General features: G+C 71.7%; 206 protein-coding genes, 6 tRNA genes and 3 riboswitches (2 of these 215 only partly in view). Of the genes, 125 read left to right on the top strand and 87 right to left on the bottom strand.

The window, feature by feature from the left end:
• Window positions 1-91 carry the end of a LysR substrate-binding domain-containing protein gene (locus tag EDF64_RS01295; protein WP_133518294.1) on the top strand. It extends 797 nt beyond the left edge of the window, so 91 of the gene's 888 nt are visible here — the last part of the coding sequence; its start codon lies beyond the left edge, outside the window; it ends in the stop codon at window positions 89-91.
• Window positions 92-97: 6 nt separating this feature from the next.
• On the opposite strand, the gene EDF64_RS01290 is transcribed toward EDF64_RS01295, so the two are convergent.
• The 4 genes from EDF64_RS01290 to EDF64_RS01275 are packed head-to-tail and all read right to left on the bottom strand — an operon-like array spanning window position 98 to window position 2,011.
• Window positions 98-352: a hypothetical protein gene (locus EDF64_RS01290; protein ID WP_133518293.1), complete on the bottom strand. Its 255-nt coding sequence runs from the start codon at window positions 350-352 to the stop codon at window positions 98-100.
• On the bottom strand, window positions 349-831 hold the full coding sequence (locus tag EDF64_RS01285) for an FBP domain-containing protein (RefSeq protein WP_133518292.1): 483 nt from the start codon (window positions 829-831) through the stop codon (window positions 349-351). The genes EDF64_RS01290 and EDF64_RS01285 overlap by 4 nt, the downstream gene beginning before the upstream one ends.
• Window positions 832-870: 39 nt before the next feature.
• Complete coding sequence (locus EDF64_RS01280) at window positions 871-1,611, bottom strand: M56 family metallopeptidase (protein ID WP_133518291.1); 741 nt, start codon at window positions 1,609-1,611, stop codon at window positions 871-873.
• A 13-nt stretch (window positions 1,612-1,624) separates the two neighbouring features.
• On the bottom strand, window positions 1,625-2,011 hold the full coding sequence (locus EDF64_RS01275; RefSeq protein ID WP_133518290.1) for a BlaI/MecI/CopY family transcriptional regulator: 387 nt from the start codon (window positions 2,009-2,011) through the stop codon (window positions 1,625-1,627).
• 95 nt (window positions 2,012-2,106) lie between these two features.
• Window positions 2,107-2,207: riboswitch (glycine riboswitch) on the top strand.
• A gap of 1 nt (window position 2,208) precedes the next feature.
• Window positions 2,209-2,305, top strand: a riboswitch (glycine riboswitch).
• Window positions 2,306-2,357: 52 nt separating this feature from the next.
• On the opposite strand from EDF64_RS01275, the gene gcvT reads away from it, so the two are divergent.
• The 3 genes from gcvT to gcvP are packed head-to-tail and all read left to right on the top strand — an operon-like array spanning window position 2,358 to window position 6,780.
• The gene (gene gcvT / locus EDF64_RS01270; RefSeq protein ID WP_133518289.1) at window positions 2,358-3,476 is read left to right on the top strand and encodes a glycine cleavage system aminomethyltransferase GcvT; all 1,119 of its coding nucleotides are present in this window, start codon (window positions 2,358-2,360) and stop codon (window positions 3,474-3,476) included.
• 5 nt (window positions 3,477-3,481) lie between these two features.
• On the top strand, window positions 3,482-3,859 hold the full coding sequence (gene gcvH / locus EDF64_RS01265) for a glycine cleavage system protein GcvH (protein ID WP_133518288.1): 378 nt from the start codon (window positions 3,482-3,484) through the stop codon (window positions 3,857-3,859).
• Complete coding sequence (gcvP, locus tag EDF64_RS01260) at window positions 3,856-6,780, top strand: aminomethyl-transferring glycine dehydrogenase (RefSeq protein WP_133518287.1); 2,925 nt, start codon at window positions 3,856-3,858, stop codon at window positions 6,778-6,780. The genes gcvH and gcvP overlap by 4 nt, the downstream gene beginning before the upstream one ends.
• A gap of 101 nt (window positions 6,781-6,881) precedes the next feature.
• On the opposite strand, the gene EDF64_RS01255 is transcribed toward gcvP, so the two are convergent.
• Entirely contained in the window at window positions 6,882-8,864 is a 1,983-nt protein-coding gene (locus EDF64_RS01255) for a S9 family peptidase (RefSeq protein ID WP_133518286.1), read from the bottom strand.
• Between the two features lie 329 nt (window positions 8,865-9,193).
• Between EDF64_RS01255 and EDF64_RS01250 the strand changes: the two genes are divergently transcribed.
• The 3 genes from EDF64_RS01250 to EDF64_RS01240 all read left to right on the top strand — a co-directional run bounded on the left by EDF64_RS01250 (window position 9,194) and on the right by EDF64_RS01240 (window position 13,825).
• Window positions 9,194-10,954, top strand: a complete 1,761-nt coding sequence (locus tag EDF64_RS01250) for an ABC transporter family substrate-binding protein (RefSeq protein WP_133518285.1) — start codon at window positions 9,194-9,196, stop codon at window positions 10,952-10,954.
• A 236-nt stretch (window positions 10,955-11,190) separates the two neighbouring features.
• Window positions 11,191-12,714 carry an ABC transporter permease gene (locus EDF64_RS01245; protein ID WP_133518284.1) on the top strand — a complete coding sequence of 508 codons (1,524 nt, stop codon included), beginning with the start codon at window positions 11,191-11,193 and terminating at the stop codon, window positions 12,712-12,714.
• Window positions 12,715-12,799: 85 nt separating this feature from the next.
• Entirely contained in the window at window positions 12,800-13,825 is a 1,026-nt protein-coding gene (locus EDF64_RS01240; RefSeq protein WP_133518283.1) for an ABC transporter permease, read from the top strand.
• A gap of 14 nt (window positions 13,826-13,839) precedes the next feature.
• Here EDF64_RS01240 and EDF64_RS01235 read toward each other — a convergent pair whose 3' ends face one another.
• Complete coding sequence (locus EDF64_RS01235; protein WP_133518282.1) at window positions 13,840-14,469, bottom strand: PH domain-containing protein; 630 nt, start codon at window positions 14,467-14,469, stop codon at window positions 13,840-13,842.
• Between the two features lie 116 nt (window positions 14,470-14,585).
• Between EDF64_RS01235 and EDF64_RS01230 the strand changes: the two genes are divergently transcribed.
• On the top strand, window positions 14,586-16,361 hold the full coding sequence (locus EDF64_RS01230) for an ABC transporter ATP-binding protein (protein ID WP_133518281.1): 1,776 nt from the start codon (window positions 14,586-14,588) through the stop codon (window positions 16,359-16,361).
• 812 nt (window positions 16,362-17,173) lie between these two features.
• Here EDF64_RS01230 and EDF64_RS01225 read toward each other — a convergent pair.
• The 3 genes from EDF64_RS01225 to EDF64_RS01215 form a co-directional block, all read right to left on the bottom strand.
• Complete coding sequence (locus tag EDF64_RS01225) at window positions 17,174-17,728, bottom strand: hypothetical protein (protein ID WP_133518280.1); 555 nt, start codon at window positions 17,726-17,728, stop codon at window positions 17,174-17,176.
• Window positions 17,729-17,996: 268 nt separating this feature from the next.
• A complete protein-coding gene (locus EDF64_RS01220) occupies window positions 17,997-18,476 on the bottom strand; it encodes a peroxiredoxin (RefSeq protein WP_133518279.1) in 480 nt (159 codons plus the stop codon).
• Window positions 18,477-18,684: 208 nt separating this feature from the next.
• Window positions 18,685-19,434, bottom strand: a complete 750-nt coding sequence (locus tag EDF64_RS01215; RefSeq protein ID WP_071292702.1) for a CPBP family intramembrane glutamic endopeptidase — start codon at window positions 19,432-19,434, stop codon at window positions 18,685-18,687.
• Window positions 19,435-19,553: 119 nt separating this feature from the next.
• Here EDF64_RS01215 and typA point away from each other — a divergent pair, with 119 nt between their 5' ends.
• The 8 genes from typA to EDF64_RS01175 all read left to right on the top strand — a co-directional run bounded on the left by typA (window position 19,554) and on the right by EDF64_RS01175 (window position 28,133).
• On the top strand, window positions 19,554-21,476 hold the full coding sequence (typA, locus tag EDF64_RS01210; protein ID WP_133518278.1) for a translational GTPase TypA: 1,923 nt from the start codon (window positions 19,554-19,556) through the stop codon (window positions 21,474-21,476).
• Window positions 21,477-21,562: 86 nt separating this feature from the next.
• Window positions 21,563-22,756 carry an amidohydrolase gene (locus tag EDF64_RS01205; protein ID WP_166645552.1) on the top strand — a complete coding sequence of 398 codons (1,194 nt, stop codon included), beginning with the start codon at window positions 21,563-21,565 and terminating at the stop codon, window positions 22,754-22,756.
• A gap of 121 nt (window positions 22,757-22,877) precedes the next feature.
• Complete coding sequence (locus tag EDF64_RS01200) at window positions 22,878-23,420, top strand: hypothetical protein (protein ID WP_133518276.1); 543 nt, start codon at window positions 22,878-22,880, stop codon at window positions 23,418-23,420.
• A gap of 18 nt (window positions 23,421-23,438) precedes the next feature.
• The gene (locus tag EDF64_RS01195) at window positions 23,439-24,659 is read left to right on the top strand and encodes a PIG-L family deacetylase (RefSeq protein ID WP_133518275.1); all 1,221 of its coding nucleotides are present in this window, start codon (window positions 23,439-23,441) and stop codon (window positions 24,657-24,659) included.
• Window positions 24,660-24,731: 72 nt separating this feature from the next.
• A complete protein-coding gene (gene fdxA / locus EDF64_RS01190; protein WP_133518274.1) occupies window positions 24,732-25,049 on the top strand; it encodes a ferredoxin in 318 nt (105 codons plus the stop codon).
• 14 nt (window positions 25,050-25,063) lie between these two features.
• On the top strand, window positions 25,064-26,182 hold the full coding sequence (gene dapC / locus EDF64_RS01185; protein WP_133518273.1) for a succinyldiaminopimelate transaminase: 1,119 nt from the start codon (window positions 25,064-25,066) through the stop codon (window positions 26,180-26,182).
• A 174-nt stretch (window positions 26,183-26,356) separates the two neighbouring features.
• A complete protein-coding gene (locus tag EDF64_RS01180) occupies window positions 26,357-27,655 on the top strand; it encodes a citrate synthase (RefSeq protein ID WP_133518549.1) in 1,299 nt (432 codons plus the stop codon).
• Window positions 27,656-27,737: 82 nt separating this feature from the next.
• Window positions 27,738-28,133 (top strand): hypothetical protein, encoded by a 396-nt coding sequence (locus EDF64_RS01175; RefSeq protein ID WP_133518272.1) that lies wholly within the window; start codon window positions 27,738-27,740, stop codon window positions 28,131-28,133.
• A 105-nt stretch (window positions 28,134-28,238) separates the two neighbouring features.
• On the opposite strand, the gene dapD is transcribed toward EDF64_RS01175, so the two are convergent.
• A complete protein-coding gene (gene dapD / locus EDF64_RS01170; RefSeq protein ID WP_133518271.1) occupies window positions 28,239-29,225 on the bottom strand; it encodes a 2,3,4,5-tetrahydropyridine-2,6-dicarboxylate N-succinyltransferase in 987 nt (328 codons plus the stop codon).
• Between the two features lie 158 nt (window positions 29,226-29,383).
• Here dapD and dapE point away from each other — a divergent pair, with 158 nt between their 5' ends.
• A complete protein-coding gene (dapE, locus tag EDF64_RS01165) occupies window positions 29,384-30,466 on the top strand; it encodes a succinyl-diaminopimelate desuccinylase (RefSeq protein WP_133518270.1) in 1,083 nt (360 codons plus the stop codon).
• Window positions 30,451-31,695 (top strand): hypothetical protein, encoded by a 1,245-nt coding sequence (locus tag EDF64_RS01160; protein WP_133518269.1) that lies wholly within the window; start codon window positions 30,451-30,453, stop codon window positions 31,693-31,695. Before dapE ends, EDF64_RS01160 begins: the two co-directional genes overlap by 16 nt.
• Here EDF64_RS01160 and EDF64_RS01155 read toward each other — a convergent pair.
• Window positions 31,674-32,834 (bottom strand): AI-2E family transporter, encoded by a 1,161-nt coding sequence (locus EDF64_RS01155; protein WP_166645551.1) that lies wholly within the window; start codon window positions 32,832-32,834, stop codon window positions 31,674-31,676. The genes EDF64_RS01160 and EDF64_RS01155 overlap by 22 nt on opposite strands.
• 127 nt (window positions 32,835-32,961) lie before the next feature.
• Here EDF64_RS01155 and EDF64_RS01150 point away from each other — a divergent pair, with 127 nt between their 5' ends.
• The 4 genes from EDF64_RS01150 to EDF64_RS01135 all read left to right on the top strand — a co-directional run bounded on the left by EDF64_RS01150 (window position 32,962) and on the right by EDF64_RS01135 (window position 35,116).
• Window positions 32,962-33,132, top strand: coding sequence for a DUF3117 domain-containing protein (locus EDF64_RS01150; protein WP_017887054.1), 171 nt, complete (start codon window positions 32,962-32,964; stop codon window positions 33,130-33,132).
• A gap of 180 nt (window positions 33,133-33,312) precedes the next feature.
• On the top strand, window positions 33,313-34,026 hold the full coding sequence (locus EDF64_RS01145) for an AAA family ATPase (protein WP_166645550.1): 714 nt from the start codon (window positions 33,313-33,315) through the stop codon (window positions 34,024-34,026).
• 41 nt (window positions 34,027-34,067) lie between these two features.
• Window positions 34,068-34,565, top strand: a complete 498-nt coding sequence (locus tag EDF64_RS01140) for a helix-turn-helix domain-containing protein (protein ID WP_133518266.1) — start codon at window positions 34,068-34,070, stop codon at window positions 34,563-34,565.
• A gap of 2 nt (window positions 34,566-34,567) precedes the next feature.
• Window positions 34,568-35,116, top strand: coding sequence for a PIN domain-containing protein (locus tag EDF64_RS01135; protein ID WP_133518265.1), 549 nt, complete (start codon window positions 34,568-34,570; stop codon window positions 35,114-35,116).
• Window position 35,117: 1 nt separating this feature from the next.
• On the opposite strand, the gene EDF64_RS01130 is transcribed toward EDF64_RS01135, so the two are convergent.
• Window positions 35,118-35,750, bottom strand: coding sequence for an O-methyltransferase (locus EDF64_RS01130; RefSeq protein ID WP_133518264.1), 633 nt, complete (start codon window positions 35,748-35,750; stop codon window positions 35,118-35,120).
• A 64-nt stretch (window positions 35,751-35,814) separates the two neighbouring features.
• On the opposite strand from EDF64_RS01130, the gene EDF64_RS01125 reads away from it, so the two are divergent.
• A complete protein-coding gene (locus tag EDF64_RS01125) occupies window positions 35,815-36,183 on the top strand; it encodes a Sec-independent protein translocase TatB (protein ID WP_133518263.1) in 369 nt (122 codons plus the stop codon).
• A 75-nt stretch (window positions 36,184-36,258) separates the two neighbouring features.
• Here EDF64_RS01125 and EDF64_RS01120 read toward each other — a convergent pair whose 3' ends face one another.
• The 4 genes from EDF64_RS01120 to EDF64_RS01105 are packed head-to-tail and all read right to left on the bottom strand — an operon-like array spanning window position 36,259 to window position 40,146.
• Complete coding sequence (locus tag EDF64_RS01120; protein WP_133518262.1) at window positions 36,259-37,107, bottom strand: class I SAM-dependent methyltransferase; 849 nt, start codon at window positions 37,105-37,107, stop codon at window positions 36,259-36,261.
• A 10-nt stretch (window positions 37,108-37,117) separates the two neighbouring features.
• On the bottom strand, window positions 37,118-38,284 hold the full coding sequence (locus EDF64_RS01115) for an Mrp/NBP35 family ATP-binding protein (protein WP_133518261.1): 1,167 nt from the start codon (window positions 38,282-38,284) through the stop codon (window positions 37,118-37,120).
• Window positions 38,277-38,774, bottom strand: a complete 498-nt coding sequence (locus EDF64_RS01110) for a DUF1003 domain-containing protein (RefSeq protein WP_133518548.1) — start codon at window positions 38,772-38,774, stop codon at window positions 38,277-38,279. The genes EDF64_RS01115 and EDF64_RS01110 overlap by 8 nt, the downstream gene beginning before the upstream one ends.
• A gap of 52 nt (window positions 38,775-38,826) precedes the next feature.
• Window positions 38,827-40,146 (bottom strand): magnesium transporter MgtE N-terminal domain-containing protein, encoded by a 1,320-nt coding sequence (locus EDF64_RS01105; protein WP_133518260.1) that lies wholly within the window; start codon window positions 40,144-40,146, stop codon window positions 38,827-38,829.
• A gap of 107 nt (window positions 40,147-40,253) precedes the next feature.
• On the opposite strand from EDF64_RS01105, the gene EDF64_RS01100 reads away from it, so the two are divergent.
• Window positions 40,254-41,165: a general stress protein gene (locus EDF64_RS01100; protein WP_133518259.1), complete on the top strand. Its 912-nt coding sequence runs from the start codon at window positions 40,254-40,256 to the stop codon at window positions 41,163-41,165.
• 145 nt (window positions 41,166-41,310) lie between these two features.
• Here EDF64_RS01100 and EDF64_RS01095 read toward each other — a convergent pair whose 3' ends face one another.
• Both EDF64_RS01095 and EDF64_RS01090 read right to left on the bottom strand, forming a co-directional pair.
• Complete coding sequence (locus EDF64_RS01095) at window positions 41,311-41,832, bottom strand: GNAT family N-acetyltransferase (RefSeq protein ID WP_347813173.1); 522 nt, start codon at window positions 41,830-41,832, stop codon at window positions 41,311-41,313.
• Window positions 41,833-41,841: 9 nt separating this feature from the next.
• Complete coding sequence (locus EDF64_RS01090; protein ID WP_133518258.1) at window positions 41,842-43,326, bottom strand: aminopeptidase P family protein; 1,485 nt, start codon at window positions 43,324-43,326, stop codon at window positions 41,842-41,844.
• 69 nt (window positions 43,327-43,395) lie between these two features.
• Between EDF64_RS01090 and EDF64_RS01085 the strand changes: the two genes are divergently transcribed.
• A complete protein-coding gene (locus EDF64_RS01085; protein ID WP_133518257.1) occupies window positions 43,396-44,268 on the top strand; it encodes a PHP domain-containing protein in 873 nt (290 codons plus the stop codon).
• A gap of 163 nt (window positions 44,269-44,431) precedes the next feature.
• Here EDF64_RS01085 and EDF64_RS01080 read toward each other — a convergent pair whose 3' ends face one another.
• On the bottom strand, window positions 44,432-45,916 hold the full coding sequence (locus EDF64_RS01080) for a DEAD/DEAH box helicase (protein ID WP_133518256.1): 1,485 nt from the start codon (window positions 45,914-45,916) through the stop codon (window positions 44,432-44,434).
• Window positions 45,917-46,007: 91 nt separating this feature from the next.
• Here EDF64_RS01080 and EDF64_RS01075 point away from each other — a divergent pair, with 91 nt between their 5' ends.
• The gene (locus EDF64_RS01075; protein WP_071292723.1) at window positions 46,008-46,724 is read left to right on the top strand and encodes a ferritin-like fold-containing protein; all 717 of its coding nucleotides are present in this window, start codon (window positions 46,008-46,010) and stop codon (window positions 46,722-46,724) included.
• 79 nt (window positions 46,725-46,803) lie between these two features.
• Here the strand turns inward: EDF64_RS01075 and EDF64_RS01070 are convergent, their stop codons facing one another.
• Both EDF64_RS01070 and EDF64_RS01065 read right to left on the bottom strand, forming a co-directional pair.
• Window positions 46,804-47,100, bottom strand: coding sequence for a hypothetical protein (locus EDF64_RS01070; protein WP_133518255.1), 297 nt, complete (start codon window positions 47,098-47,100; stop codon window positions 46,804-46,806).
• Between the two features lie 4 nt (window positions 47,101-47,104).
• The gene (locus EDF64_RS01065; RefSeq protein ID WP_133518254.1) at window positions 47,105-47,329 is read right to left on the bottom strand and encodes a DUF3107 domain-containing protein; all 225 of its coding nucleotides are present in this window, start codon (window positions 47,327-47,329) and stop codon (window positions 47,105-47,107) included.
• A gap of 144 nt (window positions 47,330-47,473) precedes the next feature.
• On the opposite strand from EDF64_RS01065, the gene EDF64_RS01060 reads away from it, so the two are divergent.
• Window positions 47,474-50,638, top strand: coding sequence for an ATP-dependent helicase (locus EDF64_RS01060; protein ID WP_166645549.1), 3,165 nt, complete (start codon window positions 47,474-47,476; stop codon window positions 50,636-50,638).
• Window positions 50,635-53,958, top strand: coding sequence for an ATP-dependent DNA helicase (locus EDF64_RS01055; protein WP_243736191.1), 3,324 nt, complete (start codon window positions 50,635-50,637; stop codon window positions 53,956-53,958). Before EDF64_RS01060 ends, EDF64_RS01055 begins: the two co-directional genes overlap by 4 nt.
• A gap of 178 nt (window positions 53,959-54,136) precedes the next feature.
• Here EDF64_RS01055 and EDF64_RS01050 read toward each other — a convergent pair whose 3' ends face one another.
• Window positions 54,137-55,135, bottom strand: coding sequence for a phosphotransferase (locus EDF64_RS01050; RefSeq protein WP_133518252.1), 999 nt, complete (start codon window positions 55,133-55,135; stop codon window positions 54,137-54,139).
• Between the two features lie 120 nt (window positions 55,136-55,255).
• On the opposite strand from EDF64_RS01050, the gene nudC reads away from it, so the two are divergent.
• A complete protein-coding gene (nudC, locus tag EDF64_RS01045; protein WP_133518251.1) occupies window positions 55,256-56,191 on the top strand; it encodes an NAD(+) diphosphatase in 936 nt (311 codons plus the stop codon).
• Window positions 56,188-57,990, top strand: a complete 1,803-nt coding sequence (locus EDF64_RS01040) for an ATP-dependent helicase (RefSeq protein WP_243736190.1) — start codon at window positions 56,188-56,190, stop codon at window positions 57,988-57,990. Before nudC ends, EDF64_RS01040 begins: the two co-directional genes overlap by 4 nt.
• Here the strand turns inward: EDF64_RS01040 and EDF64_RS01035 are convergent.
• A complete protein-coding gene (locus EDF64_RS01035) occupies window positions 57,881-58,738 on the bottom strand; it encodes a TOMM precursor leader peptide-binding protein (protein WP_133518250.1) in 858 nt (285 codons plus the stop codon). The genes EDF64_RS01040 and EDF64_RS01035 overlap by 110 nt on opposite strands.
• A gap of 100 nt (window positions 58,739-58,838) precedes the next feature.
• Window positions 58,839-60,257: a zinc-dependent metalloprotease gene (locus EDF64_RS01030; protein WP_133518249.1), complete on the bottom strand. Its 1,419-nt coding sequence runs from the start codon at window positions 60,255-60,257 to the stop codon at window positions 58,839-58,841.
• A 105-nt stretch (window positions 60,258-60,362) separates the two neighbouring features.
• Between EDF64_RS01030 and EDF64_RS01025 the strand changes: the two genes are divergently transcribed.
• The 4 genes from EDF64_RS01025 to EDF64_RS01010 all read left to right on the top strand — a co-directional run bounded on the left by EDF64_RS01025 (window position 60,363) and on the right by EDF64_RS01010 (window position 65,864).
• Complete coding sequence (locus EDF64_RS01025) at window positions 60,363-61,472, top strand: YlbL family protein (RefSeq protein ID WP_133518248.1); 1,110 nt, start codon at window positions 60,363-60,365, stop codon at window positions 61,470-61,472.
• Window positions 61,473-61,726: 254 nt separating this feature from the next.
• Complete coding sequence (locus EDF64_RS01020; RefSeq protein ID WP_208108795.1) at window positions 61,727-64,726, top strand: UPF0182 family membrane protein; 3,000 nt, start codon at window positions 61,727-61,729, stop codon at window positions 64,724-64,726.
• A gap of 64 nt (window positions 64,727-64,790) precedes the next feature.
• Window positions 64,791-64,867 (top strand) — tRNA-Met (locus tag EDF64_RS01015).
• Between the two features lie 151 nt (window positions 64,868-65,018).
• Window positions 65,019-65,864, top strand: a complete 846-nt coding sequence (locus tag EDF64_RS01010) for a carbon-nitrogen hydrolase family protein (protein ID WP_133518247.1) — start codon at window positions 65,019-65,021, stop codon at window positions 65,862-65,864.
• A 102-nt stretch (window positions 65,865-65,966) separates the two neighbouring features.
• On the opposite strand, the gene EDF64_RS01005 is transcribed toward EDF64_RS01010, so the two are convergent.
• On the bottom strand, window positions 65,967-67,169 hold the full coding sequence (locus EDF64_RS01005) for an aminotransferase class I/II-fold pyridoxal phosphate-dependent enzyme (RefSeq protein ID WP_133518246.1): 1,203 nt from the start codon (window positions 67,167-67,169) through the stop codon (window positions 65,967-65,969).
• Window positions 67,170-67,347: 178 nt separating this feature from the next.
• Here EDF64_RS01005 and EDF64_RS18580 point away from each other — a divergent pair, with 178 nt between their 5' ends.
• The 5 genes from EDF64_RS18580 (at window position 67,348) to EDF64_RS00980 (ending at window position 73,796) form a co-directional block, all read left to right on the top strand.
• On the top strand, window positions 67,348-69,498 hold the full coding sequence (locus EDF64_RS18580; protein WP_133518245.1) for a S1C family serine protease: 2,151 nt from the start codon (window positions 67,348-67,350) through the stop codon (window positions 69,496-69,498).
• Window positions 69,499-69,744: 246 nt separating this feature from the next.
• Window positions 69,745-70,788: a glycosyltransferase family 2 protein gene (locus EDF64_RS00995; protein WP_133518244.1), complete on the top strand. Its 1,044-nt coding sequence runs from the start codon at window positions 69,745-69,747 to the stop codon at window positions 70,786-70,788.
• Window positions 70,789-70,797: 9 nt separating this feature from the next.
• Complete coding sequence (locus tag EDF64_RS00990; protein WP_133518243.1) at window positions 70,798-71,616, top strand: CDP-alcohol phosphatidyltransferase family protein; 819 nt, start codon at window positions 70,798-70,800, stop codon at window positions 71,614-71,616.
• The gene (locus EDF64_RS00985) at window positions 71,613-72,521 is read left to right on the top strand and encodes a glycosyltransferase family 2 protein (protein ID WP_133518242.1); all 909 of its coding nucleotides are present in this window, start codon (window positions 71,613-71,615) and stop codon (window positions 72,519-72,521) included. The genes EDF64_RS00990 and EDF64_RS00985 overlap by 4 nt, the downstream gene beginning before the upstream one ends.
• Before the next feature lie 42 nt (window positions 72,522-72,563).
• On the top strand, window positions 72,564-73,796 hold the full coding sequence (locus EDF64_RS00980) for a CDP-glycerol glycerophosphotransferase family protein (RefSeq protein WP_133518241.1): 1,233 nt from the start codon (window positions 72,564-72,566) through the stop codon (window positions 73,794-73,796).
• A gap of 13 nt (window positions 73,797-73,809) precedes the next feature.
• On the opposite strand, the gene EDF64_RS00975 is transcribed toward EDF64_RS00980, so the two are convergent.
• From EDF64_RS00975 to EDF64_RS00960, 4 genes are all read right to left on the bottom strand, one after another.
• Window positions 73,810-74,112: a hypothetical protein gene (locus tag EDF64_RS00975; protein WP_133518240.1), complete on the bottom strand. Its 303-nt coding sequence runs from the start codon at window positions 74,110-74,112 to the stop codon at window positions 73,810-73,812.
• A 108-nt stretch (window positions 74,113-74,220) separates the two neighbouring features.
• The gene (locus EDF64_RS00970) at window positions 74,221-74,991 is read right to left on the bottom strand and encodes an ABC transporter ATP-binding protein (RefSeq protein ID WP_133518239.1); all 771 of its coding nucleotides are present in this window, start codon (window positions 74,989-74,991) and stop codon (window positions 74,221-74,223) included.
• A complete protein-coding gene (locus tag EDF64_RS00965) occupies window positions 74,991-75,815 on the bottom strand; it encodes an ABC transporter permease (protein WP_133518238.1) in 825 nt (274 codons plus the stop codon). Before EDF64_RS00965 ends, EDF64_RS00970 begins: the two co-directional genes overlap by 1 nt.
• Window positions 75,816-75,859: 44 nt before the next feature.
• Window positions 75,860-76,555: an NTP transferase domain-containing protein gene (locus EDF64_RS00960; protein WP_133518237.1), complete on the bottom strand. Its 696-nt coding sequence runs from the start codon at window positions 76,553-76,555 to the stop codon at window positions 75,860-75,862.
• A 297-nt stretch (window positions 76,556-76,852) separates the two neighbouring features.
• Here EDF64_RS00960 and EDF64_RS00955 point away from each other — a divergent pair, with 297 nt between their 5' ends.
• The 3 genes from EDF64_RS00955 (at window position 76,853) to EDF64_RS00945 (ending at window position 80,899) form a co-directional block, all read left to right on the top strand.
• Entirely contained in the window at window positions 76,853-78,211 is a 1,359-nt protein-coding gene (locus tag EDF64_RS00955; protein ID WP_347813172.1) for an ABC transporter ATP-binding protein, read from the top strand.
• The gene (locus tag EDF64_RS00950; protein WP_133518236.1) at window positions 78,187-79,758 is read left to right on the top strand and encodes an ABC transporter permease; all 1,572 of its coding nucleotides are present in this window, start codon (window positions 78,187-78,189) and stop codon (window positions 79,756-79,758) included. The genes EDF64_RS00955 and EDF64_RS00950 overlap by 25 nt, the downstream gene beginning before the upstream one ends.
• Window positions 79,759-80,635: 877 nt before the next feature.
• Window positions 80,636-80,899 (top strand): DUF3039 domain-containing protein, encoded by a 264-nt coding sequence (locus EDF64_RS00945; RefSeq protein ID WP_071290874.1) that lies wholly within the window; start codon window positions 80,636-80,638, stop codon window positions 80,897-80,899.
• Between the two features lie 10 nt (window positions 80,900-80,909).
• Here the strand turns inward: EDF64_RS00945 and EDF64_RS00940 are convergent, their stop codons facing one another.
• Window positions 80,910-82,244: a nicotinate phosphoribosyltransferase gene (locus EDF64_RS00940; RefSeq protein ID WP_133518235.1), complete on the bottom strand. Its 1,335-nt coding sequence runs from the start codon at window positions 82,242-82,244 to the stop codon at window positions 80,910-80,912.
• Window positions 82,245-82,354: 110 nt separating this feature from the next.
• On the opposite strand from EDF64_RS00940, the gene murI reads away from it, so the two are divergent.
• The 3 genes from murI to rdgB are packed head-to-tail and all read left to right on the top strand — an operon-like array spanning window position 82,355 to window position 84,524.
• Window positions 82,355-83,200, top strand: a complete 846-nt coding sequence (murI, locus tag EDF64_RS00935; protein WP_133518234.1) for a glutamate racemase — start codon at window positions 82,355-82,357, stop codon at window positions 83,198-83,200.
• A complete protein-coding gene (gene rph, locus EDF64_RS00930) occupies window positions 83,197-83,937 on the top strand; it encodes a ribonuclease PH (protein WP_133518233.1) in 741 nt (246 codons plus the stop codon). The genes murI and rph overlap by 4 nt, the downstream gene beginning before the upstream one ends.
• Window positions 83,934-84,524 (top strand): RdgB/HAM1 family non-canonical purine NTP pyrophosphatase, encoded by a 591-nt coding sequence (gene rdgB / locus EDF64_RS00925; RefSeq protein ID WP_133518232.1) that lies wholly within the window; start codon window positions 83,934-83,936, stop codon window positions 84,522-84,524. Before rph ends, rdgB begins: the two co-directional genes overlap by 4 nt.
• Before the next feature lie 170 nt (window positions 84,525-84,694).
• Here the strand turns inward: rdgB and EDF64_RS00920 are convergent, their stop codons facing one another.
• The 3 genes from EDF64_RS00920 to EDF64_RS00910 all read right to left on the bottom strand — a co-directional run bounded on the left by EDF64_RS00920 (window position 84,695) and on the right by EDF64_RS00910 (window position 86,969).
• Window positions 84,695-85,381 carry a DedA family protein gene (locus EDF64_RS00920; protein WP_133518231.1) on the bottom strand — a complete coding sequence of 229 codons (687 nt, stop codon included), beginning with the start codon at window positions 85,379-85,381 and terminating at the stop codon, window positions 84,695-84,697.
• A gap of 118 nt (window positions 85,382-85,499) precedes the next feature.
• Window positions 85,500-85,580, bottom strand: a tRNA-Leu gene (locus EDF64_RS00915).
• A gap of 87 nt (window positions 85,581-85,667) precedes the next feature.
• Window positions 85,668-86,969: an MFS transporter gene (locus tag EDF64_RS00910; RefSeq protein ID WP_133518230.1), complete on the bottom strand. Its 1,302-nt coding sequence runs from the start codon at window positions 86,967-86,969 to the stop codon at window positions 85,668-85,670.
• A 54-nt stretch (window positions 86,970-87,023) separates the two neighbouring features.
• Here EDF64_RS00910 and mnmA point away from each other — a divergent pair, with 54 nt between their 5' ends.
• The 11 genes from mnmA (at window position 87,024) to gap (ending at window position 102,167) form a co-directional block, all read left to right on the top strand.
• Window positions 87,024-88,130, top strand: coding sequence for a tRNA 2-thiouridine(34) synthase MnmA (gene mnmA / locus EDF64_RS00905; protein ID WP_133518229.1), 1,107 nt, complete (start codon window positions 87,024-87,026; stop codon window positions 88,128-88,130).
• Between the two features lie 79 nt (window positions 88,131-88,209).
• Window positions 88,210-90,555 (top strand): NAD-dependent DNA ligase LigA, encoded by a 2,346-nt coding sequence (ligA, locus tag EDF64_RS00900; protein ID WP_133518228.1) that lies wholly within the window; start codon window positions 88,210-88,212, stop codon window positions 90,553-90,555.
• 181 nt (window positions 90,556-90,736) lie between these two features.
• Window positions 90,737-92,098: an alpha/beta hydrolase gene (locus EDF64_RS00895; RefSeq protein WP_133518227.1), complete on the top strand. Its 1,362-nt coding sequence runs from the start codon at window positions 90,737-90,739 to the stop codon at window positions 92,096-92,098.
• A 104-nt stretch (window positions 92,099-92,202) separates the two neighbouring features.
• A complete protein-coding gene (locus EDF64_RS00890; RefSeq protein WP_133518226.1) occupies window positions 92,203-94,479 on the top strand; it encodes a transglycosylase domain-containing protein in 2,277 nt (758 codons plus the stop codon).
• Between the two features lie 133 nt (window positions 94,480-94,612).
• The gene (gatC, locus tag EDF64_RS00885) at window positions 94,613-94,912 is read left to right on the top strand and encodes an Asp-tRNA(Asn)/Glu-tRNA(Gln) amidotransferase subunit GatC (protein WP_111117102.1); all 300 of its coding nucleotides are present in this window, start codon (window positions 94,613-94,615) and stop codon (window positions 94,910-94,912) included.
• Window positions 94,913-94,923: 11 nt separating this feature from the next.
• Window positions 94,924-96,471, top strand: coding sequence for an Asp-tRNA(Asn)/Glu-tRNA(Gln) amidotransferase subunit GatA (gatA, locus tag EDF64_RS00880; protein WP_133518225.1), 1,548 nt, complete (start codon window positions 94,924-94,926; stop codon window positions 96,469-96,471).
• Window positions 96,471-97,976, top strand: coding sequence for an Asp-tRNA(Asn)/Glu-tRNA(Gln) amidotransferase subunit GatB (gene gatB, locus EDF64_RS00875; protein WP_133518224.1), 1,506 nt, complete (start codon window positions 96,471-96,473; stop codon window positions 97,974-97,976). The genes gatA and gatB overlap by 1 nt, the downstream gene beginning before the upstream one ends.
• A 119-nt stretch (window positions 97,977-98,095) precedes the next feature.
• Complete coding sequence (locus tag EDF64_RS00870; RefSeq protein WP_133518223.1) at window positions 98,096-99,259, top strand: type III polyketide synthase; 1,164 nt, start codon at window positions 98,096-98,098, stop codon at window positions 99,257-99,259.
• A complete protein-coding gene (locus EDF64_RS00865; protein WP_133518222.1) occupies window positions 99,256-100,005 on the top strand; it encodes a methyltransferase domain-containing protein in 750 nt (249 codons plus the stop codon). Before EDF64_RS00870 ends, EDF64_RS00865 begins: the two co-directional genes overlap by 4 nt.
• A gap of 95 nt (window positions 100,006-100,100) precedes the next feature.
• Complete coding sequence (locus tag EDF64_RS00860) at window positions 100,101-101,051, top strand: GlxA family transcriptional regulator (RefSeq protein ID WP_133518221.1); 951 nt, start codon at window positions 100,101-100,103, stop codon at window positions 101,049-101,051.
• A gap of 108 nt (window positions 101,052-101,159) precedes the next feature.
• Complete coding sequence (gap, locus tag EDF64_RS00855) at window positions 101,160-102,167, top strand: type I glyceraldehyde-3-phosphate dehydrogenase (RefSeq protein ID WP_133518220.1); 1,008 nt, start codon at window positions 101,160-101,162, stop codon at window positions 102,165-102,167.
• 184 nt (window positions 102,168-102,351) lie between these two features.
• On the opposite strand, the gene EDF64_RS00850 is transcribed toward gap, so the two are convergent.
• The 7 genes from EDF64_RS00850 to EDF64_RS00820 all read right to left on the bottom strand — a co-directional run bounded on the left by EDF64_RS00850 (window position 102,352) and on the right by EDF64_RS00820 (window position 110,538).
• Window positions 102,352-103,440: an N-acetylglucosamine kinase gene (locus EDF64_RS00850; protein WP_243736189.1), complete on the bottom strand. Its 1,089-nt coding sequence runs from the start codon at window positions 103,438-103,440 to the stop codon at window positions 102,352-102,354.
• A complete protein-coding gene (locus EDF64_RS00845) occupies window positions 103,428-104,732 on the bottom strand; it encodes a 6-phospho-beta-glucosidase (protein ID WP_133518219.1) in 1,305 nt (434 codons plus the stop codon). The genes EDF64_RS00850 and EDF64_RS00845 overlap by 13 nt, the downstream gene beginning before the upstream one ends.
• A gap of 7 nt (window positions 104,733-104,739) precedes the next feature.
• Window positions 104,740-105,630 (bottom strand): carbohydrate ABC transporter permease, encoded by an 891-nt coding sequence (locus EDF64_RS00840; RefSeq protein ID WP_133518218.1) that lies wholly within the window; start codon window positions 105,628-105,630, stop codon window positions 104,740-104,742.
• Window positions 105,630-106,517, bottom strand: a complete 888-nt coding sequence (locus tag EDF64_RS00835; protein WP_083402579.1) for a carbohydrate ABC transporter permease — start codon at window positions 106,515-106,517, stop codon at window positions 105,630-105,632. Before EDF64_RS00835 ends, EDF64_RS00840 begins: the two co-directional genes overlap by 1 nt.
• 161 nt (window positions 106,518-106,678) lie before the next feature.
• The gene (locus tag EDF64_RS00830) at window positions 106,679-108,019 is read right to left on the bottom strand and encodes an extracellular solute-binding protein (protein ID WP_133518217.1); all 1,341 of its coding nucleotides are present in this window, start codon (window positions 108,017-108,019) and stop codon (window positions 106,679-106,681) included.
• A 126-nt stretch (window positions 108,020-108,145) separates the two neighbouring features.
• Window positions 108,146-109,387, bottom strand: a complete 1,242-nt coding sequence (locus tag EDF64_RS00825; RefSeq protein WP_133518216.1) for an ROK family transcriptional regulator — start codon at window positions 109,385-109,387, stop codon at window positions 108,146-108,148.
• A gap of 101 nt (window positions 109,388-109,488) precedes the next feature.
• On the bottom strand, window positions 109,489-110,538 hold the full coding sequence (locus tag EDF64_RS00820; protein ID WP_133518215.1) for a zinc-binding dehydrogenase: 1,050 nt from the start codon (window positions 110,536-110,538) through the stop codon (window positions 109,489-109,491).
• A 79-nt stretch (window positions 110,539-110,617) separates the two neighbouring features.
• Between EDF64_RS00820 and EDF64_RS00815 the strand changes: the two genes are divergently transcribed.
• Window positions 110,618-111,562: a DUF3097 domain-containing protein gene (locus EDF64_RS00815; protein WP_133518214.1), complete on the top strand. Its 945-nt coding sequence runs from the start codon at window positions 110,618-110,620 to the stop codon at window positions 111,560-111,562.
• A gap of 71 nt (window positions 111,563-111,633) precedes the next feature.
• Window positions 111,634-112,287 (top strand): spermidine/putrescine ABC transporter substrate-binding protein, encoded by a 654-nt coding sequence (locus EDF64_RS00810; protein WP_133518213.1) that lies wholly within the window; start codon window positions 111,634-111,636, stop codon window positions 112,285-112,287.
• 140 nt (window positions 112,288-112,427) lie between these two features.
• Here EDF64_RS00810 and EDF64_RS00805 read toward each other — a convergent pair whose 3' ends face one another.
• A complete protein-coding gene (locus EDF64_RS00805) occupies window positions 112,428-113,441 on the bottom strand; it encodes a LacI family DNA-binding transcriptional regulator (RefSeq protein ID WP_133518212.1) in 1,014 nt (337 codons plus the stop codon).
• Window positions 113,438-113,860 carry a DUF3054 domain-containing protein gene (locus EDF64_RS00800; RefSeq protein ID WP_133518211.1) on the bottom strand — a complete coding sequence of 141 codons (423 nt, stop codon included), beginning with the start codon at window positions 113,858-113,860 and terminating at the stop codon, window positions 113,438-113,440. Before EDF64_RS00800 ends, EDF64_RS00805 begins: the two co-directional genes overlap by 4 nt.
• Window positions 113,861-113,980: 120 nt before the next feature.
• Between EDF64_RS00800 and EDF64_RS00795 the strand changes: the two genes are divergently transcribed.
• The 6 genes from EDF64_RS00795 (at window position 113,981) to EDF64_RS00770 (ending at window position 121,051) form a co-directional block, all read left to right on the top strand.
• Entirely contained in the window at window positions 113,981-114,931 is a 951-nt protein-coding gene (locus EDF64_RS00795; RefSeq protein WP_133518210.1) for a hypothetical protein, read from the top strand.
• 331 nt (window positions 114,932-115,262) lie between these two features.
• Window positions 115,263-116,420 carry an extracellular solute-binding protein gene (locus EDF64_RS00790; RefSeq protein WP_133518209.1) on the top strand — a complete coding sequence of 386 codons (1,158 nt, stop codon included), beginning with the start codon at window positions 115,263-115,265 and terminating at the stop codon, window positions 116,418-116,420.
• Entirely contained in the window at window positions 116,417-117,451 is a 1,035-nt protein-coding gene (locus EDF64_RS00785) for an ABC transporter permease (protein ID WP_133518208.1), read from the top strand. The genes EDF64_RS00790 and EDF64_RS00785 overlap by 4 nt, the downstream gene beginning before the upstream one ends.
• Window positions 117,448-118,260, top strand: coding sequence for an ABC transporter permease (locus EDF64_RS00780; RefSeq protein ID WP_133518207.1), 813 nt, complete (start codon window positions 117,448-117,450; stop codon window positions 118,258-118,260). Before EDF64_RS00785 ends, EDF64_RS00780 begins: the two co-directional genes overlap by 4 nt.
• 26 nt (window positions 118,261-118,286) lie before the next feature.
• Window positions 118,287-119,363 carry an ABC transporter ATP-binding protein gene (locus EDF64_RS00775; protein WP_243736188.1) on the top strand — a complete coding sequence of 359 codons (1,077 nt, stop codon included), beginning with the start codon at window positions 118,287-118,289 and terminating at the stop codon, window positions 119,361-119,363.
• Complete coding sequence (locus tag EDF64_RS00770) at window positions 119,360-121,051, top strand: inositol monophosphatase family protein (RefSeq protein WP_133518205.1); 1,692 nt, start codon at window positions 119,360-119,362, stop codon at window positions 121,049-121,051. The genes EDF64_RS00775 and EDF64_RS00770 overlap by 4 nt, the downstream gene beginning before the upstream one ends.
• 178 nt (window positions 121,052-121,229) lie before the next feature.
• Here EDF64_RS00770 and EDF64_RS00765 read toward each other — a convergent pair whose 3' ends face one another.
• Window positions 121,230-121,634, bottom strand: coding sequence for a VOC family protein (locus EDF64_RS00765; protein WP_133518204.1), 405 nt, complete (start codon window positions 121,632-121,634; stop codon window positions 121,230-121,232).
• Between the two features lie 10 nt (window positions 121,635-121,644).
• Window positions 121,645-122,025, bottom strand: coding sequence for a helix-turn-helix transcriptional regulator (locus EDF64_RS00760; protein WP_208108812.1), 381 nt, complete (start codon window positions 122,023-122,025; stop codon window positions 121,645-121,647).
• A 182-nt stretch (window positions 122,026-122,207) separates the two neighbouring features.
• Here EDF64_RS00760 and EDF64_RS00755 point away from each other — a divergent pair, with 182 nt between their 5' ends.
• From EDF64_RS00755 to EDF64_RS00745, 3 genes are read left to right on the top strand one after another with little or no spacing between them, the layout of a single operon-like run.
• Complete coding sequence (locus EDF64_RS00755; RefSeq protein ID WP_133518202.1) at window positions 122,208-123,023, top strand: hypothetical protein; 816 nt, start codon at window positions 122,208-122,210, stop codon at window positions 123,021-123,023.
• Window positions 123,024-123,079: 56 nt separating this feature from the next.
• Window positions 123,080-124,120, top strand: coding sequence for an ATP-binding cassette domain-containing protein (locus EDF64_RS00750; RefSeq protein ID WP_133518201.1), 1,041 nt, complete (start codon window positions 123,080-123,082; stop codon window positions 124,118-124,120).
• Window positions 124,117-124,965, top strand: coding sequence for an ABC transporter permease (locus tag EDF64_RS00745; RefSeq protein WP_071290900.1), 849 nt, complete (start codon window positions 124,117-124,119; stop codon window positions 124,963-124,965). Before EDF64_RS00750 ends, EDF64_RS00745 begins: the two co-directional genes overlap by 4 nt.
• A 19-nt stretch (window positions 124,966-124,984) precedes the next feature.
• Here EDF64_RS00745 and EDF64_RS00740 read toward each other — a convergent pair whose 3' ends face one another.
• Complete coding sequence (locus EDF64_RS00740) at window positions 124,985-125,617, bottom strand: LuxR C-terminal-related transcriptional regulator (protein ID WP_133518541.1); 633 nt, start codon at window positions 125,615-125,617, stop codon at window positions 124,985-124,987.
• Window positions 125,618-125,703: 86 nt separating this feature from the next.
• Complete coding sequence (locus tag EDF64_RS00735; protein ID WP_133518200.1) at window positions 125,704-126,999, bottom strand: ATP-binding protein; 1,296 nt, start codon at window positions 126,997-126,999, stop codon at window positions 125,704-125,706.
• 115 nt (window positions 127,000-127,114) lie between these two features.
• On the opposite strand from EDF64_RS00735, the gene EDF64_RS00730 reads away from it, so the two are divergent.
• The 6 genes from EDF64_RS00730 to EDF64_RS00705 all read left to right on the top strand — a co-directional run bounded on the left by EDF64_RS00730 (window position 127,115) and on the right by EDF64_RS00705 (window position 134,703).
• Window positions 127,115-128,551, top strand: coding sequence for a PspC domain-containing protein (locus tag EDF64_RS00730; RefSeq protein ID WP_166645547.1), 1,437 nt, complete (start codon window positions 127,115-127,117; stop codon window positions 128,549-128,551).
• Window positions 128,552-128,562: 11 nt separating this feature from the next.
• A complete protein-coding gene (locus EDF64_RS00725; protein WP_133518198.1) occupies window positions 128,563-129,246 on the top strand; it encodes a hypothetical protein in 684 nt (227 codons plus the stop codon).
• A 219-nt stretch (window positions 129,247-129,465) separates the two neighbouring features.
• Window positions 129,466-131,367: an amino acid transporter gene (locus EDF64_RS00720; protein ID WP_243736219.1), complete on the top strand. Its 1,902-nt coding sequence runs from the start codon at window positions 129,466-129,468 to the stop codon at window positions 131,365-131,367.
• Entirely contained in the window at window positions 131,364-132,332 is a 969-nt protein-coding gene (locus tag EDF64_RS00715) for a DMT family transporter (RefSeq protein WP_133518196.1), read from the top strand. Before EDF64_RS00720 ends, EDF64_RS00715 begins: the two co-directional genes overlap by 4 nt.
• A 248-nt stretch (window positions 132,333-132,580) precedes the next feature.
• Complete coding sequence (locus EDF64_RS00710) at window positions 132,581-133,612, top strand: hypothetical protein (protein ID WP_133518195.1); 1,032 nt, start codon at window positions 132,581-132,583, stop codon at window positions 133,610-133,612.
• Complete coding sequence (locus EDF64_RS00705; RefSeq protein ID WP_133518194.1) at window positions 133,609-134,703, top strand: NAD-dependent epimerase/dehydratase family protein; 1,095 nt, start codon at window positions 133,609-133,611, stop codon at window positions 134,701-134,703. Before EDF64_RS00710 ends, EDF64_RS00705 begins: the two co-directional genes overlap by 4 nt.
• Window positions 134,704-134,764: 61 nt before the next feature.
• Here the strand turns inward: EDF64_RS00705 and EDF64_RS00700 are convergent, their stop codons facing one another.
• The gene (locus EDF64_RS00700) at window positions 134,765-136,447 is read right to left on the bottom strand and encodes a long-chain-fatty-acid--CoA ligase (protein WP_133518193.1); all 1,683 of its coding nucleotides are present in this window, start codon (window positions 136,445-136,447) and stop codon (window positions 134,765-134,767) included.
• An 85-nt stretch (window positions 136,448-136,532) separates the two neighbouring features.
• Between EDF64_RS00700 and EDF64_RS00695 the strand changes: the two genes are divergently transcribed.
• Window positions 136,533-137,483 (top strand): oxygenase MpaB family protein, encoded by a 951-nt coding sequence (locus EDF64_RS00695; RefSeq protein WP_133518192.1) that lies wholly within the window; start codon window positions 136,533-136,535, stop codon window positions 137,481-137,483.
• Between the two features lie 117 nt (window positions 137,484-137,600).
• Here the strand turns inward: EDF64_RS00695 and EDF64_RS00690 are convergent, their stop codons facing one another.
• The 4 genes from EDF64_RS00690 to EDF64_RS00675 form a co-directional block, all read right to left on the bottom strand.
• On the bottom strand, window positions 137,601-138,527 hold the full coding sequence (locus tag EDF64_RS00690) for an aldo/keto reductase (protein ID WP_243736218.1): 927 nt from the start codon (window positions 138,525-138,527) through the stop codon (window positions 137,601-137,603).
• A gap of 134 nt (window positions 138,528-138,661) precedes the next feature.
• Window positions 138,662-139,228, bottom strand: a complete 567-nt coding sequence (locus EDF64_RS00685) for a TIGR03086 family metal-binding protein (protein WP_133518190.1) — start codon at window positions 139,226-139,228, stop codon at window positions 138,662-138,664.
• A gap of 702 nt (window positions 139,229-139,930) precedes the next feature.
• Window positions 139,931-140,491: a YceI family protein gene (locus EDF64_RS00680; RefSeq protein ID WP_133518189.1), complete on the bottom strand. Its 561-nt coding sequence runs from the start codon at window positions 140,489-140,491 to the stop codon at window positions 139,931-139,933.
• Window positions 140,492-140,616: 125 nt separating this feature from the next.
• Complete coding sequence (locus tag EDF64_RS00675) at window positions 140,617-141,459, bottom strand: hypothetical protein (RefSeq protein WP_133518188.1); 843 nt, start codon at window positions 141,457-141,459, stop codon at window positions 140,617-140,619.
• Window positions 141,460-142,026: 567 nt separating this feature from the next.
• On the opposite strand from EDF64_RS00675, the gene EDF64_RS00670 reads away from it, so the two are divergent.
• The 8 genes from EDF64_RS00670 (at window position 142,027) to EDF64_RS00635 (ending at window position 151,131) form a co-directional block, all read left to right on the top strand.
• Window positions 142,027-143,031 (top strand): aldo/keto reductase family protein, encoded by a 1,005-nt coding sequence (locus EDF64_RS00670; RefSeq protein ID WP_133518187.1) that lies wholly within the window; start codon window positions 142,027-142,029, stop codon window positions 143,029-143,031.
• A gap of 269 nt (window positions 143,032-143,300) precedes the next feature.
• Window positions 143,301-143,780 (top strand): GtrA family protein, encoded by a 480-nt coding sequence (locus EDF64_RS00665; protein WP_243736187.1) that lies wholly within the window; start codon window positions 143,301-143,303, stop codon window positions 143,778-143,780.
• The gene (locus EDF64_RS00660) at window positions 143,777-145,222 is read left to right on the top strand and encodes a glycosyltransferase (RefSeq protein WP_133518185.1); all 1,446 of its coding nucleotides are present in this window, start codon (window positions 143,777-143,779) and stop codon (window positions 145,220-145,222) included. Before EDF64_RS00665 ends, EDF64_RS00660 begins: the two co-directional genes overlap by 4 nt.
• On the top strand, window positions 145,219-147,204 hold the full coding sequence (locus EDF64_RS00655; RefSeq protein WP_133518184.1) for an ArnT family glycosyltransferase: 1,986 nt from the start codon (window positions 145,219-145,221) through the stop codon (window positions 147,202-147,204). The genes EDF64_RS00660 and EDF64_RS00655 overlap by 4 nt, the downstream gene beginning before the upstream one ends.
• A gap of 272 nt (window positions 147,205-147,476) precedes the next feature.
• Complete coding sequence (locus EDF64_RS00650; protein WP_133518183.1) at window positions 147,477-148,328, top strand: DUF4397 domain-containing protein; 852 nt, start codon at window positions 147,477-147,479, stop codon at window positions 148,326-148,328.
• Window positions 148,329-148,438: 110 nt separating this feature from the next.
• Window positions 148,439-149,596 carry a glycosyl hydrolase family 8 gene (locus EDF64_RS00645; RefSeq protein WP_133518182.1) on the top strand — a complete coding sequence of 386 codons (1,158 nt, stop codon included), beginning with the start codon at window positions 148,439-148,441 and terminating at the stop codon, window positions 149,594-149,596.
• 47 nt (window positions 149,597-149,643) lie between these two features.
• Window positions 149,644-150,291 carry a class F sortase gene (locus EDF64_RS00640; RefSeq protein ID WP_166645546.1) on the top strand — a complete coding sequence of 216 codons (648 nt, stop codon included), beginning with the start codon at window positions 149,644-149,646 and terminating at the stop codon, window positions 150,289-150,291.
• A gap of 45 nt (window positions 150,292-150,336) precedes the next feature.
• On the top strand, window positions 150,337-151,131 hold the full coding sequence (locus tag EDF64_RS00635) for a polyprenol monophosphomannose synthase (protein WP_208108793.1): 795 nt from the start codon (window positions 150,337-150,339) through the stop codon (window positions 151,129-151,131).
• A gap of 262 nt (window positions 151,132-151,393) precedes the next feature.
• Here EDF64_RS00635 and treZ read toward each other — a convergent pair whose 3' ends face one another.
• From treZ to glgX, 3 genes are read right to left on the bottom strand one after another with little or no spacing between them, the layout of a single operon-like run.
• A complete protein-coding gene (gene treZ / locus EDF64_RS00630) occupies window positions 151,394-153,148 on the bottom strand; it encodes a malto-oligosyltrehalose trehalohydrolase (protein WP_133518179.1) in 1,755 nt (584 codons plus the stop codon).
• Window positions 153,145-155,613: a malto-oligosyltrehalose synthase gene (treY, locus tag EDF64_RS00625; protein ID WP_133518178.1), complete on the bottom strand. Its 2,469-nt coding sequence runs from the start codon at window positions 155,611-155,613 to the stop codon at window positions 153,145-153,147. Before treY ends, treZ begins: the two co-directional genes overlap by 4 nt.
• On the bottom strand, window positions 155,610-157,847 hold the full coding sequence (gene glgX / locus EDF64_RS00620; protein WP_133518177.1) for a glycogen debranching protein GlgX: 2,238 nt from the start codon (window positions 157,845-157,847) through the stop codon (window positions 155,610-155,612). The genes treY and glgX overlap by 4 nt, the downstream gene beginning before the upstream one ends.
• Window positions 157,848-157,975: 128 nt before the next feature.
• Between glgX and EDF64_RS00615 the strand changes: the two genes are divergently transcribed.
• The 5 genes from EDF64_RS00615 to EDF64_RS00595 all read left to right on the top strand — a co-directional run bounded on the left by EDF64_RS00615 (window position 157,976) and on the right by EDF64_RS00595 (window position 162,119).
• The gene (locus EDF64_RS00615; RefSeq protein WP_133518176.1) at window positions 157,976-158,299 is read left to right on the top strand and encodes a hypothetical protein; all 324 of its coding nucleotides are present in this window, start codon (window positions 157,976-157,978) and stop codon (window positions 158,297-158,299) included.
• Between the two features lie 82 nt (window positions 158,300-158,381).
• Window positions 158,382-158,491: riboswitch (TPP riboswitch) on the top strand.
• Window positions 158,488-159,129, top strand: a complete 642-nt coding sequence (locus EDF64_RS00610; RefSeq protein WP_133518175.1) for an ECF transporter S component — start codon at window positions 158,488-158,490, stop codon at window positions 159,127-159,129. It overlaps the preceding riboswitch by 4 nt.
• Window positions 159,126-160,748: an ABC transporter ATP-binding protein gene (locus EDF64_RS00605; protein WP_133518174.1), complete on the top strand. Its 1,623-nt coding sequence runs from the start codon at window positions 159,126-159,128 to the stop codon at window positions 160,746-160,748. Before EDF64_RS00610 ends, EDF64_RS00605 begins: the two co-directional genes overlap by 4 nt.
• Complete coding sequence (locus EDF64_RS00600) at window positions 160,745-161,560, top strand: energy-coupling factor transporter transmembrane component T family protein (protein WP_243736186.1); 816 nt, start codon at window positions 160,745-160,747, stop codon at window positions 161,558-161,560. Before EDF64_RS00605 ends, EDF64_RS00600 begins: the two co-directional genes overlap by 4 nt.
• Window positions 161,553-162,119 (top strand): ATP-binding protein, encoded by a 567-nt coding sequence (locus EDF64_RS00595; RefSeq protein WP_133518173.1) that lies wholly within the window; start codon window positions 161,553-161,555, stop codon window positions 162,117-162,119. Before EDF64_RS00600 ends, EDF64_RS00595 begins: the two co-directional genes overlap by 8 nt.
• 133 nt (window positions 162,120-162,252) lie before the next feature.
• Here the strand turns inward: EDF64_RS00595 and EDF64_RS00590 are convergent, their stop codons facing one another.
• Complete coding sequence (locus EDF64_RS00590; protein WP_243736185.1) at window positions 162,253-163,662, bottom strand: MFS transporter; 1,410 nt, start codon at window positions 163,660-163,662, stop codon at window positions 162,253-162,255.
• 102 nt (window positions 163,663-163,764) lie between these two features.
• On the opposite strand from EDF64_RS00590, the gene EDF64_RS00585 reads away from it, so the two are divergent.
• A complete protein-coding gene (locus tag EDF64_RS00585) occupies window positions 163,765-165,192 on the top strand; it encodes an LLM class flavin-dependent oxidoreductase (protein WP_133518172.1) in 1,428 nt (475 codons plus the stop codon).
• The gene (locus tag EDF64_RS00580) at window positions 165,189-166,466 is read left to right on the top strand and encodes an acyl-CoA dehydrogenase family protein (RefSeq protein WP_133518171.1); all 1,278 of its coding nucleotides are present in this window, start codon (window positions 165,189-165,191) and stop codon (window positions 166,464-166,466) included. The genes EDF64_RS00585 and EDF64_RS00580 overlap by 4 nt, the downstream gene beginning before the upstream one ends.
• A gap of 224 nt (window positions 166,467-166,690) precedes the next feature.
• On the opposite strand, the gene EDF64_RS00575 is transcribed toward EDF64_RS00580, so the two are convergent.
• From EDF64_RS00575 to EDF64_RS00555, 5 genes are all read right to left on the bottom strand, one after another.
• Window positions 166,691-167,035 (bottom strand): metallopeptidase family protein, encoded by a 345-nt coding sequence (locus EDF64_RS00575; protein WP_243736217.1) that lies wholly within the window; start codon window positions 167,033-167,035, stop codon window positions 166,691-166,693.
• Between the two features lie 214 nt (window positions 167,036-167,249).
• Window positions 167,250-167,322 (bottom strand) — tRNA-His (locus EDF64_RS00570).
• A 75-nt stretch (window positions 167,323-167,397) separates the two neighbouring features.
• Window positions 167,398-168,036 (bottom strand): oligoribonuclease, encoded by a 639-nt coding sequence (gene orn / locus EDF64_RS00565; protein ID WP_133518169.1) that lies wholly within the window; start codon window positions 168,034-168,036, stop codon window positions 167,398-167,400.
• A gap of 834 nt (window positions 168,037-168,870) precedes the next feature.
• Window positions 168,871-170,112 carry an MFS transporter gene (locus EDF64_RS00560; RefSeq protein ID WP_133518168.1) on the bottom strand — a complete coding sequence of 414 codons (1,242 nt, stop codon included), beginning with the start codon at window positions 170,110-170,112 and terminating at the stop codon, window positions 168,871-168,873.
• Window positions 170,109-170,573: a MarR family winged helix-turn-helix transcriptional regulator gene (locus EDF64_RS00555; RefSeq protein ID WP_133518167.1), complete on the bottom strand. Its 465-nt coding sequence runs from the start codon at window positions 170,571-170,573 to the stop codon at window positions 170,109-170,111. Before EDF64_RS00555 ends, EDF64_RS00560 begins: the two co-directional genes overlap by 4 nt.
• Window positions 170,574-170,634: 61 nt before the next feature.
• On the opposite strand from EDF64_RS00555, the gene EDF64_RS00550 reads away from it, so the two are divergent.
• Together EDF64_RS00550 and EDF64_RS00545 are read left to right on the top strand one after the other, a co-directional pair.
• Window positions 170,635-170,925 (top strand): hypothetical protein, encoded by a 291-nt coding sequence (locus EDF64_RS00550; protein ID WP_071293695.1) that lies wholly within the window; start codon window positions 170,635-170,637, stop codon window positions 170,923-170,925.
• A 29-nt stretch (window positions 170,926-170,954) separates the two neighbouring features.
• Window positions 170,955-171,215, top strand: coding sequence for a thioredoxin family protein (locus EDF64_RS00545; RefSeq protein ID WP_133518166.1), 261 nt, complete (start codon window positions 170,955-170,957; stop codon window positions 171,213-171,215).
• Here EDF64_RS00545 and EDF64_RS00540 read toward each other — a convergent pair.
• The 3 genes from EDF64_RS00540 to EDF64_RS00530 are packed head-to-tail and all read right to left on the bottom strand — an operon-like array spanning window position 171,159 to window position 174,432.
• Entirely contained in the window at window positions 171,159-172,700 is a 1,542-nt protein-coding gene (locus EDF64_RS00540) for a DUF6716 putative glycosyltransferase (RefSeq protein WP_133518165.1), read from the bottom strand. The two genes, EDF64_RS00545 and EDF64_RS00540, sit on opposite strands and share 57 nt — an antisense overlap.
• A complete protein-coding gene (locus EDF64_RS00535; RefSeq protein WP_133518164.1) occupies window positions 172,697-173,569 on the bottom strand; it encodes an N-acetylneuraminate synthase family protein in 873 nt (290 codons plus the stop codon). The genes EDF64_RS00540 and EDF64_RS00535 overlap by 4 nt, the downstream gene beginning before the upstream one ends.
• Complete coding sequence (locus EDF64_RS00530) at window positions 173,566-174,432, bottom strand: cytidylyltransferase domain-containing protein (protein ID WP_133518163.1); 867 nt, start codon at window positions 174,430-174,432, stop codon at window positions 173,566-173,568. Before EDF64_RS00530 ends, EDF64_RS00535 begins: the two co-directional genes overlap by 4 nt.
• A 107-nt stretch (window positions 174,433-174,539) precedes the next feature.
• Here EDF64_RS00530 and EDF64_RS00525 point away from each other — a divergent pair, with 107 nt between their 5' ends.
• Both EDF64_RS00525 and EDF64_RS00520 read left to right on the top strand, forming a co-directional pair.
• Window positions 174,540-175,100 carry an AAA family ATPase gene (locus EDF64_RS00525; RefSeq protein ID WP_133518162.1) on the top strand — a complete coding sequence of 187 codons (561 nt, stop codon included), beginning with the start codon at window positions 174,540-174,542 and terminating at the stop codon, window positions 175,098-175,100.
• 14 nt (window positions 175,101-175,114) lie between these two features.
• Window positions 175,115-175,187, top strand: a tRNA-Arg gene (locus EDF64_RS00520).
• Window positions 175,188-175,257: 70 nt separating this feature from the next.
• Here EDF64_RS00520 and EDF64_RS00515 read toward each other — a convergent pair.
• Together EDF64_RS00515 and EDF64_RS00510 are read right to left on the bottom strand one after the other, a co-directional pair.
• Complete coding sequence (locus EDF64_RS00515; RefSeq protein ID WP_133518161.1) at window positions 175,258-176,679, bottom strand: hypothetical protein; 1,422 nt, start codon at window positions 176,677-176,679, stop codon at window positions 175,258-175,260.
• 122 nt (window positions 176,680-176,801) lie between these two features.
• Window positions 176,802-177,068: a hypothetical protein gene (locus tag EDF64_RS00510; RefSeq protein WP_133518160.1), complete on the bottom strand. Its 267-nt coding sequence runs from the start codon at window positions 177,066-177,068 to the stop codon at window positions 176,802-176,804.
• 166 nt (window positions 177,069-177,234) lie between these two features.
• Here EDF64_RS00510 and msrA point away from each other — a divergent pair, with 166 nt between their 5' ends.
• The 5 genes from msrA (at window position 177,235) to EDF64_RS00485 (ending at window position 181,319) form a co-directional block, all read left to right on the top strand.
• Window positions 177,235-177,762, top strand: coding sequence for a peptide-methionine (S)-S-oxide reductase MsrA (msrA, locus tag EDF64_RS00505; RefSeq protein ID WP_133518159.1), 528 nt, complete (start codon window positions 177,235-177,237; stop codon window positions 177,760-177,762).
• 37 nt (window positions 177,763-177,799) lie between these two features.
• The gene (locus tag EDF64_RS00500) at window positions 177,800-178,066 is read left to right on the top strand and encodes a methyltransferase (protein ID WP_243736184.1); all 267 of its coding nucleotides are present in this window, start codon (window positions 177,800-177,802) and stop codon (window positions 178,064-178,066) included.
• A gap of 187 nt (window positions 178,067-178,253) precedes the next feature.
• Window positions 178,254-179,033 carry a single-stranded DNA-binding protein gene (locus tag EDF64_RS00495; RefSeq protein WP_133518158.1) on the top strand — a complete coding sequence of 260 codons (780 nt, stop codon included), beginning with the start codon at window positions 178,254-178,256 and terminating at the stop codon, window positions 179,031-179,033.
• Between the two features lie 115 nt (window positions 179,034-179,148).
• Window positions 179,149-180,834, top strand: coding sequence for an energy-dependent translational throttle protein EttA (ettA, locus tag EDF64_RS00490; RefSeq protein WP_133518157.1), 1,686 nt, complete (start codon window positions 179,149-179,151; stop codon window positions 180,832-180,834).
• Between the two features lie 29 nt (window positions 180,835-180,863).
• Window positions 180,864-181,319, top strand: coding sequence for an acyl-CoA thioesterase (locus EDF64_RS00485; RefSeq protein WP_133518156.1), 456 nt, complete (start codon window positions 180,864-180,866; stop codon window positions 181,317-181,319).
• Window positions 181,320-181,340: 21 nt separating this feature from the next.
• Here EDF64_RS00485 and EDF64_RS00480 read toward each other — a convergent pair whose 3' ends face one another.
• Window positions 181,341-182,198 carry an acyl-CoA thioesterase gene (locus tag EDF64_RS00480; RefSeq protein WP_133518155.1) on the bottom strand — a complete coding sequence of 286 codons (858 nt, stop codon included), beginning with the start codon at window positions 182,196-182,198 and terminating at the stop codon, window positions 181,341-181,343.
• A 47-nt stretch (window positions 182,199-182,245) separates the two neighbouring features.
• On the opposite strand from EDF64_RS00480, the gene EDF64_RS00475 reads away from it, so the two are divergent.
• Both EDF64_RS00475 and EDF64_RS00470 read left to right on the top strand, forming a co-directional pair.
• Window positions 182,246-182,947 (top strand): hypothetical protein, encoded by a 702-nt coding sequence (locus EDF64_RS00475; protein WP_133518154.1) that lies wholly within the window; start codon window positions 182,246-182,248, stop codon window positions 182,945-182,947.
• Window positions 182,948-182,983: 36 nt separating this feature from the next.
• Entirely contained in the window at window positions 182,984-183,823 is an 840-nt protein-coding gene (locus EDF64_RS00470; RefSeq protein ID WP_133518153.1) for an NAD(P)H-binding protein, read from the top strand.
• Window positions 183,824-183,918: 95 nt separating this feature from the next.
• Here the strand turns inward: EDF64_RS00470 and EDF64_RS00465 are convergent, their stop codons facing one another.
• From EDF64_RS00465 to pepN, 3 genes are all read right to left on the bottom strand, one after another.
• Entirely contained in the window at window positions 183,919-184,398 is a 480-nt protein-coding gene (locus EDF64_RS00465; protein WP_133518152.1) for a globin, read from the bottom strand.
• A complete protein-coding gene (locus tag EDF64_RS00460; protein ID WP_133518151.1) occupies window positions 184,395-185,477 on the bottom strand; it encodes a mechanosensitive ion channel family protein in 1,083 nt (360 codons plus the stop codon). Before EDF64_RS00460 ends, EDF64_RS00465 begins: the two co-directional genes overlap by 4 nt.
• 77 nt (window positions 185,478-185,554) lie before the next feature.
• The gene (gene pepN, locus EDF64_RS00455) at window positions 185,555-188,134 is read right to left on the bottom strand and encodes an aminopeptidase N (RefSeq protein ID WP_133518150.1); all 2,580 of its coding nucleotides are present in this window, start codon (window positions 188,132-188,134) and stop codon (window positions 185,555-185,557) included.
• 120 nt (window positions 188,135-188,254) lie between these two features.
• Here pepN and EDF64_RS00450 point away from each other — a divergent pair, with 120 nt between their 5' ends.
• On the top strand, window positions 188,255-188,899 hold the full coding sequence (locus tag EDF64_RS00450; RefSeq protein ID WP_432207004.1) for a DsbA family protein: 645 nt from the start codon (window positions 188,255-188,257) through the stop codon (window positions 188,897-188,899).
• Between the two features lie 365 nt (window positions 188,900-189,264).
• Here EDF64_RS00450 and EDF64_RS00445 read toward each other — a convergent pair whose 3' ends face one another.
• Entirely contained in the window at window positions 189,265-189,783 is a 519-nt protein-coding gene (locus EDF64_RS00445) for a GNAT family N-acetyltransferase (protein WP_133518149.1), read from the bottom strand.
• On the opposite strand from EDF64_RS00445, the gene EDF64_RS00440 reads away from it, so the two are divergent.
• Genes EDF64_RS00440 through EDF64_RS00430 form a run of 3 tightly spaced genes read left to right on the top strand, consistent with a single transcriptional unit; the run spans window position 189,782 to window position 191,844 of the window.
• Entirely contained in the window at window positions 189,782-190,375 is a 594-nt protein-coding gene (locus EDF64_RS00440; RefSeq protein ID WP_133518148.1) for an XRE family transcriptional regulator, read from the top strand. The genes EDF64_RS00445 and EDF64_RS00440 overlap by 2 nt on opposite strands.
• Window positions 190,376-190,397: 22 nt before the next feature.
• On the top strand, window positions 190,398-190,886 hold the full coding sequence (locus EDF64_RS00435) for a ribose-5-phosphate isomerase (RefSeq protein ID WP_133518147.1): 489 nt from the start codon (window positions 190,398-190,400) through the stop codon (window positions 190,884-190,886).
• Window positions 190,887-190,914: 28 nt separating this feature from the next.
• The gene (locus EDF64_RS00430; RefSeq protein WP_133518146.1) at window positions 190,915-191,844 is read left to right on the top strand and encodes an Fpg/Nei family DNA glycosylase; all 930 of its coding nucleotides are present in this window, start codon (window positions 190,915-190,917) and stop codon (window positions 191,842-191,844) included.
• A 98-nt stretch (window positions 191,845-191,942) separates the two neighbouring features.
• Here the strand turns inward: EDF64_RS00430 and EDF64_RS00425 are convergent, their stop codons facing one another.
• Both EDF64_RS00425 and EDF64_RS00420 read right to left on the bottom strand, forming a co-directional pair.
• Entirely contained in the window at window positions 191,943-193,421 is a 1,479-nt protein-coding gene (locus EDF64_RS00425; RefSeq protein ID WP_133518145.1) for an amidohydrolase, read from the bottom strand.
• Window positions 193,418-194,059: an FMN-binding negative transcriptional regulator gene (locus EDF64_RS00420; protein ID WP_133518144.1), complete on the bottom strand. Its 642-nt coding sequence runs from the start codon at window positions 194,057-194,059 to the stop codon at window positions 193,418-193,420. The genes EDF64_RS00425 and EDF64_RS00420 overlap by 4 nt, the downstream gene beginning before the upstream one ends.
• 33 nt (window positions 194,060-194,092) lie before the next feature.
• Between EDF64_RS00420 and EDF64_RS00415 the strand changes: the two genes are divergently transcribed.
• The 4 genes from EDF64_RS00415 (at window position 194,093) to EDF64_RS00400 (ending at window position 198,813) form a co-directional block, all read left to right on the top strand.
• Window positions 194,093-195,496, top strand: a complete 1,404-nt coding sequence (locus EDF64_RS00415) for a serine hydrolase domain-containing protein (protein WP_133518537.1) — start codon at window positions 194,093-194,095, stop codon at window positions 195,494-195,496.
• Between the two features lie 121 nt (window positions 195,497-195,617).
• Window positions 195,618-197,171 (top strand): sensor histidine kinase, encoded by a 1,554-nt coding sequence (locus EDF64_RS00410; RefSeq protein ID WP_133518143.1) that lies wholly within the window; start codon window positions 195,618-195,620, stop codon window positions 197,169-197,171.
• A gap of 90 nt (window positions 197,172-197,261) precedes the next feature.
• Window positions 197,262-197,924, top strand: coding sequence for a response regulator transcription factor (locus EDF64_RS00405; protein WP_071293723.1), 663 nt, complete (start codon window positions 197,262-197,264; stop codon window positions 197,922-197,924).
• 10 nt (window positions 197,925-197,934) lie between these two features.
• Window positions 197,935-198,813, top strand: a complete 879-nt coding sequence (locus tag EDF64_RS00400) for an EamA family transporter (RefSeq protein WP_133518142.1) — start codon at window positions 197,935-197,937, stop codon at window positions 198,811-198,813.
• A 33-nt stretch (window positions 198,814-198,846) separates the two neighbouring features.
• Here EDF64_RS00400 and EDF64_RS18035 read toward each other — a convergent pair whose 3' ends face one another.
• The 3 genes from EDF64_RS18035 to EDF64_RS00390 all read right to left on the bottom strand — a co-directional run bounded on the left by EDF64_RS18035 (window position 198,847) and on the right by EDF64_RS00390 (window position 200,560).
• Window positions 198,847-198,999, bottom strand: a complete 153-nt coding sequence (locus tag EDF64_RS18035) for a hypothetical protein (protein WP_166645545.1) — start codon at window positions 198,997-198,999, stop codon at window positions 198,847-198,849.
• 102 nt (window positions 199,000-199,101) lie between these two features.
• Window positions 199,102-199,425 (bottom strand): hypothetical protein, encoded by a 324-nt coding sequence (locus EDF64_RS00395; protein ID WP_133518141.1) that lies wholly within the window; start codon window positions 199,423-199,425, stop codon window positions 199,102-199,104.
• Between the two features lie 103 nt (window positions 199,426-199,528).
• Window positions 199,529-200,560 carry a LacI family DNA-binding transcriptional regulator gene (locus EDF64_RS00390; RefSeq protein ID WP_133518140.1) on the bottom strand — a complete coding sequence of 344 codons (1,032 nt, stop codon included), beginning with the start codon at window positions 200,558-200,560 and terminating at the stop codon, window positions 199,529-199,531.
• A 149-nt stretch (window positions 200,561-200,709) separates the two neighbouring features.
• Here EDF64_RS00390 and EDF64_RS00385 point away from each other — a divergent pair, with 149 nt between their 5' ends.
• The 9 genes from EDF64_RS00385 to EDF64_RS00345 all read left to right on the top strand — a co-directional run bounded on the left by EDF64_RS00385 (window position 200,710) and on the right by EDF64_RS00345 (window position 210,595).
• Window positions 200,710-202,002: an ABC transporter substrate-binding protein gene (locus tag EDF64_RS00385; protein WP_133518139.1), complete on the top strand. Its 1,293-nt coding sequence runs from the start codon at window positions 200,710-200,712 to the stop codon at window positions 202,000-202,002.
• A 36-nt stretch (window positions 202,003-202,038) separates the two neighbouring features.
• The gene (locus tag EDF64_RS00380; protein ID WP_133518138.1) at window positions 202,039-202,917 is read left to right on the top strand and encodes a carbohydrate ABC transporter permease; all 879 of its coding nucleotides are present in this window, start codon (window positions 202,039-202,041) and stop codon (window positions 202,915-202,917) included.
• Entirely contained in the window at window positions 202,914-203,870 is a 957-nt protein-coding gene (locus EDF64_RS00375; RefSeq protein ID WP_208108792.1) for a carbohydrate ABC transporter permease, read from the top strand. The genes EDF64_RS00380 and EDF64_RS00375 overlap by 4 nt, the downstream gene beginning before the upstream one ends.
• Window positions 203,870-205,225 (top strand): glycoside hydrolase 5 family protein, encoded by a 1,356-nt coding sequence (locus tag EDF64_RS00370; protein ID WP_133518137.1) that lies wholly within the window; start codon window positions 203,870-203,872, stop codon window positions 205,223-205,225. The genes EDF64_RS00375 and EDF64_RS00370 overlap by 1 nt, the downstream gene beginning before the upstream one ends.
• A 24-nt stretch (window positions 205,226-205,249) precedes the next feature.
• Window positions 205,250-208,294 (top strand): alpha-mannosidase, encoded by a 3,045-nt coding sequence (locus EDF64_RS00365; RefSeq protein WP_133518136.1) that lies wholly within the window; start codon window positions 205,250-205,252, stop codon window positions 208,292-208,294.
• Between the two features lie 86 nt (window positions 208,295-208,380).
• On the top strand, window positions 208,381-209,382 hold the full coding sequence (locus tag EDF64_RS00360; protein WP_208108791.1) for an endo-beta-N-acetylglucosaminidase H: 1,002 nt from the start codon (window positions 208,381-208,383) through the stop codon (window positions 209,380-209,382).
• A gap of 141 nt (window positions 209,383-209,523) precedes the next feature.
• The gene (locus tag EDF64_RS00355) at window positions 209,524-209,844 is read left to right on the top strand and encodes a hypothetical protein (protein ID WP_133518135.1); all 321 of its coding nucleotides are present in this window, start codon (window positions 209,524-209,526) and stop codon (window positions 209,842-209,844) included.
• Window positions 209,845-209,881: 37 nt separating this feature from the next.
• On the top strand, window positions 209,882-210,172 hold the full coding sequence (locus EDF64_RS00350; protein ID WP_133518134.1) for a DUF1905 domain-containing protein: 291 nt from the start codon (window positions 209,882-209,884) through the stop codon (window positions 210,170-210,172).
• Between the two features lie 27 nt (window positions 210,173-210,199).
• Entirely contained in the window at window positions 210,200-210,595 is a 396-nt protein-coding gene (locus tag EDF64_RS00345; RefSeq protein ID WP_133518133.1) for a type II toxin-antitoxin system VapC family toxin, read from the top strand.
• 84 nt (window positions 210,596-210,679) lie between these two features.
• Here the strand turns inward: EDF64_RS00345 and EDF64_RS18575 are convergent, their stop codons facing one another.
• Together EDF64_RS18575 and EDF64_RS00340 are read right to left on the bottom strand one after the other, a co-directional pair.
• Window positions 210,680-210,814, bottom strand: a complete 135-nt coding sequence (locus EDF64_RS18575) for a hypothetical protein (RefSeq protein WP_279512722.1) — start codon at window positions 210,812-210,814, stop codon at window positions 210,680-210,682.
• Between the two features lie 583 nt (window positions 210,815-211,397).
• A tRNA-Gly gene (locus EDF64_RS00340) sits at window positions 211,398-211,468 on the bottom strand.
• 54 nt (window positions 211,469-211,522) lie between these two features.
• Here EDF64_RS00340 and EDF64_RS00335 point away from each other — a divergent pair.
• The 5 genes from EDF64_RS00335 (at window position 211,523) to EDF64_RS00315 (ending at window position 214,829) form a co-directional block, all read left to right on the top strand.
• On the top strand, window positions 211,523-211,858 hold the full coding sequence (locus EDF64_RS00335; RefSeq protein ID WP_133518132.1) for a hypothetical protein: 336 nt from the start codon (window positions 211,523-211,525) through the stop codon (window positions 211,856-211,858).
• A gap of 57 nt (window positions 211,859-211,915) precedes the next feature.
• Window positions 211,916-211,992: transfer RNA gene (locus EDF64_RS00330), tRNA-Pro, on the top strand.
• 52 nt (window positions 211,993-212,044) lie between these two features.
• Complete coding sequence (tig, locus tag EDF64_RS00325; protein WP_166645544.1) at window positions 212,045-213,352, top strand: trigger factor; 1,308 nt, start codon at window positions 212,045-212,047, stop codon at window positions 213,350-213,352.
• Between the two features lie 158 nt (window positions 213,353-213,510).
• Window positions 213,511-214,140 carry an ATP-dependent Clp protease proteolytic subunit gene (locus EDF64_RS00320; RefSeq protein ID WP_133518131.1) on the top strand — a complete coding sequence of 210 codons (630 nt, stop codon included), beginning with the start codon at window positions 213,511-213,513 and terminating at the stop codon, window positions 214,138-214,140.
• Window positions 214,141-214,169: 29 nt separating this feature from the next.
• Complete coding sequence (locus EDF64_RS00315) at window positions 214,170-214,829, top strand: ATP-dependent Clp protease proteolytic subunit (protein ID WP_133518130.1); 660 nt, start codon at window positions 214,170-214,172, stop codon at window positions 214,827-214,829.
• Between the two features lie 78 nt (window positions 214,830-214,907).
• Here EDF64_RS00315 and EDF64_RS00310 read toward each other — a convergent pair whose 3' ends face one another.
• Window positions 214,908-215,591 carry a copper resistance CopC family protein gene (locus tag EDF64_RS00310; protein ID WP_133518129.1) on the bottom strand — a complete coding sequence of 228 codons (684 nt, stop codon included), beginning with the start codon at window positions 215,589-215,591 and terminating at the stop codon, window positions 214,908-214,910.
• Window positions 215,588-216,319, bottom strand: coding sequence for a YcnI family copper-binding membrane protein (locus EDF64_RS00305; RefSeq protein ID WP_166645543.1), 732 nt, complete (start codon window positions 216,317-216,319; stop codon window positions 215,588-215,590). The genes EDF64_RS00310 and EDF64_RS00305 overlap by 4 nt, the downstream gene beginning before the upstream one ends.
• 220 nt (window positions 216,320-216,539) lie before the next feature.
• Here EDF64_RS00305 and clpX point away from each other — a divergent pair, with 220 nt between their 5' ends.
• Window positions 216,540-217,820 carry an ATP-dependent Clp protease ATP-binding subunit ClpX gene (gene clpX / locus EDF64_RS00300; RefSeq protein ID WP_071293740.1) on the top strand — a complete coding sequence of 427 codons (1,281 nt, stop codon included), beginning with the start codon at window positions 216,540-216,542 and terminating at the stop codon, window positions 217,818-217,820.
• A 338-nt stretch (window positions 217,821-218,158) separates the two neighbouring features.
• Here the strand turns inward: clpX and EDF64_RS00295 are convergent, their stop codons facing one another.
• Both EDF64_RS00295 and EDF64_RS00290 read right to left on the bottom strand, forming a co-directional pair.
• Window positions 218,159-220,186: a M3 family metallopeptidase gene (locus tag EDF64_RS00295; RefSeq protein WP_133518127.1), complete on the bottom strand. Its 2,028-nt coding sequence runs from the start codon at window positions 220,184-220,186 to the stop codon at window positions 218,159-218,161.
• A gap of 174 nt (window positions 220,187-220,360) precedes the next feature.
• Entirely contained in the window at window positions 220,361-220,957 is a 597-nt protein-coding gene (locus EDF64_RS00290; RefSeq protein WP_133518126.1) for a TetR/AcrR family transcriptional regulator, read from the bottom strand.
• 142 nt (window positions 220,958-221,099) lie between these two features.
• Between EDF64_RS00290 and EDF64_RS00285 the strand changes: the two genes are divergently transcribed.
• Window positions 221,100-221,939, top strand: a complete 840-nt coding sequence (locus tag EDF64_RS00285; protein WP_133518125.1) for an alpha/beta fold hydrolase — start codon at window positions 221,100-221,102, stop codon at window positions 221,937-221,939.
• 170 nt (window positions 221,940-222,109) lie between these two features.
• On the opposite strand, the gene EDF64_RS00280 is transcribed toward EDF64_RS00285, so the two are convergent.
• Window positions 222,110-222,361: a hypothetical protein gene (locus EDF64_RS00280; RefSeq protein WP_133518124.1), complete on the bottom strand. Its 252-nt coding sequence runs from the start codon at window positions 222,359-222,361 to the stop codon at window positions 222,110-222,112.
• Between the two features lie 41 nt (window positions 222,362-222,402).
• Window positions 222,403-224,994, bottom strand: coding sequence for a valine--tRNA ligase (gene valS, locus EDF64_RS00275; RefSeq protein ID WP_166645542.1), 2,592 nt, complete (start codon window positions 224,992-224,994; stop codon window positions 222,403-222,405).
• Window positions 224,995-225,285: 291 nt separating this feature from the next.
• Between valS and proP the strand changes: the two genes are divergently transcribed.
• Complete coding sequence (gene proP / locus EDF64_RS00270; RefSeq protein WP_243736183.1) at window positions 225,286-226,851, top strand: glycine betaine/L-proline transporter ProP; 1,566 nt, start codon at window positions 225,286-225,288, stop codon at window positions 226,849-226,851.
• Between the two features lie 135 nt (window positions 226,852-226,986).
• On the opposite strand, the gene EDF64_RS00265 is transcribed toward proP, so the two are convergent.
• The 4 genes in view from EDF64_RS00265 to EDF64_RS00250 are tightly spaced (at most 40 nt apart) and all read right to left on the bottom strand, a layout consistent with a single transcriptional unit that may run on beyond the window.
• On the bottom strand, window positions 226,987-228,609 hold the full coding sequence (locus EDF64_RS00265) for an ATP-binding cassette domain-containing protein (RefSeq protein WP_133518122.1): 1,623 nt from the start codon (window positions 228,607-228,609) through the stop codon (window positions 226,987-226,989).
• Window positions 228,606-229,487: an ABC transporter permease gene (locus EDF64_RS00260; RefSeq protein WP_133518121.1), complete on the bottom strand. Its 882-nt coding sequence runs from the start codon at window positions 229,485-229,487 to the stop codon at window positions 228,606-228,608. The genes EDF64_RS00265 and EDF64_RS00260 overlap by 4 nt, the downstream gene beginning before the upstream one ends.
• Complete coding sequence (locus EDF64_RS00255) at window positions 229,484-230,512, bottom strand: ABC transporter permease (RefSeq protein WP_243736182.1); 1,029 nt, start codon at window positions 230,510-230,512, stop codon at window positions 229,484-229,486. Before EDF64_RS00255 ends, EDF64_RS00260 begins: the two co-directional genes overlap by 4 nt.
• A 40-nt stretch (window positions 230,513-230,552) precedes the next feature.
• Window positions 230,553-230,686, bottom strand: the end of a protein-coding gene (locus EDF64_RS00250) for an ABC transporter substrate-binding protein (protein WP_133518120.1). It continues 1,528 nt past the right edge of the window; the window shows 134 of its 1,662 coding nt (coding positions 1,529-1,662); the start codon falls outside the window, past its right edge; the stop codon is at window positions 230,553-230,555.

Below are 230,686 nucleotides of genomic sequence, written 5' to 3'. Positions count from 1 at the left end.
GGCCGACGACCACCGGAGCGAACTCGTCTGGGCGGCCCGTGCCGACGACGACCGCGAGATCCTGCGGAACTTCGTCGCCGCCACCGAGTGACGCGGCTCAGCCGAGCGGCAGCACCGGCGCCCGCTGGTCGCCCAGCTCGTCGGTGCGCCACGGCCGTGCCCCGCGCAGCGTCAGCCCGAGCTGCACGAGCACGAAGCCCACGTGCGGTTCGACGTCCGGGTCCCACGGCCCCTCGACCCCGAGGCCGATGGCGCCGAGTTCGTCGTCGGCCTCGTCGCGCAGGGTGAGGCGCCACCGTCCGTCGCCGAGCTCCTCGACGACGGCCCATCGCGCACTGCTGAACCGGCTCACGCGGACTTCATGATGTCCGCGGTGAAGTTGTGGATGCGCCCGAGCAGCGCCTCGCCGCGCATCGCGATGGTGGCGGGCGGGTTGAGGTGCGGCGGCGCCGTGCGGATGAGCAGCGGGCAGCCGAGGTCCTCGCAGATGTAGGTGCCGATCGTGTTGCCGTTCCGCCCGGACTCGCCCGCGCGGGACGCCGAGAACAGGCGCACCTGCGTGGCCGGCTGCGGGGAGTGGCAGAACGAGCACATCGCGGCGATGCCGGGGCGGAGCGACCCGCCGGCGGACCGGACGACGATGCCGACGGGGCGGTCGTCGATCCACGACACGATGTAGCCACGGCGGGCGGCCTGCGGGTCACGCCAGCCGAGGAACTCGCGTTGGTCCCACAGGGTCTCGTGCAGGCCGGGGATCGGCAGCTGGGCGAGTTCGTCCGGGGTGGCGTTGACGAACGACGAGCGGATGTCTGATTCGGTCAGTGGCTTCACGGTCCGTTCACCCTATGCCTCGCCCCCGACACGGGGTGCTCAGGACGACAGCCTGGAGGCACGGATCGCCGCGAGCGCGCCCGTCTCGTCCGCCACCAGCACGGCTCGGCGCAGGGCGTCCCGCCCCACGCGGCGTGCCGCCGCGTCGTCGGCGGCGAACTCCACGAGGACGCGCGTCGAGCGCGCCATGGCGCGCGCACCGGGCACCCACGGGACCGCACGTTCGATCGACTCGGCGATCCCGACCGCGATCGCGTGGCGCTGGGTCAGGTGCGCTCGTTCGTGGGCGACCACCGCCTCCAGTTCGTCGGTCCGGAGACGGTCCGCCAGCCCGGTGCTCACGAGCACCCCGCCGGACCTGCCGGGGACGGCGCAGGCGAGTGCATGCTCGGCCTCGACGACGGCGACCGGTGTGCCGTCGATCTCGCGGTGCGGGGCCGCTCCGGAGCGCATCGCCTCGCGCACGGCCTCGTGCTCGGGGCCCGGGCGGACGCGCACGGCGATGACGAAGGCCAGGACGGCGAGCAGGGCGACGCCGATGTTCAGGCCGTGGGTGGGGGAGTCGCCGAGGCCGAACGGGTCGGCGATCGGCCGGTTCGCCAGGACGACGAGCGTGGTGCCGGCGACGAACCCGACGACCCCGAGCAGCACCGCGATCGACCACGACACCAGGGCGGTGCGGGGCCGGTCGATGGTCCAGGCGGAGCGGGTCAGGACCCGGGGCGCCAGGACCACGACGGCCAGGGCCAGCGCGATGAGGACGACTCCGGTGACGACCACGGCGACCGGTCCGTCAGGAGCGCGACCGGGCGTCGAGCGCGCGGCGGAGCACGTCGAGGTCGTCGGAGGCGAGGGATCCGGTGAACTGCAGCAGTGCGGCCTCGCGGTCGGTCGCGGCGGCGAGGGCGTTCGACATGAGGGACGCCGTCTGTTCTTCGCGGCTGTTCGTCGCCCGGAACGTCAGGGGCGCGTCGTCGTGCTCCTGCCGCTCCACCTGCCCCTTGCGGCCGAGTCGGTCGAGCACGGTGAGCACGGTCGTCAGCGCGGGGCGGGGGTCCGGGAAGGCGTCGAGCACCTGGCGGGCGCTGAGTCCCGCGTCCGAGGTCTCGGCGGCGGACCAGAGCGCGTCGAGCACCGCCTGCTCGAGCTGCCCACGGGGGCGCGATCGCTGTCCTGCCACCCGGGCATTCTACGAGACGTCGAACCGCGGCACGCGACACATGCCCGTAACGCGGGCTGGGTATGCTCGTGCGCGGACAACTGAACACCGGCCGACCATCCGTCGCGGGAGACGTCGTGCAGTGCCCCGGCACACGCACGGCACCGAAGGAGCAACCTCCCCGTCAATCTCTCAGGTCCAACACCGCCACGGGCAGGCCACTCTGAAAAGCAGACGCAGTGCGTCTCGCCCACGGTGAAAGCCGCCGGACCTCACGGGCCGCGGTGAAACTCTCAGGCACATGACAGAGGGGGAGTTCCACCCGACGACGGTCGTCGGGCCCTGCCGATGCCAGGAGAACTCCGCCATGAGTCCGTCCCCACTGCGCTCCTCTCCCCTCGAGCCCGCGCACGAAGCCGCCGGTGCCACGTTCACCGACTTCGCCGGCTACCGCATGCCCGTGCGCTACTCGTCCGACCTCGCCGAGCACCACGCGGTGCGTCAGGCGGCGGGGGTGTTCGACCTCTCGCACATGGCGGAGATCGGCGTCACCGGTGCCGGAGCCGTCCCGTTCCTCGACCACGCGCTCGCGGGGGCGTTCGGCGCGATGACCGTCGGACGGGCGAAGTACTCGCTGCTCCTGGCAGAGGACGGCGGGATCCTCGACGACCTGGTCGTGTACCGCACCGACGAGGACGTCTTCCTCGTCGTCGCGAACGCGTCCAACCGGCAGGTCGCGGTCGACGCCCTGACCGCTCGCGCCGACGGCTTCGACGTCGAGGTCTCGGACGACTCCGACAGCACGGCGCTCGTCGCGGTGCAGGGCCCCGCCGCCGCCGGCACGCTCGACGCCCTCGTCGTCGCGGACCGGCTGCAGCCGGAGACCCCGCTCGACGACCTCGGCTACTACCGGGTCCTGCACGCCCTGTTCGACGGCGCCGACGTCCTGGTCGCCCGCACCGGCTACACCGGCGAGGACGGCTTCGAGGTCTACAGCGACCCGTCGGTCGCCACGGAGATCTGGGACGCGATCCTCGAGGCCGGGGCCGACCGCGGCGTCGTACCGGCCGGACTCGCGGCGCGTGACACCCTGCGACTCGAGGCCGGCATGCCCCTGTACGGGCACGAGCTCGGCACCGACGTCCGTCCGGCGCAGGCCGGGCTCGGTCGCGTCGTCGCGAAGGACGGCGACTTCGTGGGGGCGGACGGTGTCGCCCCGACCGACGACGCCCGCGTGCTCGTGGGTCTCGTGACCGAGGGCCGTCGTGCTCCGCGTGCCGGCTACGACGTCGTGCACGAGGGCGTCGTCGTCGGCACCGTCACCTCCGGCGCCCTCTCGCCGACGCTCGGCCACCCCGTCGCGATGGCCTTCGTCGACCCGTCGCTCGCCACCGAGGGACAGCTCCTCCACATCGACGTCCGCGGCACGGCCATCCCCAGCACCGTCACCGCGTTCCCCTTCTACCGCCGCACCCCGAAAGGCTGACCTCCGTGACCGACCAGACCGCACTCCAGTACACCGCCGACCACGAGTGGCTCCTCGTCGAGGGCGACACCGTCACCGTCGGCATCACGGACCACGCTGCCGAGCAGCTCGGTGACGTCGTCTACGTCGAACTCCCCGCCGTCGGGACGGCCACGACCGCCGGCGAGCAGATCGGCGAGATCGAGTCGACCAAGAGCGTCGGCGAGCTCTTCGCCCCGATCGAGGGTGAGGTCGTCGCGATCAACGACGCCGTCGTCGACGCCCCCGACACCGTCAACCAGGACCCGTTCGGCACCGGTTGGCTCGTGAAGATCAAGGTCGACGGCACCTCCTTCCCCGAGGACCTGATGGACCACGACGCGTACCGGGCGTCCATCGCATGACCGGCGACCTCCAGAACCTCCAGACGACCTTCGCCGACCGCCACATCGGCACGACCCCGGCCGACCAGCAGACGATGCTCGACGCCGTCGGACAGCCCACGCTCGACGCGCTGGTCCGTGCAGCCATCCCGGAGTCGATCCACGCCGAGCCGGCGACCCACTCGTCGATCCCCGCAGCCGTCGGCGAGACCGAGGCGCTCGCCGAACTCCGCGCCAAGGCCGGCCGCAACACCGTCCGTCGCGCCATGATCGGGCTCGGCTACCACGGCACCCACACCCCGGCCGTGATCCAGCGGAACGTCCTCGAGAACCCGAGCTGGTACACGGCGTACACGCCCTACCAGCCGGAGATCTCGCAGGGGCGGCTCGAGGCACTGATCAACTTCCAGACGATGGTGTCCGACCTGACCGGCATGGCGACCGCCGGCGCGTCGATGCTCGACGAGGGCACGGCCGTGGTCGAGGGCATGCTCCTCGCCCGCCGCGCCTCGAAGACCAAGGGCGACGCGTTCCTCGTCGACGCCGACCTGCTGCCGCAGACCCGCGCCCTGCTCGACCACCGTGCCGACGCCGTCGGCATCGCCCTCCGCGAGTTCGACGCGGCGGACGGCCCGAGCGACGAGCAGCTCGACGGCGCGTTCGGCGTGGTCCTGCAGTACCCCGGGGCCTCCGGTCGCGTCGTCGACCCGTCCAGCACCATCGAACGCGTCCACGCCGGCGGCGGCATCGCCGTCGTCGCGGCCGACCTGCTCGCGATGACACTCCTCGCCAGCCCGGGTGACCTCGGTGCCGACGTCGCCGTCGGCACGAGCCAGCGCTTCGGCGTCCCGCTCGGCTTCGGCGGCCCGCACGCCGGGTACCTCGCCGTCCGCGCCGGCCTCGAGCGCCAGCTGCCCGGCCGGCTCGTCGGGGTGTCCTTCGACGCCGACGGGCAGATGGCCTACCGCCTCAGCCTGCAGACCCGCGAGCAGCACATCCGTCGCGAGAAGGCGACGAGCAACATCTGCACCGCGCAGGTCCTGCTCGCCGTGATGGCCTCGATGTACGCCGTCTACCACGGGCCCGAGGGGCTGCGCTTCATCGCCGGACGCGTCGCACGCACGACCGGTGCGCTCGCCGCGGTCGCGCGGGACGCCGGGCTCGAGCTCGTGCACGACACGTACTTCGACACGCTGACCCTCCGTGCGACCGGCCGCGCCGCGGCGATCGTCGCCGCCGCGCAGGAAGCCGACTACCTGCTGCGCCAGGTCGACGCCGACACGTTCCAGCTCTCGGTCGACGAGACGACCACGCCGGACGACGTCGCTGCCCTGGCGGGCGTGTTCGGGGCCGTTGACGTGACCGTCCCCGCAACCGAGACCGCCGTCCGCGACGCAGCCACGGGCCTCCCGTCCGCCCTGCAGCGCGAGAGCGACTACCTGACGCACCCCGTGTTCAGCGCACACCGCAGCGAGACCCGCATGATGCGGTACCTCAAGCACCTGGCGGACAAGGACTACGCGCTCGACCGCGGCATGATCCCGCTCGGCAGCTGCACGATGAAGCTCAACGCGGCGACCGAGATGGCGGCGGTCACCTGGCCGGAGTTCGCGAACGTGCACCCGTTCGCGCCGCGCGAGGACGTCATCGGCTACCTCGACATGATCGGCGACCTCGAGACCTGGCTGGCGGAGGTCACCGGGTACGACACCGTCTCCCTGCAGCCGAACGCCGGCAGCCAGGGCGAGCTGGCCGGGCTCCTCGCGATCCGCGGGTACCACCTCGCCAACGGCGACACCGAGCGCACCGTCTGCCTCATCCCGTCGAGTGCGCACGGCACGAACGCGGCGTCGGCGGTCCTCGCCGGCATGAAGGTCGTCGTCGTGGCGTGCGACGAGAACGGCAACGTCGACCTCGACGACCTCCGGGCGAAGACCGCGCAGCACGGCGACCAGCTCGCCGCGCTGATGATCACCTACCCGTCGACTCACGGCGTGTACGAGCACGACATCCGCGAGATCTGCGACGCCGTGCACGACGCCGGCGGACAGGTCTACGTCGACGGCGCGAACCTCAACGCGCTGCTCGGGCACGCCCGCTTCGGGGACTTCGGCGGGGACGTCTCGCACCTCAACCTGCACAAGACGTTCTGCATCCCGCACGGTGGCGGCGGACCCGGCGTCGGCCCGGTCGCGGCGAAGTCGCACCTCGCACCGTTCCTGCCCGGACACCCGTTCGCGCAGGACGCCGACCGGCGCCCGGGGTCCGTCACCGAGCCCGGAGCCACCCGCGACGCGCACGCCGGCGGCCCCGTCAGCGCGGCGCCGTACGGCAGCCCGAGCATCCTGCCGATCACCTGGACCTACGTCCGGATGATGGGACTCGAGGGGCTCACCCGTGCGACGGAGGCCGCCGTGCTCGGCGCGAACTACATCGCGGCACGGCTGCGGGACGCGTTCCCGGTGCTCTACACGGGCGAGTCCGGCCTGGTCGCCCACGAGTGCATCCTCGACCTCCGGCCCCTCCGCGACACCACGGGGATCACGGTCGACGACGTCGCGAAGCGCCTGGTCGACTACGGCTTCCACGCGCCGACGATGTCGTTCCCGGTCGCGGGCACGCTCATGGTCGAACCGACCGAGAGCGAGGACCTGGCCGAGCTCGACCGGTTCGTCGACGCGATGCTCGCGATCCGCGCCGAGGCCTCGGCCGTCGAGCGGGGGGAGTGGCCGGCGGACGACAACCCGCTCGTCCACGCGCCGCACACGGCGTCGTCGGTGATCTCCGGCGAGTGGACGCACGCGTACACGCGCGAGCAGGCCGTCTACCCGCTGCCGGGCATCAGCGCGCGGAAGTACTGGCCGCCGGTGCGCCGGATCGACCAGGCCTACGGGGACCGCAACCTGGTCTGCGCCTGCCCGCCGGTCGAGGCATTCGCGTAGCGACCCGCGTCCTCGACGCACCAGCAGACGGGACGCATCGGCAGACGGACGGGAGGCGCGGTGCCAGCTGGCACCGCGCCTCCCGTCCGTCGTCAGTCCGGTCAGGCGACCGGCGTGACGGGCAGGTGCTTCGCCCACCACGCGAGCACGTGCTCGAACCGCTGCACGCGGTGCCAGGGGCGACCCGAGCGGGACAGCTCGTGTCCCTCTCCGGGGAACACGAGGAACGACGCGTCGACGCCCGCGCGCTTGAGCGCGACGAACTGCCGGTGCCCCTGCTCGATCGGGCAGCGCCAGTCCTCTTCCGAGTGCGCCACCATGAACGGGATCGTGACCTGGCCGGCGTACGTCAGGGGGCTGCGGCGACGCTGCTCCTCCGGGTCCGGACCGACGTAGGCGTCGGCGAAGAACCAGCCGATGTCCGAGCTGCCGGCGAAGGAGTCCCAGGCGTTGACGGCCCGCTCGCTCCAGGCCGCGACGAACCGGTCGCCGTGGTGCGCGGCGACCCAGCTCGTCATGAACCCGCCGTACGAGCCGCCCATGATGCCGACGCGGGAGGCGTCGAGGTCGGGGCGTTCCAGGGCCGCATCGAGCAGGGCGAGGACGTCGTCCACGTCGACGGTCCCCATCGCGCCGATGACCGCACGGCCGTGCTCGAGCCCGTAGCCGCCGGAGCCGCGGGGGTTGCCGATGACGACGGCGTAGCCGGCGCTGGCGTAGACCTGCGCCTCGTCGAAGAACGCCCAGGTGTCCTGTCCGAACGGTCCGCCGTGCACCACGCGGAGGACGGGGTGGGGGCCGTCGCCCTCGGGCAGGACCACCCAGCCGTGCACCGGGGTGCCGTCGGCGGAGGTGCCGGTGAGCTCCTCGATGCGACGGACGCCGGGTGCTGCCGCGTGCTCGCGGAGCGGTGCGGCGAGGTCGGTGAGGACCGCGGTGTCGCCCCCTGTGGTCAGGTCGACCACGTGCAGTTCGCCGGGGGAGTCCGTCGTGGCCGCCGTCGCGACGAGCACGTCGCCGTCGACGTCGAAGCCGGAGACGACGAGGTGCCCACCGAGGACCGTCGGGAGCTCGTCGAGCTGCAGCGCGGTGGTCGTGCCCGCGGGGACGCGGCGGACGACCACGGTGCCGCGGTCGAGCACGGACACCAGGACGTCGTCGCCGTGCAGCACCGGGGCGCTGGCGACGTCGACGGTCTCGCGCGCGGTGCGCCGGACGGGGTCTCCGCCGTCCGTCACCGACCAGAGGCCCTCGGGCTCGCCGACCAGGCGGCCGTCGAGGTGGGACGCCCCGACGTAGTGGATCGTGCCGTCGGCCGCGACCGTGCTGGAGCTGACGGATCCCTCGCTCCGGACGGCGAGGGCGATCGTGCCGTCCGTGGCGTCGACCCGGTACAGGTCGTCGTCGTGGGTCTCCCGCTCGCCGAGGTCCCGCGGCGCGACGACGAGCAGGGCGTCGCCCTCCGGGTACCAGGCCGGCGCGGCCAAGGAGCACGGTGCGCTCGTGAGGGCGGTCTCGACCGGTGCCGCCGCGCGGTCCGTGACGTCGACGACGACGAGCTGCTGCGGCTTGTCGAGCAGGTAGCCGGTGCCGTCGACGTGGAAGTCGAGGCGCGTGATGAGTCGCGGCGCCTCGGCGTTCGATGCGGGTCGACGGTCGCCGCCGGGGACGGCGGTGCCGTACCGGCCCGGCTCGGGGAACCGCGCCGTCACGGCGACGCGTGTGGAGTCGGGTGACCAGACGGGCGAGCCCGCGCCGAGCGGGAGCGCGGTGACGACGCGGGCCTCGCCGCCGTCCACCGGCGCGACGGCGAGCTGCGGGTGCGGGGCGCCGTGTTCGTCGTCGACGGAGCGGAGGAAGGCGAGCGAGCGGCCGTCGGGGGAGAGGACCGGCGAGGAGTCCCGGTCGCCGGCGGTCCAGCGCACGACGCCGTCGGCGGTCACCCGCTCGACGGTGCTGCGGTAGGCATCGGCGTCGAGGTCGGGGCGGGACACCGCGACGAAGGCCGCACCGCCCTGCCGCGGATCGCCGCTGAGGGTCGGGGACGAAGGGACGTGGAGGTGGTGGATGTCGTTCGCGAGCACGTGTTCACGCTACGGCCAGTAACCGCCGGACGCGGGGCGGATCGCCCCGGTACGCGTCCCGAGGCGTTTCCCGAGCGTTCATCGGCTTGAGGGCCCGCCGCAAGACTGTTCAGAATCCGTTGCGGGGTCAAGCGCACGCGTTGCGCATGGCACCTTCGCGGCGCAAGTATCCACAGTCTCACGCAACGATCCGCCGCACACGTTTCCGATGTGTAACAACTTCGCCGGAGATTTTGAGCGCCTTCCGACCCGCACCTATGGTTCTGGGGAACGCGCCGTGGGTCCTGCCTCCTGCACGTTCGATCACATTCCATCAGGAGGATCACAGAGTGAACATCACCAAGAAGCGGGGACGCCAGCTGCTCGGCGCCGTCGCCCTGGCCGGGGCGGCCGCGATCGCCCTCGCTGGCTGCACCACCTCTCCGAGTGCCAACGAGTCCGGTTCGGCGTCGAACAAGACCGTCACGGTCGCGCAGGTCAACGAAGTCACGTCGTTCAACTTCAACACCCCCCAGGGCAACCTGGACATGAACGGCATGATCAACTACATGACCCAGCCGCAGTTCGTGACGCTGGGGTCGGACTACAAGATCACGCCGAACACCGACCTCGGCACGGTCAAGAAGCTCAGCGACGACCCGCTGACCGTCAAGTACACGCTGAACAAGGACGCGAAGTGGTCCGACGGCAAGGCGATCACCTCTGACGACCTCCTCCTGGGCTGGGCGCAGGCGTCCGGCTACTACGACTCGGCCACGCAGGACGCCGACGGCAAGGTCACGAGCGGGACGCAGTACTTCTCCCTCGCCTCAGCCTCGCCGTTCAAGACGGACTACCCGAGCGACATCACCAAGACGTCGATCACCCTGACGTACAAGGAACCTTACGTCGACTGGAACCTCGTCAACCCGATCCAGTTCCCGGCGCACGTCGTCGCGGACGAGGCGGGCACGACCACCGACGATCTGCTCAAGGCCCTCAAGGACACCCCCGCGGGTGACCCGGCCAAGCCCGCCGCGGCGAACGAGACCCTCAAGAAGGTCGCCGACTTCGTCAACACCGGCTACGACAAGACCAGCCTGCCGAGCGACAAGAAGCTCCTCGTCTCCGGCGGTCCGCTCATGGTCTCCGCGTGGACCCCGAAGCAGTCGATGACCCTCGTGCCGAACCCCGAGTACACGGGCGAGCACAAGGTCAAGTTCGGCAAGCTCGTCGTCCGCTTCATCGGTGACGCGAACGCCCAGGTCACGGCCCTCCAGAACGGCGAGGTCGACGCGATCCAGCCGCAGGCCTCGGCCGACACGGTGAAGGCGCTCGACGAGGCCTCCGGCGTGAAGGTCATCGAGGGTGCACAGGTCGCGTACGACCACCTCGACCTGAACTTCGGCGCGTCCGTGTTCAAGGACGAGAACGTCCGCAAGGCGTTCCTCCTCACCATCCCGCGTGAGCAGATCCTGAAGTCGATCGTCACCCCGATCAACAAGGACGCCAAGGTCCTCGACTCGCAGCTCTACCTGCCGGGCCAGGACGGCTACGAGGACGCGGTCAAGAACAACGACTCCGACGAGTACTCGAAGGTCGACATCGACCAGGCGAAGAAGCTCCTGAACGGCGCCACCCCGTCGATCAAGATCCTCTACAACACCGAGAACCCGAACCGCGTGGACACGTTCCAGGCGATCCAGGCCTCGGCTGCCAAGGCCGGCATCAAGGTCGTCGACGGCGGTTCGCCGGACTGGTCCTCGCTCCTCGCGGGCGGCGACTACGACGCGTCGATCTTCGGCTGGGTCAACCCGGGTGCCGGCAACGCCGCGATCCCGCAGCTCTTCCAGACCAACAACTCGGGCAACTACAACAAGTTCGCCAACGAGGAGGCCTCGAAGCTCGCTGTGGACACGCAGACGACGCTGGACGAGTCGAAGCTCAACGACATGAAGCAGCAGATCGACAAGATCGCCTTCGAGCAGGGCTACGGCCTCCCGCTGTTCCAGAGCCCGGGGCTCTTCGCCACCGGTTCGAACCTGAAGGGCGTCGACTACTTCGGCGGCCAGACGGGCATCTTCTGGAACGTCTGGGACTGGACCAAGTGATCCTGACCGGTCGCTGATCAGCACCACACACGAGGGGGCGCCGGACTCGACGAGTCCGGCGCCCTCCCGTGAGCCGGGACCCTGTCCGGCACCACTCTTCGCCGGAGACCCCGGCACCCACCGCTGTGCGATGTCGAAGACGACCGCAACGCGGGACCCAGTACTCTTGCTGCTCGGGCCGCCCGATCGGACGACCAGCAGTACGATCCACCACACCGGAGAGGCACCCATCGCCCATGGTGAGTTTCATCGCGAGACGGATCCTCGTCTCGGTCCTCATCCTCATCGCTGCGTCGTTCATCATGTACAACCTGGCGGCGATCGCGGGGAACCCCCTGCAGGACCTCCAGAGCAGCAACTCGCCGAACCGTGACCAGCTCATCGCTGCACGGACCGCGGCCCAGCACCTCGACGTCATCCCGCCGCTCCGCTGGGGCATCTGGATCACCGGCGTCGGCAAGTGCGTGATCGGCCAGTGCGACCTCGGCACCACGTTCAGCAACCAGCCCGTCGCGGAGCTCCTCCCGCAGGCCGTCGGCTCGACGATCCAGCTGGTGACGTTCTCGTTCATCCTGGCGATCATCTTCGGCATCGGCCTCGGCGTCGTCACCGCCCTCCGCGTCTACTCGGGCTTCGACTACTCGATCACGCTGGTCAGCTTCTTCCTGTACTCGCTGCCGTCCTTCCTGATGGCCGTGCTCCTGAAGTCGTTCATCGCGCTCGACTACAACAACTTCCTGGTCGACCCGAAGATCCCACCGGTGACACTCGTGCTCATCGCGGTCATCGTCGGCCTGGTCATCCAGCTCATCGTCGGTGGCGTCCTGAAGCGACGACTCATGGTGGGCGCGATCAGCGCCGTCGTGACCGCCGGCATGCTGCTGCTCATGCAGGCCACGGGCTGGTTCACGGACCCGTCGCTCGGCCCGGTGTTCGTCATCCTGTTCAGCGCCGGCATCGGCGTGGCCATGGTCGCCCTGCTCGCCGGTACGAAGAACCGCCGTGCGTGGCTCGTCGCGGGGATCAACGTCCTCGTCGCGATCATCTGCTACTTCGCGCTGCAGGGTCTGCTCAACGTGTCGTCCGGCGCGACGATCTTCATCCTCGCCGTCGTGACCGTCCTGGTCGGCCTGGCGTCCGGCTTCTTCGTCGGTGGCCACGACCGGGGGCTGATGATGCGCATCGGTGCGCTGACGGCGTTCCTCAGCGCCGGGGTCATCCTGCTCGACCGCTTCATGCGCTCGTGGATCGACTACACGCAGAACTACGTGTCGCGTCCGATCGCGACGGTGGGTTCGCAGACGCCGGGCCTCACCGGTGACTTCTGGATCACCGGCATCGACACCTACACGCACCTGCTGCTGCCGACGATCTCGCTCCTGCTCATCAGCTTCGCGAGCTACACGCGGTACTCCCGCTCGGGCATGCTCGAGGTCCTCGACCAGGACTACGTGCGCACCGCCCGCGCGAAGGGCCTGCCGGAGCGCACCGTCATCGTGCGCCACGCGCTCCGCAACATGCTCATCCCGATCGCGACGCTCGTGGCGACGGACGTCGGCGCACTCCTCGGTGGCGCGATCATCACCGAGCGGGTCTTCGCGATCTCCGGCATGGGCAGCCTGTTCAACAGCGGTCTGTCGATCACCGATGTGAACCCGGTGATGGGGTACTTCCTCGTCATCGCGATCACCGCGATCGCGTTCAACTTCCTCGCCGACCTGGCCTACTCGGCCCTCGACCCGCGGGTGCGTGTCCGATGACCGCGCCCCGGACCACGATGCAGGGTCGTCGCGCCACGAGCGCGGCCGGCCACTCCACGGCAGTGCACCCCCAGGAGGGAACCCGATGAGCACGATCCAGGGCGGCGCACCGCTCGAACCCAACATCGGCGACGGCCTCGAGACGGGGAACACCCCGGGCTCGCACGAGAAGCAGATCGGTGAGAGCCAGGGGCGGATCATCCTCCGCCGCTTCCTCGCGAACCGCCTCGCGGTCGTGGCGCTGGTGCTCTACGTCCTCGTGCTGCTCTTCGCCGTCTCGGCGGTCGGCCTCGGTCCGATCCCCGGCTGGTGGCACTACTCGTACAAGGCGCTCGAGGACCTGCAGAACGGTGGCGCTCCGACCTCGGACCACCCGTTCGGGCAGGACCGCATCGGCAAGGACTACTTCGCCCTGACGATGCGCGGCATCCAGAACTCCGTGCTCGTCATGATCGTCATCGGCCTGTTCGCGACGTTCATCGGCGTGGTCGTCGGTGCGGTCGCGGGCTACTTCCGCGGCGTCGTCGACGCGATCCTGATGCGCATCACCGACATCTTCATCGTCATCCCGGCGATCGTGATCGGTGCCGTGGTCGGCAAGACGGCCAACGGCCTCGGGGCGTGGGGCCTGGCGCTCCTGCTCGGTCTGGTGTCCTGGATGGTCATCGCCCGTCTCGTCCGCGCCGAGTTCCTGTCGCTCCGTGAGCGCGAGTTCGTCGAGGCGGCCCGGGTCGCGGGGGCGTCGGACATCCGGATCATCTTCCGGCACATCCTGCCGAACGCGATCGGCGTGATCATCGTCTCCGCGACGCTCCTCATCGCCTCCGCGATCCTGCTCGAGACGGCCCTGAGCTACCTCGGCTACGGCATCAAGGCGCCGGACTCGTCGCTCGGTCTGCTCATCAGCCAGAACCAGTCGGCGTTCCAGACACGTCCGTACCTGTTCTGGTGGCCGGCCTCGTTCATCGTGCTGCTCGCGCTGTGCGTGAACTTCATCGGTGACGGCCTGCGCGACGCGTTCGACCCGCGCTCGAAGCGGTTCAGCCTGCGCAAGACGCGTGAGGCCGACGCGCCGGAGAACACGTCCGGCTCGGAGATGATCAGCGCGTGACGTCCCCCCGTGTCCTAGCGCGCCGCGATGGCGAACCAGCCGCCAACGGCGGTCGCCGCGAGCAGCACGATCGACAGCCAGTGCAGGGTGACCGGCACGCGCACGCTGTCGGCGGTGCCGAGCTCGATGGCGTCGCGTTCGCGCAGGTCGTGCCAGCGCTGCCGGATCAGGTACGCGGCGTCTCCGGACGCGGTGGACAGCAGGTCGCCCGCGCGGCGGTTGCCGTCCTCGGCGTCGGGGACGACGCGTCCGTGCCGCTGGTTCTGCCGACGAGCCAGGGCGACACCGGCACGACCGGGCGCCGGGGCGGCCCAGACCGCCACGCGTCGGTTCGGCGTGACGAGCGTCAGGGCGAATCGCGTGTCGACGTGCACGAGCGCCGCCCAGGGCACCCGCACCGTGTGGAAGACGTTGACGACCTCGATGCCGTCGTCGTCGACCGCCAGACGCGGACGCCAGAGCGCCACCCAGCCGAGCAGGACGCCGAACGCCGTCGGCACGAGTGCGAGCGCGCGGTCCTGCCAGGTCGCGTCGTTCAGCACGGTCGTGACGACGAGCAGGGCGACGATCAGCCAGAGGGCGATCGCGAGTCCGCGGTTGAACTTGGACACGAACACATCGCGCGTCGTCGGGGTGGCAGGCATGCCTCCATCGTCGCAGGTCGGAGCCTCCGCTCCCGACGCCTGCACCCCCGGCGCCAGCGCTCCTCCATCACCACCCACGCGGTCGTCACGAACGACCGGGAAAGGACCGGACGTCGTTGAGCACGCCCGCCTCCGCGGCCACCACCCCGGCCGCCACCAGCACCCCCGTCGTCAAGGTCTCCGGGCTCGACGTCGACTTCGCGGTCGACGACGTCTGGACCCCCGCGGTCAAGCAGCTGTCCTACGTCATCGAGTCCGGTGAGGTCCTCGCCCTCGTGGGTGAGTCCGGCTCCGGCAAGTCCGTGAGCTCGATGTCGATCCTCGGCCTCCTGCCCCGGAACGCCCGCGTGAACGGCTCGATCGAGTTCCAGGGCACCGAGCTCCTCGGGCTCCGCTCGGCGCAGCTGCGCGAGTACCGCGGCAAGGAGATCGCGGTGATCTTCCAGGAGCCGATGACGGCCCTCAACCCGGTCTTCACCGTCGGGTCGCAGATCGTCGAGACGCTCCGCATCCACTACGGCATCTCGCCGAGCGAGGCGAAGGTCCGCGCGATCGAGCTCCTCACCATGGTGGAGATGCCCGACCCGCAGAAGGCGTTCGACTCCTACCCGCACCAGCTCTCCGGTGGGCAGCGGCAGCGCGCGATGATCGCCCAGTCGATCTCCTGCGACCCGAAGCTCCTCATCGCCGACGAGCCGACCACGGCCCTCGACGTCACGGTGCAAGCCGAGATCCTCGACCTCATCCGCGACCTCGCCGGCAAGCTCGGCAGCGCCGTCCTCCTCATCACGCACGACATGGGCGTCGTCGCCGACCTCGCCGACCGCATCGTCGTGATGAAGCAGGGCGTGGCCGTCGAGACCGGCACGGTGCGTGACGTCTTCGCGGCGCCGCAGCACGAGTACACCCAGACCCTCCTCGACGCCGTGCCCCGTCTCGGCCAGGCCGGCGACGTGGTCATCGACCTCACCGAGACCCTCGAGGCGGTCGTCGAGCAGGACACCCCGGTCCAGGTCCACGAGACCCTGCTGCACACGGACGTCGTCCAGACGCTCGGCCCGGCGGTCCTCGAGTTCAAGGACGTCGTCATCGAGTACCCGGGCCGCGGCCGCGTGAAGGCGTTCCGCGCCATCGACGGCGTCGACCTGACGGTGCACGAGGGCGAGGTCGTCGGCCTGGTCGGCGAGTCCGGTTCCGGCAAGTCCACGCTCGGCCGCGCGGCGATCGGGCTCCTGCCGATCACGTCGGGCCAGCTCGACGTGACCGGCGTCGACCTTTCGAAGCCGACGCGGTCGCTCGTGCGCCAGGTCCACCAGAACGCCGGCATCGTCTTCCAGGACCCGTCGTCGTCGCTCAACCCGCGCATGACGATCGGTCAGTCCATCGGTGAGCCGCTGCTGCTCGGCAAGGGCATGAAGGGCCGCGAGCTCGAGCGCGAGGTCGAGTCCCTGCTCGAGGCCGTGCGCCTCCCCACCGCGTACTCGACCCGCTTCCCGCACGAGCTCTCGGGCGGCCAGAAGCAGCGCATCGGCATCGCCCGCGCGCTGGCACTCCGGCCGAAGCTGCTCATCGCGGACGAGCCGACGTCGGCGCTCGACGTGTCGGTCCAGGCAACCGTGCTCGAGCTGCTGAAGGACCTGCAGCGCGAGTTCGACTTCGCCTGCCTGTTCGTCACGCACGACCTGGCGGTCATCGACGTGCTGGCCGACCGGATCGCGGTGCTCCACCACGGTCACCTCGCCGAGGTCGGCACGCGCGACCAGATCCTCCGCGACCCGCAGGACCCGTACACGCAGCGACTCATCGCCGCGGTGCCCCTGCCGGACCCTGACGTCCAGCGCGAGCGTCGCGAGCTGCGTCGCCAGATCCTCGCCGCCGGCTCGGACGAGTAGGACCCGAACCGCAACGACATCCCCGACGTCACACGACGTCGGGGATGTCGTCGTTCGCGCGCGCGTGCGTTCCTTCCCATCGCGCGTGCAGTAGGAAGTGGAATCGCGCGTACCTGGTCGAAAGAAATGACCCGGTACGCGCGAATCGACCTGGTACGCGCGAATCGACCTGGTACGCGCGGAACGGCCTGGTACGCGCGGAACGACCCACGCGCGTCGGCCTGGAGGCGCGGTGCCGGGCCGCCCCGCGCCTCGAGTCCGTCCCGGCGTGCGTTTCTTCCCATCGCGCGTGCAGTAGGAAGCGGAATCGCGCGTACCTGGTCGAAAGAAACGACCTGGTACGCGCGAAAAGGCCTGGTACGCCCGGAACGACCCATGCGCGTCGGCCTGGAGGCGCGGTGCCGGGCCGCCCCGCGCCTCCAGTCCGTCCCGGTGTGCGTTTCTTCCCATCGCTCGTGCAGTAGGAAGTGGAATCGCGCGTACCTGGTCGAAAGGAACGACCTGGTACGCGCGAAAAGGCCTGGTACGCCCAGAACGACCTGGTACGCCCGGAACGACCCATGCGCGTCGGCCTGGAGGCACGGTGCCGGGCCGCCCCGCGCCTCCAGTCCGTCCCGGTGTGCGTTCCTTCCCATCGCGGGCGTAGTAGGAAGCGGAATCGCGCGTACCGGGTCGAAAGAAACGACCTGGTACGCGCGAATCGACCTGGTACGCGCGGAAGGACCCGGTACGCGCGGAAGGGCCCGGGACGCGCGGAACGGCCCACGTGGCGGCCTGGAGGCGCGGGCCGCGCCCGCCCCGCCGGCCGCGGGCTACAGCTGCGCGGCCGCCATGGACGCGGCGACGCCGAGGACGATCATCGCGAGGATCGTCCACCCGTGCGCGCGGTGGGTGATCGGCGCAGCCGTCACCGTCGCCGGGGGCGGGCCGTTCTGCGCGGGCGGGGCGGGCACGAAGGCCCGGATGCGCTCGGCCGCGGCGTCGACGTCGAGGTGGGTCGCGCCTCCTGGCTGGCCCTCGACCACGGCGCTGAGCCGGGCCGACCTGCGGGTGGCGAGCCAGGTGCGGCGGACGCCCTCGCTCGAGACGATCTCGATGCCGTACTTCGTGCGGACCTCGGTGACGCGACGCCACGCGTAGGTGCTGGTGCGGCGGACGTCGACGATGCGGAGGTGCTCCGGCGTGAGCTCGAAGCGGGGGCGCCAGAGGACCGCCCAGGCGACCAGGGCGATGAAGACGCTGGGGACGGGCGCGAGCCAGCGGATCCCGTCACCGACGAGGGCGAGGGGGACGAGCACGACGGCGACGACCCACAGGACGACGGCGAGCGTGCGCATGCCGGGGGCGAGGATCGTGGTGGTCTGCACGCCCACGAGGCTACAAGCAAGAGGGTTACGAGATGCCTCCCCGGGAACGCCCGGAGAGCGGGTGTGACACACCGTCGCGTATCTCCGGACGACCCGATTCCCCGGGGAGGCAGATCCTGTGTGGACCTCTCGTTCCACCAATGGTCCTCGTCCCCCCGTTCGGGTGTCAATACCCCACGGCGAGAAATTCCGGGGAACGCCACGCCGGATCCGCGCTATCTGCATGCACGCGCATCGAGCGCACTCACACCACCAGGCGCCACCGCGCTCACGCCACCAGGAGCTCGATCTGCGCCCGGATCGTCTCGGCCTTCGGGAACCGGAGTCCGACCAGCCCGACGTGCCGCCAGCGGACCACCCCGTCCGGCCCGATCACGAACACCGAGCGACGGAGCCCGATGCCGGGCGCCTGCACGCCGTACGCGCGGATGACGTCCCCGGCGGTGTCACTCAGCAGCGGGAAGGTGAGCGAGGAGCCGCGGGCGAACGCCTCGTGCGAGTCGAGCGCCTGCGGGCTCACACCCCACACGACGGCACCGAGGTCGCCGAAGTCGTCGAGTTCCTCTTGGTAGCTGCAGAGCTGCGCCGTGCAGACCGCGGTGGCGTCGCCGGGGTAGAAGGCGAGGACGAGGGCCCGCCCGATCTCGGCGGACAGCGAGTACTCGTCGTCGACACGGTTCCCGTCGCGGACGATCATGCCGGGCAGGGTGAAGCGCGGCGCCGGGTCGCCCACCGCGGGGATGCTCATGTCGCCACGCTAGGGCCGGGGGATCGGCGGGGTGCTGCGCCGCGCTGTGGGTTCACTGTGGGATCGCCGAGCCGGGGTCGTGCTGGTCCACCGCATCGCCGACGCCCGAACGGGGGTGGAGCAGCGGCGCAGCGGACCAGCGGACCAGCGGCGCGGCGGACCAGTGGCGCGGCGCAGCAGCAGCACAGCGGAGCAGCGGAGCAGCGGGTCAGCGGAACAGCGCGGGGAAGGCGTGGGCCACCCACGGGTACCCGACGAACACCGCCGCGTCGAGCAGGCAGTGCGTGATGACGAGGGGGAGGAGCCGGCCCCACTTCGTGTAGATCCAGCCGAAGACGATGCCCATCACGGCGTTCCCGACGAACGCGCCGAAGCCCTGGTACAGGTGGTAGCTCCCGCGCAGGACCGCGGTGGAGAGGATCACCTGCCAGCGCCCCCACCCGAGGCCGCCGAGCCGTTCGTAGAGGTAGCCGACGACGATCACCTCCTCCTGCAGCCCGGAGCGGATCGCCGAGAGCAGCAGGACCGGGATCGTCCACCAGTACGAGTCGAGCGCCGCCGGGTTCACGTTCACGGTGAACCCGAGCGCGCGGCCGGTGAAGTAGAGCGCCAGCCCCGGGATCCCGATGCCGAGCGCGATCAGTGCCGCACCACCGAGGTCGGGGCCCACGCGGAACCGGTCGATGCCGAGCCGGCCGAGGTGCGGGCGGGTCGTGCGCCAGAGCAGGAAGCACACCAGCGCGACCGGCGCCAGGTCGACCGCGATGCCCACGAGCTGCCGTGCGAGGTCGACGTACTGCACGGTGGTCGTCGACGTGTTGAGTGCCGTGGACTGCTGTCCGAGCGGCGTCGTCTGGGACAGGTCGTCGATGATCTGGAGCACCGAGTAGAGGGCGCTGCCACCGAGCGACAGCATCAGGACGATCGTGATCTCGACCCACGTTCGCCGACGGCTCATCGTCTGTACTCCTGTCGGTTGCGAACTACCGGTAGACTGGCGTGTCGGGCGTTCTGCCCGCGGGCGTGGCGCCGATGCTGCCGGCCCGACTCTTCCCAAGAAATTGAAGGATGTCCTGTATGGCGCTCGCCACCCGGTCCGACCTGCGCAACGTCGCCATCGTGGCACACGTCGACCACGGCAAGACCACCCTCGTCGACGCGATGCTCACGCAGACCAACTCGTTCGACGCCCACTTCGAGGGCGAAGACCGCATGATGGACTCGAACGACCTCGAGCGCGAGAAGGGCATCACGATCCTCGCGAAGAACACGTCGGTGCTCTACAACGGGAAGCACGCGAACGAGTTCGGCTCGGACGGTCCCATCACGATCAACGTGATCGACACCCCGGGTCACGCCGACTTCGGTGGTGAGGTCGAGCGCGGCCTCTCCATGGTCGACGGTGTCGTCCTGCTCGTCGACGCGTCCGAGGGTCCCCTGCCCCAGACCCGCTTCGTGCTCCGCAAGGCGCTCGCCGCCAAGCTCCCGGTGATCCTCCTCGTCAACAAGACGGACCGCCCCGACTCCCGCATCGACGAGGTCGTCTCCGAGTCGCAGGACCTGCTCCTCGGCCTGGCGTCCGACCTGTCGGACGAGGTCGACGACCTCGACCTCGACGCGATCCTCGACGTCCCCGTGGTCTACGCCTCGGGCCGCGCCGGTGCCGCCAGCCGCAACAAGCCGGCCGACGGCTCGCTGCCCGACAACGACGACCTCGAGCCCCTGTTCGAGGCGATCCTCCAGCACGTGCCCGCGCCGAAGTACGACGACGAGCACCCGCTGCAGGCCCACGTCACGAACCTCGACGCGTCGCCGTTCCTCGGTCGCCTCGCGCTGCTCCGCATCTTCCACGGCACGATGAAGAAGGGCCAGACGGTCGCGTGGGTCAAGCACGACGGCACCGTCCAGAACGCCCGCATCACCGAGCTCCTCATCACGAAGGCGCTCGAGCGCTACCCGGCCGAGTCGGCGGGCCCCGGTGACATCGTCGCCGTCGCCGGCTTCGACACGATCACCATCGGTGAGACCCTGACCGACCCCGAGGACGTCCGTCCGCTGCCGACCATCACGGTCGACGACCCGGCGATCTCGATGACGATCGGCACGAACACCTCGCCGCTCGTCGGCAAGGTCAAGGGCCACAAGCTCACCGCCCGCATGGTCAAGGAGCGCCTCGACCGCGAGCTCATCGGCAACGTCTCGCTCAAGGTCCTCGACATCGGCCGCCCGGACGCGTGGGAGGTCCAGGGCCGTGGTGAGCTCGCGCTCGCCATCCTGGTCGAGCAGATGCGTCGCGAGGGCTTCGAGCTCACCGTCGGCAAGCCGCAGGTCGTCACGAAGCGTGACGAGAACGGCAAGCTGCAGGAGCCGTACGAGCACATGACGATCGACACGCCGGAGGAGTACCTCGGCGCGATCACGCAGCTCATGGCGGCGCGCAAGGGCCGCATGGAGAACATGACGAACCACGGCACCGGGTGGGTGCGCATGGAGTTCATCGTCCCGTCGCGTGGCCTGATCGGCTTCCGCACGTCGTTCCTCACCGAGACCCGCGGCACCGGCATCGCGAACGCGATCTCGCACGGCTACGACGAGTGGGCCGGCCCGATCCAGACCCGCATCAACGGCTCGATCGTGTCCGACCGCTCCGGTGTGGTCACGCCGTTCGCCATCACGAACCTGCAGGAGCGGATGACGTTCTTCGTCAACCCCACCGAAGAGGTCTACGAGGGCATGGTCATCGGCGAGAACTCGCGCGCCGACGACATGGACGTGAACATCACCAAGGAGAAGAAGCTCACGAACATGCGGTCGGCCAACGCCGACACGTTCGAGTCGATGACGCCGTCGCGTCAGCTCTCGCTGGAGGAATGCCTCGAGTTCGCGCGTGAGGACGAGTGCGTCGAGGTCACCCCCGACGCTGTGCGCATCCGCAAGGTCGAGCTCGATGCGCAGGCTCGCCAGCGCTCGTACGCCCGCCTGAAGCGTCAGGACGCGTAAGCGACAGCCTGGAGGCACGCCCTCCACCGCCGGCCCGGTCACCTCATCGAGGTGGCCGGGCCGGTGTCGGTTGTAGCGTGGTGCGCGTGACTCTCGACCTCCTCTCGCTGTACCAGGACCTCCACGCCCACCCCGAGCTCGGTTTCCAGGAGCACCGCACCGCCGGCATCGTCGCCGACCGGCTGGCGGAGATCGGTGGGATCGCCGTGACGACGGGCGTCGGCGGCACGGGTGTCGTCGGCGTGCTCGCGAACGGCGAGGGGCCCGTCGTGTGGCTCCGCGCCGACATGGACGGGCTGCCCGTGCAGGAGCGCACCGGCCTGCCCTACGCGAGCGAACACCGCGGCACCGACGAGGACGGCAACGACGTGCCGACCATGCACGCCTGCGGGCACGACATCCACGTGACGTGGCTGCTCGGCACGCTCGAGCGGCTCGCCGCCACCACCACCGACTGGCACGGCACCGTCGTCGCCGTGTTCCAGCCCGCCGAAGAGGTCATCTCGGGCGCGCGGGCCATGGTCGAGGACGGCCTCGTCGACCGCTTCCCGAAGCCCGACGTCGTGCTCGGACAGCACTCGGCACCGGCACCGGTCGGCATCGTCGCGGTCGGCAGCGGCCCGGTGATGGCGTCGAGCGACCGCCTCACCGTCACGTTCAACGGCCGCGGGGCGCACGGTTCCGCGCCGCAGGCGTCGCTCGACCCCGTCGTCACCGCCGCGTCGGCCGTCGTCCGGCTGCAGACCGTGGTCTCCCGCGAGGTCTCCCCGAGTGACGCCGGCGTCGTGACCGTCGGCAGCTTCCACGCCGGCACCCGGGCGAACATCATCCCCGACGAGGCCGTCATCGAGATCTCCACCCGTGCCCGCAACGAGGAGACCCGGGCGCGGATCATCGCGTCGATCGAGCGCATCGTCCGCGCCGAGAGCGAGGCCGGCGGGCTGCCCGCGCCGACCATCGAGCGCTCGCCCGGCGCCGAGGTCACCGTGAACGACGTCGACGAGGCGCAGGTCGTGCTCGACGCGATCCGTGCCGAGGTCCCCGGCGCCCGTGACCTGGAGATCGGTCTCGCGATGGCGTCGGAGGACGTCGGACAGCTCGCCACGGCCGCGGGAGCGCCGCTCGTGTACTGGTTCACCGGCATCACGGACCCGGAGCTCTTCCGTCGCGGCGAGGACATCCCGAGCAACCACTCGCCGTTCTACGCGCCGCAGGCGGAGACGGCGATCCCGGTCGGTGTCGACGCCCTGGTGGCAGCGACCCGCGCGTACGTCGCCTGACCCGTCGTGCCGGCCGCGAGGCGGGGGCGGGCCGATGGTGGTGAGCAGCGACCAGCCGTCCACGTGACGTTCCCAGGGGACTCACGCCGCGCCTCCCGGCTGGCCCTCTAGGGTGCAGCGCATGCGCACCACCACCCGCACCCTGATCGCCGCCGTCGCTGCCGGCATCACCCTCGCCGGCCTGGCCGGCTGCTCGACCGACGCGGTCGAGCAGGCCACCGACCTGGGGTCCTCGGTCGCGTCGAGCGTCGCCGAGGGCGTGCAGGGCATCGACGGCAAGGCGATCCAGGACGGCATGTCCTCGGTCGCGGGCGGTATCGACGGCGCGCTCGACACGGCGCTCGAGGGCACCAACGTCAAGTCCGACGGCAAGGTGCCGGACGGGTTCCCGTCGAAGGACGTGCCGCTGGTCGACGGGACGGTCCTCGGGGGCGGCGCCGGGCCGAACGGCTCCGGGTGGGTCGCCCAGGTGCGTGCGTCGTCGGTGGACGACTTCGCGACCGCCGACCAGCGACTGACCGACGCGGGGTTCACCGAGTCCGCCAAACGCGCCGACTCGTCGAGCGCCTTCGGGATGTTCCGGAGCGACGCCTACCGGGTCGTGCTGACCTTCTCGGACGGTCAGGACGGCGCCACCGCGACCTACATCGTGACGCCCCGCTAGCCCGTACGCTTGGACGCGATGTCGAAGGTCCCCGCAACCCGCCCCGAGCGCGTCCTGTTCGTGCACGCCCACCCCGACGACGAGACGCTCGCGTCGGGCGGGACGATCGCGACCCTGCTCGAGCTCGGCGCTGACGTCACGGTGCTGACGGCCACCCGCGGCGAACGCGGAGAGATGCTCACGGCGTCGCTGGCCCCTCTGTACGGCGACGGTCCGCGCGTCGCAGCGCACCGTGAGACCGAGATCGCCGGGGCGCTCGCTGCCCTCGGCGGCCCGCGCCACCTGTGGCTCGGCGGACGGGGTGCGCGCCCGACCGACCTGCCCGAGCGCCGGTACACCGACTCCGGCATGCAGTGGGGTCCCGACGGCCGTGCGGTCGCTGCCGACGACGCCCCCGCGGACTCGCTCACCGCGGCAGACCTCGGCGAGGTCGTCGACGACATCCGTGCCGCGATCCGGTCGACCGCGGCCGACGCCGTCGTGAGCTACGACGACGACGGCGGGTACGGCCACCCGGACCACGTCCGCGTGCACCACGCCGCGCGGTACGCCGCACGCGCCGAGGAGCTCCCGTTCTCGATGATCGTCGACCCGTCCACCACCGAACCGGACGTCACCGTCGACGTGCTGCCCGTCCGGGCGAAGGTCCGTGCCGCCGTCGAGCAGTACCGGTCGCAGGTGACCGTCGACCCGGTCGACCCCGCCGACCCCACGGCCCTGTCCTGGGTGATGCCGCACGGCGCCCGCCACCAGGCTCCCGCCGTCGAGGCGTTCCGGCACGCCGACGCACCAGCGGCACCGGCGCCGCAGACCTACGCCGAGATGTCCCGGCAGGGCAAGGTGACGGCGGTCGTCGTCGCCCTCGTGCTCGGGCTCGTCGCAGGTGGCCTCGGGACGGTCACGCACCAGCAGACCCTCGGCGCCTTCCCGATCGGGATGGTGCTCACCTCGCTCATCGTCGTCGGCCTGACCGTCGGCCTGCGGCTGCTGTACCGCTCGCGGGCCATGGTCGCGGCCGTCGGGATCGGCGTGATCGTCGCGACGCAGGTGCTCGTGTCGGTCGGCGGGCAGAGCTCACCGCTCGTGCTGGCGAACGCGGCCGGGTACGTGTGGACCTTCGGGCCGGCCGTCGTCGCGGCGCTCGTCCTCGCGTGGCCGGACCTGTCCGGGGTGCGGGCGGCGGCTGCGGCGGCGCGGGCGGAGGACGCCCGGTCGGGCTCGCCCGCCCGCCACGAGTGACCGTCCGGTCAGGCTCGCCCGCCCGCCACGAGTAGACTCGACAACGCTCAGTCCGAAGGGAGCACCCCAGCCGTGACGTACGTGATCGCCCAGCCCTGTGTCGACGTCAAGGACCGCGCCTGCATCGATGAATGCCCGGTCGACTGCATCTACGAAGGCGACCGCTCCCTGTACATCCACCCGGACGAGTGCGTCGACTGCGGTGCGTGCGAGCCCGTCTGCCCGGTGGAGGCGATCTACTACGAGGACGACCTCCCCGAGGAGTGGGCCGACTACTACAAGGCCAACGTCGAGTTCTTCGAAGAGGTCGGCTCGCCCGGCGGCGCCGCGAAGGTCGGTGTGATCCACAAGGACCACGCGGTCATCATGGCCGAACCGCCCCGCGGCTGACCCGGAGCACACACGTGGCGCTCGACCTCCCCGACTTCCCCTGGGACCAGCTGGTCCCGTTCAAGCAGCAGGCAGCGGCGCACGACGGCGGCATCGTCGACCTCAGCGTCGGCTCACCGGTCGACCCGACGCCCGCGGTCATCCGGACGGCCCTGTCCGAGGCGACCGACGCGCACGCCTACCCGCAGGTCGCCGGTACCCCCGCGCTGCGCGAGGCCATCGCGGCCTGGTACGGCCGGCGTCACGGCGTGCAGCTGACCGAGGCGAACACGCTGCCCACGATCGGCTCCAAGGAGTTCATCGCCGGCCTGGCGCTCTGGCTCGGCATCGGCGCCGGCGACACCGTCGTCTTCCCCGAGGCCGCGTACCCGACGTACGAACTCGGTGCCGCCCTCGTCGGGGCGGACGCCCTCGCCGCCGACGACCCCGCGGTGTGGCCCGACACGACCAAGCTCGTCTGGCTGAACTCGCCGGGCAACCCGGACGGCCGAGTCCTGACCGTCGACGAGCTCCGCGTCGCGGTCGCGCGTGCGCGGGAGCTCGGTGCCGTGATCGTGGGCGACGAGTGCTACGCCGAGCTCGGCTGGGAAGCCCCCTACGACTCCGAGCCGACCCCGACCATCCTCGACCCGCGCGTCGTCGGCGACTCGCTCGACGGTGTGCTCAGCGTCTACTCGCTGTCGAAGCAGTCGAACCTCGCCGGGTACCGTGCGGCGTTCGTGGCCGGCGATGCCGCGATCCTCGCCGACGTGCTCGCCGTCCGGAAGCACACCGGCATGATGCCGCCGCTGCCCGTCCAGCAGGCGATGATCGTCGCCCTCGCCGACGAGACCCACGTGCAGCAGCAGAAGGTGCGTTACCGCGCGCGCCGGAACATGCTCCGACGGGCACTCGAAGGCGCCGGGTTCCGGGTCGACCGCAGCGAGGCCGGCCTGTACCTCTGGGCGACCCGCGGCGAACCGGCGCTCGACACCGTGGCGTGGCTGGCGGAGCTCGGCATCCTCGTCGCACCGGGCACGTTCTACGGCACGGCGGGGGAGCAGCACGTCCGCGTGGCCCTCACCGCCACCGACGAGCGGATCGCCGCGGCGGCCCAGCGGCTGGCGAGCAGCCGCCGACTCGGCTCCGCCTAGCAGGGTCCCCGGCGCCGGACGGTCGCTTCCGCCCCGAGCGCAATCCGTGGTTCCCACCAAGTCCTGAGCATCCCGGTGTGCACACCCTCCACACGGCGCGATTAGGCTGTCCTCGTGACTGACACTGCCAACGACGCTCAGAAGACGGCCACACCGCCCACCACGCCCGTCCCCGTGAGTCCCGCTGCCGAGCAGACGACCGAGACCGCGACGCTGACGTACCCGGGCGGCACCGCGGAGTTCCCGATCCTGCCGAGCGTCGACGGCGCGTCGACCGTCGACATCTCGACGTTCAAGAAGCAGACCGGCATGAACACGCTCGACTACGGTTTCGTGAACACCGGCTCGACGAAGAGCGCCATCACCTACATCGACGGCGACCAGGGCATCCTGCGCTACCGCGGGTACCCGATCGACCAGGTCGCGTCGAACTGCACCTTCCTCGAGGTCGCCTGGCTCCTCATCTACGGCGAGCTGCCGTCGGAGTCCGAGCTCGCCGACTTCGACGCGCGCATCCGCCGGCACACCCTGCTGCACGAGGACCTCCGTCGCCTGTTCGACGCCCTGCCGCACTCGGCGCACCCCATGTCCGTCCTCTCCAGCGCCGTCAGCGCCCTGTCGACGTACTACGAGGACGACATGGACGTCGACGACCCCGAGAAGGTCGAGCTCCAGACCGTCCGACTGCTCGCGAAGCTGCCCGTCATCGCCGCCTACGCGCACAAGAAGTCGATCGGGCAGGCGTTCCTGTACCCGGACAACTCGCTGTCGTTCGTCGACAACTTCCTGCGGCTCAACTTCGGCACCATGGCCGAGACGTACCAGCCGAACCCGGTGCTCTCGAAGGCCCTCGACCGGCTGCTCATCCTGCACGAGGATCACGAGCAGAACGCGTCGACGGCCACGGTCCGCATGGTCGGGTCGACGAAGGCGAACATGTTCGCCTCGATCTCCGCCGGCATCAACGCCCTGTACGGTCCGCTGCACGGTGGTGCGAACGAGGCCGTCCTCGAGATGCTCCAGCAGATCAAGGACTCCGGCGAGCCGGTCCAGCGCTTCGTCGAGCGGGTGAAGAACAAGGAGCGCGGGGTGAAGCTCATGGGCTTCGGGCACCGCGTCTACAAGAACTACGACCCGCGCGCGAAGCTCGTGAAGGAGAGCGCGGACGAGGTCCTCGAGTCGCTCGGCGTGCAGGACGACCTGCTCGACATCGCGAAGGAGCTCGAGCAGATCGCGCTGTCCGACCAGTACTTCATCGACCGCAAGCTCTACCCGAACGTCGACTTCTACACGGGCATCATCTACAAGGCGATGGGTTTCCCGCCGCGGATGTTCACGGTCCTGTTCGCGATCGGTCGTCTGCCCGGGTGGATCGCCCAGTGGCGCGAGCTCAACAACGACCCGCTCAACAAGATCGGCCGCCCGCAGCAGCTGTACGTCGGCCACCCGGAGCGCGACCTCCCGCAGCACTGATGGTCCCGAGCGCTCGCTCAGGTGCGTCGGTATGTGAAATGTAAGGTGGTCCCGGGCGACCCTCGCCCCCAGAGAGGACCACATGCACATCCCCCACGCCATCGCCGCCGGAGCACTCGTCCTCGGACTGTCCGGCGCCGGCCTCGCGTCCGGCCCGGCAGCCGATGCGGCCCCGCGGAGCGCCCCCGAGGCCACCGCCACCGCGTCGACCTCCGCTGCCTCCGCGTTCCCGGCCACCGAGGTGCTCCGCGTCCAGCGGCTCGGCCCGGAGGCCATCCGGATCCAGGTGTCGTCCTCCCCGTTCGCCGTGGTGGACGTCACCCTGTCGGACGGCTCGACCAGGGGACTCTCGAAGGTCTCGAACCAGGTGTACGGCGGCATCCTGCCCGTCCGGACCGGCGAGGAGATCGTCGTGCGCGCCGCGAACCCGGCGAACGGCACCTCCGCCCCGGACCTCCGGTACGTCGTCACCGACTGACGCAACGGACTGGAGGCGCGGTGCCGGTCTCGTGGACCGGCACCGCGCCTCCAGACGGTCACGCCGCGCGCGGGGCGCTCCGCGGGGGAGCGTGCCCCGTGCGCGTCACGCGTGCAGTGCGGTGTTGAGCTGGATGCCCTGCCCCTGGCGCTGCAGGGCCTCGACGGCCCCGGTCACCGAGTTGCGGCGGAACAGGACGTTGGGGACGCCGGACAGCTCGGCGGCCTTCACCGTCTTCGCGGTGCCGTCCGGGTTCGGGGCGGCGCCGACGAGGACGACCTTCGTGCCCGCGGTCACGTACAGCCCTGCCTCGACCACGGAGTCGTCGCCGAGGGAGATCCCGAGCCCGGCGTTGGCGCCGAGGAGCGCACGCTCGCCGAGGGACACCCGGTGCGTGCCGCCGCCGGACAGCGTGCCCATGATGGACGCGCCGCCGCCGATGTCGGTGCCGTTGCCGACGACGACGCCCTGCGAGACGCGGCCCTCGATCATCGCGTCGCCGAGGGTGCCGGCGTTGAAGTTCACGAAGCCCTCGTGCATGACGGTCGTCCCCGGTGCGAGGTGTGCGCCGAGACGGACCCGGTTCGCGTCGCCGATGCGGACCCGGTCCGGCACGACGTAGTCGACGAGCCGCGGGAACTTGTCGATGGCGTGCACGGCGATGCCGGCGCGCTGCAGGGTCGGTCGGAGCCGGGTGAGGGCGTCGGGGTGGACCGGGCCGGCGTTCGTCCACGCGACGATCGGCAGGTGCGCGAAGACCCCGTCGAGGTTGACCTCGTTCGGGCGGACGCGCAGGTGGCTGAGGAGGTGGAGGCGGAGGTACGCGTCCGGGGTGCTCGCGGGGGCGGCGTCGATCGTGACCTCGGTCGTGACGGCTTCGATGCGGACCTCGCGGCGCGGGTCGTCGCCCACGTGCGCGCGGAGCTCGGCGGGGAAGGCCGCGTCGGACGGCAGGGCTCCGAGGTGCGTCTCCGGGTACCACGTGTCGAGCGTCGTGCCGTCGGCGGCGATCGTCGCGAGGCCGTGGCCCCACGCGTGGGTGGGGCGGTCGGCCCCGGACGTCGGGTCGGGCTGTGCGGTCGTGTCGGTCACCGGACCAGGGTACCGATGCGGTGGGGGCGAGCACCCGTCCGTCCGGACGGGTGCTGCGGAGGTGACCCGCGCCTCCAGGCCGCGGCTGCGGCGAGGACGGAACGCGCGCCGGTCCGCCGGGCCAGCGGGCGGCAAGGGGCGGCCGATAAGGTGACCGCATGCCGGAGCAGCTCGACCTCACCGCCTCGTCCATCGACATCACCCGCGCCATCTGCGACATCGAGTCGGTGTCCGGTGGCGAAGGGCCCCTCGCCGACGCGATCGAAGCGGCGCTGACGCCGCTCGCCCACCTCGAGGTGATCCGCGACGGCGACTCGATCGTGGCGCGGACGAACCTCGGGCGCGACCGCCGCGTCGTCATCGCCGGGCACATCGACACCGTCCCGCTCAACGGCAACCTGCCGACGGAGTTCCGGACGACCGAGGACGGCACCGAGATCCTCTGGGGCCGCGGCACCGTCGACATGAAGGGCGGCTGCGCCGTCCAGCTGAAGCTCGCCCACGACCTCGCCGAGCCGAGCGTCGACCTGACCTGGGTCTTCTACGACCACGAAGAGGTGAGCGACTCCCTCAACGGCCTCGGCCGGCTGGCCCGCACGCGGCCGGAGTTGCTCGCCGGTGACTTCGCGATCCTCGGCGAGCCGTCCGGGGCGCAGATCGAGGGCGGCTGCAACGGCAACCTCCGCGCCGAGATCCGCACGTTCGGCAAGCGGTCGCACAGCGCCCGCAGCTGGATCGGCGACAACGCGATCCACAAGACCGCGCCGATCCTGGCGACGCTGGCGGCGTACGAGCCCCGCACGGTCACGGTCGACGGACTCGAGTACCGCGAGGGCCTCAACGCCGTCGGCATCACGGGCGGCATCGCCGGCAACGTCATCCCCGACGAAGCGATGGTGCACGTGAACTACCGCTTCGCGCCCTCGCGGAGCGCCGACGAGGCCGTGGCGCACATCCGCGAGCTCTTCGACGGGTACGACGTGCAGATCGTCGACCTCGCCGCCGGCGCACGGCCCGGGCTCGACGCGCCCCTCGCGCAGGACTTCGTCGCGGCGGTCGGTGGCCCGGAGCCCCGCCCGAAGTACGGCTGGACCGACGTCGCACGCTTCTCGGCGCTCGGCATCCCCGCCGTGAACTACGGCCCCGGCGATCCCGTGTTCGCCCACCACGACGACGAGCAGGTCCCCGTCGACCAGATCACCTCGGTCGAGGACGGTCTGCGTCGGTGGCTGACGGCCTGACCACAGCCGGGTCGACCCGGCTGAGCCCCACCCGCGCCCGGTGGCACGCCCGCTACCGGGTGGTGCCGTGGTGGGTGCGCATCACGGTCGTCTACGTCCTCGCGCGGCTCGTCACGGGGGCGATGCTCTCCGCGTTCGCGAGCGTGCAGGCGGCGAACTCCTTCACCGTCCAGCACCCGTCGTACCTGTCGTTCGCGTCGATCTGGGACGGCGCCTGGTACCGGGTGATCGCCGCGAACGGGTACCCGTCGACGCTGCCGGTGGACGCCGCCGGGCACGTCACCGAGAACGCGTGGGCGTTCATGCCGGCGTACCCGTTCCTGGTGCGGGCGCTGATGGCGCTGACCGGGGCGTCGTTCGAGTTCATCGCGGTCGCGGTCTCGCTGCTGTTCGGCTGGGGCGCAGCGCTGGTGTTCCGCCGGCTGATGGGACGCTTCCTCGACCCGGCTCGCGCGACGTTCGCCACGGTGCTGTTCTGCGTTGCGCCGGTGTCCGCGATGTTCCAGGTCGCCTACGCGGAGTCGATGGGGCTCTTCCTGCTCCTCGTCGCGCTGCTGCTCATGGTCGACCGGCGCTGGTGGACGATGCTGCCCGTCGTGCTGCTGCTCGGCATGACCCGGCCGACCGGGCTGGCGTTCGCGCTCCTGGTGGTGCTGTTCCTCGGTGCGTGGTCCATCCGGCCCGCGTGGGTCCGTTCGTCGGAGCCGCTGACCGTGCGCCGGTTCGTGCCACCCGCCGTGGTGGCCGTCGTCTCGGGGCTGGTCGGGCTGGCCTGGCCGGCGATCGCCTGGGCGGTGACCGGCGTGCCGAAGGCCTACACGGACACCGAACTCGCGTGGCGATCGTCGTACATCGGGTGGAAGGAGCTCGTGCCCTTCGCGCCGTGGATCCAGGGCTTCGGCTGGTGGTTCCGGCAGCCGGCCGGGGGGATCCTGCTCGCCGTGGTCGTCGTCGGGTTCGCGGCCTTCGTGTTCCTGCCGGCCGCGCGACGGATCGGACTCGAGCTCCGGCTCTGGGGCGTCGCGTACCTGGTCTACCTGCTCGCGGTGTTCTTCCCGCAGTCGAGCACGTGGCGCATCCTGCTGCCGATCGCGCCGCTCCTCGGGATCGTCGCGCTGCCGCGGTCGCGGGTGTACCGGGTCGCCGTCGTGGTCGCGTTCGTCGCCGCGCAGTGGGCGTGGCTGTACTTCTGCTGGTGGGTCGACGGCTACGACTGGACCCCGCCGTGATCGGTGCGGCCTGATCCGACGGGCACGTCGTCGCCCGGGCGCCACGCCGCCGCTGCGGTCACCATCGCGTTCACCGTCGCGATGAACGGCACCGCGAAGAACGCCCCGACGACACCGGCGATCGTGGTACCCGCGGTGACGCCGAGGACCACGCCGAGCGGGTGCACCTTGACGGCCTGACCGGTCAGGAACGGGTGCAGCACGTGGCTCTCCAGCTGCTGCACGAGCACGACGACCCCGAGCATGATGAGCGCCGTCACCCACCCGTTGAACACCAGCGCGATGAGGACCGCCACGATCCCGGCGACGATCGCGCCGACGACCGGGATGAACGCGCCGAGGAACACGATCACGCCGATCGGGATGGCCAGCGGCACCTGCAGGACGAGCGCCCCGATCACGACGCCGAGCGCGTCGGTGACGGCGACGAGGAGCTGGATGCGGATGAAGCTCGTCAGGGTCTTCCACCCGGCGTGGCCGGCGACGTCGATCCGCGGACGGGCGCGGCGCGGGAACAGTCGGACCACCCACGCCCAGATCCGCGGCCCGTCGATGAGCACGAACAGCGTCGTGAACACGATGATGAACAGGCCCTCGAACGCGTGCACCGCGCCCGACCCTGCCTCTTGGAAGCCGGACAGGATCGACGAGGCGTGGGCCTGCAGGTAGTCGGTGCCGTCGGACACCCACCGGTTGACGTCACTCGCGGTGATGCCGAACGGCTCGCTGTCGAGGAGGGACTGCAGCGACCGGACGCTGTGGTGCAGCCGGTGCTCGAGCGAGGGCAGATCGTAGCGGATCTGCGCGGTCACGATCAGTGCGAGTCCGCCGATCGCCAGCACGATCGCGATGAAGCACGAGAGCACCGCGGTCCACTTCGGCCAGCGGTGGCGCTGCAGGAACGCCGACATCGGGGCGAGGAGGGCGCAGACGAGCAGGGCGACGAGGAACGGCACGACGATGTCCTGCAGCAGGACGACGAGCGCCACCACGACCGCGAGCAGGGCACCGACGACGAGCAGGCGCCACGAGAACGCGCCGGCGATCCGCATCCCCGCCGGGACCGCGTCGTCGGCGTGTGCGGACGCCGCGGATCCGTCTCGAAGGGTCCGATTGCGCGTGGAGCGGATGTTCGGCATACGCCAAGGTGACCATTCCGAACCGCGAGAACGTCCCGATTCGCCACCCCCAACCTGGGCGGTTTCGCAGTTCCCCCATCGATACGAGATAATGGGGGTGCATGTACTGCACGAAAGGGGACATCTGATGGCAGCCATGAAGCCGAGGACCGGTGACGGGCCGATGGAGGCTGTTAAGGAGGGTCGACTCATCATCGTGCGGGTTCCGCTCGAAGGTGGAGGCCGCCTGGTCGTCTCGGTCAACGATGCCGAGGCCAAGGAACTCCACGACGCACTCGCTGAGGTCGTCTCGGCCTAGTACGTCGAAGCACCAGAACGGAAGGCCCGGAACGTGTACGTTCCGGGCCTTCCGCTGTCCGGTGCGACCGCCGTGCACGGGCAACCGACCGCAGTCCGGCGCGACCGCCGTGCACGGGCACCCGGCTCCGGCCCGGTGTCGGCCGGGCACGGCATGATGGCGTCCGTGCCGAGGACCCACATGCCGATCCGTCGCGTCGAGGAGTACCTCGACCCGCACCCGATGCCCCGCGACGTCTGGCCGGCGACCCTGGCCCCCGTGCGGCAGCTCCTCGACGAGGGGCTCGACCTCGACCCGGTCACGGTGTTCGTCGGCGAGAACGGCGTCGGGAAGTCGACCATCGTCGAGGCGATCGCGCTGCAGTTCGGCATGGCGCCGGAGGGCGGCGGCACCGGCTCCCAGCACTCGACCCGTCCGTCCGAGTCCGCCCTCTGCGAGCACATCGCCATCCGGAGGGACTTCGGCGCTCCGCGCGGCGGGTTCTTCCTGCGCGCGGAGACCATGCACGGCTTCTTCACCTACCTCGAGGAACACCCGAACCGATCGCGTCCCGAGCCGGTCTTCCACGAGCGCAGCCACGGCGAGTCCTTCCTGGACTTCGTGATCGACCGTGCGCGGTGGCCCGGGTTGTGGATCCTCGACGAGCCGGAGTCCGCGCTGTCCTTCTCCGGGTGTCTGGCGCTCATCGGACTGCTGCAGTCGATCGTCGAGACCGGCGTCGGACAGGTGATCCTGTCGACGCACTCGCCGGTGCTCGCCGCCTTCCCCGGCGCGACGGTGCTCGAGGTGGGGGACTGGGGCCTCCGTCGGACCGACTGGGCCGACCTCGACCTCGTCCGGCACCAGCGGTCGTTCCTCGAGTCGCCGGAGCGGTACCTGCGGCACCTGTCCTGACGACCCAGCGCGTTTCGTTTCTTTCGAATAGCATGGCCCTCATGACGACCACGACCGATCGGCGGTCTTCGCGGACGTACTTCCCCGCGGACGACCGAGAGGACATCGCCGGCCTCGCGCAGCTCATCCGCGAGATCGAGCAGGCTGCGCGCGACGAGCACACGGCCGTGCACCTCGCGGAACTCCGCGCTCCTGACGGACGCGTGCGTGCGATCCCGATCGAGATCTTCGAGGTGCTCGAGCAGGTCGTGGACGCCCTCGCGCAGGGCAGCGGCGTCACCGTCGCCAGGAACGACACCCAGATGACGACGCAGCAGGCCGCAGACTTCCTCGGTGTCTCCCGACCGACCCTCGTCAAGTACCTCGAAGACGGCAGCATCGCGTTCGAGAAGCGCGGGCGGCACCGGCGAGTGCTCCTCCGTGACCTCGTCGACTTCCAGGAGCAGTTCCGTGTGCGCCGCCGCGCGGCACTCCGCCAGTCGGCGCGCGAGGGGCAGACGCTCGACCGCCAGCGCACCGACGCGTCGAGCACTGACTGATCGTGGCGTTCCCGGTCTTCTTCGACGCGTGCGCGATCTACGGGATCACGCTCTCCGACCTGCTCCTCCGCCTCGCCGACGAAGGCGCGTACCGGCCGCTCTGGTCCGACGAGGTGCTGGACGAGGTACGCCGGAACGCGGTCGACGCCGGCATCCTGGCGGACGGCATCGACCGACGGCTCGGCGTGATGCGGACGTACTTCCCGGACGCTCTCGTGACCGGACACGATGACCTGGTCGACGGGTTGACCTGCGACGAGAAGGACCGGCACGTGCTCGCCGCAGCCATCCGGGCCAAGGCCGACGCGCTCGTCACGTTCAACCTGCGCGACCTCCCGGCAGTGTCGCTCGAGCCCTTCGATGTGGAGGTCGTCCATCCGGACGTGTTCCTGCTCGATCAGCTCGACCTCTACCCCGGCATGGTCACGCGGGTGCTCCGGGAACTCAGCGAGGACTACGCCGACCCGCCACAGTCCGTCGAGGACATCCTCGGTACGCTTCGCCGCGGAGGAGTCCCGCGGTTCAGCGACGAGGTGCGCCGGTACCTGTGAGCTACGCGGAGACCTTCGTCATCTGCAGCAGCCCGTCACCAGCGGGCGACAGGGAGCTGATGACCGCACCCGAGGTCGACACCTCGGTGAGCAGCAGCCGGAAGTCCGTGGTCGCGCGGTCCCGCTTCACCGGGTCGGCGACCCGACCACGCCAGAGCGCGTGCGGCACGAGCACCGTCCCGCCGAGCCGCGCGAGCCGCAGCCCGTGCTCGACGTACTCGATGACGTGCTCCGGGTCGGCGTCGACGAGCACGACGTCGTACGACGCCTCGTTCATCCGGGGGAGGACCTGGTTCGCGCGGCCCGGGATGAGCCGGATGCGGGCGGGAGCGGTGCCGGCGGCGATGTAGGCGTCGCGGGCGTACTGCTGATGGTCGACCTCGACGTCGATCGTGGTGAGGGTCGCGTTCGGAGCCCCGCCGAGCAGGTACAGCCCGGACACGCCGAGCCCGGTGCCGATCTCGATGATGCTCGTCGCGCGGGACGCGGCGGCGATGACGCCGACCTGCGCGCCGATCGCCGGCGAGATCGCCTCGACCCCGAGCTCGAGGGAGTGCTCACGCGCTCGGGCGATCACCTCGGATTCCGAGACGAGGTCCTCGGCGAACTTCCAGTTCGACTCTTTCTCTGACACGCACACTCCGTTCGGGTGACAACTCTACGGGTGCTGCGCGGCCGGGACGGGTTACGCTCGTACCGTGTTCGACGGCTTCGAGAAGTTCCTGGTCATCGGGATCATCGGCGTCCTCCTGCTCGGTCCCCAGCGGCTGCCGCTGTACGCCCAGAAGCTCGCCGAGTTCGTGAAGGCCGTCCGTCGCTTCGCGGACACCGCGAAGGACCGCATGCGCGAGGAGATGGGTCCCGAGTTCGACGAGGTCGACTGGCAGAAGCTCGACCCGCGGCAGTACGACCCCCGCCGGATCATCCGCGATGCCCTGCTCGACTCCGGTGGCAGCGCGGCCGCCGTGCAGACGGCGCAGGTCACCGCGTCCAAGGTCCGTGCGACGGCACCCGTGGTGCCGCTCGCCGTCGGCGAGAGCGCACCCTTCGACGCGGAAGCGACCTGACGCCCGTCACGTGACCAGCTGACGGACTGGAGGCGCGGTGCCAGCCCGGCACCGCGCCTCCAGTCCGTCCGTGGCTCAGTCGCGCGTCGCGACGATCGTGAAGGTCGTCGGGACACGGTCGTGGTCGGCGTCGGGCCACGCCCACGAGCCGTCGCCGGTGTCCTCCATGCGCGGGCTGAAGCGCCACGGCAGCGTCCGTCCCTCGTCGAGCAGCCGCAGGCGCAACCCGGCGCCGAGCAGCGCGTTCACGATCTCGGACAGGGGATGCGGCCACTCGTACGTTCGGGTGTTCGCCACGGTGCCGTCGCCCGCGTACGTGCCCGCGTCGTCCCACTGCTGCGCGGTGCCGTCCGGGAAGTACCGGTACCGGGTCACGAGCTCGTCGGCGGACTCGTCGAGCGCGTACAGCGCCGGATGGCCGTCGCGGATGAAGAACACCCCGCCGGGCCGGAGCAACGCTGCCACCTGTGCCGCCCACCGGTCGAGGTCGTCGAGCCAGCAGATCGTGCCGATGCTCGTGTAGACGACGTCGAAGTCGCCGACCACCGCAGCGCGGGCGTCCAGCACGTCGGTCTCGACCCAGGTGACGTCGAGGCCGAGCCGCGCGGACAGCCCGGCGGCGGACGCGAGGGCGGCGGGGGAGAAGTCGACCCCGGTGAGCCGTGCGCCCTCACGTGCGAGGGAGACGGTGTCGGTGCCGATGTGGCACTGCAGGTGGCAGACGTCGAGCCCGGCGAGGGAACCGTCGGGGAGCCACGGCCGGAGGACGGGCAGGTCGTCGCGGACGACCGTCGAGCGGTGGTCCGGGTCGGCGAGGGCGTCGATCTCGTACGCGCCCTCGTGGATGGGCACGCGGTCGTCCCAGTTCGCGCGGTTGGTGTCGCGGGCGTGATCCCAGTCGACGCTGACGTGGTCGGTGCTCATGGAACTGAGCCTAGGTCAGCGACAGGCCGAGCTTCCGGCCGGACAACCCGCGGCCCATCGTGGTGATCCGGTCCGCGACGGCCGCGAGCGCCTGCGCTGCCGGGTCCGTGGGGACGCCGAGCACCACGGGCACGCCGGAGTCCCCGCCCTCGCGCAACGGGATCGACAGCGGCACGCTGCCGAGCACCGGGACGGGCGAGTCCTGGTCGCGGGAGAGCCGCCGCGCCGTCTCGGCACCGCCACCTTCGCCGAACAGGTGCAGCACGGAGCCGTCGGGCTGCACGAGGCCAGCCATGTTCTCGACGACGCCGATGACGCGCTGCCCGGTCTGCCGGGCGACGATGCCGCTCCGCTCGGCCACGTCGGCCGCGGCGGCCTGCGGCGTGGTGACGACCAGCACCTCGGCGTGCGGGAGCAGCTGGCCGACCGAGATCGCGACGTCGCCGGTGCCGGGCGGCAGGTCGAGCAGGAGCACGTCGAGGTCGCCGAAGAACACGTCCGTCAGGAACTGCGACACGGTGCGGTGCAGCATCGGTCCGCGCCAGGACACCGCGGTCGAGACGTCGTCGACGAACATCCCGATCGAGACGACCTTCACGTCGTGGGCGACCGGCGGCAGGATCATGCTGTCCACGCGGGTCGGGCGGGGAGCGACACCGTGCTCGTCGGTGAGCCCCATCAGCCCCGGCACGCTGAAGCCGTGCACGTCGACGTCCACGATCCCGACGCGCTGCCCCCGTGCCGCGAGCGCCGCGGCGAGGTTCACGGTGACGGTGGACTTGCCGACGCCGCCCTTGCCGCTCGTCACCGCGATCACCCGGGTGAGGGAGTCCGGCGTGAACTGCACGCCACGGGGTCGTCCGGCTCGGAGCCGCTCGGTCAGGGCGGCCCGCGTCGCCGGCGCCATCACGGACACGTCGACGGCGACGGCGGCGACGCCGTCCACGGAGCCGGCGGCCGCACGGACGTCGCGCTCGATCGTGTCGGCGGCCGGGCACCCGACGATCGTGAGCTGCAGGTCGACGCGCACCGTGCCTCCAGGCTGCACGTCGACCCCGCGGATCATGTCGAGCTCGGTGACGGGCCGGCGGATCTCCGGATCGATGACGCGGTCGAGCGCAGCGAGGACCGCTGCGCCGAGCGCCTGGTCGTCCTGCGGTGCCGTGGCCTCAGCCACGGACGTCGACCGATCGCTCCGGCTCCCCGTCGTCGATCGCGTCGCGGCGGTCGAGCTCCTCGAGCAGGGAGCGGATCTCGGCGCGGATGAAGTCCTTCGACGCCATGTCGCGCATCGCGAGGCGGAGTGCGACGACCTCGCGGGCGAGGTACTCGGTGTCCGCCAGGTTCCGCTCGGCACGCTGCCGGTCCTGCTCGAACTGCACCCGGTCGCGGTCGTCCTGCCGGTTCTGGGCGAGCAGGATGAGCGGCGCGGCGTACGAGGCCTGCAGCGACAGCACGAGGGTCAGGGCCGTGAAGCCGATCGCCGCGGAGTCGAACTGCCACGACTTCGGCAGGAGCGTGTTCCAGCCCATCCAAACCACGCAGAAAAGGGTCAGGCCGACCAGGAACCAGGGCGTTCCCATGGCGCGTGCGATGCCCTCGGTAGCGCGGCCGAAGGTGTCACCGCGACCGGATCGACGGCGGGTCGGGAGCACGCGCGTGCGCATGCCCTTCGGGGAGTCGAGGCGCTCCTGACGCTCGAGGCGTTCCTGGCGGTTCTCATCCGTTCGGGCCACGGGTGGTCCTCCTTCCCGTCGTCACGGGCGTCTTGCGCGGGCGTTGGCGTGGGAGCGGTGAGGGTTCCCCCTCGCCCTGACTTCGCCAGTCGTCCGGCAGGACGTGGTCGAGGACATCGTCGATCGTCACCACCCCGACGAGTCGGTGGGCGTCGTCGACCACGGGCACGGACAGCAGGTTGTACGTCGCCATGATGCGGGTGACCTCGGCGGCGCTCGCGTCGACCCGGACCGGGTCGGTCTGCTGGTCGATGAGCGTGCCGAGTCGTTCGTTCGGCGGGTACCGGAGCATCCGCTGGAAGTGGACGAGCCCGAGGAACCGGCCGGTCGGCGGCTCGTACGGCGGCAGCGTGACGCAGACCGCGGCCCCGAGGACCGGCGCGAGCTCGTGGCGACGGACCAGGGCGAGGCCCTCGGCGACGGTGGCGTCGGCCGAGACGATCACCGGCTCGGTCGTCATGAGCCCACCCGCCGTGTCCGGCTCGTACTCGAGGAGCATGCGGACGTCCTGCGCCTCCTCCGGCTCCATGAGCTGGAGGAGGGCTTCACTGCGCTCGTCGGAGAACTGCGCGAGGACGTCGGCCGCGTCGTCCGGCTGCATGTGGTCGAGGACGTCGGCCGCTCGGGAGTCCACGAGCCGGGTGAGGATCTCGATGCGCTGCTGGTCGGGCATCTCCTCGAGCACGTCGGCGAGCCGGTCGTCGGGGAGTTCCTCGGCCACCTCGAAGCGGCGCTCCTCGGGCAGGTCGAGCAGCGTCGACGCGAGGTCGGCCGGCAGCAGGTCGGAGTACGCGGCGATGACGTGCTCGGCGGACTGCGCCTCGCCGGGGAGCTCGTCCTCGGTCACCTCGTTCCAGGTCGCGAACGTGGTCGGGCCCTTGCCGAACGGCGACGGCGTGGTCTTCGGCTTGCGGAGGAAGAGCTGCGAGACCTCCCAGTCGCCCTGCCCGCGGTCCTCGATCGCGACGTCCTCGATGGTGGCGCGGATGCGCTCCTTCTTGATGAGGACCTTGCGGCCGAGCATCTCGGCGATCACCCGGACCTCGCCGCCGCGCTGCTCGAAGCGGCGCATGTTCACGAGGCCCGTCGTGATGACCTGCCCGGCACCGATCGAGGTGATCCGGCCGATGCTGACGAAGATGCGGCGTTTGCCCGGCACCTCGACGATGAGACCGACGACGTGCGGGGCATCGACCCGTCGGTAGACGACGAGGACGTCCCGCACCCTGCCGACGCGGTCGCCCGCGGGGTCGAAGACGGAGCACCCGGCGAGGCGGGCGACGAAGACCTTCGTGGCGCTCACCCGACACAGCGTAGTCGGTGCGTCTGGCCGCACGGTGCCCGAGCCGTCCCGGGCTCTTCCCCGGCGGTGCACGTGCGATCGCAAGGTGTTCGGTGAATGATGGCTGGGTGAGCAATCAGAGCCCCTTCGCCGGCAGGACCGCCCAGGCCTTCCCGACGCTGCCCAAGGGCGACGTCCTCGGCACCTACGACAGCTACCCCGACGCCCAGCGCGTCGTCGCGAAGCTCGCCGAGGCCGACTTCCCGGTCAACCAGCTCTCGATCGTCGGCAACGACCTCAAGACCGTCGAGCGGGTCACCGGCAAGATGACCTACGGCCGCGCCGCCATCGCCGGCGCGCTGTCCGGCCTCTGGCTCGGCATCTTCTTCGGCATCGTGCTCACCCTGTTCTCCCCGAGTGCGGGCGGCCTCATCCTCGCCGCCGCCATCATCGGTGCGGCCTTCGGCATGCTCTACGGCATCGTCTCCTTCGCGATCACGAAGCGGCAGCGCGACTTCACGAGCGTGCACCAGGTGCTCGCCACGAACTACCAGATCGTCGTCGCCCCGCAGCTGACCGGGCAGGCCCGCCGGATCCTGGGCGAGGCCGGCGTCGCCCCGCAGACGCACTGGAACCCGGGCACGCCCGGCGCACCAGGAGCACCGGGGGCCGGCTTCCAGGGGCAGCCGCCGCAGCAGCCGTGGCGGCCCGGCCCGCAGAACGGGCAGCCGAACCAGCCCCAGGGATCGCCCTACGGTGGGCACGCCACACCGCACCAGCAGCCTGGAGGCACGCAGCAGCCCGGCACGCCGACTCCCGGCGCGCAGACGGGAGCGCCGCGCTACGGCACGAACGAGGGCCCGCGGTACGGGGAGACCCCCGCGACGGCACCCGCTCCGGCCGAGCCCGCGGCCGCGCAGCAGCCCCGCCACGACGAGCCGCCGCGCTACGGCGAGCGGGTCACCGGCGCCACGCCGACGTCCGCGCCGGCGCCCGCTCCGGAGCCCGCTCCGGACGCGAAGGACGACGAGTCCCGCTGAGCTCGGGCTGCGGCGGCGTCGTTTCCGCCGAGATCGCACTCCGGCGGGGTTCGGCGGCGATGATGACCGCGGAAGTGCGATCTCGCCACGTCGCCCACGGCCGAGCCCGAGCCCGCGGCCGCGCGCTCGGCACCGGGATCGAGGGCTACAGGACCTTCGAGTAGCAGATGGACAGCGGCGCCCCGACGTACGGACCGAAGTTCGCGATGCGCGAGAACCCCTCGCGCTCGTAGAACCCGATCGCCCGCTTCTGCTCGTTGCCGGTCTCGAGCACCAGGGCCGGTGACCCGAGGTCGATCGCCGCTTCCTCGAGTCGACGCAGCATCGCCGCCGCGACACCCGAGCCGCGCGACTCCGGCCGGACGTACATCCGCTTGATCTCGGTGATGCCGTCCTGCACGACGCGCAGGCCGCCGCAGGCGAGCGGTGTGCCGTCCTCGTCGCGGGCGACGAAGAACACGGCGATCGACTCGGCCGTGGGCTTGTCGCCCGGCTCGGTGTCGCCGCCGTAGGCACGGTCGATCTCGAGACGCTGCGCGGCGCGGAGCCGCTGGGCGTCGGGGGAGTCGAAGTGCTCGACGTCGATCGCGAACACGGTCGAGTCGTCCGCCGGGGTGGCGGGGCGCTGGCTGGGGTTCGTGCTGGGGGAGGCCTCGGGCGTCGTCACCCGCTCAGGCTAGCGGCCGGAGCGGGCGATCCACCCCTCCACTTCCGAGGGGGTCCGGGGGATGCCGATCGACAGGTTCTCGGCGCCGTCCTCGGTCACGAGGATGTCGTCCTCGATCCGGACGCCGATGCCGCGGAACTCCTCCGGCACGGTCAGGTCGTCCTGCTGGAAGTACAGTCCGGGCTCGATCGTGAACACCATGCCGGGCTGCACGATGCCGTCGATGTACATCTCGCGGCGGGCCTTCGCGCAGTCGTGCACGTCGAGACCGAGGTGATGGCTCGTGCCGTGCACCATGTAGCGCCGGTGGAACTGGTTCTCCGGCTGCAGGGATTCCTCGGCGGTGCCGGGCAGGAAGCCCCACTCGGCGGTCTTCCGGGCGATGACCTCCATCGCGGTGGCGTGCACCTGGCGGAAGGTGATGCCGGGCTTGACGATCGCGAACGCGGCGTCGGCGGCTTCCAGCACGGCCTCGTACACCAGGCGCTGCACGTCGGTGAAGGTGCCGCTGACCGGCAGCGTCCGGGTGATGTCGGCCGTGTAGAACGAGTCGACCTCGACCCCGGCGTCGATGAGGATGAGGTCGCCCGGCTGGACGGCGCCGTCGTTCCGGGTCCAGTGCAGGATGCAGGCGTGGTGGCCGGAGGCGGCGATGGTGTCGTAGCCCACCGTGTTGCCGTCGGCGCGGGCTCGGCGGTTGAACGTGCCCTCGACGATGCGTTCGCCGCGGGGGTGCGCCAGCACGGCGTCGAAGTCGGCGATGACGTCGTCGAAGCCGGCCTTCGTGGCGTCGACCGCTGCGCGGAGCTCGTGCACCTCGTACGCGTCCTTCACGAGCCGGAGCTCGGACAGGTCGCGGGCGAGGACGTCGTCCGTCGCGGGGGCGCCGTCGGCCTCGGGTGCGCCGCCGACCGGGCCGCCGAGCCGCTCGTCGATCGCGCGGGTGAGGTCGGTGTCGGCTTCACGCACGAGGAGCGCCGACGTGTCGAGGCCGGCGGCCACGTCGTCGAACGCGCCGAGGTCGGCCGTCGCGACACCGAGGTCCGCTGCGACCTCGTCCAGCGACGGACGCGGGCCGACCCAGAACTCACCGATCTCCGGGTTGGCGTAGAACTCCTCGGAGTCGCGCCCCGCGGTCGCGCGGAAGTAGACCGTGGCGTCGTGACCGGAGCCGTTCGGCGTCATGACGAGCACGGAGCCGACGACGGTGTCGGTGCCCCAGCCGGTCAGGTGCGCGAAGGCGGAGTGAGGACGGAACGGGTAGTCGCAGTCGTTCGACCGGACCTTCGCCTGCCCGGCCGGCACGACGATGGTGCGACCAGGGTGCAGTTCGGAGATCCGCGCACGGCGCTCGGCGGCGAAGGCGGCCTGCTCGCGCGGCTCGGGCAGCGGGCGGTCGCGTTCGGCCCACTGCGACCCGATGTAGTCCTTGAACGTCGAGGACCCGGGGGTCGTGGAACGGTTGCTCGTCGCGCGGGGTGTGGTGTCGGACATGGACCCATCATCGCACCGCCCGACGGACCGCGGCCTGTGCGCCTCCTCACCTGTGGATAGCATTGGACCGTGCCTGATCCGTTCATCGACCTGCACGCGCACTCGAGCGTCTCCGACGGCACCGAGCGACCCGCGGACCTCGTCCGAGCGGCAGCAGCCGCCGGGCTGGACGCCGTCGCCCTGACGGACCACGACACGACCGCGGGCTGGGCCGAGGCATCGGCGACCGCTCGCGACCTGCCGCTCACGCTCCTGCCGGCCCTCGAGCTCAGCACGCGCGTCGGGTACCGGAGCGTCCACGTCCTCGGCTACCTGGTGGACCCGGAACACCCCGGCCTCGTCGAGGAGACCGGCCGGATCCGCGACGGTCGGCTCGCACGCGCCCGGCGGATGGTCGATCGCATCGGTCGCGACCACGCGGTCACGTGGGAGGACGTGCTCGCGCAGTCCCGCGACGGCGCGACGATCGGCCGACCCCACATCGCCGACGCCCTCGTGGCGCGCGGGCTCGAGGTCGACCGGAGCGCCGCGTTCCGGGGCATCCTGCACCCCTCCTCGGGCTACTACGAGCCGCACGACGCCCCGACCCCGCTCCGTGGCGTCGAGCTCATCCGGCAGGCCGGCGGCGTCCCCGTGATCGCGCATCCGGCGGCGTCCTCGCGCGGCATCGTCATCGACGAACCGATGCTCCGCGAGCTCGTCGAGGCCGGGCTCGGGGGCCTCGAGGTCGACCACCGCGAGAACCTCGCACACGGCAAGCGGACCCTGCTCGACTGGGCCGGACGCTACGGCCTGTTCGTCACCGGATCGAGCGACTACCACGGCACCGGCAAGCCGAACCGGCTCGGCGAGCACCGCACGGCCCTCGCGTCGTTCGACGCCATCCGCTCCGAGGCCACCGGCAGCGCCCCGGTCGTCGGCGCCGGCTCGCGCCTCGCCTGACCCGAGAGCGACAGATCGCGCACTGATCGGCCGACCAGGCCGTCAGAGCGACGGATGGGCGCCGGAGTTCCGTCGGTGTCCGTCGCTTTCGCAGGGCCCGGTTCCGGGGTGGGGACGACGAAGGGCCCGTCGCGTCAGCGACGGACCCTTCGGTCTGGAGGCGCTACTCGCCGTCCGACGTGCCCTGCGGTGCCGAGGCGGTCGCCTCGGACCCGGTGCCGGACCCACGGCGACGGCGACGCCGGCGACGCTTCGCGGCGCCGTCGGCCGAACCGGCCTCGACCGACTCTGCCGCGCCGGACGCGGATTCCGGAGCCGGGGACCCGGCGGCCGGAGCCTCGGAGGCGGGCTTGTCCGTGCCTCCCGACCGGGTGCGGGTGCGGGCCGGACGCGAGCCGGTGCGCGGCGGCCGGTCGCCCGTCTTGCGCTCGGCCGGACCGCCGGCGGAAGCGGCGTGGGCCGAGGCACCCGGGAGGCGACCCTTCGTGCCCTTTGGGATGTCGAGCTCCTCGAACAGGTGGGGCGACGACGAGTAGGTCTCGACGGGCTCGGGGATGCCGAACTCGAGGGCCTTGTCGATCAGCGTCCACTTGTGCAGGTCGTCCCAGTCGACGAACGTGACCGCGATGCCGGTCTTGCCCGCACGACCGGTCCGGCCGGCGCGGTGCAGGTACGTGTCCGGGTCGTCCGGGATGGTGTGGTTGATGACGTGCGTGACGTCGTCCACGTCGATGCCGCGCGCGGCGACGTCGGTGGCGATGAGCACGTCGCGCTTGCCGGCCTTGAAGGCGGCCATCGCGCGCTCACGCTGCTCCTGGTTGAGGTCGCCGTGCACCGCCGCGGCGTTGAACCCGCGGTCCTTCAGCTCCTCGACCAGCTTCGCCGCGGCACGCTTCGTGCGGGTGAAGATGACGGTCTTGCCGCGACCCTCGGCCTGCAGGATGCGGGCGATGACCTCGTCCTTGTCGAGCGAGTGCGCCCGGTAGATGAGGTGCTTGATGTTGGCCTGCATGAGGCCTTCGTCGGGATCGGTCGCGCGGATGTGCACCGGGCGGCTCATGAACCGGCGGGCGAGCGCGACGATCGGCGCGGGCATCGTCGCCGAGAACAGCATCGTGTGCCGCACCTCGGGGATGGCCTGGAAGATCCGCTCGATGTCCGACAGGAACCCGAGGTCGAGCATGCGGTCGGCCTCGTCGAGGACGACCTCCTGCACGTGGGAGAGGTCGAGCATGCGCTGCCGCTGCAGGTCGATCAGGCGGCCCGGGGTGCCGACGACGATCTGCGCGCCGGCCTTGAGCTGCTCGATCTGGCCCTCGTACGCCTTGCCGCCGTAGATCGACACGATCGTGGTCGGGCGGTTCGACGCGGCCAGCTCGAGGTCCTCGGTGACCTGCACCGCGAGCTCGCGGGTGGGGACGACGACGAGGGCCTTCACGCCGGGTGCCGGGTCGGCACCGAGACGCTGGATGAGCGGGAGGCCGAACCCGAAGGTCTTGCCGGTACCCGTCTTGGCCTGGCCGATGATGTCCTGGCCGGTGAGGGCGAGCGGGATCGTCTGCTGCTGGATCGGGAAGGGCTCGATGATGCCCTTGCCGGCGAGCGCATCGACGATGTCCTGCTCGATGTTGAGGTCTGAGAAAGTCAAAGAATCACCTTAGTTCTGGTGGAAGTCCCGACCAGTCTACCGACGGGCCGGTCGGGCGTGGGCGCGGGTGGGTTCCCGCTATGCTCTTCGGGTGGTGTCGTGGTGGAACCGGAAGCGCGCTGCGCAGCTCGCCGCCGCGTGGCTCGCGTCGCGCAACCCGCGGAACGCCTCGCCCGTGGAACGCCTGCAGCTGGACGACGTCAGCCCCGAGCTCGACGTCTACCTCGGCCAGGCGGCCTACCTGCAGCTGTCGCTCTACGAGACCATGGGCCGCGCCGGAGCCGGTGCCCCCACGCTGTCCGGACGACTGGTGACCGGCGTGCTGGCGACGACCGCACTCGAGCGGCACCGGACCATCGTCGCAGAGATCGAGCGATCCGGGGGAGACCCCGCCGCGTTGATGGCGCCCCACCGCGAGGCGATCGACCTGTTCCTCGAGCGCACGAGCGGTGCGGACTGGTACGAGTCGATGCTCACCGGGTACGTGACCGCGGGCATCCTCAACGACCTGTTCGGCAGCCTGCTCCGCTCGCTGCCCTCTGACGTCCGGCAGCGGCTCCGCACGGTGTTCGACGCGCGCGAGGAAGCGGCCGTCGTCGAGGAACTGACCGCCCGCATCGACGAGGAGCCACAGGTCGGTTCGCGGCTGGCGATGTGGGGCCGACGGCTCGTCGGGGACACGCTGCTCGTGGCCCGGTCGGCGCTGGCGTCACATGCGCGCGAGGACCAGGAGCGGCTCGAACCGGTCTGGACCGAGCTCATCGCCGCGCACACCCGACGGATGGACGCGCTCGGGCTGACCGCCTGATCGTGCCGCCGGTCGCACCGGTCGCACCGGTCGCACCGGTCGCACCGGTCGCGCCTGTTTGGCCGCCGGTCGGGTGGACCTAGGCGCCCTGGGCCTTGATGCGCTCGTAGTAGTCGGCGTCCGCCGCGGTGCGGCGCTTGCCGAGGACCCACTCGGCGACGAGTGCGACGACGCCGGCACCGACCAGGGCGACGACCCAGATCCACGTGCCGTCGTACTTCCAGCCCGCCCAGCTCAGGGCTTCCCAGAGGGCGGCGGCGACGACGCCACCGACCGCCGGGCCCAGCAGGGAGCCGCGCGTCGAGCGCCACGGCAGCACGACGTGGGCGACGGCCCCGACGATCAGGCCGCCGAGGACGACGAAGAGCAGTTCCACGTCGTCAGGCGACGAAGCCGATGCGGCGGGATTCCTCGGCGCCGACCTCGACGTAGGCGAGCGAGCCGACGGGCACGATGAACCGACGGCCCTTCTCGTCCTGGAGCGAGAGGTGCGTCGACTTCGACGCGAGGGCCTCAGACACGGCCTTCTCGATCTCGTCAGCGGTCTGGGCGGTCTCGAAGGCGATCTCGCGGGGGCTGTTGGTGATGCCGATCTTGATGTCCACGACCACAGCGTATCCGAGCGGTCCACCGGCACATCGGACGTTCGCCGCAGGCGCACGGGTCCCCGGCGTGCAGTGCGACGGCCGGTCTCGGCGCGGCGGTCGTGGCGGCCGGCCGGTGTCGGTCGCGGCGGTTACCGTACGAGGGTGCCCACGACCACGCTGACGCCCGCTCCGGCCCCCGAGGGTGTCTCGCGGGCCCTCGCAGCGGACCCGTCGCAGGCCGCGGTCCTCGCGCTGCCCGACGGCCGGCACGTCGCCGTGATCGGCGCACCGGGTACCGGCAAGACGACGACGCTCGCGCGGCTGGTCGCCGCGCGGCTCGCCCGTGCCGACGGCATCTCGCCGGACGGCCACGCCAGCGTGCTCGCCCTGACCTCGGCCCGGACAGCGGCGACCGCGCTGCGCGACCGGCTGGCCGCCTCGGTGGAGCGTGCGGTCCCCGGTGCACTCGCACGGACGGTGAACTCCCTCGCGTTCCAGATCGTCGCGCACGCCGCGGCCGTGCAGGGGCAGGAGCCGCCGACCCTCCTGACCGGCGGCGAGCAGGACCGCATCATCGCCGACCTGCTCGAAGGACACGAGCTGGACGGCACCGGCCCCGACTGGCCGGCGCCCATCACGGCGGTGGTGCGCGAGCGCGCCGGGTTCCGCACGGCGCTCCGCGACGTCATGATGCGTGCGGTGGCCGCCGGCGTCGAGCCCGAGGACATGCGTGAACTCGGGGACGACACCGGGCGCCCGGAGTGGCGGGCCGTCGGGGACTTCGTCGACGAGTACCGCGGGGCGGTGACCGCCTTCCGCGCCACCAGCCTCGACGCTGCCGAGCTCGTCGCCTACGCCACCGCGGCCGTCCTGCGCGGCCAGGTCCCGGCGAGCGTCGCCGCACTCCGGCTCGTCGTCGTCGACGACACGCAGGAGCTGGTGGAGGGCGAGACCGCGCTGCTCGGAGCGCTCGCCCGGTCCGGCGTGCAGATCGTGGCCTTCGGCGACCCGGACATCGCCGCGTCGGCGTTCCGCGGTGCCGAGCCCGACGTGCTGGGCCGGCTGGCGGTCCGGCTCGGCGTGGACCGCGTCGACGACGTCGTGCTGACGACGGTGCACCGCTACCCGGAACCGATCCGCGCGCTCGTCGCCGGCGTCACCGCTCGGATCGGGACGGCCGCCGCCGGACGGCAGCGCACCGCGACGGCGACGGCGGAGGACGCCCGCCCCGACGCCGTGGTCCACCTCGAGGGCGCGAGTCGCGCGGCGCTCGTCGTCGCGGTCGCCCGTCGGCTCCGCGAACACCGGCTGCTCGACGGCGTCCCGTGGCACCGGATGGCCGTCGTGACCCGCAGCGGCGCAGCGATCCCCGAACTCGTCCGGGCGCTCTCCGTCGCCGAGGTACCCGCGACCGCCGGCGCCGCGCCGGTCCGTCCCCGCGACGACACCGCCGCCCGGTCCCTGCTCGACGCCGCGGCGGTGGCGCTCGGGGTGCTGCCGCTGGACGCCGTCCTCGCGACCTCCTTCGCGACCGGCCCGCTCGGCGGCCTGGACACTCTGGCGATGCGCCGACTCCGGCTCGCCCTGCGGCGCGAGGAGCTCGCCGGCGGGGGCAGCCGCACCGCCGACGAGCTGCTGGTCGACGCACTCGGGGCACCGGAACGCCTCGCGACGGTCGACGCCGGGTTCGCGCGACGGGCGACCCGCCTCGCACGGAGCCTGGTGCAGGCACGCGCCGACGCCGAGGCGGACGCCAGCATCGAGGAGATCCTCTGGGGACTCTGGGAGCGCAGCGGCCTGGCCGGCAGCTGGGGCGGGCAGTCCGCCGCTGGTGGGGTCGGCGCGGCCGAGGCCGACCGGCACCTCGACGCCGTGGTCGGACTCTTCACCGCCGCGAAGCGCTTCGTCGAGCGCACGCCGGACGCCCCGGCCCGGGTGTTCGTCGACGACCTGCTCGGCGCCGACCTGCCGGAGGACTCGATCGGCCCCGACCGGACCGCGGGCCGTGTGCGGGTCCTGACCCCGTCGGCGACCATCGGCCTCGAGTGCGACGTGGTCGTCGTGCTCGGGCTGCAGGACGGCGTCTGGCCGAACACCCGGGTGCGCGGCAGCCTGCTCGACCCGGACGGACTGGTCCGGGCGGCGGCGGGCATCGACCACGCCTCCGTCGACGACCGCGCGGCCGTGATCGCCGACGAACTCCGGCTGTTCGCGCGGGCGGTCTCGCGTGCCACCACCCAGGTCGTCATCGGCACGGTCGCGAACGACGACGAAGCGCCCTCGCCGTTCGTGCGCCTCGTGCCGGTCCCGCCGGACCGCCAGCCGACCGCACACCCGCTGTCCCTCCGCGGTCTCGCCGGGTCGCTCCGTCGCCGGGTCGTGGCGTCGGGCGACCACGAGGCAGCCTCGGCACTCGCGCGCCTGGCCGAGGCCGAGGTGCCCGGGGCGTCCCCGGACGACTGGTACGGCCTGGCCGAGCCCTCCACCGAGACGCCGCTGGTCGACCTCGAGGCCGAGCCGGTCCCCGATCCGCAGGACCCCGAGGGCGGCGAACCCGTCGCCCCCACGGTGTCGGTGTCCCCGTCGCGCATCGGCACCTTCGAGGAGTGCCCCGTGCACTGGTTCGTGCAGACGTTCGGCGGCAGCGCCCCGAGCCCGGCGATGGGCATCGGGACGATCGTGCACGAGGCGATGGAGCACGCGACCGAGGTGGACGTCGAGTCGCTGTGGTCCCACGTCGAGGGGCGGTGGGACGAGCTCACGTTCGAGTCGCCCTGGGTCGCCGACCGCGAGCGTGCGCGGACACGACGGATGATCGAGGGCCTGAGCGACTACCTCCGCACCTTCGCCAGCGCCGGACGACGACTGCTCGGCGCGGAGACCTCGTTCGCACTCGTCACCGGTCCGGCCCGGATGCGCGGCAGCATCGACCGGATCGAGGTCGACCCCGACGGCCGCGTCAGCGTGGTCGACCTGAAGACCGGACGGTCGATGCCGAGCGAGAAGAACGACATGCCGGAGCACCCGCAGCTCGGGGCGTACCAGCTCGCCGTCGAGGACGGTGCCGTCGAGGGGGTGCCCGCCGGATCGGTGATGGCCGACGCCCGCCTGGTGTTCGTGCAGAACCCCCGCGGCGGTCACGCGTTCTCCGAGCGCACCCAGCACGCGTTCGACGAGGACGCCCGCGACGCCTACCGCGAGCGACTGCACACCGTCGCACGGGGGATGGCCGGCCGGACGTTCCTGGCGAACGTCGACGACCACTGCGAGAAGGCCAGGACCGGCGTCGAGTGCCGGATCCACGTGGTGGGCGAGGTGACCTGGTGAACGAGGAACAGGTGGTCCACGACGCGACGGAGGCGGCGGCGACGACGACGGCGGGTGCGACGGCGGCGGCGGCAGGCACCCTGAGCACCCCGGACGGTGCGGACACCGCGGCGACCCCGCGCCGACCGCTGCACGACGCCGACACCATCGCGGACGCCCTCGGCCGCCCCCGACCCACGGCCCAGCAGCGCGCCGTGATCGAGTCGCCCCTGCAGCCCGCGCTCGTGGTGGCCGGTGCCGGCAGCGGGAAGACCGAGACGATGGCGTCCCGTGTGGTGTGGCTGCTCGCCAACGGCATGGTCCGCCCCGACGGGATCCTCGGACTGACCTTCACCCGCAAGGCCGCCGGTGAACTGTCGGTCCGCATCAACGACCGCATCCGCGCGCTCGAGGACGTCGGGCTGCTCGACGCCGGCGACGCGTTCGAGGCACCGACGGTGTCCACCTACAACGCCTTCGCGAACTCGGTCTTCCGCGAGAACGCGCTGCTCGTCGGCCGCGACGGCGAGTCCCAGGTCCTCACCGAGCCGTCCGCGTGGCAGCTCGCCCGCCGGGTGGTCGTCGGCGCGCGCGACGACCGGCTCGCCGGACTCGACCGCGACGTCGACACCGTCACCGCGGCGGTCGTGGCGCTCGCCGGGGCCGTCTCCGAGCACCTGGTCGAGCCCGAGCGCCTGCGCCGGTTCGCGACCGACTTCGCCGGACTGCTCGAACTGCCCGGCAACAACCGTGGTGCCCCGTACAAGGCGGTCACCGACGCCGTCGCCGCGATCGGCGCCCTCGAACCGCTCGTCGACCTGGTCGAGGAGTTCCGCCGGCAGAAGGTCGACCGCGGGTTCGTGGAGTTCTCCGACCAGATCGCCCTGGCCCTCGCCGCGGCCGAGTCCGCTCCGCGGGTGGTCACGGACCTGCGCCAGCGGTACGGGGTCGTGCTGCTCGACGAGTACCAGGACACCTCGGTCGTGCAGACCCGGTTCCTCGCGCGGCTCTTCCGCGGGCACCCGGTGATGGCGGTCGGGGACCCGCACCAGTCCATCTACGGGTTCCGCGGCGCGAGCGCGGCGAACCTCGCCCGGTTCCCCCGCGACTTCGGCGAGCCCGAGCGGGGGGAGCGACCCGTCACGTTCGCGCTGTCGACGAGCTGGCGGAACCCGGTCGACGTCCTCGCCGGCGCGAACGCGGTCGTCGCGCCGCTGTCCGAGGCCTCCGAGGTCGACGTCGAACGCCTCTCCCCGCGGCCCGGGGCGGACGCCGGCACCGTCCACGCGGTGTTCCCGGAGACCCTGCCGGAAGAAGCCGCTGCCGTGGCCCAGTGGTTCGCCGAGCGTCGTGCCGCCGACCCGACGGGTTCGCTCGCACTGCTGCTGCGCTCCCGGAAGGACCTCGCCGCCTTCACCGGCGCCCTCGGGGACCGGCGGGTGCCGTACCACGTGCTCGGGACCGGTGGCCTGCTCCAGCGGCCCGAGATCGTCGACCTCGTCGCGTGCCTCCGCGTCCTCCACGACCCGGCTGCGGGCAACGACCTGATCCGGCTGCTCGCCGGCGCACGGTGGCGGATCGGCGCCGCGGACATCGCGGCACTACACGCCCTCGCCCGGTGGCTGTTCGGCCGCGACCACACCCAGCAGCGGCTCGACGACGACCTGACGGCCGCGTTCCGGGCCTCGGTCGCCGCGGGCGAGCACGGCTCGATCGTCGACGCACTCGACTTCGTGGCCACGGCACCGGACGAGCACGGCGCCCTCGCGGACATCAGCGACGTGGGCCGCCGCCGGATGCGCGAGCTCGGGCAGCAGCTCGCGGCGCTGCGGTCCCGTGCCGCCGGCGACCTCGTGGACTTCGTGACGCTGGTGGTGCAGGAGATGCGGCTCGACATCGAGGTCGCCGCCCACGAGCAGGGGAGCGGGGCGTTCCTCGACGCGTTCGTCGACGAGCTGGCCGGCTTCGTCACGACCGACGACCGCGCCGACCTCGGCGCCTTCCTCGGCTGGATCGACGCGGCCGCCCGACGCGACGACATGGGTCCCCGCTCCGAGGAGCCCGAGGCGGGCACGGTGCAGATCCTGACGATCCACGGTTCGAAGGGCCTCGAGTGGGACGCGGTCGCGGTCCCGCGCCTGGTCGAGGGCGCGTTGCCGGCCCGTCCGCAGGAGGGCTCGTCCGGCTGGATCGGCTTCGGGCGGTTGCCGTACGAGTTCCGCGGCGACGCCGAGGAGCTCCCGCGGCTGGACTGGCGTGGGCACGACAACCAGAAGGACGTCACGCTCGCGATCGACGCCTACAAGGAGCAGGTGAAGGCCCGCAACGAGGACGAGGAGCGCCGCCTGACCTACGTCGCGCTGACCCGCGCCAAGCACGACCTGCTCGTGAGCGGGTCGTTCTGGGCGGGCGGGGTCCGGCCGACCGAGCCGAGCCGGTACCTCCGCGACCTGGTCGCGGCGGGCGTCGTCGACGGGGCGGCGATCCCGGAGACCACCGAGCACGAGGAGAACCCGCTGGGCGACGCCGGTGCCACGCAGTCGTGGCCGCACGTGCCGTTCGGCCACCGTGCCGCCCGGGTCGTCGCCGCTGCCGACCGGGTGCGGAACGCCAACCCCGGTGCCGCGGGCAGGTTCGCCGCGGACATCGACCTGCTGCTCGCCGAGCGGGCCGCGAACCGCAGCGCCCGGCACCGCGTGGTCGTGCCGCACCGGGTGCCGGCGTCCGGCTTCAAGGACTACCTCGCCGAGCCCGACGCGGTGGCCGAGCGGCTCCGCCGGCCGATGCCGGAACGGCCCTACCGTGCGACGCGACTCGGCACGCTCTTCCACCAGTGGGTCGAGCAGCGTGCCCGGAGCGGCGGTTCGCTCGAGACGCTCGACGTGTGGGACGGCGAGCTGGACCTCGACGTCGACGACGTGGTGGACGCGTCGGCCGACGCGGTGGTCACCGACGACGACGCCCGTCGGCTGGCGGACTTCCAGGCGACCTTCGCGCGGTCACGCTGGGCAGGGCTCACCCCGATCGAGGTCGAGCGGGAGATCCACATCCCGTTCCTCGGCCACAGCGTCGTCTGCAAGCTGGACGCCGTGTACGAGATCGACGGCCGGGCCGAGGTCGTCGACTGGAAGACGGGCAAGGCGCCGAAGGGTGCCGACGACCTCGCGAAGCGGCAGCTGCAGCTCGCGCTGTACCGGGTGGCGTACGCGGAGTTCACCGGGCGACCGATCGACGAGGTCGACGCGGTGTTCTACTTCGTGGCCGACGACCTCGAGGTCCGCCCCCGGGAACTGCTCGACCGCGCGGGCCTCGAGCGGGCCTGGCGCGACGCGATCGGCTGACCGCGCGCGGAAGCGACGGGACCACCAACGGGCCGGGCGCGACGCGATCGGCTGACCGCGCGGACGCGACGCGACCAGCAGCGGGCCCGGAGGCGCGTGGCGGGCCCGCACCGCGCCTCCAGGCCGGCAGACGGGCGCGTCTCGATCACCCGACGGTCACGTCGGGCGGGTGGTCCGGTCAGCCGTGCCGACGCTCGGTCGACGAGAGCAGCTGCTCGACCTCGCCGATCTCCATCGTCTCCGGCGAGACGGACTGCAGCGGGGCCGCGCTCGGCGCGTGCACCGCGTCCACCAGGCGGTGCATCATCGCGACCGCGTCGTCGACGACCTCGGTGCTCTTCGCCTGGACGCCGTGCAGCAGCCACTGCGCGGTCTCGAGCTCGTGGTGCACCCGCGCACGCTGCGCGAGCTGCCGGTCACGGCCGCCGCCGTTCGCCTCGTAGGCGCTGAGGACGGTGTCGAACGCGTCCTTCCGGCCGGCGAGCACCCAGGCGAGGTCCTTCGCTGGGTCGCCGAGTCGCAGCTCGCCCCAGTCGATGACCGCCGACACGGCGTCGCCGTCGACCAGGATCGTCTCGGTGCCGAGCGAACCGTGCACGACGGTCGGCGTGAACTGCCAGAGCTGCTGGTCGCGGGCGGCACCCTCCCACCGCTCCTTGAGCGCGGCCGGGACGAGCTTCGTGGCGACTGCGCGGTCCATCACGGAGACGGCGGAGCGCAGCACCTCGAACGGCGTGAGCGACGGCAGACCGGCGTCGGTGACGAAGCTCGTCGGCAGCTGGTGGATCGCGGCGACCGCGCGGCCGACGCTCGTGGCGAGCTCCGGACGCTCGACGAGCGCGCCCAGGGTCGGGTGCGAGCCCGGCAGGTACGTGGTGACGATGGCGCGGGTCGATCCGATCGGCGCCTGACCGCGGTACTCGGCCACACCGAACGGGAGGCGCGTGCGGATCCCGGCGCTCAGCGCGCGGATCGCGACGAGGTCGGCCGACTGCCGGGCCTCGGCCCGCTGGTTGCGTGGTCGGCGGATCGCCGTCCAGGCGCCGTCGGCGTCGCGGAGGACGGCCGATTCGTAGTCCCCGGACGCCGCCGAGCCGAGCGTGCGCGTGCCCGTGACGACGAGGCCGGGGACGGCCGTGGTCGCCAACGCGGCTAGAGTGAACTGGGATCCCGCCATGCACCTCAGGGTAGGTCCGCAGCCCGCGGTCGAGCGTGCGCCACGCTGGCCCGGTGTCGGCCGGAGCGGGCGGTGTCCCGCACTCGCCCCACCCGAATCCGACCCGAGGAGCCCCCTGCCGTGACCGTCGAGTTCGCCAGCCGGCTGCCCCTCTCCCGAAACGAACTCGACCGCGACGCCGAGTTCCGCACGACCGCCGACCTCGACCGGGTGCTGCGGGACGACCCCGCGACGCGCTTCCTGCCCGTGCACGGTTCGGAGATGCTCCGGAACGCCGACGGCACGCTGCGCTTCGTCACCGCCGCCGAGGTACCCGTCGGCACCGTGACGCTGTACCTCGGCCGCGCGGTGTCCGACGCCCCGGACGCACCCGCCGGAACACGGTTCGTCGCCGCCTTCGTCGACGCTGCCACCGCGGCGGCGATCGAGCCGGACGACGACGCGTGGGAGAGCCTGCGGATGTTCGGCACCGAGCTGTCCCCGCGCGACCAGGGGCTGGCGGTCGAGGCGGTCGCGATGGCGAACTGGCACGCCGTGCACGGGTTCTCGCCCCGCACCGGCTCGCCCACCGACGTCGTCACCGGCGGCTGGGTCCGCCGCGACCCCGAGGGCCACGAGCACTTCCCGCGCACGGACGCGGCGATCATCGTCGGCGTGACCGACGCCGACGACCGCATCCTGCTCGGCTCGAACGCCGCGTGGGACGCCAACCGGTACTCGCTGCTGGCGGGCTTCGTCGAGCCGGGGGAGTCCCTCGAGGACGCCGTCCGGCGCGAGGTCTGGGAGGAGTCCGGCGTCCACGTGGAGGAGCCCGAGTACCTGGGGTCGCAGCCGTGGCCGTTCCCGGCGTCGCTCATGGTCGGGTTCCGGGCCCGGGCGGTCGACGGTGACCCGACGACGGCGCGACCCGACGGCGTGGAGATCCTCGACGTCCGCTGGTTCTCCCGACAGGACATCCGTGAGCGCGCCGGGGACACCCTGCTGCTGCCGGGCCGGACCTCGATCGCCCGCGCCATCATCGAGGAGTGGTACGGCGGGCCGCTGGACCTGCCGTGATCGACCCCGCGAGCGGCGGCGCTGCCCGCGGTGCCGGTGGCAGCGCTCCCCGCGGTCCCGGTGGCGGCGCTCCCGGTGACGTCCGCCCGCCGTCGCCGGACGAGCTCCTCGCCGCCCTCGACGCCGAGCAGCAGACCGTCGCGCGCACCCTGCTCGGCCCCGTCGCGGTGCTCGCCGGTGCCGGCACGGGCAAGACCCGCGCGATCACCCACCGGATCGCGTACGGCGTCGCGACCGGCACCTACGCCCCGAACCACGTCCTCGCCCTCACCTTCACGACCCGCGCCGCCGGCGAACTGCGATCGCGACTCCGCACGCTCGGGGCCGGCACCGTGCAGGCGCGCACCTTCCACGCCGCGGCGATGGCGCAGCTCAGCTACTTCTGGCCGGACACCGTCGGCGGCCACGCCCCGCGGATCGTCGAGTCGAAGGGCCGGATGATCGCGCACGCGGCGGACACCGTCGGCCTGCAGGTGGACACCCCGGTGCTGCGCGACCTGGCCGGCGAGGTCGAGTGGCGCAAGGTGCAGATGCTCTCCTACGACGAGTACGAGGCCGCGGCTGCCGAACGGGTGATGCCGCGGGACACCCCGCCGCGCCGCGTGCTCGACCTCATGCGGGCGTACGAGCAGCTCAAGGACGACCGACGGCAGCTCGACTTCGAGGACGTCCTCCTCGCCACGCTCGGCATGGTCGAGTCGGAGCCCCGCGTGGCCTCGTACGTCCGGCAGCAGTACCGGTTCTTCGTGGTCGACGAGTACCAGGACGTCTCGCCCGTCCAGCACGACCTGCTCCGGGCATGGCTCGGCGGCCGCGACGACCTCTGCGTGGTCGGCGACGCCAGCCAGACGATCTACTCGTTCGCCGGGGCGTCGAGCCGGTACCTGCTCGGGTTCGGGTCGGAGTTCCCGCGCGGGTCCGTGGTGCGGCTCGAGCGGAACTACCGGTCGACACCGGAGGTCGTGCACGCCGCGAACGCGCTCATGCGTGGGCAGCCCGGGGCGCTCGACCTCGTCGCGCAGCACCCCGAGCACGGCCCGGAGCCCGTCGTGATCGCCTGCGCGCACGACGGCGAGGAAGCCCAGACGGTCGCCCGGCGGATCGCGGAGCTCGTCGGCGGTGGTGCGGCGTACGGCGAGTGCGCCGTGCTCTACCGGCTCGGAGCCCAGTCGGCGGCGATCGAGTCGGCGCTCGGTCGCGCGGGCATCCCGTACCGCGTGCAGGGCGGCACCCGGTTCTTCGACCGACCCGAGGTGAAGCTGGCGGTGCACCACATGCGCGGCGAGGCCGTCCGGCAGACCGACGACGAACTCACCCGCCGGGTCGGTCTCGTGCTGCAGGTCAGCGGGTGGACCCCGACTCCGCCCGAGGGCACCGGAGCGGTCCGGGAGCAGTGGGAGGCCCTGCAGGCGATCATGGGTCTCGCCGAGGACGCCCCCGCCGGCACGACCATGCAGCAGTTCACCCAGGACCTCGTCGACCGCGCGGCGACGCACCACGAGCCCGAGCTCGACGCCGTCACGCTCGCCACCCTGCACTCGTCGAAGGGCCTGGAGTGGCCGCACGTCGTGGTGGCCGGGGCTGCCGAGGGGCTGCTCCCGATCTCGTACGCGACGACCGACACCGAGGTCGACGAGGAACGCCGCCTGTTCTACGTCGGGCTGACCCGTGCCCGCCGTTCCGTGACGATCACGTGGTCGCGACTGGGTTCCACGCGTGGGGGCGCTCGGGCGGCGAGTCGGTTCCTGGCAGCGCTCGGCACGCACACCGCGGATGGGTCGACACCGGCTGCAGGCTGACCGACAGGTCATCGCGCGCGAACACCAGCTGTTCGGCCCGCGGTCGCTGCGTCGTGCGGGGGAGCCGCTCGACGAGCTGGCGGGTGGCCGCCGCGGCGATCGCCGCGATCCGGTACGGCGAGAGCGGTGCCGCCGGTCGACCCCACACCTGCGCCGCGATCGCGGGCCACGCCGGGTCGTCGTCCGCGCGCGCGTACTCGACGCACTGCAGGCACGGGCCGGCGCCGGGCACGACGAACGGCCCGACCCGGACCCGGCCGTCCCCGACGACGACGGACAGGTGCGGCACGCCCCGCCGGGTCCACGCCGCGCGGAGGGCCGGGTCCACGACGTGGTCGGCGACGACGACCGCCAGCCGCGGCTCCTGCTCGGGCAGGACCACCGGGCCGCCGTGCGGAGCCCGGGTACGGGCGACCGTCACGCCCTCGCCCGACAGGAGCTCCGCCACCGCGTCCGCCAGCGCGCCGGCACCGTGCACCTCGACGCGGGCGAGTGGCTCCGGCAGTACGTCGACGACCGCGGGGGACGCGGCACCCAGGACGTGTGCGGCGACCTCCGGCGGGCACCCCGTCGTCGCGGCCACACCGGACAGCGCGTCACGACCGGTCTCACGGCGCAGTGCGCTGAGGAACCGTTCCTCGCCCGTCGACGGCACGGGCACCACGGCGCGCGGCGGATCGACCCCGAGCTGCACGGTGGCCGGGTCGCGCCAGACGAACTCGAGCGTCGGATCGATGCGGATGCCCATGCCCCCACGCTGGCGGACGGCGGTGCCGCGTGGGGGAGTCGGCGTCGATCTGTGGAGAAGTCGACGGAGCGGTGGACGAACGGAGTGGTGGACGAACCGCCTAGCGGGACGGTGCGTCGTCGCCCGTGCCGGGTACGTCCCCCGTGCCGGGCCCGTCGCCCTCGTCGACGTGGCCGCTCTCGTCCTCGCGCGGACGGTCGCCGGTCGTGTCGTTGAGCAGGTCCTCGAGCGCCTTGTCGAACTCGTCGTCCTCCGCGGAGCGCCCGGGGTTCCGCAGCCGGAGCACGAAGGCCTCGGGTGCGTCGATGTCCTCGGAGGTCGGGACGGCGTCGAAGTGCGACCACAGCGCGTCACGCTGCTCGGTGCCGAGCTCGTCGGTGAGGTGCTGCCACATCGCCGCGGCCTCGCGCAGGCGACGAGGACGCAGTTCGAGGCCGACGAGCGTGGCGAACGCGGACTCGGCCGGGCCACCCGCCGCACGACGGCGGCGGACCATCTCGGCGATCGCACCGGACTTCGGCAGCCGCGCGGTCGCCGCGGCGGTCACGGTGTCGACCCAGCCCTCGACGAGCGCGAGCATCGTCTCGAGTCGGGCGAGCGCAGATTCCTGCTCCTCGGTGCGCGGCGGGATGAGCGCACCGGAGGCCAGGGCGTCGCGGAGCTGCTCCTGGTTCGTGGGGTCGATCTCGGACGCGAGTTCCTCGACCCGGTCGAACGGGATGTGGATGCCCCGCGCGTAGTCGGTGATCGACGAGATGATGTGGAGCCGGAGCCAGCGCGCGGAGCGGAAGAGCCGTGCGTGCGCGAGTTCGCGGACCGCCAGGTAGATGCGGACCTCGTCCTCGGGGACGTCGAGGCCCTCGGCGAACTCCGCCACGTTCTGCGGCAGGAGCGCGGCGACCTGCTCGTCGAGGAGCGGCACGCCGACGTCGCCGCCGGACACCACTTCCTTCGAGAGCTGCCCGACGACCTGGCCGAGCTGGATCGCGAAGAGCGCGCCACCGACGCCGCGCATCGCCTTCGACACGTCGCCGAGCATCGCCTTCAGCTGCTCCGGGGCGCGCTGCTCGATCGCCTCGGTCAGGGCGTTGGCGATGCTCAGGGCCACCGGCTCGGCGATCTGCGCCCAGACCGGGGTGGTCGCCTTCGCCCACTGCTCGCGGGTGTACAGGCTCGGGGTCGCGGTGAGCTCGGCGACCGTGGTCGCCTCGTCCAGCCAGAGGGCGGCGACCTGGAACGCCTGGTCGGAGGCCTGGGACGTGGCGGGGTCGACGGGGTGCCCGCCGTCCCGCGCGATGGCCGTGGCGCGCTCGGCGGCCACGGAGAAGTCGATGCCGTCCCCGCCGGACTGCGCGGCACGCTGCAGCTGGCTCATGAGGTTCGCCACGAAGGCCGGGTCGTTCGGCAGGCCGGCGGCACCGGCGAGCTGCGACGGGTCGATCTGGCCCTCGCCGGACAGGAGCTTCCGGAGCATCTCCTGGAAGTCGTCGTCCGGCCCCGGCTGCGGTTCATCAGGCATGACGACTACGCTAATCGCTGCTCACGGGGCCGCACCTGGGACGCCCCCGTGGGAACGCCCGAACTGCTGCGCCGAGGGCGAACACCCCGCCCTGGAAGGACGTCCGTGACCCTCTTCGCCGCCGAGCCCCGCCGTCGTTCGCGCACCAGGACGGTCGGGTGGGCGTTCGTGATCGGCGCCGTGATCCTGGGGTTGCTCGCGAGCATCCTGCCGAGCCCGTACCTCATCGAGGTGCCCGGGCCCGTGTACAACACCATCGGCACGCAGAAGCAGGGCACCGGCAAGGACGCGAAGGACGTCCAGCTCATCCAGGTGAGCGGACACCCGACCTACCCCACGGCCGGCGCCCTCGACATGCTCACCGTCGGGATCCAGGGCGACGCCACGAACCGGCCGTCCTGGACGAGCGTGATCGGCGCCCTGTTCAGCCGCTCGCGCGCGGTGATCCCGGCCGAGGCGATCTACCCCACCGGCACGACGACCGACCAGGTGAACCAGCAGGACGCCGCCGACATGCAGCAGTCGCAGCAGTCCGCCGTCGCCGCGGCGCTCATCCAGCAGGGCTACGAGCTGCCGACCGACCTCGAGGTCGGCACCGTCCAGAAGGGCTCGGCGGCCGACGGGGTCATCGAGGAGGGCGACGTCATCCGGTCGTTCGACGGCACCTCCCTCACCACCAACGCCGACGCGACGACCCTGCGCGAACTCGTCGCGAAGCACGGCACCTCCGGCCCGGCCACCGTCGTCGTCGAGCGCGACGGCTCCGAGAAGACGGTCGAGCTCACGCCGCGCAGCGAGCAGGGCACCGCGCTCATCGGCGTCGGCGTGACCGAGCAGTACGACTTCCCCTTCAAGGTCTCCATCAAGCTGCAGGACGTCGGCGGGCCTTCCGCAGGCATGATGTTCGCGCTCGGGATCATCGACGAGATCACCCCCGGCAAGCTCAACGGCGGCAAGCACGTCGCGGGCACCGGCACGATCAGCGCCGACGGCGAGGTCGGGGCGATCGGCGGTATCCGGCAGAAGCTCTACGGCGCGAAGGACGCCGGCGCGACCGTGTTCCTCGCCCCCGCCGACAACTGCGACGAGGTCGTCGGCCACGTGCCCGACGGACTCGACGTCTACAAGGTCGCGACGCTCGACCAGGCGGTCACCGACCTGCAGACCATCGCCTCCGGGAAGAGCACCGCGAAACTGGCACGCTGCACGTCGTAGGGCCGGCCACGCGGTCCACGCGACGTCCGCGGACGTCGCGATCCGTTCCTCCAGGCCTCCTGTCTGGAGGCGCGGATCACGTTCCTGAGTCGCCGTACAGTTTCAGACGAGGTCGGGCCACATAAGATCGATGCACTGACGGCCCGCCGCGCCGGGCCCGCCGGTTCGACACGTCTGGAGCACATCAAGTGACGACAACCTCGTCCACCTCGGGTCCTTCTCCTTCCGGGCGGCGATCGCCGCGGGTCCCGATCGTGGTCACGATCATCGTGCTGGCCGCACTGGTGATCGCCTTCTTCATCTTCGCGAGCCTGTACACCGACTACGCGTGGTTCGCGCAGCTCGGGTTCCAGCAGGTCCTGACCACGCGGTGGATCGCCGGGACGCTGATGTTCCTGGCCGGGTTCCTCGGGATGGCGGTGCCGGTCTACGCGAGCATCGCGATCGCGTTCCGGTTCCGGCCGGTCTACGCGAAGCTCAACTCGCAGCTGGACCGCTACCAGCAGGTCATCGAGCCGCTGCGCCGTGCCGTGATGATCGGCATCCCGGTCGTGCTCGGCATCTTCGCCGGGCTGTCGACCGCCGGGCGCTGGAGCATGGTGCTCGAGTACTTCAACCGGACGCCGTTCGGCAAGACGGACCCGCAGTTCGGGCTCGACATCGGCTTCTACGTGTTCGAGCTGCCGTTCTGGCGCTCGATCGTGGCGTACTCCTCCGCCGTCGTGCTCATCGCGGGGCTCGCCGCGCTCGCCGCCTGCTACCTCTACGGCGCGATGCGCTTCGGCGGGCGTGAGGTCCGCATCTCCAAGGCCGCTCGTGTCCAGCTCGCGATCACCGCGGCGGTCTACATCGCGCTGCAGGCCGTCAGCCTCTGGCTCGACCAGTACGCCGCGCTGACGAAGTCGAACTCGCTCATCACCGGTGCGCAGTACACCGAGGTGAACGCGGTCATCCCGGGCCGCGAGATCATGGCCGGCATCGCGGCGATCGTCGCGATCCTCTTCATCGTCACCGCGGTCATCGGCCGCTGGCGCATCTCGATCGTCGGCACCGGGCTGCTGCTCGTCGCGGCGATCGTCATCGGCGGCATCTACCCGTGGATCGTCCAGCGCCTGCAGGTGAAGCCGTCCGAGCGCACCTTCGAGTCCGCGTACATCGAGCGGAACATCAAGGCGACCCGCGACGCGTACGGGGTCTCCGGCGTGCAGGAGCAGAACTACGACGCCACGACCGAGGCGAGCTCCGGCGCCCTCGCGCAGGACGCCCAGACGACGGCGAACATCCGCCTCATCGACCCGAAGATCGTGTCCGACACGTTCAGCCAGCTGCAGCAGTACCGGCAGTACTACCAGTTCCCGGACGAGCTCGACGTCGACCGCTACGACGTCAAGGGCGAGACCGAGGACACCGTGATCGCGGTCCGCGACATCGACCTCGACGGCCTCAGCTCGCAGGCGAACACGCCGTACAACCGTGCGTTCGTGTACACCCACGGCTACGGCGTCACGGCGGCGTTCGGCAACCAGCGCGCGAGCGACGGCAAGCCGGTGTTCCTCGAGTCGGGCATCCCCTCGAACGGCGCACTCGGTGACTTCCAGCAGCGCGTGTACTTCGGCGAGACCTCGCCGGCGTACTCGATCGTCGGTGCACCGAAGGGCTCGAAGAACGTCGAACTCGACTACCCGTCCGGCTCCGACGACGACAACGGCGGCAACGCCACGACGACGTACGCCGGCAACGGTGGGCCCAGCCTCGGCAACTTCTTCAACCGCCTCGTCTACGCGGCGAAGTTCCAGTCGGAACAGATCCTGCTGTCGGACGCGGTGAACAAGGACTCGCAGATCCTCTACGACCGCGACCCGATCTCGCGCGTGCAGAAGGTCGCCCCGTACCTGACGCTCGACAGCGACGCGTACCCGGCGATCGTCGACCACCGCATCCAGTGGGTCGTCGACGGCTACACGACCAGTGACGCGTACCCGTACTCGCAGAGTCAGAGCCTGTCGGACAGCATCGCCGGTGCCGAGAGCTCGGCGTACCGCACCGACCAGGTCAACTACATCCGGAACTCGGTGAAGGCCACGGTCGACGCGTACAGCGGCAAGGTGACCCTCTACTCGTGGGACACCAAGGACCCGGTGCTGAAGACCTGGCAGAAGATCTTCCCGACCGCGGTGAAGCCGGTCTCGGACATGAGCGCGCAGCTGCTCGACCACGTCCGCTACCCGACCGACCTGTTCAAGGTGCAGCGCTCGATCCTCGGCACGTACCACGTGACGAACGCGAACTCGTTCTACTCGGGCGACGACGCGTGGAACACGCCGCAGGAACCCACCTCGGGGACGAACGACACGTCGGACACCGCGAACACGTCGACCACGACGAACCAGGGGACGAACGCGCTCGGCACGACCACGACGCCACGGGCGAACCTGCAGGACCCGTACTACCTGACGATGAAGGTGCCGGGGCAGGGGACCGCGTACACGCTGTACACGACCTACATCCCGCAGCAGTCGGCGGGCGCCAACAACCGCAACGTGCTGACCGGCTACCTGGCGGTCGACTCCGACGCGGGAGGCGCCGGCAAGGGCAAGAAGGGGTCCGGCTACGGCAAGCTCACGCTGTTGACGATGCCGAAGACGGACAACATCCCGGGCCCGGCGCAGGTGCAGAACCTGTTCAACTCGGACACCACGGTGTCGCAGGAGCTGAACATCCTGAAGCGGGGCAACTCGACCGTGAAGCAGGGCAACCTGCTGACGCTCCCGGTCGGTGGCGGGTTCCTCTACGTCCAGCCGGTGTACGTCCAGTCGACGTCGAGCGGCTCGTACCCGCTGCTGCAGAAGGTCCTCGTGGCCTTCGGCGACAAGATCGCGTTCGAGGACACCCTCGACGAGGCGCTCAACAGCCTGTTCGGCGGTGACTCCGGCGCTGCCGCGGGTGACCAGGGTGCCGCGGGCGGGTCGGACTCCGGCTCGGGCTCGTCCGGTTCCGGGTCGTCCGACTCGGGCTCCTCGGACTCGGGTTCGTCGGACTCCGGTTCGACCGGCGGCTCCACGGGTGGCTCGACCGGCGGTTCGGCCGGCACCGTCGACAACGAGGCGCTGCAGAAGGCCCTCAACGACGCCAAGCAGGCGCTGCAGGACCGTCAGGACGCCTACGCGGACAACGACCTGGTCGCCGCTGCCGAGGCCGACCAGCGCCTGCAGGAAGCGATCCAGGCGGCCACCGAGGCCGAGGGCGGGAACTAGACACACCGTGGCGGGGCACTCGATTTGTGCCCCGCCACGGCCCCGTGTAGGCTTATCAACGTGCCGCGGGGTGGAGCAGTTCGGTAGCTCGCTGGGCTCATAACCCAGAGGTCGTAGGTTCAAATCCTGCCCCCGCAACCAAGCGTCACGAAGAAGAAGGCCCCGGTCCACTCGGACCGGGGCCTTCTTCGTCTGCCGGCGCGGCGCGGCGCGCCCGTGGTCCCCGTGCCCGTCCGCGGTTCGTGCCCGCCGCACGCGAGACTCCGGCGCGGGCCGCCAGTACGCTCGGCGCATGGGCACCCTCACGATCGCGGCGGCGCAGTTCGCACCCGTGGACGACCCGGACGCCAACCTCGAGACCGTCCGCGCGGCAGCGGTCGACGCAGCCGCACGGGGCGCCGGGCTCCTCGTCACGCCCGAGTACACGTCCTACTTCACCGCCGACATCGACGACCGGTTCGTGGCCGCAGCGCAGCCGCTCGACGGCCCGTTCGTCACCGGCCTGCGGGAGATCGCCCGGACCACCGGCATCGCGCTCGTCGTCGGCGTCGCCGAGACGGCCGAGGTGCCCGGCCGCTTCCGGAACACCCTCGTCGCGGTCCTGCCCGACGGGTCGATCGCCGCCGCGTACCGGAAGGTGCACCTGTACGACGCGTTCGGCTCCCGGGAGTCCGACCGCATCGAGTCCGGCGACCCCGCGCAGCTGCCGGTGTTCGACCTCGACGGCGTCCGGGTCGGCCTGGAGACCTGCTACGACCTGCGCTTCCCCGAGGTCACCCGCCGCCTCGCCGCGACCGAGCACGGAGCCGCCGACGTCGTCGTCCTGCCCGCCGAGTGGGTCCGTGGCCCCGGCAAGGAGCACCACTGGCGCACCCTCCTCACCGCGCGCGCGATCGAGAACACCGTCTGGGTCGTGGGCGTCGGCCAGACACCGCCCGTCGGCATCGGCGGCTCGGTGGTGCTCGACCCCTCCGGCGTCGCCGTCGCGGCGGCCGGTGCGGTTCCCGGCACGCTCGTCGCGACCGTCGACACGGCCGTCACCGACGCGGTCCGGCAGACGAACCCCTCGCTGTCGCTGCGTCGCTACGACGTGGTGTTGCGCGAGCAGCCTGGAGGCGCGGCGCAGCTCCCCGGGTGACCTCGCGGCGTCGACGCGGGCACCCTCACGACACCCGATTGCACCAGGTTCGCGTGCCGGGGCGGGACCGGCGGGGCGGAGGTGGGTCGTGCCTCCAGGCCGTCAGGTGCGGTCGGCGAGACCCGCGAGGCGGGCGACGGCGTCCTCGAGCACGCTGCGTCGCTTGCAGAACGCGAACCGGACCAGCGAGCGGTAGCCGGCGGCGTGGTCCGGGCGCACGAACGCGGAGACCGGCACGCCGACGACCCCGGCGAGCTCGGGGAGGCGCAGGCAGAGCTCGCGAGCGTCGCCGTACCCGAGGGGTGCGGCGTCGGCGAGGACGAAGTAGCCGCCGTCCGGTCGCATCACGTCGAAGCCGGCGGCGCGGAGGCCGGCTGCGAGCAGGTCGTGCTTCGCCGAGAGCTCCGCGGCGATCCCGGTGAACACCGCGTCGGGCAGCCGCAGGCCGGTGGCGACCGCCGGCTGGAAGGGGGCGCCGTTCACGAACGTGAGGTACTGCTTCACGGTCGTGACGGCGTCCACCAGGGCCGGGGGAGCCGTGAGCCAGCCGATCTTCCAGCCCGTGGTGCTGAAGGTCTTCCCAGCGCTCGAGACGGTCACGGTGCGCTCGGCAGCTCCGGGCAGGGTGGCGATCGGGACGTGGGGCACGTCGAAGGTCAGGTGCTCGTAGACCTCGTCGGTGACGATGACGGCGTCGTGGCGCTCGGCGAGTTCGACGATCGTCGCGAGCACCTCGGTGGGGAGGGCCCGGCCGGTGGGGTTGTGCGGCGTGTTCACGAGGACCGCGCGCGTCCGGTCGGTGAACGCGGCGCGGAGGGTGTCCTCGTCCGGCAGGAAGTCCGGCGCGGTCAGGGGCACCGTGACGTGGGTGGCCCCCGCGAGCCGGATCAGCGCGCCGTACGCGTCGTAGAAGGGCTCGAAGGTGATCACTTCGTCGCCCGGCTCGACGAGGGCGAGGAGCGTGGCAGCGAGGGCCTCCGTCGCGCCGGCGGTGACGAGCACCTCGCGGTCCGGGTCGACCTGCAATCCGTACCAGTGCGCCTGGTGCTCGCTGATCGCCGCGCGGAGGTCCGGGGTCCCGCGACCCGGCGGGTACTGGTTGACGCCCTGGCGGATCGCCTCGACCGCGGCGTCGAGGACCTCGACGGGGCCGTCCTCGTCCGGGAAGCCCTGCCCGAGGTTGATCGAGCCGGTCGCCGCGGCGAGGGCGCTCATCTCGGCGAAGACCGTCGGCGCCGGGACACCGTCCGCCCCGAGGAGCATCGCTCCCTCGGCTGCTCGCAACCAGGGTCCTGCCTGACGCATGTGGTTCCCTCCGGGGGTCGACGGCGACGTGACGTCCAACCTAGCGGCCGGCTCGGCTCCGCCCGGGAACCGTGCACAGGCCACGCATAAGATCGCCATAGGTCGCTCGCAGCGTCGTCAGGAGCACCGCTCAGGTGCGTCCGACAGACTGCACGAGCTTGAAAGGAGCACGTCCAGCATGACGAACACCACGCCCAACGGGCAGGGCGACGACTTCCGTCCGGACGACTCGGCCGCACAGGCCGCTGCCGAGGACGCCTCGCCGAACGATTCCCAGCACACGGACGACGCTCCGACGAGCGACGCACGAGCGGACCACACCGATGTGATCGATCCCGCTCCCGCGAACGAGACCGACGTCATCGCGGCGTCGACCGACCACCCCACGGACCGCTACACGGCGCCGTACCCGACGGTGTCGGGCACGGGCGGCCAGGGCGACGCCGGGCAGGCGCAGGGCCAGGGCCAGTACGGGGCCAGCGAGGGGCAGAGCCCGTACGGCTCCAGCCAGGGCCAGTCCGGGCAGAGCGAGTACGGCCAGACCTCGCAGTACGGTCAGTCGAGCCAGTACGGCCAGGGCCAGTCCGAGCAGCAGCCGGGTGGCTACGGGCAGCACACGAGCCCCTACGGCGGCGCGCACGCGCAGAACAGCCAGCAGCCGACGAGCCAGCAGCCGACGAGCCAGTACGGCGACCAGTCGACGAGCCAGTACGGCCAGTACGGCCAGGGTGGCCAGTACGGCCAGCAGCAGGCAGGCCACCAGCAGTACGGCCAGGGCCAGAGCGGTCAGTACGGCCAGCACCAGTACGGCCAGGCCGGTCAGTACGGCCAGCAGCAGTACGGCCAGGGCGGTCAGAACGACCAGACCGGGCAGTACGACCAGACCGGCCAGCAGCAGGCGGGCCAGTACGGCCAGGCCGGCCAGTACGGCCAGCAGCCCCGCTACGGCGAGTACGCCCAGCCGACCTCCGCCCCCGCGTCGGCGTCGGAGTACGCCAACGCCTCCGCGCAGGCCCCGGCCTCCGCCACGAGCGCGTTCGGCGACGTCGACGGCTCGAACCAGCGCAACGGCCACTACTTCGGCGCAGCAGCCGGAGCGGCGGGCACCGAGACCACGACCCGCACGAAGAACGGCCGCGGCAAGCTCGTCCTGCCGATCATCGCCGGCCTCGTCGTCGCCGGCCTCGTCGGCGGCGGCGCCGGATGGCTCGCCGGGTCCTCGAACGGCGGCGGCACGGTCGTCGGGTCCTCGTCCTCGCAGGGCGGCGGCAACCTGACGGTCAACGACTACAACAACGCCACCGTGGTCACCGCCGTGGCTGCGCAGGCGACCCCGTCCGTCGTGACGATCAACGTCTCGTCGAGCAACGAGGCCGGCACCGGCTCGGGCGTCGTGTTCAGCAAGGACGGCTACATCGTCACGAACACCCACGTGGTGACCCTCGACGGTGACAGCTCGAACGGCACGATCACGGTCACGACCTCGGACGGCAAGATCTACCCGGCGAAGCTCGTCGGCACGGACCCGACGGTCGACCTCGCGGTGATCAAGATCGACGCGAGCGACATGAAGCCGATCACCTTCGCCGACTCGTCCGACCTCAACGTCGGTGACACGGCGGTCGCGATCGGTGCGCCGCTCGGCCTGTCGAACACCGTCACCGACGGCATCGTCTCGACCCTCAGCCGCAGCATCCAGGTCACCTCGAGCGCCCCCAGCCAGGGCGGCGACTCGAACGAGGGCGGCAACGGCAGCGGCGGCCCGTTCGACTTCTGGGGCAACGGCGACAACGGCAGCAACTCCTCGTCGAACAGCACGGTGTCCCTGCCGGTCATCCAGACCGACGCGTCGATCAACCCCGGCAACTCGGGTGGTGCGCTGCTCGACTCCAAGGGCAAGCTCATCGGCATCAACGTCGCCATCGCCAGCGCGAGCAGCTCGTCCGACTCGACGAGCCAGTCCGGCAGCATCGGCGTCGGCTTCTCGATCCCGTCGAACCTGGTCAAGCGGGTCGCGAACGAGATCAAGGACGACGGTTCTGCGACGCACGGCCTCCTCGGAGCGACCGTGGGCGACGCAGCGGAGGACGCCAAGGCCACCCAGATGGGCGGGCTCATCAAGTCCGTGTCGTCCGGCGGCGCCGCGGCGAAGGCCGGCCTCAAGGCAGGCGACGTGGTCACGAAGATCGGTTCGGCGACGGTCTCCGACGCCACCGACCTGACGGCCCAGGTCCGCTACTTCGCCGGCGGTGCGAAGACGACGATCACGTACATCCGCGGCGGGGAGACCCGCGAGACGGACGTGACGCTCGGCACCTACAAGGGCTGACGCGGTCGGAGCGACCGAACGACGGACGGGAGGCGCGGTGCCAGCTGGCACCGCGCCTCCCGTCCGTCCGTGTGCTGGGTCTCGGGTCGCTGGTCGCGTCGCTCGGTCGGCCGCCGCGCGCGTCGCTCTGTCACCCGCCGCCCGCGTCGTGGGCGGGTGGCGGTCTTGATAGGCTCAGGGTCGCTCTGCGGGGCGGCACCGTCCGCGGTGCGTCCCGTGCACCCCAGCCAGGACCCCGAGGTACGCATGCAGACAGACGGACAGCCCATGCCGGGCGTCTCGTACGTGATGCCCGTCCTCAACGAGGTCTCCGAGGTCCGGGCAGCCGTCCAGAGTCTGCTCGACCAGGACTACGCCGGGCCGTTCGAGGTCATCCTCGCGCTCGGTCCGTCGATCGACGGCACGAACGAGCTCGTGGCCGAGATGAGCGCCGCCGACCCCCGGATCCGGGCGATCGACAACCCGGTCGGGTCGACGCCCGCGGGCCTCAACGTGGCGATCCGGGCGTCGGTGCACCCGATCGTGGTGCGGGTCGACGCGCACTCGGTGCTGCCCGCGGACTACACGCGGATCGCGGTGCGCGTGCTGCAGGAGTCCGGCGCGGACAACGTCGGGGGGATCATGCGCGCCGAGGGGCGCACCCCGTTCGAGCGGGCCGTCGCGCTGGCGTACGGCAGCCGCGTCGGACTGGGCGGCACCCCGCACCACGTCGGTGGCCAGGCCGGCCCCGCCGAGACCGCCTACCTGGGCGTGTTCCGCCGCGACCGCCTGTTCGCGGTCGGCCTGTTCGACGAGGGCATCAAGCGCGGTCAGGACTGGGAACTCAACCGACGGCTGCGCCAGACCGGCGGCACGGTGTGGTTCACGCCCGAGCTCGTCGTCACCTACCGGCCGCGGCCGAGCCTGAAGCGGCTCGTCCGGCAGTTCGTCGCCACCGGCCTGTGGCGCGGCGAACTCGCCCGCCGGTTCCCCGCCAACAACGGCCTGCGCTACTTCGTCCCGCCCGCCATGGTCGCGGCGATGGCGCTCGGCATCCTCGCCGGCGTCGTCGGCATCGTCGGCGCCGCCCTCGGGACCGGTGCGGCCTGGGCGCTGCTCGGCTTCGTGGTGCCGGCCGTCTACCTCGTCTTCGTCGTCCTGGGGGCCGTCGCGGTCGCCCGGCGCTCGGGGCTGCCGACGCTCCTCTGGCTGCTCGTGGTGCTGCCCTGCATCCACGTCGGCTGGGGCCTCGGCTTCATCATCGGCTTCCTGACCCGGACGTCCGACCTGACCACCCACACGGGACGGTGAACTGACCTCTTGACCGATGACACCACCGGTCGCGGCGACACCCGCCCGACCTCGATCGCCGAACAGCGCAGGATCACCCAGCCGGACGAGGTCCGCTCGCGGGCCAACGCCGAGCACTGGACCGCATCGCTCTACCTGCGCGACGTCTCGCCGTACCTGACCTGGATGCTCCTCAAGACGCGGGTGACCGCGAACCAGGTGACCGGCCTGATGATCCTGGTCGGCTGGAGCGTCGCCGCGGCACTGCTCATCCCGGGCATCTGGGGTGCGCTGCTCGCGCTCGTGCTCGGCCAGCTGCAGATGCTCGTCGACTGCAGCGACGGCGAGGTCGCCCGCTGGCGGGGGACCCGCTCGCCCGCCGGAGTGTTCCTCGACAAGGTCGGGCACTACACGACCGAGGGGCTCATCCCGATCGCGCTCGGCGTCCGCGCGGCCACGTGGCCGATCCACGGCGCCGACTGGATGTGGACGACGATCGGCTGCGCGCTGGGCCTGGTGATCGTGCTCAACAAGGCGCTCAACGACATGGTGCACGTCGCCCGCGCCAACGCCGGCCTCGACAAGCTCGTCGACCGCCGCGACGCCGGCACCGTCCCCTCCGGCCGCCGCCTGGCCACCCTGCGCCGCGCCGCCCGGTTCCTGCCCTTCCACCGTCTGTACCACTCGGTCGAGCTGACGATCCTGACGTTCGTCTTCGCCCTGCTCGCGCTCGTCATCGGGCACCCGCTGGCCGACCGGATCCTGGTCGGTGCGCTGCTGCCCCTCGCCGTCCTGGCGACGTTCGGGCACTTCGTCGCGATCATCTCGTCGAGGCGGGTCCGGGGATGAGTGCCGGAACGGTCCGACGGCACGCGATCCCGCACCGCGAACGACCCCGGGTGGCCGTCGTGAGCCTGTCACAGGGCACCCGGCCGGACGACCTGCGCCGCGGGCTGGAGAGCGTCCTCGCCCAGCAGGACGTCGAACTCGACGTGGTGTGCGTCGGCAACGGCTGGGAGCCGACCGGGCTGCCGGACGGCGTCCGCGCGCTCGCACTGCCCGAGAACGTCGGGATCCCCGCGGGACGCAACGCCGGCGCCGAGGTCGTCGACGGCGACTACGTGTTCTTCCTCGACGACGACGCCTCGGTGCCGTCGGAGACCTTCCTGCGCGACGCGATCGGCCTGTTCGAACGCGACCCGTCGCTCGGACTGGTCCAGCCGCGCGTCGTCGACCCCACCGGGGTGGCGAACCCGACCCGATGGATCCCGCGCATCCGGAAGGGCGACGCCGACCACTCGTCGTCGGTGTTCTCCGTCTGGGAGGGCGCGGTCGTCCTGCCGATGGACGTCTACCGAGCGACCGGCGGCTGGGGAGCCGAGTACTTCTACGCGCACGAGGGCATCGAGCTCGCGTGGCGGGTCTGGGACGCCGGCCGCCGCACCTGGTACGCCGGGGACCTCGTCGCGAACCACCCCGCCATCGACCCCGCCCGCCACCGGGAGTACTACCGCCTGAACGCCCGCAACCGCGTCTGGCTCGCACGGCGCAACCTGCCCGCCGTCCTGCGCCCGCTGTACGTCGGTTCGTGGGCGGCGATCCAGGTGGCACGCTGGTGGCGGCACCCGAGGCGTCTGGCCACGTGGTTCGGCGGCGTCCGCGAGGGCTGGACCACCGACTGCGGGCCCGTGCACGTCATGGGCTGGCTCACCATCGGCCGGATGACGCTCGCCGGTCGCCCGCCCGTCATCTGACCCGACCACCACCCACCGACCGCCGACACCGGAAGCAGGACCATGCCGATCATCAGCGACGCGCGCACCGCCGTCCGGCTCGCCGAACGCCTGTTCCGGTCGCGCCGCAGCCGCCGGGACCTCGCGCGGAAGCTGCCGTCCGCGCCGGTCCCCGCGCCGGGCACGATCGAGATCGCGGTGTACTTCGCCGACGGCCCGGTGAACATGTACCAGGTCCGGCAGTGGTACGCACCGCTCGCCGAACTCGCCGCGACGCACCCGGTGGCGATCGTCTCGCGGAGCCCCGGCACGATGCTGAAGCTGCTCGAGGAGTCCCCGGTGCCCGCGGTCTACGCGCGCCAGGTCGTGGACCTCGAGCGGTTCGTCGACGAACAGGCGCCGAAGGTGGTGCTGTACGTCAACCAGAACGCCCGCAACTTCCAGATGATGCGGTACGGGCGCATGTGGCACGTCTTCGTCAACCACGGCGAGAGCGACAAGATGTACATGACGACGAACCAGTTCAAGGCGTACGACTACGCCCTGATCGCCGGTGACGCCGCTCGTGACCGGCTCGCCGACGCGCTGTGGGACTACGACCTGGACACGCGGGCACTCGCCATCGGTCGCCCCCAGGCGGACCACTTCGCCGGCGCCGTGCCCTACCCGTCCGACGACCGCACCGTGGTGCTCTACGCGCCGACGTGGGAGGGGGACCGTCCGGCCGCTGCCTACGGCTCGATCGCGAGCCACGGCACGACGATCGCCGACCGCGTGCTCGCGTCGCCGCAGCACCGGCTCGTGTACCGGCCGCACCCCCGCAGCGGTGTCCGCGACGCGGCGTACAAGGCCGCGCACGAGCGCATCGTCGCCGCCATCGCCCGGGCGAACGCCGCCGACCCGAGTGCGCACCACGTGTACGACGACGGGCCCGAACTCGGGTGGCAGCTCGCCGACGCGGACGTCGCCATCACGGACATCAGCGCGATGATCTACGACCGGCTGGCGGTGGGCAAGCCGCTCGTCGTGACGCGGCCCGTCGCCCGCGAGGCGGACGTCGACGAGCGCGGGTACCTCGGCGACGCGAACTGGCTGCGGGCGTCCGACGCGTCCGACGTGGTCGCCCGGGTCGACGCTGCCGCGAACGACGCCGCGGAGCTCGCGAAGCTGCAGCACTGGGTGCGCCGGTACTTCGGCGACACCACGCCCGGTGCCGCGACCGCACGCTTCCACGACGCCGTCGAACTGCTGCTCCGTCGATGGGACGAGGTCGCCACGGCACGCGGGGAGGCCTGAGCCCCGCACCGCCCTACGCCGCACGGCCGTCACCCACGAGCGACATCCGCCACAGGTACTCCGAGCGGTCCGGTCGACGCCAACGGACGACGACGACGCCGGTGTCCGCCGGGTCGGCGCCGAACACCGCGATCGAGAGCCCGCGACCGGGCTCGAGTCGACGGACGGCGAGCGGCGGGCAGTAGCCGTTGCCGAGGTGGGTGAGGGTGAGACCGTCGACGGGTTCGTCGCCGATGTTCACCAGGTCGTAGCGGCGTGGGGCGAGGGAACGGTCGATCGTGAACGGGACTGCGTAGGCCGGTGTCGGGTGGTGCATGCCGTCACCGTAGGGGGAGGGTCCGACGTCCGGGCCCTGGTCCGGCACGCGGCGCCGACGGCTGTGGAGGGTGGCTGCAGGAGGCCCGGTTGTGGGGGAGTGGGCTCGTCAGACGCCGTAGTCGGCCGAGTACCGCGCCAGGGCTTCCTCGATCGGCCCGTCGAGCTGCAGCTGCCCCTTGTCGAGGTAGAGCCCCCGCTCGCAGAAGCGGCGGAGGTCCTTGTCGCTGTGCGAGACGAAGAACAGCGTCCGGCCGCCGGCGAGGAGTTCCTCGATGCGCTTGTAGCACTTCTCGCGGAACGCCTTGTCGCCCACCGCGAGGACCTCGTCCACCAGGATCACGGGTTCGTCGAGCCGCGAGATGACGGCGAACGCGATGCGCACCTTCATGCCGCTCGACAGGTGCTTGTAGGGCGTGTCCACGAAGTCGCCGATCTCGGCGAACGCGATGATCTCGTCGAAGGCGTCCCGGATCTCCGCGCGCGACATGCCGTGCAGCCCGGCGGTGAGGTACACGTTGTCCCGCACCGACAGGTCCCCGACGAAGCCACCGGTGATCTCGATGAGCGGCGCGACCCCGGCGCCCACGTGCACCCGGCCCTCGTCCGGAAGCATCACCTGCGCGACGAGCTTGAGCAGCGTCGACTTGCCCTGACCGTTGCGGCCGACCACGCCGATCGCCTCGCCCGGGCGGACGTCGAAGGACACGTGCCGGAGCGCCCAGAACTCGTCGGCACGCTTCCGGCGGTTACTGCCCGCGAAGAGGTCCTTGAAGCTGCGGCTCGCACGACGGTTCCGCTTGAACCGGATGCCGGCGTCGCGCACCGAGATCACGGGGGCGACGGTCGCGGTCCGGCCGGTCTGTTCGGTGGCGGTCATCACAGCTCCTTGAGGACCCGGTGCTCGCTGCGGCGGAACACGACCAGGCCGATCACGACGACGACGACGGTGACGACGACCGACACCGCCACCTCGAACCAGTCCAGCTGCGAGGGGAAGAACGCCGACCGGTAGATGCCGAAGATGCCGCTCAGGGGGTTGAACGCCGCGAGGTCGTGCAGCCGATCGGGCAGCGCCTGCGTGCTGTAGATGATCGGCGAGGCGTAGAACAGGAAGCGGAGCACGAGCTTCACCGCGCGTTCGAGGTCACGGAAGAAGACGACGAGCGGGGCGACGATCAGCCCGAGGCCGTAGACGAGCGCACACTGCAGCACGATCGCCAGCGGGTACAGCGCGAGTTCCCAGTGCACGTGGGCGCCGGTCGCGACGGCGAAGACGGCGAGCACCGGCAGGCTGAGCAGGAACTCGATGCCCTTGGACGCGTTCACCCGTGCGACCCAGATGCTCCGCGGGATCGTCGTCGACCGGATGAGCTTGGTCTCCTTGATGAACGCGCGGGTCGAGTCCGAGACGGCGCCGGTGAACCACATCCACGGCAGGAGCGCGGACAACAGGAACACGATGTACGGCTCTTCGCCGACCTTGCCGCGGTGGAACACCTGGGTGAAGACGAACCAGTAGATCCCCGACATGACGAGCGGGTCGAGGATCGACCAGAAGTACCCGAGCGCCGACGTCGAGTAGCGGACCCGGAGGTCACGGACGGTCAGCAGCCAGAGGGCATGACGATAGCGCCGACCGGCGCTCCGGGTCGCCGCAGGTGCGGCAGCCGCGGGCACGGTCGGCGCGCTCGCTGTGGTCACGGTATCCCTTCGGGCGGAACCGCCGAGGGGGTCCTGACGGCGGTTCAGGCGAACAGGTTGTTCGCGCGCTCGAGGTCCTCGGCGAAGTCGATCTCGACGGCGTACAGGTCGGAGATGTCGACCGGCGTCCAGCGTAGCCCGTCCTCGCCGATGGCTGCCTCGATGCCGCCCTCGAAGTACTCCTGGTCGTCGACGCGGCCGAGCTGGCGGATGAGCGCCTGCTTGTCCTGCGCGGAGACGTAGTTGATGCCCACGGCCTCGCCCAGACCGCCGACGACCTGCTTCGACAGCTTGTGGATGAAGCCCTCGGCGTCGACCGTGTACTTGACCTCTTCGTCGGACACCTTCTCGGTGTTGACGCTGACGAACGAGCGGTCCTCGTCGATCATGTCGGCGGCCCGGACGAGCGCACGCGGGTCGAAGACCACGTCGCCGTTCATCCAGAGGACGCCGCCCTTGCCCGTGGCCTTGAGCGCACGGAGGAGGCTCTTCGAGGTGTTCGTCGAGTCGTAGGACTCGTTGTAGACGAAGTTCGCCTCGGGGAACGCCTCGACGATGTACTCCGACTTGTAGCCGACGACGATCGTCACACGCGCGCTCGACCCGAAGGCCGCGCGGATGTTGTCGAACTGCTGCTGCATGATGGTGCGGCCGTCGCTGAGTTCTGTCAGCGGCTTCGGCAGGCTGCGCCCGAGGCGGCTGCCCATCCCCGCTGCGAGGATCACGATCTGCGTGGTCATGGTGGTCCCTTCCGGTGTCCGCCCGCGCGCCCTGGGCACGGGCGGGCCTCGTCGAGTCTGCCCGCGGAAGGTCCGAGTTGCCCGTGAGCCCGCCGACCCTGCGTCCATTCGCAGGGTGGGATGCGCACGAGAACACCGGCCGCGGCAGGTTTCCAAGTGGTGAACACTCCGTCGTGTCTCGGTGAATGATACGGAACGTCCCTCCACCGGGGTACGTCTCCGAGCGCTTCGTGCTCAATTCGTGACACTGTGACCGCCCGTTCCCCGACGTCCGCGCAGCGTTGGTACGGTGGGGCCGTGGCAGCCGGAGCAGACGACGACGACGTGTACGCCACGTCCGACGCTGCCTGGCTGACCGAGGATGACGCCACCGCGGCGCGGGAAGCCGCTGATGACGACATGGGGGACGGGGATGCGCTGGACGCCTCCGCTGAGGACGCGATGACCGACGACACGACGGTCACCGACCACGCGACGGACGAGGCCGACACGACGGCCGGGGACACGACGGCCGGGGAAACGACGGCCGGGTACGACACGACGGGCAGCGACGACCCGGCGAGTGCCGAGACGCCGGCCGACGAGGTCGAGACGACGCCGGCAGGGCGCGCCGCGCCCGCGGCCGCGGCGTCCGTTTCCGGTCGCCGACCCGCGAAGCCCCGCAGCGGCAAGGGACGCGCCACGCGCCCGACGCAGGCCGCGGGGACGACCGGCACCGTGCCTCCAGGCCCGGACGCGCAGGACGTGCCCGACGTGAGCCCGGCGGACGACGCGAGCAGCAGCCGGACCGTCGGCGAGTCCGCCGCGGACACCGCCGCGGACACCGCCGCCCCGAAGGCGAAGAAGCGCCCGGCGTCCACGAAGCGCCCCGCGACCACTGCCAAGCAGCCGCAGCAGCCGGTGGTGCTGCGCGCGAGCGGCCTCGTGAAGCGGTACGGCCAGACCCTCGCCGTCGACGAGGTGGACCTCGAGATCCGCCAGGGGTCGATCTTCGGCGTCGTCGGCCCGAACGGTGCCGGCAAGACCACGACCCTGTCGATCGTCACCGGGCTCCTCCGGCCGGACGCCGGCAGCGTGACGGTGCTCGACCACGACGTCTGGGCCGACCCGACGGCGGCGAAGCGCGACCTCGGCGTGCTGCCGGACCGGCTCCGGCTGTTCGACCGCCTCACCGGCGCACAGCTCCTCTACTACTCGGCGACGCTCCGCGGTCTCGACGGCGCGACCGCACGGAAGCGCAGCGCCGACCTCGCCGAGGCGTTCGGTCTCGGCGAGGCCCTCGGCCGTCAGGTCGCCGACTACTCGGTCGGCATGGCGAAGAAGATCGCCCTCGCGGCGACGCTCATCCACTCACCCCGGGTGCTCGTGCTCGACGAACCGTTCGAGTCGGTCGACCCCGTCAGTGCCGCGACCATCACCGAGATCCTCCGCCGCTACACGCGCGGCGGTGGGACGGTGGTGCTCTCCAGCCACTCCATGGAGCTCGTGCAGCGTACCTGCGACTCCGTCGCGATCATCGTCGGCGGTCGCGTGCTGGCGTCCGGCACGATGGCGCAGGTCCGCGGGCGCAAGAGCCTCGAGGACAAGTTCGTCGAACTCGCCGGCGGCCGCGTCGTGGCAGAGAGCATGGAATGGTTGCACAGCTTCTCCGGCTGAGGGCCGACCTGCTCGCGGGGGAGGTCCGCGGCAGCGCCCGCCGGTCCGTCCTCGTCGTGCTCGGCAGCCTCGCCGGCCTCGTCGCCGCGGTGTTCGTCGCGACCGAGGTCGTCGCGCTGCGCGACGCCTCGCCCGAGGTCGCACGCTCGGTCGTCGTCCCCGTGGGGACCCTCATCGCCTTCGCGTTCACGATCGTCCCCCTCGTCGTCGGCCGGAGCGACCAGTTCGACCCGCGACGCTTCACGGTCTTCGGCATCGGCCGCCGCGACCTCGCCGTCGGACTCGGCGTCGCCGGGCTGATCGGTGTCCCCGTGGTGGCGGTCGCCATCGTCGCCGTCGCACAGTCGGTCACCTGGATGCGCGGTGCCGGAGCGGGTGTGCTCGGGGTCATCGGCGGGCTGCTCGCCATCGCGACGTGCGCCCTGCTCATCCGTGTCGGCAGCGTCGTCGGGTCCACCCTGATCGGCGCGCACCGATCGCGCGACGCGGGATGGCTCGTCGCGCTCGTGATCGTGGTGCTCGGGATCCCGACCGTGTCCCTGCTGCTCCGTGCCGAGTGGCTCGCACCCGCCTCGGGTGAGATGCAGCGCATCGCCGACGTCGCCGGATGGACCCCGTGGGGCGCCGCGTGGGCCGTCCCCGCCGACGTCGCCAGCGGCCGGGTCGGCGAGGGCCTCGTCAAGCTCCTCGTCGCACTCGTCGTCGTGGCACTCCTCGGATGGGCCTGGTGGGCCGTCGTCGGACGCGCGCTCGAGACCGTCGACGGTCGCGCACGGACGCGCCGGTACCGTGGTCTCGGCTGGTTCGCCCGGCTCGGGTCGACGCCCGTCGCCGCCGTCGCCGCGCGCGCCCTCACCTACTGGGGCCGCGACCCGCGCTACCGCATGTCGTACCTCATCATCGTGTTCGTGCCCGTCGTGGTGATCCCGCTCGGGGTCGCCGGCGTCCCGTGGCACTGGACGGCGCTCGTGCCCCTGCCGCTGATGGCCCTCATCGCCGGGTTCCTGCCGCACAACGACGTCTCGTACGACAACACCGCCGTCTGGCTGCACGTCGCCTCGGGTGCGCCCGGCTGGAGCGACCGCCTCGGGCGGCTCGTCCCCGTCCTCGCCGTGGGCCTCCCCGCGATCGTCGCGGGAGCCTGGGCCTCCGCCTGGCTGTTCGGCGACTGGACCGGGTTCCCCGTGCTCATCGGCGTGAGCGTGAGCGCGCTCCTGGCGGGCCTCGGCCTGTCGAGCGTCGTCTCCGTGGCGCTGCCCTACCCGACCGTCCGTCCGGGAGACCACCCGTTCCAGCAGCCGCAGGCCGCGGGCGTGGTCGCGACCGTCGCGCAGTCGACGATGGTCGTCGGAATCGTCGTCTGCTCCGTGCCGGCTGCCTGGCTCGCCGTGCTCGCGTTCGTCGACGGGCCGTCGCCGTGGGCCGTGCTGACGCTCGTCGTCGGGGTCGTGGTGGGCGTCGTGGTGCTGGCTGCGGGCGTCGTCGTGGGCGGTCGGCTCTTCGACCGGCACGGGCCGGACCTGCTGGCGGCGGCGCAGCGCAACTGACGCGGGTCGCGTCCCGACGCGCCTGCTGACGGCCTGGAGGCGCGTGGCGGTGCCGCCACGCGGGTCCGGGGTGCGGGTGCGTGCGTGCGCGGGCCGCTTGCGCGCGGGCGTGCGTGGGCCGCTTTGCGTGCGTGCGTGGGCCGCTTTGCGTGCGTGCGTGGGCCGCTTGCGTGCGGGGCGCTCTGCGTGTGTGTTCGGGCGGCTCGTGCGTGGGCGTGCGTGGGTGCGGTGCTTGGGTGCTTGGGTGCTTGGGTGCGTGGGTTCGTGTACGTGTGTGCCCGCGGCCGAGCGGGCGAAATGCCGCGGTGCGGTCTCCGAGTGCCCGGGTCTTTCGCCCGTTCGCCCGTTCGTCCGGCGTGGACGGTCGCGCGTCCGCGCCGCTCGGGGCCAGGAGGCGAACGGGCGAAGAGGCGTGGTGGACCCTGCGGGCGACCCCGATCTCCCGCCCGCTGGTGCTGGGCAGGGCGCACGCGGCCGGCGATCGCGACCGCAGCGAACACGAGCGGGCGGAACCGCGAGGTGGGTCGCGCGGGCCGCCCGGCATATCGCCCGCTCGTCTCGGGTCGGCCCGACGGCGGCGCCGGCGGTCCGAGGCTGCGCCGTCGAGCGGGCGGAACCGCGGGGTGGGTCGCGCGAGCCGCCTGGCATATCGCCCGCTCGTCTCGGGGCCGGCCCGAGGGTGGGCAGAGATCCGGCGAGCGGGCGGAACCGATGCGTGCGTCGGCCGGAGCACCGTGGTGTTCCGCCCGCTCGCGCACCGGCAATGGCACGAGGGCAGCGGCGCCCCGGCAGCGACCCCCACGGCAGCGGAGCGCACCGGGCGGCGGCGGGACGCCCGGGGCTGCCGCGTGACCTGACGGCGTCGTACCCTTGGGGGATGAGCACGATGGAACCCGGCGGCGGCGGCCTCGACGTGATGGACCGTGAGCTCGAGAAGCTCCTCGAAGAGGAAGCGATCGAGCCCGGAGACCACGAGCGGTTCTCGCACTACGTGAAGAAGGACAAGATCCTGCAGTCGGCCCTCAGCGGCAAGCCCGTGAAGGCCCTCTGCGGCAAGAAGTGGATCCCGGGCCGCGACCCGGAGAAGTTCCCGGTCTGCCCGGACTGCAAGGCCATCTACGAGAAGATGAAGGCCGAGTAGCCCCCGCGCCTCAGATGATCAGCGTGGGGATCGCAGGGTCCCCGCGTCCGATCCGCGCCGCGTCTGCCGGCAGCTCGGCCTTCGCGAGCTTGTGGTGCGCCCGCGCTGCCTCGACCCCGTGCGCGCCGAGGAACGCCGGGTCGACCACGCCGTCCGTGACGACGGGAACGAGCAGGGGGCGTTCGTCCGGCCCGACCTGACCCTTAGTCAGGACGACCTCAGCGGTGGCGATGCCGTTCCGCAGTCGACGCCCGGCCTCCTTCCGACCGCCGAGCGACGCCTTGTCGGCGGACTTCTTCGCGACCGACACCCACTCGCCGCCGCCGCCGGAACCGCCACCGGAGCCGTCGCCGGAACCGGAGCCGCCGCCGGACGACCGGTGCGCGACGAGCTTGAACACCATCCCCGCCGCGGGGTGGCCCGAGCCGGACACGACCGAGGTCCCGACGCCGTACGAGTCGACCGGCGCAGCACGCAGCGCGGCGATCGTGTACTCGTCGAGGTCGTTCGTCACGGTGATCTTCGTGCCCGTCGCCCCGAGCCGGTCGAGCTGCGCCCGGACCGAGGCGACGACGGACGGCAGGTCCCCGCTGTCGATGCGGACGGCACCCAGTCGGCCGGAAGTAAGCCGGACGGCCGTGTCGACCGCGGCCTCGATGTCGTAGGTGTCGACGAGCAGCGTGGTGCCGTTCCCGAGCGCGTCGAGCTGGGACCGGAACGCCTGCTCCTCGGAGTCGTGCAGCAGCGTGAACGCGTGCGCCGCGGTGCCCATCGTCGGGATGCCCCACGTGCGTCCGGCCTCGAGGTTGCTCGTCGCGCCGAACCCGGCGATGTACGCGGCACGCGCAGCGGCGACGGCGTTCCACTCGCCGGTGCGGCGGGACCCCATCTCGGCGAGGGGGCGCCCGTCCGCCGCGGAGACCATGCGCGCGGCGGCGGAGGCGATCGCGGAGTCGGCGTTGAAGATGCTCAGCGCGAGCGTCTCGAGCACGACGGCCTCGGCGAAGGTGCCCTCGATCTGCAGGACGGGGGAGTTCGGGAAGAAGACCTCGCCCTCGCGGTAGGCGCGGATGCTGCCGGTGAACCGGTAGTCGGCGAGGTACGCGGCCGTCCCCGAGTCGATGACCCCGCGCTCGCGCAGGAAGCCGATCTCCTCGTCGCCGAAGCGGAAGTCGGTGAGCGCGGTGAGGAACCGGCCGAGGCCCGCGACGACGCCGTAGCGGCGGCCGTCCGGCAAGCGCCGGGCGAAGACCTCGAACACGCAGCGCCGGTCAGCGGTGCCGTCCTTCAGGGCCGCGTCGACCATGGTGAGTTCGTACTGGTCGGTCAGGAGCGCGCTGGTCACCTCCCCGACACTACCCAGCAGACCGCCGGGAGGCGCGGATCGCCTCGACCGTCCGGCTCACGTTCCGGTCGGTGCGAGGGCGGTCGGGGAGCGTCGGTACGCTGGTCACCGTGACGGATGCACCGATCGGAGTCTTCGACAGCGGGGTCGGCGGGCTCACGGTGGCCCGCGCGATCATCGACCAGCTGCCGCGCGAGAGCATCCGCTACGTCGGGGACACCCTGCACTCGCCCTACGGCCCGAAGCCGATCGCGGATGTGCGCCGCTACGCGCTCGAGGTGATGGACGACCTCGTCGAACAGGGTGTGAAGGCCCTCGTGATCGCGTGCAACACGGCGAGCTCCGCCGTGCTCCGGGACGCCCGCGAGCGCTACGAGCAGGCGTACGGCATCCCCGTCGTCGAGGTGATCCAGCCCGCTGCCCGCGCCGCGGTGAAGCAGACCCGAACCGGACGCATCGGCGTCATTGGCACCGTCGGCACGATCGCGTCACGGTCCTACGAGGACGCCTTCGCGGTTGCGTCCGACGTCACCCTGACCCTCGCGGCCTGCCCGCGCTTCGTCGAGTTCGTCGAGGCCGGGGACACCTCCTCGCCGGCGCTGCGCGAGGTCGCCGAGGGGTACCTCGCGCCGGTCCGCGCCGCCGACGTCGACACGCTCGTGCTCGGCTGCACCCACTACCCGCTGATGTCGGCCGCCATCCAGTACGTGATGGGGCCGGACGTCACGCTCGTCTCCAGTGCCGAGGAGACCGCGAACGACGTGTACCGGCGACTCGTCGAGCACGGGCTCGAACGCACCGCCCCCGAACCGCCGACGTACTCGTTCGAGGCGACCGGCGACGACAAGAACGGTTTCATCCGACTCGCCCGGCGCTTCCTCGGACCCGAGGTCTCCAGCGTCGGCCACCTCCAGACCGGGGCCATCGCGTTGCCCCGCATCGAAAGGACCCCATGAGCGACTCGCTCCGCATCGACGGCCGCACCACGACCGACCACCGTCCCGTCACGATCGAGCGGGGGTGGAGCGCGCAGGCCGAGGGCAGCGCACTCATCTCGTTCGGCAACACCAAGGTGCTCTGCACCGCGTCCTTCACGAACGGCGTCCCGCGCTGGCTCGCAGGCAAGGGCACCGGCTGGGTCACCGCCGAGTACTCGATGCTGCCCCGCTCGACGAACGAGCGCATGCAGCGCGAGTCGATCAAGGGCAAGGTCGGCGGTCGCACGCACGAGATCTCCCGGCTGATCGGCCGCTCGCTCCGAGCCGTGATCGACATGAAGAGCCTCGGCGAGAACACCCTCGTCATCGACTGCGACGTGCTCCAGGCCGACGGCGGGACCCGCACGGCGTCGATCACCGGCGCCTACGTGGCGATGGTCGACGCGATCGAGTGGGGCCGCGACAAGGGCTTCATCGCGAAGAAGGCGACGCCGATCACCGACAGCGTGCAGGCGATCTCGGTCGGCATCGTCAAGGGCGAGCCGATGCTCGACCTGGCGTACACCGAGGACTCGGCGGCCGACACCGACATGAACATCGTCACGACCGGCTCCGGCAAGTTCATCGAGGTGCAGGGCACCGCGGAGCACGCGCCGTTCGACCGTGACGAGCTCAACGTCCTGCTCGACCTCGGCCTGGCCGGCAACCAGTCCCTCGCGGCCATCCAGCGCGAGGTCCTGGGGCTGTCCTCGTGACCGAGAGCACGGTCGTCCTGGCCACCCACAACCAGGGCAAGGTCGTCGAGCTGCGGGAGATCCTCGGCGCCGCGATCGAGGGCGTCGAGCTCGTCGGGTACGACGGCCCGGAGCCGGTCGAGGACGGCGACACCTACGCCGCGAACGCGCTCATCAAGGCGCGGGCGGCGGTGGCCCACACCGGGCTGCCGGCGCTCGCCGACGACTCGGGCATCGCGGTCGACGTCCTCGGCGGTGCGCCCGGCATCCACTCCGCCCGGTACGCCGGCACCCGGTCGGACGCGGACAACATCGCGCTCCTGCTGCAGAACCTCGAGGGTGTGCTCGAGCGCACGGCCGCGTTCGTCTGCGCGGCGGCGTTCGTGACGCCCGAGGGCGAGGAACACGTGGTCGAGGCGGTCTGGAACGGCGAGGTCCTCACCGAGCCGACCGGCACCGGCGGACACGGGTACGACCCGGTCTTCAAGGCCGACGATGCGGACCGGTCCTCGGCGGAGCTGACGCGCGAGGAGAAGAACGCGCTGAGCCACCGGGCGAAGGCGTTCCGTGGCATCGCGCCGATCGTGCGGGAGCACTTCGGCGTCTGACGAGCGCGGGCCCTCACGCCCGCCACAGCGCGCGGCACAACGAAAGTCGGCCCGAACCACGTCATCGCGTGGCTCGGGCCGACTTTGGTTGTGCGGAGCGCGGGCCCGACGGCGTGCGGGATCGACAGCGCGCGGGCCCCGGCAGGGCGGAGCGCAGCGCGCCCCGCGGACTACTCCGTCGCGGTCCGCTCCTGCTCGTCGTGCTTGGCCTTGCGGGCGTTCCGGAAGTACGTGATCCCCATCGGGACGACGGTCACGACGACCGCCGCGAGCAGGATGATGTCGATGTACTCGCGGACGATGTGCGCCACGAAGGGGATGTGCCCGATGAAGTACCCGAGGAACGTCACCCCGACACCCCACACCACCGCGCCGATGGCGTTGTAGAGCGAGTACTTCTTGTAGTCCATCCGCCCGACGCCGGCGGCGATCGGCAGAAAGGTCCGCACCACCGGGACGAACCGGGCGAGGATCACCGCGAGGGGACCGAACCGGTGGAAGAAGGCGTTGGTCCGGTCGACGTTCGCCTTGGAGAACAGCCCGCTCTCCTTGCGTTCGAAGATCGCGGGGCCGGCCTTCTTCCCGATGTAGTAGCCGAGCTCGCCGCCGAGGAACGCCGCCGCGCCGATCATCAGCGCCGCGACCCAGATCGGGATGCCGCCGATCTCGCCGCCGCGGTCGAACGCGAACAGGCCGGTGATGACGAGCAGGCTGTCGCCGGGGAAGATGAACCCGATGAGCAGGCCCGTCTCGGCGAACACGATCGCACAGACGACGAGTACCGCGACGGCCCCGAAGTGGTCGAGGATGTACTGCGGATCCAGCCAGGGGATCAGGGCGAGTGCGACGGAGTGCATGTCTCTTCCGGTCGTGCAGATGCGGTGACGGGAGGGTCACCCGCACGACGAGGGTACCGTCCGCGGGTGACGGCGACGTCCCTCGGTGGTATGAGATGCGCGAGCACGCATCGGCCGGTGCGGAAGGAGGGACTCGAACCCTCACGCCTGGGGCACAGGAACCTAAATCCTGCGTGTCTACCGATTCCACCACTCCCGCGAGCAGCGGCAGTCTACCGAGCGCAGGCCGCGGGGCGGCCGCGATCCGCGCCTCCAGGCAGGCCCGGACCGGCCGTGCGGACGACCGTCAGCGCAACCGGCGGGGGAGGTACCGCGGGACGTACCGCAGCAGGATGCCGGCACCGACCAGGCCGAGCACCCCCATCACCCCGCTCGCCACCGCGATCGACGCGACGGCGGTGACCCCGGAGATGAGGAGCGGCGCAGCCGCCTGCCCGAAGTCGCCGGTGAACCGCCACGCGCCGAGGAACGGAGCCGGGTTCCCGCGGGGTGCGAGGTCGGCACCGAGCGTCATGAGGATGCCGGAGCCGACACCGTTCGCGAGGGACATGCCGATGGCGATCGCGACGAACCAGCCGACCCGCGCGTCGAGGTGGCCGGACCACGCGAGCAGGAAGTAGCTGACGCTCAGGCCGAGCATGCAGGGCAGGGCGCTGGCCAGGCGCCCCCAGCGGTCCATGATCTGGCCGCTCGTGTAGAAGAGCGCGAAGTCGACGGCGCCGGCGATGCCGATGATCAGTGCCGCGGTCGCGTCGTCGAGGCCGACGCTGACCGCCCACAGCGGCAGGATGACCTGCCGTCCGGCGCGGAGCGCGCCGATGAGTCCGGCGCCGCTGCCGAGGCGCAGCAGGACGGCGCCGTTCGCGCGGATGGTGCGGAAGAGGCCGTGGGCCTCCTGCTGGACGAACTGCGCGCCGGTGTCGGCCGGGGGCTCGGTGACGGCGCTCGCGTCCGTCCCGTGGCCGGTCGCGGGCCTGGAGGCGCGGGGCGGCCTCCGGAAGCCCCGTGCGCCCGTCGCGGGGTCGCGCAGGACGAGGAGCACCACGGCCGCCGCCAGGCAGCAGACGATGTGGATCCAGAACGCGCTCTGCGTGGTGCCGGTCAGGTGGACCACGCCGGCGGCGATGAACGGGCCGACGAAGTAGCCGAAGCGGAACACCCCGCCGAGGCTGGACAGCGCACGAGCCCGGATGTGCAGCGGGATCGCGGTGGTCATGTACGCGTGCCGGGCGAGGGCGAAGACGGCGGTCGACACACCGACGAGGAACACCCCGAGCGCGAGCACCCAGGCGTTCGGTGCGACGGTGCAGACGAGCAGGCCGACGACGGAGACCGCCGCCGCGCCGATCATCGCGTTCCGTTCGCCGATCCGCGCGACGACGACCCCGGACGGCACGTCGCCGATGAGCTCGCCGACGAGGATGAGCGCTGCGACGAAGCCGGCGAACGCCAGGCTCGCCCCGAGCGAGGACGCGGCGATCGGGATGATCGGGATGATCGCCCCCTCGCCGATCGCGAAGAGGGCGGCCGGCAGGAACCCGGACAGCAGGACCGCCCGGAAGTCGAAGGCGGGGGTGTCGGAGGTCATCGCTCCGGCAACGCTACGCCTGGTGCCCACGCGCGATGCGCTTACCCTGGAGGAATGCGAGTTCTTGCAGCGATGAGCGGTGGTGTCGACTCGGCGGTCGCCGCCGCACGGGCCGTCGACGCCGGACACGACGTGGTCGGCGTGCACCTCGCCCTGAGCCGGATGCCGGGCACGCTCCGCACCGGCAGTCGCGGGTGCTGCACCATCGAGGACTCGATGGACGCCCAGCGCGCGGCCTCGGCCCTCGGCATCCCCTACTACGTGTGGGACTTCTCAGCGCGGTTCAAGGAGGACGTCGTCGACGACTTCGTGGCCGAGTACCAGGCCGGCCGGACGCCGAACCCCTGCATGCGGTGCAACGAGCGGATCAAGTTCGCGGCGCTGCTCGAGAAGGCGCTCGCCCTCGGGTTCGACGCCGTCTGCACCGGCCACTACGCGTCGATCGTCACCGGGGCGGACGGCGCGCGCGAGCTGCACCGTTCGGCTGCGTGGGCGAAGGACCAGTCCTACGTGCTCGGCGTCCTGACGGCCGAGCAGCTCCAGCACGCGATGTTCCCGCTCGGTGCCACGCCCTCGAAGGACGAGGTCCGTGCCGAGGCCGCCGCCCGTGGGCTGACGGTCGCGCAGAAGCCGGACTCGTACGACATCTGCTTCATCCCCGACGGTGACACCCGGGGCTGGCTGGCCGACCGGGTCGGCACGGCACCGGGTGACGTGGTCGAGCGCGACGGCACGGTCGTCGGAGCCCACCAGGGCGCCACCGGGTACACCGTCGGACAGCGTCGGGGCCTCGCCCTCGGCCGTCCCGCGCCGGACGGCAAGCCGCGGTTCGTGCTCGAGATCCGGCCGAAGGAGAACACCGTCGTGGTCGGCCCGAAGGAGGCGCTCGACGTCACCTCGATGTCGGGGTCGCGGTTCACCTGGGCCGGCACCGCTCCGGCCGACCCCGAAACGCCCTTCGCCTGCGACGTGCAGATCCGGGCGCACGCCGACCCGGTGCCGGCGACGGCGCGGGTGTCCGACGGCGTGCTCGTGATCGACGTCGACGAGCCGCTCTCCGGCGTCGCGCCCGGCCAGACCGCGGTGGTCTACGTCGGTACCCGCGTCCTCGGGCAGTGCACGATCGACTCCACGGTGTCGGCGGTGCCGGCGACGGCGTGACCCGGCTGGTGGTTCGCGCCGCTCCCGGGCGGTGCGACCGCTGACGACAGGGTCGGTGGCGCCCTGTAGAACTGATCCCATGAGCGAGACCGACGCCACGTTCGAGACCATCGACCCCGCCGCGCTCGACGCCGCCCAGGCGCAGCGCGAGGTCGACCGGCTGCGGGCTCGCATCACCGAGCTGCGGAACGCGTACTACTTCGGCGACAACGGTTCGACCGTCACCGACGCCGACTACGACGTGCTGGCCCGGCGCCTCGACGCGATCGAACAGCGCTTCCCGGAACTCGTCACCGCGGACAGCCCGACGCAGACCGTCGGCGGGCAGGTCCAGACGGTGCAGTTCGCGCCGGTCGAGCACGCCGAGCGGATGCTCTCGCTCGACAACGTGTTCAGCCCCGAGGAACTGACCGACTGGGCGGTCAAGGTCCAGCGCGACGCCGGCGCCGAGCGCGTCCGGTTCCTCACCGAGCTGAAGATCGACGGGCTCGCGATCAACCTCCGCTACGAGGACGGCCGCCTCGTCTCGGCGGCCACCCGCGGCGACGGCGTCGTGGGCGAGGACGTCACCGGCAACGTGCTCACGATGGGCACCATCCCGGACCGCCTGTCCGGCAGCGGCCACCCGCCGCTCGTCGAGGTCCGGGGCGAGATCTTCTTCCCCGTCGAGCAGTTCGACGAGCTGAACGCCCGGCAGCGCGACGCGGGGGAGCGGGTCTTCGCGAACCCGCGGAACGCGGCCGCCGGCTCCCTCCGGCAGAAGGAAGAGGGCAAGTCCGAGGCGAAGCGTGCGCTCATGGTCGACCGGCTGCGTCGACTCCGCATGCTCGTGCACGGCATCGGCGCCTGGCCGGTCCGCGAGCTCGAGCGGGACACCGACGTCCGCGCCCAGTCCGAGGTCTACGAGCTCCTGCAGTCGTGGGGGCTGCCGACCAGCTCGCACTACCGGGTGTTCGACGGCATCGACGAGGTCCTCGGCTTCGTGAAGGACTACGGCGACCGCCGCGCCTCGGTGGAGCACCAGATCGACGGCATCGTCATCAAGGTCGACGACCTCGCCCTGCACGAGGAACTCGGGTCGACCTCGCGGGCGCCGCGGTGGGCGATCGCCTACAAGTACCCGCCGGAAGAGGTCCACACGAAGCTCGTCGACATCGTCGTCAGCGTCGGACGCACCGGTCGGGCGACGCCGTTCGCAGTGATGGCCCCGGCCGAGGTCGCCGGCTCCGTCGTGCGGCAGGCGACCCTGCACAACCAGCAGGTCGTCAAGGCGAAGGGCGTCCTGATCGGGGACACCGTCGTGCTGCGGAAGGCGGGCGACGTCATCCCCGAGGTGCTCGGCCCGGTGGTGGAGCTCCGCGACGGCAGCGAGCGCGAGTTCGTCATGCCGACGCACTGCCCGGAGTGCGGCACCGAACTCGCCCCGGCGAAGGAGGGCGACATCGACCTCCGCTGCCCGAACGCGAAGAGCTGCCCGGCGCAGGTCCGCGGCCGCGTGGAGCACATCGCGTCCCGCGGGTCGCTCGACATCGAGGGCCTCGGCGAGGTGGCGGCCGCCGCGCTGACCCAGCCGTCGCACCCGGAGCAGCCGCCGCTCGTGACCGAGGCCGGCCTGTTCGACCTGACGATGGAGGACATCGTCCCGATCGAGGTGGTCGTCCGCGACTCCGAGACCGGCATGGAGAAGACGACCGACGACGGCGCCCCGAAGCGCGTGACGCCGTTCAGCCGGGCACGGAAGAAGACGGACCCGCCGTTCGACCCGGACGCCCGCGGCGCGGACCACACCGGCGAGCCGAGCCGGTACCCGTCGAAGAACGCGTTCGAGATGCTCGCGAACATCGACGCCGCGAAGACGAAGCCCCTGTGGCGGATCCTGGTCGGCCTGAGCATCCGCCACGTCGGGCCCGTCGCGGCGCGCGCACTCGCGAACCACTTCGGGTCGCTCGACGCGATCCGCTCCGCCTCGCGCGAGGACCTGGCGGCGGTGGACGGTGTCGGTGGGATCATCGCCGACGCCCTGCTCGACTGGTTCGAGGTCGACTGGCACCGCGAGATCATCGACCGGTGGACCGCGGCGGGCGTCCAGTTCACCACGCCGGGTCACCCGGGGCCCGGGGCCGCCGAGACCGACGGTGGTGTGCTCAGCGGCGTGACCGTCGTGGCGACGGGGTCGCTCGAGGGGTACAGCCGCGAGGGCGCACAAGAGGCGATCATCGCGGCCGGGGGCAAGGCCGCCTCCAGCGTGAGCAAGAAGACCGACTTCGTCGCCGCGGGCCCGGGTGCCGGGTCGAAGCTCACGAAGGCCGAGCAACTCGGGCTCCGGATCATCGACGCCGAGCAGTTCCGCCTGCTCGTCACCGAGGGTCCGGCGGCGCTCGGCGACGCTCCCGAGGCGGCTGCCGAGACGACTCCCGCCGACTGAGCAGTCCTCGGGAGCACAACGCGGGGCTGTCCGCACGCCGCGGCGCGCCCGGATCCGCACCCAGTTCAGGGGTCAAGTTGCACCGCGCACGCCATCGGGCGGTCATTCTCCTTACACTCGTGAGAGCATCACCCGTCGTCTGCAGGGGGACGACGGGACGGCCTTCCCGGGGGAGACCCGATTGCTGCTCATCGCCGCGGCTCTGCTCACCGCCTCGATGCACTCGCTCGGAGTGGTCGAGGCCCCAGTCGCGCCCGCGGTCCACTCCGTCGCGGCACCGACGTCGTCCGTGACCCTCGTCGTCGACACGTCGCCCGCACGACCGGTCATGACCGGGGTACAGATGACGGCGGAGGACCTCGCCGTGGCCCACGGCCGCACGTTCCTCGTCGACCTGTCCCGTCTCGACCGATCGGCGCTCACGCGCGCCGAGACCGACCGTCGGGTCCTCGCGACCACCCAGGACGACCCGCCGTCGGCCGCCGACGTCACCACGTGGTGGGCCGGGCTCGGCGTCGACGAGCGTCGACTCCTCGAGTCCGCGGCGCCGTCCGTCGTCGGGAACCTCGAGGGCGTGCCGTACGACGTCCGTGACCGCGCGAACCGGTCCGTGCTCGCCGCCGACCTCGCCGACCCCTCGATCGGCGCCGCCCGCACCGCCATGCTCGGGCAGGTCCAGCAGTCGCTCGTCCACGACCCCGGGGCGCCACGACGGAACCTCATCACGCTCGACACCCGCGGCTCCGGCCGGGCGGCGATCGCCATCGGCGACCTCGCCACCGCGGCCGACGTCACGGTCGTCGTCCCCGGCATGTTCTTCACCGTCACCGGGCAGATGACCGACTTCACGAACACCGCGAACGACCTGTACAGCGAGCAGGCGACCCTCGCCGGCGTCGCGGCACCGGGTTCGGGGAGCGGGGTCGCCGTCGTCGCGTGGATGGGCTACCGCACGCCCGACCTGTCGAACATCCTGTCGCTCGGGCTCGCGAAGACCGGGGCCGAACGGCTCGAGCGGGCCGTCGACGGCCTCCGGCAGCTCCGGGACGGCGAGCAGCCCCGGGTCAACATCGTCGCGCACTCGTACGGATCGACGACGGCCCTGATGGCGCTGTCGTCCGGACGGATGAGCGCCGACACCCTCACCGTGCTCGGATCGCCGGGCAGCGACGTGCAGACCTCGTCGGAGCTGTCCGTCGGCGCCGGGCAGGTGTTCGTCGGTGACGCGCACAGCGACCCGATCGCGGGCTCCGGGTACTTCGGCACCGACCCCGGGTCCTCGACGTTCGGGTCGACTGTCCTCGACCTCGCCGGCGGCGCCGACGCGGAGGACGCCGGGGACGTGTTCCGGCGGCCGGTCGGACACAACGACTACCTCAAGCCGGGCACGGCCTCGCTGCACGACGTCGCGCTCATCGCCGTCGGCCGCGGAGACCTCGTCCGCGAGGAGCTCCGTCGCGGCGAGGGCGGCAAGGACGGGGTCCCGCAGACCTCGCCGGACATGTACCTCGTGCGCCCGCAGGACCTGCACCCGCGCGACTGAGACAGCCTGCGGCCGGTGCTCGCTGGGTGGGAACCTGAACGGCGGCGCAGCCTCATCTCGTTCCACGGCAGAACCAGTACAGCCCTACGCCCTACCGTTCCCCCATGCGTGTGGTGCGATGGCCTGGTGCTCTCCTGACGTTCGTCGCGATGTCGGCGCTCGCCGGCCTGCTCGTCGCCGTCGCCGTGACCCCGGCGGTCGCGGTCGCCGGCGAGGGGACGTCCGGCGCGGTCGCCTTCTTCGAGGACCTGCCGAGCTACCTCGACATCCAGACGCCGCAGCAGGTGTCCTCGGTCTACGCGACCAAGGACGGCCAGCAGGTCAAGATCGCGTCGTTCTACGCCGAGAACCGGACGACCGTGGCGTCCGCGGCGATGGCCAGGACGCTCAAGCAGGCGGCGACCGACACCGAGGACCCGCGGTTCTACGACGAGGGCGGCGTCGACGTCATCGGGACCCTGCGCGCGACCATCGCGGACGCGCTGCACCACAGTGTGCAGGGCGGCTCGAGCATCACCCAGCAGTACGTGAAGAACGTGCTCGTCCAACAGTGCGAGCAGCTGACCGGCAAGGACACCGATGCGACCACCGCGCTGGTGGACGCCTGCTACAAGAAGGTCGCCGGACAGTCGAAGGCGCGGAAGCTGCAGGAGATCCGGTACGCGGTCGCGGTCAACAAGAAGTACACGAAGGACCAGATCCTCACCGGGTACCTCAACATCGTCGGGCTCGGCGGGAAGGTCTACGGCGCCGAGGCCGGGGCCGAGTACTACTTCGGCGTGCACGCGAAGGACCTCTCGCTGGTGCAGTCCGCGACCCTCGTGGCGATCTTCAACTACCCGTCGCGACTGCGCATCGACCAGCCGAAGGACAAGGAGAACGGTGCGGCGAACGGGTACGCGGCGACCAAGGTCCGGCGCGACTACGTGCTGCAGCGGATGTACGTCCACCACGACATCACGAAGGCCCAGCTCGCCCAGGCCAAGGCCACGCCGGTCACGCCGAAGATCACGGCCACGGCCAACGGCTGCTCGACGGCCGCGGCCGGCTACGACGCCGGGTACTTCTGCGACTACGTGCGCGACCAGGTGCTGCAGGACACCGCGTTCGGCAAGACGGCCCCGGAGCGGATCGCCGCGCTCGACACCGAGGGCCTGCAGATCCACACCACGCTGAACCTCGACCTGCAGAACCAGGCGCAGACGGCCCTGTCCTCCTACGTCCCGCAGACGATGCCGGGCGTCGACGTCGGCGGGTCCAACGTCACGGTCGAACCCGGCACCGGACGCATCCTGTCGATGGTGCAGAACACGGCGTACACGCAGAGCGACAACGGCGGGGCCGGAGCGACCGCGGTGAACTACAGCGCCGACAGCGGGTACGGCAACTCGGGCGGGTTCCAGACCGGGTCGACGTACAAGGTCTTCACGCTCGCCGAGTGGCTGGCGACCGGGCACACCCTGTCCGAGTCGGTCCCGACGGGCGAGAGCGAGTTCCAGAACTCCGAGTTCACGAACTCCTGCCAGAACGTCAGCGGCGGGGTCTGGAACGTCTCGAACGCCGAGAAGGTCGGCCCGTCCCTGACCGTCCAGGAGGCCACCTCCGAGTCGATCAACACCGCGTACGCCCAGATGGGCAAGCAGCTCGACCTCTGCAAGATCGCCGGGCTCGCGAAGGCGATGGGCATCCACCCCGCGGGCGGCGGCGAGCTCACGCAGACGCCGTCCTCGATCCTCGGGGTCAACGACCTGTCGCCGATCGACCTGGCCGAGGCGTACGCCGGCTTCGCCCACGGCGGCGTCGTCTGCACCCCGACCGCGATCGACTCGGTGACGACCTCGACCGGCGAGAAGATCACCCCGACGCCGGCGTCGTGCACGCAGGGCGTCCCCACGAACGTCGCCGCCACGGTCGACTACGCCCTCCGCGGGGTGCTCACCGGCAACGGCACGGCGGTGGCGGCGAACCCGAACGACACGGTCGACAAGTTCGCGAAGACCGGGACGACCGACGGTGACGTGCAGAACTGGCTCGTCGCCTCGACGACGAAGTACACGAACGCGACCTGGATCGGCAACGTGCAGGGCCACGTCGGGCTGGCGAACGTCGGCTTCCCGCAGGGCACCACGGGGTACAGCGCGAAGTTCGGCGTCGGCAAGGCGCTCATGGGCTACCTCGACCAGACCGTCGGCGGCGACCCCCTGCCCGCGCCGGACCCGGCGCTCGTCGGCCACGTGGCGGCTGCGCCGACGGCCGCGTCGACGGGATCCGGGCAGTCCACGAAGCAGGCACCGGCGCCGCAGACGCAGCAGCCCGCGCAGCAGCAGCCGACCCAGCACGGCGGCCACGGCCAGCCGGCGAAGCCGGGCGACGGCAAGTGACCGCCTGGAGGCGCGGTGCCGGTCCCGGAGACCGCCCCGCGCCTCCAGACCGTCGCGTTCTCCACAGGCGCCTCGCGCGTCGTGGGGCACCAATAGACTGGTGGGCATTCCACGAACCGATCGACGGAGCACCATGCCTGACATCACGAGCGAGCAGGTCGCCCACCTGGCGAACCTCGCACGTATCGCACTCACGCCCGAAGAGATCGAGAAGCTGACCGGGGAGCTCTCGCACATCGTCGAGAGCGTCGCCCGGGTCACCGAGGTCGCGACCCCGGACGTCCCGGCGACGAGCCACCCCGTGCCGCTCGGCAACGTCACCCGGCCCGACGTGGTCGGGCCGACCCTCACGCAGGAGCAGGCGCTGTCGGGTGCCCCGGACTCCGACGGTGAGCGGTTCCGCGTGACGGCGATCCTCGGCGAAGAACAGTAGGGCGGAAGACAGTGACCAACGACATCACCCGCCTCAGCGCCGCCGCGCTCGCCGACGCCCTCGTGGCGCGCGACGTGTCGAGCGTCGAGGCCACCCAGGCGCACCTCGACCGCATCCAGGCGGTGGACGGCGACGTCCACGCGTTCCTGCACGTGAACCAGAACGCCCTCGCGGCGGCGAAGTCGATCGACTCCCGCCGTGCCGCCGGCGACGACCTCGGTCCGCTGGCCGGCGTGCCGATCGCCGTGAAGGACGTCCTGTGCACGCAGGACATGCCGACCACCTCGGGCTCGAAGATCCTCGAGGGCTGGGTGCCGCCCTACGACGCCACCCCGGTCGCGAAGCTCCGTGCCGCAGGCCTCGTACCGCTCGGCAAGACCAACATGGACGAGTTCGCGATGGGCTCGACGACCGAGTTCTCGGCGTACGGCCCGACGCACAACCCGTGGGACCTCGACCGGATCCCCGGCGGTTCCGGTGGTGGCTCGGCCGCCGCGGTCGCCGCGCACGAGGCACCGCTCGCCCTCGGCTCCGACACCGGTGGCTCGATCCGCCAGCCCGGTGCCGTCACGGGCACGGTCGGCGTGAAGCCGACGTACGGCGGTGTCAGCCGCTACGGCGCGATCGCCCTGGCCTCCAGCCTCGACCAGGTCGGACCGGTGTCCCGCACCGTCCTCGACGCCGCGCTCCTGCACGACGTCATCGGCGGCCACGACCCGAAGGACTCGACGAGCATCCCCGACGCCTGGCCGTCGATGGCCGCCGCCGCGCGTGAGGGCCTGCAGGCCGACACGCTCCGCGGGCTGCGCGTCGGCGTGGTCAAGGAACTCGCCGGTGGCGAGGGCTTCCAGGCCGGCGTCACGCAGCGCTTCCGCGAGACGGTCGCGATCCTCGAGTCCGCCGGGGCCCAGGTCGTCGAGATCGACGCGCCTTCGTTCGCGTACGCGATCAGCGCGTACTACCTGATCCTCCCGGCCGAGGCGTCGTCCAACCTGGCGAAGTTCGACTCGGTGCGCTTCGGCCTCCGCGTCACGCCGGAGAACGGCGCCACCGTCGAGGACGTCATGGCCGCCACGCGCGAGGCCGGTTTCGGCCCCGAGGTGAAGCGTCGCATCATCCTCGGCACCTACGCCCTGAGCGCCGGCTACTACGACGCCTACTACGGCTCGGCACAGAAGGTCCGGACCCTGGTGCAGCGCGACTTCACGGCCGCGTTCGAGCAGGTCGACCTGCTCGTCAGCCCGTCCGCCCCGACGACCGCGTTCCCGATCGGCGAGCGCATCGACGACCCGCTCGCGATGTACCTGAACGACCTCACGACGATCCCGGCGAACCTGGCCGGCGTGCCCGGCATGAGCATCCCGAACGGCCTCGCGCCGGAGGACGGCCTGCCGACCGGGGTGCAGCTGATGGCCCCACAGCGCGAGGACGCCCGGCTCTACCGCTACGGTGCGGCACTCGAGCGCCTGCTCGAGCAGCAGTGGGGACACCCGCTCATCGACAGCATCCCGGACCTCGACCAGAGTCAGCAGTCCGCTGCGCAGGAAGGTGTGATCTGATGGCGCAGAAGGACGCGCTGATGGACTTCGACGAGGCACTCCGGCGGTACGAGCCGGTCCTCGGGTTCGAGGTCCACGTCGAACTCGCGACGAAGACCAAGATGTTCTCGGACGCCCCGAACTTCTTCGGTGGCGAGCCGAACACGAACGTGACCCCGGTCGACCTCGGGCTGCCCGGGTCGCTGCCGGTCGTGAACGCGCAGGCGGTGCGGTACTCGATCCAGCTCGGCCTCGCGCTCGGCTGCTCGATCGCCGAGTCCTCGCGGTTCGCCCGGAAGAACTACTACTACCCGGACAACCCGAAGAACTACCAGATCTCCCAGTACGACGAGCCGATCGCGTACGAGGGCGAGGTCGAGGTGGAGCTCGCCGACGGCACGATCTTCACCATCCCGATCGAGCGCGCCCACATGGAGGAGGACGCCGGCAAGCTCACGCACGTCGGCGGCGCCACCGGCCGCATCCAGGGCGCCGAGTACTCGCTCGTCGACTACAACCGTGCCGGTGTCCCGCTCGTCGAGATCGTCACGAAGCCGATCTTCGGCGCCGAAGAGCGCGCCCCCGAGCTCGGCGCGGCCTACGTGCAGGTCATCCGCGACCTCGTCCGGGCGCTCGGCGTCTCCGAGGCCCGCATGGAGCGCGGCAACCTGCGCTGCGACGCGAACATCTCGCTGCGCCCCCGCGGGCAGGAGAAGCTCGGCACCCGCACCGAGACGAAGAACGTGAACTCGTTCCGCGCCGTCGAGCGTGCCATCCGCTACGAGATCCAGCGTCAGGCCGCGATCCTCGCCGACGGCGGCACGATCACGCAGGAGACCCGGCACTGGCACGAGGACACCGGTCGCACGTCGGCCGGCCGTCCCAAGTCGGACGCCGACGACTACCGCTACTTCCCCGAGCCCGACCTGCTCCCCGTGGTGCCGGACCCGGCCGTGATCGAGGAACTCCGGGCGTCGCTGCCGGAGGCCCCGGTGGCGCGTCGCCGTCGTCTCAAGGGCGACTGGGGCTTCGCGGACCTCGAGTTCCAGGACGTCGTGAACGGCGGGCTGCTCGACGAGGTCGAGGGCACCGTCGCCGCCGGAGCGGCACCGCAGGCGGCCCGCAAGTGGTGGACCGGCGAGATCAGCCGCGTCGCCAACGCGCAGGACGCCGCGCCCGGTGACCTCGTGTCGCCGCAGCACGTCGCCGAGGTCATCGCGCTCGTCGAGTCCGGTGACCTGACCGACCGCCTGGCCCGCCAGGTGCTCGAGGGCGTCATCGCCGGCGAGGGCTCGCCGGCCCAGGTCGTCGAGGCCCGCGGGCTCAAGGTCGTCTCCGACGACTCCGCCCTCACCGCCGCGGTCGACGAGGCGCTGGCCGCCCAGCCCGACGTGCTGGCCAAGATCCAGGACGGCAAGGTGCAGGCCGCCGGTGCCATCATCGGTGCCGTGATGAAGGCGATGCGCGGGCAGGCCGACGCGGCCCGCGTCCGCGAGCTGGTCCTGGAGCGCGCGCAGCAGTCCTAGACCGGACCGAACCGGACGGGAGGCACGGTGCCAGCTGGCACCGTGCCTCCCGTCCGTCCGTGGTCCGGTCCAGGGCGGCAACCTGGGGACGCGTCAGCGACCCGGTGACAAGATGAGTCGTGTCCGCAACGATCCGCGCCATCGGTACCGCCGTCCCCACGAGGACGCTCGAGCAGGCGGCGGTCCGGGACCTGTTCGTCCGGCAGCCCGACCTCGGTCGGCTCGGCCGTCGACTCGTGCCCGCCGCGTTCGACGCGTCCGCCGTCGAACACCGGCACACGGTGCTCGACGAACTCGACGCCGCCCTGCCGGCCGGCGCCTTCCGAGACGACGCGGGCGTCCTCCGCTCGCCGTCCACAGGAGCGCGCAACGACCGGTACCGCGAACTCGCTCCGCCGCTGTTCGTCGCCGCCGCGTGGGACGCCGTGCAGCATGCCGGCATCGACGCGGCGTCGATCACGCACGTCGTCACCGCCTCGTGCACCGGGTTCACGCAGCCCGGGCCGGACCTCGACATCGTCCGCGAACTCGGCCTCCGCCCGACCGTCTTCCGCCAGCACATCGGCTTCATGGGGTGCTGTGCGGCGTTCCCCGCGCTCCGTGTCGCCGACGCCTTCGCCACCGCCGACCCGGACGCCGTCGTGCTCGTGGTCTGCGCGGAGCTCTGCACGCTGCACGTCCGCGCCTCGGACGACCCGGACCAGATCGTCGCGAACAGCGTCTTCGGCGACGGTGCCGCCGCGGTGGTCGTCACGGCCGACGGTCCCGGGCTCCGGATGGACGACTTCGCCACCACGGTCGTGCCCGAGGGTGCCTCGGAGATGGCCTGGAACATCGGCGACGAGGGCTTCGAGATGGTCCTCAGCACCGCCGTCCCCAAGCTCGTCGGGGCGACGGTCGCGCAGGCCGTCGGACCGCTGCTGCCGGCCGGGGGCGCAGCCGCCATCCCGGTGTGGGCCGTGCACCCCGGCGGTCGCGCGATCCTCGACCGCACGCAGGACGCCCTCGGGCTGTCCGACGCGGCGATGGGTCCGAGCCGCGCCGTCCTCCGTGACCACGGCAACATGTCGAGCGCCACCGTGCTGTTCGTCCTCCGCCAGGCACTCGACGAGGGCATCGCCGACGGCGCACCGGTCGTCGCCCTCGCGTTCGGTCCCGGCCTCACGGTCGAGGCGTCACGGCTCACCGCGGTCGGGACGACCCCGCGGGACGCGACGCCGGCGGCGACCACGGCGGAGGACCCGGCCGACGCCCTCGAAGCCGCGACCGCAGGGGTCTCGTGAGCCGGCCGGACGGACCCGACCCGCGCCTCCCGGTCGACCTGACCCGGCGCGCCGTCGACCTGCGCGAGCTGATGGACGAACCGGACTGCGACCCGCAGGCGCTCGCCCGCACGTTCCGGCGGTTCGCGCTCGTGAACGCCCTGGTCAGCGGGTGGCGGGCGGTGTGGCGGACCCACGTCGCCCCCGCGTTGCCCGCGGACGGCCGCGGGCGCGTGCTCGACCTCGGGTGCGGTGGCGGCGACCTCGCCCGGGCGATCGTGCGTTGGGCGGCGGCCGACGGGTTCGACGTCGAGGTCGTCGGGGTCGACCCGGACCCGCGGGCGATCGACGCGGCGACCCGGTCGACCACGCGCGGGGTCACCTTCCGCCAGCAGTCGAGCGGTGAACTCGTCACGGCGGGGGAGCGGTTCGACGTCGTGGTGTCGAACCACGTGCTGCACCACCTCGGCGACGAAGAACGACACGGCTTCCTCGCCGACTCCGAGACCCTGGCGACGGGCCGGAGCCTGCACTCGGACATCCGACGGTCGACCGAGGCCTACCGGGCGTACGCGCTCGGTGCGGCGCTCGTCGCGGCGGGCACGTTCGTCCGGGTCGACGGACTCCGGTCGATCCGACGGTCCTTCACGCTGCCGGAGCTGCGCGAGGCGCTGCCGACCGGGTGGCGGGCGGAGCAGGCGGCTCCGCACCGGGTGCTGGCGATCCGGGACGCCGAGGTGCCGGGGTTCGACCGCCGCGTCGCGTGAGACTGCGGGCTCCGGTCGCGGCGTCGCGCTGCGGGGCGACCGCCGCGTCGCGTGACCGTGCGGGGTTCCGTCGTCAGGTCGGCTAGCGTCGGGGGATGGCCTCGGACCCGCTGCACCGCGTCGCGGTCCTCGTGCTCGACGGTGCGAAGCCGCTCGACGTCGGGATCCCCGCGCAGGTGTTCTCGAACCGGCCGAGCATGCCGTACGAGGTGCGGGTGTGCGGGCCACGGGTCGGTCGGATCGCGGGCGGCGACGGGCTCGCGTACGCCGTCGACCACGGGCTCGACGCGCTCGAGTGGGCGCAGACGGTGTTCGTGCCCGGCTACCGGTACCCCGCGGACACCCCGCCGCCGGCCGACGTCGTGGCTGCACTCGCGCGGGCGCACGAGCGCGGCGCACGGATCGCGGCGATCTCGACGGGAGCGTTCGCGCTCGCGGCCGCCGGACTGCTCGACGGCCGGCGTGCCACCACGCACTGGCACTACACGCGGGTCCTGCGGGACCGGTACCCCGCCGTGGACGTCGACGAGGACGTGCTGTTCGTCGACGCCGGCTCCGTCCTGACGAGCGCCGGGGCGGCGAGCGGGATCGACCTGTGCCTGCACATCGTCCGGCAGGACCACGGCGTCGCGCTGTCGAACCACGTGGCACGCCGACTGGTGAGCGCGCCGTACCGGAGCGGCGGGCAGGCGCAGTACGTCCCGCGGAGCATGCCCGAGCCGCTCGGCGACGTCTTCGCCGAGACCCGGGAGTGGGCGCTCCGGCACCTCGCCGAACCGCTGACGCTCGAGGTGCTCGCCCGGAACGCGACGGTGTCGCCGCGGACGTTCTCGCGCCGCTTCGTCGAGGACACCGGGTACACGCCGATGCAGTGGGTGCTCCGGGCCCGGGTCGACCTCGCACGCGAGCTCCTCGAGCGCTCGGACCTCGGCATCGACCAGGTGGCGGAGCGCGCGGGACTCGGATCCGACGCGAACCTGCGGACGCACTTCCGGCGGATCCTCGGGACGTCGCCGACGGCGTACCGCCGCACGTTCCAGGACTGACGCGACCCGTCGCCCTGTTGGCGGGATCCTTCCGGACGCTGGCTTCCCTGCCACTGGAGCCGCGCCTCCAGGCCGGTGAGCATGGACCGCGGAACGAAAGGAACCCACATGACCCGCATCGCCATCAACGGCTTCGGCCGCATCGGCCGCAACACCCTCCGCGCACTCCTCGCCCGCGGCGGCGACGACCTCGAGGTGGTCGCCGTGAACGACCTCACCGCACCCGACACGCTCGCGCACCTGTTCCGCTACGACTCGGCCCTCGGCCCGTTCGACGGCACCGTCGAGGTCGACGGCGACACGCTCGTCATCGACGGACGACGTGTCCGGGTCCTGGCCTCACGCGAACCCGCGGAGCTGCCGTGGGCGGAACTCGGCGTCGAGGTCGTCCTCGAGTCCACCGGCCGCTTCACCGCACGAGACGCCGCCGCCGGGCACCTGGCGGCGGGCGCGCGGCGCGTGCTCATCAGCGCGCCGGCGACCGGGGCCGACGCCACCATCGCCTACGGCGTGAACACCGACGTGTTCGACCCCGCTGCGCACACGGTGATCTCGAACGCGTCGTGCACGACCAACGCGCTCGCACCGCTGGCGTCCGTGCTCGACGACCTCGCCGGGATCGAACACGGCTTCATGACGACCGTGCACGCCTACACGCAGGAGCAGAACCTGCAGGACGGACCGCACCGCGACCTCCGTCGTGCACGGGCCGCCGGCGTGAACATCGTGCCGACGTCGACCGGTGCCGCGAAGGCGATCGGGCTCGTGCTGCCCCGACTCGAGGGGAAGCTGTCCGGCGACGCCATCCGCGTGCCTGTGCCCGTCGGGTCCCTCGTCGAGCTGAACACCGTCGTGTCGCGGTCCGTGACCGTGGACGAGGTCAACGCGGCGTACCGCGCCGCTGCCGCCGGGCCGCTCGCCGGGGTGCTGGCGTTCACGGCGGACCCGCTCGTGTCGACGGACATCACCGGGCGGCCGGAGTCGAGCATCTTCGACTCGCTGCTCACCCGGGTCGACGAGGGGCGGCACGTGAAGGTGGTGGCCTGGTACGACAACGAGTGGGGCTTCTCGAACCGCGTGGTGGACACGCTCGGGATGCTGGCGCGGGCGGCGTAGGGCGCGGGGGCGCGGGCGCGGCCTCGCGCTTGCCGGATTTCGCGCTGAGCGACAGTTCACGGGCTCGAAGCCGCGTGAAGTGTCGCTCAGCGCGAAACTTGGGCGCGGTGCCGGGCGCGGGTGGCGGCGCCGCGCGCGGCCGGCGGCGCCGCGCGCGGCCGCGCCGCGCCGCGCCGCGGCCGCGTCAGCGGATCGCGGCCGTGGTGGACGCGAAGGAGCGGGAGCGCACGGCCTCGCGGTAGCGCCGGAGCGCCACCTCGCCGGCACCGACGGACTCCAGCGCCGCCAGCCCGGCACCGAGCACCGGGGGATCGGTCACCCAGGTCGGCACGGCCCCGGGCACTCGTGACTCGAGCCCCGACACGACCCCGTCCACGAGCATCGGGTCCCGCGCGGCGAGCACCCCGCCGCCGAGCACGACCGGCACCGGCGACGTCGCCGACCCGCCGAGCCCGAGCCGTCCGAGCGACACCGACGCCAGGAGCACGATCTCCTCGGCCTGCCGCTCGACGACGCTCCGCGCGACGTCGTCGCCGGCCCCCGCGACCTCGAACAGCACGGGGCACAGCCGGTTGAACACCCGGTAGTCGAGGCGGCCGAAGTGGATCGCCTCGGTCACCTCGCGGACACTGCCGAGCCCGAGCGCCGTCGGCACCGCGTCGACGAGTGCCGTCGCCGGGCCACGCCCGTCGTCCGCCCGCGCCGCGTGCCACAGGGCACGGTTGCCGAGGTACGCGCCGCCGCCCCAGTCGCCGGAGACGTCCCCGATGGCGGGGAACCGGGCGGTCTCGCCGTCGGCACGGACCGCGAGGGCGTTGATCCCGGTCCCGCACACCACCGCGGCGGCGTCGGGCGACAGCGTGCCCGCCCGCAGCAGCGCGAACAGGTCGTTGTCGAGCACGTCCGGCGCGCCGCCGTCCTCGTCCCAGTGGGCGAGCGCGGCTTCGGCCGCGACGAGTTCGTCGTGCAGGTCGAGGCCGGCGAGGTACACGTGCGTGGTGCGGATGCGCCGGTCGCCGAGCTCGCGGAGGACCCGGTCACGGACGTCGTCGAGGATCGGACCGGCGAGGTCCCACCCGCGCGTCTGCGGGTTCGACCCGGGGCCGCGTGCGTGCCCGACGAGCGTGCCGTCGAGTCCGATCGCGACGACGTCGGTCTTGCTGCCGCCGCCGTCGACGGCGAGGACGACATCGGTCGCGTCCGATGGTCCCGGCGCGGCGGGCCTGGAGGCGCGGCTGGTGTCCGCCCCGTCGGTCCGGCTCAGCGCGCCCACGTCACCTGCTCCGATCGCGTCCACGGCAGGTGCTCCGCGTTCGCGGCCAGCAGCAGGTCGGTGAGCTTCTCGGCCTTGTCGACCTGCCCCACGAGCGGGTGCGCCCACATCGCACGGAGCACCCGGTCGCGCCCGCCGTGGACCGCCGCGTCGAGCGCGAGCCGCTCGTAGCCGGCGACGTGCGACACGAGGCCGACCATGTCCTCGGCCAGCGGGGCCACCGGCAGCGGGGTGATCGCCTGCCGGGTGACGCGTGCCGGGACCTCGATGACGTGGTCGTCGGGCAGGAACGGGAAGGTGCCGTCGTTCCGGACGTTGAGCACCTGCACGTCGCCGCGGTCGCCGAGGATCGAGGACAGCACGTCGATCGCTGCCTCGGAGTAGTACGCGCCGCCGCGCTGCTCGAGCTCCACGGGCTTCGTGACGACCGACTCGTCGGCGTACTTCGCCAGGAGCGCCCGCTCGGTCGCCATCACTGCCTCGGCGCGGGTCGGCTCGCGGAGCTGTTCCTCGAGCACGATGTCGTGGCTGTAGAAGTACCGCAGGTAGTACGAGGGGACCGCGTGCTGCAGGCGGATGAGGTCCTCGTGCATGTGCACGCTCTCGGCCATCCGGGCCAGGGCGTCACCCGGCGCGAGCAGCTCGTCGAGCACGTCGCGCGTGGTGCCGTCGGCGCCGGTGACGTGCACGCCGCGCTCCCAGGTCAGGTGGTTCAGGCCGACGTGGTCGAGGCGGACCGCGGACGGCGCGACCCGGAACTCCGCGGCGAAGCGACGCTGGAAGCCGATCGCGACGTTGCAGAGGCCGACGGCGCGGTGCCCGGCCTCGAGGAGCGCGCGCGTGACGATGCCGACCGGGTTCGTGAAGTCGACGATCCAGGCGTCCGGCTTGGCGTGCTTCCGGACGAGCTCGGCGTACTCGAGCACGACCGGCACGGTGCGGAGCGCCTTCGCGAACCCGCCGGGGCCGGTGGTCTCCTGCCCGATGCAGCACGCCTCGTGCGGCCAGGTCTCGTCCTGCTGCCGTGCGGCCTGCCCGCCGATGCGGAGCTGGAACATGACGGCGTCGGCGTCGCTGACCCCGGCGACGACGTCGTCGGTCACGTGCACGGTGCCGGGGTGCCCGGCGTGCGCGAACATCCGCTTCGCGACGCCGCCGACGAGCTCGCGCCGGACGGGGTCGGGGTCGACGAGCCAGAGTTCGTCGATGGGCAGTTGGTCGCGGAGCCGGGCGAAGCCGTCCACGAGTTCGGGGGTGTAGGTGGATCCGCCACCGATGACTGCGAGTTTCACTGTGGTGCTATCCCTTCACGCCGGTGAGCGCGATGCCCTCGACGAATGCCTTCTGTGCGAAGAAGAAGATGATGACGACGGGGACCATGACGACGACGGTCATCGCCATCGTCATCGACCAGTCGGTGCCGTGCTGCCCGCGGAACGTGGCGAGCCCGTACGCCACCGGCCAGGCGGCCTGGTTCTCGGAGGCGTAGAGGAGCGGGCCGTAGTAGTCGTTCCACGAGTGGAAGAACATGAAGATCGCGGCCGACGCGATGCCCGGACGGGCCATCGGCACGACGACCCGCCAGAGCACGCCCCACTCGCTGCAGCCGTCCATGCGGGCGGCGTCGCCGTACTCCTTCGGGATGGTCATGAAGAACTGGCGGAGCAGGAAGATGCTGAACGCGTCGCCGAGCAGGTTCGGCAGGATGAGCGGCCAGAGCGTGCCGGTCAGGTGCAGCTCGGACCACATCACGTAGACCGGCACCGCGGTGACCTGCGGGGGCAGGAGCATCGCGACGATGATCACCGTGAAGATCAGGTTCGCGCCACGGAACTTGATCTGGGCGAGGGCGTACGCCGCCGGTACGGAGCTGACGAGCATGAACGCGGTGGCGAGCACGGCGTACATCGACGAGTTGCCGAACCACTGCGCGAGCGGCAGTTCGGTGAACACCCGCGCGTAGTTCGAGAAGTCGAACGGTCGCGGCAGGATCGACGCCGTGAGTGCCTGGTTGCTCGACATCAGCGAGGTCAGGATCACGAACACGATCGGGGCGATCGTCAGGACGCCGAGGGCGACCAGCGCGGCGTGCTCGGCGATCCACACGAGGGTCCGGCCGCGGGGCCTGCCGGTGCGGGGAGCGGAACCCCGGGGCGCCCGGGTGAGCGGGGACTGGGACACTGCGGTCATCAGGACTCCTCCGGCCGGAACACACTGATCCGGCGCATCGTGAAGACGAGCACCACGGCGGTGATCACGAACAGCACGACGGCCATCGCGGACGCGTAGCCGAACTGGAAGTTCGCGAACCCGTGCTGGTAGAGCAGCTCGGTGTAGGTGAGCAGCGACGTGCCCGGGTACCCGAGCTGCGCGGCGGTCCCACCACCGATCGTCGCCTTGCCGCTCGCGACACCCGAGGCCACCGCGGCCTCGGTGAAGTACTGCAGCGCCGCGATCACCCCCGTCACGGCCGCGAAGCCGATGACCGGCGCGATGGTCGGCAGCGTGATGTGCCGCACCTGCTGGACGCCGTTCGCGCCGTCGAGCGACGCGGCCTCGTACAGGTCACGCGGCACGTCGAGCAGGGACGCCAGGAAGATGATCATGATGTCGCCCATGACCCAGACGCCCATGATCACCAGCGAGGGCTTCGACCACGCCGGGTCGTTGAACCACAGCGGGCCCTCGATCCCGAAGACCTTGAGGATCTGGTTGACGGGCCCGGTGCCGGGGTTGAACAGGAACACGAACGCCACGACGCTCGCGACCGGCGGCACCAGGGCGGGCAGGTAGAACAGCGTCCGCCAGAACCCGGTCGCCGTCTTGGCCCGGCTGAGGAGTCCGGCCACGAGCAGGCCGCAGACGATCCGGACCGGCACGAGGATGACGACGAACCACAGCGTGTTGACGACCGCGGGGCCGATCTGGGGGTCCTGCGTGAACAGGAACCGGTAGTTCAGCAGGCCGACGAACTCGGGCTCCTGCAGCTGGTTGTACCGCGTGAACGAGTAGAAGATCGACGCGACGAGCGGGTAGGCGAAGAAGATCACGAGGCCCGCCAGGGCCGGGGCCAGCATCGTCAGGGCGACGATGCGGCGGCGGGACTCGGCGGAGCGGCGCCGACGTGGCCGGCTTCCGGGGGCCGTCGAACGCGACCCGGCTGGGGCCGACGGCCGGGAGGCGCGGGTGGGCCGCGCCTCCAGGCTGCCGGTTTCAGGGGTGGTGACGTCCGTCATGATCACGGACCAGCCAGCTGGTTCGCGTTGTCGATGTCGGAGTCGAGCTTCTTGAGCTTCGCGTCGAGGTCGCCGCCGTTCTGCTGGTAGGCCTGCCAGAACTTCGTGAAGGTGCCGATGTAGGCGGCGCCGTCCGCGGTGCCCGGCGAGGTCATCGTGTCCTTGTTCCCCGCGACGTCGACGAAGGTCTTGTAGTTCGCGTCGACTTCGAGGTCGGGCGACTCGAGTGCGGACGTGAGCGTCGGGATGTTCTTCAGGCCGTTGCCCATCGTGACCTGCGCGTCCGTGTTCGTGGACAGGTACTTCAGCAGCGCCCAGGCGAGCTCCGGGTTCTTCGAGCCCTTCGCGATGCCCGCCACGTTGCCCGCGATGTACGTCGAGCCGTAGTTGCCGAGGCCGTCCATCACCGGCGTCGGCGCGGTGCCGTAGTCGAGGTCCGGCTTCTGGTCCTTGATGAACGCGGTGCGGTACTCACCGTCGATCTGCATCGCGACCTGCCCGGTCTGGAACGCGTTGTCGGCGGCGAACTCCTGGCCGAGGCCCGACGTGAACGCCTTGAGCTTGTCGTACCCGATCTCGTCGACGAACCCCTTCTGCCACGTGATGAGCTTCTTCCAGGCGTCGGACGTGCCGATCACGCTGTTGCCCTTGCTGTCCAGCCAGGAACCGTCGACCATCGGCGCCCAGTGCTCGGGGGAGTTCTCGTAGAAGTCGATGAGCGGGTTGAAGCCCAGCTGCTTGATCGACCCGTCGGCGTTGTACGTCGTCAGCTTGAGCGCGTCGGCCTTGAGCTCGTCGAGCGTCTTCGGCGGTGTCGAGATGCCCGCCGACGCGAACGCGGCCTTGTTGTACATCAGGGCGCTGACGTCGGCGAGGGCCGGCAGCGTGCACCGCGTGCCCTTGTACTGCGTGTACGACTGCACGGCCTTCGGGATGTCGGACAGGTCGACCTTGTCGCGCTTGATGTACGGCGACAGGTCGCGGAAGGCACCCGAGGAGCAGAAGCTGCCGACGATGGCGGTCGAGTACGACAGGCCCACGTCGATGTTCTGCCCGGACGAGATCGCCTTCTGCAGCTTCTCGTCGTCCTGGCCGGCGTGGATGTCGACCGTCACGCCGGGGTTCGCCTTCTCGAAGCCGGCGACGGCGCTCTTCACGACACCGGCCTCGCGTCCGGTGAAGAAGTGCCACAGGGACACCGTGCCCTTGAGGTCCTTCGGGGCCTTGTCGGCGACGTCGGCCGCGCTGCTGCCGGAGCTGCAGCCGGCGACGACGAGGGCGCCGGCGGCGGCGATGGCGGTGGCTGCGACGATGCGCCGGAGCTTCGGACTGGGGAGTGACATGCGGAACTCGCTCTCTGATCTCGCTCCGGCGCGGGCCGACGTGCGGGCGCGCCGAAGAGCCCTCGGACAGGGCTGGGGTGGAGGTGCCTCGAGTGGTGCGGGTGGGACTCCGTGGTGCGGAGTCGTTCAGGGGCGCTCGACGGGGTCCGGCGCGGGCGCATCGTCACTGATGCGTTCGAGCCGGTCCGCGAGCGCGGTGCGGACGACGTCGATGAGGACGTGCCGCGCACCGTGCAGGACGGGGGTGTCGGGGACACCGGGTGCCACCACGGCGGTGGACCAGCGGGTGCGGGTCCGGAGCCAGGAGGTCACGGCGGCGGCCAGGGCGGGTCCGCCCGCGATGCCGGTCGGGCCGTGCAGGACGACCGTCTCGGGATCGGCGACGGCGAGGGCGGGGAGCACGTTGTGCCCGACGCGCTCGCCGAGGGCGGTGGTGAAGGGGTGCTGCTCGGGGAGCCCGGGCAGCTGCGGGAGCACCTGGCGCCAGTCGGCTGCGGTGCCGTCCGGTGCCGTGATCCCGTGCTCGGCGGCCAGGGCGACGATCGCGGACTCGGAGATGAGGTCCGCGACGATCGTGGCCGTCGGGTCGATGGAGCGTGCGTCGGCGGGCACGCTGAGGTAGCCGATCTCACCCGCGGCGCCGGATGCGCCGGTGTGCAGGTGGCCGTGCAGGTCGAGGGCCATGCCGAGGCCCTCCGCCATCCAGAACAGCGCGAAGCTCTCCGGGGCGCGGCCCGCGCCCATGTTCCGTTCGGCGATCGCGGCGAGGTTCGCGTCGTTCTCGATCACGACGCGGACGCCGAGCGCCTGCGAGAGGGTGGCGGACACCTGGTCGCGCGGCCAGCCGGGCAGGCCGTCGGTGAAGATCAGGGTGTCGGTGGCGTGGTCGACGCTCGCCTGCACGCCGACGGCGACCGCGGTGACCAGCTCGGGGTCGACGTCGGCGGCTGCGGCGGCGCGGGAGATCGCGGCGGCGACGATGTCGGCGCCGGGGGCGCGCAGCTCGTCGGCGGACATGGTGTGCGTCGCCACCGGGAACGTGCGGCCCGCGGCGTCCACGACGGTCGAGCGGACGTCGACGAGCTGGACGTCCACCGCGACGCCGAGGTCACGGTCGGTGATCGCCTCGTACACGACGGCGCTCGGGCCGCGGCGGCCGGCCTGGGTCGCGGTGCCGGCTTCGCGGATGAGGTCGGCCGACTCGAGCCGGCGGATGATCTCCGCGGCGGTGGGCTTGCTCAGCCCGGTGCGCTGCGCGATCTCGTTGCGGGTGAGCGGGCCGTCGTCGAGCAGGAGCTCGAGGGCGGCCCGGTCGTTGAGGACACGGAGCAGCCCGGGCTGTCCGGGGGTGCGTCCTCGTGTGGTCATGTCGAGGACTGTAACGGACAACCTTCTTTACTGAAAGGTTTGTTTACCGATTCGAAACACGCGTTCCGCTCCGCGAAACGTGGGCGCCCGCCCCACGCACCCTACGGGCGCAGCAGGACCTTGATCGCCCGGCGCTCGTCCATCGCGCGGTACGCCTCCGCAGCCTCGTCCAGGGGCAGCTCGAGGTCGAACACCCGCCCGGGGTCGATCGCCCCCGACAGCACGTCCGGCAGCAGCTCCGGGATGTACGTCCGCGCCGGCGCCATGCCGCCCGCGATCGTGATGTTCGTGTCGAAGAGGTAGCGGGTCCCGATCGTCGGCACCCCGTGCGGGACCCCGACGAAGCCGAGGTTGCCGCCTGGACGCACCGAGTGCAGCGCCTGGTCCATGCTCTCCTCGGTGCCCACGGCCTCGACCGCGCAGTCGGCCAGGTCGCCGCCGAGGAGCTCGCGGATCGCCGCGACCCCGGCCTCGCCCCGCTCCGCGACGATGTCGGTCGCGCCGAACTCGCGAGCGAGCGCCTGCCGGTCGGCGTGCCGGCTCATCGCGATGATCCGCTCGGCGCCGAGCCGCTTCGACGCGAGCACGGCCGACAGCCCGACCGCGCCGTCGCCGACCACGACGACGGTCTTGCCCGGCCCGACCGCGGCGGAGACCGCAGCGTGGTGCCCGGTGGAGAACACGTCGGACAGGGTGAGGAGCGACGGCACGAGCGCCGGGTCGACCGGGCCCGGCACCGCCACGAGGGTCGCCGCGGCGTCCGGGATCCGGACGTACTCGGCCTGCGCGCCACCGACCGGGTCGCCGTACGCGTCGTTCCCGCCGAAGCCGGACAGGTGGTCGCACCCCGTGGTCATGCCGTGGCGGCAGGCCTGGCAGGTGCCGTCGTTCATCGTGAACGGGGAGATGACGAAGTCGCCCTCGTGGAGCGTCGTGACGTCGTCCCCGACGGCGACGACCTCGCCGACGAGCTCGTGCCCGATCGGGCGTGGCCGCGTCGTCTCGGTGACACCGCGGTAGGGCCAGAGGTCCGACCCGCAGACGCACGCGGCGACGACCCGGACGACGACGTCCTTCGGGGTGATGAGGGCGGGCTGGTCACGGTCCTCGACGCGGATGTCGTTCGGGGCGTGGATGATCGCTGCGCGCAAGGGGGTGCCTTCCGTCGAGATGGTGGGGGATCGGCCGGTCGACGTCGTCCGGGGCCGCCTCGACAGTACCCTCGTGCGGGTGGACGACGACCGGTACGGCAGTGACGTGCTCTCGGGTGACTGGCGCTCGAAGGGCGTGAAGAAGGTGCGCCAGGTGCCGCTCGAACGCGACATGGTGCTCGAGGACCCGGCGACCGGCTGGGCCGGCGCGGTGGTCCGGCTCGAGGCCGGCAACGTGGAGCTCGAGGACTGGAAGGGCCGCACCCGCTCCTTCCCGTTCAGCGGGCAGTTCCTGCTCGAGGGCGAGCTCGTCACCCTCGGCCGTCCGCAGGCTCCGGTCGGCCGGTCTGCCGCAGCCGCTGCCGGCTCGCCGGGTTCGCTGGGTTCCGTTCACTCGGACTGGAGGCCCGGGGCCGCGCCCGCCGTGCGGCAGGCGTCCGACGGCGGTCGCCTCCGCACCGCGTCCGGATCGTTCGCGGTCGAGTCGCAGCGTGCGCGGGTCGCGCTCCCGAGTCGGATCATGGTCGAGGGCAAGCACGACGCCGAACTCGTCGAGAAGGTCTGGGGAACCGACCTGCGCGTCGAGGGCGTCGTCGTCGAGGAGCTCTCCGGCGTCGACAACCTCGCCGACGTGCTCGACGACTTCCGGCCCTCGCGCGACCGCCGCGTCGGCGTGCTCGTCGACCACCTCGTCCCCGGCTCGAAGGAGTCCCGCTTCGCCGACGCCGTGATGCGCGGGAAGTGGGGTGCGCACGTCCTCGTCGTCGGGCACCCGTTCGTCGACGTCTGGCAGTCGGTGAAGCCCGCTCGGGTCGGGCTGCAGGCGTGGCCCACGATCCCGCGCTCGATCGAGTGGAAGCAGGGCATCTGCCAGGCCCTCGGCTGGCCGCACGCCGAGCAGGCCGACATCGCTCGGGCGTGGCAGCGGATCCTCGGCCGGGTCCGCACCTTCGCCGACCTCGAGCCGGAGCTGCTCGGCCGCGTCGAGGAGCTCATCGACTTCGTGACGGAACCCACGGCCTGAGAACCCGGCCGATCCGTCAACAGGCGCGTGGATCCGGGGGTGATCCGCGCCTCCCGGCCTACTGTTGAGGCATGGACGGCATCGAGGGGCGCGTACGCGGCGCGGTCGATGTCTGGCTGCGCTGGTTGCCCCGGTGGCAGATCGGCACCGCACGACCGCGCACGCGCATCTGCCGGAAGTGCACCGGATCGCCCATCGCGAGCGCCGCGGGGTTCGGTCCGGACGTACCGCACGCCGTCCAGCACGCGCTCATCGGGCGCATCTCGACCATCGTCGAGGACGCCGTCGACGACTACACGGTGAAGAACCTGCCGCTGCTGCAGCGCGAACTCGAACGCGCGGACGCGCGGAAGCGGCACGCGGGGTACCAGCCGACCGAGGGGCTCTCGCCCGAGTTCCAGGGTCTCGACGTCGACCCGGAGCCGTCGCCGGGTTCGCCGTTCCTCTTCACGCTCGGGGAGCTGGCGGGGACGGGCGCGGGGGAGCAGACGCCACGGGAGCCCTTGTCGGACGAGGCCAAGGCGGCGCTCCGGCACGAGATCGAGCTCTCCGACGAGTGCGCCCGGTCCACCGGGACGGCGGTGTGTCTCGCGCTCGTCGAGCACCGGCCGCGGATCGCCGAGGCCGTCGAGCGTCTGGTCGAGCCGCAGATCGCTGCGCTCGTGTCGGACATGTTCCGCGGGTTCGACGGCCCGGAGGAGGGGCCGCGCGCCGGGCTGTTCTAGCCGCGGCGCGCGCAGGCGCGCGCGGGCGCGCGGGCGCGCGGGCGCGCGCGCGCGCTTCGCTCGGTGCGAGGTTGACCGCTCCGTGCACGCTTGTTGCGCTGCACCGAGTGGTCAACCTCGCACCGTGCGCGGTCCGTCGCTCAGCGGGGGAGCAGCGTCCGACCGGGGACGACCTTGCCCCGGAGCGAGCGGTGCTCGACGGGACGCGTCGGGTCGTCGATCCGGCCGATGACGAGGTCGATCGCCTCGCGGCCGATGCGTTCGATCGGCTGCTCGAGCGTCGTGAAGCCGATCCAGTCGCTCGCGAGGGGGTACACGCCGTCGAACCCGGTGACCGAGAGATCGTGCGGGACCCGGACACCGCGGCGTGCGAGCGCCTCGCACACGTCGAGCATGAGCCGGTCTGTCGGGCACATCACCGCGGTCACGTCCGACTCGTGCATCGTGTCGACCAGGTCGGCGGCGAGGTCGTCCGGTGGCCGCACGAAGCTGGCGTCGATGTCGATGACCCGCGTGCCGCGCGCTCGGAGCCGTTCCACCATCGCTGCCGAGCGGGCGTGCTGCGTGATCGCGTTGTCGACCGGGACGGTGAGCACCACGACCGCGCGGTGACCGGCATCGGCGACGGCGTCCGCGATGGTCGCGCCACCGTCCGCCTCGTCGCAGTACACGCTGGACAGCGCCGGGTGGAGTTCGGGCCGACCTGCGACAACGGTGGCGATGCGCGGGGCGAACTCGGCGATGTCGGCCGACGGCATCAAGCCGCTGCAGACCACGAGGCCATCCACCCGCATCGACACGAGTGCGGCGAGCGCGGACTTCTCGTCCTCGACACGGCCGACACCCGTGGTGGTGACGACGCGGTAGCCGAGCTCGGACGCGCGTCGCTCCATCACGGCGTGCAGCGCGGTGTAGACCATCGACGACGCGTCACGGACGAGCATGCCGATGGTGTGCGTCCGACCGCTGACGAGCCCGCGTGCCATGGCGTTGGCGACGTACCCGAGCTCGGCTGCGGCGCGCTCGACCCGCTCACGGGTCTCGTCGGAGAACCGTCCGGTGCCGGAGAGGACACGGCTCACCGCCGACTTCGAGACGCCTGCTCGTGCGGCGACGTCGAGGATGGTCGGCTGGGACCCGCGGCCACCGTTCACGCGTCGGACGCTGCGGCGTCTCGTCCGGACCGCGACGCGGTGAAGCGCAGCACCCCGCGGGCGATCGCGCGCCACCCGAGCAGGAACACCCCGAGCACGATCGTGGCGACGATGACGAAGGAGATCGGCAGCGGATTGCCGTCGACGTCGCCCTGACCCGTGGCGACGCGGATCGCCATGCCGACGAACACCGTGAGGATCCAGACGACGATGCCGGTCGGCCAGAAGCGCAGCGGGCGCGCCCACGCTCCGCTCGTCACGTACCCGATCGCCCAGCCCGCCAGGAACGGGTAGGCGGTGGTCCAGATCCCCAGTGCGGTGTTGCCCTCGCCGTGGGAGGAGCGGCCGATGAGCGCGAAGACGACGATGAGGACGACGTCGATGACGGCTGCGAGCCAACCCCAGGTGCGTGTGTTCACCCGGACAGTCTCGCAGCCCGAACGGCTCCGGCTTCTCCACAGGCGGGCGTCGCCCTCGTCTTGTCCACAGATCCGCCGCCACTCCGACGGCTCCCGCCCCCGACCACCACCATCGTCGGCGTGAACCGTCAGATCGCCCTCGCCCCGCTCCCCGCCGTCACCGTCCTCCGGACCTCGAGGCACCGTCCAGCCGAGTCCGAGGTGATCAGGAGGCGGGCGGACGCGCGGGAGCTCGTCCGCATCGGGCGAGGGAAGTTCGTCGACGCGGCCGCTTGGGCAGCCCTGCGGCCGGCGGAACAGCACCTGGTCCGTATCGGTGCGTCCGCCGATCGCATCGGACCCGACCAGGTCGTCTCACACGTCTCGGCGGCAGTCGTGCTCGGCGTGCCGACGGTGTCGCCGCCGCCCGATCGAGTGCACGTGACCACGGTCGGGAGTGATCGGCGAACCACGAATGCTTCCTTCGTCGTCCACGCCGACCTCGACCCGGTACTGGACCCGAGCAGGATCAGCACGCCGGAAGGCCTGCAGCTGAGCGGACCTGTTCGGATCGCTGCCGACGTGGCCCTCACGCTGCCGTTCATCGACGCCGTCGTGGCGCTCGATGACCTGCTCCGCCGGGGTGTTCCCCGAGCAGCCGTGCGCGACACGATCGCGCGGCGTGGCCCCAAGGGTCGCCGTCGGGCGCTCCGTGCGGTGGACTTCGCCGACTCCGCGTCGGACTCGCCGGGTGAGTCGATCGCGCGCACCCGGTTCGATCAGTTCGGCACGGAGGAGCCCGTGCTGCAGCACCGTTTCAGGTCGTCCGGGCAACCGGACATCGTGGTGGACTTCTGGTTCCCCTCGGCCGGCGTGGTGGTCGAGTTCGACGGCGAGGTGAAGTACCGCGACCCGACGATGCGGAACGGGCGTTCGGCGGAGGACGTGGTCGTCGCTGAGAAGTACCGGGAGGACCGGCTGCGGTCCATGCCCGGCGTCCGGCACGTGGTGCGGTTGCGATGGGCCGATCTCTGGGACGAGGCGACGCTACGCGCGAAGCTGCGGCGGGCCGGCGTCCGGATGCGACGCTGAGCGCTGAGCGCCGAGCGCCGAGCGCCCCGTGCGAGGTTGGCCACTCGGTGCGAGCTTGTTGCGGCGCACGGGGTGATCAACCTCGCACCAGAGCAGGCGCAGCGGCGACCGGGCGCGGCGGCGAGCGGGCGCGGCGGCGAGCGGGCGCGGCGGCGACCGGGCCGCCGCACCCGGAGTTCACCGCGCGGCGAGGCCCGCGGCACCTGGCGTTCACCCGGCAGCGACACACTCGACCACCGTGCGGGAACGTTCCCGCACTGCCCCCGCACCACCCCGCACTATCCCCCGCACGACCACCCCCACACCACCCCGAACCAGGGAGACCATCGACGTGAAGACCCGAGTCCTCGCCGGCCTCGCGATCGCCGCAGCCGCGACCGTCGCACTGTCCGGCTGCGTGCAGAGCGCCAACGCCTCGAACGCCGCAGACACGAGCGGCGGCACCACGAACCTCACCGTGTTCATCAGCGGCGACACCAACGTCCAGGACCTCTGGGAGAAGTCGCTCATCCCCGCCTTCGAGAAGGCGAACCCGAAGATCACGGTCGCGACGAGCATCGACCTGCACGGCGAGCACGACGCGCAGACCCAGGCGAACCTCGCCACCGCGGTGAAGGCGGGCAAGAGCGTCGCGTACGACCTCGTCGACGCCGGCTTCGTCACGACCGCGGGCAAGGCCGGTCTCATGGCGAAGGTCAGCGACAGCAGCATCCCGAACCTCAAGGCCGTCCCCGCGGCGACGAAGGAGCAGGGCGGCTCGAGCGCGATCCCGTACCGCGCCTCGAGCGTCCTGCTGGCGTACGACGCGAAGAAGGTCACCGACCCGCCGAAGACCCTCGACGACCTGCTCGCCTGGATCACGGCCAACCCGGGGCAGTTCGCCTACAACTCGCCGTCGTCCGGCGGCTCCGGAGGGTCGTTCGTCGCGACGGTCCTGGCGAAGTACCTGACGCCCGCCGAGCAGAAGACGATGCAGACGAAGTACGACAAGTCGCTCGAGTCGAAGTGGGACAAGGGGTTCCAGGCGCTCAAGGACCTCGGCCCGTCGACGTACCAGAAGGGCGTCTACCCGAACGGCAACGACCAGGTCGTCCAGCTGCTCGGCAGCGGGCAGATCGCGATGGCGCCGGTGTGGAGCGACCAGTTCATCACCTCGCAGAAGACGGGCCTGATCCCGAAGAGCGTCAAGGCGATCCAGATCACCGACCCGTCCTTCACGGGCAGCGCCAGCTTCCTCGGCATCCCGAAGACGGAGCCCGCCGCGAAGAAGGCGGCAGCGGAGAAGCTCGCCGACTTCGTCCTCAGCTCGACGGGCCAGCAGCTCGTCGCGAGCGCCGTGTCCGGCTACCCGGTCGTGCCGCTCGACACGCTGCCGAAGTCGGTCGCGGAGCAGTTCGCCGACGCGAACCCGTCGACGCTGCGCCTCGGGTTCCAGAGCGACTTCTCGGCCGACATGAACGCGGCGTGGGACGCGAAGGTCCCGCAGTGACCCAGACCGTCCCGAACGGCCCGGCGCTCGACCGGGAGGCCCGTGGCGACTCCGCCACGGGCCTCCCGCCCGTCCCGCAGCACGTCCACGGCGCGGCGGACCTCGCGAGCCGGCCCACCGTCCAGGAGCGGCTGGACCGCCGTCGGCGGTGGCAGGGCCTGGCCCTCGTCGCGGCCCCCGTCCTCGTCGTCGTCCTGTTCGTCGGCGTCCCCGTCGTCAACGCCGCGCTCTTCAGCCTCGGCTTCACCGGCGGCCTGAACCAGGCACTCGCGGACATCGGCGGCGACACCGTTCGCGGGTTCTCGTTCGCGGTCTACGGCACGCTGCTCGGCAACGCGACGTTCCTCCGTGACCTCGTCGCGACCCTCGGCGTCACGGCGCTGTCCACCGGCCTGACCGTGGCGCTCGCCGTCGCGGTCGCGGTGATCCTCCGGCTGCGCGGTGGGTTCCTCGGCAAGAGCCTCAGCGTGCTCGCCGTGGTCCCGCTGTTCGTGCCGGTGGTCATCGCGAGCTGGTCGATCCTGACCTTCACCGACGCGCAGGGCTTCCTCCGCAGCCTCGGCGCACAGTTCGGCCTCGACGTCCCGGTGTGGGGCTACACCCTCGTCGCCGTGGTGTTCGGCAGCGTCTGGACGAGCCTGCCGTTCGCCGTGCTGATGATCGCCGGCGCGCTGCAGGGCACCCCGGACGCGCTCGTCGAGGCCGCGAAGGACGCCGGCGCGAGCACCTGGCGCGTCGTCTGGGAGGTGCTGCTGCCGATGGCGAAGACCCCGCTGGTCATCGCGACGACGTTCACCGTGATCGGGGTGCTCGGCTCGTTCACGGTGCCGTACTTCACCGGCCCGAACGCCCCCACGATGCTCGGCGTCGACATCTCGAAGTACTTCCAGGCCTACAACCGTCCGCAGCAGTCGACGGCGATGGCGTTCATCGTGTTCGCGTTCGCGGCCGCCGCGAGCGTGTTCTACCTCCGCTCGACGGTCCGCTCGAACGCGCGCGAGCTCGAGAAGCAGAAGCAGGAGCAGCCGTGATCACGCGTCTGACCGGCACCGCCCTCGTGTGGGCGACCGCGATCGTGCTGGCCGTGTTCGTCCTCGGCCCGCTGGCCTGGCTCGCCGCCCGCGCCTTCGCCACCACGTGGACCTACCCGAACCTGCTGCCCGACGGGTGGACGCTCCAGTGGTGGGGGACCGTCTTCGAGGACCGCAGCCTGGCCGTCGCCGTCCAGAACTCCCTCGTGCTCGCCCCGCTGACGGTCGTCATCGCCGCGGTGGTCTGCCTGCCGGCGGCGTGGGCGATCAGCCGCATCGAGTTCCCCGGGCGTCGGCTCGTGCTCGTCGGCCTGTTCGCGACGAACGCCTTCCCGAAGATGGGCCTGTTCGTCACGATGTCGGCGATGTTCACGGCGCTGAACCTCATGAACACGGTGACCGGCATCCTCATCGTGCACGTCCTCGGCTGCGTCGTCTTCATGACGTGGCTGCCGGCCGCCGCGTTCTCGGCCGTGCCGCGCTCCCTCGAGGAGGCCGCGCGCGACGCCGGGGCGGGCCGCTGGCGGACGTTCTGGAGCGTCACGTTCCCGATCGCGTGGCCGGGCATCCTCGTGGCGATGGTGATGTCGTTCCTGGCCTCGTTCGACGAGGCGCAGGGCACCTACCTCGTCGGCGCCCCGACCTACATGACGATGCCGACGGCGATGTACTCGCTCGTCCTCAACTCCCCGCGCCAGGTCTCGGCGGTCTTCGCGATCGCGCTGAGCATCCCGTCGGTGGTGCTCCTGCTCCTCGCCAGGAAGCACATCATGGGCGGCCGCCTGGCGGACGGGTTCCAGATCCGATGACCACCACCAGCAGGAAGGGCGACCAGATGACGGACGCACCACTCGTCGCGGAACGCGCACCGCGCCTCCAGGCCGACGGCGACACGACGGGCCGGGCCCGCACCGGCGGACTCGTGGTCCGCGGTCTCCGCAAGACGCTCGGCGGCCGTGACGTCGTCGCCGGCATCGACCTCGACGTCGCGAAGGGCGAGCTCGTCTCGCTGCTGGGGCCGTCCGGCTGCGGCAAGACGACGACGCTCCGCATGGTCGCCGGTTTCCTGCCCGCCGACGGCGGCGCGGTGACGATGGGCGACCGCGACGTCACCACGGCCGGGCCGGAGCGCCGACCGAGCGCGATGGTGTTCCAGAACTACGCGCTCTGGCCGCACATGACGGTCACGCAGAACGTGGCGTTCCCGCTCCGGACCCGACGCGTGCCGAAGGCGCAGGTGACCGAGCGCGTGCGGGCGGCACTCGACCTCGTCGGCCTGACGCACCACGCGACGTCGAAGCCGACGGCGATCTCCGGCGGCGAGCAGCAGCGGGTCGCGCTCGCCCGGGCGATCGTGCAGGAGCCGGACGTGCTGCTCCTCGACGAGCCGCTGTCGAACCTCGACGCGAAGCTCCGGGTGAGCGTCCGCGACGAGATCCGCCGCATCCAGCAGCGTCTCGGCATCACGACCGTCATCGTCACGCACGACCAGGACGAAGCGCTGAGCATCTCGGATCGCATCGCCGTGATGCACGACGGGCGGATCGAGCAGATCGCCGCGCCCGCGGAGCTCTACGCGCGGCCGGCCACCCGGTTCGTCGCCTCGTTCATCGGGTCGACGAGCCGCGTCGACGGCCGCTTCCGGTCGGGGGTCGGTGCGCGGATCACGGACGCCGACGAGGTCCTCGTCCGCCCCGAACACGTCACGCTGACGGACGACGCACCGCTCCGGGCGACCGTGTCGCGCGTCCTCGTGCGCGGGCACTTCAGCGAGGTGGTCCTGCGCGCCGACGGCGCCGAGCTGCGGGCGTTCGTCACCGGAGTGCCACCGGAGGTCGGCACCGAGACCGGCGTGCGGATCGGTGACGTGCTCGTGTACCGCGGCGGCCTCCTGATCGGAGCCGCAGCGTGAGCGCCGAGGCGCCGGCGCCCCCGGCCATCGCCGTCCCGGCCGCCGCGTCCGACGGGTCCGTCGCGTCGGGATCGACCGTCGCGGCGGTCGCGTCCGACGCGTCGGGATCGTCCGTCGCGCCGCGTTCGTCCGTCGCGTCCACCGCGGACACGGCCGGGAGGCACGGCGTGCGCCCGCCACGCCTCGTCGCCCACCGCGGTGCGCCGCGCGTCCGGCGCGAGAACACGCTGCCCGCCGTCGCGGTCGCCGAGGCGCTCGGCGCGGAGACCATCGAGGTCGACGTCCGGCGCACGGCCGACGGCGTCGCCGTCCTGCTCCACGACGAGACCCTCGGGCGGATGTGGGGCGACGCCCGACGGGTGTCCGAGGTGGGCTGGTGCGACGTCGCCCGGCTCGGGAACGGCCTCGACCGGATCCCGCGCCTCGACGCCGTGCTCGAACGGCTCGACGGCTGCCGCTCCACCCTGCTCGTCGACCTCACGGACCCGGCGGACGCCGTCGTGGCCGCACGGACGGTCGCCGGGCACCGCGGCACCACGACGGTCGCCTGGTGCGGCGCGCCCGCGGCGATGGCAGCGGTCCGTGCAGCGCTCCCCGACGCGGACGTGTGGCTCGCGTGGGAGTCGCTCGAGCCGCCGACCGCCGCCGACCTCGTCGCGCTGGGACCGTCGACGCTCAACCTCGACGTCGCGTTCCTCACGCCGCGCACGGTCGAGGCCGCGCACGCCCTCGGCCTCCGCGTCGCCGTCTGGACCGTGGACGACGCCGAACCCGCGCTCTGGGCGGCACGGCTCGGCGTCGACTCGATCACGACGAACGACGTCGCCACGATCCGCGCCGCGCTCGCCGCGGCCGAGCGGGACGGCTGGCCCGGGCGCGACCGCGAGCCCACCGAGACCGAGGTGGCGTCCCGCGCCGAGGCACTGGCGCACCGCATCGCGCACGAGGTCATCGCCTTCACCCGGGAGCACCCGGTCCGCTCGGTGACGACGAAGGCGAACCCGGCCGACCTCGTCACCGACGTCGACCGGCTCGTCGAGCAGCACGTCCGCTCCCGCGTGCGGACGGTGTTCCCGACGCACGGGTTCACCGGCGAGGAGTACGGCGACGCCCCCGGCGACCGGCACCGCTGGTACCTCGACCCCGTCGACGGCACGACGAACCTGGCGAACGGCGTGCCGTGGACGTCGATGTCGCTGTGCCTCACCCGTGGTGGTCGTCCGCTCGTCGGCGTGGTGGCCGACCCGTGGCGCGGCGAGGTCCTCGAGGCCCGGCGCGGTCGCGGAGCCACCCTCCGTGACCGGCAGCTGCGGCTGGACGACTCGCCGCGGGCACTCGCCGGGGCCGTGGTCGGCACCGAGCTCGATGGACACCGCCCGTGGCCGGGGTTCGGCGCGTTCCTCGACGCGCTCGCCGACCGGTCGTGCACGCTCCGGGTGCAGGGCTCCGGCACGTTGACGATCGCGCAGGTCGCAGCCGGTCGGGGGATCGGCGGGTGCGTCTCGGCGTTCAACCCGGTCGACCACGGCGCCGCGGTGCTGCTCGTGCACGAAGCCGGTGGTGTCGTGCTCACCCGCGAGGGGCCCGTCGAGGGCTTCCCGCCCGTGGGGGAGCCGTTCCTCGTGGCGCACCCCGGCGCGGCGGACGAGCTGCACGCCGTGTGGACGGCGGCGCTCGCCGCCGGCTGACGCGCGCGGCGCGGCGCGCGGCGCGCGCTCGGCGCGCTGCTCGTGTGGTGCGAGGTTCCGGACACGGTGCGGCGGTCCGCGCACCGCACGGAGTACGGAACCCGGCACGGGACGGCCTGGAGGCGCGGGGCGGGGCCGCCACGCGCCTCCAGGCCGGTGGGTGGGGACGCCGGGACCGTCAGGCCTGCGCGATCCGGACCGTGTTGCCGGCGGGGTCGCGGACGGCCGCGTCGCGGACGCCCCAGAACTGGTCGGTGGGCTCCTGCAGCACCTCGGCGTCGGCGCTCGCCGCGATGCGGTCGAACGTCGCGTCGAGGTCGCCCACCCGGAGCTGCAGCATCGACAGGCTGCCCTTCGCCAGGAGTGCGGCGACGGCGTCCCCGTCCTCCTGGGAGCGGCCGGCGTGCGGCTCGGAGAGCACGAGCTCGAGGTCGGGGTGGTCGTCGCTGGCCAGGGTCACCCACCGGAAGCCGCCGTTCTCGACGGTGTTCCGGACGGTGAAGCCGAGCACGTCCCCGTAGAAGGCGACGGCGGCGTCGATGTCGTCGGCGAGCACGTGCACGCCACTGATCTGGATCGTCATGGCTGCGACCCTAGGACCGCCGGGCCTCGCCGTGCTTCTCCGATCCTGCTCGGTCCGGACGGGTGACGACCATCGCGTGGCAGCTCCACACCCCCGCGAGCGCGTCGTGGTCAGCGGCGCGGTACTGCGTCGGGGTCATCCCCACGAGTTCGGTGAACCGTGACGAGAACGACCCGAGACTCGAGGCACCGACGGCCATGCAGACCTCGGTCACGCTGAGGTCCGTGCTCCGGAAGAGCGCCTGCGCCCGCTCGATCCGTCGGGTCATCAGGTACGCGTAGGGCGTCTCGCCGTAGGCCGCCCGGAAGCGTCGACTGAAGTGCGCGGGTGACATGAACGCGGCGGCGGCCAGGGAGGGGACGTCGAGCGGCTCGGCGTACGCGCGGTCCATCCGGCTGCGCGCCCGTCGCAGCCGCCGGAGTTCGTCGAGGTCCACCGTCACGGTGTCATCCTGCACCCGGCGCTCTCGGCCGACTCTGTGCGCGCGTACAGTCAGCGGTCGTCGCCGCTCCCTAGGGTGGCAGTCCACGGCCCTGACGAACCGGATCGGCCGCACCCGAAGGAGCATCGACCATGGGATTCCTCGACCGCCTGCTCGGACGCCCGGACCGCGACCGGGACGGTGCCGGCCAGAACGGCGTCGGCCAGAACGGTGCCGGACCGATCCAGTGGGGACAGCCCCAGCAGCCGCAGCCGACGCAGCAGCAGGGGTACCGGTACGGGCAGCAGTCCTACCACCAGCCGACCGCCGCCCCCGGTCCTGCGCCCGTGCCCTCGTCGGCGTCGACCGACGACGAACGTGCGGTCGAGCGGTACCGCTACCTGCTCCGCACGGCTCCGCCCGAGCGCATCGAGGAGGTCCACGCCGAGGCGTTCGCGACCCTGACGCCCGAGCAGCGCCGGATGGTCTACGACGAGTTCACCCGCACCGCCCCCGCTGGCGAGGCACCGCGCGGCGACGACCCGCGCTCACTCGCCCAGGCCGCGACCCGGTCCGAGATCCGGCAGCCCGGCTTCATGGAGCGCTCGCTCGGGGGCGTCGGCGGGGGGCGCGGCGGCTTCGGTGGGTTCGGCGGCCCCGGCGGTGGGCAGCGTTCGGGCCCCTCGTTCGGCAGCATGATCGGTGCCTCGATCCTCGGCACGGTGGCCGGCTACGTGATCGGCTCGGCCATCATGAGCGCCTTCCTGCCGGACCCCGGATCGTTCGATGGCGGTACCGACGCTGCGGGTGACGGTGGTTCGGAGGACACTGGTGCCGACTCCGCTGACGGCGGCGCGTCGGATGCCGGCGCGGGCGACGGCGGCGGGTTCGAGAGTGCGGGTTGGGGCGACGGCGGATCTGACTTCGGCGGTGGCTTCGGCGACTTCGGTGGTGACTTCGACGTCTAGCGCGTCATCGCTCCCACCGACCTACTGATATTCTCCGTGGTCGACAAGGGAGTGCCATGGCCATCATCGAAGCCTCCGGGCTGACCAAGACCTACCGATCGAAGTCCGGACCCGTCCACGCCCTCGCCGGGCTCGACCTCTCCGTGCCGCAGGGCACCGTGAAGGCGCTGCTCGGACCGAACGGCGCGGGCAAGACCACGACCGTGAAGGTGCTCACCACCCTCATCACCCCCGACGCCGGCACCGCGACGATCGACGGGATCGACGTGATCGCCGATCCGCAGGCCACCCGCCGCTCGATCGGCGTGTCCGGGCAGTACGCCGCCGTCGACGAGAACCTCACCGGGTTCGAGAACCTCGAGATGATCGGGCGGCTGTACCACCTGGGCCGTCGGACGGCTCGGCAGCGGGCGCGCGAGCTCATCGACGTGTTCGACCTGTCCGAGGCGGGGGACCGTCCCGTGAAGGGGTTCTCCGGCGGCATGCGCCGACGGATCGACCTGGCGGGCGCGCTCGTGATGAACCCGCGCGTGCTGTTCCTCGACGAGCCGACCACCGGGCTCGACCCGCGCAGCCGACTGGCGCTCTGGGGCATCATCGAGGGGCTCGTGGCCGACGGCACGACGGTGCTGCTCACCACGCAGTACCTCGAAGAGGCGGACCAGCTCGCCGACGACATCGCCGTGATCGACGACGGGACCGTGATCGCCGAGGGCACCTCGGACCACCTCAAGGCCCAGGTCGGCGGACACCGGGTCGTCGTGACCCTCGTCGACGAGGTCGACCGCGACGCCGCGACCACCGTGCTCCGCCGCTACGGCGTCGGCGAGGTCGAGGTCTCCGGCGACGGCCGCACCCACGCGGTCGCGGTCGCGGCCGGACCCTCGGCGCTGCAGCGGGTCCTCGCCGACCTCGGCGAAGCCGGCATCGAGCTGCACGACGCGGGCATGCGCCGCCCGACGCTCGACGACGTGTTCCTCCGGCTCACCGGGCACGCCGCGACCGACGACGACGGGGACGACGCGACGAAGAAGGACAGCAAGAAGGACGCCAAGAAGGACGCCAAGAAGGACAAGCAGAAGGAGCCGGCACGATGACCGCCACCACCACGGCGCTCGGCCGGCAGCTGCCCGTCGTCGTCACCTCGCCCGCCGCGATCTGGTTCGAGGACGGCTGGACCGTCACGAAGCGGAACCTCATCAAGATCAAGCGGTCCCCGGACATGCTCGTCTTCGCCGTGCTGCAGCCGATCATGTTCGTGCTGCTCTTCAGCCAGGTCTACGGCGGCGCGATCGCCGTGCAGGGCACCGACTACACGCAGTTCCTGATGGCGGGCATCTTCGCGCAGACCGTCGTCTTCGGGGCGACGTTCTCCGGGTCGGCGATGGCGCAGGACCTGAAAGAGGGGCTGATCGACCGGTTCCGCACGCTGCCGATGTCGGCGTCCGCGGTGCTCGTCGGTCGGACCAACTCCGACCTCGTGCTCAACGGGATCTCCATGGCGATCATGATGCTCACCGGCCTGGCGGTCGGGTGGCGCGTGAACTCGTCGCCGCTGGAGTTCCTGGCCGGCGTCGGGCTGCTCCTGCTCTTCAGCTACGCCTTCAGCTGGGTGATGGCGCTGCTCGGCATGAGCGTGAAGACGCCCGAGGTCATCAACAACGCCTCGTTCATGATCCTGTTCCCGCTGACCTTCGTCTCGAACGCGTTCGTCCCGAGCGACACCCTGCCGCTCGTGCTGCGGGTGTTCGCGGAGTGGAACCCGGTGTCGTCCCTCGTCCAGGCCGCGCGCGAACTCTTCGGCAACGTCGGGTCGGCGCCGGTGCCGGACATCTGGACGATGCAGCACCCGATCGTCACGGTGCTCATCGGCATCACCGTGATGCTGGTGGTCTTCGTGCCGTGGTCAGTGAACAAGTACACCCGGATCAGCGCGAAGTAGCGGCGGTCCAGCGGGAGCGTCAGAGCAGCTTCCGCTGGAGCGCCCACGCCGTCAGCTCGTGCCGGTTCGACAGCTGCAGCTTCCGCAGGACCTTCGACACGTGCGTCTCGACGGTCTTCACCGAGATGAAGAGGTCGGTCGCGACCTCCTTGTACGCGTACCCGCGGGCGATGAGCCGCATCACCTCCTGCTCACGCGCGGACAGCCGGTCAAGCTCCGCGTCGCCCTGGGCGGTCTCGCCGCTCACCGCGCCGAAGGCGTCGAGCACGAACCCCGCCAGGCGCGGCGAGAACACCGCGTCACCCTCGGCGACGCGCTCGACCGCCTCGGCGACCTCCGTGCCGGAGGAGCTCTTCGTGATGTAGCCCCGCGCGCCCGCTCGGATCACCCGGACCACGTCGTCGGCGGCATCGGACACGCTGAGGGCCAGGAAGCGCGTGTCCGGCAGGCCCGGAGCGGCGCGGGTGATCACCTCGGCACCGCCGCCCCCGGCCCCGCCGGGCAGGTGCACGTCGAGCAGGACGACACGGGGGCGGGTCGCGGTGACGAGGTCGACCGCCTCGTCGACGGTGGCCGCCTCACCGACGACCTGGAGGCGCGGTGGCAGCCCGGCACGCACGCCCGCCCGGAAGATGGAGTGGTCGTCGACGATCGCGACGGTGAGGGGACCGGCCGGCGGCTGCGAGGACGGTGCGGCACTGTCGGTGGGGGCGGTGCCGTCGGCGGGTCCGGTGTCGCTCACGGGGTCTCCTCGGTCGCATCGGGTCGGGTGTCGTCGGTCGGGGTCGCGCCGGGTCGGGTGTCGTCGGTCGGGAGCTCGCCGGGTCGGACGTCGTCGGTCCGGGCGAGCGGCAGCGTCAGCCGGACCTCGGTGCCGGCGCGTCCGGGGCCCGGTCCGATCGTCGCGGTCCCGCCGAGCCGGTGCATCCGGCCGATGATCGACTCCCGCACGCCGTAGCGCCCCTCGGGGACGGCGTCCGGGTCGAAGCCCGGGCCGCGGTCGCCGATGCTCACCTCGACCCGGTCGTTCGCGGTCTCGGCGTAGACGCTGACCGTGCCGCCGGCGTGCCGCGCGGCGTTGAGCATGGCCTCCCGCGCGGCGCCGACGACACCGTCCGGCAGGTCGGTGCGGGCCGGACCGATCGCGATCACCTCGATGCGAGCCGGGTACTCGGCCTCGATCTCGACTGCCGCCGCTCGCAGCTCCGCGCCGAGGTCGCCCGAGGGTTCGTCCTGCTCGGTGAACAACCACGACCGCAGTTCCCGTTCCTGGGCGCGGGCCAGCCTGGCGGCATCGGACCCCGGTTCGGCCCGCTGCTGGATGAGCGCGAGGGTCTGCAGCACCGAGTCGTGCAGGTGGGCGGCGATCTCGGCGCGCTCGACCTCGCGCACACGAGCCGCACGTTCGTCGGCGAGGTCGCGGACCAGGCGCACCACCCACGGGGCGACGACGACCGCCACGCCGAGCAGGACGGCCACGGCAGCGGTGAGGACCGTCCACGCGTTCGGGCGGCTGCTCGTCGTGAAGAACAGCAGGATGCCGAGCACCACGAGCACGAGGGCGCCGAGCGCGCGGACGACCAGCCCCGAGGAGCCGGGCTCGCGGACGTTCCGCAGCGCGTCGAACTGCCGCCAGGCGAGTGCGGCCCCGGTGACGACGACCACGCCGGGCACGACGACCTCGAGCGGGACGTCGGCCCCGAGCCGCGCGGCGATCACCGCGCCGGCCGCCGTCAGCAGCGCGACGCCGAGCAGGATCTCCACGACCGGCGCACGTCGCCCGCGACCCTCGGACTCGGCGTCGGGGGCCGGTTCGGTCAGTATCGACTTGAGCGGGACCGGCGTCGCGGGGCCGAGGCTCGGCGTCGTCGCCCAGAGCCACGCGTAGAGCAGGACCCCCGCACCCCCGCACACGGCGAGCACCGCGGTGACGAGTCGCACCGCGCCGACGGGCAGCCCGGTGTGGGTCGCGAAGCCGCTGCAGACGCCGCCGACGACCCGGAGGGCAGGGCGGGACATCGTGGCGGTCGGCATGCGGTCATCCTGACACCTCTCCGCCCACCCCGGGCAGTGCCGGGGACGGGGATCAGGGGGCGATCAGGGGGAACCCCGATGGTGCCGGGCGAGCGGTGCCGGGATGCTGGTGGCCATGACACAACAGGACACCGGCGGCCCCGCGTCGGCGACACGGTTCTTCGACTGGATCCGGGGCATCCACGTCACGCGGTCCGACGACCGCTGGCTCGCCGGGGTCTGCGGCGCCGTCGCCGAGCGCACCGGTCTCGACCCCCTCGTCGTGCGGGGCGTCGCCATCGTGGTGGCGCTCCTCGGCGGCCCGGTGTTCCTGGCGTACGCCGCCGGCTGGGCACTGCTGCCCGACTCGTCCGGGCGCATCCACGTCGAGCGGATGATCCGCGGCGTGCTCGACCCGGCGCTCATCGCGATCGGCGTGCTCATCGTGCTCACCTTCGTGCCGGCCGTCCAGGGCATCTGGTGGCAGGGCGTCCCGGTCGCCTGGGGCATGCCGGGTTGGCTGTCCGCGACCCTCGGCACGGCGTGGACCATCGCGCTCGTCGGCGGAGTCGTGTGGCTGACGGTCGTGCTCGCGCGGCGCGGAAGCCAGCGGACCCCGGCGACGGACCCCTCCGGCGACGGCGCACCCGCGGCGGACAGCGGCACGACCGGTCCGCGGCACGACTTCTGGACCAGCCCCGAGGACCCGCCCGTCGACCGGCCGACCTGGCCGACCGGCGCGACCACGGGGGCCCCGGACCCGGCCACGGCGGGTGCCGCAGGGGCGGCGTCGGAGGCGGGGCGCGCCTCCTGGCAGTGGGGCCCGACCCCGGGGACGACCGCAGCCGACCGCCATCGTGCCTACCTCGAGCGGACGCGCGCCGAGCGTGCGCGCGCAGCCGAGCGTCGTGCCCGCCGGGCCGAGCGACTACCCGGTGCCGCGTCCGTCGCCGTGAGCCTCGGGCTCGCCCTGGTGGCCGGAGCCGGCGTGGCCGTCTGGGCGCAGCAGGCCGAGCTGCCCGTCGCGGTCCTCGGCATCGCCGCCGCCGTCGTGGTGCTCGCCGTCGCGACCATCGTCGCCGGGATCCGGGGACGCGAGAGCGGTGGACTCGGCCTGTTCTCCACCATCGGCGTCGTGGCGCTCGTCGTGACGGGGGTGCTCCCGAGCGGGACGCAGCTCACCGTCATCGGCGGCACCACCTGGCGGGTCGACGAGATCGGTCAGGGTGCTGAGCGGAACTACGCGATGGTCGTCGGCGGGCCGACGCTCGACCTCCGGGCGCTCGACGAGTCGGACGGCGGAGGACGGGTGAACCTGTGGCTCGGCGCGGGCGGCGCGACCGTGCTGCTGCCGACCGACGCACCCGTTCGGGTGCAGGTGAGCGGCATCGGCTACGGCGTCGAGACGGAGCCGGACCGATCCGGGGAGGACTCGCTGGGCGGCGTGCTCGGCACCACCACCGTCGAGAACCGGGCGGCGCGCACCGCTGCGGCCGACGACACCACCACCGTGCACGTCTGGGTCCTCGGCGGGGGCGTCGACGTCCCGCGCTCCGTGCCCGTGGACCAGTGAGGAACGAGACCATGACGAACGACGACGAGACCACCCCGATCGACCCGGTGCGGCCGGACGACCGGACGCATCCGACGGACCGGACGACGCCGCTGGACCGGACCGCTGCGTCGGACCCGACCACCCCGATGGACCCGGTGCGTCCGGACGACCGGACGGGTCCGACGGACCGGACGACGCCGCTGGACCGGTCGACGCCGCTGGACCGAACCGCCGGGTCGGACCCGACCACCCCGATGGACCGGCTGCTCGACCCGATGTGGCCGGAGCGGGAGCAGGGGCCGACACCTGCGACCGCCGGTCCGGGCACGCCGACCGGGCAGGGCGCGCCGGCCGGGCAGGGCGCACCGGCCTGGTCGGGCACGTCGACCGGGGAGGGCGCGCCAACATGGCAGGGCACGCCGACCGGGCCGGGCGCGCCGGCCTGGTCGGACGTCGGTGTCACGGGGCCGACGGCGCCGACCACGACGGCGCCGGCCACGACGGCGACCGCACCCCGGCCCCGCCGGTCGGCCCGCTTCGGCACCATCTTCTGGGGCGTCGTGCTCCTGGTGTTCGCGCTCGCCATGGCCGTGACCGCGCTGCCGTGGTTCTCCGTGGACCCGGTGACGCTCGTGCTGGCCGCCTGCATCGCGGCCGGTGTCCTGCTCGTCGTCGCCGGTGTCGCAGCCGTGGTCGCTCGGCCCCGCCGGTAGCGGGGTCGCGCGGCCCCACTGGTAGCGGGGTCGCTCCGCCCCGCCGGTTGTGCACAGGGGACGGATCGCACGGCTCCGTCCACAGGGCCGTCCGGGTGCGCGACAGCGTCACCCGGACGGCTTACGATCGACTCCGTGACCGCGACAGACGCCGAGCGGGCCGCGGAACGCGACGCGACCGAGCCATCCCTCGACCGCAGCACCCGGCTGCGCCGCTGGATGCTCCACGGGGCCGACCAGGGGGCGTCGCACCAAGGGCCGCACCAGGTCGAGGTCGAGAAGACCCACTCGTGGTGGCGGGTCATGTGCCTGACCGGCGTCGACTACTTCTCGACGCTCGGCTACCAGCCGGCCATCGCGGCGCTCGCGGCCGGGCTGCTCTCGCCGATCGCGACGATCGTCCTCGTGCTCGTGACCCTGTTCGGGGCACTGCCGGTCTACCGCCGGGTGGCGCAGGACAGCTTCCGGGGCGCGGGCTCGATCATGATGCTCGAGAAGCTGCTGCCGTGGTGGGCGGGCAAGCTGTTCGTGCTCGTCCTGCTCGGGTTCGCGGTGACGGACTTCATGATCACGATGACGCTCTCGGCGGCGGACGCAACGGCGCACATCGCCGAGAACCCGTACACCCCGCACTGGTTCACCGAGATCCCGGTCCCGCTGACGCTCGCGCTGCTGCTCCTGCTCGGCGTGGTGTTCCTCCGCGGCTTCAAGGAGGCGATCGGCATCGCGGTGGTGCTCGTCGGCGTCTTCCTGGCGCTCAACGCGATCGTCATCGTGGTGGCGCTCTGGCACGTCTTCGAGCACCCGACGGTCGCGAGCGACTGGTGGAGCGGGCTCACGGCGCAGCACAGCAACCCGCTCGTGATGGTCGGCATCGCCCTGATCGTGTTCCCGAAGCTCGCGCTCGGCCTGTCCGGCTTCGAGACCGGCGTCGCCGTGATGCCCCAGGTCCGCGGGGACGCCTCGGACGACACGAGCGCCCGTCCCGAGGGGCGGATCCGCGGGACGAAGCGGCTGCTCACGGTGGCGGCCGTCATCATGAGCTCGTTCCTCATCACGTCGTCGATCGTCACGACGTTCCTCATCCCGCAGCGCGAGTTCGAGCAGGGCGGCGGCGCGAACGGCCGGGCGCTGGCGTACCTGGCGCACGAGTACCTCGGCGGCGTGTTCGGCTCCGTCTACGACTTCTCCACCGTGGCCATCCTGTGGTTCGCGGGGGCGAGCGCGATGGCCGGCCTCCTCAACCTCGTGCCGCGCTTCCTGCCGCGCTACGGCATGGCACCGCAGTGGGCACGGGCGACGCGACCGCTCGTCATCATCTTCACCCTCATCGCCTTCGTCATCACGATCATCTTCGACGCGAACGTCGATGCGCAGGGCGGCGCGTACGCCACCGGCGTGCTCGTCCTCATCACGAGCGCCGCGGTCGCGGTGACGCTGTCGGCCCGCCGCAAGCAGCAGAAGAAGCGGACGATCGCCTTCGGGGTCATCTCGGTCGTGTTCGTCTACACCACGGTCGCGAACGTCATCGAACGGCCGGACGGCGTCCGCATCGCCGCGGTGTTCATCATCGCCATCGTCGTGGTCTCGCTCGTCTCCCGCGTCCGGCGCTCGTTCGAGCTCCGCGCGTCGTCGATCGAGCTCGACGCCACCGCCCGCCAGTTCGTCGAGGCCGACGCCGACCAGTTCAGCTCGGTCTGCATCATCGCGAACGAACCCGGCGCGGGCACCGCCGCGGCGTACCGGTCGAAGGGGCGCGAGGAACGGCGCGACTCGGGCATCCCGGCACGGGTGCCGACGATGTTCCTCGAGGTCCTGCCGGCCGACTCGTCCGACTTCGAAGAGGACCTCGTCGTCGAGGGGCACGTCATCCACGGCTTCCGCGTCCTCAAGGTGCGTTCCGGCAACGTGCCGAACACGATCGCGTCCACGCTGCTGGCGATCCGCGACATCGCCGGCGTCGTGCCGAGCATCTACTTCGAGTGGAACGAGGGCAGCCCGATCCGGAACGCGATCCGCTTCGTGTTCACCGGTGCGGGTGACGTGGCCCCCGTCACCCGTGAGGTCCTCCGCGAAGCGGAACCCGACGTGAACCGCCGACCGAGCGTCCACGTGTCGTGACGGGTCCTGCGGGCGTCGGTCGTGCCTCCCGGTCCGCCGCGTCCGCACCGGACGCGCGACGGTCTGTGGGTGGTGCCGCGGCCGTGGTCGTCGCCGCCGCCGTCTGGGGGACCACCGGGACGGCGACGCACTTCGCGCCCGGCGTGCCCGCGTTCGTCTTCGGGGCGGTGACGTTCGGGCTCGGCGGCCTCGTGCTCGCCGCTGCCGCCGGCCGCGGCACCCTGCGCGCGATCGCACGGCGCGGCACCCGCGGCTGGGTGCTGCTCGGCGCGGCCTCGCTCGTCGTCTACGCGGTCGCCTTCTACGCGGCCCTCGCCGACGCGGGCGTCGCGTTGGGCACGACCGTCGCGATCGGGTCGTCCCCGGTGTTCGCCGGGCTGGTCGAGTGGGCGTCCGACAGGAGGCGCGTCACGCCCAGGTGGGTCGTCGCCACCCTGGTGAGCGTGGTCGGCATGGTCGTCGTGACGCTCGCGCGGTCGGAGGGGTCCCACGCGGACGGCTCCCTCGTGCTCGGGCTCGGCAGCGCGCTCCTCGCCGGACTCACCTACGCGCTCTACTCGTGGTCGGTGGCGCGGGGGATGCAGGCGACGCCGCCGGTCCGTGGCGCCCGGACCCGGTCGGACGGGCGCGGGCTCGTCGGGGCGGTGTTCGGGCTGGCCGCGGTGCCGCTCGTCGTCCTCGCGGTGGTCGGCGGGCACGACCACCTCGGCGTGCCCGCGCACTGGCCGGTGTTCCTGTACCTCGCGCTCGTGCCGACGGTGCTCGGGCACTCGCTGTACGCGTTCGGACTGCGGAGCGTCAGCGCCTCGGTCGCGACGCTGCTGTCGCTGCTCGAACCGGTCGTGGCCGCGGTGCTCGCCGTCCTCGTCGTGGGGGAGCACCTGGGCGTGCTCGGCTGGGCGGGCATCGGGCTCGTGGTGGTCGGGCTGGCGCTCCTCGCGCTGCCGGCCCGTCGCGCTCGCTGACGCCGGCCGTCCGCGTTCCCCGCGCGCCCGCGGGATCCGGCGCGTCCGTGTTCCCGCGCGACTGCGGGCCCGGCTCGTCCGCGTTCCCCGCGCGACCGCGGGATCCGGCTCGTCCGCGCCGGTGCGGTTTCCCGCATCGGAAGTGCGGACGTCTCCGTCGACGTGGCTGTGCGCGCGCACAGATACTGACTGCACCGCGGCGCCCGACCGCGATCAGCCGGCTCCATCGTCCTGCGAGGAACGCGAAGATGTCCGAGCACCACGTCCCCACCGAGGACCGCGCACCACTGCGGCTCGCGTACTTCATCACGTCGTACGGCGACGGCACCCAGTTGCTCCGCCTCGTCGCGGCGCTGCGGACCGGCGACCCCGACGCCGAGATCGTCGTGCAGCACGACGAGACGTTCCACCCGGTGCCCCGCGAGGCCCTGCAGGACCTCGGCGTGCACGTGCTGCTCAGCCTGGAGCGCATCGGATGGGGTGACCTCACGCTCGAACGGGCGCGGTGGCGCGTGTTCTCGTGGATCCTCGACACGCTCGACGTCGACTGGGTGATGCTGCTGTCGGAGCAGGACCACCCGACGGCGCCGCTCCGTGAACTGCGCGACCGGCTGCAGGGCGCCACGGACCGCGGCACGAACGCCCTGCTCGAGTCGTGGCCGATCGACGAGGTCCCCGACCCCGAGCTCCGCGCCGAGGTCCACCAGCGCTACCGGTTCCGGTGGTACGCGATCCCGGACCTCCGGCTCGGCGGCCGGCTGCCCCGGCCGGTCGGCGCGCTGCTGGACCGTGCGTTCGCCGTCGCGTCGCACCGCCTCCGGGTGCACGGACTGCCCGTCCGGCTGTCCGCCGCGAAGCCCGAGGTGGACGTGCTGGCCAAGATCGGTGTCCGAACCCTCCGCACACCGTTCGGCCCCGGCGAGCGCTGCTGGTACACGAGCTGCTGGTTCGCCCTGGACCGCCGGGCGATGCGCTCCGTCGTCGACCGTGTGCGTGCCGACCCCGGGCTCGTGCGGTACTTCGAACGGACCGTGATCCCCGTCGAGGCGTTCACGTCGACCGTCCTCGGCAACGACCCGACCGTCCGGGTCGAGCACGCGGCGCTCCACACCATCCGCTGGTCCGACCACCGATCGGGGCGACCCGACGTCTTCACCGTGGAGGACGTGCCGATGCTCCTGGCCTCCCCGCACCCGTTCGCCCGCAAGTTCGGCGCCGACCCGAGCGTCTACGACACCATCGATGAGCGCGTCCTGCTCACCGGAGAGGAGGCATCATGACCACCCGCACCGTCCTGATCACCGGAGGCGCCGGCTTCATCGGCTCCCGGCTCGCCACCCGTCTCGCCGCCGCGGGCGACGACGTCGTCCTGCTCGACGTGCTGCACCCGCAGGTGCACACCGGCGGGTGGCCGCTGCTGCCCGGCGGCATCACCGCGATCCCGTTCGACGTCACCGTCCCGACGATGTGGGACGCGGTGCTCCGCACGGTGCGCCCCCACGTGGTCGTGCACCTCGCCGCCGAGACCGGCACCGGGCAGTCGCTGACCGAGGCGAGCCGCCACACCCGGGTGAACGTCGTCGGCACGAGCGAGCTCCTCGACGGCCTGCACCGGGCCGGACACACGCCGGACCGCTTCGTCCTGGCGTCGTCGCGGGCCGTCTACGGCGAGGGCGAGTGGGCCACCGACGACGGCGAACGGTTCGTGGCGGACGCGCGCGACGTGCACCAGCTGGACCGGGCGCAGTGGGACCCGAGCGCTCCCGGCGACCACGCCGGCCAGGCCGTGCGGCCCCTCGCGCACACCGCCGCGGTCACCCAGCCCCGGCCGTCGAACGTCTACGCGGCGACGAAGCTCGCCCAGGAGCACGTGCTGCACGCGTGGGCCTCGGCGCACGGCGTCCCCCTCAGCGTGCTGCGCCTGCAGAACGTGTACGGCCCCGGCCAGTCCCTGTCGAACCCGTACACCGGCATCGTCAGCCTGTTCGGGCGTCTGGCACGGGAGCGGCGACCGATCCCGGTGTACGAGGACGGCTCGATCACGCGGGACTTCGTCTTCGTCGACGACGTGGTCTCGGCGCTGGCAGCTGCCACCCGCTCGAGTGCGGACGGTACCCGGACGGTCGACATCGGCTCCGGCAGCCCGATGACGCTGCTCGAGCTCGCCGCGGTCGTCGCGGCGCAGGCGGGGGCTCCGGCACCCCGGGTGACCGGGCAGTACCGGCTCGGGGACGTGCGCGCGGCGTTCGCGGACGTGTCGGCGGCTCGGGACGCGCTCGGCTACGTGCCGCTGGTCGACCCGGAGGCCGGCATCGCTCGGCTGCTCGAGTGGATGGCGACGCAGGACGTGCCGGTGCTCGACGTCGCCTGAGCCCGGCGGGCGTCGCCGGGTGCCGCCCGGCGTCGGCTGGTGCCGCCTGGCGTCGCTACGGTCAGTCGCCGAGGATCTGGTCGCGCACCTTCCGCCGCAGCACCTTGCCGATCATCGAGCGCGGCAGGTCCTCGACCACGACGATCCGCCGCGGCACCTTGTACGCCGCCAGGTGCTCGCGCGACCAGCTCCGGAGCGCTTCGGCGTCGAACGTCCCCGGGTCCTTCGGCACGACCGCGGCGACGACCTGCTCGTTGCCGGCCTGCGTGATCCCGACGACCGCGACCTCGCGGACGCTGGGGTGCTTGAGCAGGGCGTCCTCGACCTCGGACGGGGAGACGTTGAAGCCGCCGGTGATGATGAGTTCCTTGAGCCGGTCGACGATCTTGACGTAGCCGTCCGCGTCGATGGACACGATGTCGCCGGTGCGGAACCAGCCGTCGGGCGTGAAGACCTCGTCGGTGGCCTCGGCCTTGCCCCAGTACCCGCGGAACACCTGAGGTCCGCGCACCTGCAGCTCGCCGGCCTCGTCGGTGCCGAGCACCTTCGTGGAGTCGTCCGGGTCCACCACACGCGCCTCGGTGGAGGACAGCGGCAGCCCGATCGCCCCGAGCCGGCGGGCCGGGGAGACCGGGTTCGCCATGAGCACAGGGGAGCACTCGGACAGGCCGTAGCCCTCGACGAGGTAGCCGCCGGTGCGGGCCTCCCACGGCTCGACGACGTCCTGCGACAGCGGCATCGCGCCGGAGATGCCGATCTCGATCCCCTCGAGCGAGACCTTCGCCGAGTCCGCGGCGTGCTGCAGCCGCGTGTAGATCGGCGGGACGGCCGGCAGGAACGTCGGCGGGTGCTTCTTCATCGCCTTGAGGACGAGCGCCGGGTCGAACGCGGGGAAGAGCACCAGCCGCGAGGCCATGCTCATCGCGAAGGTCAGGCACAGCGTGAGGCCGTACGCGTGGAACATCGGCAGGACGGCGTAGACGACGTTGTCGCCGCGACGGATCTGCGGCACCCAGAGCCGGGCCTGCGTGGCGTTGGCCAGCAGGTTGCGGTGGCTCAGCACGGCCCCCTTCGGCACGCCGGTGGTGCCGGACGTGTACTGGATGAGGGCGATTTCCTCGGTCGCCGGGCGCGGGTGCCGCTTCGACAGCTTCCGGTTCGACGCGACGTCGTCCCACCTGGTCGTGCCGCGGACCTTCGTGGTCAGCTTCGCGCGGGACTCGCGGGCCTTCGCGACCGGCAGTGCCAGGGCGACCCGGGTGGCGCGGGGCATCGCCCGGGTGAGGTCGACCGACACGATCGCGTCGAGCGCCACGTCGGCGGGGAAGTCCTGCAGCGTGGCGACGGACTTGTCCCAGGCGATCGCGACCTTGGCGCCGTGGTCCTCGAACTGGTGGCGGAGCTCCCGCGGCGTGTAGAGCGGGTTGTGCTCGACGACGATCGCCCCGAGCCGCAGCACCGCGTAGAACGCCACCACGTGCTGGGGGCAGTTCGGCAGGACGATGGCGACCCGGTCGCCGGCGGAGACGCCGAGCTTCCGGAGGCCGTTCGCCGCGCGGAGGATCTGCTCCTCGAGCTCGGCGTACGTCGTCGTGCGGCCGAAGAACTCGAGGGCGACCTGCTTCGGGAACCGCCGTGCGGACTCCTCCACGATGTCGGAGAGGGAACCCGTGGGCTCCTCGATGTCGTGCGGGACCCCCGGGGCGTACGAGGCAAGCCAGGGACGAGGCGTGTCGATGCTCACGCGGACCAACCTAGCGGGCCGCCCGGGCAGCGCCTGGGAAGCGCACCCCCGGCGCACTGTCAGGGGCGGGACGGACGATGGCGCCATGCCCTCCGTCTCCGACGCCTTCCGCTCCCGTCTCAACGACACGTTCACGGGCGGTGCCACGGAACGGCCGGCCTGGATCGACGAGCTCGAGCAGGGCACCGACGCCGGGTTCTTCGGCCCCGGTTCCGCGACCTGGTCGGTGCACGGCGGCAAGCAGACGATCCTCGCCGGGGTCCGCGCGCTGCTCGTCCAGGCGCTGCACCCGGGGGCGCTCGCGGGCGTCGCCGACCACTCCCGCTACCGCGAGGACCCGTTCGGACGCCTCGCCGGCACGATCCGCTGGATCTACACGGTGTCCCACGGCGACACCGCAGCCGCCACGAACGCCAGCAACTGGGTCCGGAAACTCCACGAACGGGTCCGCGGCGAGTACGTCGACGGGCACGGCGTCTCCCGACCGTACGCCGCGAACGACCCCGACCTGGCGCGCTGGGTGCACCTCGCCTTCACCGACGCGTTCCTCCGCAGCGCCCAGCTCTGGGGTGACCCGATCCCCGGCGGCCCGGACGTGTACGTCCGCGAGTGGGCGATCGCCGGCCGGCTGATGGGCGTCGAGGACGCACCGGAGACCGACGCGGACCTCCGCGCGCAGATGAACGGCTACCTCGACCGGGGCGAACTCGCGGTGACCGCCCGCACGAAGGACGTCGTCCGGTTCATCAAGGACCCACCCGTCGCGCGGCTGCTCCGGCCCGGGTACCGCGCACTGTTCGACGGCGCGGTCGCCTCCCTCGACCCGGCGCACCGGTCGATGCTCGGTCTGCGGACCCCCGGCCTCGGTCCGGTCGAGTTCCCGGTGCGGAAGACGGCGGGGGTCGTGCTCGACGGCATCGGCGCGGTGCTCGGCCACCAGCCCGGGACGGAGCGCGCAGCGCTCACGCGCATCGCGCGACTCCGACGTGCGGACGACGAGCGACGCGCGTCCGGCGAAGTGGACGCAACCGTCTGACGGCCTGGCGCGCTCCGCGCAGCGGTGACGCGCCAGCGTCACGCGGGGCGCGCCGACCGAGCCTGCGAGGGAGGTGGGCCAGCTGGCACCGCGCCTCCAGGCCGTCAGCCGGTCACGTCAGAAACCGGACGGCACCCGGGGTGTGTACGCGGACTCGAGTCGCGCGACCTCGTCGTCGGTGAGCGTGAGCGACGCCGCGGCCACCGCGTCGTCGATGTGGTGCTCCTTCGTCGCGCCGACGATCGGTGCGGACACCGCGTCCTGCTGCATCACCCAGGCCAGGGCGACCTGGGCCATGCTCGCGTCGTGGGCCTCGGCGACCTGCTGCACCGCGTCGACGATCGCACGGTTCGCGTCCTCGTCCTGGCGGTAGAGGGTCTTGCCGAACTCGTCGGTGTCCGCGCGCGAACCGGACCCGCTCGCATCCCACGGGCGGGTCAGCTTGCCGCGGGCGAGGGGGCTCCACGGGATCACGCCGACGCCGGTGTGGGCGCAGAACGGGTGCATCTCGCGCTCTTCCTCGCGTTCGAGGAGGTTGTACTGGTCCTGCATCGCGACGAACTTCGTCCAGCCGTGCAGCTCGGCGACGTGCTGCATCTCGGCGAACTGCCACGCCCACATGCTGCTCGCGCCGATGTAGCGGGCCTTGCCGGACTTCACGACGTCGTGCAGGGCCTCCATCGTCTCCTCGACCGGGGTGTTCAGGTCGAAGCGGTGGATCTGGTACAGGTCGACGTAGTCCGTGCCGAGGCGGGTCAGCGAAGCGTCGATCTCGTGCATGATCGCCGCGCGGGACAGCCCGGCGCCGTTCCGGCCCGGGCGCATCCGGTTGAAGACCTTCGTGAAGACCTGGACCTCCTCGCGCGGGGCGAGCTCCTTGAGGAGGGTGCCGGTGATCTCCTCGCTGCTGCCGGCGGAGTACACGTTGGCGGTGTCGAACGTGGTGATGCCGGCGTCGAAGGCCCGGCGGACGAAGGGGCGGGCCTCGTCGATGCCGACGCTCCACGCGTGGGCGCCGCGGTCGGGGTCGCCGTAGGACATCATGCCGAGGATGACGCGGCTGATCTCGAGGCCGGTGGTGCCGAGTCGCGTGGTGGGTGCGGTCGCCGGTGCGCCTGTGGCGGGTGCGTCTGGTGCTGCTGCGGCCGTGGCGTCCGTTGCTGCTGCGTCTGCTGCGGTCATGCCTTCACCCTGGCATCGCGGCCTGTGACGGCGAGCAGACGGACCTGGAGCGGGGCGTCCTCGTCGACGTCCACCGGAGCGGCGTAGAGCCCGGTGGCCGCGAGGTGCTCGATCTGTGGCTGGAAGTGCTCCCACACGGCCTCGACGAGCTCGTCCGGCAGCTGCTCGTCCGCTCCTGTCGCCCGTGCGAGGTCCCACGTGTGGATCGTGATGTCGCTGGTTTGCTCGGTGAGGTACTGCGCGGCGGGGACGACGTCCGTGGCGAGGTGCACGGGTGTGTCAGCGGGCGAATTCCTCCACGCCTCTGTCGCCGCAGTGGCGAACTTCGCCCACTCGGCCAGGAGGTCGTCGCCGACCTCCTCGAGGTCGGCCTCGGCCTGGGCGTAGTCGCAGCCGGTGAGGAGCTTCGGGATCCAGCGCTGCTCGGCCACGACGTGCCGGACGAGGTCGCGGGTCGTCCACTCGGAGTCGGGCGTCGAGGCGTCCCAGTCCGTCACTGCGGCGACGCGGCGGCCGAACTCGGCTGCCGCGAGGGCCTGCAACGCGATCCAGTCGGTGGCCATGGTGGTGCTCCTCTTCGTCGGGTCTTCGTGTGCGTGTGCGTCGGGTGCGGCGGGTGGGTGTGGCGGGTGTCGCGGGTGGGTGTGGCGTGTGGGGGTGTGGCTTGTGGCTCGTGCTCGCCTGCAACCCGCGCGGCCCCGGGCGGATTCCCGCGCGCGCCGCGGTGCCGCGTGCTTGCCCGGGGGTGGTGCGTGTCCGGGCGTGGTGCGTGCGGTGCAACGCTACGCCCGCCCCCACCCGCGAGCGGGCGAAACACCCGCGTGAGCGGAGCGTGCAACCCCGCAGCTGCGCCCGCTCGCCGGTGCCCTCCCGTCTCCTGACGGCCCGCCGCGCGCGAGCGGGAGAAATGCCGGGGCGGGACGCCGAGGTGACCCCGGTCTTTCGCCCGCTCGTCCTCGAGCCCGCTCGAGCCCGCTCGAGCCCGCTCGAGCACCCCGAGCGCGCCGCGCTTCGTCCCGTCCGGCGCCGCCAGCCTTCTGTGCCCCCGAGCCGGGCGAGCGGGCTGAAGCCACCCGTCACGATCGTTATCGACCCTGGCATTTCGCCCGCTCGGCCGAGGGCGGCCAGCCGGCGGGGCGGGCAGGTGCGAGACAGGGCGGGGACGACGAACGCCCCGGCTCCGTGGGGGAGGAGCCGGGGCGTTCGCCTGCTGTTTCGGGTCGTGCTGTTCGGTGCCCTCAGCAGGGCGACGAATCCGTCGGGACTCAGGCCGCCTGGAGGACGAACTGGACGTCGAGGTTGATCGTGACGTCGTTGCCGAGCGTGAAGCCGCCGGCCTCGAGCGCAGCGTTCCAGTTCACGCCGAACTCGGTGCGGTCGATCTTGGTCGTCGCCTCGGCGCCGAACTTGACCTGGCCGTAGCCGTCGGTCGTGAAGCCGCCGAGCTCGGCCTTGAGGACGACCGGCTTGGTGACACCGCGGAGGGTGAGGTCGCCGGCGATGTGCAGGTCGTCGCCCTTGGCCTCGATGCTCGTGGAGCGGAAGGTGAGCTGCGGGTGCTCCTCGGTGAGGAAGAAGTCGCTGGTCTTGAGGTGCTGGTCGCGCTGCTCCTGGCCGGTGTTGATCGACGCGACGTCGATGCTGGCCTCGACGGTCGACTCGAGCGGGTTCTCGGCCGTGACGACGGTCGCGTCGAAGGTCTCGAACTTGCCCTTGACCTTGCTGATCGCGAGGTGGCGGACCGAGAAGGTGACCTCGGAGTGGGTCGGGTCGATCTTCCAGGTGCCGGTCTGGTAGCCGGGAACGGTTGCGGAGGTGAGCGTCATGGTGTCCTTCTTCCGAACGAGAGTCTGAGTGCGACGCGGACGAACCGGAGCCCCGATCCATGCGCCCGCATCGAAGTTGATGCTACGCCAGTGTGCACCCTTTTGGTTGAAGCGTCAACCATTGTTCACTGAAGTGTCGCAAAGCGCGTGTCGTGACTCCCGCTGATCCCCGTCTCGAGGAGTCGACGAACGCGCCGGACGAAGCGCTCGACGTCCCGACCGACATCGTCAGCGGTCGCCCGGACGAGCCACCAACCGACGTCCTTCAGGTGCTCGCCTCGGGTCAGGTCCTTCTTGAACGTGGCGGGGTCGGTCCGGTGGAGGTCGCTCTCGTACTCGATCGCCACCCGCGCGGCCGGGTAGGCGAGGTCGACGCACGCGACCCACCGGCCGTCGACGACGACGTCGTGGTTCAACCGGGGCTCCGGGAGACCCCGGCGCAGGAGGGCCAATCGCGTCCGGGTCTCGCCGGGAGAGCGGGAACCGGTACGGATCTCCTCGAGGGCGAGCCGGAGCTTGACGATGCCCCGGATGCCTCGGCGTCGACGAACGGCTGCAAAGAGCTCATCGAGCATGGCCCAGCCGAGCGTCCCGACCAGTGCGTCGCCGGCGATGATCAGCTCGTCGAGCGTCAACAGCCTGCCGAGTGCGACGAAGGTGTCGGCAGGGTTGCTGATCGGGACACCACGCGACATGGTCATCCGCACCGTGCCGTACCTCGCACGGTGCCCCACGGCGCCGCGAACCCGCAGCGCCTGGTCGACGCCGATCGTCGTGACGTGCAGGCGTGCATCGCGCTCGACGCGACGGGGGAGCGGCACGCCGAGGATCGCCGCCGCCGTGACGTGGCTGAACACCTGGTCGGGGCGCAGTCGAGGAGCCAGCGCCCGTGCGCGTTCCTCGACGGTGTTCGGCATCGTCGCGGAACGGATGCCGTGGAACGGGCGGAACAGGTCCTTGGCGTCCAAGCGCCCCCGGGACACTCCCCGGTGCAGGGCGTTCCGTACCCGGAAGGAACAGTCCCGCAGGGCCAACGGGAGACGACTTCTGGCGGTCATCTCCACATGGTCGAGCCGAGCCGACGGGTGCGGGGTGAGTCGTGCCTCCAGTGTGGACGGTCGCGCTCGCAACGCGCCTGTGGAGGAGGACTGGCCCCCGTCGAGCGGGCGGATCACCAGGGTGCGGGCGCGGACGGAGTCGGGCGTTCCGCCCGCTCGCGCACGGGGCGGCGGCGCCGCGCGCGGTGCGTCCGCGAGTGGGCGAGATGCCAGGGTGAGCGGAGCTGCTGACGCTGGCATTTCGCCCGCTCGTGGGTCGGGCAGGTGGGCGCTGGCATTTCGCCCGCTCGCGGGGCCCGCGCGCCCGACCAGCCCCCGCCCGACCAACCCCCGCCCGACCAACCCCGCCGCCCGACCAACCCCGCCGGCCGACCGCTCCCCGCCGCCCGGCCCGCCGCCCCCCCCGCGCACCCCACGTTCTCCACAGGTACTCGCACGGCCCCTCACGGCGGCCGGAAGCCCGATAGCGTCAGGACCATGGAATTCAGGTACCTGGGCAACTCCGGACTCAAGATCTCCGAGATCACCTACGGCAACTGGCTGACGCACGGCTCGCAGGTCGAGAACGACGTCGCCACCCAGTGCGTGCGGGCAGCGCTCGACGCCGGCATCACCACGTTCGACACCGCGGACACGTACGCCAACACGGCGGCGGAGAAGGTCCTCGGCGAGGCGCTCAAGGGGGAGCGACGCGCCGGGCTCGAGGTCTTCACGAAGGTGTACTGGCCGACCGGCCCCAAGCAGCACAACGACGTCGGCCTCTCCCGCAAGCACATCACGGAGTCGATCAACGGGTCGCTGACCCGCCTGCAGACCGACTACGTCGACCTCTACCAGGCGCACCGCTACGACCACGAGACCCCGCTCGAGGAGACTATGCAGGCCTTCGCCGACGTGGTCCGCCAGGGCAAGGCGCTCTACATCGGCGTCAGCGAGTGGAACGCCGAGCAGATCCGTGCGGGTGCCGCGCTCGCGAAGGAGCTCGGCTTCCAGCTCATCTCGAACCAGCCGCAGTACTCGATGCTGTGGCGCGTCATCGAGGGCGAGGTCGTGCCGGCCTCGAAGCAGCTCGGACTGAGCCAGATCGTCTGGTCGCCGATCGCGCAGGGCGTCCTCACCGGCAAGTACAAGCCCGGTCAGCCCCTGCCCGAGGGCTCGCGTGCCACGGACGAGAAGGGCGGTGCGGACATGATCAAGCGGTTCATGCGCGACGAGGTCCTCGAAGCCGTCCAGCGTCTGCAGCCCGTCGCCGACCAGGCCGGTCTCACGCTCGCGCAGCTCGCGATCGCGTGGACCCTGCAGAACGAGAACGTCGCGAGTGCGATCGTCGGCGCCTCGCGTCCGGAGCAGGTCACCGACAACGTCAAGGCCGCGGGGGTCACCCTCGACGCCGACGCCATGCAGGCGATCGACCAGGCGCTCGGCGACATCCCGGAGCGCGACGCGTCGAAGACCGTCAGCCCGGCGTCGCGCCCCGCGTAGACGCAACCCACCCCTGACAGGAGGCGCGGTGCCGGCTGGCACCGCGCCTCCCGTCCGTTCCGGGCCCGGCCCACTACACGACGTGGGCCGATCCTGTCGTGTGCAGTCCGCAAAGCGACGCCATCGGGCCGCAAGATGAACAGCGCGTGTCGCGCATCTGGCAGCCCCCTGGGTATGTGCGTACCCCTCCCAAACCACCCCGCGAGGCCCCCCGAATCGGGGGCATGACCTCGACCGATACCCCCGTTGTGGTGTCAACCACCGGCTCGGTGCCATCCGTGCGCCCCGGTGCGTTCCCACGGCTGCTGGCCCTCGCGCGCCAGCTCGCGACCTTCGGCACGATCGGTGCCGTCTGCTTCGTCATCGACCTCGCCGTCTACAACCTCCTCCGCGCGACCGTGATGCCCGACGGGCCCATCGCCGCGAAGATCGTCTCCGCCGTCGTCTCGACCACCGTCGCGTGGATCGGCAACCGGTTCATCACGTTCCGCGCCGAACGGCAGACCGGCCGTCGGGAGACCGTCCGCGAAGGGGTGCTCTTCGCGCTCACCAACCTGATCGGGCTGGGCATCGCCGCCGCGTGCCTCTTCGTCTCGCACTACGTCCTCGGGTTCACCTCCACCCTCGCCGACAACGTCGCCGGCAACGGCGTGGGTCTCGTGCTCGGCACCGCGTTCCGGTTCGCCGCGTACAAGGCCCTCGTCTTCCGTTCCACCGACGCTCGTCGCACGAAGGAGCTCGCCGAATGACCATCTTGACCACGCTGACGGTCGCCGCAGGCCCCCTGCTGCAGCCGGGGAACCAGTCCGGCACGTCGGGGAACGTGCCGAACCGGGGTACCACCGACGTTCCGACGGGAGGCACGGGGCAGGGCCCGCAGACCGCCTGGTCGCTGGGTGAGTGGGTCGGCTACTCGACCCTCATCGCGATCTCCGTGCTCCTCACGTTGGTCGCGCTGTCCACCCTCTGGTGGATGCTGCACGCCTGGCGGTCGCGCGATGCGCTCAAGGCGACGAGCTTCAGCGACACCCCGCGTCCCGCGGCGCACCGGTTCACGCTCCTGGTGCCCGGCCGGCACGAGGAGGACGTGATGGGGCAGACGCTCGACATGCTCGCGACGCAGGACCACCCCGACTTCGAGATCATCGCGATCGTCGGCGAGGACGATCCCGGCACGGACCGCGTCGTGCGCGAAGCCGCCGCCCGGCACCCCGGCCTGATCCGGGTCGTGGTCGACGACACCCTGCCGAAGAACAAGCCGAAGGCGATGAACCTCGCGCTGCAGTACGCGACCGGCGACGTCGTCGGGGTGTTCGACGCCGAGGACGAGGTCTACCCCCGGCTGCTGTCGCTGGTGGACTCGCGTTTCCAGGAGACCGGCGCCGACGTCGTCCAGGGCGGCGTGCAGCTGATGAACTTCAAGTCGAGCTGGTGGTCGCTGCGGAACGTCCTCGAGTACTACTTCTGGTTCCGCTCCCGCCTGCACTTCCACGCCGAGTCGAAGTTCATCCCGCTCGGCGGCAACACCGTCTTCGTGACGAAGGAGCGCCTCGACTGGTCGAACGGTTGGGACGCGCACTGCCTCGCCGAGGACTGCGAGCTCGGGGTCCGGCTGTCCGCCGACGGTGCCAAGGTCGTCGTCGCGTACAGCCCCGAGGCCGTCACCCGCGAGGAGACCCCGCCCACGTTCGCGTCCCTGCTCAAGCAGCGCACGCGGTGGAACCAGGGCTTCCTGCAGGTGCTCGAGAAGGGCGAGTGGAAGCAGCTCCCGTCACTGAAGCAGCGCTTCTTCGCCCGGTACCTGCTGACCATGCCGTTCATCCAGGCGGCCACCGGACTGCTCATCCCGCTCAGCGTGGTGATGATCCTGTTCGTCAAGGTGCCGACCGCCATCGCCCTCGTCTCGTTCATCCCGCTCGCGCCGACGCTCATGCTGCTCGCGGTGGAGATCGCCGGGCTCGGGGAGTTCGGACGCCTCTACCAGGAGAAGGTCCGCATCCGTGACTACGTGAAGCTCGTCCTCGGGCTGGTGCCGTACCAGGTGTTCCTCGCCGCGGCGGCCGTCCGGGCCGTGGTCCGGCACGCACGGAAGCAGAACGGCTGGGAGAAGACGGAGCACACGGGGCAGCACCGCACCGCGGGGCAGCAGTCCGAGGTCGTCGGCGCGGTGCTGGTCGGGGGCACCCGATGACCGCCGGCATCACGAACACCACCGGCATCCCGATCCGGGGCATCCGTCCCGCCACTGGTGTCCGCGCGTGGTTCCGGGTGCACGCCAGGAGCCTGGCGTGGGTCCTGCCCGTCGTCGCGATCGCGGCGCTCGCCCAGGCCTGGAACACGGGCGGCACCCCGCAGCGCATCGACGACGAGGGCACGTACACCGCGCAGGCGTGGGCCATCACGCACCTCGGCGAACTCACCCACTACACGTACTGGTACGACCACCCGCCGCTCGGCTGGATCCAGATCGCCGGCTACACCTCGCTGACCGGGGCGTTCGCGCGCTACCCGTTCGCCGTCGAGGCCGCCCGTGAGGCCATGGTGTTCTTCGCCGCGGTCTCCGCCGTCCTGGTGTTCGTGCTCGGTCGCCGGCTCGGGATGTCCCGTCCCGCGAGCGCCGTCGCCGTGCTGGTGTTCGGGCTGTCGCCGCTCGCGCTGCAGTACCACCGCACGGTGTACATCGACAACGTCGCAACGCCGTGGCTCCTCGCCGCGTTCGTCCTGGTCCTCAACCGTCGGCAGCAGCTCGCCGGGTTCGTCGGCGCCGCAGCCTGCCTGGGGATCGCCGTGCTCAGCAAGGAGACCTACCTGCTCGCACTGCCGTTCATCGTCTGGATGGCCGTCCGCCGCGCCGACCCGAGCACCCGCCGGTACACGCTGAGCGTCGCCGGGGCCGTCCTCGCCGTGATCGGTGGCGGGTACCTCCTGCTCGCCGCGGTCAAGGGCGAGCTGCTGCCGAGCCCCGGGAAGGTCAGCCTCCTCGAGGGCGTCACGTACCAGCTCGGCAGCCGGCAGGCGAGCGGTTCGCTCTTCACCGGGGGCAGCCTGGCGAACGAGGCCGCCGCCCAGTGGTGGGCGCTCGACCCCGTCTTCATCGTGCTCGGCTCCGCCGCGGCCGTCGTGGGGCTGTTCCTGCGCCGGGTCCGGCCGCTCGCCGCGATGCTCGTCTTCCTGCTCGTGTTCATGTTCCGTCCGAACGGGTACCTGCCCGTGCCGTACGTGATCATGCTCGTGCCGCTCGGCGCCCTCCTGGTGGCGTTCGTCGCCGAGCGGGCCGTGCTCGCCGTGACCGGCAGGACCGCGTTCCGTGCCCGGAACCGCGTGCGCGGGGCCTCGCGCCGAGTGCTCGGCGGGGCGTGGGCACTCGTCACCGCCGCCGCGCTGGTGGTCGCCGTGCCGCTCTGGGGCTCGCAGCTCCGGGGGTTCCTGGTGACCGACCTCGACCGGCCGATGGCGCAGGCCGAGAACTGGATCGGCGACAACGTCGACAAGCGCTCCCGGATGCTCGTCGACGACGCCATGTGGGTCGACCTCGTGAACGACGGCTTCGCCCGCGACAACGTCGTCTGGTACTACAAGCTCGACACCGACGGAGCCGTCGAACGCCAGTCGCCGAACGGGTGGAAGGACTCCGACTACGTCGTGACGACCGACTCGATGCGCACCGGCGGGAACTCCTCGTCCGACGTCCGTCAGGCGATCGAGAACTCCACGACCGTCGCCTCCTTCGGCACTGGCGACCAGCAGGTCGACGTCCGGCAGATCAACTCCGAGGGGCAGGCCGCCGCGCAGCGGGCGATCGACCGGGCCGCGGACGAGCGGAAGACGCTCGGCACGCAGCTCGCCGACAACCCCGCGCTCGAGGCCGACGCGGGGACCCGGTCGCAGTTCCGTGCCGGCCAGGTGGACTCCCGGGCGATGATCGCGCTCGGCCAGGTCCTCGCCGACCGCTCGGTCCGCGTCGACCGGTTCACCCCGCTCACCGGCGAGGACGGTCAGACGTTCCGGCGCGTCGTCCTGCACGCGTCGAGCGCCGAGGCCGCGACGCGCACCGAGGCCACCCTCGACGCCGTGTCCAGCGCGTTCCGCCCCGCGTCGGTCGAGCGCGACGGCACCACCCTGACGGTCGTGTTCCCGACGACCGACCCGACGACCACCGCGGTGCGCTCGTGACCGCGCCGTCCCCGAGCGGGCGGAACACCGCGCCGTCCGCGAGCGGGCGGAACGCCGCGCCGTCCGCGAACGGGCAGAACGCCGCGCCGTCCGCGAGCGGGCGGAACGCCGCGCCGTCCGCGAGCGGGCGGAACGCCGCGGTGGCCCCCAGCAGCACCGCGCCACATCGCCCGCTCGCGGAGGGAACCCGGCCCAGCGCCGGGACCCGGAACGACCGGAACGACCGGGACGACCGGAACGACCAGCACGATCCGACCCGAAGGAGCAGCACCATGACCGCATCAGCACGCACCTCCCGCAGCCGCACCTCCAGCCGCACCTCCCGCCGCCGCACCGCCGCCGTCGGCGCACTCGCCGCAGCCCTCGTCGCCGCGACCGTCGGCCTCGCAGCACCGCAGTCCGCGAGCGCCGCGACCGACGACGGCTGGCTCCGCGTCGGGCACCTCTCCCCGGACACGAAGAGCGTCGACGTCGAGCTGTCGAGCCTGTCCGGCGGCAAGAAGGTCTTCGAGCTCGACGACGTCACGTACGGCCAGGTGAGCAAGTACACCGAGCTCGCGGCCGGCACCTACGTGCTGTCGATGCGCGCCTCGGACGCCCCGGACTTGACCCCGGTGGTCTCCACCGACGTCACGGTGCGGGGCGGCGACGCGAGCACCGTCGTCGCGTACGGCAAGAACACGGCCCTCAAGACGGCGGCGTACACCGACGACCTCGAGCAGCCGGGAGACGGCAAGTCGAAGCTCCGACTCGTGCAGGCCGCGACCACCGCGAAGAAGGTCGACGTGTCGACGTCGGACGGCACGGCGATCGCCTCGGACGCGGCGTTCGGCACGGCGACGCAGTACGCCACGGTCGACGCCGGCAAGTGGGATCTCGACATCTCCGGCGGCGGCCAGACGGGCTCGGCGGACGTCGACCTCGCCGGCAACACCGTCTCGACGCTGTTCGTCCTCGACGACAGCAAGGGCGACCTGACGATCGTGCCCGTCACCGACGCGGCGGCGACGGCCGCGACGCCGACGGGCGGCGTCCAGACCGGAGGCGGCGGCACCGCCGCCGACCGCGCCGACACGGACGCGCTCCACGCGGCCATCCGGTCGATCCGCGCGCTCTTCTCCTGATCCGCGCGTCCGTCGTGATCCCGACTGGAGGCGCGGATCACCGCAGCCGGTCGGCGCACGTGGTCCGCGCCTCCAGTCAGACCCCCCACACCAGCGGAAAGCAGGCCAGCATGACCCGCAGGAACTGGATCCCCATCACCGCCGCGGCGCTCGCCGCGGTCCTGGTCGCCGGCGGCATCGCCGTCGCGGCCGTGCACCCGTGGACGTCCTCCGCCCCGGATGCCGGTGGCGCCGCGACGCCCACGTCGACCACCCCGCCGGACGGGACGCGTTCCGCCGCGCAGCTGCGCACCGACTTCCTCGACCGTTACGTGCGCGACGGCCGGGTCGTCCGGACCGACCAGGGCGGCGACACCGTCAGCGAGGGGCAGGCCTACGGGCTCCTCATCGCGTACGCCGCCGGCGACCGGGAGCGCTTCGGCGAGATCTGGTCGTGGACGAAGCGGCACCTGCTCACGGACGACTTGCTCCTCGCGTGGCGCTGGACGACGGACGGCGGGGTCGCCGACGAGCAGTCCGCCAGCGACGCCGACCTCGACGCCGCGCGAGCACTGGTCCTCGCGGGGTCGGCCTGGGACGTCGACCGGTACACGACGGCCGGGAAGACGATGGCCGCGGCGGTGCTCGACCACGAGACCGCGACGACGGACCTCGGGCGGATCCTGCTGCCCGGGCCGTGGGCGGACTCCGAGCCGTACCGCTACGACGCGTCGTACGCGTCGCCCGCTGCCTACCGCGTGCTCGCGAAGGCCACCGGCGACGAGCGGTGGACGGAGCTCGAGCGGGGCTCCAGTGCGGTGACCGCGGCGGTCCTCGACGAGACCGACCTGCCGAGCGACTGGTCGCAGGTGCACGCCGACGGCAGCGTCGACCCGATGCCCGCCACGGGCAGCGACACCCGCGTGCTGTACGGCTACGACGCGATGCGGATGCCGCTCCGCTACGCCGAGGCGTGCAGTGCCGCCGACCGGTCGCTCGCGGCGTCGATCGCTCCCACCCTCCGTCGGACGACGCAGCTCGCGGCGCAGCTCGACCTCGGTGGGACCGCCGTGACGGGGGACCGCAGCGCCCTGGCCTACACGGCACGTGCGGCCGCGGAGCAGGCGGCCGGTTCGACCGGAGCGGCGACGAAGGACCTGGAGCGCGCGGACCGCACCGCGGCCACGACCCCGACGTACTACGGCGACGCGTGGGCGGCGCTCGGCGCGACCATGCTGACGTCGGACGTGCTGGGCGGGTGCGCGACGGCGGCGGGAGGCGCGTCGTGACCGGCGGGTCGGCCGGGCCTGGAGCGAGACTCCGCCGACGCTGGGTCGTGATCGCGGCGGGGGCCGCGGTGCTCGTCGCCGGGGGCGCGATCAGCGCGGTCGCCGTCGCGGCGTCGAACGGGGCCGCACGGCCGGCCCCGAGCAGTTCGGCCAGCGCGTCCGGTGGCTCCGGTGCGGGTGCGGGCTCGGCCGCCGACGACCGGGACATCGCGGGGTTCCAGGACCCGGCGGCACCGGCGCCGACCTCGGACGCGACGCCGACCCGCGTGACGATCCCGGCGATCGGGGTCTCGTCCTCGCTGGAGGACCTCCACCGCGGAGCCGCGGGTGAACTCGACCCGCCGAAGGGCTGGGACAACGCAGGCTGGTTCAGCGACGGCATCGTCCCCGGCCAGGTCGGCCCCGCGGTCATCGCCGGGCACGTCGACAGCCCCACTGCAGCGGCCGTGTTCTTCCGGCTCGACGAACTCGTCCCCGGCGACGAGATCCACGTCGCGATGTCCGACGGCACCACCCGCACGTTCACGGTGGACCGGTCGGAGCGGGCGGCGAAGGCGGCGTTCCCCACGAGCGACGTCTACGGCACCGCACCCACACCGCAACTGCGGCTGATCACCTGCGACGGCACGTTCGACACCGCCACCGGGCACTACACGGACAATCTGATCGTGTTCGCAGACCTCTCATCGGAGTGACGCAGCCGACGACCGATATCTTCGATGTCAAGCGCAAGGAGCACCATGAGCACGACCCTGGTCATCATCCCGACCTACGACGAGGCGGAGAACGTCCGCCCGATCGTCGAGCGGACCCTCGCCGCCACCGACGGCACCGTCCACGTGCTCGTCGTGGACGACAACTCGCCGGACGGCACCGGTGACATCGCCGACGCCATCGCCCGTGAGACCGACCGGGTCCACGTCATGCACCGCACCGTCAAGGACGGTCTGGGCGGCGCGTACCTCGCCGGGTTCGCGTGGGGCCTGGAACACGGCTACGACAAGCTCGTCGAGATGGACGCGGACGGCTCGCACCACCCGGAGTACCTGCCGTGGATGCTCGAGCTCGCCGACACGAACGACCTCGTCCTCGGGTCCCGCTGGATCAAGGGCGGCGAGGTGGAGAACTGGCCCTGGTACCGCGAGCTGCTCTCGCGCGGCGGCAACCTCTACACGCGGCTGGCCCTCGGCATCGCCGTGCGGGACGCCACCGGCGGCTTCCGGGTGTTCACGTCGCGGGCGTTCGAGCGCATCGACCTCGCCGGCGTCGCCTCGAAGGGCTACTGCTTCCAGGTGGACCTCTGCTGGCGCGCCCTCGAGGCCGGCCTGCGCGTCGTCGAGACCCCGATCACCTTCACCGAGCGCGAGTTCGGCGTCTCGAAGATGAGCGGGAACATCGTGCGCGAGAGCCTCGCCCTCGTGACGAAGTGGGGCATCGACCGACGCCTGCGCGAAGCGCGCTCGGTCGTGAAGGACCACCGTCGGCTGCCGTCCGTGCGTGCGAACGCACACGCGGTGTCCGACCACGCGGCCTGACGGGGCCGTCACCGGAGTGGAGGCGCGTGGCGGGACCGCCACGCGCCTCCAGTCCGGTCACACCGTCTGTCGGACGACCACACCGCCAGTCTGACGGCCACACCGCGTGTCGGACGACCACACCGCCAGAGCGACAGATCTCGTCTGCTGGCGGCTGTCGCCCCTGTGAAAACGACAAATCGCCGCGGATGTTCCGCGGCGATCTGTCGCTTTCACGGCCCCGGAGGTCGACGTGGCCGGACGTGGGGTCGGGCGCCGGGGCTCAGCGCAGGACGACCACGCCGCGCCCCGTGAAGCGGACGCAGTCCGTCGCGACGTCCGCCTCGCCGAAGCGGTAGAGCTCCTCGCCCGTGGCACCCGGCACCGGCACCTCGGCGCCGTCGTCGAGGAAGTTCACCACGACGTGCACCGGAGTGGCGTCCGGCCCGAGCAGGCCCCGCGTCAGCACGAGCCAGCGCCGGTCCTCGCTGAAGCGGACCGCGTTCGCCTCGTACCGCGGGTCGACGAACGCCTGGTCCGTGCGACGCAGGGCGATGAGCACGCGGTAGGCCCGGAGGATCGCCGCTCCCCGTTCGGAGTCGACGTCGGCCCAGTCGAGCTTCGAGTTCGTGAACGTCGTCGGGTCCTGCGGGTCCGGCACCGCGGACTCGTCCCAGCCGTGCTCGGCGAACTCCGCGATGCGGCCCTTCGCCGTCGCTTCGCCGAGTTCGGGCTCCGGGTGCGAGGTGAAGAACTGCCACGGCGTCGTCGCGGCGAACTCCTCGCCCATGAACAGCATCGGCGTGAACGGGCCGAGCAGCGTCAGCGCCGCGGCGATGACGAGCCCCTCGTCGGTCAGGCTCGCCGCGAGGCGGTCGCCCGCCGCGCGGTTGCCGATCTGGTCGTGGTTCTGGTTCGCCACCACCAGGGCCGTCGCCGGGGAGGTCCCGCGGTCGATCGGCCGGCCGTGCCGGCGCTTCCGGAACGACGACCACGTGCCGTCGTGGAAGAACCCGTGCTGCAGGACCTTCGCCAGCGCGGACAGCGGAGCGAAGTCGCCGTAGTAGCCGTTCGTCTCGCCGGTCAGCGCGACGTGCACGGCGTGGTGGAAGTCGTCTGACCACTGCCCGGCGAGCCCGTACCCGGCGGCTTCCTGCGGACGGAACATCACGGGGTCGTTGAGGTCCGACTCGGCGATGAGCGAGAGCGGCTTCCCGGTGAACGCCGAGTACGCGTCCGTCTCGGACGCCATCGCCTGCAGCACGTGCGGGCGGGTGGTGTCGCGGATCGCGTGGACGGCGTCGAGGCGGAGCCCGTCGACGTGGTGGTCGCGGAACCACATGCGCACGTTGTCGAGCACGTACCGACGGACCTCGGGGTGCTCGACGTTGACGGAGTCGCCCCACGTGTTGCCGAGTCCCTGCAACAGGTACGGGCCGTACAGGGGCAGGTAGTTGCCGCTCGGGCCGAGGTGGTTGTAGACGACGTCCTGGATGACGCCGAGCCCGAGCGCGTGCGCGCGGTCGACGAACCGGTCGTAGGCATCCGGGCCGCCGTACGGGGCGTGCACGGCGAACCAGCCGACTCCGTCGTAGCCCCAGTTCCACTCGCCGTTCACGGCGTTCACCGGCAGGAGCTCGACGAACTCCACGCCGAGCTCGACGAGGTGGTCGAGCTTCGCGGCAGCGGCGTCGAGGGTGCCCTCGGGCGTGTACGTGCCGATGTGCATCTCGTAGACGACACCGCCGCGTGCCGCTCGCCCGGTCCAGGCCTCGTCGGTCCACGAGAACCGTGCGGGGTCGACGACCTCGGACGGGCCGTGCACCCCCTCGGGCTGGAACCGGCTGCGCGGGTCGGGCCGCACGGCGTCGTCGTCGTCGATGCGGAAGCCGTAGCGTGCGCCGACGTGGGGGAGGACCGCGTCGGTCGTCCACCAGTCGTCGGCGCCGCGCGTCAGCGGGTACTCGGTGCCGTCGACGACGAGGCGCACCCGCTCGGGAGCGGGGGCCCAGACGCCGTAGCGGTCGGGAACGGTCATGCGTGCCCCTCCAGGATGTCGATCTCGGCTTGGGCGTCGGACTCGGGTGCGGCCGACCCGGGGGCGGCCGACCCACGGGCGTCCGTTCCGTTCGTCGGACGGGAGACGTCGGCCGTCTCGGTGCCGTGGTCGGTCGGCTCGACGACGTGCGTCGGGACGAGCAGGGCCACCGGGTAGTCGGCGAGGACCTCGGACAGGGCGATGCCGCGGGACGCGGGGTAGCGCCGACCGGTCAGCAGGTCGACCCGGTCGAGCGGCGCCGGGTGCACCAGGGTGTCGCCCCACCCGCCGACGCGCCGGAGCCCGATCGGCAGGCGGGTGGCGATGGTCACCGCACCCCCGCGGTCGAACGCCAGCACGTGGTCCGCCGCACTGCCCGTCGCCTCGAGCTCGAGGTACCGCGTGAAGAGCTCCGGGTGGTCGCGGCGGACCCGCAGGGCACGGCTCGTGACGAGGAGCTTCGCCGCGCCGTCGAGGCCGATCGACGGCAGCCGCTCGGGGCCGTCGTCGTCCGGGCCGTCGAGTTCGGCGAGCACGTGCCGACGCTCGATGTAGTCCACCGGTCGGCGGTTGTCCGGGTCGACGAGGGAGCGGTCCCAGAACTCGGTGCCCTGGTAGACGTCGGGGACGCCGGGCGCGGTGAGCTGCACGAGCTTCTGCGCGAGCCCGTTCGACCACCCGGCGGCGTCGATCCGCTCGTCGAGGGCGTCGAGCACGGCGACCACGGCGGGCTCGTCGAACGCGGCGTCGACCAGCGCGTGCATGCGGCGCTCGAAGTCCTCGTCCGGCTCGGTCCACGTGGTGCTGTCCCCGGCCTCGCGCGAGGCCTTCTCGGCGTAGGCGTGCAGGCGCTCCCGGCTGGCCGGGCGTGCACCGACGATGGCCTGCCAGAGCAGGTCGGCGAACACGGCGTCCTCGAGCGGGACGAGGGACTGCAGCCGCTCCAGCGCCGACGACCACTCGTGCCCGATCTCGGCGAGGACGGCGATGCGGGCGCGCGTGTCCTCGCTGCGCTTGGTGTCGTGCGTCGTCATGGTCGTCATGGTGTGCGGCCAGCTGCCGAGCCGGTCGCGCTGCGCCTGGTGGAAGTCGGCCACCGAGACCGCGAACACGCTCGGGTCGCCGCCGACCTCGCTCAGGCTGGTGAGCCGCGAGGTCCGGTAGAACGCGGTGTCCTCGACGCCCTTCGCCATCACCATGCCGCTGGTCTGCTGCAGCCGGACGGCCGCGGCGTTCGACGGGTCGACGAGGGCCGGGGCGATCCGGTCGATGACGTCGTCGAGGTCGGGACGGGCCGCGGCCGCGCGCTCGAGGGCGTCGATGAGGTGGTGGGCGCCCTCGGGCAGGTACGTCCGGTAGACGTCGAACGATGCCACGACCTCGGCCACGGCATCGACGACCCGCTCGTGCGGCAGCTCGCCGGCGACGGGGCGCAGCAGTCGGGCGAGACGCTCGACCTCGCTGCCGAGGATGCCGTCGGCGATGCCGCGCCGGGTGTCGTGCGTCAGCTGCTGCCAGTCGGACGGCTCGGCACCCGATGCGGCGGTGAGCGTCTCCTCGCCGGCGGGGTCGACGAACACCCGGTCGAGGACGCCGAGGGCGTCGTACCCGGTCGTGCCGTCCACGGGCCACGAGCTCGGCAGCTGCTCACCGGGTTCGAGGATCTTCTCGACGAGGGTGTAGGCGCCGCCCGTCAGCTCGGCGAGGTCTTGCAGGTACCCGGCGGGGTCGTACAGGCCGTCCGGGTGGTCGATGCGGAGCCCGTCGACGAGACCGTCGCGGAACCACGCGCCGATCGTGGCGTGGGACGCCGCGAAGACCTCGGGTTCCTCGACCCGGATTGCGGCGAGCGTGTTCACCGCGAAGAAGCGGCGGTAGTTCAGCTCGTGGTCGGCGCGCTTCCAGTGCACGAACTCGTAGTGCTGGCGGGCGTGCACGGCCTCGACCGAGTCGCCGTCCTGCACGGTGCCGGGCGCGGTCGGGTACGCGGTGTCGCCGAGGTACAGCCGACCGTCCCGCAGCTCGACGGCATCGAGCAGTCGGTCGTCGAGCACCGGCACGCGGAGCCTGCCGTCCCCGGCCTGCCAGTCGACGTCGAAGGCCCAGGCGACGGGGGAGGCCTGCCCGTGTTCGAGCAGGGACCACCACCACGGGTTCGCCTCCGGCGTGGCCACGCCGACGTGGTTCGGCACCACGTCGACGAGGACCCCGAGGCCGGCGCCGTGCGCGGCCTCGGCGAGCGCACGGAGCGCGTCGTCGCCACCGCGCTCGGTGTCGACGTGGGTGTGGTCGACGACGTCGTAGCCGTGCTGCGAGCCGGGCTCGGCCTGCAGCACCGGGGACAGGTACAGCCAGTCGGCCCCGAGGTCGCGCACGTAGTCGACGACGCCCTGCGCCGCCGTCAGGTCGAAGTCCGGCGTGACTTGCAGTCGGTAGGTGGAGGACGGGACCCGACGGGCGGTCACTGCTGACCGCCCGCGGTGTCGGACGGAGCCGTCGACCCCGCCGGGTTCGCCGGTGTGACGGCGTCCTGCGGTGCCGGGGTGGCCGGTCGTGCCGGGTCGGTCTCGACCGGGGTCACCGTGACCTCGTGGTCGGGCTCGGCGCGGAGCACGATCATCGAGCGTGCCGGCACGTCGAGCGGGGTGCCGGCACCGATGACCTCGTCGCGGGCGCCGGGGTTCGCGGTGTCGATCCGCACCGTCCACCCGGGGGAGTACTCCTCCGGGGGCAGAGTGAAGGTCACGACGTCGTCGTGGGCGTTGAAGTACGTGATGAAGGCGACGTCGGTGACGCGCTCACCGCGGGAGTCGCGCCCACGGATGCCCTCGCCGTTCAGGTACATCCCGACGCTCTTGCCGAAGCCGGAGTCCCAGTCCTCGGGGTCCATGGCATCGCCCGAGGGGGTCAGCCACACCACGTCGGGCAGCGGCTCGCCCTCGCCACGGCGGACCGGGCGCCCGTTGAAGTACCGGGTGCGGCGGAACGTCGGGTGGTCGTGCCGGAGCTTGACGACGTCGGCGGTGAACTGGATCAGTTCCTCGTCGGCGCTGTCCCAGTCGATCCAGCTGAGCGCGGAATCCTGCGCGTAGACGTTGTTGTTGCCGGACTGCGACCGTCCGAGCTCGTCGCCGTGCGCGATCATCGGCACGCCCTGGCTCAGCAGCAGCGTCGCCAGGAAGTTCCGGCGGCGCTGCAGACGCAGTGCGTTCACGCTCTCGTCGTCGGTCGGCCCCTCGGCACCGGAGTTCCACGACCGGTTGTGGCTCTCACCGTCGTTGTTGTCCTCGCCGTTGGCCTCGTTGTGCTTCTCGTTGTAGGCGACGAGGTCGTACAGCGTGAAGCCGTCGTGCGCGGTGATGAAGTTGATGCTCGCCTTGGGCGTGCGGCCGTCGTGCTCGTAGAGGTCCGCCGAGCCGGAGATCCGCGACGCGAACTCGCCGAGCGTCGACGACTCGCCGCGCCAGAAGTCACGGACGGTGTCGCGGTACTTGCCGTTCCACTCCGACCACTGCGGCGGGAAGTTGCCGACCTGGTAGCCGCCGGGGCCGACGTCCCACGGCTCGGCGATGAGCTTCACCTGCGAGACGATCGGGTCCTGCTGCACGAGCTCGAAGAAGGCCGACAGCCGGTCGACCTCGTAGAACTCGCGGGCCAGGGCGGAGGCGAGGTCGAAGCGGAAGCCGTCGACGTGCATCTCGGTCACCCAGTAGCGGAGCGAGTCGAGGATCAGCTGCAGCGAGTGCGGGTGTCCGACGTTGAGCGAGTTGCCGGTGCCCGTGTAGTCCATGTAGTACCGCGGGTCGTCGTCGACGAGGCGGTAGTACGCCGCGTTGTCGATGCCGCGGAACGACAGGGTCGGGCCGAGGTGGTTGCCCTCGGCCGTGTGGTTGTAGACGACGTCGAGGACGACCTCGATGCCCGCGCGGTGGAGCTCGCGCACCATCGTCTTGAACTCCTGGACCTGCTGGCCCTGGTCGCCGGACGACGAGTAGTGCGAGTGCGGCGCGAAGAACCCGATCGTGTTGTAGCCCCAGTAGTTCGACAGCCCCTTGTCCTGCAGGGTCGAGTCGTTCACGAACTGGTGCACGGGCATGAGCTCGAGCGTCGTCACACCGAGGCGCTTCAGGTGCTCGATGACCGCCGGGTGCGCGACGCCGGCGTAGGTGCCGCGCTGCTCTTCCGGCACGTCGGGGTGCGTCTCGGTGAGGCCCTTGACGTGCGCCTCGTAGATGACCGTCTCGCCGTACGGGGTCCGCGGTGCGCGGTCGCCCTGCCAGTCGAAGAACGGGTTGATGACGACGCCCTTCATCATGTGCGAGGCAGAGTCGTCGTCGTTGGTCGAGTCGGGGTCGCCGAACGTGTACGAGAACAGCGACTGGTCCCAGTCGATGTCCCCGCTCGTCGCCTTCGCGTACGGGTCGAGCAGCAGCTTCGCGGGGTTCGCGCGCAGCCCCTTCGCGGGGTCGTAGTCCGCGTGGACGCGGAAGCCGTACTGCTGTCCGGGTCCGACGTTCGGGAGGTACGCGTGCCAGACGTAGGCGTCCACCTCGAGCAGGGGGACGCGGGTCTCGTTGCCGTCGTCGTCGAACAGACACAGTTCGACGCGCTCGGCGACCTCGCTGAAGAGCGCGAAGTTCGTGCCGCTTCCGTCGTAGGTCGCCCCGAGCGGGTACGGGTTGCCGGGCCAGGTGTGCAAACGATCCTCCAGTTGTGGGTGGCGCCAACATATCGGCGAGGGCCGTCCGCGTCCGCAGACAAGCCCCAGCCGTGGACGGTTCCAGCGCGTCGCAGCCTGTGGAGGAACCGGCGAGTAGCCTCGCGCGCATGGCCAACATCGTGACGCAGATCGCAGACAAGGTGCGCCCCGTCGGCGTGTCCACCAACTACGGGGACCCGGTCGAGGTCGGCGACCAGACCCTCATCCCGGTGTCCATCGCCTGGTTCGGCTTCGGCGGTGGCGGGGACGGCGACGACAACGGTGGCGGCGGTGGCGGCGGGGCATCGATCCCCGTCGGCGCGTACGTTCGTCGCCCCGGCAAGGACCTCGAGTTCGAGCCGAACCTCATCTCCCTGATGGCCGTGAGCATCCCGGTCATCTGGGTGACCGGCACCGTCCTGCGCAAGCTGGTCCGCGTCCTCAAGAAGTGACCCACTGACGGCCTGGAGGCGCGGTGCCAGCTGGCACCGCGCCTCCAGGCCGTCACGCGGTCGCGTCCGCGTCTACACTGACGGGACACACACGGGAGTCCGGGACCGCCGGGCTGAGAGGGAGCGAGTGGCGCTCCGACCGTCGAACCTGATCCGGATCATGCCGGCGCAGGGAGGAGTCCAGAACCATGTCCGTACGCACGTCACCAGCAGTACCGTCCACCCATGTCACGCGATCACTCCGCTGGCGGGTCGTCGACATCGTCGTCGCCAGCGTCCTCGCGGTCGCCATCGGCGTCGTCTTCAGGGTGTGGGAGTTCGGCTACGAGCCGCTCAGCGCCGTGATGACGCTCGTGCTCCCCGGCACGCAGGCGTTCTTCGGCGGGGTCTGGCTGATCGCCGGACCCGTCGTCGCGATCATCGTCCGGAAGCCCGGCGCGGCGCTCTACGCCGAGATGGTCGCCGCCTCCGTCGAAGCGCTGCTCGGCACCCAGTGGGGTTGGCTCACGCTCGAGGCCGGACTCGTCCAGGGCCTCGGTGCGGAGCTCGTCCTCGCGCTGTTCCTGTACCGCGTGTACCGCCTGCCCGTCATCGTCCTCGCCGGGGCTGCAGCCGGACTCGCGATGGGCCTCAACGACACCGTGCTCTGGTACCCCGGGTACAGCGCGGGCTTCAAGGCCGCGTACATCGTGTCCGGCGTCGTCGGCGGTGCGGTCATCGCCGGGGTCGGCTCGTGGCTCCTCGTCCGGGCGCTCGCCGCGACCGGCGTGCTGTCGTCGTTCGCCGCCGGCCGTGAACACACCAGGCGCGGGACCCGCGCCGTCGCGTGACCACGGTGTCCGGTGCCGCTGCTGGGCCGGCGCGCATCGTCTTCCGCGACTGGGGCTGGCGGTACGCCGGACGTGACGCGTGGGCGGTCCGCGGGGTCGACCTGACCGTCGAGCCGGGGGAACGCGTCGCGATCGTCGGACCCTCGGGAGCGGGCAAGTCCACGCTCCTCCGTGCCGTCGCCGCCGTGCTGCCCGACGAACCGGACGACACCGACGACACCGCCGCGTCGGTGCAGGGCTCGGTCCTGGTCGACGGCGCCGACCCCCGCGCGGTCCGCGGGCGCGTCGGCCTCGTCATGCAGGACCCCGAGGCCCACACCGTGATGTCGCGCGTCGGGGACGACGTCGCGTTCGGGTGCGAGAACACCGGCGTCCCACCCGTCGAGATCTGGGAGCGGGTGCGGTCGGCGCTCGACGTCGTCGGGCTCGACCTGGCGCTCGACCGGTCCACCACGATGCTGTCCGGCGGGCAGCGGCAGCGGCTGGCACTCGCCGGCGTGCTGGCGATGCGACCCGGGGCGCTCGTGCTGGACGAACCGTGCGCCAACCTCGACCCGTCGGGGGTGTCGCAGGTGCACGACGCCGTCCGGGCACTGCTCGACGAGACCGGGGCCACCCTGCTCGTCGTGGAGCACCGGATCGGGACGTGGCTCGACCTCGTCGACCGGCTCGTGCTGCTCGAGCCCGCCGGGGGAGTCGTCGCCGACGGTCCGCCCGCGGAGGTGCTCTCCTCGCACGGTGCAGCGCTGACGGCCGCCGGCGTGTGGGTGCCGGGGTCGGAGCCGGCGCGGGGTTCGGCCCGGGGGCAGCGCCCGCCCGGACGAACGGGCGAAATGCCGGGGTCGGCCGCCGGGGCCACCGAGGGACTTCGCCCGCTCGGCGGGGCGGGCGGCTGGGCGGGCGGCGGGGAGGTGCTGCTCTCGGCGCGCGGGCTCGGAACGGCACGGGGGAAGCGGCAGCGCGTGGGGAGCGGGATCGACCTCGAGGTCCGGGCCGGCCGAGTGCTCGCCGTGACGGGGCCGAACGGCGTCGGCAAGTCGACGCTCGGCCTCACGCTGGCCGGGCTCCTCCGCCCCGTCGACGGGACACTGCGCGCCACTCCGGCCCTCGCCGACGGCATCGGGGACGCCCCCGTCGCGTGGACGAGCCGCCAGCTGGCCGCCCGCATCGGCACCGTCTTCCAGGACCCCGAGCACCAGTTCGTCGCCCGCACCGTCCGCGAGGAGCTCGCCGTCGGCCCGACGGCCCTCGGCCACGGACCCGACGTCGTCGCCGAGCGCGTCGAGGAACTGCTCCGGGCGTTCGGTCTCGCGCACCTCGCGGACGCGAACCCCTTCACCCTGTCCGGCGGCGAGCAACGTCGACTCGCGATCGGGACCGTGGTCGCCGCACGGCCGCCCGTCGTCGTGCTCGACGAACCGACCTCCGGGCAGGACCGAGCGACCTGGCAAGCCGTGGTCGACCGGCTCGGAGCACTCGCCGACGCCGGGACCGCGATCGTGGCGATCACACACGACCAGGACCTCGTGCGGGCGCTCGACGCCGACGAGGTCGTCCTCAGCGGCACGGGTGCAGAGCCCGCGCTCCGCACGCCGGCCGAGCCGGGGGTGGAACGGTGACCGCCCCCGGGACGTCGGCCGACCTGCCCGGGCGATCCGCGCCTCCAGGCCGTACCGGCGCGACCGTCCCGACGACGCGTGGTGTGCAGCCGGTTGCGTCGCTCCTCGGGGTGATGGCGCTCGGGGTGTGCCTCGTCCTGAGTCTCGACGTGGTGTCCGCAGCCGTCGCGCTCGCCCTGGAAGTCCTGCTCCTGCCGCTCCTGCGGATCCCGCCGCGCACCCTGCTGCTGCGGACGTCGCCCGTGCTCGTGGCGGTGCCGCTGACGGCGGTGAGCATCGCGTTGTACGGGCGACCCTCCGGGCGGGAGTGGTTCGACTTCGGCTTCGCGCACGTCACCGACGGGTCGCTGACGCTCGCGCTCGCCACGGCGCTGCGCGTGCTCGCGGTGGGGATCCCCGCCGTCGCCCTGTTCGTCCGGGTGGACCCCACCGACCTCGCCGACGGTCTCGCGCAACTGCTGCGGCTGCCGGCGCGGTTCGTGCTCGGGGCGCTCGCCGCGCTCCGGATGGTGACGCTCCTGGGCGACGACTGGCGGCAGCTCGGCATGGCACGACGGGCGCGAGGGGTGGCCGACACCGGACGGCTGCGGCGGGGGGCCTCGATGGCGTTCGCGCTGCTCGTGCTGGCGCTGCGGCGGGCGACGACCCTCGCGGTGGCGATGGAGTCGCGGGGGTTCGGGGCTCCCGGCAGGCGCACGTGGGCGCGGACCGCGCGGTTCGCGGGGCCAGAGTGGGCGATGGTCGGGGTGCTCGTCGGCGTCGGGCTGGTGTCGATCGCGGTCGCGGTGGTCGCGGGGACGTGGCGTGGCTGAGCGGGAGGCGGGCGTCGGGGCTGGTGCCACCGGGACCGCCGCTGCGGAGTCCCTCGCCGCCGCTGCTGCCGGCGCTGCCGCTGCGCGCGGGAACCAGCGCCTCGTCGTGCTCGTCGACGGGCGTTCCGGCACGGGCAAGACCACCCTCGGGAACGCCGTCGCCGCGCATCTCGGAGCGCAGATCGTGCACCTCGACGACGTCTACCCCGGCTGGGACGGCCTCCGCGCCGCCGCCGAGGCCGTGGTGACCGACGTCCTCGGGGAGCCGAGCGGCTACCGGCGCTGGGACTGGGTTGCCGGTGCTCCGACCGACTGGGTCCCGCTCGACCCCGACGCCCCGATCGTCGTCGAGGGGTGCGGTGCGCTGTCGCGGGCATCGGCGCCGTTCGCGTCCTTGCGAGTGTGGCTCGAGGCCGACGACGACACGCGGTGGCAGCGGGCGATCGGTCGGGACGGCGAGGTGTTCGCGCGCGAGTGGGAGCGGTGGGCCGCGCAGGAGTCGGCGTTCATCGCTGCCGAGGGGCCCGCGGCCCTGGCCGACGTGGTGCTGCGGACGTAGGGGCAGAGCGCGGCGGGAGCGCGCGGCGCGCAGCGGGCGCGGGCGGCGCCGGGCGGGCGCGGGCGGCAAGCGGTCGCGCCCGAGTTTCGCGCCCAGCGACACTTCTCGGGCTCCGGCGCGCGTGAACTGTCGCTCAGGCCGAAACTCGGCCTGCCGCCGCGTCCGCTGCGTCCGCCGCCGCCGCCGCGCCCGCGCCGCCACCGCCCGCCCCCGCCCGCCGCGCCGCGGCCACCGGGTCCACCGCGAACACCGCCGCCACGATGCTCAGCACCGCGTACACCCCGAGGTACGCGCACAGGATCCACGGCGAGCCCCCGCCCAGCTCCACGAACACGGCCGCCAGCAGCGGGGTGAGCCCGACGGAGAAGATCGACCCGATCTGGTACCCGAGCGACATCCCCGAGTAGCGCCGACCGGTCGGGAACTGCTCCGCGAACCACGCCGCCTGCGGCCCGTAGATGCTGTCGTGGAACACGCACATCCCGATGAGCGCCACGAGCGGCAGCAGCACGAGCGGCCCGGCGTCGAGGAACGCGAAGAACGGCCAGATGAGCACGGCGATCCCGACCGCCGACCAGATGGTGAGCACCCGTCGCCCGACCCGGTCGGACAGCCAGCCCCAGAACGGCGTCGACACGAGCGACACCGCCGAGATCACGAGCACGGCCTGCAGCCCGGCGGAGGAACCCGCGGGACCTCGCACGGTGCCGAGGTAGGTCAGCGAGTACGTCGTCAGGATCGAGTACAGCGCCGGCTGCACGAGCCGCAGCCCCGCGGTGACGAGGATCGACCGAGGGTGCTGCCGGATCGCCTGCCACACCGGGAACCGCTCGACCCCGCCGGACGCCCGGAGCTCCTGGAACACCGGTGCGTCCTGCACGCCGAGCCGGATCACGAGCCCGACCGCCACGATCACGGCCGAGAACAGGAACGGCAGCCGCCAGCCCCACGCCAGGAACGCCTCGTTGCCGAGCAGCGCCCGCACGAGCGTGAACACCCCGGTCGCGAGCAGCATCCCGCCCGCCGACCCCATCTGCGTGAACGCCCCGAAGAGGCCCCGGTGCCGCGCAGGAGCGTGCTCGACCGACAGCAGCGCCGACCCGCCCCACTCCGCGCCGGCCGCGACGCCCTGCAGCAACCGCAGGAACACGAGCGCGACCACGGCGCCGACGCCGATCGTCGAGGCGGACGGGATCACCCCGATGAGCGTCGACGCGATCCCCATCAGCACGAGCGACGCCACGAGCAGCTTCTTCCGCCCGATCCGGTCACCCAGGTGGCCGGCGATGACCCCGCCGAGCGGCCGGGCCACGAAGCCGACGCCGTAGGTCGCGAACGACGCGATGACGCCGACCGCGGGCGTCACGGACGGGAAGAAGGTGGGCGCGAACACGAGCGCCGACGCGGTCGCGTACAGGTAGAAGTCGTAGTACTCGACGGTCGTCCCGACGAAGGACGCCAGGGCGACACGACGACGGGTCGCGGTGGTGGACGGTGCGACGGGACGGCCTGGAGGCGCGGCTGCGGTCTTCGGGGTCGGCATGCCTCAGGAGCATGGCCGGGTCCGGCGCCCCGGGGAACACCCCGCGTAACGCGGGGTCACGTCGCAGCCCCTGCCGACGGCCCGACGGGGAACATGGAGTGCATGAGCGATCGACCGAACCGTCCGCTGCGCTTCGCGGCCTTCGTCATGAACACGACGTCGCACATCCAGCACGGCCTCTGGCGGCACCCCGACGCCCGGCAGTCCGACTTCGACGACGTGACGCTCTGGACCGACCTGGCGAAGACGCTCGAGCGCGGCAAGTTCGACGCGGTGTTCTTCGCCGACGTCGTCGGCACCTACGGCCCGGCGCGCGGCGACTACTCGACGAACCTCCGCGAGGGGCTGCAGATCCCCTCGAACGACCCGTCGGTGCTGCTCTCCGCGCTCGCCGTGTCGACGGAGAACCTCGGGCTCGCCTTCACGTCGAGCGTCATCCAGTCGCACCCGTTCGACTTCGCCCGCAAGGTCTCCACCCTCGACCACATCACCCGGGGCCGGATCGGTTGGAACGTCGTCACGAGCGCGCTCGACAGCGCCGCCCGGAACTTCGGACAGGACCGGCTCGAGGAGCACGACGAGCGGTACGTCTGGGCCGAGGAGTACCTGGAGGTCTGCGCGAAGCTCTGGGAGGGATCGTGGGAGGACGGCGCCGTCCTCAAGGACCCGGTCCGCGGCTACGCCGACCCGGACAAGGTGCACCGGATCGACCACCACGGCACGCGCTACGACGTGCAGGGGCCGCACCTCAGCGCACCGAGCCCGCAGCGGACGCCCGTGCTGTTCCAGGCCGGGTCCTCGCCGGCCGGTCGTGCGTTCGCCGCACGGAACGCCGAGGCGCAGTTCATCCTGACGTCGAACCGCGACGCCACCGAGCAGCTCATCCGCGAGACCCGCGACCTCGCCGCGGCAGCCGGCCGGGACCGCGACGACATCGCGTTCTTCCTCGGACTCACCTTCGTCACCGGCTCCACCGAGGCAGAAGCGAAGGCGAAGGAGGCGGAGATCGACGAGTACCTGGCGGCGGACGGCTTCCTGGTGCACTCGAACCTCGGGTTCGACCCGGACACCGGCGAGGCCCTCGACCCCGCGACGCCGCTCTCCGAGGTCCGGACCCACGCCGGGCAGTCGCACCTGCAGTGGCTCCGCGAAGCGGCGGGCGACCGCGAACCGACCATCGCCGACCTCGCACGGTTGTCCGCCAAGCTCCGGGCCCGCGTCGTCGGGACGCCCGAGCAGATCGCCGACGAGCTCGCCGACTGGCAGCGGGTCGGGGTCGACGGCGTGAACGTCATCAACTGGACGCTGCCCGGCTCCTACGAGGAGTTCGTCGACCACATCGCGCCGACCCTGCAGGAACGGGGACTCATGCAGTCCGAGTACCGCGAGGGCACCCTGCGCGAGAAGCTGTTCGGCCACGCCCAGCTGCCGGACTCGCACCCGGCACGGCGCTGGCGCGGGGCGTTCACGGGCGGAGCCGCCGGAGCCGGCGCGACCGAGGCGCGCGACGCCGTGGAGGTGACCGCATGACGGACGCGAGGACCGAGGCCGGGGCCGAGCCGCGCCTCCAGGCCGTGCCGCGCACCCGCCTGACGGAGCTGCGCGAACGGTTCGCACCCGTGTTCGGACGGATCCGCGAGGGGGCGGTCGATCGTGAGCTGGCGTCGGGGACGCCGGGCGACCGGCCGCTGCCGCACGACGAGGTGCGGGCGCTCGCCGACGCCGGGTTCGGACGCCTGCGCGTGCCCGAGGACCGCGGCGGGTTCGGTGTGACCCTGGTCGAACTCGCGCACCTGGTGGCGGACCTGGCGGCGGCGGACTCGAACATCGCGCACCTGTGGCGCGGGCACTTCGGGTACACCGAACTCGTGCTGCTGCGGCCATCGTCGGCCGGACGGGACGAGTGGCTCCAACGCATCGTCGACGGGGCGATCATCGGGAACGCGACCTCGGAGCGGACCGGCACGACCCTCGCCGACATCTCGACGACCGTGACGCCGGCCGACCCGGGCTCGCTCCGGCTCGACGGGCGGAAGTTCTACTCGACGGGCACGCTCTACTCGGACTGGATCTACCTGGCAGCCGACCGGTCCGGTGAGCGCGTGACGTTCGCGGTGCCGACCGATGCTCCCGGCGTGACCTCGGTCGACGACTGGGACGGCTTCGGGCAGCGGCTGACCGCCTCCGGCACGACCGTGTTCGACGGGGTGACCGTCGACGCATCGGTGGTGTCGGCCTACCGGGACGCCCCGCTGTCGCACATCCAGGCCTTCTACCAGCTGTACCTGCTGGCGGTCCTGGCGGGCATCGGGCAGGCCGTCGTCGACGACGCCGTGGCGTTCGTGCGGCCGCGGGCCCGGACGTACATCCACGCGAACGCCGCACGGCCGGGCGACGACCCGCAGGTGCTGGCGATCCTCGGACGGCTGTCCGCGGGGGCGTTCACCGCACGGTCACTCGTCGTCGCCGCCGCGGGGCTGCTCGACGAGGTCGTCGCGACGAACGAGCCCGGGGTCGGCGTCGACCACGCCCTGCTGGACGCCGCCGAGAACGCGGTCTACCAGGCGCAGGTCGAGATCGGGCCGCGGGTGCTCCGGGCGGCGTCCGAGTTGTTCGAGGTCGGGGGAGCCTCCGCGGCCGACCGGACGCGTGCGCTGGACCGGCACTGGCGGAACGCCCGCGTGGTGGCGTCGCACAACCCCGCCGTCTACAAGGAGCGGCTCGTGGGGGAGTACGTGCTGCACGGGCGGGGGCCGGTGGACGCGTGGGAGAAGTACCACGAGGTGGGGCCGACGCGATTCTGAGGGGCGGCGGCTCGGCTGCGGGCTGCGGGCTGCGGGCTGCGTGCGGCGGGCTGCCGGCTGCGGGCTGCCGCGGGCGCGGGCGCGGCGCTGGCGGGCGCGGCGCGAGGTTTCGCGGTGAGCGACAGTTCTCGCGCTCGTGGGCCCGAGGAATGTCGCTGAGCCCGAAACTCGGGCGCCGCCCGCCGCCCGCCGGGTGCCCGGTGCCGGGTGCGCCGGCTGGGCGCCTACGCCCAGCCGAGCTCGTGCAGGCGCTCGTCGTCGATCCCGTAGAAGTGCCCGATCTCGTGCACGAGGGTGGTGTGCACCTCGTCCTTGAGCTCGTCGAGGGTGTCGCACTCGGCGAGGTGCTGCTTCCGGAACACCACGATCCGGTCCGGGAGCTCGCCGAAGCCGTACTGCCCGCGCTCGGTCGCTGCGATGCCGTCGTACACGCCGAACAGCTCGGAGCCGTCCTCGGGTTCGTCCTCGACGACGAAGACCACGTTGTCGAGGCCGTCGACCATCTCGTCGGGCAGCAGGTCGAGTTCGTCGGTCACGAGCTGCTCGAAGTCGTCGAGGGACATCTCCATCACGGGTGGATCGTCCCACACCGGGCTGACCCCACGCCTGCCTCGCGTCCCGCTCGCGCACTGCACGCGCCTCGCTCGAGCCGAGCTCGCGCCGAGCTCGAGACTGCCCCGCGCCTGCCTCGCGGCGCAGCCGCACAGCGCCGGAGGCGCCCCAACAAACACTGAGGGAGAGCCCTTGGTTGCGTCACACGCAACAGGACTCTCCCTCGACCGGGGTGAATAACGGGTCTCGAACCCGCGACCTCCTAGACCACAACCAGGCGCTCTACCAACTGAGCTATATCCACCATGCACACACCGGCGGACCGGCGCGACCACTCAATAGTAGTACATGCCGCGCCCGGATCCGACCACGCGTGTCGCTACTCGGACGCGGGCTGCGCGAGCCGCGGCTCCCACTTCGCCACGACCTCGGCCTGCACGGCACGCACGTCGTCGGTGCTCGGCCCCGGCTCGGCGACGAAGCCCGCGCGGCGGTAGTACTCGAGCTCGCGGATCGACTCGAGGATGTCCGCGAGCGCCCGGTGCCCACCGTGCTTCTCCGGCGCGTTGAAGTACACGCGCGGGAACCAGCGACGGCAGAGCTCCTTGATGCTGGAGACGTCCACGCTCCGGTAGTGCAGGTGGCCGTCGACGCGGGGCATGTACTTCGACAGGAACGCGCGGTCGGTGCCGATCGTGTTGCCGGCGAGCGGGGCGGAGCCCTCGGCCGGCACGTGCTGGAGGATGTACTCCAGCACCTGGTACTCGGCGTCCGCCAGGGAGACCCCGTTCGGGATCTCGTCGATGAGCCCCGAGGTCGTGTGCATGTTCGTCACGAACTCGTTCATGTTGTCGAGCGCCGACTGGTCGGGCTTGATCACGATGTCGAAGCCGGGGTGCACGGGGACGAGGTCGAAGTCGGTGACGACCACGGCCACCTCGACGAGTTCGTCGACCTGGAGGTCGAGGCCCGTCATCTCGCAGTCGATCCAGACGAGGCGGTCGTTCGCAGTAGCCATGCCCTCGATCCTATTCCGCGAGGCCGCCGCCTCCGGCGCGCGTGCCGCCGTCCCCGTCTGCTCGTCCGGTCCCACGGGTGGTCGACGCCCCGGCCTGGAGGCCCGCCACCCGCCCGCCGTCCCGCCCCGCGCCTCCAGGCGGTCGCCCCCACCCCGCCCCGCCCGCCGCCGCCGAGCGGGCGAAATGCCAGGGCCGCCCGTCGGGCACACCGAACGTTCCCGCCCGCTCGTCGCGCCGGCGCTGCCGGGGCAGCCCCGCGACGCCGAACGGGCGAAATGCCAGGGTCGCCCGTCGGGCACACCGAACGTTCCCGTCCGCTCGTCGCGCCGGTGCTACCGGGTCGGCCCTCGACGCCGGGCGGGCGAAATGCCAGGGTCGCCCGCCGGACGCACCGAACGTTCCCGCCCGCTCGTCGTGCCGGCGCTGCCGGGGCAGCCCCGCAGCGCCGAACGGGCAAAATGCCAGGGTCGCCCGCCGGACGCACCCCGCGTTCCCGCCCGTTCGTCGTGCCGGCGCTGCCGGGGCAGCCCCGCGGTGCCGGGCGGGCGAAATGCCAGGGTCGCCCGTCGGGCGCACGGAGCGTTTCCGCCCGCTCGTCGTGCGGACGGCTGCCGCTGAGTCGAACGGGCGGAACGTCGGGGTCGTCCGCCGGGCGCACCCGGGAGTTCCGCCCGCTCGCGAGAGGGGGATCGACGCCGCGGGGATCCGCCACGGGGTTCGCTCCCGGGACGCTCCGCACGCGCGCGAACGAGCGGGCGGAATGCCGGGGTCGCCGTGTGGCGGACCCTGGCATCTCGCCCGCTCGCGCAGGGCGCCTGCTCGTGCAGGGCGGGCTAGGACATCTCGCCGGCGGAGATCGCCTCGGCCTCGACCCGCTCGGGTTCCGCGCCGTCGTCGACCCGCCGGAGCACCTTCGTGGTGCAGACCACGACGACGAACGCGACGGCGACGGACAGCCCGGCGAACACGTACGCGGCCGAGGGGGCGTAGGCATCGGCGAGGAGTGTGGCGACCGGCGGGGCGATGGCGCCGCCGATGAAGCGGACGGCCGAGTACGCGCTCGAGGCCACGGAGCGGGGGAGGTCCGTGGCCTCCATGACGCACTCGGTGAGGACGGTGTTGAGGACACCGAGCACGAGGCCGCCGATGACGACGCAGATGATGAGACCCACCTGCGACCCGACGACGACGGCCGCGGCGAACAGGTCGAGCGCGAGGAGCGGCAGCGCGATCTTCAGCACCGTGGTCCTGCGGAGACGGGCGGTGAGCATCGGCGCGACCCAGACCGAGGTGACGGCGAGCCCGACACCCCAACCGAAGAAGGTGAAGCCGATGCCGAGTGCACCGAAGCCCAGCGGGAACGGCGTGTAGGCGAGCAGGACGAAGAAGCCGATGTTGTAGAAGAGCGCGGTCGCGGCGAGGGCGGCGAGCGCCGGACGCCCGAGCGCGCGGAACGGTGCCGAGAGCTTCGTGGGGGTTGGCTTCTCGAGGTTCTTCGTCTTGAGGAGCACGACGATCGCGATGAACGCGATGGCCATGAGCGTCGTGACGCCGAAGAACGGGCCGCGCCAGCTCACCGAGCCGAGCAGCCCTCCGACGAGGGGGCCGACGGCGATGCCGAGACCGAGTGCGGCCTCGTACAGGATGATCGCGGACGCGGTGCCGCCGGACGCTGCCCCGACGATCGTCGCGAGTGCGGTGGAGATGAAGAGCGCGTTGCCGAGGCCCCAGCCGGCGCGGAAGTCGATGATGCTCCACACGCTGTTCGACGTCGCCGCGAGCACCGAGAACAGCACGATGAGAGCGAGCCCGATGAGCAGGGTGTTCTTCGCGCCGATGCGGCTGGAGACCCAGCTGGTGAAGAACATGGCGACGCCCGTGACGGCGAGGTAGCTCGTGAAGAGCAGCTCGGTCTGTGCCGGCGTTGCCTTCAGGGACGCGGCGATCGCGGGGAGGATGGGGTCGACGAGGCCGATGCCCATGAAGGCGACGACGCAGGCGAAGGCGATCGCCCAGACCGCCGATGACTGCTTGAGGATGGAGCCGGACTGACCGGCAGGTGCGTGGGCGTTCACGCGTGCGTCTCCGTTCTGGTGGGTGGTGTCGCGGGGGATCGGGTGCTCGTCCGCGACGCGATGATGGCCGCCGCTTCGTGCAGGACGTCCCAGTCGTCGTCGTCGAGGTCCGCGAAGAGCGGCCCGACGGTGCTGGTGAGGGTGGCGCGCCACTCGACGAGGCGGTCGTGCCCGGCCGGGGTGATCTCGATGAGCTGCCCGCGGGAGTCGTCGGGGTCGACGGTGCGCGAGATGAGTCCGTCGGCGAGCATGCCCGCGACGAGCCGGGTCATCGTGGGCTGTGCGACGCGGGATGCGGCAGCGAGTTCGCCGAGGCGGAGCGGCTGGTCGGTCTCGAGGATGCCGAGCGTGCGCCAGACTGCCGAGGACGTCGTGCTGCCCGCGGCCTGTGCGGCAGTCCGGATCAGGCGGTTGACCGACACGAGCAGCGTCTCGATGGTCTGGTCGCGACTCGGTTCCATAGCTGAACTATATAGCCAGGCTATGCATCAGTCAACAGCCGCGGCCTGGTAGAAGGGATGCATGAGCGACATCACCATCCACGAAGGCGACGAGTACACCGCGATCTTCCACGGCGGTCCCTTCGACGGCACGACCGACACCCGCACCGCGACGAGCGACGCGCTGGACGACGAGATCACGGTGTTCGCTGACGTCGAGGGCCTCCAGACCGCGTTCACCTACCGGCAGACCAAGTCCCGCCAGGTGCTCGACCAGACCTCCGCCGAGTTCGAGTACGTCCCGGGCGAGTCCGACCCCGTCGACGACCTGGCCGACCGCGGCGACCGCAGCGGCGAGTTCGACCGGGAGTAGAACCCCGCACCGCCGCGTTGCACGATCACATGCAGCTCGACCTCTGGACGTCCGCCTTCTGTGCGCCGTGTGCCGCCGCCCGCCGGGTGTCGGCCGAGGCATCGGCGCTCGTCCCCGGGCTGCAGCTGACCGAACGCGACGTGGCGAACCGCCCGGAGCAGGCGGAGGACCTCGGCATCCGGTCGACCCCCACGATCATCGTGCGGCGGGACGACGGTGCCGAGGTCTTCCGTTCACCGGGTGTCCCCACCCGGGACCAACTGCTCCTGGCGATCGCCAAGGCGCTCTGACCCGAGCGCCCGCGCTGACCCGAGCGCCGGCTCTGACCCGAGCGCCGGCTCTGACCCGAGCGCCGGCTCTGACCCGCCCGCGCCGCCACGACCCGCCCGCTGGTTCGTCGGCGGCCGCAGCACCGGCGTCTCCGGCGGCCGGACGAGCCGGACGACCTGCCGGACGACACGCTTCGCCGTCCGCACCGGCGCCCCGATCACCAGCGCGACGGCCCCGAGCACGCTCCGGTCAGCCGCCCCGAGGGCGTTCTTCCGCTCCCACGCTCGTCGGAGCACACCACCGCGACTGCGTCGAGCGCCCGGTCGGTCCACGAGCGCACCGCCGTCGCGGAGCGCCATCAGCGCCTCGGTCCGGGCCACCCAGTCGTCGTCCTCCGCCGGGTGGAAGTGGTTGTCGTGCATCCACTCCGGCCGCACCGAGCCGAACCGCCCGTCGACGAGGTCGATCGAGTCGCCCTCGAGGCCGCTGCCGACGAACACCTCGTTGATCAGCTGCCGTCCGATCCCGAAGTCGGTGAGCGTGAGGGCCGGCACACCCCGGGCGACCGCCTCGAGCACGGCCGTCGAGCTGACCGTCACGAGCGCGACCGCGCGGTCGAGGTGGTCCGCCATCGGCCCGCTCTCGACGACCAGGTTCGCCGGCGCGTCCGTCGGCACCAGGTCCGGGTAGGGGTCCTGCTCCCGGTGGGTCTGGTGCTCGCCCGCCGCGGCGCGCACCTTGATCACGACGCGCCACTCGGGGTGCCGTCGTGCGGTCTCGGCGAGCCAGCCGACGATGCGCGCGCGGTCGGTGCGCTCCGCGGGGACGCTCGGCTGCGCCGCGAACACGACCGCGTCGCGGACTGGAGTCGCAGTCGGAGCAGCAACAGCCCGGCGCGCGAACGGCAGCGTGGCGAGCGCGAAGTGCGGTTCGACGCCGCCCTCGCGGGCGAGCTCCTCGTACGCGCGGACCTCGCGGTGACTGTGCAGCACGAACAGGTCAGCGCGGGCGCGGAAGAACACGCCCTTCCACTTCGCCGGGAACGAGATGCCCGGCAGCCCCGTCACGAGCACCGGTCGGCGCGGCACCCGTCGGTGCACCTCGCCGATGACGAGTTCCGCGACCGGCCCGATCAGGGACACCAGGACGGCATCCGGTGGGTCCTGCCGCAGCCGCTCCACGACCGCGTCGACGTCGAGCGGCGCCGGCGGTGCCGCACGGAGGTGCGCCAACCGCTCGTCGAGCCCCCGGAACGCCGAGCGGAGCTGCGCCCGGCTCGCGGACTGCGGCGTCGCCACGGTGAGCAGCTCGAGGTCCCAGTGCGCGGGCGCGGTGGCGAGCAGGTGGGCGCCCCACTTCGCGAACGAGTCGGTGTCGACCAGGCCGACCACGCGTCGGACGCGGGGTGACGTACCGGACTGGAGGCGCGCCTCCAGTCCGTCGGCCGGCTCGCCCCCGACGACGTGACGGTCCAGGGCGCTGCTGGTCTCGTCCGCGCCGGTCACGCGCCGACGCGGCGCAGCTTCGCGAGCGGTGCCCGCTCGCCGGGCATGACCCGCTTGACGCCGTCGCCGAGGGCGGACTCGATGATCCGGACGTCGCGCGCCAGGGTCTGCAGCCCGTGCGGCTCGAGCGAGGCGGCGTGGTCGGAGCCCCACATCGTCCGGTCGAGCGTGATGTGCCGCTCCACGGCCGTGGCGCCGAGGGCGACGGCCGCGATCGAGATCTGCAGCCCGGGCTCGTGGCCGGAGTACCCGACGGGGACGCCCGCGTACCGGCTGGCGAGCGTGTCGATCATGCGGAGGTTCGCCTCCTCGGCGGGGAGCGGGTACGTCGAGGTGGCGTGCATGAGCACCAGGCGTCCGGTGCCGAGCGTCTCGACGGCGCGGTCGATCTGCTCGAGCGTCGACATGCCGGTGGACAGGATGACGGGCTTGCCGGTCGCGGCGACCGCGGCGAGCAGGCCGAGGTCGGTCACCGACGCCGAAGCGATCTTGTACGCGATGACGTTGAGGTCCTCGAGGAAGTCGACGGACGGCTCGTCCCACGGCGACGCGAACCAGTCCAGGCCGCGCAGGGTCGCGTGGTCGCCGATCTCGATGTACTGGTCGCGGTCGAACTCGACCCGGTAGCGGTACTCGAGGTACGTCATCTCGCCCCACGGGGTGCTGCGCGGGGTGGACTTCATGTGCTCCGGCGTCGAGATCGCGGGCGTGCGCTTCTGGAACTTCACGGCCTGCAGCCCGGCGTCCGCCGCGACGTCGATGAGGCGCTTCGCGATGTCGACGTCGCCGTTGTGGTTCAGGCCGATCTCGCCGATGAGGTAGGCGGGGTGGCCGGCGCCGATGGTGGACGTGCCGATGCTGACGGTCATGGTGCTCCGTTCGGTGCGGGGGCGTGCGGCAGGGTTGCCGCGCGCGGGTGGTGCTGGTGGTGGTGCTGGCTCTGGTGGCGGTGCGGCGCGTGCGCGTCGGCTCGGCCGGGGCGTTCGCCGTGCTGGTCGAGCTGGGGTGCCAGGGCGTCGGCTCGGCCGGGGCGTTCGCCGTGCCGGTCGAGCTGGGGTGCCAGGGCGTCGGCGAGTGCGAGGTCTGCCGGGTCGTCGATGTCGATCGCGCCCCGCCCGTCGACGACCACGAGCTCCACCCGGCCGTGGAACCGGTGCCGGTGCTGCCGGAACCCGTCGGCGCGGAAGGCGTAGAACGCGCCGGTCTCGCGGAACTCGGGCTCGCGGTCCTGCCGACGTGGACGGACCGCTGCGTCGTGGTTCACTGCGCTCGCGCTGCCGTCCGCGTCGATCCGCCACAGGAAGGCGTGCGAGGGCACGGCGGCGAGGACCGCGTCCGCGTGACCGTCCCGCACCCGGGCGACCGCCGCGTCGAGGTCGGCGGGGTCGGTGAACGGCGACGTGGCCTGCAGGAAGACGACCACCTCGGGCTCCTCGCCCGCGGCCGCGAGGGCGTCGAGCACGTGGAGGACCGCCGACTCCGACGATGCTTCGTCCCCCGCGAGCTCGGTCGGACGCCGGACGACCCGGGCACCGGCGTCGAGTGCCTCGGCGGCGATGGCGTCCCCGTCCGTCGAGACCACCACGGCGTCGATCGACGACGCGGCTCGGGCGGCCTCGACGGCGCGCCGGACCAGGGAGCGGCCGGCGACCGACCGGAGGTTCTTGCCGGGGATGCCCTTCGAGCCGGCACGGGCCGGGATCACCGCGACGACGGGACCGGAGGACTGCATGACCGGGACGCTACGAAGCGCCGGTGGCTCGGAGGCGAACGTCAGGCAGACGCACGCCGAACCGTTCCGGAACCCGCGCAGCCGAGGCCGCGCGTTATGGTCGAGGGATGCTCGGAGCCGATGACCCCCTCGTTCCGGCCCCACGTCGCGTCCTCGTGGCCGGGACGACCGGCGTCGGCAAGACCACCACCGCGGCGCGGATCGGCGACGTGCTCGGGCTCCCGCACACCGAGATCGACGCGCTGTACCACGGCCCGGGATGGCAGCCGCGGGAGACCTTCGTCGCCGACGTCGAGGCGTACACGAGCGAGCCAGCATGGGTCACGGAGTGGCAGTACACCGTCGTGCGCGGGCTCCTCGCCGAGCGGGCGGACACCCTCGTCTGGATCGACCTGCCGAACCACGTCGCGCTGTGGCGACTGATCCGTCGGACGCTCCGGCGTCGGCTGCGCCGCATCGAGATGTGGAACGGGAACGTCGAGCCCTCGCTGTGGACATTCTTCACCGACCCGGGGCACATCGTGCGGTGGGGGATCAGCACCCGGAACGCGACTCGGCAGCGCGTGCCGTCGCTCGTCCGCGAGGCACCGCACCTCCGGGTCGTGCGCCTCCGGTCGCAGCGGGAGATCGATCGGTTCGTGCAGCACCTCGATCGGGGCCGCGGATAGAATCGAGGCCGTCCGCCTCCGTAGCTCAGTGGATAGAGCAGGTGGTTTCTACCCACCGTGCCGCGGGTTCGATTCCTGCCGGGGGCACCGACGACGAAGGCCGCCGTCCTGATGGACGGCGGCCTTCGGTCGTGGCGGTGGCGGGGCGGTCAGTCGCTCACTCGTCGTCGTCGGCGGCGCGACGACGGAGTTCGCTGGCGCTGATCGGCTGCGTGTACGGCGCTTCGGAGGTCTCGTTCGCGTCGGCGGGCTCGGCAGGAGCGTCGGCGATGCGGGTCGGCACCGAGGTGGTGTTCGGCGTGCGCGGGTCGGCGCCACCGCCCCCCTCCGGGGAGCGGTTCACGTGGGCGTCGGCCGAGGTCGGCGCCGCGACGGACGACGGCGCGGAGGAACCGGCCGAGGCGGGACGGGAGGCGGCTGCGCTGGCCGTGCCGTGAGCATCGTCACGGGTGTCGTCGACGGCGTCGGCGTTGTCCGTGTCCGAGCCGGCGTTCGAGCGAGGTGCCGACCCGGGCGCGGTGAACGGAGCCGAGTTCGGACCCGAGGCCGCGGAGCGGGTGGGCGACACCGGCGAACCGAGGGTCGGACGGACCGGCGTGCTGTCGCCGTACGACCGGGTGGCCCCGTCGCCGTACGCGCGCGTCGTGTTCGCGTCCGAGATCGGCGTGGTCGCGTTCGACGCGGTCGTGTCCGAGATCGGGGTGGTCGCGTTCGGGTCGGCCTGAGCCGAACCGCCCCGGTTCACCGAGAAGCCCGCGCCCGCGGCCTGCGCTGCAGCGGCACCGGCACCGGCACCGGCAGCTGCACCGGCCGGAGCCGTGCCAGCGGAAGCCGTGCCGGCGGCCGGAGCGCCGCCGGGAGTCGTGATCGCCGAGCCCGAGCCGGACGGAGCCGACGTGGCGGAGGAGGGCGTGCCTCCTGGCCGCTGGGGCGCCGGACGGAGCGACGTCGTCGTGGGGGTGGGACGCTCGGCCGCCGGAGCAGCCGCAGCCGCCGGGGCACCGGTGTCGGACGGACGGGCGCCGCCGTTCTGGTTCGCGTTCCATTCCTGCTGGCGGGTGACGAGGTCGGCGTCGGGATCGGGGGAGTCGAACTTCCAGCGCTCGAGGTCGCTCTTGAAGAGCTTGCGGGCCTTGCTCGGCCGGGCCTGCCACTCGAGCAGGCGCTCCCGGAACTCGGCCAGGGACTGCTCGGCCTGGAAGCTGAACGTCGACGAGTTCTTCTTGATGTCGGCGATCTCGTGCTGGGTCCAGTTGGCGGCGAGCGGAGCGCCCGTGACCGGCAGGAGGCGGAGCCGGATGTCGGCGTCCTCGGCGAGGCGGTCGGCGTAGGCGCGTTCGTCGTGCCCGAGCGAACCCCAGGCCGCGGCCTTGCGGGCAGCCGACACGACGGCGGCGACGGCCGCGTTGCGGGACTCGCGCTCCTGCATCGCGACCACGCGCTTGGTCGCACCACGGCCGATCAGGGCAGCGATGATCCCCGCGACGACGATCGCGACGAAGGGGATGATCGCGCCGGAGATCACGCGCCAGCCGTTGTCCGAGGAGATCCAGTCGGTCAGGTCGTTCCACCAGTCCATGCGCGCACCCTACTCACGAAACGGACGGGCATCGGGGAGGCCGGACGGCGTTCCGTCCACATGACCGGACATGCTTCCGATGTGGAACATCATGCGGCACGGGCAGGGTCGTGCGGCCACCGTCAGCCCCAGCGGAGGCAGTCGACGGCGTCGTCCGCCGACCACACGTTCGGCAGCTCGACGAACCGGCGTTCGGTGGAGACGTACCGTCGGGCGCGGTACGCGGTGCCGCCGGCCACGTCGACGCGGTCCACGTAGCCGACGATCTCGCCGTTGGCGCGGGTGACCCGGCTCAGGTCGTCGCGCACGTCGAGGATCCGGAGGTCACCGCGCGAACGGGCGACGGGGACGGTGCGGATCCGCAGTGCGGGTTCGGTCGTCGTCTGCATCGTGGTGCCTCCTCATCGGTCGGTGTGTGGTCGACGCTACGGGCGACCACCGACACGCCGAGCGCCGGAGGGCAACCGGTGGAACACACCGCCACCGCTGCCGGTTGTGGAGGAGGAAGACCCCGATCGCGGCTCGTCCGGAGCCCGGGAAGGTAGGTTGGCCGCCATGACCACGTTCGTGCTCGCAGGTGGATGTTTCTGGTGTCTCGACGCCGTGTACCGCACGCTCCAGGGTGTGCAGGACGTGGTGTCGGGCTACGTCGGCGGCGAGACGTCGAACCCCTCGTACGAGCTGGTGTGCACGGGCACGACCGGTCACGCCGAAGCCGTCGCGGTCACCTTCGACGAGTCGGTGATCCCGGCCGACGTCATCCTCGACGTGTTCTTCACGCTGCACGACCCGCGGCAGCTGAACCGCCAGGGCGCCGACGTCGGCACCCAGTACCGCTCGGCGATGTTCCCCGCCGACGACGAGCAGCGTGGGGTGTTCGAGCGGGCGATCCAGCGTGCGTCGGACATCTGGGACGGTGGCATCGTGACGACGATCGAGCCGCTCGGTACCTTCTCCCGTGCGGAGGAGTACCACCAGGACTTCTTCGCGAAGAACCCCGGTCAGGGCTACTGCCTCGCGGTGGCGCTGCCCAAGGTGAACAAGGTCCGCAAGGCCTACAGTCAGTACATCCTGGCGTCCTGAGACTCGGGCGTCGGGGCCACGAGGAGGTGGTCGAACGATGACGAACGGCACGACGAACGGCACGACGAACGGCACGACGCACGGCACGACGAGCGGCTCGACGACGAGCAGCACGGGGACGTGGGTGGCGGTCGGGCCGGCCGGAGCGGTGGGCAGCATCCACCGAGCCGACGACGGCTTCCACGTCGAGCTCTACAACCGGAGCGGCTCCGGCGGGACGTACCCGTCGCTCGAGTCCGCGAAGGGCGCGGTCCACGCCGCGCTCGGCCCGCTGGCCGACCGCCCGGAGTTCCGCGCGCACTGAGCAGGGAGCGCGCACTGAGCAGGCAGCGCGCACTGATCGGGGACCGGCCGCGCGACGTCCGCATGGTCACCGTCTCGGCCTGGAGGCGCGGGGGACTCGTCCTCCACAGCGCACCTCTCCGAGACCTCCGGTCACAGATCGAGCCCCGGGGCGCTTCCGCGCCCCGGGGCTCCTCCACGATCGACGCATGAACGACACCATCACCGTCTGCGGGATCATCGCCACGGAGCCGCGCCACCTCGTCACCGACACCGGCATCGCCATCACGAGCATGCGTCTCGCGTCGCCTTCGCGTCGCTGGGACCGCGCCACCTCGACCTGGACCAACGGCGCGACGAACTGGTACAGCGTCACCGCCTTCCGGACCCTCGCCGCCAACGTGTACAAGTCCGTCAAGAAGGGCGACCGCATCGTCGTCACGGGCCGGGTCCGCATCCGGACCTGGGAGCGCGACGGCCGCGGTGGCACCTCGGTCGAGATCGACGCCGAGGGACTCGGCCACGACCTGGCGTGGGGGATCAGCAACTGGATCCGGGTGCCGCGGCACGCCTCCGAGTCCGCCGCTGCGCCGGGCACCACGCCGTCCGTCGATCCCCGGACCGGCGAGGTCCTCGGCGGGCGCGGCGGCGCGACGCGCTCACCGGGCGGCACCGACCTCGGCAGCACCCGGGCCGGCGACACCCGGACCGACGGAACCCAGGCCGGCGACACCCACATCGATGACACCCAAGCCCGCCACACCCACATCGACCACACCCATGCCCGCGACACGCACGTCGACGACACCCACCTCCACGATCCCGACCTCGGCGACGACCACGGGTCCGACGACAGGGACGTGCGGGTCAGCGTGCTCGGTCCACCCGAGTACGACGGGGAGGACGACGCGCACCTGCCGACGACGGACGGCCGGGACCACGCGGCCGGCCCGGACGACGCCGATCCGGCCGAACCCGTGGCAGCCTGACGGGCCGGCGATGGCCGTCGTCCGGCCGGTCGGGGCCGCCGCTCGTCGGAGCGCGCGGAGTCGACACTCCCCGCGCGTTCCGACGCGGGGCCACCTTCAGTAGACTCGTGGGGATATGGCTGAGTACATCTACCAGATGGTCCGCGCCCGCAAGGCGGTCGGCGACAAGCTGATCCTCGACGACGTCACGATGTCGTTCCTCCCCGGCGCCAAGATCGGCGTCGTCGGACCGAACGGTGCGGGCAAGTCGACGATCCTGAAGATCATGGCGGGTCTCGACCAGCCGTCCAACGGCGAGGCGAAGCTCACGCCGGGCTTCACCGTCGGCATCCTCATGCAGGAGCCGGAGCTCGACGAGACGAAGACGGTGCTCGAGAACGTGCAGGAAGGCGTGGGCGAGATCCACGGCAAGATCGCGCGCTTCAACGAGATCTCCGCCCTCATGGCCGAGCCGGACGCCGACTTCGACGCCCTCCTCGCCGAGATGGGGACGCTGCAGGAAGAGATCGACGCGGCCGACGCGTGGGACCTCGACTCGCAGCTCGAGCAGGCGATGGCCGCACTCCAGTGCCCCCCGGGGGACGAGCTCGTCACGCACCTCTCCGGTGGTGAGAAGCGCCGCGTCGCGCTCTGCAAGCTCCTGCTCCAGAAGCCGGACCTGCTCCTTCTCGACGAGCCCACCAACCACCTCGACGCCGAGAGCGTGCAGTGGCTCGAGCAGCACCTGCAGCAGTACCACGGCGCTGTCCTGGCCGTGACCCACGACCGGTACTTCCTCGACCACGTCGCGCAGTGGATCGCCGAGGTCGACCGCGGTCGTCTCTACCCGTACGAGGGCAACTACTCGACCTACCTCGAGAAGAAGCGTGCCCGACTCGAGGTCCAGGGCAAGAAGGACGCCAAGCTCGCGAAGCGTCTGTCGTCGGAGCTCGACTGGGTCCGCAGCAACACCAAGGGCCGTCAGGCGAAGTCGAAGGCCCGCCTCGCTCGCTACGAGGAGATGGTGACCGAGGCCGAGCGCACCAGGAAGCTCGACTTCGAGGAGATCGTGATCCCGGTGGGGCCGCGACTCGGTTCGCAGGTCATCGACGCCGAGAAGCTGCACAAGCAGTTCGGTGAGCGCGTGATCATCGACGACCTCTCCTTCACGCTGCCCCGCAACGGCATCGTCGGCGTGATCGGCCCGAACGGCGTCGGCAAGACGACGCTCTTCAAGACGATCGTCGGGCTCGAGCCCCTCGACGGCGGCACGCTGAAGATCGGTGAGACGGTCGACATCTCGTACGTCGACCAGAGCCGTGGCGGCATCGACCCGAACAAGAACCTGTGGGAGGTCGTGTCCGACGGGCTCGACTACATCCAGGTCGGCAAGACCGAGATCCCGTCGCGTGCCTACGTGTCGCAGTTCGGCTTCAAGGGTCCGGACCAGCAGAAGCGTGCCGGCATCCTCTCCGGTGGTGAGCGGAACCGTCTCAACCTGGCGCTGACGCTCAAGCAGGGCGGCAACCTGCTGCTCCTCGACGAGCCGACGAACGACCTGGACGTCGAGACCCTGGGCAGCCTCGAGAACGCGCTGCTCGAGTACCCCGGTTGCGCCGTGGTCATCACGCACGACCGGTGGTTCCTCGACCGCATCGCGACGCACATCCTCGCGTGGGAGGGCCTGAACGAGGACGGCACCCCCAACTGGTACTGGTTCGAGGGCAACTTCGAGGCGTACGAGGAGAACAAGATCGAGCGGCTCGGCGCCGACGCGGCGAAGCCCGGTCGCGCGACCTACCGCAAGCTCACCCGCGACTGACGGTGGCGAGGCTGCACGCTCCGATCCGCATGCGGTGGAGCGACATCGACGCGTACGGTCACGTCAACAACTCCGCGATGCTGCGCCTGCTGGAAGAGGCGCGCATCGTGGGGTTCTGGGGCCCCGACCCGGAGGAACTCGAGTCCGACGGGTCGATCCCCGAGCCGATCATCGACGGTCGGCCGGGGTCGGGCACGATGACGGTGATCGCGGCCCAGCGCCTCGAGTACCTGGCGTCGATCCCGTACTTCCGGCAGCCCCTCGACATCCAGATGTGGATCGGGCGGATCGGTGGGGCGAGCATCGACGTCTCGTACGAGGTCTGGTCGCCGGTCGGCCACGAGCCCGCCGTGCTCTACACGCGGGCCACGACGGCACTGGTGATGGTGGACGCGACGAGCAACCGTCCGCGGCGGCTCACCGAGGCCGAACGCGCGGCGTGCGCGCCGTACACCGAAGCCCCGGTCGAGTTCTCCCGCCCCTGAGCACGGGCCGAGCACGGACCCTCAGCGCGGGATCCGCATCATCCCCTCCTGCGCGACCGACGCCAGCAGTCGGCCGTCCCGCGAGAACATCCGGCCGAACGCGAGTCCCCGACCGCCCTGCGCGCTCGGGGACTCCTGCGTGTACAGGACCCACTCGTCGGCACGACCGTCGCGGTGCCACCACATCGCGTGGTCGAGGCTCGCACTCTTCAGCCCCGGCGTCCCCCAGGCGACCCCGTGGCGCCGCATGATCGGCTCGAGGATCGACAGGTCGCTCGCGTAGCCGAGGATCGCGCGGTGCAGCGCCGGGTCGTCCGGCAGGTCACCCTCGACCCGGAACCACACGGCCTGGTGCGGGATGTGCTCGCCCTGCACGTCGACGAACACCGGACCCTCGACGTGCCGGAGGTCGATCGACCGCTCGGCCCACGCCCGTGCGACGGGGTGGTCGATCGCCGAGAGGATCGACGCCGCCGACGGCAGGGACTCGGGCGACGGGGTGTCGACGGGGAAGGGGTCCTGGTGCTCGACGCCCGTATCGGGCCGCTGGAACGAGGCGATCATCGAGAAGATCGGCACGCCACGCTGGTACGCCTGCACCCGGCGCGCGGCGAACGACCGGCCGTCGTGGATGCGCTCGACCGCGAAGGTGATCGGCAGGTCGATGTCCCCGGGGCGGAGGAAGTAGCCGTGCATCGAGTGGATCTCGCGGTCGTCGATGGTGGCCTGCGCGGCGACGATGCACTGCGCGAGGACCTGGCCGCCGAACACCCGTCCGCCGGGGGACCAGTGGCTCGCTCCGGTGAGGATGGTCTCGCCCGTGCTCGCACCCGTGTCCTCGAGTCGGAGGGTCCGCAGGAAGTCCGGTTCGCCGTTCACCCCCGCAGTCTACGAACACAGTCGGCCCCGGTAGGATCCCTGGTGACATGGGCACCTCGTTCACGCTTTCCGACGCAGCCTCCCTCGGAGACCTCCGCACCTACCTCGGACGTGCCGCCCGCATCGAGGACGGCTCCGTCCGCCTCATCGCCGACTCCGGCGTCCTCGCGGTGTACACGGCGATCCTCTACCCGCTCGGCCTGCTCGACGAGCTGCCGACGGTGCTCGGCCTCCGCACGTTCTCGCTGACGGAACCGGCGACGATCGACGCCGTGGTGCCGCTGGCCTCGCTGCAGGAGCGCCTCCGACTCCTCGCCGAGGCGCAGGACGCCGAAGGCGCCGAGGGTGCCGACCCCACGCGGGCGACCCCGATCGAGGTGGAGCTCCCGCACGAGGTCCACACGGTGACCTGGGCCGCGATCTCACCGCCCCGTGGCGGCTGGGTCCCGCTGCCGGACATCTCGCCCGAGCTCCTCCGTCGCGCCACTCGTGACGGCATCGCCGAGGTCGCCGACGCCGTTCCGACGAACGCGGGCGAGGCGATCGTCCGCAAGGTCCGGTCCGAGGTCTGGGGTCGTCCGGTCGCGGGCATCGAGCACGTCCCCGCCGGTGCCGGCTTCGCGGGGGAGAGCCTCGGCTTCCTGGGACACGACCCGGTCCGGCTGTTCGAGACCGGTCCGTGGAGCCGCCTGACGACCTCGCGCGGGCACGTGCTCGTGAAGCGTCGCGCCTGGACCCTCAACCCGTAGCAGCGTCCTCGCGGACCGCGGTGGTTGGCTGGGCGCATGCACGTCTTCCTCACCGGTGCGTCCGGCTACATCGGCTCCTCCGTCCTCCGCGCGCTCATCGCCCACGAGCACGAGGTCACCGCACTCGTCCGTACCGACCAGAAGGCGCAGGCCGTCCGTGACGCCGGCGGCCGCGCGCTCGTCGGGGACGTCACCGACACCGACGTCGTCCGGCGTCTCGCGCACGAGGCCGACGCGGTCGTGCACACGGCGTCCGCGAAGGACGTCGACCCGGACTTCACCGCGACCGTCCTCGAGGCGCTGCACGGCACCCCGAAGCCCTTCGTCCACACCGGCGGGATCTTCACCTTCGGCGACTCGACGGACATCTCCGAGCAGTCCCCGTCGTCGCCGCCGGCGATGACGTCCTGGCGCGGCGCGAACGAGGCCGCGGTCCGGGCGAGCGACGTCCGCACCACGATCGTCGCCCCCGGCATCGTCTACGGACGTGGCGCCGGCATCCCCACGATGTTCGGGGACGGCGAGCACGAGGTCCGCCTGGTGGGCGACGGCTCGCAGCGCTGGTCGACGGTGCACGTCGACGACCTCGGCGAGCTGTACGTGCTCGCCCTGCACCGCGGTGAGCAGGACGGCTACGTCCTCGCGGCCACCGGCGACAACCCCACCGTCCGCGAGATCGCGGAGGCGGGCGCACACGGTTCACCGGTCGTCGCCGAGAGCGTCGATGCCAGCCGCGAACGACTCGGCACCGCGTACGCGGACGCCCTCCTCATGCACCAGGAAGCCTCCGGCGCCCACGCGCGCGCTGCGTACGGCTGGCACCCGACCCGCCCGTCGCTGCTCGAGGACCTGGCCGACGGATCGTACGTCCGCTGACGCGACCGCGTGACGGCCTGGAGGCGCGGTGCCAGCTGGCACCGCGCCTCCAGGCCGTGAACGTGGTCACGTCACGGGCGTGCGCCGACCGTCCGTCAGTCGAAGGAGTTGGTCATCGCGTGGGCTGCGCGGTCGAGGTACGCCCAGAGCTCGGCTTCGTCGAGGGGCGCGAGGTCGAGTGACTCGACGGCCTCGCGCATGTGGTGCAGCCAGCGTTCGCGTGCCTCCGGCGTGACGCGGAACGGCATGTGCCGCATCCGGAGTCGGGGGTGGCCGCGCTCCTCGCTGTACGTGCCCGGGCCGCCCCAGTACTGCTGGAGGAAGGCGGAGAGCCGCCAGATCGCGCCCTCGAGGTCGTCGGCCGGGTACATCGGCCAGATGACGTCATCCTGCTGGACGCCCTCGTAGAAGCGGCGGACGAGTCGGTCGAACGTCGGCGCGCCGCCGATGCGGTCGAACAGGGACCCGGTCGCGGAGACGCCGTGCTCGCCGACCCGGAGCGTGATGGGCTGTGCGGGGACGCCAGGCGAGCCGGGCATGCCGAGGGCGCCGCTCGGGGGTGTGGGGTCGGTCATCGGGGGTCCTTCCCGCCGTCGGGGTCGTCGGTGGTGATCGGCTGACCGAGGATGTTCCGCTTGGTGCGCCGGGGCTTGGTCGGCGCGGGCGTCGGCTGCGTCCGCACCGTGCGGAGGCCGTTGATCGACGTCGCGTTCTCCCAGCCCGCCGGCATGATCATCGCCATCGCGGGCAGCGTCACGCCGAGCTCGTCGACGGAGCGCTTGAGGCGGATGCGGAGTTCACGGCCGACGACGTCGAGCTCCGAGGCACGGGTCTTCACGACGAGGCGGAAGACCATGCCGGCGTCGGAGATGGACTGCAGGCCCCAGATCTCGGGCTTCTCGACGATGCGCTGACGCCACCGGGGTTCCTGCGACATCATGACGGCGGCCTTGAGCAGGGCGTCCTGCACGGCGTCGATGTCGGTGTCGTACGGCACGGTGATGTCGACGAGCACGCGCGACCAGCCCTGCGACAGGTTGCCGACGCGCAGGATCTGGCCGTTCGGCACGAACCAGAGGATGCCGTTCACGTCGCGGATCTGCATGACCCGCAGCCCGACGTTCTCGACCACGCCGGTGGCCTGCCCGGTGTCGACGACGTCGCCGACGCCGGCCTGGTCCTCGAGGATCATGAAGATCCCGGAGAGCAGGTCGCGCACGATGCTCTGCGCGCCGACGGCCAGACCGGCGGCGACCAGGGACGCGCCGCCGACGATGCCGACCGCGGCGTTCGGGATGACCAGCGGGATGATCACCACCAGTGCGAGGACGACGACGATCACCGTCGCCAGGTTCTCGAGCACACTGCCGAGGGTCCGGGTGCGCTGGACCACGCGTGCCGTCTGGATCGGTGACGCGATGAGCGCTTGCGTGTCCGTCGCGCCCTGCCGCTTCTTGACGCCGTTCACGACGCGGTCGACGACGCCCTTGATCGAGTGCCGCAGGATCACGCGCAGCACGATCGCCGCGAGCACCGTGATCACGATCGTGATCGGGACGTGCCAGGTGTCGACGAACTCACCGAACGTCTGCCCGACCGCCTGGGCGGCGTCGGTGACGGGCGGGGACGGGGACGGGGCTGCAACCAAGATCATGATCCGAACGATGCTAAAGGGCGGGGCCTCGGCGTCCCTGCAGGAACGCCAAGACCCCGCCGATGGTCACCCGAGGCTCAGGCGTCCGCCGCCTGCACCCGGAGGGCACGCTCGGTGCCGGCCAGGCTCTCGGACACGATGCGACGCAGCGCCGGGGTCTCCGGGTGCGCCTCGAGCCACGCGGTCGCCGCGTCGCGGAGCTCGGCCGACGCGAGCGGCGCCGGGTAGAGGCCCGTGACGATGGTGTCGGCGATGTGGTAGCTGCGCTCGGCCCAGATGCGGGTGAGCACCTCGAAGTACTTCGGCACGAGACCCTCGAGCACGACGGGGCTGTTCACGTGCTGGTACCCGATCGTGGTCTGACGGACGATCGCGTTCGGCAGCTCCGACGAGTCGACGAGCGACGAGAAGGCGGCGAGCTTGCCCTCGGCCGTCGGGATCGTCGCACGGGCACGCGCTGCGGCCTGCTCGCCCGACGCCGTCTTGTCGGCGGCGAGTTCGGCGTCGACCTCGGCGTCGCCGGCGGCACCCGCGAGGACGAGGCCCTCGAGGAGCTCCCAGCGCAGGTCCGTGTCGATCTCGAGCCCGTTCAGCGTCACCGAACCGTCGCGCAGCCCGGAGAGCGTGGCGACGTGCTCCGGCGTGGAGGCGATCTGCGCGAAGAACTTCACGAACTGGAACTGCGCGTCGGACCCGGCCTCGGCGGAGGCCGCGAGCTGCCAGAGCGTCTCACCGACGGTGCGGACCGCGGCGTCGGACTTCGCCGGCGCCACGTAGTTCCGCGCCGTCAGCAGGAGCTGCGACAGCGTCGTGCGGATCGTCGTCGACTCGGTCTCGGTCGCGATGTTGCCGAGCACCAGGCGGACGTAGTCGCTGGCGGGGGACTCGGCGTCGCGGGTGGCGTCCCACATCGCGCCCCAGACGATGGAGCGGGCGAGCGGGTTGGCGATCGAGGCGAGGTGCTCGATCGCGGTGCGCCGCGAGTGTTCGTCGAGGCGGATCTTGGCGTATGCCAGGTCGTCGTCGTTGAGCAGCACGAGGTCGCCGCGGTGCACGCCGACGAGCTCGGGGACCTCGGTGCGGGCGCCGTCGACGTCGATCTCGACGCGGTGGGTGCGCTCGAGCTTGCCACCGGAGGACGCGGTGTCGGCCCCGAACGGCGCCTCGGCGTCGTTGGTGAACCCGTAGACGCCGATCGCCAGGCGGTGCGGGCGGAGCGTCGGGTAGTCGGCCGGGGCTTCCTGCAGGACCGCGAACGACGTGATCACGCCGGACTCGTCGACCTCGATCTCCGGGCGGAGCGTGTTCACGCCGGCGGTCTCGAGCCACAGCTTCGACCAGTCGGAGAGGTCACGGCCGCTCGTCGCCTCGAGCTCGACCAGCAGGTCGCGGAGCTCGGTGTTCGAGTGGTGGTGCTTCTTGAAGTACGCGGAGACACCGGCGAAGAACGCGTCGATGCCGACCCACGCGACGAGCTGCTTGAGGACCGAGCCGCCCTTCGCGTAGGTGATGCCGTCGAAGTTGACCTGCACGTCCTCGAGGTCGTTGATCGTCGCGACGATCGGGTGCGTCGAGGGGAGCTGGTCCTGGCGGTAGGCCCAGGACTTCTCCATCGCCTGGAACGTGGTCCAGGCCTCGGTCCACTCGGTGGCCTCGGCCGTGGCGATCGTCGACGCCCACTCGGCGAACGACTCGTTGAGCCACAGGTCGTTCCACCACTTCATGGTGACGAGGTCGCCGAACCACATGTGCGCGAGCTCGTGCAGGATCGTGACGACCCGGCGCTCCTTGATGGCGTCCGTGACCTTCGACCGGAAGACGTAGGTCTCGGTGAAGGTGACCGCGCCGGCGTTCTCCATCGCGCCGGCGTTGAACTCCGGCACGAACAGCTGGTCGTACTTCTCGAACGGGTACGCGACGTCGAACTTCTCCTCGTAGTAGGCGAAGCCCTTCTTCGTGATGTCGAAGACGTACTCGGGGTCGAGGTACTCGGCGAGCGACTTGCGCGCGAACACCCCGAGCGGGATGGTGCGGCCGTCGCGGCTGGTCAGTTCGTCGCGGACGACCTCGTACGGGCCGGCGACCAGGGCCGTGATGTAGCTGGAGATCCTGGCGGTCGGGGTGAACGACCACGTGGCCACGTCGCCGTCGACGTGCGGCTCCGGCGTGGGGGAGTTCGACACGACCTGCCACCGCGACGGGGCCGTCACGGTGAAGGTGAACTCGGCCTTGAGGTCGGGCTGCTCGAACACCGCGAACATCCGGCGCGAGTCGGGGACCTCGAACTGGGAGTACAGGTACACCTCGTCGTCGACCGGGTCGACGAAGCGGTGCAGGCCCTCGCCCGTGTTCGTGTACAGCGCGTCCGCGACGACGACGAGCTCGTTCTGCTCCTGCAGGTCGTCGAGCTGGATGCGGACGCCGTCGTTGACCGACGCGACGTCGAGCGCCGTGCCGTTCAGCTCGATCGAGTGCACGGTCTTCGTGATCGCGTCGATGAAGGTCGAGGCACCGGGCGTCGCGGTGAAGCGCACACGGGTGGTGCTGCCGAAGGTCTCGGCGCCGCGGGTCAGGTCGAGCTCGACGTCGTACGTCTGCACGGCGACGATCGCGGCACGTTCCTGGGCTTCGATTCGGGTGAGGTTCTCTCCGGGCACGGACGCTCCATCTTCGCTGGGGACACGGACGATCGATGTCCGCGTGGGGGAGTCCCGGCACGGCGTCGTGCACCGGCGGGACGATGCGACCAGCCTAGCGACGAGGCGTAGGGTCGCAGCGTGACGGACACGACTGTGGACAAGACGACCGACGAGCGCACCGCTGTGGAGTTCTGGTTCGACCCGAACTGCCCCTGGGCATGGATGACGAGCCGCTGGGTCGGTGAGGTCGCGCAGCACCGCGACCTCGACGTCACCTGGAAGGTGATGAGCCTCTTCGTCCTCAACGAGGACCAGGACGTCCCGGACAGCTACAAGGAACGCCTGCACGCGGGGCAGGTCTACCCGCGGATCGTCACGGCGGCGAAGCTCCGGCTCGGGCAGGACATCGTCAAGCCGCTCTACGACGCGCTCGGCGAGCACATCCACCACCGCCAGGAGCATGACCCCGAGCAGGTCGTGCCCGCCGTGCTCCAGGAACTCGGCCTCGACGCCGACCTGCTCGAGTACGCCTGGACGGACGAGGTCGACCAGGCCGTGCGCGCCAGCCACAAGGACGGCATCGACCGCGTCGGGCAGGACGTCGGCACGCCGGTCATCGCCGTCGAGGGCACTGCCTTCTTCGGCCCCGTCATCTCACCGGCCCCGAAGGGCCAGCAGGCGCTCGACCTGTGGGACGGCGTCGTCGCCGCCGCCCGGTACCCGGGCTTCTTCGAGCTGAAGCGCTCGCGCACGGTCGGCCCGATCTTCGACACCACGGCCTGACGGCCTGGAGGCGCGGTGCGGGCTGGCACCGTGCCTCCAGGCCCTGGTGTGGTCGCTTCCGGCCGGTGAAGCACCAGGGGGATGGGGATCTAAACCGTCCGATCGCGCACGGCGACACGGCGCCGCCGTCCCGGCCGTCGCCGCCGCTCGAGATGCCGACGCCCGGCGACGCCTGAGCGTGGACGGCCAGCGGCGACCCACCGCACAACTGAGCGCGGACGGCCAGCAGCGACCCACCGCACAACCGAAGTGCGCGCGAACCACGGAAGTGCGCGGTTCGCCGAGACTTCGGTTGTGCGAAGCGCACGCGGGCGGGCGGCTCGGCCGGCGGGACGGCCGCAGCGGGCCGCCGCGCCCGCGCCGGGTCAGGCCAGCGGCAGCCGCATCATCGTCAGGTCGAGCCACCGGTCGAACTTCCTGCCGACCTCGGGCACGACCGCCACGGTGGTGAACCCGAGGCGCTCGTGCAGGGCGATCGACCCGGTGTTGGTGCTGCAGATGCCGGCCATCATCACGTGTCGGCCCTCGGCGGTGGCGCGAGCGACGAGTTCGGCCATCAGCGTCGTCGCGATGCCCCGGCCGCGGAACGCCTCGACGACGTAGACGCTGTGCTCGACGGTCAGCCGGTACCCCTGGTGCGGCCGCCACTGCGAGTACGTGGCGTAGCCGGCGACCTGTCCGTCGACCTCGGCGACGACCACCGGGTACCCGTCGGCCTGCCGCTCGGCGAGCCAGCCGTCGAAGTACGAGCGGGGGTGCGGCTCCTCTTGCCAGATGGCCGTGGAGTGCAGGACGGCGTCGACGTGCAGGGCGTGCACGACGTCGAGGTCGGCCGGGGTGCAGTCGCGGATCACGACCCCGTTCGTCGCATATGCTGTCGTCATGTCTCACATCGTAGACGACGAGCGACGTCTCGGCGAACGGCTGCAGCGCCTCCGGACCGAGCGCAAGTGGAGCCTCACCGAGCTCGCTGAGGAGTCGGGTGTCTCCCGCGCCATGATCAACCGGGTCGAGCGCGGGGTGTCCAGCCCGACCGCGACGATCCTCGGCCGGCTGTCCGGTGCGTTCGGGCTCACCGTCTCCCAGCTGCTCGACGAGGCCCTCGACCACGAGGTGCCGCGGGGAGACGATCCCGACGAGGCGCGCGGCGTCCAGCGCGGCGCGACCGCGGACTCGTGGACCGATCCCGAGACCGGGTACCGGCGTCGTCCGGTCTCGAGCGCGTCCTTCCCCGCGGACGTCACCGAGGTGCGCCTCCCGGCCGGCCGCGAGGTCGCCTACCCCGCGTCGGCGTACGCGTTCCTGCGGCACTGCATCTGGGTGGTCGACGGGACCCTGGAGGTCGTCGTCGGCGGCGAGTCCACGCGGCTCGGCGCGGGGGACCGGATCGAGCTCGGCGAGCCCGCCGACGTGGTCTACCGGAACCCCGGCGAGGACCCCGTGCGGTACGTCGTGGTCGTGGTCCGAGGGCAGTAGGCGCAGGAATAGGATCGGTTCCATGCGCATCCACCTCGGAACGGACCACGCCGGCCTCGAGTTCAACACGACCCTCAACGCACACCTCACCGAAGCAGGACACGAGGTGGTGGACCACGGTCCGACCGAGTACGACGCGCTCGACGACTACCCCTCGTTCTGCATCAACGCGGCGCACGCCGTGGTGCAGGACCAGCGCGCGGGCGTCCAGGCGCTCGGCGTCGTGTTCGGCGGTTCCGGCAACGGGGAGCAGATCGCGGCGAACAAGGTCGAGGGCATCCGGGCAGCGCTCGTCTGGAACGAGTCCACGGCGCTCCTGGCCCGCCAGCACAACGACGCGAACGTCATCTCGATCGGCGCGCGCCAGCACACCGAAGAAGAGGCGATCCGCTTCGTCGACCTCTTCATCGCCGAGCCGTTCTCGGGCGAGGAGCGTCACGCCCGCCGCATCGCGCAGCTGGCCGAGTACGAGCAGACCGGGCACATCGCCGGCAAGCAGATCGACCAGTAACGTCAGCGGCTGCGAGTAGACAAGAGCAATGCCCGAGGGTCACTCCGTCCACCGCATCGCCAACCAGTTCTCCCGGCACTTCGTCGGCAAACGCTGCGAGGTGTCGAGTCCGCAGGGGCGCTTCGCCGCCGGCGCCGCACAGCTCGACGGCAAGACGATGATCGCCGCTCGTGCGGTGGCGAAGCAGATGTTCCTCGAGTTCGAGGGCGACCTGTTCCTCCGCGTCCACCTCGGGTTGTACGGGGCGTGGGACTTCGCGGGCGACCTCTCGACCGCGACCGCGCTGTCGTCCGACGACGACGGCGAGGAATCGCTCACGTCGATCGGGGCGCCTCGCCTGGCGCGCTACCGGATGGCTGAGCAGGAGAAGGTCGAGGACCCGATCGAGTCCTTCCCGCCGGACCCCGTCGGCCAGGTGCGCGTCCGGATCCTCACCGAGGACACCGTGGCGGACCTCCGAGGTCCGACCGCCTGCGTCGTGGAGACCCCGGCCGAGGTGCAGCAGGCGCTCGACAAGCTCGGCCCCGACCCGATGAACGACGACGGACCCGAGGCCGAGAAAGCCTTCGTGGACAACGTCCGGAAGCGCAACGTGGCGATCGGCCAGCTGCTGATGGACCAGTCCGTGGTGGCCGGCATCGGCAACATCTACCGCGCCGAGCTGCTGTTCCGGCAGCGCATCGACCCGTACAAGCCGGGCAAGAAGATCACCGTCAAGCAGGCGAAGGCGCTGTGGGCGGACTGGTCGAAGCTCCTGCACGACGGCGTCCGCGACGGCCTGATGCTGACGATGGACGGCCTGTCCGAGGCCGAGCTGAAGAAGGCGAAGCGCTCCCGGAAGGACCGGCACTGGGTGTACCACCGCCAGGGCGAGCCCTGCCGGGTGTGCGGCACCGAGATCCGGATGGCCGACATGGCCGGCCGGAAGCTCTACTGGTGCCCGAAGGACCAGAAGTAGCGGAGTCCCGAACGCGCTGCGCGGCCTTACACGGAACAGCCCAAGGCGCGCGCCCGCACGCGCCAACACCCGCGCCCGCGCGCACCAGCCCGCACGCCTCACACCTCGCGGTGGGTGAACCGCCCCTCGATCGCGGTGGCGAGCACCCGCATCCCCCGGAGCGCCGACGACGGCGCACCGGCCGCCAGCGGATCGGACTCGACCAGCACGAGGTCCGCCACGTCACCGACCGCCACCGAGGTCCGGCCACCGTCCGTCGATCCCCGCCACGCGGTGAGCACGGACAGCCGTTCGGCCGGGTGCCATGCAGGACGGCCGTCCCGGTCGCGCCCGACGGCGGCCGCCATCGACACCCACGGGTCGAGCGGCGCGACGGGGGCGTCGGAGCCGAGCAGCAACCGTGCTCCGGCGCGGTCGAGCGACGCGAACGCGAACGCCCGGTCGGTGGTTCCCGCCCAGTACCGGTCGGCGATGTCCCGGTCGTCCATGGCGTGCTCGGGTTGCACCGAGGCCGCGACCCCGAGCCGCGCGAACCGTTCGAGGTCGGCGGTGTCGAGCAGCTGCGCGTGCTCGATCGTGCCGCGCGCACCGACGGCTTCGAACACGTCGAGCGCGAAGGTGTTGGCCCGGTCGCCGATGGCGTGGATCGCCGGGGTCAGCCCCGCGGCCACGGCCTGCCGGGTGAGCGCCACGAGCTCTTCGAAGGGCCACACCAGCACGCCGGAACCGTCGGCGTTCGCCGCGGTCCGGGTGCCGAGGGACCCGTCGGTGATCACCTTGAACGGCCCCATCCGGACGAGTCCGCGGGTGCCGTCGACGACGTCGCCGGTCCGCAGCCCGCGGGCGATGACCGCGTCGAGCTCGGCCGGGTAGACGCCCGACCCGACACGCAGTCCGTCGGTTCCGGCGTGCACGCGTCGGGTCCACCGGTCGAGGCCGAACACCATCTCGAGGTCGACGACGCGGGTCACCCCACGGGCGCTCGCCGCCTCGACGGCGTCGGCGACGTACCCGTCGAGCACGTCGTCCGGCACCCGCGACAGCGCACCGGTCACGTCGAACGCGTCCTGCTCGCGCAGGATCCCGTCCTCGCCCGCGACGAGCGGGCGGCCGACGACCTCCGAGAAGTGCGCCAGGGCGGTGGTGCTGCACCAGACGGCGTGCAGGTCGGCGCTGATGACGACGACCGGGAGGCGCGGTGCGGCCTGGTCGAGCAGCTCGCGTCGGGCGGGACGCGGCCACAACCCGTCGCGGTAGCCGTGTCCGACCAGCACGCGGTCCGCCACACCGGTCCGGGCCACCTCCGCCAGCAGGGTCGCGGTGGCCTCCGCCGAGTCGCACCCGGAGACGTCGACGCGTCGGCGGACGAGGGCCCACTGGTCGAAGTGCACGTGGTGGTCGACGAGCCCGGGCGCGAGCCAGGCGCCGGCCGCCTCGACGACGTCGGTGTCGGGACCGGCCGCGTCGAGCGTGCCGGCGGGCGCGACGTCCGTGACCCGCCCGTCGACGATGCGGACGTCGGCAGGGGCACCGGACGTCCCCACCCGGCGGACCGTGCGCAGCAGGATCTCGCTCACCGTGCCTCCAGTCCGTCCACACGCGCAGCGTGCGCTCGTTCCATCTCGTCGGCGAGCGCCGGCGACGCGTAGGGGCCGTTCCCGCGGAGGCCCGCGACGATCCGGTCCACCACCTCGGGCGCCTTGTTCTGCGAGAGCTTCGCGCGCGCGTCGAAACGGGTGATCCGGATGCGGATCCCGACGGTGCCCTTCGCCATCCGGCGGGCGGTCTCCTCGTCGACCTGCAACGACACCGGCGACGGCATGACCCGCTCGAAGTGGTCGACGAGTTCCCCGAGGACGCGGAAGTTCTCGTCGTCGGACAGGATCTCCGGGGTACCCCAGAGGTGCGCGGTGACGTGGTTCCAGGTCGGCACGAACTGCTCGGGCGGGTACCAGGCGGGGGAGACGTAGCCGTGCGGGCCCTGGACCACGACGAGGACCTCGTGCCGCCCGAGTTCGTGCGCCTGCTCGTCGGGACGGCCGACGTGGGAGACGAGGACGATCTCGTCCGGACCCGCCTGCTCGAGCAGGAAGGGGTAGTGCGACGCGACCAGGCCGGCGTCGGTGTGCGACACGATCGTGGCCCACGGGTTCTCGTCGACGAGGCGGCGCACCTCGTCGACGTCCGTCATGAGGAAGTGCGGTGTGTGTCGCATGCTCCGAGCGTGGCACATGGAAGTCTGGTCGGCATGTCGAACCGCGCCGCCTACGAGACCGCCCTGCCGTACATCCGGGACTGGGTGTCGTACAAGGTCTGGCAGCTCCGGGTACCCGGGGTGCAGGTCGCGATCGGGTACCGGGGCGAGGTGCTCCTCGACGAGGCCTGGGGCTACGCCGACGTCGAAGCCGGCCGTCGCCTCACCACGACGGACCTGTTCCGCATCGCGTCGCACTCGAAGACCTTCACCGCGACGGCGCTCCTGCAGCTCGCCGAACGCGGGTCGCTCCGGCTCGACGACACCGTCGGCACGTACGTCCCGGCGCTCGTCGACGGCGGGTCGCCGCTCGCGGACGCCACGATCCGGGAGCTCATGGAGATGGGCGCCGGTGTCATCCGCGACGGCCACGACGGGGACTACTGGTCGCTGCTCCGGCCCTTCCCGGACGAGCAGGAACTCCTCGCGCTCGTGCTCGACCGCGGCCAGAAGGTGCCCGCCGGGTCGTCGTTCAACTACTCGAACCTCGGCTACTCGCTGCTCGGGCTCGTGATCGCCCGGGTGTCCGGCAAGTCGTACAACGCGTACGTCCGCGAGTCGATCACGGAACCGCTCGGCTTGCGGAACACCGGGCCCGACTGGGACCCGGACCGCGCCGACGACTTCGTGGTCGGGTACACCGGCTTCCACACCGACCGCCGGCGTCGCCGGATCGACCACGTCGACACCCGGGCGATGGCCGCGGCGACCGGCTTCCACGGCACCGCGTCCGACCTGGTGCGGTACTTCTCGCAGCACGTCATCGGGCAGGGGACCCTGCTCGACGACCACTCGAAGCGCCTGGCGCAGCGGAAGGCCTGGAGCGCCACCGAGGACCCGGCCGACCGCGGGTACGGTGCCGGGTTCATCGTCGACCGGATCGGCGGACGCGACGTCCGCGGCCACTCCGGCGGGTTCCCGGGGCACATCACCCAATCGGTGTTCGACCCGGCGTCCGGCCTGGTCGTCTCCGTGCTGACGAGCGCCGCAGCCGGACCCGCCACGCTCATCGCCACCGCGATCATCACCCTGCTCGACGCCGCGGCGGACACCGATGCCCCCGGGACCCCGGTGCCGGACGGCGTCGACACGAGCACGTTCACCGGGCGGTTCGCGAACCCCTGGGGTGTCAGCGACATCGCCCGCCTCGGCGACCGGTTGCTCGAGGTCGACCCGTCGTCGCCGACGCCGCTCGAGAGCCCGACCCGGCTCGAGGTCGTCGACGCGGACACGCTGCGGATGACCCACGGCAGTCGCTTCGGCTCGATCGGCGAGGACATCACGTACGAGCGCGACGCCGACGGCACCGTGCTGTCCATCCGCGGCGGCGGGGGCATGTCGTCGGAGCGCTGGGCGATCCCGGAGGAGACGCCCGAGGTCGCAGCCGGACTCGCCTGACCGACACGACGACCGCGGCGGGGCCGCTCGGCCGGTAACGCCGGAGCGGGGGATAACCCCACCACGGGTCCGGGAGGGGGCAGGATGGGGGAACGAGCCCGTGATCGCGAGGCTTGGTGTCATGACCGACACCGCCCGCCTCGACCAGGCCGAGACCGTCCCGCTGAACGACTCCGTGCCACCAGGAGCCACCGAACCGATGCCCACGCAGCCGAACGCCGCACCGACGGAGCCGACCCCGTCCTCGTGGTCGTCGACGCCGCCGCCGACCGGGCCCGTCTCGGGCACCGGCGCGGGCGCCGGCGCTGGTCTCCGTGCGGGTGTCGGCACCGCCCCCGGCACGGGTTCCGGCTCGGGGTCCGGGATGACCGCCGGCGCGTTCTACCGTGACGCCTGGCGCCGGCTGCCCCGCGACTTCGGGTACATGGCACTCACGGCGGTCCTGCTCTGCACGCTGTACGCCGCCTTCCCCGCGGCGATCTTCGGCGGCGGCTTCCGCGACCTCTTCAACCCGTTCGTGCTGCTGATGTTCTTCATCGCGCTGTTCGTCGCACGATGGCTCGGCCAGTTCGAGAAGCTCCGCATCGGGTGGGCCGACGCGCGTCCGATCCGCCCGGTCGACTGGACGCCGCGCTGGCAGCAGAACTGGTGGACCCGCACCGGCTCCGCGGTCGCGAACCCGCACTACTGGCTGTACCTGCTGCACGCGGCCGTCGTGTACCCGCTCGCCGCGCTCTTCACCGTGGGTGCCGGAGCAGTCCTGCTCGCCGGGTTCCTGTGGCCCGTCGCGCTCGCCGGGGTCGCGTTCGTGAACGGCATGAGCGCCCAGTACTTCGGGTGGGACATGACGTCCGTCGTCGGGTTCGGCGCGCTCGGGCTGCTCTCGATGGCCGCCTCGGTCGTCCTCTTCCCGCTCTGGGCCCGCGGGTCCGTCCTGGCGCACTACTGGATCGACTTCGGCCTGCTCGGTGGCTTCCGTGCGGAGCAGCTCGAGCAGCGCGTCGCCGGGCTCCAGGCCTCCCGTGCCGGTGCCGTCACCGCCGAGGGGCAGGCGCTCCGCCAGATCGAGCGCGACCTGCACGACGGCCCGCAGCAGCGGCTCGTCCGGCTCCGGATGGACCTGTCCGCCGCCGAGCGCGCCTTCGACAAGGACCCCGAGAAGGCGAAGCAGCTGATCGGCGAGGCCTCCGAGCACGCGAAGGACGCCCTCGACGAACTGCGCGCCCTGTCCCGCGGGTTCGCGCCGCCGATCCTGCTCGACCGCGGGCTCGTCGCCGCACTCGAAGCCCTGGTCGCCCGGACCCCGATCCCCGTCGGCCTCGACGTCCGCCTGCCCGAGGGGCTCGAGCTGGCCACCGAGATCCAGCGGAACGTGTACTTCACCGTCAGCGAGCTGCTGACGAACACCACGAAGCACGCCGGCGCCTCGACGGCCGGTGTCTACCTCGGGCTCGTGGTCGACGCCTCGGGCCTCTGGTACCTGACCGTGAGTGTCACCGACGACGGCCGCGGCGGTGCCCGCCCGCAGGAGGGGCACGGCATCGAGGGGCTGATGGGGCGGATGCGTGCCCTCGACGGCGAGCTCACCGTCTCGAGCCCCGAGGGCGGCCCCACCGAGGCCACCGCACGGATCCCGCTCGGTGCCCTCAACGGGGTGCCCGTGGCGCGGGTGTGACCCCGCGGGAGCGGCACCGGTCCCGGGTGTGACCCCGCGGGAGCGGCACCGCTCCGCGGGAGCGGCACCGCTCCCACTAGGCTGGTCGGCATGAGCGACGGCCCGGATGCAGCACGCATCCGGGCCGTCGTCGTCGACGATGCCGTCCTGCTGCGCGAGGGGCTCTCACGGGTCCTCGACGAGGCCGGCATCGACGTCGTCGGGCAGTACGCCGACGCCGTCTCGTTCCTCCGCACGCTGCCCGAGCACGCCCCCGACGTCGTCGTGATGGACGTCCGGATGCCGCCGACCTTCACCGACGAGGGCGTCCGCGCCGCCGTCGAGACCCGCCGCCTGGCGCCCCGCACCGGGGTCCTCCTGCTGTCCCAGTACGTCGAGGCCACCTACGCCGAGGACGTCCTCGCCGCCGGCGCAACCGGCATCGGCTACCTGCTGAAGGACCGCGTCACCCGCCTCGAGGAGATCGACGACGCCGTCCGCCGCATCGCCGCCGGTGGCACCGTGCTCGACCCCGAGGTCGTCACGCAGCTCATGAGCCGCCGCCGCAACCCGCTCGAGGCGCTCACCCCGCGGGAGCGCGAGGTCCTCGGGCTGATGGCCGAGGGCCGCACGAACGCGGCCATCGCCCGCGCGCTCGTCATCGGCACCGGCGCGGTCGAGAAGCACGTGTCGAGCATCTTCGGCAAGCTCGCGCTCGAGGACACCGGCGAAGACCACCGCCGCGTCCTCGCCGTGCTCGCGTACCTCGGGTGACGGCGAACCGGTGAACCGCGTCCCCGCGCCGCTCCTCGCGCTCGCCGCGATGGTGTCCGTGCAGCTCGGTGCCGCGATCGCCAAGACCCGCTTCGACGACGTCGGGTCGGTCGGTGCCGCCACGCTCCGGCTCGTGATCGGCGCCGTCGTCCTCGCCCTCGTGGTGCGGCCCCGCGTCCGGCACTGGACCCGTGCGCAGTGGCTCGGCGCGGTCGGCCTCGGGCTGGCGCTCGGCGGCATGAACGTCTTCATCTACGTGGCGTTCGCGACCATCCCGATCGGGGTCGCCGTCACGATCGAGTTCCTCGGGCCGCTCGCCCTCTCGCTCGTGCACACCCGGCGCTGGCGGGACGTCACGTGGGCCGTGCTGGCACTCGCCGGGGTCGTGCTGCTCGGCGTCGGACCGGCCGCGATCACCGCCGTCGGCGGGGTCGTCTTCGCCGTGCTGGCCGCCGCGTGCTGGGCCGGCTACATCGTGATGAACCGGCACGTGGGCGCAGCGATCCCCGGGGTCGACGGACTCGCGGTGTCGATGCTCGTGGCGATGGTCGTCGCCCTGCCGTTCGGGCTCCGGTCCGCCGTCGACGGGGTGGTCCGCGAACCGGTGCTGCTCGTCGTGTTCGGTGCCGTCGCCGTGCTGTCGAGCGTGCTGCCCTACGCGCTCGAGATGCTCGCGCTCCGGCGGATGCCGACACGGGTGTTCGGGGTGCTGCAGAGCCTCGGGCCGGCGATCGCGGCCCTCGCCGGGCTGGCGATCCTGCACGAACGGCTCGCGGCGCTCGAGATCGTCGCCCTCGCGTGCGTCACCGCGGCGAGCGTCGGCGTGACGCTGTCCGCGCGACGTGCGCGCGGGGGGAGAAAGGGAGGCACGGATCCGGTTCCGTCGTGACGGAACGCGATCCGCGCCTCCAGGAAGACCCGTCTACTCGCTGCGGAGGAAATCCGCGTACGTGGGTTCCGACTGCTCACCCGTCAGGAGCGCCGGGTCGTTGACCCGTCGTTCGACGTAGGCCGCGATGACCTCTGGTGGGGTGAGCACGTGGGCGACCCAGGACGGCACCTCGTTCTTCTGCATTGGTGCCTCCTTCCCGTTCCAGCACTCCGACCGAATGCCTCGATCATCGAGTTACTTGCTGAACCGGTGTTCCGTAAACGATCCTCGTCATGCCGGGGGAAGTCAATGCGATGCGTTCTCCGGACTGCGCTTGCCGATGTCGGCCCGGAGTGTCCGGTGCTTGACGGCCGACCGCCACACCCAGGCGTTCGCCTGTTGCCCGAACTGTGCCCACTCGACCAGGACGGCGTCGCGGGTCCAGCTCTTCGCGAAGGCCTTCACCCTGACGTGGAAGGTCGGGAACTGGATCCAGGCCCACACCGGCACGGGGGTGACGGCGTGGCAGGCGTCGGGGCCGCGGGCGTCCTCGGACAGGGAGTAGGCGCGCGGGCGTTCGACCTCCGGGTGCTCCGGGGGCTGCCACCGGTTCTCGCGACGCCGTCCCACGAGGACATTCGAACGTGTGTTCGAATCGGCGTCAAGTCGGACGCGCCGGGGCCGGGCGGTGGCGGTGGGGGATCGGCGTGTCGGAGGGGTGGGTTGGCGTGACTCAGGCTCGGGCGCGCGCCGTGGACTCCCGGACGCTCAGCGTCAGGGACGGCCCCGGACGCGACGGCAGCGGCGAGCCCGCGTCGATCTGCTCGCGCAGGAGCGTCGCCGCCCGCTGCCCGAGCTCGACGGTGTCACGCGTCAGCGAGGTGATCGCCGGCCGGACGAGCCGGATCATCGCGGAGTCGTCGAACGACACGATGGAGACGTCCCCCGGCACGGCGACCCCCATCTCGCTCGCGACGCCGAGTCCGGCGACCGCGAGCACGTCGTTGTCGTAGACGATGGCGGTGGGGCGTGTGCTCTGCGACAGCAGGGTCCGGGTGGCGCTCGCCCCGGCGTCGGCGGAGTAGTCGGTCGGGATGGACACGGCGCCCTCCAGGCCCTCGGCCGCGGCGAACGCGCGCACCCGGTCGATCCGCATCGCGGTGTGCTCGAACTCCGGACGCCCGGCGACGTGCGCGATCCGCCGGTGCCCGAGCGCGTGCAGGTACCGCAGCACGGTGTCGGTGGCGTCGGAGTCGTCGATCCAGACGGTCGGTGCCGCGCCCTCGGGCGAGGGGTGCGACCCGACGACGACGGTCGGCATCCCGAGGTCGGCGAGCAGCGCGAGCCGGTCGTCGTCGCGCCGCGGGTCGATCACGATCACGCCGTCGACCCGGTGTCCGCGCCACCAGTCGCGGTAGGTCTCGAGTTCCTCGGTGGCGTCGCGGGCGACGAGGAGGTTCATGCCGACGTGGGTGCCGGCGAGCCCGAGCTGGATGCCCGAGATGAGGTCGCCGAAGAACGACTCGGTGCCGAGGGTCCGGGCAGGACGGTTCAGGACGAAGCCGATCGAACCGGCCCGAGCGCCGCCCAGAGCACGTGCCGCGGTGTGCGGTTGCCAGTCCAGATCGCGGGCGATCTCGCGGACGCGGCGACGGGTCTCGTCGGACACGCCTGGTCGGTCGTTGAGCGCGAACGAGACGGCGCTGATGGACACGCCGGCACGCGCGGCGATGTCGGCGATCGTCGTTCGACGCTTGGTGGCCACGGGGTTGACTATAGCGCTTTAGTCGTTCATAGTCGCTGCCACGAGCCGGTTCGGTGCGATCCACTGAACCGGTTCAGCAGTGCACGACCACCGAAGTCGTGCACCGCATCCCGTCAGAAGACATCGTCAGCACAAGGGAGTCCGACGCGATGAGACCGACCACACGTACGACGACGAGCCGCGCGATCGCGCTGCTCGCAGGAGCCGCAGCCACCGCCCTCGTCCTCACCGGGTGCTCGAGCGGCAGCAGCGGCGCCGGCAACGGCGGCGGCGAGATCAGCGGCACGATCACGCTGCAGACCTGGGCCCTCACGCCGACCTACACGGACTACCTCAACGGTGTCGTGAAGGCGTTCGAGAAGCAGCACCCGGACGCGAAGGTCAAGCTCGTCGACCAGCCCGGTGACGGCTACGCGGACAAGGTGCTCAGCCAGGCCTCGTCGAACTCGCTGCCGGACGTCATCAACCTGCCGCCGGACATCGCCCTGCCCCTCGCCAAGCGCGGGTTCCTGCAGGACGTCGCGAAGGACGACAGCAAGCTCTCGAGCACCTACGTCAAGGGCGCCCTGGCGGCCTACAACTACAAGGGCGTCGACGGCACCTTCGGGTACCCCTGGTACCTCAACACCGACATCGACTACTGGAACAAGTCGATGTTCACGAAGTGTGGTCTCGACCCGGCGAACCCGCCGAAGACCACCGACGCGCTGTTCGCGCAGGCCGAGACGATGCACCAGAAGTGCCCCGACGACTACCTGATGAGCCGCAAGCCCGGGCTGAGCGACTTCTCGCTCGCCGGCGTGAAGATCATCAACGACAAGGGGACGAAGTTCACCTTCGCCGACTCGTCGAAGGCCGCCGACCTGATCAGCAAGTACGCCAAGGCGTACAAGGACGGCCTCATGCCGTCGTCGGTCCTCAACACCGACTACCTCGGCAACTCCACGCTGTTCACCCAGGGCAAGGTCGCCTGGACCACCGGTGGCGCCACGGCGATCAGCGACTTCGAGAAGAACAACCCGTCGCTCAAGGGCAACATCGTCGTCTCGCCGGCGCTCGACAACCCGCCGCTCTACGTGCAGGGCCTCAGCGTCTCGGCGAAGAGCAAGCACCTGGCCACGGCCGAGGCACTCGCGTCGTTCATGACGAACGCGAAGAACCAGGAGGCCTTCGCGCACCTGGTGAACATCTTCCCGTCGACCACGTCGTCGCAGTCCGACCCGTTCTTCTCGAAGGACGACGGCACGGTCGAGGCCAAGGCCCGCGTGCTCGCGAACGACGCCCTGAAGACGGCGAAGAACCTCAACCCGGTCGAGGCCAACTCGGCGATGACGGACTTCCTCGACCAGCAGATCGCGCTGGCGATGAAGGGCGGCATCAGCCCCGAGAAGGCGCTGCAGACGGCGCAGACCAAGATGAACACCCTGCTCGCCAACGGCTGATCACCCCCGAGAAGAAGAGAGAGAGGGAGGATCGCCATGCGCGCCAACCGCTGGTTCACCCCGTGGCTGCTCGTCCTGCCGGCACTCGTCTGGCTCGTCGCGTTCAGTCTCTGGCCGTCGATCAACACCGTCCGGCTGTCGTTCACCAACGCCAGCCCGCTCGGTGGGGTCAGCCGCTGGGTCGGTCTGCAGAACTTCCAGACCCTGCTCGCCGACCCGCAGGTGTGGGAGGCGCTTCTCAACAGCGTCATCTACATGGCGGTCTGCCTGCCGCTCCTGACGGTCCTCCCGCTCCTCATGGCCGTGCTCGTGCAGCAGAAGCTGCCCGGCATCGCCTTCTTCCGGACGGCGTACTACACGCCGGTCATCGCCAGCGCGGTGGTCGTCGGGCTGATCTGGAACTGGATCCTCGACGACCGCGGCGTCATCAACGAGATGGTGCAGTCGCTCGGCATCGTGCAGGGCAGCATCCCGTTCCTGACCGACCGGTGGCTGCTGCTGTTCAGCGCGATCAGCCTGACGGTCTGGAAGGGCCTCGGGTACTACATGATCATCTTCCTGGCGGCGCTCGGGAACGTCGGCAAGGAGCTGCACGAGGCCGCGGCGCTCGACGGTGCCGGGGCCGCCCGCCGCTTCTGGTCGGTCACCATGCCCGGCGTGCGCGGCACCCTGACCCTCGTCGGCATCCTCGTGTGCGTGAGTGCCCTGCGGGTGTTCAGCGAGCTCTACATCCTGACGAACGGGACGGGCGGCCCCGGCGGGCAGGACAACTCCCTCGTCATGCTCATCCAGCAGTACGCCCGCGGGTTCACCGGCAACCTCGGGTACGCGTCGGCGCTGAGCCTCCTGCTTTTCGCCGTGACGCTCATCCCGATGCTCGCCCTCGCCCGGATGAACAGCAAGGCGGACAAGTGACGAACACGACGAGCACCACCGAACCCGTCCTCGGCGGCGCCCAGGGCGCGGCCGTCCCCGCGCCCGACGTGACCGGCGCGACCGGCGGCGGCACACCGCCCAAGCGACGGCGCCGCGTCGTCTGGGGCGTCATGTCCACCCGCGAGAAGGCGATCCGCTACGTCCTGCTCATCGTGGTGCTGTTCATCACGATCGGGCCGTTCCTCTGGCAGCTGTCCACGTCGCTCAAGGGTCCGGGCGAGGACATCTACACGGCGAACCCGTCGTTCATCCCGTCGCAGCCGACGATCGGCAACTACCTGCGGGTGGGTGACGCGATCCCGGTGTTCGGGTACATCGGCAACTCGCTCATCGTCGCGGCGATCGACGTCATCGGGAACATCGTGTTCGCGACCTTCGCCGGCTTCGCCCTCGCCCGGCTGCAGTGGCGCTTCCGGAAGGCCGTCCTCGGCCTGTTCCTCGCCACGCTCGTCCTGCCCGGCGAGGCGACGATCATCTCGCAGTTCGTCACCGTGAAGGACCTCGGCCTCGCCGACAACCTGGTCGGCGTCGCCCTGCCCGGCATGATCGCGGCGCTCAACGTCCTGCTCATGTTCAACGCGTTCCGGCAGATCCCCGAGGAGATCGACCAGGCCGCGGTGATGGACGGCGCGAACGCCTGGCAGCGGCTCCGGTACATCTCGCTGCCCGCCGTCCAGGGCACCATCGCGGTCATCGCGATCTTCGCCTTCATCGGCGCGTGGGACGACTTCCTCTGGCCGCTCATCGTCCTGCAGTCCCCGGACAAGCTGACGCTGACGGTCGGGCTCGAGTACCTGCGCGGCACGTTCGGCACCGACCAGCGCCTGATCGCGGCCGGCACCATGATCGCGTTCATCCCGATCGCCGTGATCTTCGCCGTCCTGCAGCGGTTCTTCTTCAAGGGCGTCGAAGAGGGTGGGGTGAAGGGCTGATGCGCTTCGGCGTCAACCACACCCCCTCGGTCGGCTGGTTCCACTCGTGGCTCGACTTCTCGCCGTCGGACACCGCGCGCGACATGGAGGCGATCGCGTCGCTCGGCGCCGACCACGTCCGGATCTTCCCGCTCTGGCCGGTCGTGCAGCCGAACCGGACGCTCATCCGGCAGCAGGCGCTGGCGGACGTCGCGACCGTGGTCGACATCGCCGGCTCCTTCGGGCTCGACGTCAACGTCGACGCCCTGCAGGGGCACCTGTCGAGCTTCGACTTCGTGCCGTCCTGGCTGGAGAGCTGGCACCGGCGGAACATGTTCACCGACCCGGACGTGGTCGCGTCGACCGCCGCCTACGTCCGGGCGCTCGCCGCGGCGGTCGCCGACCGGCCGAACCTGCTCGGCATCACCATCGGCAACGAGGTGAACCAGTTCGCGCACGCGCCGCACCCGACCCCGCACACCATCACGGCGGAGCAGGGACACGCGTGGGCAGCGGCGATGGTCGCCGCGGCACGGTCCGGCCTGGAGGCGCGGCTCGGCCCCGCCACGCCGGTCGCGCCCGGCACCGCGTCGCGTCCACTGCCCCTGGTCACCGTCGCGCAGTACGACGCCGCCTGGTACGACGACGCGCAGCCGTTCGGACCGGAGCACGCGGCGGACCACGGTGACGCCACGGTCACGCACTCGTGGGTGTTCAACGGCTCGGCGGCGCTGCACGGCGCGCTCGGACCCGGATCGGTCCGCCACGGGGAGTACCTGCTCCAGCTCGCCGCGGCCTGGAACCGCGACCCGGCCCGGCCGAACTGGCTGCAGGAGGTCGGCGCCCCGACGAACGTCATCGCGCCCGCCGACGCCGCCTCGTTCACCGAGCAGACGATCCGGCACGTCCTCGACGCCCAGCACGTGCTCGGCGTCACCTGGTGGTGTTCCCACGACGTGTCCCGGACCCTCGCCGACTTCCCGGAACTCGAGTACGACCTCGGTCTCTTCACGAACGACGGCCGGCTGAAGCCCGCTGGCGAGGCGTTCGCCGCGATGGCCCGCGCGGGCGACGGGGAATGCGGAACCCGCGCCGCGCCGACCACTGCGATCGTCCTCGACGACGTGCTGCCCGACGGCACCGACCGGCACGGCGCCCGGGCGGACTGCGCACCGGGCGGCCGGTTCGCCGCGGCCTGGCTCGAGGCCGCCTCGACCGCGCCCGACGGCCGCGGCCCGCAGGTGGTCCTCCGCTCCCGACTCGCCGACGCCGGCACGCTCGCGGCGCGCGGCATCACCCGCTGCGTCGACGTCCCCGCCGACCTCGACACCGCACACACCCCGATCTCGGTCGCGCACCCCGCGACCATGCCCTGACCCTCCCCAGACCCGGAAGGCACCATGCACGACGACATCCCCCTCACCACCGGCCGCGCACGGCGGGTCCTCGACGAGCGGATCACCCCCGCGGTGCACGCGACGGCGACACCGCTCACGACCGCGTGGCACGAGCTGCCGGGGGAGCCGATCCCGCCGACCGAGGGCCTGCAGCTCGACTTCGCGCCGTACGAGGTCGGCACGACGTGGGGCGCCGCGTGGGGGACGACCTGGTTCCGGCTGACCGGCACCGTGCCGGACGCCTGGGCCGGCCGCCGCATCGAGGCCGTCATCGACCTCGGCTTCGACAAGAACATGCCGGGCTTCCAGTGCGAGGGGCTCGTGTACCTCGCCGACGGCACCCCGGTGAAGTCGATCAACCCGCGGAACCAGTGGGTGCTCGTCACCGAACGGGCCGAGGGCGGCGAGACCGTGGAGCTCTTCGTCGAGGCGGCGTCGAACCCCGTCCTGCTCGACTACCACCCCTTCCTCGTCACGCAGGAGGGCGACATCGAGACGTCCTCGCCGAAGCGCCTCTACACGAGCAGGCGGATGGACCTCGCCGTGTTCGAGTCCGAGGTCCACGAGCTCGCCCTCGACATCGACGTCCTGCTCGAACTGCAGGCCGAGCTCCCCGAGGGCCCCCGTCGGATGCGCATCCTGCAGGCCCTCGACGACGCGCTCGACCGGCTCGACCTGCAGCACATCGCCGAGACCGCGCCGGACGCCCGCGCCGCGCTCGCCGATGTCCTCGCCGCACCCGCCGAGGCGTCCGCGCACACGATCTCCGCCGTCGGACACGCCCACATCGACTCCGCCTGGCTCTGGCCCGTCCGCGAGACGATCCGGAAGGTGGCGCGCACCACGTCCACGATGACCGAGCTCATCGACCAGACCGACGACTTCCTGTACGGGATGTCGAGCGCGCAGCAGTACGCGTGGATCAAGGAGCACCGCCCCGAGGTCTACGCCCGCGTCACGGCCGCCGTCGAGGCCGGACGGTTCCTGCCGATCGGCGGCATGTGGGTCGAGTCCGACACCGTGATGCCGACCGGCGAGAGCATCGTCCGCCAGTTCTCGCAGGGCCAGCGGTTCTTCGAGCGCGAGTTCGGCATCCGGCCGAAGGGGGTCTGGCTGCCGGACAGCTTCGGGTACTCGCCGGCGCTGCCGCAGCTCATGCGCCGCGCCGGCTTCGAGTGGTTCTTCACGCAGAAGATCTCGTGGAACCAGGTCAACAAGTTCCCGCACCACACGTTCCTCTGGGAGGGCATCGACGGGTCGCGGGTGTTCTCGCACTTCCCCTCGATGGACACGTACAACTCGCGGCTCAGCGGCTCCGAGGTCGCGAAGGCGTCCCGGCAGTTCCGCGAGAACCGGCTCGCCACCGGGTCGATCGCACCCGTCGGCTGGGGCGACGGCGGCGGTGGGACCACGCGCGAGATGACCGGGACGGCCGCACGCCTGGCCGACCTCGAGGGCAGCGCGAAGGTCCGCTGGGAACACCCCGACGTCTTCTTCGACCGTGCGAAGGCGGAGCTGCCGAACCCGCCCGTGTGGGTCGGTGAGCTCTACCTCGAGCTGCACCGCGCCACCCTGACGTCGCAGCACGGCACGAAGCAGGGCAACCGCCGCACCGAGCAGCTCCTCATCGAGGCCGAGCTCTGGGCGGCGACCGCAGCGGCCCGGACCGGTTTCCCCTACCCGTACGACGAGCTCGACGCGCTCTGGCAGCAGGTGCTCCTGCAGCAGTTCCACGACATCCTGCCGGGCACCTCGATCGCCTGGGTCCACCGCGAAGCGGTCGCGAAGTACGCCGAGACGGCCGCGCGCCTCACCGCGGTGATCGAATCGGCGCTGTCGGCACTGGCCGGAGCAGGCGACGCGACGGTCGTCGTGAACCCGGCCCCGTTCCTCCAGGCCGGCGCACCCGCGCAGGGCGCGGTCCTGGCGACCGACGTGGCGGAGCCGACCCCCGTCACCGTCACCGAGCAGGACGGCAGCTGGGTGCTGGCGAACGCGCTCGTCCGGGTCGTGGTCGACGGCCGCGGCCACGTGACGAGCGCCGTCGACCTGACCACCGGGCGCGACGCGGTCGCGGCGGGCCAGGTCGCGAACCTGCTGCAGCTGCACCAGGACTTCCCGAACATGTGGGACGCGTGGGACGTCGACCGGTACTACCGGAACCGCGTCGAGGACCTCGTCGACGCCTCCAGCGTGACCGCCGACCTCGACGAGCGGACCGGCGTCGCACGCGTGGTCGTCGAGCGTGCGTTCGGCGACTCGAGCGTCCGCCAGGAGATCACGCTCGCGCCGGACTCCCGCACGCTGGAGTTCGACCAGACCACCGACTGGCACGAGACCGAGAAGTTCCTCAAGGTCGCGTTCCCGCTCGACGTCCGCGCGGAGCACACCGTCGCCGAGACGCAGTTCGGGGCGCAGAAGCGCGTGACCCACACGAACACCTCGTGGGAAGCCGCGAAGTTCGAGACCTCGATGCACCGCTACGTGCTCGTGTCGGAGCCGGGTTTCGGGGTCGCCCTCGTCAACGACTCGATCCACGGGTTCGACACCACGCGCGACTCCGTCGACGGGCACGTCACCACCACCGTGCGGCTGTCGCTGCTGCGTGCCCCGCGGTTCCCCGACCCCGAGACCGACCAGGGCGTGCAGACGCACCGCTACGGCATGGTGATCGGCACCGACCAGCTCGGCGCGACCGCAGCGGGTGTCGTGATGAACGCGAGCGCGCGGACCGTGACCGGCGCGCAGGGCTTCGAGCCGCTCGTGCGGGTCTCCGGCGACGTCGTCCTGTCGAGCGTCAAGCTCGCCGACGACCGTTCCGGCGACCTGGTCGTGCGCGTCTACGAGCCCGTCGGGCGGCGGGGGACCGGTGGGATCGCGGTGTCCGGTGGCTTCGGGCCCGGTGGGATCGCGGTGTCCGGTGGCTTCGGGCACGGCATCGAGGTCACCCTGCTCGAGGAGCCGCTGGCCGACGCTTCCGCGGTCGACGCCTCTTCGTTCGCGGTCGACGCGTACGAGGTGCGGACGTTCCGGTACCCGCGCGCATGAACGTCCCGGGCCGGCTCTTCGGGTGAGCCGGCCCGGGCGGCACGATTGCATCCGCGGTCGTGGTCATCCACTCGATGAGGAGTGACATGAACAAGTCCACGAAGTTCGGGATCGCTGCGGCGATCGTCGCGATGGTCGCGGTGCCCATGGCGCCGGCGGCCGCGTCGGCGGCGCCGTCGTCCGCCGGTGCCGCCCACGGTGTCGGCCACGGGGCCGGGCACGGTGCCGGCCAGGGCAATGGCCACGGCCACGGCACGGGCCACGGCCACGGCCGGGGTCCGCACGCGACGCCCACCAAGTCCGGTCCGACGAGCATCGCCTACGTCGAGGTCAACAACGACGAACTCGCGAACGTCGGCCGGTACACGCTGGCGAACGGTGCGAACGCCTTCGACGTGGCGATCATCTTCGCCGCGAACATCGACTACCAGGACGGCAAGGCGGTCCTGTCCAGCAACGAGAACGTGCAGCGCACCCTCGACCAGGCGGCCACCCAGATCCGGCCGCTGCAGGCCAAGGGCATCAAGGTCTCGCTGTCCGTCCTCGGCAACCACCAGGGTGCGGGGATCGCGAACTTCTCGACCCGGGCCGCCGCGGCCGACTTCGCCGCCCAGGTCTCGGCCACGGTGTCGAAGTACGGACTCGACGGCGTCGACCTCGACGACGAGTACTCCGACTACGGCGTGAACGGCACTCCGCAGCCGAACCAGCAGTCCATCGGGTGGCTCATCAGCGCTCTCCGTGCCGACATGCCCGGCAAGCTGATCTCGTTCTACGACATCGGCCCGGCGTCCACCGCGCTGTCGTCGTCGAGCAGCAGCATCGGCTCGAAGCTCGACTACGCCTGGAACCCGTACTACGGCACCTACTCCGCGCCGACGATCCCGGGGCTGCCGAAGTCGAAGCTGTCGGCGGCCGCGGTCGACATCCAGAACACCCCGCAGGCGACGGCCGTCTCGCTCGCCCAGCGCACGAAGGCCGACGGGTACGGCGTCTTCATGACGTACAACCTGCCAGGAGGCGACCAGTCCGCCTACGTCTCGTCCTTCACGAACGTCCTGTACGGCCAGGCCGCGTCGTACCGCTGACGCCGCGTCCCAGCGGCGGCTCGCGCCCCGTGCCTCCTGGCCCAGGCCTGGAGGCGCGGGGCGCGTCCGTCCCGCCCCCTGGTACGTTGTGCATCTGATGTATCGGTTTACGCGCTTGATCTGCTGGGACAGGAGAACACGATGACGAAGTACCTCGTGCGACTGGAATGCGTGGCTGAGCTCGACGACGCGGACGACATCGCTACCGACTTCGACGCCATCGCGGACGCGCTCTTCGATCTCGACGACGTGCACGACCAAGACCTGGCGGCTGATCTGGAGACCCGGACGTTGACCTTCTCGATCGGTGTCGTCGCCGATGACGAGTTCGGTGCGCTCGACCGTGCCCTCGGGGCTGTGCGAACGGCTCTGCACGCCGCGGGTCGAGGCACGCCTGGTTGGGAGCGGCACTACCGAATGCTCCGTCAAGAAGTCGAAGAAGAGCCGGTCGGAGCGATCTGACCGGACCGTCCGAGTCATCGCGCCGTACGATCGCGGCGTGGAGATCGAGTTCGACGGCGAGGTGGTCGAGTGGCGTGGGCCGGCGCCGTACTTCTACGCCGTCGTGCCGTCCGACGCAGCCGAGGCCATCCGCGACCTCGCTCCGTTTCTCACGTACGGCTGGGGTGTGATCCCGGCGCGTGTGACGATCGGCAGCGTGACGTGGACGACCTCGCTGTTCCCGAAGGACGGCGGGTACCTCGTACCGCTCCGGGCCGCGGAGCGACGTCGTGCCGGGGTGGAGCTCGGCGACAGGCCGACCCTCACCCTCGAGTTCGCCGGCCCGTAGGACGCGCTGGGGAGCAGACTGCCGGGCATGACCAGGTACGCGATCGACGCCGACGTCGCGCTGCGGATCGTCCGCGGCGAGCTGGCGGTGGACGGGGCTGACCAACTGGTCGGGCCCGCGGTGCTCCGTTCGCACGTCATGGCTGCGCTCTACCGGCAGGTCCGTGCCGGCGAGCTGGACGAGCGGGAGGCCCGGGCGCAGCTCGACGGACTGGCCGGGCTGCGGATCCGACTGCTGGGGGACCGGGTGTCGCGGGGGACGGCGTGGAAGACCGCGACGCGTCTCGGCTGGGACGACGTCGGGCCGGCGGAGTACCTTGCGGTCGCGGTGCTGCAGGCCGACACCCTCGTGACCGACGACCCGCGCCTGATCGAGGCGGCCACGGACATGGTCCCCACGACCTCGTCGTCCATCTTCGCCTGACCCAGCCTGCGGACGCGCCACGACGCCATCGCGGAAGCACTCTTCTACCTCGACGACGTCCACGACCAGGACCTGACCGCTGACCTATCGACCGGCACCCGCACCTTCTCGATCGGGGTCGACGCTGACGACGAGTCCGGTGCGCTCGACCGAGCGCTCGGTGCCGTCCGGACCGCGCTGCACGTTGCTGGACGCGGCACTCCCGGTTGGGAGCAGCACCACCGGATGCTTGCGGCAGGAAGTCGGAGAAGCGCCGCTCGGAGCGCTCTCGGGGCGGCTCGGAACCCTGCGACCGTGCATCGTCTCAGCTGTCGCGCGTCCCAACCAGGAGGCGACGCCGAGCGCGCGCTGCGGCCGATCGCTCGTGGTGCGAGATTGATCACTCGGTGCGCAGGAACAACGTCGCACCGAGCGTGCAACCGTGCACCAGCCGACGAAGCGCGGGGCTCAGCGCCTCCGCGCAATTCCGCCTCTGACCTGCTTGATTCTCATGTTGGCTCGTCCCATGCCTGCTGGTGCGGGGGAATGAGCGGCTCACACCATCGTTTCCAGGAACAACTCTGGGCACGCCGGGCGCACGGCGGTCTTGCTCGATCCCAGGCCGGGACCGTCCAGACGCAGAAACCGCTGATCAGACGCGGAGCGCCCGACACAGCGAAGCGCCCCCGCCCGCCCACTTCAGGACGAGCAACCGACGACCCCGACGCGAAGCGCCAGACGCCCGACGCAGCGAAGCGCCCCCGCCCGCCCACATCAGCACGCCCGAACTGACGACAACGGCGCGAAGCGCCCACCAACACAGAGGGGATGACGGGAATCGAACCCGCGTAGCCAGTTTGGAAGACTGGGGCTCTACCATTGAGCTACATCCCCGCGCCTGCGCACCAGGCGCAGCCCCATCATCGTAGCGGACGAACGAGCATCGACATGTCAGGGCGCGTCATCCCGAAGCCGGACGGGTCCGCCGATCGCACGATCACGCGGTCGCGGGTCCTCTCGTACGCCCTGGTGGTCCTCGCCGCGGTGGTGTTCTCGTTGCGCCCGGAGTTGTTCGGGGACCCGCAGACCCAGCCGGCGCACGCGCTCCTGCACGGCTGGCGGATCGTCGCCGGCATCGTGCTCGGGGTGGCGGCGCTCGCGGTGCAGGTCGTCGTCGGCGTGCGGTGGCGGGCCGGCCTGCGACGTGAGGCAGGAGTCGACAGCAAAGTCGACGGGGAAGTCGGCAGGAAACCTCCCGGGAACCGCGCACCCCGGGACCGCTAGACTCATCGGCGTCCCGTGCGCCTGCCGGCGTCTGCGGACACCCCTGGCCCAGTCAAACGGGGCGTAGCTCAGCTTGGTAGAGCGCCCGCTTTGGGAGCGGGAGGTCGCAGGTTCAACTCCTGTCGCCCCGACCAGGTCTTCGAGAACCACCGACCACACGAACGTCAACCAACAGGAGAACATCCCTTGGCCACCAGCACCGTCGACAAGGTGAGCGACACCCGCGTCAAGCTCACCGTGAACGTGACGCCGGACGATCTCAAGCCGAGCATCGACCACGCGTACAAGCACATCGCCGAGCAGATCAACATCCCCGGCTTCCGCAAGGGCAAGGTCCCGCCGGCGATCGTCGACCAGCGTGTCGGCCGTGGCGAGGTCCTGAACCACGCCGTCGGCGACGCGATCGACAACTTCTACCGCCAGGCGGTGGAGGAGCAGGAGCTGCGCATCCTCGGTCGTGCCGAGGCCGACGTGGCCGAGCTCCCGAACGTCAAGGACTTCACGGGTGACCTGGTCCTCACGTTCGAGGTGGACGTCCGTCCCGAGTTCGACCTGCCGGACTACAGCTCCTACGAGCTCACCGTCGACGCCGTCGAGGTGTCGGACGACGAGATCGAAGAGGAACTGCAGAACCTCCGCACCCGCTTCGGCACGCTCGTGACGGTCGACCGTCCGGCGACCACGGGTGACTTCGCGCAGATCGACCTCACCGCGACCATCGGCGACGACGAGGTCGACTCGGCCACCGGCGTCTCCTACGAGATCGGTTCGGGCGACCTGCTCGAGGGCATCGACGAGGCGCTCGAGTCGCTCACCGCCGGCGAGTCCACCACCTTCGAGTCGAAGCTCGTCGGTGGCGACCGCGAGGGCGAGATCGCCCAGATCGCCGTGACCGTCACCGCCGTCAAGGAGCGCGAGCTCCCCGAGGCCGACGACGAGTTCGCGCAGATCGCGAGCCAGTTCGACACGATCGACGAGCTCAAGGCGGACCTCAAGGAGCAGATCGCGAAGTCCAAGACCTTCGGTCAGGGCGCCGCGGCTCGCGACAAGCTCGTCGAGAAGCTCATCGAGGACGTGAACATCCCGATCTCGGAGAAGCTCATCGAGGACGAGGTGCACCGTCACCTCGAGCAGGAGAACCGTCTCGAGGACGACGAGCACCGCAAGGAGGTCTCGGAGTCCAGCGAGAAGGCCTTCCGTTCGCAGATCCTCCTCGACTCGATCGCCGAGAAGGAAGAGATCCAGGTCTCGCAGGAAGAGCTCACCCAGTACCTCATCCAGGCTGCTGCGCAGTACGGCATGGAGCCGGGCGAGTTCATCAAGGTGATCGACCAGAACGGCCAGATCCCCGGCATGGTGGGCGAGGTCGCTCGCTCGAAGGCGGTCGCGACCGTCCTCTCGAAGGTGACCGTCAAGGACACCAACGGTGACGACGTGGACCTGTCCGCCTTCACGGCGGGCGTCGCGCAGACCCCGGCGGAGGACGTCGAGTAGTCACGTCCTGACCTTCTGACTGGAGGCGCGGTGCCAGCTGGCACCGCGCCTCCAGTCCGTTTCCGGGCCACCCGCATTGCCGTCAGCGAACAGACGCGAAGTGGTGCGTTGCAACCGATAAGTTCGACATCAAGCGACAACTGAACGGGAGCTTTTCCATGGCCGAAGCAACACTGAACCCCAGTGTTTTTGACCGCCTTCTGAGAGACCGGATCGTGTGGCTCGGCTCCGAGGTCCGCGACGACAACTCGAACGAGATCGCAGCCAAGCTGCTGATGCTCGCCGCCGAGGACCCTGAGAAGGACATCTACCTCTACATCAACTCGCCCGGTGGTTCGATCACCGCCGGCATGGCGATCTACGACACGATGCAGTTCGTGCCGAACGACATCGTCACGGTGGGCATCGGCCTCGCCGCGTCGATGGGGCAGTTCCTGCTCTCGTCCGGCACGCCCGGCAAGCGCTACATCACCCCGAACGCCCGTGTGCTGCTGCACCAGCCGTCCGGTGGCTTCGGCGGCACCGCTGCCGACATCCAGACGCAGGCGAAGGTCATCCTCGACATGAAGCAGCGGATGGCCGAGCTCACTGCGGAGCAGACCGGCAAGTCGATCGAGCAGGTCCTCAAGGACAACGACCGCGACAACTGGTTCACGGCGCAGGAAGCCCTCGAGTACGGCTTCGTCGACCACCTCCGTGCGTCGTCGACCGAGGTCATCGGTGGTGGCGGAACCGTCACCGACGGTGAGACCCCGACCGCAGCGGCCGATCCCGACGCCCAGTCCTGACCCGACCCACCGAAGAGAAGGAAACGAGAATGCACCTCCCCATGCTCGGTGGCGCGCAGAACGTCCCGGCCCCCACTGATCGGTACATCCTGCCGAGCTTCGAAGAGCGCACGGCCTACGGCTACAAGCGGCAGGACCCGTACGCGAAGCTGTTCGAGGACCGCATCGTGTTCCTCGGCGTCCAGGTCGACGACGCTTCGGCGGACGACGTCATGGCGCAGCTCCTCGTGCTCGAGTCGATGGACCCCGACCGCGACATCGTGATGTACATCAACTCGCCCGGTGGCTCGTTCACCGCGATGACGGCGATCTACGACACGATGCAGTACATCCGTCCGCAGATCCAGACGGTGTGCCTCGGCCAGGCGGCCTCGGCCGCGTCGGTGCTCCTCGCCGCCGGTACCCCCGGCAAGCGTCTGGCACTGCCGAACGCCCGTGTGCTCATCCACCAGCCTGCTGTCCAGCAGGGTGGCGGCCAGGCGTCCGACATCGAGATCCAGGCGGCGGAGATCCTCCGCATGCGCACCTGGCTCGAGGAGACGCTGTCGAAGCACTCGAACCGCACGCCGGAGCAGGTCAACAACGACATCGAGCGCGACAAGATCATGTCCGCGTCCGAGGCCCTCGAGTACGGCCTGATCGACCAGGTCCTCACGAGCCGCAAGAACCTGCCGGCACTCGTCAAGTAAGACCGACGACCCGCACGAGAAGGGCCCCGCACCGATCGGTGCGGGGCCCTTCTCGTGCGCTCGGCGCGTGGGTGGCGGTCAGTCCTGGTCGGGCTCGTCGTCGGCCGCCGGAGCGGGCTTCCGTCGGAGCAGCAGCAGGACGGCGACGACCACGCCGACGAGGACGATCCCGCCGGCGCCGATCCAGAGGGCGTCGGAGGACGCGGAGTCGGCGGTGCCCGACGCCGTGCCGGTGGTCGCGCTCGTGGTCTCGTCGTCGGTGGCGTCGGTCGCGCACACCGGCGGCTTCGACGAGCCGGCGGCGGGGGTGAAGCCGGCCGGGGCGTCCCAGGTGAAGGTGTACTCGTCGGAGACGGTGTGGCCGTCGGCGGAGATGATCTGCCACTCGACGGTGTACTTGCCGGAGTCGCCGAGCGCGGCCTTCGTGGTCATCGACGGGCCGTCCACGTCGAGGCAGCCGTCCTCGTAGTACTTGCCGTCCGGGCCGACGATCCGGTACGCGAACCCGGAGTCCGAGCCGCCGATGTCGAGCAGCTTGTCGTTCGTCGTGATCTCGAACGCCTTCGGCAGCTCGGTCAGGGTGCCGTCGACCTTCGGCGTCGAGGCGATCATGTAGTTGTGCGCGCTGGCCGGGCCGGCGAGCCCGAGGACCGCACCGCCCGCGATGGCGAGCGTCGCGGCGGAGCCGGCCACGAGCCTCCAGGCCCGCGACCGGCCACCGACGCGACGCTCGACGCGCGGTGTCTCGGCGCGCTGTCTCACTTGCTGGTGCTCCGACGACGCGTGCCGGCGACGGCGACGACCAGGGCGACGGCGCCGAGGACCAGGCCGCCGAGGCCCAGGAAGCGGCCGACCAGGTCGGGGTCGCTCGAGGCGGTGGTGCTCGTGCCGGCGACCTCGGCCGTCGGGGTGGCGGCGATCGGGTCGCCGTCGTCGTCCGTGGCCTCGGCCGCGGTCAGGGTGATCGAGGGCGCCGGGTGCTCGGGCTCGGCCTGGCCTGCACGCTGCTCCTGGTTCCACTCGACGGTGCCCTTCTCGCAGGTCTGCAGGGCGGGGAACTCGACGAGGTCGCCGGGCTTGCCGTCGGGCAGCGAGAACGACAGCTGGAAGGTGTCGCGCTCGTCGGCGGGGAGCGGGGTCTTCGCCGTGTAGGTGACGCTGGTGACGCGCTCGCCGGCGTCCTCGGCGGACTCGTCGTCCGACGCGGCGGACGGGCTCGTGTACTTCGCGGTGGCCTTCGTGATCGTCCAGTTCGGGTTCACGGTCGGCGTGACCTCGATGACGGACTCCGGCACCTGGAACTCGATCTTCGTCGTGGGGGAGCCGTCGCAGCCGTGCGGGACCGAGAACGTGGCCGTCGTGTAGGAGTTCGCGGCGGTCGACGTCGCCGTGGCGGAGACGTGGGCGCTGGCCATGCCGGCGGTGCCGAGGACGATGGCAGCGGTGACGCCGAGGGTCGCGGTGCTGACGACGGCGAGACGCTTGGGCATGGAGTTCCTTCCGGGGGCTGCGTTTCTACAAGTTGTAGAGGATTCGTGGAGAGGGTAGCAGGATCGAACGCCCTGGGCGAACGCGGTGGCCGATTGCGGCTCGGCGTCGCAGCCGGTGTCGCCGGTTGCGATTAGGCTCGTCCACAGTCGGGCAGGTCGTCGGCCTGCACCATCGGGCAGGCGATCAGGTCTGCATCGGTCAACCAGGGAGGGCACCGACATGGCACGCATCGGAGAGAGCGCCGACCTGCTCAAGTGCTCCTTCTGCGGCAAGAGCCAGAAGCAGGTCCAGCAGCTCATCGCCGGTCCCGGCGTGTACATCTGCGACGAGTGCGTCGAGCTGTGCAACGAGATCATCGAGGAGCGACTGGCCGAAGCCGGCGAGGACACCGCGAGCGGCGACTTCGAACTGCCGAAGCCGCGCGAGATCTTCGACTTCCTGCAGGAGTACGTCATCGGGCAGGACCCGGCGAAGCGCTCCCTGGCCGTGGCCGTCTACAACCACTACAAGCGGATCCGGGCGCAGGGGCAGATCACCGCTGCCGAGGACCGCGACGACGTCGAGATCGCGAAGTCGAACATCCTGCTGATCGGCCCGACCGGCTGCGGCAAGACGTACCTCGCGCAGACGCTGGCGAAGCGCCTCAACGTGCCGTTCGCCGTCGCGGACGCCACCGCCCTGACCGAGGCTGGCTACGTCGGCGAGGACGTCGAGAACATCCTCCTCAAGCTCATCCAGGCCGCCGACTACGACGTGAAGCGTGCCGAGACCGGCATCATCTACATCGACGAGGTCGACAAGATCGCGCGCAAGGCCGAGAACCCGTCGATCACCCGCGACGTCTCCGGCGAGGGCGTGCAGCAGGCGCTGCTCAAGATCCTCGAGGGGACGGTCGCCTCGGTGCCGCCGCAGGGCGGTCGGAAGCACCCGCACCAGGAGTTCATCCAGATCGACACGACGAACGTGCTGTTCATCGTGGCGGGGGCGTTCGCCGGGCTCGAGGACATCGTGTCGTCGCGCGTCGGCAAGCGGGGGATCGGCTTCGGCGCTCCGCTGCACAGCCCGCTCGACCAGCAGGACCTCTACGCCGACGTCCTGCCGGAAGACCTGCACAAGTTCGGGCTCATCCCGGAGTTCATCGGTCGTCTGCCCGTCGTCACCACGGTGTCGCAGCTCGACCAGTCCGCGCTCATGCGGATCCTGACCGAGCCGAAGAACGCGCTCGTCAAGCAGTACCAGCGGATGTTCCAGATCGACGGGGTCGAGCTGGAGTTCGACCAGGGCGCGCTCGAGGCGATCGCCGACCTGGCCGTGCTGCGGCAGACCGGTGCCCGCGGGCTCCGCGCGATCCTTGAGGAAGTGCTCGGGCCGGTCATGTTCGACGTGCCGTCGGACGACGACGTCGCGCGCGTGGTCATCACCCGCGAGTCCGTGCTCGAGAACGCGGCGCCGACGATCGTGCCGCGCCCGCGGGCGAAGCGGGTCGAGAAGTCGGCGTAGCGCGTCCGTTCGCGTCGAGGGGCCCGCACCGTGTGTGCGGGCCCTTCTGCGTGCGGCGCGCGGCGCGCGCGGGGCGCCCGCGCGCGGGGCGGGCGCCCCGCGCGGGGCGGGCGCGGCGCCGCGCGCGCGGCGCCGCGCGCGGGGCGGGGCGGGGCGCTCTGCACAATCAAAGTCACCCCGAACCGCGGGATCCCGCGGTTCGGGGTGACTTTGATTGTGCGAATCGCGGTGCCGGCCCGCCGGCCCGCCGGGCGCCGGGCGGGCGCCGGCCTGCCGGGCGCCGGGCGGGCGCGGGCGCCGGCCCGCCGGGCGCCGGGTGCCGGGTGCCGGGCGCCGGCCTACTCGAGGCCGCGGCGGCGCAGCAGCGGGCCGACCTCGGCGTCACGCCCGCGGAAGTCGCGGTACGCCTCGAGCGGGTCCTTCGCCCCGCCGACGCCGAGCAGCCGCGTGGCGAAGCGCTGGCCGGCCTCGCGCGAGAGCCCCCCGTTCGACCGGAACCACTCCACCGTGTCGGCGTCGAGCACCTCGGACCAGATGTAGCCGTAGTACCCGGCGTCGTACCCGCCCGAGAACGTGTGCGCGAAGTACGTGGACGAGTACCGCGGCGGCACGGCCTCGACCGCGATGCCGGCGGACGCGAGGGCGTCCCGTTCGAAGTCCTCGACGGAGGTCACCGCGGCGGCCTCCGCGGCGGACAGCCGGTGCCACGCCTGGTCGAGCAGAGCGGCGGCGAGGTACTCGGTCGTCCCGAAGCCCTCGTTGAAGCCGGCGGAGTCGCTCAGGCCGAGGACCAGCTCCGGCGGCAGCGGCTCACCGGTCTCGTGGTGCTTGGCGTAGTTCGCCAGGACGGAGGGCCACGACACCCACATCTCGTTCACCTGCGACGGGAACTCGACGAAGTCGCGCTCGACGTTCGTGCCGGAGAACCGCGGGTACGTCGTACGGGCGATGAGACCGTGCAGCGCGTGCCCGAACTCGTGGAAGAGCGTCTCGACCTCGTCCTGGATGAGGAGCGTGGGCGACCCCGCGGCCGGCTTCGCCACGTTGAGGTTGTTGACGACGACGGGCAGCGTGCCGAGCAGTGCGGACTGCTCGACGACCGGGTTCATCCACGCACCACCGCGCTTGCCGTCGCGCGTGTAGAGGTCGAGCAGGTACAGGCCGACCTCGGCGCCGTCCTCGTCGCGCACCTCGAAGACCCGGACCTCGTCGTTGTACCCGTGCAGGTCGTCCCGCTCGGTGAAGGTCAGGCCGTAGAGCTCGCCGGCGGCGTGGAAGACCCCGTCGAGCAGGACCCGGTCGGCCTCGAAGTACGGCCGCAGTGCGGAGCTGTCGGCGGCGAACTGCTCGCCCCGCAGGATCTCGGTGGCGTACGCCCAGTCCCACGCCTCGACGTCGAACCCGACGGTGCGGGAGCGCACGGCGCGCTCGGTGTCGGCGTTCGCCGCCGCGGCCGGGACGAGCGAGGACAGCAGCCCCTCGACGGCCTCGGGGGTCTTCGCTGTCTCGTCGGCGGTCACCACCGCGGCGTGGTTCGGGAACCCGAGGAGTTCGGCGCGCTCGGCCCGGAGCCGGACGATGCGCAGCAGCACGTCGCGGTTGTCGTGCTCGTTGCCGCGGCGGCCACGGGAGAGCGATGCGCGCATGATCCGCTCGCGCAGGCCACGGTTCGCGAGTGACGCCAGCCACGGGTGCCCGGTGTAGAGCGGCAGCGTGATGAGCCAGCCGTCGAGCTCGCGGTCCGCTGCGGCACCGGCGGCGGCTGACTTCGCACCCTCGTCGAGGCCCTCGAGCTCGGCCTCGTCCGTGACGTGCACGGCGAGGTCGTTGGTGTCCTCGAGCAGGTTCCGCTCGAACGTGGTGGTGAGCGTCGAGAGCTCCTGGTTGATCGCGGTGAGACGCTCCTTGCCGGCGTCGTCGAGCCCGGCGCCCGCGAGGGTCATCTCGGTGTACGTCCGCTCCACCAGGCGGCGGTCCTCGTCGCTGAGGTCGGTCCGCTCGTCGAGCGCCGACCGGACCGCTGCGATCCGGTCGTACAGGCGGCTGTCGAGGGTGATCGCGTCGCGGTGGGCGGCGAGGAGCGGGGAGACCTCGGCCTCGAGGTCGTGCAGCTCCGGCGTCGAGTCCGCCGAGGACAGCGTGAAGAACACGTGGCTCACGCGGGCGAGTGCCTGCCCAGTGCGCTCGAGTGCGACGAGGGTGTTCTCGAAGGTCGGTGCCTCGGCCGAGGCGGCGATCGCCTCGACCTCGGCGCGCTGCTCGGCCATGCCGGCGTCGAACGCGGGTCGGTAGTGCTCGAGCCGGACGTCGCGGAACGGCGGGAGGGCGTAGGGGAGGGTGCTCGGAACGTCGAACGGGGTTGCCATGGCAACCACCCTACGGACGGGAGGCGCGTGGCGGCGCCGCCCCGCGCCTCCCGTCCGTCGCGGGGGTGCGTTCCTTCCCATCGCGACCGGACTGGAAAGCGGAATCGGGCGTACGCGGTCGGAAGGATCCGCCCGGTGCGCCCGATTCGACCGGGTGTGCCGGTGCAGCCGGGCTCAGTGCGTCGCGGCGTCGATCAGGGTCTCGGCCGCACGACGCGCGTGCGCGGCGGGCGCCGTCGTGCCGGCGATGGCCGCCGTCGTCTGCGCGCCCTCGGCGAGGAGCGCGAGCTGGGCGGCGAGCTCCTCGGCCAGGGCGGGGTCGGCGACCGCGTCGGTGGTGAGCCCCTGGACGAACCGCTGGAAGGAGTCCTTGTGCTCGCGGGCGATCTCGGCGACCACGGGCGAGGTCGCGCCGAGCTCGCCGAAGGCGTTGATGAACCCGCAGCCGCGGAAGGTGTCGTCGCCGAACCACGACTCGAGGAAGTCGTACATGGCCAGGAGCTTGTCGCGCGGGCTGGCGGCCGCCTCGACCGCGCCGTGCACGCCGCGCTCCCAGAGGTCGTGACGTCCGGAGAGCACCGCGGCGATGAGCTGTTCCTTGCCCGGGAACGCCGCGTACAGCTTCTTGAGCGAGACCCCGGCACCGGTGCGGATCTCGTCCATGCCGACGGACTGGATGCCGCGTGCGTAGAAGAGCTGGTCGGCGACGTCGACGATGTGGGCCCGGACGTCGGGGTCGACGGTGCCGGTCGAGATCGTGCTGGTGGCCATGTGCATCCCTCGTTCCTCGCGTGTTCACGTCCCCGACTTGCGCGGGGAACGAACGTTCTCTAGTGTAGACGACATCAGCCGAGAACGCTCGTTCTCCGCCAGGATGAGCGGCCGCACGGCCACTCGCAGGGAAGGATCCACCATGGGCACCATCACCGTCGGGACCGAGAACAGCGTCGACATCGACCTGCACTACGAGGACAAGGGCACCGGGCAGCCGATCGTGCTGATCCACGGCTTCCCGCTGGACGGCAACTCGTGGGAGGGCCAGACCCCGGCCCTGCTCGAGGCTGGCTACCGCGTGATCACGTACGACCGCCGTGGCTTCGGGCAGTCCTCGCAGCCGTCGACCGGGTACGACTACGACACGTTCGCCGACGACCTGCACACCGTCCTCGAGACGCTCGACCTGCGCGACGTGATCCTCGTCGGCTTCTCGATGGGCACCGGCGAGATCGCCCGCTACATCGGCCGCCACGGTGAGGACCGGCTGGCGAAGGTCGCGTTCCTGGCGTCGCTCGAGCCGTTCCTGGCGATCACGGACGACAACCCGGACGGCGCCGGCCCGATGTCGTTCTTCGAGGGCATCGCCGCCGACGTGAAGAAGGACCGGTACGCGTACTTCACGAACTTCTACCAGGACTTCTTCAACCTGTCGGAGAACCTCGGCACCCGCATCTCGGAGGAGCAGGTCCGCAACGCGTGGAACATCGCCGCCGGCTCGGGAGCGATCGCATCCGCTGCGGCACCGCTGACCTGGCCGACCGACTTCCGTCAGGACATCCCGAAGGTCACCGTCCCGGCGCTCATCGTGCACGGTACGGCGGACAACATCCTGCCGATCGACGCCACCGGCCGCCGCTTCACCAAGGCGCTGCCGGCGGCGGAGTACGTCGAGATCGAGGGCGCGCCCCACGGCCTGCTGACCACGCACACCGCGGAGGTCAACGAGGTCCTGCTCACCTGGCTCGCCCGGTCCTGATCCCCGGACGGTCCAGTCGCTCCTGCGGGGGCACGCTCCTGCTGGAGCCGCTCCTGCTGGAGCACGGCACAACCAAAGTCACCCCGAACCGCGGGAACGCGCGGTTCGGGGTGACTTTGGTTGTGCGAGGCGCTCAAGCCCGGCGGGCGGGCGGACGGCCCGGCGGGCGCTCAGTCCTCTTCGGCGGCGTCGTCCGGGTTGGTGACCTGCGCGCGGCCGGCGTCGTCGAGGTGGATCGACGTGCCGTCGTCGAGGGCGACCATCGGCTTGCCCTCGAGGAAGGTCAGCGTCCAGCCCCACCCGGTCGTGTCGACGGCCTCCGACGCGAGTTCGGCCTCGACCTCACGCACGGCGACGACCACCGCTTCGGGGAGTTGCCCGGGTGCGTCCGCACCCACGTTCCAGCGTCTGCCCAACTGCATCCGTGCCTCCAGTCCGTCTGCCGACCCCGTCGCGACCGCGACTAGGCCTGCTGCTCAGCCAGTTCGATCTCGGTCACCGCGAGCTCCGCGCCGTCCGTGAACGACAGGTTCTCGATGCGGCCGACGGCCGCCAGGTCGACCGCCGCGCGCTCGATGAGCGCACGCGTCTCCGCCGGGGCGGCGACGACCGCACGCGTCACCGGCGTCTTCTGGGACGCCTTCGCAGCCGTCTTCGCGCCACGGATCCCGATGAGCGCCTGGCCCACGGCGGCCAGCAGCCCCGTCGGCTCGGCCTGGGTGGGCAGCTCGGCCACGGTCGGCCAGGAGGCACGGTGCACGCTGGTCTCGTGGGTCCAGGCCCACACTTCCTCCGTCGCGAACGGCAGGAACGGCGCGAGGAGACGCAGGAGCGCGTCGATCGCGGCGCGGAGCGCGAGGACCGCGCTCGCCTGCGTCTCGTGCGTCGACTCCGTCGCGGTGCCGTACGCGCGCTCCTTGACGAGCTCGAGGTAGTCGTCGCAGAACGTCCAGAAGAAGCGCTCGGTGACCTCGAGCGCGCGGGCGTGGTCGAAGCCGTCGAAGGCCGCGGTCGCCTGCTCGATGACCGTGCCGAGCTCCGCCAGCACATCGACGTCGAGCGGCTCGGTGACGCTGGTCGCGCCCTCGGGCAGCGGGAAGCCGTACACGAACTTCGCCGCGTTGAGGACCTTGATCGCCAGACGGCGGCCGACCTTGATCTGCTTCGGGTTCTGCGGGTCGAACGCCGCGTCGGTGCCGAGCTTCGACGAGGCCGCCCAGTAGCGGACCGCGTCGGCGCCGTGCTGCTCGAGGATCGACAGCGGCGTGACGACGTTGCCCTTCGACTTCGACATCTTCTTGCGGTCGGGGTCGACGATGAAGCCGGAGATGGACGCGTGCTTCCACGGCACCGTGTCCGCCTCGAGCTGACTGCGGAGCACGGTGGTGAAGAGCCACGTGCGGATGATGTCCTGCGCCTGCGGGCGGACGTCGTACGGGTACACGAGGTCGTAGAGCTCGGGGTCGGTCTCCCACTTGCCCGCGAGCTGCGGGGTCAGGGACGACGTCGCCCAGGTGTCCATGACGTCGAGCTCGCCCTGGAAGCCGCCGGGGACGCCGCGCTGGTCCTCTGCGTAGCCCGGCGCCGGCTCGGACGCCGGGTCGACGGGCAGCTGGGCCTCGGTCGGGACGATCGGCTGGTCGTACACCGGGTTGCCGTCGGCGTCGAGCGGGTACCAGACCGGCAGGGGGACGCCGAAGAAGCGCTGGCGGGAGATGAGCCAGTCGCCGGAGAGGCCGCCGACCCAGTTGTCGTAGCGCACCCGCATGAAGTCCGGGTGGAAGGCGATCTCCTCGCCGCGCTTCCGGAGCGTGTCCTTCAGCTGCTCGTCGCGAGCACCGTTGACGATGTACCACTGGCGGGTGGAGACGATCTCGAGCGGCTTGTCGCCCTTCTCGAAGAACTTCACCGGGTGGTTGATCGTCTTCACGTCGCCGATCAGGTCGCCGGACTCGGTGAGGGCGTCCACGACGACCTTCTTCGCCGAGAACACGGTCTTGCCGGCCATCTCGGCGTACAGGGCCTTGCCACCCTCGGACTCGATCCACGCCGGCTCGTCGGAGCGGACGCGGCCGTCGAAGCCGATGATCGCCCGGTTCGGCAGCTGCAGCTCGCGCCACCACACGACGTCGGTGGTGTCACCGAACGTGCAGACCATCGCGATGCCGGCGCCCTTGTCCTTCTGCGCCAGGTGGTGCGCGAGCACGGGCACCTCGACGTCGAACAGGGGGGAGCGGACCGTGGTGCCGAAGAGGTCCTGGAAGCGCTCGTCGTCCGGGTGCGCGACGAGGGCGACGCAGGCCGGGAGGAGCTCGGGGCGGGTGGTCTGGATGACGACGTCGTCTCCGCCGTCGGTGCGGTGGAAGGCGATGCCGTGGTACGCGCCGGGCATCTCCTTGTCCTCGAGCTCCGCCTGCGCGACCGCGGTGCGGAAGGTGACGTCCCAGAGCGTCGGGGCGTCGGCCTGGTAGGCCTCGCCGCGCTCGAGGTTCCGGAGGAAGGCGCGCTGGGCGCTCGCCCGCGAAGTGTCGTCGATGGTCCGGTACGACTGGGTCCAGTCCACCGACAGGCCGAGCGTGCGGAAGAGGTGCTCGAACTGCTGCTCGTCCTGCACGGTCAGGCGCTCGCACAGCTCGATGAAGTTGCGGCGCGACACCGGGATCTGGTCGGCGGCCTTCGAAGACTTGTTGTCCCCGCCCTCGAACGGCGGGACGAAGGTGCCGTCGTAGGGGAGCTGCGGGTCGCAGCGGACGCCGTAGTAGTTCTGCACGCGGCGCTCGGTGGGGAGACCGTTGTCGTCCCAGCCCATCGGGTAGAACACGTGCTTGCCCCGCATGCGCTCGTACCGCGCCTTGAGGTCGGTGTGCGTGTACGAGAACACGTGCCCGATGTGCAGCGAACCGGAGGCGGTCGGCGGCGGGGTGTCGATCGAGTAGACGGCGTCCTTCGTCGCGGCGTCGCGGTCGAAGCGGTACGTGCCGTCCTGCTCCCAGACGGGCCCCCAGACGTCTTCGAGCCCGTCAACCGTGGGCTTCTCGGGCATGGGCTTCGTCATGGCTGCGCCTTCCGTTCGCTGTGTGCGGCACCGAGTCCGTGATGAGGTGCCTGAATGTCGCGCGCGTGGCGCGCGGTTCCCCAATCGTAGCGGCCGCCCCCGACGCTCCGGGCGGGCGGCCGTGGCGGCCTCGGGCGGGTGGCGGGTGTGGACCTAGCACACGACCCTGTCGGACACGCCGGACACCTGGTAGTCTGTCGGAGTTTGTCCGGCGAGCGCGGAGTTCGCAGGAGCTGCACCGTTGCCGTCCGCCGGACGCCCGAAGGACGCACCGCACACCGGAGGAACGACTTGGCACCGAACAACGCACCCCACCCGCACGGCGATCGGCCGTTGCGCACGAAGGGCGCCGCGAAGCGCGCTCGTCGCGATCTCACGAAGGACGACGTCACCGTCGTCGAGGAGTCGCTGCTCAAGCGCGCCGTGGCGGCTGCCGCCCTCGGCAACGCGATGGAGTGGTTCGACTTCGGCATCTTCGCCTACCTCACCGTGACGATCTCGCAGGTGTTCCTGCCGCAGGGCGACCCCGCCGCGAACATCGTGGCGACGTTCGGCTTCTTCGCGGCCGCGTTCATCGTGCGTCCGATCGGTGGCGCCGTCTTCGGCCCGATCGGCGACCGGATCGGCCGGCAGAAGGTCCTCGCGCTGACGATGATCCTGATGGCCGCCGGCACGCTCATGATCGGCCTCATCCCGTCCTACGACTCGATCGGGTTCTGGGCACCGATCCTGCTCCTCGTCGCCCGCTTCGTGCAGGGCTTCTCGACCGGTGGTGAGTACGGCGGCGCCGCGACCTTCATCGCCGAGTACTCGCCCGACAAGCGCCGCGGCTTCATGGGCTCGTGGCTCGAGTTCGGCACGCTGGCCGGCTACGTGCTCGGTGCCTCGATCGTCACCGGGCTGCAGTTCGGCCTGTCCGAGGACGCCCTCCTCAGCTGGGGCTGGCGCATCCCGTTCATCATCGCCGGCCCGCTCGGCCTGATCGGGCTCTACCTGCGCCTCAAGCTCGAGGAGACCCCGGCCTTCCAGAAGCAGCAGGAGCAGGCGGCCGAGCGCGAGGGGCAGAAGACGCCGTTCCTCAAGCTCTTCGCCGAGAACTGGCGCTCGCTCATCATCTGCATCGGCCTGGTCCTCGTGTTCAACGTGACCGACTACATGCTCCTGTCGTACATGCCGACCTACCTCGAGCAGAACCTCGGGCAGAACGCCACGTTCGGCCTCATCCTCATCGTCGTCGTGATGCTCCTCATGATGGTCGTCATCACCTTCGGCGGACGGCTGTCGGACAAGTTCGGGCGTCGCCCGGTCCTGGCCACGGGCTGCATCGGCTTCATCCTGCTGTCCTGGCCGGCCCTGAAGCTCGTCCAGACCGGCACCGGCATCGGTGTCTTCGCCGGCCTGCTCATCCTCGGCGTGGTCCTGGTGACCTTCACCTCGACGATGCCCTCGACGCTGCCGGCGCTGTTCCCGACGATCATCCGCTACGGCGCCCTGGCGATCGCGTTCAACGTGTCGGTCTCGCTCTTCGGCGGCACGACCCCGCTCGCGACCTCGGCGCTCATCAACTGGGCGAAGGACTCCGGGTTCGGGTGGGCCGAGGACATCCCGGCGTTCTACCTCATGCTCGCGGCCCTGATCGGCCTCGTCGCGGTGTACTTCACGAAGGAGACCGCCGCGTCGCCGCTCATGGGCTCCGGCCCGACCGTCGGCTCCGAGGACGAGATCGCGGGCGTCATCGAGGACTACAACGACCCGACGTCGGACCTCGCGCAGTCGGACTGGGCGAAGGACTTCTCGACGAGCGAGATCCCGATCATCTCGGCGGACGCCGCGAAGAAGGAGTCCGCAGACTCCTAGGCGCGGCACCGCTGCGAGCTCTCGCGCTCAGCGACACGTCACGGCCGGTTGGTCGCATGACGTGTCGCTGGGCGCGAAACTGCGTCGGGACGCGCCGTCGCCGGACCGCGCCGCCGGGCCGCGCCGGCGCCGCCGTCAGGCCGCGCCGGCCTCGTCGGGCTGCGGTCCCGCCGCGAGCCGCTCGGCCGCGCGCAGCAACCGCGCCGTCACGGCGTGCGCGGGTCGGTCGAAGACCCGTGCGGCCGGTCCCTGCTCCACCACGCGGCCCTCGTGCACGACGAGCACGTCGTCGGCCACCCGGCGCACGGCCCGCAGGTCGTGCGACACGAACACCATCGCCACCCCGGTCTCGTCCCGCAGTCGTTCGAGCAGCGTCAGCACGGCGTCCTGCACCGTGGCGTCGAGCGCCGTGACGGGTTCGTCGAGCACGATCACCTCGAGCGTCGTCGCCAGCGCGCGGGCGATCGCGAGCCGTTGACGCTGCCCGCCGGACAACGTCAGCGGCGACCGTCGGCGCAGGACGGGGTCGAGCCCGACCTGTGCGAGTGCGGCATCGACCCGCTCGCCGAGGTCCCCGCCCGCCGACCGTTCGCCACCACCCGTGAACGCGTCCGCGAGCACCCGCTCGACGCTCCACCGCTCGTCGAAGGTCGGGCCGGGGTCCTGCACGACGGCGGCCATCCGCTGCCGTCGGGGTCGGCGATCGCGTTCGTCGAGCGGGACCCACGGTTCGCCGTCGAGCGTGACCGTGCCGGTGTCCGGGGTCTCGAGGCCGAGGAGCATCCGCGCGATCGTGGTCTTGCCGGAGCCCGACGCACCGATCACGCCGAGCACCCGGCCCCGGGCGAGCTCGAACGACACGTCGGTGACGGCGGGGACCCCATCGAACGCGCGGGCGAGTCCCGACGCGGCCAGGACCGACCCCGCACCGTGCGAGCCAGCGCCCGCCGCGGGCCTCGCACCGTGCGAAGCCCCGGCGGAGCCCGACACCGCACCGTGCGAGGCGGCCCGCACCAACGCCCGAGTGGCCTCGTGCCGCGGCCCCGCGAACACCGCAGCCACCGGTCCCTCCTCCACGACACGCCCCTCGTGCATGACCACCACGCGGTCCGCCCACCCCGCGACCAGCCCGAGGTCGTGCGTGATCACCAGCAGTCCGGCCCCGCCCGCCTGTGCCGCACGGAGCTGCTCCATCACGGTGACGGCCACCCCGGCGTCGAGCGCCGTCGTGGGTTCGTCCGCCACGACGAGCTCCGGGGACGCCACCGTCGCGGCCGCGATGAGCGCACGCTGCCGCATCCCGCCCGACAGGGTGCCGGCGAGCCGTCCGTCGGTCGCGAGCGCGGGGTCGAGCCCCACCGCCTCGAGTGCGGCGCGGACCGCGTCCACCCGGGCGACGGCGCTCATGTGGGTGTGGAGGCGGAGGGCGTCGGCGACCTCGCGCCCGACGGGCCGAAGCGGGTCCAGGGCGCCGAGTGCCTCCTGGCCGACGTAGCCGACCCGCGACCCGCGCACGCGACGCCACCGTCGGTCGGAGAAGGCGCGGACGTCGAGCCCGGCGACGGTGAGCCGGTCGACGCGCACCGAGGACCCGGGCGCGGAGAGCCCGAGCGCGGCGCGTGCCGTGACGGTCTTGCCGGAGCCGGAGGCACCGACGAGGGCGACGCACTCGCCGGACTCGACGCGCAGCGCGACGTCGTGGACGACGGGCGTGCCGCCGATGGCGACGGAGAGGCCGGCGAGGTCGAGCGCGGTCATCGGAGTGCTCCCGTTCGTCGGAGGGCCCGGCCGAGCACGGTGACCGCGGTCGCGAGCACGACGATCGCGAGGCCGGGGAAGGTGCTCATCCACGGAGCCGTCTGCAGGTAGGTGCGGCCGTCGGCGAGCATCGCGCCCCACTCCGGGGCGGGTGGTGGCGTGCCGACGCCGAGGTAGCTGAGGGCGGAGGCCCACACGATCGCCTGGCCGACGCCGAGCGTCCCGACGGCGACGACGGGCCAGAGCGCCGCGGGCAGCACGTGGCGGAGCACGATGGTCGCAGGGGAGCGGCCCATCACGACGGCGGTCTCGACGACCTGCGAGCTCCGGGCGCTGCGCACCAGCCCGCGGACGATCCGGGCGTACCCGGGTGCGGTGGCGAAGCCGACCGCGAGCATCGCCGGCACCGGCCCGGGTCCGGTGACCGCGATGACGACGAGCGCGACGAGGAGCAGCGGGAGCGCGAACGCGACCTCGGTGACGCGCCCGACGACGGCGTCGACGACCCGGCCGCCGAGTCCGGCGACGACGCCGAGGACCACCCCGATCCCGCCGCCGACCAGGGTCGCGACGACCCCGACGACGAGTGATGCCCGGGTGCCGGCGACGACCCGGGCGAGGACGTCGCGCCCGGATTCGTCCGTGCCGAAGGGGTTCGCCCACGACGGCGCCCGCAGCGCCTCGGCGGGGTGCACCGCGAGCGGGTCCCCGCCGCCGAGCAGCGCCGGCCAGATCGCCGCGACGACGGCGACCGCCACCACGACGGCCGCCAGCGTGCCGGCCGGCCCGAGCGTCCCCCCACGGAACCGCTCGGACCGTCCGGTCGACGGGTCGCGCTGGGCACCGGCCTGGAGGCTCGGCTCGGCGATCCCGCTCACCGTGCGCCCGCCCCGGTGCGGGTGGCGCGCGGGGCGCGACGCCGGCCCGGCCCGGTCGTCCGGCCGCCGGTGCGCGGGTCGACGGCCCGCTCGACCAGGTCGGCGACGGCCAGCACGACGACGTACGCCGCCGCGGACACCAGCGCGATGCCGGCGACGAGGGGCATGTCCCGCTGCGTGACCGCGGTGACGAGGGCCCGTCCGATGCCCGGCAGCGCGAACACGGACTCGACGACGACGGCTCCGGACACCAGCGAGCCGAAGGCCCAGGCGGACAGGGCGATCCCTGGTAGTGCCGCGTGCCGGAGCAGGTGGCGGCCGAAGAGCCCCGCGCGGGTCTCGCCACGGCTGCGGGCGGCGAGCGCGAACGCCGACCGCTGGGCGTCGACCACGCCGTCGCGGACCGTCTCGGCCAGGTACCCGGCGACGGGGACGGCGACCGTGACGACGGGCAGGACCCAGCCGCGGGCGGTGCCGTCGCTCACGGCGGGCACCCATCCGAGCGCGCTGGCGAACACCACGATGAGGACGCTGCCGAGCCAGAAGTGCGGGGTGACGCTGGCCGTGACCGAGATCGCGCTCGTCAGGCCCGCGGCGAACCGGCCGCGCTGCGTCGACCACCACGCGGCGACGATCGCGAGCGCCCACGCAACGACGAGGCCGAGCACCGCCAGGGTCAGCGTCACGGGGAGCTGCTGTTCGAGGAGCGTCGCGACCGGTGTCCGGAACGCGTACGAGTCGCCGAGGTGCCCGGTCGCCAGGCGTCCGAGGAACACCGCGTACTGCACGAGCATCGGCCGGTCGAGTCCGTACTCCGCGCGGACCTGCGCCACCGCCTCGGCCGAGGCCTGCGACCCCGGCCCGCCGAGGATCGCGAGCGCGGGGTCACCGGGGATGAGCCGGATCGCGATGAAGACGATCGTCGCGACCGCCCACAGCACGCCGATGCCGCCCAGCAGACGCCGGACCGCCCATCCGGACCACCGCCCTGCGGCCGAGCCGCCGATCGTCCGCAGGCGGCCCACCGGGCGCGTGCTGGGCCTCCTGTCCGTCACCGTCACCGCGTCAGCGGTCGATCCAGGCCGTGCCGAACCACGGCGTCGAGACCGCGGTGGTCTGCACCCCGTGGACGGACGAGCGGATCAGGAAGTGGTTCTGCTGGTCGTAGAGGGGGAGGACCGTGCCGCTGGCGAGGATCG

Origin of the sequence: Curtobacterium flaccumfaciens (genome assembly GCF_004361695.1) — a bacterium.
GTDB lineage: Bacteria > Actinomycetota > Actinomycetes > Actinomycetales > Microbacteriaceae > Curtobacterium > Curtobacterium flaccumfaciens_B.
Note: the sequence above shows the minus strand (reverse complement) of the source record. Positions and strands in the feature narration are given on the sequence as shown.

Coding starts and splice junctions, on each gene's coding strand:
- gcvT (WP_133518289.1), top strand. CDS start 2,358: ATGAGTCCGTCCCCACTGCGCTCCTCTCCCCTCGAGCCCGCGCACGAA.
- gcvP (WP_133518287.1), top strand. CDS start 3,856: ATGACCGGCGACCTCCAGAACCTCCAGACGACCTTCGCCGACCGCCAC.
- EDF64_RS01245 (WP_133518284.1), top strand. CDS start 11,191: ATGGTGAGTTTCATCGCGAGACGGATCCTCGTCTCGGTCCTCATCCTC.
- EDF64_RS01240 (WP_133518283.1), top strand. CDS start 12,800: ATGAGCACGATCCAGGGCGGCGCACCGCTCGAACCCAACATCGGCGAC.
- EDF64_RS01235 (WP_133518282.1), bottom strand. CDS start 14,469: ATGCCTGCCACCCCGACGACGCGCGATGTGTTCGTGTCCAAGTTCAAC.
- EDF64_RS01220 (WP_133518279.1), bottom strand. CDS start 18,476: ATGAGCATCCCCGCGGTGGGCGACCCGGCGCCGCGCTTCACCCTGCCC.
- EDF64_RS01215 (WP_071292702.1), bottom strand. CDS start 19,434: ATGAGCCGTCGGCGAACGTGGGTCGAGATCACGATCGTCCTGATGCTG.
- typA (WP_133518278.1), top strand. CDS start 19,554: ATGGCGCTCGCCACCCGGTCCGACCTGCGCAACGTCGCCATCGTGGCA.
- EDF64_RS01200 (WP_133518276.1), top strand. CDS start 22,878: ATGCGCACCACCACCCGCACCCTGATCGCCGCCGTCGCTGCCGGCATC.
- EDF64_RS01195 (WP_133518275.1), top strand. CDS start 23,439: ATGTCGAAGGTCCCCGCAACCCGCCCCGAGCGCGTCCTGTTCGTGCAC.
- EDF64_RS01175 (WP_133518272.1), top strand. CDS start 27,738: ATGCACATCCCCCACGCCATCGCCGCCGGAGCACTCGTCCTCGGACTG.
- dapE (WP_133518270.1), top strand. CDS start 29,384: ATGCCGGAGCAGCTCGACCTCACCGCCTCGTCCATCGACATCACCCGC.
- EDF64_RS01155 (WP_166645551.1), bottom strand. CDS start 32,834: ATGCCGAACATCCGCTCCACGCGCAATCGGACCCTTCGAGACGGATCC.
- EDF64_RS01150 (WP_017887054.1), top strand. CDS start 32,962: ATGGCAGCCATGAAGCCGAGGACCGGTGACGGGCCGATGGAGGCTGTT.
- EDF64_RS01145 (WP_166645550.1), top strand. CDS start 33,313: ATGCCGATCCGTCGCGTCGAGGAGTACCTCGACCCGCACCCGATGCCC.
- EDF64_RS01140 (WP_133518266.1), top strand. CDS start 34,068: ATGACGACCACGACCGATCGGCGGTCTTCGCGGACGTACTTCCCCGCG.
- EDF64_RS01120 (WP_133518262.1), bottom strand. CDS start 37,107: ATGAGCACCGACCACGTCAGCGTCGACTGGGATCACGCCCGCGACACC.
- EDF64_RS01110 (WP_133518548.1), bottom strand. CDS start 38,774: ATGCGCACGCGCGTGCTCCCGACCCGCCGTCGATCCGGTCGCGGTGAC.
- EDF64_RS01090 (WP_133518258.1), bottom strand. CDS start 43,326: ATGTCCGACACCACACCCCGCGCGACGAGCAACCGTTCCACGACCCCC.
- EDF64_RS01050 (WP_133518252.1), bottom strand. CDS start 55,135: ATGGCGGGATCCCAGTTCACTCTAGCCGCGTTGGCGACCACGGCCGTC.
- EDF64_RS01035 (WP_133518250.1), bottom strand. CDS start 58,738: ATGGGCATCCGCATCGATCCGACGCTCGAGTTCGTCTGGCGCGACCCG.
- EDF64_RS01030 (WP_133518249.1), bottom strand. CDS start 60,257: ATGCCTGATGAACCGCAGCCGGGGCCGGACGACGACTTCCAGGAGATG.
- EDF64_RS01010 (WP_133518247.1), top strand. CDS start 65,019: ATGGGCACCCTCACGATCGCGGCGGCGCAGTTCGCACCCGTGGACGAC.
- EDF64_RS01005 (WP_133518246.1), bottom strand. CDS start 67,169: ATGCGTCAGGCAGGACCCTGGTTGCGAGCAGCCGAGGGAGCGATGCTC.
- EDF64_RS18580 (WP_133518245.1), top strand. CDS start 67,348: ATGACGAACACCACGCCCAACGGGCAGGGCGACGACTTCCGTCCGGAC.
- EDF64_RS00995 (WP_133518244.1), top strand. CDS start 69,745: ATGCAGACAGACGGACAGCCCATGCCGGGCGTCTCGTACGTGATGCCC.
- EDF64_RS00985 (WP_133518242.1), top strand. CDS start 71,613: ATGAGTGCCGGAACGGTCCGACGGCACGCGATCCCGCACCGCGAACGA.
- EDF64_RS00980 (WP_133518241.1), top strand. CDS start 72,564: ATGCCGATCATCAGCGACGCGCGCACCGCCGTCCGGCTCGCCGAACGC.
- EDF64_RS00975 (WP_133518240.1), bottom strand. CDS start 74,112: ATGCACCACCCGACACCGGCCTACGCAGTCCCGTTCACGATCGACCGT.
- EDF64_RS00970 (WP_133518239.1), bottom strand. CDS start 74,991: ATGACCGCCACCGAACAGACCGGCCGGACCGCGACCGTCGCCCCCGTG.
- EDF64_RS00960 (WP_133518237.1), bottom strand. CDS start 76,555: ATGACCACGCAGATCGTGATCCTCGCAGCGGGGATGGGCAGCCGCCTC.
- EDF64_RS00950 (WP_133518236.1), top strand. CDS start 78,187: ATGGTTGCACAGCTTCTCCGGCTGAGGGCCGACCTGCTCGCGGGGGAG.
- EDF64_RS00945 (WP_071290874.1), top strand. CDS start 80,636: ATGAGCACGATGGAACCCGGCGGCGGCGGCCTCGACGTGATGGACCGT.
- rph (WP_133518233.1), top strand. CDS start 83,197: ATGAGCGACTCGCTCCGCATCGACGGCCGCACCACGACCGACCACCGT.
- EDF64_RS00920 (WP_133518231.1), bottom strand. CDS start 85,381: ATGCACTCCGTCGCACTCGCCCTGATCCCCTGGCTGGATCCGCAGTAC.
- EDF64_RS00910 (WP_133518230.1), bottom strand. CDS start 86,969: ATGACCTCCGACACCCCCGCCTTCGACTTCCGGGCGGTCCTGCTGTCC.
- mnmA (WP_133518229.1), top strand. CDS start 87,024: ATGCGAGTTCTTGCAGCGATGAGCGGTGGTGTCGACTCGGCGGTCGCC.
- ligA (WP_133518228.1), top strand. CDS start 88,210: ATGAGCGAGACCGACGCCACGTTCGAGACCATCGACCCCGCCGCGCTC.
- EDF64_RS00890 (WP_133518226.1), top strand. CDS start 92,203: ATGCGTGTGGTGCGATGGCCTGGTGCTCTCCTGACGTTCGTCGCGATG.
- gatC (WP_111117102.1), top strand. CDS start 94,613: ATGCCTGACATCACGAGCGAGCAGGTCGCCCACCTGGCGAACCTCGCA.
- gatB (WP_133518224.1), top strand. CDS start 96,471: ATGGCGCAGAAGGACGCGCTGATGGACTTCGACGAGGCACTCCGGCGG.
- EDF64_RS00860 (WP_133518221.1), top strand. CDS start 100,101: ATGGCCTCGGACCCGCTGCACCGCGTCGCGGTCCTCGTGCTCGACGGT.
- gap (WP_133518220.1), top strand. CDS start 101,160: ATGACCCGCATCGCCATCAACGGCTTCGGCCGCATCGGCCGCAACACC.
- EDF64_RS00840 (WP_133518218.1), bottom strand. CDS start 105,630: ATGACCGCAGTGTCCCAGTCCCCGCTCACCCGGGCGCCCCGGGGTTCC.
- EDF64_RS00835 (WP_083402579.1), bottom strand. CDS start 106,517: ATGCTGGCCCCGGCCCTGGCGGGCCTCGTGATCTTCTTCGCCTACCCG.
- EDF64_RS00830 (WP_133518217.1), bottom strand. CDS start 108,019: ATGTCACTCCCCAGTCCGAAGCTCCGGCGCATCGTCGCAGCCACCGCC.
- EDF64_RS00825 (WP_133518216.1), bottom strand. CDS start 109,387: ATGACCACACGAGGACGCACCCCCGGACAGCCCGGGCTGCTCCGTGTC.
- EDF64_RS00810 (WP_133518213.1), top strand. CDS start 111,634: ATGGACGGCATCGAGGGGCGCGTACGCGGCGCGGTCGATGTCTGGCTG.
- EDF64_RS00775 (WP_243736188.1), top strand. CDS start 118,287: ATGACGGACGCACCACTCGTCGCGGAACGCGCACCGCGCCTCCAGGCC.
- EDF64_RS00765 (WP_133518204.1), bottom strand. CDS start 121,634: ATGACGATCCAGATCAGTGGCGTGCACGTGCTCGCCGACGACATCGAC.
- EDF64_RS00760 (WP_208108812.1), bottom strand. CDS start 122,025: ATGGACCGCGCGTACGCCGAGCCGCTCGACGTCCCCTCCCTGGCCGCC.
- EDF64_RS00755 (WP_133518202.1), top strand. CDS start 122,208: ATGGGATTCCTCGACCGCCTGCTCGGACGCCCGGACCGCGACCGGGAC.
- EDF64_RS00750 (WP_133518201.1), top strand. CDS start 123,080: ATGGCCATCATCGAAGCCTCCGGGCTGACCAAGACCTACCGATCGAAG.
- EDF64_RS00745 (WP_071290900.1), top strand. CDS start 124,117: ATGACCGCCACCACCACGGCGCTCGGCCGGCAGCTGCCCGTCGTCGTC.
- EDF64_RS00735 (WP_133518200.1), bottom strand. CDS start 126,999: ATGCCGACCGCCACGATGTCCCGCCCTGCCCTCCGGGTCGTCGGCGGC.
- EDF64_RS00730 (WP_166645547.1), top strand. CDS start 127,115: ATGACACAACAGGACACCGGCGGCCCCGCGTCGGCGACACGGTTCTTC.
- EDF64_RS00725 (WP_133518198.1), top strand. CDS start 128,563: ATGACGAACGACGACGAGACCACCCCGATCGACCCGGTGCGGCCGGAC.
- EDF64_RS00720 (WP_243736219.1), top strand. CDS start 129,466: ATGCTCCACGGGGCCGACCAGGGGGCGTCGCACCAAGGGCCGCACCAG.
- EDF64_RS00710 (WP_133518195.1), top strand. CDS start 132,581: ATGTCCGAGCACCACGTCCCCACCGAGGACCGCGCACCACTGCGGCTC.
- EDF64_RS00705 (WP_133518194.1), top strand. CDS start 133,609: ATGACCACCCGCACCGTCCTGATCACCGGAGGCGCCGGCTTCATCGGC.
- EDF64_RS00695 (WP_133518192.1), top strand. CDS start 136,533: ATGCCCTCCGTCTCCGACGCCTTCCGCTCCCGTCTCAACGACACGTTC.
- EDF64_RS00690 (WP_243736218.1), bottom strand. CDS start 138,527: ATGATGTCCTACGGCGACCCCGACCGCGGCGCCCACGCGTGGAGCGTC.
- EDF64_RS00685 (WP_133518190.1), bottom strand. CDS start 139,228: ATGGCCACCGACTGGATCGCGTTGCAGGCCCTCGCGGCAGCCGAGTTC.
- EDF64_RS00680 (WP_133518189.1), bottom strand. CDS start 140,491: ATGACGCTCACCTCCGCAACCGTTCCCGGCTACCAGACCGGCACCTGG.
- EDF64_RS00670 (WP_133518187.1), top strand. CDS start 142,027: ATGGAATTCAGGTACCTGGGCAACTCCGGACTCAAGATCTCCGAGATC.
- EDF64_RS00660 (WP_133518185.1), top strand. CDS start 143,777: ATGACCATCTTGACCACGCTGACGGTCGCCGCAGGCCCCCTGCTGCAG.
- EDF64_RS00655 (WP_133518184.1), top strand. CDS start 145,219: ATGACCGCCGGCATCACGAACACCACCGGCATCCCGATCCGGGGCATC.
- EDF64_RS00650 (WP_133518183.1), top strand. CDS start 147,477: ATGACCGCATCAGCACGCACCTCCCGCAGCCGCACCTCCAGCCGCACC.
- EDF64_RS00645 (WP_133518182.1), top strand. CDS start 148,439: ATGACCCGCAGGAACTGGATCCCCATCACCGCCGCGGCGCTCGCCGCG.
- EDF64_RS00635 (WP_208108793.1), top strand. CDS start 150,337: ATGAGCACGACCCTGGTCATCATCCCGACCTACGACGAGGCGGAGAAC.
- treZ (WP_133518179.1), bottom strand. CDS start 153,148: ATGACCGTTCCCGACCGCTACGGCGTCTGGGCCCCCGCTCCCGAGCGG.
- EDF64_RS00615 (WP_133518176.1), top strand. CDS start 157,976: ATGGCCAACATCGTGACGCAGATCGCAGACAAGGTGCGCCCCGTCGGC.
- EDF64_RS00610 (WP_133518175.1), top strand. CDS start 158,488: ATGTCCGTACGCACGTCACCAGCAGTACCGTCCACCCATGTCACGCGA.
- EDF64_RS00590 (WP_243736185.1), bottom strand. CDS start 163,662: ATGCCGACCCCGAAGACCGCAGCCGCGCCTCCAGGCCGTCCCGTCGCA.
- EDF64_RS00585 (WP_133518172.1), top strand. CDS start 163,765: ATGAGCGATCGACCGAACCGTCCGCTGCGCTTCGCGGCCTTCGTCATG.
- EDF64_RS00580 (WP_133518171.1), top strand. CDS start 165,189: ATGACGGACGCGAGGACCGAGGCCGGGGCCGAGCCGCGCCTCCAGGCC.
- EDF64_RS00575 (WP_243736217.1), bottom strand. CDS start 167,035: ATGGAGATGTCCCTCGACGACTTCGAGCAGCTCGTGACCGACGAACTC.
- orn (WP_133518169.1), bottom strand. CDS start 168,036: ATGGCTACTGCGAACGACCGCCTCGTCTGGATCGACTGCGAGATGACG.
- EDF64_RS00555 (WP_133518167.1), bottom strand. CDS start 170,573: ATGGAACCGAGTCGCGACCAGACCATCGAGACGCTGCTCGTGTCGGTC.
- EDF64_RS00550 (WP_071293695.1), top strand. CDS start 170,635: ATGAGCGACATCACCATCCACGAAGGCGACGAGTACACCGCGATCTTC.
- EDF64_RS00545 (WP_133518166.1), top strand. CDS start 170,955: ATGCAGCTCGACCTCTGGACGTCCGCCTTCTGTGCGCCGTGTGCCGCC.
- EDF64_RS00535 (WP_133518164.1), bottom strand. CDS start 173,569: ATGACCGTCAGCATCGGCACGTCCACCATCGGCGCCGGCCACCCCGCC.
- EDF64_RS00530 (WP_133518163.1), bottom strand. CDS start 174,432: ATGCAGTCCTCCGGTCCCGTCGTCGCGGTGATCCCGGCCCGTGCCGGC.
- EDF64_RS00525 (WP_133518162.1), top strand. CDS start 174,540: ATGCTCGGAGCCGATGACCCCCTCGTTCCGGCCCCACGTCGCGTCCTC.
- EDF64_RS00515 (WP_133518161.1), bottom strand. CDS start 176,679: ATGGACTGGTGGAACGACCTGACCGACTGGATCTCCTCGGACAACGGC.
- EDF64_RS00510 (WP_133518160.1), bottom strand. CDS start 177,068: ATGCAGACGACGACCGAACCCGCACTGCGGATCCGCACCGTCCCCGTC.
- msrA (WP_133518159.1), top strand. CDS start 177,235: ATGACCACGTTCGTGCTCGCAGGTGGATGTTTCTGGTGTCTCGACGCC.
- EDF64_RS00500 (WP_243736184.1), top strand. CDS start 177,800: ATGACGAACGGCACGACGAACGGCACGACGAACGGCACGACGCACGGC.
- EDF64_RS00495 (WP_133518158.1), top strand. CDS start 178,254: ATGAACGACACCATCACCGTCTGCGGGATCATCGCCACGGAGCCGCGC.
- ettA (WP_133518157.1), top strand. CDS start 179,149: ATGGCTGAGTACATCTACCAGATGGTCCGCGCCCGCAAGGCGGTCGGC.
- EDF64_RS00485 (WP_133518156.1), top strand. CDS start 180,864: ATGCGGTGGAGCGACATCGACGCGTACGGTCACGTCAACAACTCCGCG.
- EDF64_RS00475 (WP_133518154.1), top strand. CDS start 182,246: ATGGGCACCTCGTTCACGCTTTCCGACGCAGCCTCCCTCGGAGACCTC.
- EDF64_RS00470 (WP_133518153.1), top strand. CDS start 182,984: ATGCACGTCTTCCTCACCGGTGCGTCCGGCTACATCGGCTCCTCCGTC.
- EDF64_RS00465 (WP_133518152.1), bottom strand. CDS start 184,398: ATGACCGACCCCACACCCCCGAGCGGCGCCCTCGGCATGCCCGGCTCG.
- EDF64_RS00460 (WP_133518151.1), bottom strand. CDS start 185,477: ATGATCTTGGTTGCAGCCCCGTCCCCGTCCCCGCCCGTCACCGACGCC.
- EDF64_RS00440 (WP_133518148.1), top strand. CDS start 189,782: ATGTCTCACATCGTAGACGACGAGCGACGTCTCGGCGAACGGCTGCAG.
- EDF64_RS00445 (WP_133518149.1), bottom strand. CDS start 189,783: ATGACGACAGCATATGCGACGAACGGGGTCGTGATCCGCGACTGCACC.
- EDF64_RS00435 (WP_133518147.1), top strand. CDS start 190,398: ATGCGCATCCACCTCGGAACGGACCACGCCGGCCTCGAGTTCAACACG.
- EDF64_RS00430 (WP_133518146.1), top strand. CDS start 190,915: ATGCCCGAGGGTCACTCCGTCCACCGCATCGCCAACCAGTTCTCCCGG.
- EDF64_RS00420 (WP_133518144.1), bottom strand. CDS start 194,059: ATGCGACACACACCGCACTTCCTCATGACGGACGTCGACGAGGTGCGC.
- EDF64_RS00415 (WP_133518537.1), top strand. CDS start 194,093: ATGTCGAACCGCGCCGCCTACGAGACCGCCCTGCCGTACATCCGGGAC.
- EDF64_RS00410 (WP_133518143.1), top strand. CDS start 195,618: ATGACCGACACCGCCCGCCTCGACCAGGCCGAGACCGTCCCGCTGAAC.
- EDF64_RS00405 (WP_071293723.1), top strand. CDS start 197,262: ATGAGCGACGGCCCGGATGCAGCACGCATCCGGGCCGTCGTCGTCGAC.
- EDF64_RS18035 (WP_166645545.1), bottom strand. CDS start 198,999: ATGCAGAAGAACGAGGTGCCGTCCTGGGTCGCCCACGTGCTCACCCCA.
- EDF64_RS00385 (WP_133518139.1), top strand. CDS start 200,710: ATGAGACCGACCACACGTACGACGACGAGCCGCGCGATCGCGCTGCTC.
- EDF64_RS00380 (WP_133518138.1), top strand. CDS start 202,039: ATGCGCGCCAACCGCTGGTTCACCCCGTGGCTGCTCGTCCTGCCGGCA.
- EDF64_RS00370 (WP_133518137.1), top strand. CDS start 203,870: ATGCGCTTCGGCGTCAACCACACCCCCTCGGTCGGCTGGTTCCACTCG.
- EDF64_RS00365 (WP_133518136.1), top strand. CDS start 205,250: ATGCACGACGACATCCCCCTCACCACCGGCCGCGCACGGCGGGTCCTC.
- EDF64_RS00360 (WP_208108791.1), top strand. CDS start 208,381: ATGAACAAGTCCACGAAGTTCGGGATCGCTGCGGCGATCGTCGCGATG.
- EDF64_RS00355 (WP_133518135.1), top strand. CDS start 209,524: ATGACGAAGTACCTCGTGCGACTGGAATGCGTGGCTGAGCTCGACGAC.
- EDF64_RS00345 (WP_133518133.1), top strand. CDS start 210,200: ATGACCAGGTACGCGATCGACGCCGACGTCGCGCTGCGGATCGTCCGC.
- EDF64_RS00335 (WP_133518132.1), top strand. CDS start 211,523: ATGTCAGGGCGCGTCATCCCGAAGCCGGACGGGTCCGCCGATCGCACG.
- EDF64_RS00320 (WP_133518131.1), top strand. CDS start 213,511: ATGGCCGAAGCAACACTGAACCCCAGTGTTTTTGACCGCCTTCTGAGA.
- EDF64_RS00315 (WP_133518130.1), top strand. CDS start 214,170: ATGCACCTCCCCATGCTCGGTGGCGCGCAGAACGTCCCGGCCCCCACT.
- EDF64_RS00305 (WP_166645543.1), bottom strand. CDS start 216,319: ATGCCCAAGCGTCTCGCCGTCGTCAGCACCGCGACCCTCGGCGTCACC.
- clpX (WP_071293740.1), top strand. CDS start 216,540: ATGGCACGCATCGGAGAGAGCGCCGACCTGCTCAAGTGCTCCTTCTGC.
- EDF64_RS00295 (WP_133518127.1), bottom strand. CDS start 220,186: ATGGCAACCCCGTTCGACGTTCCGAGCACCCTCCCCTACGCCCTCCCG.
- EDF64_RS00290 (WP_133518126.1), bottom strand. CDS start 220,957: ATGGCCACCAGCACGATCTCGACCGGCACCGTCGACCCCGACGTCCGG.
- EDF64_RS00285 (WP_133518125.1), top strand. CDS start 221,100: ATGGGCACCATCACCGTCGGGACCGAGAACAGCGTCGACATCGACCTG.
- EDF64_RS00280 (WP_133518124.1), bottom strand. CDS start 222,361: ATGCAGTTGGGCAGACGCTGGAACGTGGGTGCGGACGCACCCGGGCAA.
- valS (WP_166645542.1), bottom strand. CDS start 224,994: ATGACGAAGCCCATGCCCGAGAAGCCCACGGTTGACGGGCTCGAAGAC.
- EDF64_RS00265 (WP_133518122.1), bottom strand. CDS start 228,609: ATGACCGCGCTCGACCTCGCCGGCCTCTCCGTCGCCATCGGCGGCACG.